Genomic DNA, 171,067 nt, shown 5'->3' with positions numbered 1-171,067 from the left:
ACCAGCTCACCAGTCCACTCACCCTGCATAACAGCAGTCTGACCCCGCCGACCAAACGACGAGGTCAGAACGCATGATTTTCATCGGCCTTCTAGTGCCTGTTTCGGCCTGACTTCGGCGGACCTCTGCCGTACTCGGTTTTGCTGGGCCCTACTAGGTCCTGCTGGGTTCTGCTGGGTCCTGCTCGGTCCTACTTGGTGGTCAGCGTGACCGTCAGGATGCTGCGGTAGCTGGCCAGGTCGTTCGCGCCGACCGTGTACAGCGCGTTCGGGTCGGTGCCCAGCGCCGTGCCCGGCTTCGGCAGCGGCTTGGGGGTGCGGTAGCCGGCGAACACCATGGTCGCGGTCTTGCCGTCGTGGCCGAGCACGACCTGCGGGCCGTAGATGCGGCCGCTGTAGTACAGCGCCGGAGCGGTCTGCGGGAACGTGGTGTCGACCGACAGCAGCGGGTTGGTGAAGCCGTCGACGATCTTCCAGTTCACGCCGTCCTTGCTGGTGGCGTAGCCGATGTAGTGGAAGCCGTCGCTGTCGCCGTCGTAGCAGTTGCCGGCGGCGTAGAACAGGCCCAGGGTGCCGTCGGGGTTCTTCACCACGGTGCCCGAGGGGCTGACGAACCGGGTCGCGGTCGCGCCGGTGCTCTCGTTGTCACCCAGGCCGGAGACCGGGCCGTTGTCGGTGAAGTGGATGCCGTCGCGCGTGGTGGCGCTGCGCACCGTGGAGCGGTCCTCGTTGTTGCCGTAGTACGGCGCCTTGTTCTTGCCCTCGCCGATCTTGTTCAGCGTGGCGAACGGGACGGCGCAGGCGTTTGCCTGGTCGGCGGTCTTGAAGTAGTCCAGCTGCTTCTCGACGTACAGCACGGTCACCGAGCGGCCGTCCTTGGCCGGGAGCACGCCCAGGATGCCGTCCGGGGAGACCAGGCCGGTGGTGGCCTGGGTGTCGGCCGGGACCACCGGGTAGGTGCCGGCCGCGGCGCCGCCGGCCGCGGTGCCCGTGCCGCCCGAGCAGCCGATGAACGAGGTCGCGGTCGAGTCCGTGCAGCGCACGTCCTGCAGGCCGGCCGAGGTCTGGATCCGGACCGTGCCCGGGATCTCGAACGCCGAGGTGTCGGCGGCCGGGATCGTGGCGGCCGGCAGCGTCACCGCGGCGGTCAGCGTGGTCGTCGCGCCGGTCCCGACGGCCTGCGCCGAGGGCAGTTTGGCCAGCGGGTTGCGGGCGTCGGCGTCGACCTTGTGGACCAGCAGCTGCGAGCCGGGGGTGTCGGCGGTCGGCCGGGTCAGCGTGTACAGGAAGTCCTTCCCGTTCACGTGCAGCACGGTCGGGTGGCCCTGGCCGTCGTCGTTCAGCGCCGGCGAGGGGCACTGGCCCTTCTGCGACTCCAGCGCCTGGCCCTGGTAGGTCCAGGTCTTGCCGCCGTCGTCGGACTTGGCCGCCAGGACCGCCTCGTCGGTGTCCTTCGGACGGTAGTCGAAGAAGCCGCGCAGGTGCTGGCCGCTGCCGGTGACGTTCGGGAAGTAGGCCGGCTGGAACAGCTCGCTGCCCGGGCTGCGGGTGACGTTCCCGTTGGCGTCGCAGTAGCCGGCGGTCGGCGAGCCGTACGTCGCCGGGGTCTGGCCCAGCGTCCACGGGCCGCCCTTCAGCGTGGCCGGCGTGACCTGGCCGGACAGCGTCCAGGTGGTCGGCTGCCCGTGGTGCCGGCCGGCGGCCATGGCCGTGGCCGGGACCAGCAGGGCCGAGCCCACGGCCAGGGCGACCGCCGAGACCGCGAGGCGTCGCTTGGACGCGAGGTAGATTCTCATGAGGCGGATTTCTACAACGCCTGTTCGAGGGATCGGTGAACTGCGGTTATATCTGACGCGCGTTCACATGAACAGTTTGTGAGGAGAGGATCGTGCGGATCCGCGTAGGTGGCCGTGAGGACGTCCCGTTGCTCCTGCGGTTCGGGGACGAGGCGGTCGCGTGGATGAACGCCCGGGGGAACACCGGGCAGTGGGGGACCGAGCCCTGGACCGGCAACGACAAGCGGCGCGAGGGGTTCGAGCGGCGGGCCGGCACCGGCGGGTTGCGGGTGCTGGAGGACGAGGACGGGACACCGCTCGGGGCCATGGTGATCACCGAGGAGCGGCAGCCTTACGTGCCGGAGGCGGAGGAGCGGGAGCTGTATGTCAACTTCCTGATCACGTCGCGACGGCACGCGGGGCGCGGGGCCGGGCGGATGCTGGTGGAGCGGGCCAAGCTTGAGGCGGCGGAGCGGGGAATCGATCTGCTGCGGGTGGACTGCTGGGCGGGGGAGGGCGGGAACCTGGTGAAGGTTTACGAGGGGTACGGGTTCCGGCGGGTGCAGGAGTTCACGATCGCGGAGGCCGGGGATTGGCCGGGGATGTTGCTGGCTATGCGGTTGTCGGAGTTGCCGCCGGTCGCAGCCAGCTGATGCAGTCGGCGATGGTGCCGGCGCAGTCGGTGGGGTCGGTGTCGGTGGTGTCGACGATCAGGTCGTAGCGCACGCCTTTGTGCACGACGTCCGCCTGCTGCGCGGCCATTCCCACGGTGCGGTCGCCGCGCTGCTGTTCGCGGCGTGCGGCGACGGCGGCGTCGCAGCGGACGCCGACCCACAGCACGTTCAGATCGCCGAGGGCCTGCTCCCAGCGGTGTTGGCTGGCCGCGCCGCCGAGGAAGACGTCGTCGACGACGACGTTCGCGCCGGCGCGAACGGTCGCGGCGATGCCGGCCATCCAGGCGGCTTCCAGGGCGCGGAAGTCCGCGCCGACGGCGACCCCGCCGTCCGCTTCGAACTGGATTCCGCTGTCTGCGGAGAGCATTTTCTCCGGCAGCGCGTCGACGAAGTCGTCGATGCTGAAGGCGAGCCAGGGCTGTGGCAGAACGGCCTGAAGCCTGCGCGCGATGGTGGTCTTGCCGGAGCTGGAGCCGCCATTGAGGATGACGACGCGGGTTGTCGCGCGCGGTGTCGCGCGGGGTGTCACGCCGAGGTCCCGTGGCGTCCGGCCCCGTCGGCGAACCGCTGCGCACCCGAGACCGCCTCGGCCAAAGACACCTGCCCGTGCCGCAGCTCGTTGCGCAGGGCGGCTTCCTCGTCCAGCCCGTCTTGTTCGAGCACTGACATACGGTCCTCGCGCAGGCAGAGCTGCGGCAACGCGGCGATCTCGGCGGCCAGCGCCTCGGCGGCCTCGCGAACCGTCCCGTCCGCCACGACCCGATTGGCGAGGCCCCAGCCCAGAGCCTCATCGGCGGCGACGGCGCGCCCGGTGAGGATCATGTCCATCGCGCGGCTGTGCCCGATCAGACGCGGGAGTCGCACCGTGCCACCGTCGACCAGCGGCACGCCCCACCGCCGACAGAAGACACCGAAGACCGCACTCTCCTCCACGACCCGCAGGTCGCACCACAACGCCAGCTCCAGCCCGCCGGCCACAGCATGCCCCGCAACCGCCGCGATCACCGGCTTCGAAAGCCGCAGCCGCGAGGGCCCCATCGGCCCATCGCCGTAGGCGAGCATCCCGGCCGGCACCGCACCGACGGTCAAAGCCTTGAGATCGAAGCCGGCACAGAACGTCCCGCCCTCGCCATAGAACACCGCGACATGCGCGTCGGCATCCTCCTCGAACTCCCGGAACGCCGCCAGCAACGCCAAAGCCGTCGCCGGATCCACGGCATTGCGCACCTCGGGACGATGCAGGATGACGGTGGTGACGGGACCGCTCTTCTCGGTGCGGACGGCAGGGTGCTCGGTGTTCATGGGGGAAGTTTGGCCTCCCCGCCGTCCGTCCGCCACATCTGTCAGATGTGGCGCCGCGACGCGGGCCGCATCTTGCCCTTGGCGTAAACGCCGCTACTCGGACCCCGGACTGGTGCTGATGTCATCCACCGACACCCAGGTCTCCACACCGCCGTCCGGCGGTCGCAGCGCCACCGTGTTCACACCGACGTAAGCCATGAGCTTGTACGTCTTTCCGGCGTAGCTGACCAGGGACCCCGGCCGCGGGTTGGTCGGACACGAGGACGTCATCTGAGGCTCGTTTTCCACGACACCCAGTGTCCTGAGCGAACCCGGCGTCGGCGCGCCGTCCCAAAGGCGTCAAACCGGTGTCATTTCGGTGGTCAGGACCCTAGATTTGGACCATGACGAACGACACGCTGAAGACTGCTCGGCTCAGCCTGCGTCTGAGTCAAGAAGAGTTCGCTCGCCGCATTCGAGAGGCCGGAAAGGCGGTCGGGGAGCCCAACGACGCCAGCAAGCGGCTCGTTCAGCGCTGGGAGTCGGGCGCCACGGTCCAGCCCCGGCCGGTCTACGCACGCGCTCTGGAGGCTGTTCTCGGGGTGCCGATCGAAGCGATGGGCTTTCCCGCGAGAGTCAGCCCTGACCGAGAAGGAGGTCATGACATGTCCGCTGCGGAGGTTTCCGCCCAGGGCATCGCCAACCCCGAGTCTGCGGGTGGTGACCAGACAGTGCAGCCCGGCTTCTCGGGCATCTGGCTGTCCCGTTACGAGTTCTACTCGTCCAGCCGGGAGCAGACGTTCACCGGCGCCCACCATCTCCTCCTGCTCCAGACAGGGGACCGGATCACGGGCCGGTCCGTCTCCCCGAACTCTCTCGACCCGCAGTCCTCGATGAGCCTTGATCTGACCGTCGACCGGAACATCATCACCGGGACGTGGCGCGAGCGGACGGGAGAAGAGGGCTTCTACCGCGGCGCCACGTACTACGGCGCGCTTCAGATGCTCGCCGAGCCGACCGGACGCCGCATCGTCGGGAAGTGGGTCGGGTTCGGAAAGGATTTCGACGTCAACACCGGCCCGTGGGAACTCAGGTTCCTCGACGCCAGCACTGCTCCTGGCACGATCGAGCGCTACGCGTCAGCTCCGGAGTAGCCGCCGCCATGGTCTAGGGGTTCGCTGGAGTCGCCGGGCGTGCCGTTGAGTGCTGGACTGAGAACCTCCACCGGCTCCGCGAGACCTCAGCGTACGGCGTGTGCTGGGACCTCATTCGAGACCCTCGGCGTTGTTCTCTGAGACTGTGCTGACCTCGGGCGTTTAGCTGATGTGAATAATTGTGTGAACGCCGGGCGAGAGCGTCGTAGTGGTCTGTAGGATCGGGGCATGGCGATTCCCCGGCGTAAGTCTGGCCAGTTGAGTAAGTCTGGCCAGTCGGTAAGGGTTGGGAAGGTGTTCGTCGCGGGTGGGCTGCCCACAGTGACCTATGTTCCCCGTGAGGCTCTTAACCTCGAGCAGAATTTTGAGGACTACCTCGATGAGGGGCATCGAGTGCTGTCAGTGTCCGGACCTACCAAGACCGGCAAGACAGTGCTTATCAGGAGTGTGCTCCGCGATGACAGTGCAATTTGGCTGTCGGGAGGGGCGATCTCATCGGCTGAAGAGTTCTGGGCCACGCTTGCAGATCATCTGGGTGTGCACACTACGATTGAGACATCCTCAACATCCAGCGAGCGGGCGACTTCATCAAGCAAGGGTCAGATCAACATCCTTGCGGTCCAGGGTGGAGTCGATTCAGGGTCGGATTCATCCAACTCGATTAGCGACAAGTTCACTCGCAATCGTCCCGTTGCTATGGCTGTACGTTCGGAACTTCTGCGCGAGCAGTACCCCATCGTGGTTGACGACTTTCATTACATTCCTGCGGAAGCGCAACTTGAGATCGTTCGAGGTTTGAAAGACCTCATTTTTGAGGGACTGCCCGTAATTGTCATTGCTGTCCCCCATCGGGCCTATGATGTTGTCCGCGTAGAGCGTGAGATGACTGGTCGGGTACAGCAGCTGAAAGTCAGCTTTTGGTCTGATGATGATCTAAAAGGGATTGCCACTGCGGGTTTTGCGGCACTCAACGTTGTTGACGATGGTGGCGATCTGGCCGCCCGGCTGGTGAAAGAGAGCTTCGGCAGCCCGCACCTGATGCGGGATTTCTGTTTGAACCTCTGTAAGGCGAATAACATCCGCGAGGCTGTTGCGAAGCCGGTGAAGCTGAAAGCCCCGAACTGGGATAATTTCTTTGCGGAGCGATCGTCGTTGGCGTCCAAAACGGCCTTTGAGTTGTTGGCGCGAGGCCCGCGTCAACGCACCGATCGGAAGCCACGGGTACTCAAGAATGGTTCGACAACGGATATCTACGGCGCAACGCTCGAGGCAATCGCCTGGACGGGGCCGTTGACGGAGGTCACCTACGAGCAGGTGAGAGGTGGGCTCCGCGAGGTTATGGCGGATGAGATCCCGCAGAGGCATGAGGTGACACGGGTCCTTGAAGAGATGGCGCGTATCGCTCGCGAACAGACTCAAGGTGAACCAGTAGTTGATTATGATGTGCCACTGGCAACCCTCTATATCGCAGACCCCTACTTCGCGTTCTTTCTCCGATGGGGTCAGCGTACGACGACGTAGCCCGTGCTATTGTCGTATGTTAGTGACAATGGCATTGGTGTCACTGGGATGAGAAATTTCTTTCCCTCTGGTCGGCGCTGCGGATGCTTGCTGTGTTAATATATTCAATCAGATCTGAGGGGGATGCAGATTCCTGACGGGGATCTGCACCCCGACCCGGACGCTCGCCTCACCGCCACCTATCCTCAAACGGGCAGTCCGGTACGCCGTCTGGCACCTTCGCGGCGGTGAGGTGGCCGCAAGCACACCGCACCCGGTGCCTGTGGGTTTCGGTCACCTGCACGCACATCGGCGGAATGTCGTGGCACTGCCGCCGGGTGAACCTAGCCGAGATCCGCGGAAGCATCGATTCGCGGACGGTGCAGTCCGCCGGGAACTCGTCCAGTTGACGGTCCGGGCGCTCCACCAGCTCCAGCGACACGTCCGGGTGCACCGGGCTGCTTGCCGCGCGGCTGCCCCGACGAACGCTTCTTGCGCCGCTCGGGCTTCACGAACATGTCCGAGGATTGCGGCATCGAGGAGTACCCCGAGTTCCGGCCCAGCCTCGCCCGCAGTTCGACGACCTCGTCGGTCAGGCGGACCACCGTGGACTTCGGGTCCTCGATCTGCCGCTGCTGCAACGCGAGCAGCGCAAGGAGATCTTCCCGCGACGGCGACTCCAGCCCCCCGACGACGCAAGACAGAACCCTGTCACACACTACGCAGGTCCCGCCGCCATCAGATCCCGATCTTCAGATCTGAATGGATACGTGCTAATGCCGAGGTCGATCGGTGTCGGTCGGGGCCGTCCTCGAACGGCCCCGACCTGCTGCTTCGGCCGACTAGATGTGCCGCCGCGACTGCACCACCCGGAACCGGCTCGCCACGTAAGCCAGGTCCGAAAGCGCCGCGTTCGCCGCCGGGTTGGCGCCGGTGGCGTGGAAGTCGGAGAACGCTGCGCTCTGGTTCACGTACACGCCGCCGGTCAGGTTGACCGAGAGGTTCACGCCGGCGTCCAGCGCCGCGTCCTCGGTCTGTGCGATCACGTCGTCGTGGGTGGAGTACACCGCGGCGGTGATGGCGCCGTGGTCGCGGACGGTTTTGCGGAAGGTCTCGATGGCCTGGTCGGTGCTGTCGGCGGCGATCAGGAAGCTGATCGGGCCGAACCACTCGCCGGTGTAGACGTCGGTGTCCGCGATGTCGATCGCGGCGATCAGCGGGGTGCGGACCTCGGCGTCCGGGTACTCGGCGTTCGACACGGTGCGGGAGGCCAGGACGGTCTTGCCGACCGATTCGGCCTGCTTCAGGCGGTCGGTGACGCCGGGGTTGCACACCGCGCCGAGCAGGGCGTTGGCGCGTGCGTCGTCGCCGAGCAGCTTCTCCACGGCGCCGGCCAGGTCGGCGGCGAAGTCGTCGAAGGACTTGTGCTCGCCGGCGACCGTGATGCCCTCGCGGGGGACGAAGATGTTCTGCGGCGTGGTGCACATCTGGCCGCTGTAGAGCGAGAACGAGAACGCCAGGTTGCCCAGCATCCCCTTGTAGTCCTCGACCGAGTCGACGATCACCGTGTTGATGCCGGCCTTCTCCGTGTACACCGCGGCCTGCGGCGCGTTGCGCTCCAGCCACACGCCGAACTCGGTCGAGCCCGTGTAGTCGATGATGCGGATCTCCGGGCGCAGCGCCAGCGTCTTGGCCAGCCCCTCGCCCGGCTTCTCCACCGCCAGCGCGACCAGGTCCGGGTCGAAGCCGGCCTCGGCGAGGGTGTCGCGCAGCACCGCGACCGTGATCGCCAGCGGCAGGACCGCGTTCGGGTGCGGCTTCACGACCACCGCGTTGCCGGTGGCCAGCGAGGCGAACAGGCCCGGGTAGCTGTTCCAGGTCGGGAACGTGTTGCAGCCGATCACCAGGCCGATGCCGCGCGGCACGGCGGTGAACTTCTTCGCCATGTGCAGCGCCGGCTTCGGCCCCTGCGGCTTCTCCCACTCCGCCGCCGAGACCTGCGCGGTCTGCGCCGCGTAGGCGTACGCGACCGCCTCCAGCCCGCGGTCCTGCGCGTGCGGGCCGCCGGCCTGGAACGCCATGCCGAACGCCTGGCCGGAGGTGTGGTGCACGGCGTGCGCGATCTCGTGCGTGCGCTCGTTCAGCCGCGCCAGCGCCTCGATCAGTACCGCGGCCCGCGCCTCGGGGCCGGCGTCGCGCCACTTCGGCATCGCCTTTTCCATCGCCGGCAGCAGGACGTCCAGGTCCGGGTGCGGGTACGTGACGCCCAGCGCCACCCCGTACGGCGACTTCTCGGCGCCGACCAGCTCGTCGGTCCCGGGCTGGGCCAGCGGGAACGGCCGGTTCAGGTAGCCCTCGTACGCCGCCTTCCCGGTGCCGGCGGACTCCTCGCCGTACGCCTTCGGGATCTCCGGGTACGGCGTCCAGAACGCGCGTTCGCGGATCGCCTGCACCGCCCGATCGAGGGTCTCACGGTGGCGGACGGTGAACTGCTCGGCCGTGGCGGTCATCTGTGACTCCCGGAATGCTGGTGTGTCGGCCCTGACGGGATCTAGAGTAAACCGAACGGTCGGTCGGTTCCAGGGTGGGACACCCCCCGAGGCCGCCGCCTGGGAAGGAGTGGACGCGGATGGTGGCGAACGACGCCAGGGAATCACTCGTCGGAGTGATCGGCGCCGGGACGATGGGCGCCGGGATCGCCCAGCTGGCGGTGCAGGCCGGGCATCCGGTCGCGGTCTTCGACGCGGTCCAGGGCGCGGCGGCGCGCGCGGTCGCGGGCGTCGGGAAGCGCCTGGACTCGCTCGCGGCCAAGGGCCGGATCGCCGCTGAGGAAGCTCAAGCGGCCAAGGACCGGCTCAGCGCGGTCGAGGCGCTGGACGCCCTGAAGGACGCCGGCCTCGTGGTCGAGGCGGTGATCGAGGACCTCGGCGTCAAGCAGAAGCTGTTCGCCGACCTGGAGGACATCGTCGGCCCGGACTGCCTGCTGGCGACCAACACCTCCTCGCTGTCGATCAGCGCCATCGCCGGCGGCCTGCGCGAGCCCGAACGCCTGGTCGGCATGCACTTCTTCAACCCGGCCCCGCTGATGCCGCTGGTCGAGATCATCGACGGCCTGGCCACCGACCCCGGCCTCAGCGCGGCCGTCGCGGACCTGGCGCAGGCATGGGGCAAGACCACGGTCCACTGCCGCTCCACGCCCGGCTTCATCGTCAACCGCGTCGCGCGGCCGTTCTACGCCGAGGCCCTGCGCGCCTACGAGGAGCAGGCCGCGGACTTCGCGACCATTGACACGGTCGTCCGCGAGAGCGGCGGCTTCAAGATGGGGCCGTTCGAGCTGATGGACATGATCGGGCTCGACGTGAACCTCGCGGTGTCGACCTCGGTGTGGGAGGCGACCGGGTACGACCCGCGCTACACGCCGGCCTGGACGCAGAAGGAGCACGTCGCGGCCAAGCGGCTGGGACGCAAGAGCGGCCGCGGTTTCTACGAGTACGGCGAGGACGGGGAGAAGGCCGAGCCGAAGTACGAGGCCACGCGCGACGTGCGGGGATCAGGCAGGACCTTGTTCCGCTGCCTCGGCAAGACGGCGACTTCCTACGGCGACGGCCGGATCCTGCTGGACCTCGCGATCGACCCCGACGGCACGCCGACCGCCGCTCTCGCCCCGGCCGCCGACACCCCGAACGTGGACCTGGAGGCGGCGATCGCCTACCTGCAGGGCCAGGGCAAGAAGGTCGTGGTCCTGGAGGACGTTCCCGGCCTGGTCGTGACGCGTACGGTCGCGCGCCTGGTGAACGAGGCCGTGGACGCGCTGTACCGGGGCGATGCCGACGAAGAGGACATCGACACCGCCATGAAGCTCGGGGTCAACTACCCCAAGGGCCCGCTGGAGTGGGGCGCGGATCTAGGCTTTGCCTACATCTGCGAAGTCCTCGACAACCTTGAGGACACGTACCGCGACGGTCGCTACCGCGCCTCGCCGCTGCTGCGCCAGCTCGCGCACGCCGACCGGCTCATGGATTCCCCGCTCCACGACGCCGTGGGCCGCGCTTACGTCGACGGAATCCTCCGCAGCGCTTTCGAGGACCACGACCACATCCACGACCACATCCAGGACCTGATCCAGGACCACGACGACCAGGACCACGACGACCACGACCAGCACGACGACCCGGACAAGGACCCAGCATGACCGACGCCTACCTCGTCACCGGAACCCGCACCCCCTTCGGCCGCTACGGCGGCGCCCTGGCGTCCGTCCGCCCCGACGACCTGGCCGCGCACGTCATCCGCGACCTGCTCGCGGGCGTCCCGCAGGTCCCCGGCGCGGCCGTCGAAGAGGTCTTCTTCGGCGACGCCAACCAGGCCGGCGAGGACAACCGCGATGTGGCCCGCATGGCCCTGCTGCTGGCCGGGCTGCCGGTGACGGTTCCCGGCGCCACCGTGAACCGGCTGTGCGGCTCGGGCCTGGAGGCGCTGGTGCAGGCCGCGCGCCAGATCCGGCTCGGCGAGGCGGACGTCGTCGTCGCCGGCGGCGTGGAGTCCATGTCGCGGGCGCCGTTCGTGATGGGCAAGGCCGACACCGCGTTCGCGCGCACCGCCGACGTCTTCGACACCACCATCGGCTGGCGCTTCGTCAATTCCCTGATGAAGAAGCAGTACGGCATCGACTCCATGCCGGAGACCGCCGAGAACGTCGCCGAGGACTTCCACATCGGCCGCGAGGACCAGGACGCGTTCGCGGTCCGTTCCCAGGAACGCGCGCTGGCGGCCCAGGCGAACGGCCGGCTGGCCAAGGAGATCACGCCGGTCACGATTCCGCGCCGCAAGGCCGACCCGGTCGTCGTGGACAAGGACGAGCACCCCCGCAGCACCTCCCTGGAGGCGCTGGCCAAGCTCGGCACGCCGTTCCGCGAGGGCGGCACCGTCACGGCCGGCAACGCCTCCGGCGTCAACGACGGCGCCGTGGCGCTGCTCGTCGCCTCCGGCGAGGCCGTGGAGCGCTACGGCCTCACGCCGCTGGCGAAGGTCGTCACCTCCCACACCGCCGGCGTCGAGCCGCGCATCATGGGCATCGGCCCGGTGCCGGCCACGCGCGGCGTGCTGGAGCGCGCCAAGCTCGGCATCGGGGACATCGACGTCGTCGAGCTCAACGAGGCGTTCGCCGCGCAGTCGCTGGCGGTCTTGCGGGAACTGGGACTCCCCGACGACGCCGAGCACGTGAACCCCAACGGCGGCGCCATCGCCCTGGGCCATCCGCTCGGCGCCTCCGGTGCGCGGCTGGCGCTGACGGCGGCGCTGGAGCTGAACGAGCGTCAGGCGCGGTACGCGGTCGCGACGATGTGCATCGGCGTCGGGCAGGGGATCGCGGTGCTGCTGGAGCGTGCCGCATGAGTTCGCTTCCTGACATCCCGGCCCGGACGCTCGATGACGCGGAGCGCGCTCCCGTCGAGGAACTCAGGGCTCTGCAGACCGAGCGCATGGCGTGGAGCCTGGGGCACGCGTACGCCAACGTGCCGCACTACAAGTCAGCCTTCGACGAAGCCGGCGTACACCCGCGCGACTTCAAGGAACTGGCCGACCTGAAGCACTTCCCCTTCACCGCGAAGAAGGATCTGCGCGACAACTACCCCTTCGGGATGTTCGCCGTGCCGAGGGAGCAGGTCGCGCGGATCCACGCCTCGTCCGGCACCACCGGTAAGGCGACCGTCGTCGGGTACACCAAATCAGATCTCGACAACTGGGCCGCCGTCGGCGCGCGGTCTTTGCGGGCCGCCGGTGTCCGTCCGAGTGATCGGGTCCACGTCGCCTACGGCTACGGCCTTTTCACCGGCGGTCTCGGCGTGCACTACGGCGCCGAGGCGCTGGGCTGTACCGTCATCCCGATCTCCGGCGGCCAGACGTCGCGGCAGGTGCAGCTGATCCAGGACTTCGAACCGGACGTCATCTGCGTGACGCCGTCGTACCTGCTGGCGATCGTCGACGAGATGCAGAAGCAGGGCATCGACCCGGCCGCGACCTCGCTGCGGATCGCGGTGCTCGGCGCCGAGCCGTGGACCGACGCCATGCGCGCCGAGATCGAGCAGCGGCTCGGGGTGCACGCCGTGGACATCTACGGGCTGTCCGAGGTGATGGGTCCCGGCGTCGGGAACGAGGACGTCGCGGAGAAGGACGGCACGTATCTCTGGGAGGACCACTTCTACCCGGAGATCGTCGATCCGGCCACCGGCGAGGTGCTGCCGGACGGTGCGAAGGGCGAGCTCGTCTTCACCTCGCTGACCAAGCAGGCGATGCCGGTCGTCCGCTACCGCACCCGCGATCTGACGCGGCTGCTGCCGGGCCTGAGCCGACCGATGCGGCGGATGGAGCGGATCACCGGACGCAGCGACGACATGATGATCGTGCGCGGCGTCAACCTCTTCCCGAGTCAGATCGAGGAGGAACTGCTGACCATCGCCGGGCTCGCGCCGCACTTCGTCTGTGTGCTGACTCGCCCGGGGCGGCTCGACGAGCTGTGTGTGCGGGTCGAGGCGCGGGAGGCGGACGTCGACCGGGGCGCGGCGGCGCAGCGGCTGGCGTTCGGCGTGAAGGAGAGGTTCGGGGTGACCGTTACCGTTGACGTCCTGGACCCCGGCGGCCTGGAGCGGTCGCAGGGCAAGGCACAGCGCATTCTCGACATGCGGGGCGACCGCAATTGAGTACACGGGTTTCCATGAGTGCCCAGGAGAGCGCTTCCTCCAAGCGCACCACCTACACCCCCGACTCCCTGCTGGAAGTCGCCGTGGCCGTGTTCAACGAGCGCGGGTACGACGGCACCAGCATGGAGGATCTGGCGCGAGCCGCGGGGATCACGAAGTCGTCGATCTACCACCACGTCAAGGGCAAGGAGGAGCTGCTGACGCGCGGCGTCAACCGGGCCCTGGACGCGCTGAACGGGTCGCTGGACGCGTTGGACACGCTGGAGCCGCTGCCGGACGCCGGGGAGCTGGACCGGGTGGAGCAGGCGGTGTTCCGCGCGGTGCAGATCCTGGTCGAGGAGCTGCCGTACGTGACGCTGCTGCTGCGCGTGCGCGGCAACACCGAGGCCGAGCGGGCGGCGCAGGCCCGGCGGCGGGAGATCGACCGCCGGCTGGCCGGGTTCGTGGAGCGGGCGGCGGCGGCCGGGGTGCTGCGGACGGACCTGGATCCGCATCTGGCCTCGCGGCTGGTGTTCGGGATGGTGAACTCGGTGGTGGAGTGGTACCGGCCGGGGCCGGGGCGGTGGTCCGCCGACGATGTCGCCTCGGCGGTGACGCATCTGGTGTTCGACGGGTTGCGGCGGCGCTGATCAGGGTGCTGATTCCCGGCACCGGCTGCTTCGCATTTCTTCAGCAAGTTCTCAGCACGCGGCGTCTTGTAAGGACCGGGCAGATTCGGGAAGATCTGCGCTAGACGTGGTGACTGAAGGAAGTTCGCGACATGATCGATGCGCCCGCCCCGGTCGGCATGGTCGCCGACCTCTTCGAACCGGAACCGGCTACGTGGGGTCTGCGCGGGGATCCGTATCTGTGGCGATCCATGCGCACCATGCTGGCGAAACAGGTCCTGCCCACCGCTGAGCGCGACCTGGTCGAGATCCTGCGCTCCTCGTTCCGATGGCTGACCGGGAACGACCTTCAGGACACGTCCACCGACCGGATCTACCGCGAGGAGTTGGCGCGCGGGGGGATGACCAGCGGGCAGGTCGATCTGGAGGTCTGGCGGAACGTGCTGGTGCCGATGTTGGTCGAGCGGTGGCGGATCGTCGGCGGGATGAGTGGCGGTCCGCGGGGCGATGCCGCCGGTCCGGTCCCGTCGGCCGGGTCGGCCGGGTCGGCGGGGTCGGCGGGGTCGGCGGGGTCAGCCGGGTCGGCCGGATCAGCGGGGTCAGCCGTGGCTCAGGGGCCTACTTCCCAGAGCAGCCGGTAGTACTCGGTGCGTTCGGGATCGGGCGCGATCCCGTACGCGTCGAGCAGCGGCTCCTGCCAGCCGTCGCCGTAGTTCCAGGTGGTCGACCAGGTGGCGATCGCCAGGTCCGACCAGCGGTCCGCGACGCCGAGGGCGCCGAGGTCCACGTGCCCGGCGAAGCGGCCGTCGGGGGTCAGCAGGGTGTTCGGGGCGCAGGTGTCGCCGTGGCAGACCACGAGCTTGTCGACCGGCGGGATGTCGGCCAGGCGCTTCAGGACCTCGGCCCGCGTGCGGCCGGCGAAGTCGGGATGCAGTGTGCGGTGCGCGCGACTGTCGGCGTTGCGCTCGGCCTCGGCGACCCGCTCCTCGGCGGAGGCGCTGAAGGGGCACACGGCGACCGGCAGCGCGTCGTGGAACGTGCGCAGACTCTCGCCGATCACGCGGACGGCGGTCGCAGGATCCTGCTTCCACCGGTCGACGACGGCCATCTCCCCATCCAGCGCGGCGGTGATGAGCCACGCGCCCTCGGCGTTCGACGCCTGCTCCAAGACCTGCGGTACAGCCACGTACGTCCCGGCCCACCGCATTCGCGCCGCCTCGCCGGCCAGGTCCAGGTCACTGCCGGCCGGTGCCCACTTCGCATAGCGGGCGTCCGGGCCCGCGCCGAGCCGGAACGTCGAGGCGGCCTCGTTGTACCAGACCGGCACGATCGGCCGGCCGCCCGCCGCCGCGCGGACCGGATCGGGGACGGGGTGGTCGGGCGGCGGGACGTTGGTGAAGCTGAGCGAGGTCACTCCGGCAGGATGCCAGGCGGCGGGCGCCCGGGCCGCACGCTTTTCGGCGCCCGGTTCGCTCGTTTGACGCCATTTCGTGCCGATTTCGGGGATCGAGTGTTGACCAGCGCCGGCGCGCGGCTCGATTCTGGATAGCTTGGCGTGGTCTGTAAGGGTTGGCACTGGAGGTGTTCGTGGTCGATGGGGGCGTGACGATCAAGCTGACGGGTGACGAGGCGTTGGTGTTGTCGCACTGGTTGGAGCGCCTTCAGATGACGGGCCTTGGCCAGATGATTGATGATCCGGCAGTGTGGGCGCCGATCCACAAGATCTCCGGGACGTTGGACAAATCGCTGCCCGAGCTGTTCGCTGCTGACTATGATCAGCGGCTCGCGGCAGCCCGCGAACGTCTGCAGCCTGAGAGCTGATCGCTTGTTGCGCGACCGTTTGACGTTGGTAGAACGCCCCGTCGCGGAGCATCGCGAACAGCACGGTGATGCGGCGGCGGGCCAGGCGCAGCAGTGCCTGGGTGTGGGTCTTGCCGCCAGCACGGTGTCGGTCGTAGTAGGCACGGGAGACGGGATCGTGCAGGGCGGCGAACGCGGACAGGAACATGGCCCGTTTGAGCTGCCGGTTCCCGCGTTTGGGCGCGTGCTCGCCCTTGATGGAGGATCCAGAGGACCTGGTGGCCGGGGACAGCCCGGCGTAGGAGGCGAGGTGGTCGGCATCGGGGAAGGTGCTGCCGTCGCCGACGGTGACCAGCAAGGTGGCGGCGATCCTGACCCCGACGCCAGGCATCGAGGTCAGGAGTCGGGAAAGAGGGTGGGCCTCCAGCAGGGCATCGAGCTGGCTCTTCAGCATGCGGCGTTGTTTCAGGATGCCGGACAGCTGGCGGGCCAGCGAAGGCACGATGACCGCGGAGGCGTTCGTTCCGGGCACGACGACGGTCTGCTCAGCCAGCGCCTTGGTGATCTCGGCCGCGAGCCGCTCGGCCATCCGCGGCGCTTTGGGCTTGTGCACCTTGGCGATCCGGGTGGTCCGTACCTTCCGCAGCTGCTCGGGGGAGCCGCAGCGGCCCAGCAGCTCGAGCACGGCCCCATGCTGGATGCGAGGGCCGAGCAAGCGTTCCAGGCTCGGGTGGATCTGCGCGAGCAGGCCACGCAGCCGGTTGGAGGTGCGGGTGGACTCCCCGGCCAGGTCGTCATCAAACCCGACCAGCATGGTCAGCTCGGCCTGGGTCTCGTCAGCCACCGTGATCTGCCGCAGGGCTCGCGGGTTGGTCCGGGCCACGTCGGCGATGACGAACGCGTCCCGGGCGTCGGTCTTGGCCTCGCCTTCGTACGTCTCCGCCGCGCGGCGCATGGCCAGACCGGGCAGGTAGGCGACCTGGCAGCCGCAATCACGGGCCACCGTCAGCGGCAGTGCCCCGATGTTCGCCGGCTGGTCCACGACCACCAGCACCGTGCCGAACTTCTCTGTGAGCTTGTCGAACACAGCCCGCAGCCTGGGCTCGGTGTTCGGTAGCCGCTTGTCGAAGACCTTCTTCCCGGCCGGGGCCGGGGTCAGTCCATGGGTGTGGTGTTCGCCCATGCCGACATCCAGCCGGAGGAAGACACCGATACCGCTGGTGTCGTACACGCCGCCCCTCCCCAGCACGTCACGTCCTGGCCTCGGCCATCGCACCGCACGCCGGCAACCACGTTACGCAGGCCGCTCCCCACTGGCCCGGCGTTGCGGGCACGGGAGTGGACCAGGCCCCTTATCAGCGGTCAAGCAGTGCCCCGGGCCCGGCGGCAACTCCTCCCAGGCCATAGGTACTGCAGGGGGCAAACAGCCATCCCGGGCCCAGAGGCCAGGCGTCCCCCTTGCGGGGACACGAGAAAGGAAACGGGGTGGGCCCTACCCACGCCACGCCGAAAGCATCTCGCTCAGCTCGGCTCCACCGCGAGCCGGTACCCCCGCTTCGTCACCGTCGCCACCACGTCCGCGTGTTCCCCGAGCGAGGTCCGCAGCCGGGCGACCGTCGCCTCCACCGCGTGCTCGTCGCGGCGCATGCCGGTCCAGACGCGGCGTAGCAGCTCGGCGCGGCTCAGGACGCGGCCGGGCTGGCGGGCCAGCTCGCGCAGGACGCCGGCCGGGAGGGGGGACAGGGGGACCGGGCGGCCGTCGATCAGGACCGCGTTGCCCTGCACCACGATGTCGCGGCCCGGGGTGTTGAGCCGCCGCCGGACGCGCGGGGGCAGCTCCGCCGTTATCACCCGGGCCAGCGAGCCCAGGCGGCCGCGGTCCGGCCACACCGGGGTGATGCCGTGCGGCTCCAGCGGTGCCGCGCAGACCGGGCCGATGCACGCCGCCAGGACGTCCGCCTGCATCGCGTCCACGACGCGGTTCAGGTTGCCGTCGTTCTCCGCCGCCGCCAGGAACGCCGCCGCGCCGGGGGCCGAGGTGAAGGCCACCGCGTGCACCTGGCGCCGGACCACCGCCTCGACCAGGCGGCCGACCGCGGCCGTGTCCTGTGGCGCGCCCCACTGGTACACCGGCACCGGTACGACCTCCGCGCCGGCGCCGCGCAGCGCGTCGAGGAACGCGGTGTCCGCGCTGCCGTGCAGCTGGACCGCGATGCGGGTGCCGGCCAGGTCGCGGGCCAGCAGCCAGGCCAGCAATTCGGAGGAGGACTCCGATGGCGGCGAATACGTTTCGCGCATCCCACACTGCCGGATCGCGCCCGTCGCCTTCGGGCCCCGGGCGGCCAGGGTGGCGGACGCCAGCACCGCCGACAGCGGCTCGGCCAGGCCCCAGCCCTCGGCCGTGGAGATCCACGCCCGCCAGCCGATCCCGGTCGTCGCCACCGCGTAGTCCAGCGGCCCGCGCAGGCACTCCTCGGTCGCGGCCCGCAGCACCCGGTCGTCGCTCAGGGGGATGATGCGCATGGTCGGGGCCATCATGATCTCCGCGCCGCGCCGCCGCAGCATCGCCCCGAGTTCTTCCCGCCGCCGGTCGGAAGTGATCGCCACGACGCAGCCGACCAGGGGTTCGGGGTGCGCTCCGGCCTGCGTGACCGTCGGTGAACCCGGGGTATCCGAATCGGTTGTCATCGTGTCCATGTGCCGCACTATCTCCACGTCCGATTACGGTGGTGTTGCCGACCGGCTACGGGGCGGTAAGACGGTTCGCGTTCGACTCGCGGCCCTGCGTAACCATTTGTCGCGCAGTGCTTACTCACTCGGCGAGGCACGGATCTTCGCCGTCGGTGACCGCGCCGAAACCATCGGCGCAGCGGTCGCGCTTCTCACATCGCTGCTTCTCACATCAGCGCCGGGGCGCGGTGCGGGCGGTTTCGGCGAGGCGTAACAAACCCGACGCGGACGGGAAACGGCGCGGCGGCAGCTTGGAGGACATGAGCCCCTCGCAGCGCACCGTCCTCGTCGTCGGTCACGGCATGGTTGCCCACCGCTTCGTCTCCAGCCTGCTGGAGCACGGGCAGCCGGCGCCGGCCGTCACCGTCTTCGGGGCCGAGGACCGGCCCGCCTACGACCGCGTCCGCCTCTCGTCGTGGTTCGACGACCGCGACCAGGCCTCCCTGCACCTCGACCCGTACCCGGACGGGGCCGTCGAGGTGGTCAGCGGGGTCGCGGTCGCGAGCGTCGACCGGGAGGCGCGGACCGTCACCGCCGCGGACGGCAGCGTGCGCAGCTACGACGCGCTGGTGCTGGCCACCGGTTCGCGGCCGTTCGTGCCGCCGGTGGAGAACCACCAGGCGCCCGGCTGTTTCGTCTACCGCACCCTGGACGACGTCGAGGCCATCGCCGCCTACGCCGCCGAGAACGGCCGCGGCTGCGGGGTCGTGGTCGGCGGCGGGCTGCTCGGGCTGGAGGCCGCCAGGGCGTTGACCAGCCTGGGGCTGAAGACCACGGTCGTGGAGTTCGCGCCGCGCCTGATGCCGCTGCAGGTGGACGACGGCGGCGCGGCCGCGTTGCAGGGACGTATCGCAGAGCTCGGAGTCACCCTGCACACCGGCACGCGGCTGGACAAGGTCCTGGTCGATGCCGACGGGGTCGCCACCGCCGTGCGGGCGATCCGCGGCGAGGACGTCGAGACCATCGAGGCCGACCTGGTCGTCTTCGCTGCCGGTGTGCGGCCCGAGGACGGTCTGGCCCGCTCCTCGGGGCTGGACGTCGGCGCGCGCGGCGGCATCGTCGTCGACGAGCTGTGCCGCACCTCCGACCCGCGCGTCTACGCGATCGGCGAGTGCGCGCTGGCCGCCGACGGCCGGGTCTACGGCCTGGTCGCGCCCGGGTATCAGATGGCTGAGACGGTCGCCGCGCACCTCGCCGAACTGGTCGAGGGTCGCACTTTCACCGGCGCCGACACCTCCACCAAGCTCAAGCTCCTCGGCGTGGAGGTGGCCAGCTTCGGCGACGCCTTCGGGGCCGAGGACGGCGCGATGTCCGCCACCTACAGCGACTCCCGCCGCCGTGTCTACCGCAAGCTCACCATCGCCCCGGACGGCCGGCTGCTCGGCGGCATCCTGGTCGGCGACGCCGGTGACTACGGCACGCTGCGCGCCCTGGTCGGCGAGCAGCCGCCGGCCGCGCCCGAGGCGCTGTTGCTGCCGGCCGGAACCGCCGGCTCCGCCGGGATCGGGCCCTCCGCCCTGCCGGACGCGGCCGTCCTGTGCTCGTGCCACAACGTCACCAAGGGCGCGATCTGCGGCGCCATCCACGACCTCGTCGAGAAGGGCGACGGCGAGGTGACGCCGAAGCAGATCGGCGGCTGCACCAAGGCCGGGACCGGATGCGGATCCTGCGCCACCTCGATCAAGGCCCTGATCAAATCGGAAGGCGGAGGCGGTAGCTCAGCCCTCTGCGAACACTTCACGCAGACCCGCTCCGAGCTCTACACCATCGTCCGCCGCGACCGCGTCACCACGTACGCGGAACTGCTGGCCAAGCACGGCACCGCCGCCAAGAACGTCACCGACGGCTGCGACGTCTGCAAGCCGGCGGTGGGCTCGATCCTCGCCTCCCTCGGCGGCCTGCTCGCCGAGGGCGACAGCAAGCCGCACGTCCTGGACGGCGGCCAGGCGGCCCTGCAGGACACCAACGACCACGTCCTGGCCAACCTGCAGCGCAACGGCTCCTACTCGGTCGTCCCGCGCATCCCCGGCGGCGAGATCACCCCGGAGAAGCTCATCGTCATCGGCGAGGTGGCGCGCGACTTCGGCCTCTACACGAAGATCACCGGCGGCCAGCGCATCGACCTGTTCGGGGCGACGATGGCCGACCTGCCGAAGATCTGGCAGCGGCTGGTCGACGCGGGCTTCGAATCAGGGCACGCCTACGGCAAGGCGCTGCGGACCGTGAAGTCGTGCGTCGGCTCCACCTGGTGCCGCTACGGCGTCCAGGACTCCGTGAAGACGGCCATCGACCTGGAGCTGCGCTACCGGGGCCTGCGGGCGCCGCACAAGATCAAGATGGCGGTGTCCGGCTGCGCCCGGGAGTGCGCCGAGGCGCAGTCCAAGGATGTCGGCGTCATCGCCACCGAGCGCGGCTGGAACCTGTACGTCGGCGGCAACGGCGGCGCCCGGCCCCGGCACGCCGACCTGCTGGCCACCGACCTCGACGACGAGACGCTGATCCGCACCATCGACCGCTTCCTGGCCCTGTACATCGCCGAGGCCGATCGGCTGGAGCGCACCGCGACCTGGGTCGAGCGCTACGAGGGCGGCCTGGACCGGCTTCGCAGCGTCCTGATCGACGACGTCGAGGAGCGCGGCGTGGAGCTGGAGGCGCTGATCGCCGCGCACGTCGAGGCCTACACCGACGAATGGCGCGCGGTGCTGGACGACCCGGCGAAGCTGGCCCGCTTCGCCACGTTCGTCAACGCGCCGGACGCGCCCGACCCGACCGTCGCGTTCGTGCCCGAACGCGGACAGATCAAGCCGCTGCTGACGCTGGGGAGGCGCTGATGTCGACCGAAATCGCCCGTGACGGCCGCGATGCCCGTGACGGCCGCGACGTGCGCGATGCCCGCGACGTGCGCGATGCCCGCGAGGCCCGCGACGGCCGCGACGCCCGCGACGAGGTGCAGGCGGTCGCCTGGACCGCCGTGTGTAAGTACACGGAGTTGGAGCCCGGCCGCGGAGTGGCCGCTCTGGTCGACGGCGAGGCGGTGGCCGTGTTCCGGCTGGGTGACGGATCGCTCTACGCGGTCGGCAACACCGATCCGTTCTGCGGCGCGTCGGTCATCTCGCGCGGCATCACCGGCATGCGTGCCGACGGCACTGCGACCGTCGCCTCGCCGATGTACAAAGATGTGTTCGACCTGGCCACGGGAGTCGCGCTGGACGCCCCGGACGTGTGCTTGCCAGTGTTCGCCGTACGCCGGCACCGCGGCATGGTGTGGGTCGCGCCGGATGTCACATCGGATTACGCGCAGGATGCGGAACACCTCATGGGGCTGACCCCTGTGGCTTGAACAGCCGAAACAGGGCGTTCGTAGCTTGCCGGTATGTCAGCTATCACCTCAGACCAAACTCTGCTGAGCACCTGGAATCCCGAGGACGAGGACCTGTGGGCCGCCGGCGGCCGCCGCATCGCCCGCCGCAACCTCGTCCTGTCGATCCTCTCGGAGCACATCGGTTTCTCGGTGTGGTCGCTGTGGTCGGTGCTGGTGCTGTTCCTCGGCCCGGCCTACCACGTCGACGCCGCCGGGAAGTTCATGCTCACCTCCGTGCCCACGCTCGTGGGTTCGGTGCTGAGGCTGCCGTACAGCTTCGCCGTCACCCGCTTCGGGGGCCGGAACTGGACCGTCTTCAGTGCCCTGATTCTGCTGGTGCCGTGCGGGTTGGCGGCCTTCCTGGTCAAGCCCGGGGTGTCGTACTCGACGCTGCTGGTGCTGGCCGCGATCACCGGTGTCGGCGGCGGCAACTTCGCCTCGTCGATGACGAACATCAACGCCTTCTACCCCGACCGGCTCAAGGGCTGGGCGCTGGGGCTGAACGCCGGCGGCGGGAACATCGGCGTGGCGGCCGTGCAGCTGGTCGGGCTGGCGGTGCTGGCCTGGAGCGGCAAGGGGCATCCGGGGCCGGTGGCCGGGATCTACCTGCCGCTGATCGTGGTGGCCGCGGTCGGCTCGGCGCTGTACATGGACAACCTGCCGGACCGGCGTGCCGAGAAGGGGGCGATCCGGGAAGTGGCCAAGCGGGGCGACACCTGGATCATCTCAGTGCTCTACATCGGTACCTTCGGATCGTTCATCGGCTTCGGGTTCGCCTTCGGCCAAGTGCTCCAGGTGCAGTTCAAGCACGACTTCGCGACTCCGATCGACGCCGCGTACCTGACGTTCCTGGGCCCGCTGCTCGGGTCGCTGTCCCGCCCGATCGGCGGCCGGCTCGCCGACCGCTTCGGCGGTGCGCGGGTGAGTCTGGTGACGTTCGCCGCCATGGCCGTCGGAGCCGCCGTCGTGCTCGCCGCCTCGCGGGCGGCCTCGCTGGGGGTGTTCGTGACCGGCTTCGTCGTGCTGTTCGTGTTCAGCGGGGTCGGCAACGGCTCGGTCTACAAGATGATCCCGGGGTTGTTCGCCGACCAGGCCGAGGCCACGGCCCGGCGGCTCAGCGGGGCGCTGATCGGACTGGCCGGGGCGGTGGGGGCATTCGGGGGAGTGCTGGTGAACATGGCGTTCCGGCAGTCGTTCCTGAGCACCAAGAACGGCGACGCCGCCTACCTGACGTTCCTCGTCTTCTACGCGCTGTGCGTCACGTTGACGTGGGCCGCGTTCCTGCGACGCCGGGCTGTGTTCCTGCGACACCAGGCCGTGTGAGGCAGGCCGGGTCGCATGCGGGTGGCTGAGCCCCCGGACGACTGCTTTATGGAGCTACGAAAAAGTCTCGGCGTGTTGTTCCCCGGGGTCACTCGATCGGCCCAGAGTCCGGGACCAGCTCCGGATCGCCTGGCAGCGCCGGCAGGTGGTCCGTCTCGTCGAAGACCAGCAGCGTCCGGGTGGAGCGCACCCCCGGCATGTTCTGGATGTGCGCGAAGACCAGGTCCCGCAGCGTCTTGTTGGAGGCGCTGCGGACCAGCAGCAGCACGTCGAAGTCGCCGCTGACCAGCGCCACGTGCTCGACCCACGGCAGCGCCGCCAGGGTGTCCCGGATCTGGCGCCAGCTGTTCTGCTCGACCTTCATGGTCAGGTAGGCCGAGGTGCTGAAGCCCACCCGCTCGGGATCGACCTGGATCGTGAAGCGGCGGATCACACCGTCGTCGAGCAGGCGTTTCACGCGCGTGTAGACGTGCGCGCGGGAGACGTGGACGGCGGCGGCCAGGTCGCGCATCGACATCCGGCCGTCCTGCTGGAGCAGATGGACGATTCGGCGGTCCGTGTCGTCCAGTGTGGATGATTGGCCGGGGTTAGCGGTGCTCATGGTTCCAATTGTCTCCGATCTTGCAAGCGTACTGGTCAGCTGGGTTCGCCCGAACAAAGAATCGGCATCACACAGCCGACGTACCACCGACACGTGTCAATGGAGACGACGTGACCGTTCTCGCCACGCCCGACAAGACCGGGTCGGGCTTCCCCCTGGGGTTCGACGCGATATTGGACCCCTCGCCCCTGCAGTACCTCGACGAGCACGGCGCGCTCTCCGGCGCCCTGCGCGACGACGCCCCCGAGCTGGACCCGAAGGAGCTGCTGGCCACCTGGCGCGCCATGGTCATCGGCCGGCGCTTCGACGTGCAGGCCACCACGATGGTCCGGCAGGGCCGGCTGGCCGTCTACCCCTCGTCGTACGGCCAGGAGGCGTGCGAGATCGGCGCGATCCTCGCGCTGCGTCCCACCGACTGGTTCTTCCCGACCTACCGCGACTGCGTGTCGATGGTGACCCGCGGCATCGACACCGTGGAGACGCTGACCCTGCTGCGCGGCGACTGGCACTGCGGCTACGACCCGCAGCGCTGGCGCACCGCCCCGCAGTGCACGCCGCTGGCCACCCAGGCCCCGCACGCTGCCGGGCTCGCGCTGGCCGCCAAGCTGGCCGGCGACGACACCGTCGCGCTGGCGTTCTGCGGCGACGGCGGGACCTCCGAGGGCGACTTCCACGAGGCGCTGAACTTCGCCGCGGTGTATCAGGCCCCGGTCATCTTCTTCGTGCAGAACAACCAGTACGCCATCTCGGTGCCGCTGGCCAAGCAGACGCGGGCCGCGGCGCTCGCGCACAAGGCCGTCGGGTACGGCATGGCCGGCGTGCGGGTGGACGGCAACGACGTGATTGCCGTGCGGCGCGCGGTCGCCGAGGCGGCCGAGCGGGCCCGGCGCGGCGAGGGGCCGACGCTGATCGAGGCCGTCACCTACCGGATGCAGGCGCACACCAACGCCGACGACGCCAGCCGGTACCGGGAGGAATCAGAGGTCGACTACTGGAAGGTGCGCGACCCGCTGGCACGGTTGGAGACGTACCTGAAGGCCGCCGGGCTGCTGACCGACGACGTCGTGGCCGAGGCGAATCAGGTCGCTGAGGAACTGGCGAACGACATGCGGGCCCGGCTCGGCGAGGAACCGGAGGTGGACCACCGCGACATGTTCGCGCACGTCTACGCCGAGCCGACGCCGCAGCTGCTGGAGCAGGCCGCCGCCTTGCAGGCAGAGATCGACGCGGCACAGCTCGACGCGGCACAGCTCGATGCCGCTGAGCTCGACGCCGAAGGCGAGGCCGCGCGATGACCGCGACTCTGGACGGTGCCGCTCAGAGCACTGAGATCTCCCTGGCGCAGGCCGTGAACCGGGCGCTGCGCGACGCCATGACGGCCGACGAGAAGGTGGTCGTCTTCGGCGAGGACGTCGGCGTGCTCGGCGGCGTCTTCCGCGTCACCGACGGCCTGACCCGCGACTTCGGCGAGCAGCGCTGCTTCGACACGCCGCTGGCCGAGGCGGGCATCATGGGCACCGCGATCGGCATGGCGATGTACGGGTTCCGGCCGGTCGTGGAGATGCAGTTCGACGCGTTCTCCTACCCGGCGTTCGAGCAGATCGCCTCGCACCTGGCGAAGATGCGCAACCGGACCCGCGGCGCGCTGCCGCTGCCGGTGGTCGTGCGGGTGCCCTACGGCGGCGGGATCGGCGGCGTGGAGCACCACTCGGACTCCTCCGAGGGGTACTTCGTCGCCACGCCGGGCCTGCACGTGGTGACGCCGGCGACGGTGTCGGACGCGTACACGCTGCTGCGCGCGGCGATCGAGTCCGACGACCCGGTGATCTTCATGGAGCCCAAGCGGCTCTACTGGTCGAAGGACCGGCTCGACACGGTCGGTCCGGCCATCGGCCAGGCCGCGGTCCGGCGTCAGGGTACTGACGCGACGCTGATCGCGTACGGCCCGACGGTGCAGACCGCGCTGGAGGCCGCCGAGGCCGGCGCCGCGGAGGGCTACGACCTGGAGGTCGTGGACCTGCGCTCGATCGTGCCCTTCGACGACGCGACGGTGACCGCCTCGGTCCGCAAGACCGGACGCGCGGTGGTGATCCACGAGGCCGCCGGCTTCGGCGGCACCGGCGCGGAGATCGCGGCGCGGGTCTCCGAGCGCTGCTTCCACTGGCTGGAGGCGCCGGTGCGCCGGGTGACCGGCTTCGACATCCCGTACCCGCCGCCGAAGCTGGAGCGGCACCACCTCCCGTCGGTGGACCGGATCCTGGACGCGGTGGCGTCGTTGCAGTGGGAGGACCGGTGAGCAGTCGCGATTTCCTGCTCCCGGACCTCGGCGAGGGCCTGACCGAGGCCGAGATCATCGCCTGGCACGTGGCCGTCGGCGAGCACGTCGCGGTCGACCAGGTGGTGTGCGAGGTCGAGACGGCGAAGGCCTCGGTGGAGGTGCCGTGCCCGTACGCCGGCGAGGTCGTCGAGCTGCACGGGGCGGTCGGGGATGTGGTGGATGTCGGGAAGCCGCTGATCAGTATCGCGGCAGTGGTGGCAGCGCCGGAGGAGCCGGCGGATCGGGCTCGGCTCGATGCCGAGGCTCGGGACCGGGCTGCGAGCGGCAACGGGAAGGCCGGAGCGGCGGGCGCGAACGGCAAGTCTGCGGCTGCGGGCGGCGCGAACTCTGGCGCGGCGAATGGCAGCGCGAAGCAGAGCTCTGGGAACGTGCTTGTCGGCTACGGCACTGTCGAGACCGGTGGTGTTCGGCGGCGGCGAGTCGTGAGCGGGTTCGGTGGGCACGGTTCTGTGCCGCGCGTGCATGTGGCGCCGGTTGTGGTTCCCGATGCTCCGACTGAGCGGAAGGGCGCCCGGATCCCGGTCGTCTCGCCGCTGGTGCGCCGACTCGCCAAGGAGGGCGGTCTCGACCTGGCGTCCGTGCAGGGGTCCGGTCCTGAAGGCTTGATCATGCGGCGCGATGTCGAGGCGGCGCTGGCTGCGCCGGCTGTTCCTACTTCGTCGAGCACTGCTACCGGCATCGCCGAGCGCGAGCGCGTCCCGCTGCGCGGTCTCCGCAAGACCGTTGCCGACAAGCTGTCGCGCTCCCGCCGCGAGATCCCCGACGCGACGACGTGGGTCGATGTGGACGCGACCGGCCTCATGGAGCTGCGGGCGACGCTGAACCGGGACGCGTCGGCTCCGAAGGTCAGCCTGCTGGCCGTGCTGGCGCGCATCTGCGTCGCGGGCCTGGCCCGCTATCCGGAGCTGAACGCGACGGTGGACGTCGAGCGGCAGGAGATCGTCCGGTACGCCGACGTGAACCTCGGCTTCGCCGCGCAGACCGATCGCGGTCTGGTCGTCCCCGTCGTGCGCGGGGCGCACCGGATGTCGACCGAGGAGCTGTCGGCCGAGTTCGAGCGCCTGACCGCGGCGGCGCGCGCCGGTTCGCTGCCGGTGTCGGAGCTGACCGGGTCGACGTTCACGCTGAACAACTACGGCGTCTACGGCGTCGACGGCTCCACGCCGATCCTGAACCATCCCGAGGCCGCGATGCTCGGGGTGGGGCGGATCGTGAAGAAGCCGTGGGTGGTCGGTGACGAGCTGGCCGTGCGGCGGGTGACGCAGCTGTCGTTCACCTTCGACCACCGGGTGTGCGACGGCGGCGTGGCCGGCGGCTTCCTGCGGTACGTCGCCGACCTCGTGGAGGAACCCGCGCGGTTGCTGCGGGGGCTGTAGCGCCACGCGCCACGAATGCCACAGGGGCCTGACAGAGAGCGCTGTCAGGCCCCTGGTTTCGTCCTACGGCATGAAGGCTGCGGCGGCCAGCCGGTTCGCCTTCTCCAGCCCGGCCTCGGCGGCCACGTCGGTGACGCCGGTCGAGACGATGCCGACGTGCCGCAGGTCGCGGGTGGCGAACATGGCGGTGAAGTAGCCCATGTCCTCGCCGGTCTTGCCCCACAGGACGGTGCCGTCGGGCAGCGTGTCGGTGCCGATGCCCAGGCCGAAGCAGGCCTTGCCCTTGTCCGGGCCGCTCTGGCAGTTCCCTGAGTCGCCGGTGTAGGGCAGCAGATTCCCCTGAGCGTCGTGCGGGAGCGCGAACATCTGCGTGAGCTGCGCGCGCGGCAGGAGCCGGCCCTGGAACAGCGCGGTGATGAACGTGTTCAGGTCGCCGGTCGTGGAGATCATGCTTGACGGGTCACCGCCCGCCGCGCTGACGTCCGTGACAGTGCCCTGACTGCCGGTCAGGTAGCCGTGCAGGTACGGCGATGGCATCCGCGGCCTGCCCTGCGGTACGAACGTGCCGGTCAGGTGCAGCGGCTGCACGATGCGCGCGTCGACCTCGTCGCCGAACGAGTGCCCGGTGACGTGCTCGATGAGCAGCCCGACGATGCGGAAGTTCAGCGAGTTGTAGCTCTGCGCGGTGCCGGGGGCGAAAACCGGGCCCGGCCACGGACGCCCGGAGGGACGCAGCGTGGAGTCGATGATCTGCCGGAAGCTCTGGTACTCGAACCGTCCGGCGATCAGCTGATCGGTGGTCAACGACGGCCCGCCGTCGCCGATCTGCGGCAGCCCGCTGGTCATGGTCAGCAGCTGGCGCAGCGTGATCGGCTGGAACGTCGCGGGCAACAGGCCGGGCAGGTAGTGCTGCACGCTCTGGTCGAGGTCCACGCGGTGCTCAGCGGCCAGCTGCAACAGCACGACGGCCGAGAACGTCTTGCTGATGCTGCCGATGCGGAAGTGCGCGTCGTCGGCGACCGGCCGGCCGGTCCGCGTATCGCCGGCTGAGCCGCGCCAGGTCTGGCCGTCGCTCCGCACGAGCGCGACCGCCCCGGCCGCCGCCTCGCCGGGACGTATGGCGATCGCCTGCTGCAACATGGCCGGGTTGAGCGCCGGGGTGGTGGTGCGCGAGGCGGCCACGGCGCTGGCGCTGGCGCTGGCGCTGAGCGACGGTGTCGCGGCGGAAGCATCGGCGACGACAGCGACTCCGGTCACGGCGGTCGCGAGTGCGGTGAACGCGGCGGCCGCAGCCCTGCGCTTGGCGTTGATTCCCATGCGGACCACGGTAGGGGATTGCAGAGACTCTTTGCAAACAGTTCTGCAAATAACTTCTGCAAGTGGTGACTACTCCTGCGCGGCGGTCGCCCGCGCATTCCGCAGCGTCACGACCAGCGTCAGCACGCCGAGCGCGGCGACCGCGAGCAGCAGTGTGGCCGGGGAGGCGACGCTCTTCAGCGCGGACAACAGATACGGCGCCGCGAAGCCGACGTAGGTGAAGGCCTGGAACACCGCGGTCATCCCGGCCAGGTCCTCGGGCGGCGCCAGCCGCTGGACCTCGGCGAGGCCGAAGACGAGCAGGACGCCGTAGCCGAAGCCCATGATCACTGCCGCCGCCAGCGTCAGGACCGCCTGCCAGGCGCCGATGCCGTTCAGGGCGGCCACCCCGGCGTCGGCGAGCGTGCCGCCGGTGACCAGGGCCAGGCCCACGGTCAGCAGGCGGGGCCGGGCCCGGTTCTGTCCGGCCGGGGACGCCGCGATCCGGCGGGCGACCGGCTGGATCACGACGCCCGACATCGCGGTCACCATCGCGACCGCGCCGGCGTAGATCAGCGAGACGCTCTTGACGTGCCCCGCCGCCAGGCCCGGGAGGTAGACCATGGCGATCGTCGCGGCGCCGAACACCCACGGCGCCATCGGCAGCAGCACGCCGACGAAGCGCCGGTCGGAGAAGCCGCGCAGGCGGAGCAGGCCGCCGCCGAGGACGCCGGATCGCTTGCGCTGCACCGTTTCCGGGGTACGGGACAGCAGCGCCAGAGCCACGGCGGCCAGAATCAGCTGTGGAATATAAGGGGTCTCGTACGCTGCCGGGCCCCACTGCACCAGCACGCCGGCGATCAGCGGTCCCAGGCCGAATCCGACCGTCATCGCGATCGACGTGCGCCGGGCCCCGGCCCCGGCGCCGGCCACCGGGTTGGCCGCCGACAGCTCCTTCACCCACGCGCTGCCCGCGCTGAACGCCGCGCCGCTCGCGATGCCCATCAGCACGCGGCCGACGGACAGCCAGGCCAGGCCGTGGGAGCCGAGCATCAGCACCGTGCCGGAAAGCATCGACAGCAGCACCGCGAACGCCACGACCGGACGCCGGCCGACCCGGTCCGACAGCGGGCCGGCGACCAGCAGGCCCGGCACGAGACCGGCCGCGTACAGCCCGAAGATCGCCTCCCCGGCCGACGCCGAGACGCCCAGCTTCTCCCGGTACAGTAGAACCATCGGCGCGAACTGGTTCGCGCCCCAGCCGACCGCGGTCAGCGCGAGCGCGGCGCGGGCCCAGGTCTCCTTGCGCGACCGCGACGGCGTCTCCAGCGCGGCATTCTTCACGTCAGTAAGGCTCATAGGTCCGATGATCTCTTGCCCTCGGCGGGTCGCCCAGTGGCAGGAATGACATGTAGCGCTAAGATGCTGCCATGGGTAGGAACAGCGTCGCCTCGCAGGTCACCAAGGGCCGCGGCAAGGGCCTCACCAAGGGTCGCGCCAGGCACATGGTCGCCGTGGCCGTCGCCGAAGGCGCGCCGATCTTCGAGATCGCGATCCCGGTCGAGATCTTCGGGCGGGTCCGGCCGGGCATGCCGGAGCTGGGCTACGACGTCCGGGTCTGCAACCCCGAATCAGGGCCCGTGCCTGCTGGCGGCGGCTTCACCGCACACAGCGGCGATACCTATGCCCTGCTCGCCGAGGCCGACACGGTGATCGTGCCGGCGGTGCGGGACGTCGCCGAGGAGCTGCCGGCGGACCTCGTCGCGGCCGTGCGGGAGGCGCACGCCAACGGTGCGCGCGTGGCGTCCCTGTGCACCGGGGCGTTCGTGCTGGCCGCCGCCGGGCTGCTGGACGGCCGCCGCGCCACCACACACTGGTTGTACGGCCAACAGTTCCGGTCCCGCTTCCCGGCGGTGGACTTCGATCCGTCCGTGCTCTACATCGACCACGGAGACGTGCTCACCAGCGCGGGCACTACCGCCGGCATCGACCTGTGCCTGGCGATGGTCGCCGCCGACCACGGCGCGGACATCGCCAACACGCTGGCCCGGCGCATGGTGGCGCCGACGCACCGCAGCGGCGGGCAGGCGCAGTACGTCGAGACGCCCGCGCCGCCGGACCGGCGCGACAGCCTGAGTCCGTTGCTGGACTGGATGCGGACGCACCTGTCGGAGACGCTGACCGTCGCGGATCTGGCGCGGCAAGCGAACGTCGCGGAGCGGACTCTGGTTCGCCGCTTCCACAGCGCCGTCGGCACCACGCCGGGTAAATGGCTGACCGAGCAACGGGTTCTGCACGCGCGCCGGCTGCTGGAGACCACCGATCTGCCGGTGGAGCGCGTGGCCTCGGCGGCCGGGCTCGGCGGCGCGGCCAACCTGCGGCACCACTTCACGGAGGTCGTGGGGGTCGCGCCGAGCGACTACCGGCGGGCGTTCCGCAAGCCCGGGGCCTGATTCACGGACGGTCTGACCGCCTATGGTGGACGCGCAGCCCTTTGCGGGAGAGGAGGCCAGGTGAGCGGTGACCTGTGGTGCGGCGGCGTCATCGACGACTTCGAGCCCGACTACGACGAGTCCGGCGCCTGGCGCGAATGCCTTGTCGAGCTGGGCCATCCGGCGCCCCCTCCGCCTGCTCCGCCGCCGATCATGGACCGGCCGACGATGGGGGACTACTGGCGCGGTGTGCGGCACTTCAACGACCATCCGGCCCGCGCCGGCGCGCTGTCGTATCTTCGAGAACTGACGATCGACGGCCTGCTGGCCGGCTCCATCAGCAACCACGACCTGCTCTACGAGGTCCGGCCGGCGGCGGTCGCGGTGTCGGTGCTCTCCGAGCGGGAGGTGGCCGGGAACGGGGCGGTGGCGGCGGCGGTGATCCGCTCGGTGGCGGATCGGCATCCCGCGCGGTGGGCGTTCCTGATCGACGTGGTCGGCTTCTGGGGCGGTTCGCTGGCCTCGCTGCTGGCCGGACGCGACGACAGCGGGGCCGAGGACTGCCGGACCGTGTTGCCGTTCGGCAGCGGGCTGTGGACCGGTCATCTGTGGCGACCGGCGAACATCCTGCTGGCGTTGGCCCCGGCGGAGGGCGCACGCCGGTTCCTCGTCGCCGGCACCGATGTGACCGCGCTCCGGCGCGGCTCCACCGCGGAACTGATGCCCGGCTTCATGCCGCTGTCGCGGGTGTTGGTCGAGCACACCTTGAGCGAAGACGGCAGCGCTCGGGCGCGGGCGAATCTGGCGGGCAACGCGTTCGCGCCGGACAGCGTCCTGGCCGTGTTGCTCGGCCGGGAGCCGGACGTCGTCGAGCCGGGAATCGTCGACGCGATCCGTCGGCACGACTTCGCTGGGGGCGCGGTGCGATGGCAGGCCTACCGCGTGCCGCACAAGCGCACCGAGTCTGTTCGTACAGCGCTCGGATCCCTTCTGGAACATGGCCAGAAGCAGTTCCTGGACATGCTGGCCTTCGCCTGTGACGGCGCCACCGACGACGACGCGGCGTTGATCCATACCCTGATAAGGCTCGCGGGGGACGATCTGCGGCCGGAAACCCGCCGGGTGGCGCTGGAACTGCTGGCGCGGGTGTCAGGGCCCGAAGTCGTCTGGAGTCTGGAACTGGCGCGGGTCGGATCGCTGGACCGGTTGCCGAAGGCGATCCGGGCGTCGATGGCGGAGGGGTCGGCCGCGCCGTTGGCGGTGGCGGTGCGGGAGAAGCCTTTCCGGGACCGGAAGGCGGCGGTCAACGCCGCAGCGGCCGAGCTGCGGCAGGACCATGTGCTTGATGCGCCGTTGCCGTGGCTAGGATCGGGCCAGGCAAAACGGGAGGTTTGATGCTGGAGCTCGAGGGGCTGCGCAAACGCTACGGCGACCGCGTCGCGTTGGACGGCGTGACGTTCTCCGTGCGTCCGGGGGAGCTGTACGGCTTCGTCGGCACGAACGGCGCGGGCAAGACCACGACGATGCGGATCACGCTCGGCGTGCTCGAACCGGACGCCGGAAGCGTGCGGTTCCAGGGCAGATCGGTCGACACCGCGACCCGGCGCACGTTCGGCTACATGCCCGAGGAGCGCGGCCTCTACCCGAAGATGCGCGTCGGCGACCAGCTGCGCTACCTCGCCGAGCTGCACGGCATGAGCCGCGGCGACGCCGCCAAGGCCACCGCCTACTGGATGGAGCGGCTGTCGGTCGCCGAGCGGGCCGAGGACCGGGTCGAGGCGCTGTCGCTGGGCAACCAGCAGCGGGTGCAGCTGGCCGCGGCGCTGGTGCACCACCCGGCGGTGCTGGTGCTGGACGAGCCGTTCTCCGGACTGGACCCGGTCGGCGTCGACAACCTCGCCGAGGTGCTGCGCGAGCGCGCCGCCGAAGGCGTGCCGGTGGTGTTCTCCAGCCACCAGCTGGAGCTGGTCGAGCGCCTGTGCGACTCGATCGGGATCATCTACCGGGGCCGGATGGTCGCCACCGGGACCGTGGACGAGCTGCGGGCCTCCCGCGCCGAGCGGGCGCTGCGGGTCGGGGTCGACGCCGCCGCCGGCTGGGCCGAAGGCCTGGTCGGCGTGGAGTCGGCCGAGTACGGGGCGACGACGATACTGATCCTCACCGGCGAGGCCGACGACCAGGCGATCCTGGACGCCGCCCGGGCCGCGGGCCCGGTGCGGGAGTTCACGCCGCTGCGGCCGAGCCTGGCGGACCTGTTCCGGGAGGCTGTCGCGGAGCACAACGGCGATGGTGAGGACGACGGCGAGGGCGCCGGCGCGGGTGGCGGGGCCGGTGGCGGGGCCGACAGTGGCGGTTCCGGTGGTCCCGGCGGCGGCACCGGGGGCGGTCGCGTGCCTGCCGGACTTGCGGGGCGGGTCTGGCGCGCCGCGCGTGCGGCACGTGCCGGTCAGGGCGGCTCCGGCGACGGTGGCAGCCGAAGCGACCGTGGCAGCGACAGCGGCGGCGGCAGCCACGGCGACCGTGGCAGCGGCAGCACCGGCAGCGTCAGCACTGGCAGCACCGGCACCAGCGGCAGCGGCAGCAGCGCTAGCAACGGCAACGGCAACGGCGGCAGCGGTAGCGGTAGCACCGGCAGGACCGGCGGCGGCAGCTCCGGCGACGGTGGCAGCGGCAGCGGCAGCGGCAGCAGCGACCGCGGCGAACACACCGATTCCGGCGACAGCGCCGACCAGCAAGGAGCGCGCGCGTGAACCGGAACCGTCAGGCCGTCCGGCTCGTCATGCGCCGCGAGTTCGTCGAGCGCGGGCGGGACCGCGGGTTCGCGATCGCGGTGGCGATCTCGCTGCTGATCGTGCTGGTCGCGGTGGTGATCTCGGCGCTGGTCTCGGGGCGGGACAAGACGCCGTCGTTCACCGTCGGCTTCGCCGGGCCGCGGGCCGCCGTCGAGCAGCAGTACGCCGAGCGGCAGGCGCCGGCCTACAAGATCAACCTGACCTCCAGCGTGGTCACCGATTCCGCGGTGGCGCAGGAGATGGTCAAGAGCGGCAAGATGAACGCGCTCGTGGACGGCGGGCAGATCTACGTGCAGGACTCGGTCGACCCCAAGTTGGCGCCGGTGCTGGCCGGGGCGAACCTGGCCGCGCAGATTCCGGACGTGGACCAGCTACAGGGGCAGACCACGGTCAAGTTGGCGCCCAAGGATCCCGACGCCGGGCAGCGCAAGACGGTCGCGCTGGTCGCCGAGATCATGCTGTTCAGCCAGATGATCGCGTACTGCATGTGGGTCGCCACCGGTGTGGTGGAGGAGAAGGCGAGCCGGGTCATCGAGGTGCTGCTGTCCAGCACGTCGGCGCGGGTGCTGCTGACCGGGAAGATCATCGGGATCGGGGCGCTGGGGCTGCTGCAGCTGGCGGCCACCGCCGCGGTCGGGATCGGCGCCGGGGCGGCGACCGGGGCGCTGCACATGACCGGGCAGATCTGGCAGACCGTGGGCATCGTGGCGGTCTGGTTCGTGCTCGGCTACATCTTCTATGCCTCGGCCTACGCCGCGGTGGCCGCGCGGGTGTCGCGCCAGGAGGAGATGCAGACCGCGGTGCAGCCGCTGAACCTGGTGCTGATGGTGCCGTACTTCGCGGCGTTCGCGGCGCTGAGCAATCCGGACGCGGTCTGGGTGCGGGTGCTGTCGCTGATCCCGCCGTTCTCGGTGCTGATCCAGCCGGTGCGGATCGCCGGCGGGGACGCGTCGTGGTGGGAGCCGGTGGTGGCGATCGGGTTGATGGCCGTGGTGACGGTCGGCATCGTCGCGGCCGGCGCCCGGGTGTATGAGAACTCTGTGTTGCGGTTCGGGTCCAAGGTCCCGATGCGGGTCGCCTGGACCGCGGGGAGGAGGGCGTAGCGTGCCGAAGGTCCGGGTGCTGTCGTTCAACACGCTCTACAAGGACGAGCCCAGGGTGCGCCTGCGCGCGCTGGCCGAGGTGTTGGCGGACTCCGACTACGACGTGGTCTGCCTGCAGGAGCTGCTCATCCCGCCGAACTTCGCCCTGCTCCGCTCGCTGACCAGGGCGGCGTTCCCCTACGCGGCGCACGGCCCCCGCCTGCCTATCGTGGCCGGCGGCCTGCTGACGCTGTCCCGCATCCCGCTGGTCGGCCACCGCTACCAGGTCCTGGCCGCCCGCGCGAAGTGGCGCCGCGAGCTGGTGATGCGCAAGGGCGTCCTGCTGACCCGCTTCAACGTCGACGGCGAGTTCTTCACCGTCGCCAACACCCACCTGTCGGCGAACCGCGCGGCGGACTGGTCGAAGGCGGCGCCGTTCACCCGCGTGCAGCAGACGGAACTGGCGCGCCTGGCGAAGGTGGTCCGCCGCATCGACTCCGGCGAACCGGTGATCGCGGTCGGCGACTTCAACGTCCCCCGCGACTCCTGGCTCTTCGAGGGCTTCGAGGCGGCCTCGGGCCTGCGCGACGCCTTCGACGGCGACGCCGCCACCACCTACCGCCCGGTGCCGGGGTGGGACGGCGCGGCGCTGGACCAGGTGCTGGTGACGCCGGGGCTGGCGGCCGGGGCCGAGGTGGTGCTGCGGGAGAAGGTGCTGATGGCCGACGGCCGGGAGCGGTTCCTGTCGGACCACTATGGGGTGGCCGCGACGGTGGGGTGACCCGCTATTCCGGTGCCTGCCGCCCCGGCTCGGCCGGCACATAGGCCTCCAGGCGCTCCCCGGCGATGATGCGGTCCACGGTCTGGTCGGGAGTGCCCGCGGACTGCACCATCAGCACGTTCTCGTCCGCCGTCGGCGGCTCCAGCGCGCTCAGCTGGCTCCCCAGCATGTCGGCGTGGAACATGTGGCCGCGGCGGTCGGTCAGCCGTTGGTGCAGGGTCTTGAGGTCGACGACCAGGTACACCATCCGGACCTGCGGCCTCCCGGCGCGCAGGCGGTCGCGGTAGGAGCGCTTGAGGGCCGAGCAGGCGATGACGGCGGGGCGGTCGGCGGCCGCCGCCTTGTCGATCCAGCGGCCGATCTCGTCGAGCCAGGGGATGCGGTCGGCGTCGGTGAGCGGTTCGTGGGCCGCCATCTTGGCGATGTTGCTGCCCGGGTGGAAGGCGTCGCCGTCGGCCCAGTCCCAGCCCAGGCGGCCGGCCAGGGCGGCCCCGACGGTCGACTTGCCGCTGCCGGAGACGCCGGTGACCACCACCACCGGCGGCGTGGCCCCGGCGGCCCCGGCGGTTCCGGCAGTTCCGGCGGCTCCCGGGGGCGGGGGAGGGGTCGGTCGCACCATGCCTTCAGCCTGACATCGGGGAGGTCGCGGTGCTCGCCGGCGGGTCCGGACGGGCCATCTGGGTGAGCCTGCTGAGCAGCCGGGAATAAAACCCCTTCGACGGGAAGCTGGGCGCGGATATGAGCAACGAAGAGGCTCGTTCCTGGAACGAGCAAATCATCGAAGAGTTCCGCGCCAACGCCGGCAGCGTCGCCCAGTTCGGCGGCAAGGGCCTGGTCATCCTGCACCACACCGGCGCCAAGTCCGGCGCCTCCTACGTCTCCCCGCTCGCCGGGATCGCCGCGGACGGCGGCGCCTGGGTGATCGTGGCCTCCAATGCCGGCAAGGACAACCACCCGGCGTGGTTCCACAACGTCCAGGCCCACCCCGAGGTGCGCCTGGAGGTGCCCGGCGACGACGCGGTGGCCACCCTCGAGCTGTCCGCGCGGGTCGCCGACGACGCCGAGCGCGACCGCTACTTCGCCCAGATGGTCGCCCGCGCCCCGCAGTTCGCGGAGTACGAGAAGGGCACCACGCGCAAGATCCCGGTCGTGGTGCTGGAGCCGGCCGCCTGACGGTAGGCCGACCACCGGTGTCCGGGCGTCGCGGCCAGTCCGTTAGTTCTCGGCGCCCGGACGGTACAGCCGCCGCGCGATGTGCGGCGGCAGCTCGTAGGGCCGCTCCCTCGGCAGATGCTGCGCGGCGCGGTCCTTACGGCCCTCTTTGAGCAGGTCGGCCATCTTGCGCACGGTCGGCGTGACGTCCCGGATCTCGGTGGTCCAGGCGTTCACGTAGTCCGCGATGACGTGCCGGCTCAGCCCGACCTGGATCGCCCGCGCGTCCAGCACGGCACCGGCCAGCGTCCGCTCCGGGTCCCACTGGACGTGCACCGTCGCGCTCTTCATCTGGCGCTCCCAGTCCGCGCGGTCGGCGTACACGCCGCGCTCGTAACCGGTCAGCACCGCCTGCGACAGCGCGGTCTCCCAGCCCTCCCGCGTGATCCGGACCGCCAGCACGTGTTCCTGCCCCGGCTTGCGGGCCCAGTTGCTGCGGCCCATCATCCACAGGAACGAGGGCTTGATCCACGTCATCCGGTTCAGCGAGAACGGCTCGACGAAGCGCTGCGCACGCACCGCCGGCTCGGCGATCTCCGCACGGTACGCCTGGTACACGACGATCGTGTCGCGGTCGTAGTCCGCGCGTACCTGGTGCAGCGGAAGGTTGTTCGTGTTGGCCATGGAGGCTCCCCCGTTCTCATTGCTCAGGGGAGTGTCGCGCACAAGCCTGGCCGGCGCCCGCGAATATCAGGACTCAGCGTTGGTGCCGGTTCTCCCACCACCACACGGCGGGATTGAACGCGCCGTCGCCGTTGCCGGTGCTCCGGTGCACCACGATCTTGCCGAAAGTGGACTTGCCGGTGATCCGGATCAGCGGCCCGTCCTCCTGCCCCTCCGGCGTCGAACCGGTGACCGAGCGCTTGCCGAACAGCGCGCCGCCCTCGTCGATGACCCGCGCGTTCTCCGGGACCGTGATGATGGCCTTGCCGCAGAACGTGTTGATGTCCAGCGTGATCTCCCGCCCCGGCAGCACCGCGTCGGCCAGGTTCACGATCAGTGCCCCGAACCGCGCGTTCGCCGAGGTGTGCCGGCCGGCGACCCAGCGGCCGGAGCGGATCACCTTGCTGAACGTCGCGCTCAGCTCCTGGTGCTCGACCGCGGACAGCGGGCTGACCTGGGTCTTGCGCAGGTCGTCGGGCAGGTCGGCGGTGAGCGGGACCAGCTCGGCGCGGGTCTTGGCGGCGTACGTCGCGTCGATCCGTTCGGCCAGTTCGGTGCTGGTCAGCCGGCCCTGTGCCAGCGCCTCGGAGAGCACGGCCGCCACTTCGTCGCGCTCGGCGTCGGAGGCCCGGACCTGCCCGGCCGGAAGCTGCCCGGCCGGAAGCTGTCCAGCAGCCTGCTCGGCGGGCACGACGACCGGGACGAACTGGCTCTCTTCGGGCGCGGAAGTCATGCGAGCAGTGTAGCCGGAAACCGCCCCGAACGCGATATGTCGCGTTGTCCCGCTGACGCGGCGTCAGACCAACTGTGCACGAACGACGAATGAAAGCCTCTGCTATCAGCGGGTCTTGTGCCTCGATACCACTTGTCCGGGCCCTTATTCGCCTAGACAATACCGTCGCCACTTTCGCGCCTTCCCCACATCCCCCAATCAGGGAGCTTAAATGATCAGACGGAAACGTTGGATCGCAGGCGCTGCGTTCCTAGCCCTCATCGTGGGCGGGATAACGGGTGCCGCGCAGGGTCTGGCGAGCAAGAGGCCGACATCCGGCCCCGGCTCGTGCACCCTCATCGGCTGGAACCCGAGCACCGACCCGACGAACGCGAAGAACCTGCCGGTCGGCCAGCGGCCCCAGACGTACAAGCCGGACAACTTCGACTGCTCCAGCGCGAAGTTCGCGGCGCTGGGCGCGGAGTTCAACAAGTTCCCGCAGCCCCACAACTTCGCCGTCAACAACCGCATCACCTACGAACCGGCCGGCTCCGGCAAGGCGGCCACGGCGGTGCAGCAGCCGGTGGCGGCGGTGAACCCGCTGGCACCGTACTTCCCGCCGTTCCAGCACTTCGTCATCATCTACCGCGAGAACCACACGTTCGACGACTACCTCGGCGACTGTGCGACCACCGTCCACACCGGCTGCAACGGCCAGGTGGAGAGCACCAACCACATCAGCTCGGTGCCGGACCTGCACAACCTGGCCAAGACCTACGCGCTGTCGGACTCCTACAGCACCGGCACGCAGCCGCCCTCGGGCCCCAACCACTGGTGGCTGTTCTCGGCCCAGTCGCAGTCCAGCTCGCAGCAGCAGTCGTACCCGTCCACCGGGACGCAGTTCGACCGCTTCCTGAGCAACACGAACGGTCCGACCGACGAGGGCACCAACGCGTGCACCGCGCCGACGGGCTCGGGCAGCGGCAGCAGCCCGTACACGTTCGTGATGAACGGTGACTTCTACTGGATGCTCAGCAGCGGCTCGGGCTACTGGAAGAACCCGGCCGACGGCAAGCTCGAAGTCCTGCCGCCGAACCGCCCGGGCACCAGCATCCCGGAGGAGCTGCACTACAACGAGTACACCTGCTCCAACCAGAGCCTGCCGGACAGCACCATCGCGAACGACTACATCAGCTTCGTGAACACCAACGGCCTGCCGGTCTACAGCTACGTCGAGCTGTTCAACGACCACCCGGGCACCTACCAGGACATCCCGGGCAACGACACGGCGACCAACAACGTGGTCAACGCGATCGAGAACAATGCCACCTACAAGAACAACACCCTGATCGTCATCACCGAGGACGACACCCAGAACGGCAACAACGGCGCCGACCACGTCAGCAACACCTACCGGGTGCCGCTGGTGGTCATCGGTCCGTCGCAGTACGTCAAGCAGGGGTACCTCAGCCACGTCGCGTACACGACCAACAACGTGATCGCGGCGATGGAGCGCACGATGCAGAACGTCAAAGCGGGCATCATCGACCCGAACGACAACATCGGCCTGAACACCTTCCCGATGACCACCAACGACCAGGCCGCCCTCGGCGACCCGCTGGAGGACTTCTGGGTGCAGGGCTCGACTCCGCTGTCCGCTTCGGCCTCGGCCTCCCCGACCACCGGCAACGCCCCGCTCGCGGTGAACTTCACCGGCTCGGCCCAGGGCGGCACGTCGCCGTACAGCTACAGCTGGAACTTCGGCGACGGCTCGACGAGCACCTCGCAGAACCCCAGCCACACCTACAGCTCCTCGGGCAACTACACCGCGACGCTGACGGTGACCGACAGCTCCTCGCCGGCGAAGACGGCGACCTCCCAGGTCGCGGTCAACGTCAGCGCGGTCGGCAATCCGCTGGCGGCCTCGGCCTCCGGCAGCCCGACATCCGGACAGATCCCCTTGGCTGTGAACTTCACGGGGACCGCGACGGGTGGCACGCCGGGCTACAACTACAGCTGGAACTTCGGTGACGGCTCCGCGACCAGCACGGCGCAGAACCCGAGCCACACCTACTCGACCGTCGGGACCTACACGGCGACGTTGACGGTGACCGACAGCGCCTCGCCGGCGAACACGGCGACGTCGACGGTCAGCGTCACGGCGGATCCGATCGCCAGCGTGCCGCCCAGCGCGCCGCAGAACCTGACCGCGTCCGGCGGCACCAACCAGGTGACGCTGAACTGGCAGGCGCCGAGCAGCACAGGCGGCGAGAACCTCACGAAGTACAGCGTCTACCGCGGCACCTCCAGCGGTACCGAGTCGCTGGTCACCTCGGGCGGTTGCAGCGGCCTGAGCGGCACGACTTTGACGTGCACGGATACTGGGCTAACCAGTGGGACGACGTACTACTACCGGGTGACCGCGTCCAACCCTGTCGGCGAGAGCGGGCAGAGCAACGAGGTCAGCGCGACCCCGACCGGCGGCTCCGGCGGCTGCACGGCCGGGCAGCTGCTGGGCAACGCGGGCTTCGAGAACGGCGCCTCCAACGCGGCACCGTGGGCCGTCACCTCGACCCACACCCCGCTCTCGGTGATCAACAGCAGCAGCTCCGAGCCGCCGCACAGCGGGACGTACGACGCGTGGCTCGACGGCTGGGGCAAGACCACCACGGACACCCTGGCGCAGACGGTGACGTTGCCCGCCGGGTGCACGAACTACAAGTTCAACTTCTACATGCACATCGACACCGCGGAGACCACGACCTCGACCAAGTACGACACGTTGCAGCTGCAGCTTCTCAGCAGCTCGGGTTCGGTGCTGAAGAACATGTACACGTACTCGAACCTGAACGCGAACAGCGGATACTCGCTGCACACGTTCGACCTGTCGGGCTACGGCGGGCAGACGGTGACGCTCAAGTTCACCGGCAAGGAGGACTCCGAGTACCAGACGTCCTTCGTCATCGACGACACGTCGGTCAACGTGAGCTGATGTCCTAGCACACGTTCGGACGGACAGAAACACAGAACGGGCCCGGCGCGACGCGCCGGGCCCGTTCTGTGTGTTCCGACTATGTGTTCCGACCGGTTCTAGGAGAGCAGGTCGACGTTGCCGTCGAACTGCCACAGCGGGTTCGAGATCGTCTTGCCGTTGAGGACGATCAGGAAGTAGCCGTTGACCTCCTGCGGGCCGTCGCCGTCGGCGATGTAGCGGCCGTTCGCGGTGACGTCGAGCTGGTAGATGGCCTGCGCCGTGACGTTGTCGCCGGGGACGCTCCAGGAGACCGTGCAGCGCCAGTCGGTGCCCGGTCCTTCCTGCGTGCCGAGCCCTTCGCTCTTCAGGCACGAGGCGGAGGTGTGCAGCTGCGCCTCGGTGAGCGGGGGCCTGCGCATCTCGTCTTCCTGGAGCTTGTAGAGGTGGGCGAAGGCGGTGGCCACCGACTTCTGCACCTTGTTCTGGTCGATGCCCGAGCTGCCGGCTCCGGAGGTGGTGGCGGCGACCAGGCCGACGGTCACGGCCAGCACGCCGGCCAGCGGCAGCACGCCCACCGTCAGGACCCTGCGACCGGCGCCGTCGTTGGTGAGGTTGGTGAAGTCGCGGCGGACGAAGACCATGTAGGCCAGCGCGGTCGCCACGATCGCCCACACCAGGCTGACGGTGATGCCGATCAGCAGCGGCTTGAGCTGCGCCGGGTCGGTGAACAGGCCGTTCCAGGAGATGAAGGCGTAGCCGGGCAGCGCCAGGCGGACGGCGACCGGCAGCGGCAGCATCTGCGCGGCCTGCATGCCCAGGGCGACGATGGTCGGCAGCAGCAGGCCCATCGGGGAGCGGCCCAGGGCGATGGACCCGAGCAGGCCGATGGCGGCCAGCGCGAGCGTCGGCGCCAGGACGCAGAGCCAGGCGAGCAGCACCCTGGTGCCGGCCTCGCCCCCGGCCAGGCTGTGGCCGTCCAGGCCGACCAGCGGGTTGTTGCCCTCGGCGAGCAGGCCGCCGAGGATGCTGGAGAAGGTCAGGCCGGCGATCAGCAGCAGGATCACGGTGAGGCTGGCGATCGCCTTGGCGACGAAGATGCGCCGGTGCGAGCGGACCGCGATCAGCAGGTGGCGCCAGGTGCCGAGGCGGTCCTCGGAGGCGAAGACGTCGCCGGCCACCACCGAGGTGATCAGGGGGAGCCCCCAGGTGCCGCAGAAGCCGAGCGCGACCAGGGAACCGGCCCAGCCGGTGGCGTGCATCCAGCGGCCGAACAGGGTGTCCGAGGGCAGGGTGCTCTGCTGGTCGATTGCGAAGACCAGAAGCGCCGGACCGATCCAGCACAGCAGGATCAGCAGGCGGACGCGCCAGGCGGAGAACTGCTTGATCAGCTCGAAGCGGAGGACCCGGGACACCGGGACCGCGGCGGCGGCCGGCGGCGCGGCTTCCGGCGCGGGGGTTTCGGTGACGGTCGTGGTCATCGGCCGGCCTCCTGCTGCTGCTCTTCGGTCGTGGGGGCGGTGGGGGTGGTGGCTTCGGGGGCTTCGGCGTTGGGTTCGGCGGTGGGTTCGGCGGTCTTCTCGCCGGTGGACTGCTGCGGGACGTCGACCGGCTGGTCGGTGAGCGCGAGGAACGCGGCTTCCAGCGGCGAGACCACCGGGGCCAGCTCGCGCAGCGCGACGTCCGCGCGCACGATCCGCGCCACGAGCTCGTCCATCGCCGCCACCTGCGCGCGCACGATGAGCACTTCGGGATCGCCCAGCGCCGCGGCGTCGGAGCCCTCGACGACGGTGATGCCCGGGGTGTCGCCGGCGATGGTGCGGGCCTGGGCGGCGTCCGAGACGCGCAGCCGGTAGTCCAGGTCGCGGTTCTCGTCGGAGAGCTTGTTCAGCGGGCCGGAGAACACCACGCGACCGGTGTTCAGGATGGTGACCTCGGAGCACAGGGCTTCCAGGTCGTCCATGCGGTGGCTGGACAGGATGACCGTGGCGCCGTCGGCGACCAGGCGGTTCAGCACGCCGTGCACGTGCTTCTTGCCCGCCGGGTCCAGGCCGTTGGCGGGCTCGTCGAGCACCAGCAGCCGGGGCTTGGTCAGCAGCGCGGCGGCCAGGCCGAGGCGCTGGCGCATGCCCAGCGAGAAGCCGCGGACCTTGTCGTCCGCGACCTCGCTCAGCCCGACCTGCGCCAGCGCCTCCTGGACGTCGTCCGGACGCGGCCGGCGGTGCCGCAGCGCGATGAGCGCGGCGAGGTTCTGCTGCGCGGTCAGCGTGGGGTACAGACCGGGACCGTCGACGAACCCTGAGACGCCCTCGGGCGCGGCCAGCGTCCGCCCGACCGGCGTGCCGAAGATCTCCAGACCCCCCTCGTCGGCGACGGCCAGGCCCAGCAACAGGCCCAGGAGCGTGGTCTTGCCGGCCCCGTTCGGACCGACCAAGCCGTGGATCTGACCTTTCGCCATGCTCACGTCCACGTGATCGAGCGCGACGACATCACCGAAGACCTTGGTGATGCCGCGGCCCCTGACTGCGACGGTCGTATCCATCCGCTCCTCCCTCTGCCGGTGGTGACCGATTCCGGAGGAACCTACCCCTGGTACTTGGCGCTCACCCGCGAAACTGCTGAATGTTCAAGGAACGCGGGAGGGCGCCCGGACGACGGGGAGAGGTGCCGGGGGACGGTGCGGGAGTCTGATCCTGTCAGGGCCAGGATTCTCAGCGACCTGACAAGAGGGCGGCTTGTGCGGGATGCCCGAGGTTCGGATGAAAACGCACCGCGACCGCAGCCGCCGCGACATCGCCGGCGCCGCAGCCCGCGGGGAGCACGGCGATCGGGGTGGTGGAGCAGATGGTGGCCCGCTGTCGAAAACACGCCGCGACCGCAGCCGGGCCGGGGCGGTGGTGCGTGCTCCGGCGCGGTGCGGTCGCGGCGTTGGGTTGTGCGGCTGTGCGGATGTGCGGTTGTGCGGATGTGCGGATGTGTCTCGTGTTGCGTATTGCGGTCGTGCGGTGGTGCGGTCGGGTCGTGCCTCGTGTCGCGTCGTGCCTCGTCTGGTCGTGCGGTGTGCGTCGCCTGCCGTCGCTCCTACGGCTGCGCCGGCGCCGGCACGATCGCGTCGATCTCCGCCAGCTCCTCGGCGGTCGGCTCCCAGTCGCCGGCGGCGGCGTTGGCCTGCACCTGCTCCGGCGACATCGCGCCGGAGATCACCGAGGTGCAGCCAGGCTGCGCGGCCAGGCCCGCGATGCCGACCTCCAGGATGCTGCGGCCGTGCTTCTCGGCCCAGGCGATCAGCGCCTCGACCTTGTCCAGGCGGTCCTCGGTGACCCAGTGCGTGCGGCCGGCCAGGCGGGCGTCGGCCGGGATACCGGTGGCGCGCCGGACCTTGCCGGTGAGCAGGCCGTTGGCCAGCGGGAAGTAGGGCAGCACGCCCAGGCCGAAGTACCGCGCGGCCGGCACCACCTCGGTCTCGGCCTCGCGGACCAGCAGCGACCAGTGGTTCTGGGCCGAGACGAAGGGGGTGGCGTTCAGCTGCTGCGCGACGTAGTGCGCCTCGGCGATCTGCCAGCCCGCGAAGTTGGAGTTGCCCAGGTAGCGGACCTTGCCCTCGCGGACCAGGTCGTCCAGGGCGGCGACGGTCTCGGCGATCGGCGTGGCCGGGTCCGGGGTGTGCAGCTGGTACAGGTCGATGTAGTCGGTCTGCAGCCGCTTGAGCGAGTGCTCGACCGCGTACCGGATGTAGGACCGGCCGCCCTTGGCGCCGGTCGCGCGCGGGTAGTGCATGTCAAAGCTCTGATGTCCAAACTTGGTGGCCAGCACCACCTGGTCCCGGCGGCCTTTCAGGACCTCGCCGAGGAACGACTCGGACTGGGACTGGCCGTACATGTCGGCGGTGTCCAGCAGGGTGATGCCGGCGTCGATCGCGGCGTCCACGACGCGCCGGGTGCCGGCCACGTCCAGCCGGCTGCCGAAGTTGTTGCAGCCCAGGCCCACGACGGAGACGAGCAGGCCGGAATTACCGAGGTGACGATAGCGCATGGCACGATTTTAGTCCCGCTAAGTAAGGCTAGCCGTTCAGGAACTCCACGGGGACCATGACCAGCCGCGACCGGACGAACTCGCCGAGGCCCTTGGCCTGCGGATCGGCGCGCGTCGAGGCCGCCACCCCTTCGCCGAGCATGCCGTAGACGACGAAGTTCAGCGCCCGCAGGTTCGGCAGCTCGAAGCGCTCCACCCGCAGGTCGCAGCACTCCGGGACGAGCTTCTGGAACGTGTCCACGTCCAGCGTCTCGCGCAGCCAGGCGTAGGCGCGGTCGGTGCGCGTCCACAGCCCGACGTTGGCGTTCCCGCCCTTGTCCCCGGAACGGGCTCCGCAGACCAGGCCGAGCGGAGCCAGCCGCTTCATCCCGTCGGAGAAGAACGGCTCCGGCGGACGCGGCGCGCCCAGGTGCAGCGGCATGCCCATCGGCCGGCGGCAGGGCCGGATCTCCAGGCGCTCGCCGGTGGGCAGCACGGCGATGTGCGCGACGTGCCGGTCCTGGATCAACGTCGGCCAGTACACGCCGTACTCGACCTCGCGCGTGGGCGGCGCGGTCGGGTGGTAGCCGGAGTAGCCGGCCAGCGCCAGGCTGGTCACCGCGCCGGTGAAGGCCTGGCCGACCTTGTCCGGATCCGGGTCCTTGACCGTGATGTGCAGGTAGGCGGTGGCTTCCTCGTCGGTGCGCGCCTGCTCGGCGGGCTTGTCGCTGCGTTGCAGCCGCACGTCCACGGAGGCGAAGCGGCCGCGGCCGCCGAGCGTGTCGAAGATCTGCGCCTCGGCCAGCCCGGCCTTGGCCTCTATGTCCAGGCCGGTGACGCCGAGCGTGATCGAGTTGCGGTAGCCGCCGCGGTAGTTGAAGGCGACCTTGAGCTTGTGCGGGCCGGTCATGCCCTTGGCGCCGCGGATCTCGACGCGGTCCGGGGCCTGCTGCGTCACGCGCAGGGTGTCGAAGTGCGCGGTGACGTCAGGGTTCGTATAGGCCGGGCCCTCGATGTCGTAGAGCAGCTGCGCGGTGACCGTGCCGACCGAGACCACGCCGCCGGTGCCCGGGTGCTTGGTGATCACCGCGGAGCCGTCGTGGGCGACCTCGGCGATGGGGAAGCCGGGGACGCGGGTGTCGGGGAGCTCGTCCAGGAAGGAGTAGTTGCCGCCGGTGCACTGCGGGCCGCACTCGATGACGTGTCCGGCGACGACCGCGCCGGCCAGGGCGTCCCAGTCGTCGCCGTTCCAGCCGTGCCACCAAGCGGCCGGGCCCACGACCAGTGATGCGTCGGTGACCCGGCCGCAGACGACGATGTCCGCGCCGCCGGCTAAAGCCGCGGCGATGCCCCAGGCGCCCAGGTAGGCGTGCGCCGAGACCGGTTCGGCGGCGTCGGAGAACGGCTCGCCGGTGTCCAGGTTCTCGAACGGGACCCCTCTGTCGCGCAGCTCGGCCAGGCGCGGGAGCAGGTCGTCGCCTTCGATGTGCGCGACCTTCAGACGCAGGTTCAGGTGCGTGATGAGGGCCCTGAGGTCGTCGGCCAGCCGCGCGGGCTCCAGCCCGCCGGCGTTGGTGACGATCTTGACGCCCTTCTCCTGGCAGGCGCCGAGCACCTGGTTCATCTGCGCCAGGAAGGAGCGCGCGTAGCCGGGACCGCCGCGCTCACGCGCTTTATGGAGCAGCAGCGGAGTCAGCTCGGCGAGGTAGTCGCCGGTCAGGACGTCGATCGGACCCCCGTCCACCATCTCCCTGGCCGCGGACAGGCGGTCGCCGTAGAACCCGGATGAGTTGGCGATCAGTACCGGGCGCCGGGGCGGGACTTGGGTGTTCACTTCACGAACTCCCTCTCAGTGTGAACCGAGTTCTCCCCGTGACTTTACTCGCGGGGTACCCCCTGGCGGGCCAGTAGCGCGCAGGATTTCCTATAACGAGGTAGAGGGAATTCTGTTTGTACCGGATCGTCACCGCGCGAGGATGAGATCGAATCAGCCTCCATCTGCTGTGTTTATGCCGGAAGCCGCCGCCTGCGGGTACGTGTCGGTACGGCCCTGGCAGGATGGCGCCATGGAACGAGTACTCGGCCTCGGCGGCCACTTCCTCCGCGCCACCGACCCGGCGGCCCTGACCGCCTGGTACCGCGACAGCCTCGGCCTGGACATCGACGAACACGGCATGTGGCAGCAGGAGGCCGGCCCGACGGTGTTCGCCGCCTTCGAGGCCGACACGGACTACTTCGGCTCGCGCGAGCAGCAGGTGATGCTCAACTTCCGGGTCCGCGACCTCGACGCGATGCTCCGGCAGCTGCGGGAGAAGGGCGCCGACGTCGACGCGGAGACGCAGGAGATGGACGGCATCGGGAAATTCGGCTGGGTGACGGATCCGGAGGGGAACCGGATCGAGCTGTGGGAAGCGGGCTGAGACGCGATCAGGGCCCGGATCCCCTCGGAATCCGAACCCTGACGATTACTCCAGGTGGCCCAACCGCCCCGGATCCCGGAGCTTCGGAGCCTCAATGCTTCACAGCTTCAGAACCTCAGCCCTCCGGCAGCGGCTGCGGCGCCGGCACGCCGGCGTAGTGCGCCGCGGGCCGGATGATCTTCGAGTCCTTGGCCTGTTCGAGGATGTTCGCGCACCAGCCGATCACGCGGGAGGTGGCGAACGTCGGGGTGAACATGTCGCGGGGGACGCCGGAGAGTTCCATCACCACGCCGGCGTAGAACTCGACGTTGGTGTAGAGCTGGCGGCCCGGCTTGAGTTCGGCGAGGGCCTTGATCACGTGCTGCTCGACCGCCACGGCGAAGTCCACCAGGGGGCCGCCGAGGCGCTGGGCGACGCCGCGGAGCATGATCGAGCGCGGGTCGTCCGTGCGGTAGACCGGATGGCCGAAGCCCATGATGCGGGCGCCGGCCTCCACCTGCTGGCGGACCCAGTCCTCGGCCTTGTCGGGGGTGCCGATCTCGTCGAGGGTGTCCAGGGCGCGCGAGGGGGCTCCGCCGTGCAGCGGGCCGGACAGCGAGCCCAGCGCCCCGGTCACGGCCGCGGCCAGGTCGGCGCCGGTGGAGGCGATGACGCGGGCGGTGAAGGTGGAGTTGTTGAAGCCGTGGTCCACGGTCGAGATCAGGTACTGCTCGATCGCGCGGGCCTGCTCCGGGGTGGGCTCGGTGCCGTTGAGCATGTAGAGGTAGTTCGCCGCGTACGACAGGTCGTCGCGCGGCTCCACCATCTCCAGGCCCTTGCCGAGCCGGTGGATCGCGGTCAGGACCGTCGGGGCCAGGGCGCTGATGTACAGCGCGTCCGCCCGGCGGGTCTGCTCGTCGATGTCGTAGATCGGCCGCATGCCGCGCTGTCCGGCCAGCAGCGGCAGGGCCGCCCGCAGACCGTTCATCGGCTCGCCGTGCACCGCCTCGGCGATGGCCGGCAGCAGCGCCTTGACCTTGTCCGGGACGTGCCGCAGCGGCGTGGTCTCGGCGATGAACGCCGCCCGCTGCTCCGCGTCCGGCAGGTGGCCGTCGATCATCAGGACCCAGACGTCCTCCAGGGTCCGCTTCTCGGCCAGCTCCACCGCGTTGTACTGGCGGTAGTGGTAGAAGCCTTCCTCGCCGCGCACGTCGCCGACTTCAGTGTCGGTGACGATGACGCCGGCCAGACCGCGCGGAACCTCGACTGTGGTGACGCTCCGCGTGGGGCGAGGCTGCTCGGATTCGAGCATCGTCGTGCCTCCTTGTGTGATTGTGTCGTCACCCCGATCTTGTGTGATCCGCGCGATGCCCGTCAATCGGCGCCATTGGTGATATGTGATGATCATGGGGTGTACGCTGGCACTGTGACGGATGTGATCTCCCTCACCGGACTGGTGAAGACCTTCGGCCGGGGATCCGCTGCCACCCGCGCGCTCGATGGTCTGGACCTGTCCGTGGCCCCCGGCGAGGTGCACGCCCTGCTCGGCCCGAACGGCGCCGGCAAGTCCACCACCCTCAGAATCCTGTTGAGCCTGCTCCGTCCGGACGCCGGCGAGGTCCGCCTGTTCGGCCGCGACGCCCGCCGCGACGCCGTGGCCCTGCACCGCCGTCTGGCCTACGTCCCCGGCGACGTCGCTCTGTGGCCGGACCTTTCCGGCGGCCAGGTGCTGGCGATGCTGTCCAAGCTGCGCGGCCGCACGACCGGCGCCAAGCGCATGGCCGAGCTGCTGGAACGCTTCGACCTGGACCCGAGCAAGAAGGGGCGCGCCTACAGCAAGGGCAACCGGCAGAAGGTGATGCTGGTCGCCGCGTTCGCCTCCGAGGCTGAGCTGCTGGTCCTGGACGAGCCGACCAGCGGCCTGGACCCGCTGATGGAGGCCGAGTTCCGGTCCTGCCTGAGCCAGGAGAAGGCGGCCGGCCGCACGGTGCTGCTGTCCAGCCACATCCTGTCGGAGGTCGAAGAGGTCTGCGACCGGGTCAGCATCGTGCGTCGCGGGCGGGTGGCGGAGTCCGGGACGCTGGCCGAGCTGCGGCACCTGACGCGCACGCTGGTCAGCGCGGAGCTCCAGCGGCTGCCGGACGGATTCGAGGACTTCGCGGGCTTCGACGGGCCGCACCAGGTGCGGGTCACGGAGCTGGGAACCGCGGCCGGCGGGGGAGTGCGGGTGGAGTGCTCGGTCGACACCGAGCACCTGTCGGCGCTGATGGTGCTGCTCGGGACGCAGGGGGTCCGGTCGATGACGAGCCGGCCGCCGACGTTGGAGGAGTTGTTCCTGCGGCACTACGCCGATCCGGGGCGGGAGAGTGCTGGAAATGACCCTGCGCGGGAGAGCGAGATATCTGCGGCCTGATGTACGCGGAGATCTGATTCACTCGGATGAGTGTTGCCGCTCCAACGGCAGTACGAGCTCGAACACTGTCCGACCGGGCTCGGACACCACTCCGACCCGGCCGCCGTGCGCCTCGGCGACCGCGCGAGTGATCGCCAGTCCCAGCCCGGTGCTCCCCGAGGTCCGCGAGCGCGCTGGGTCGCCGCGGGTGAACCGGTCGAAGGCCCGGTCCGCGAGGTCCGGCGCCAGTCCCGGGCCGGTGTCCTCGACGGCGAGGCGGACCCGGTCGGCATGCACCGTGATCCCGACCGTGACCCGGGTCCCGGCCGGGGTGTGCACGCGCGCGTTGGTCACGAAGTTCGCCACCGCCTGCGCCAGCCGGTGCGGGTCGCCGATCACCGTCACCGGGTCGGTCGGCAGGTCCAGGCGCCATTCGTGACGCGTCGGGGTCACGCCGCCGGCCGCCGTGGTGTCGCCGTCCCCCTCGGCCGCATGGTCGGCGGCCTGAGCGTTGTCCACCGCGTCCAGCACCAGCAGCGTCAGGTCCACCTCCTTCGACTCCAGCGGCCGCCCGGCGTCCAGCCGCGCCAATAGCAGCAGGTCGTCGACGATCGTCCCCATCCGTCGCGACTCGGCCTCGATGCGGATCAGCCCGTGGCGCGCGTCGTCGGGCAGCTCCCCACCGCGCCGCAGCACCAGTTCGGCGTGGCCGCGGACGGCGGCCAGGGGAGTGCGCAGCTCGTGGCCGGCGTCGGCGGCGAAGTCGCGCAGCCGGCGCTCGACGGACTGCCGGCGTGCCAGGGCGTCCTCGACGTGGCCGAGCATCCGGTTCAGGGAGGCGCCGACCCGGCCCACTTCGTCGTTCCGGTCCGCGTCCGGGACCCGGACGTCCAGCGCCACCTCGCCGCTGGCCAGCGACAGGGTGCTGACCCGCTCGGCGGTCCGGGTCACGCGCTCCAGCGGCCGCAGCGCCAGCCGGACCCACGCCGCGCCGCCGAGCGCGGCCACCACCACCGCGCCGCCGAACAGCGCGATCTCGGCCGTCGCCAGCTCCCGGACCGTGCTGGAGACCTGGGACAGCGGCAGGCCGGTGACCAGGACGTCGCCGTCGGCGCCGGCGACCGCGCGCATGCGGTAGGCCTTGAGCCCCGACAGGCGGACGGTGTGCGCGGAGCCGTCGGTCGGCAGCGACAGCAGGTCCCGGGAATCGGCCGCCGTCAGGCGGATCTGCCGGGTGTTGTCGCCGGTCGCGCTGGTTCCGTCGACCACGCCGGCCTGCGTCACCACGCTGTTCAGTGCGCGGGCCCCAAACGTGCCCTGCGCCTGGCCGCGGGTGTCGGCCGCGGCGAGTTCGTGCTCCAGGCTCTGCGCGTAGCGCGGCCCGGCCGCCGACAACTGCTGGTCCAGCCGCGACACGAGGAACCCGCGCAGCAGGGCCGTGGTGCCGAACCCGACGCCGGCGAAGATCGCCGCCAGCAGCACCACCAGCCCGAGCGTCAGCTGCCCTCGCAGCGTCCGCGGCCGGAGCCGGATCACGGAGCGGCGGCCTTGATGACGTATCCCGCGCCGCGCACCGTGTGGATCATCGCCGGGCGGCCGGCGTCGATCTTCTTGCGCAGGTAGCTGATGTAGAGCTCCACGACGTGGGCCTGCCCGCCGTAGTCGTAGGACCACACCTCGGACAGGATCTGGGACTTGCTCAGCACCTGGCGGGGGTGCCGCATCAGGAACCACAGCAGCGCGAACTCCTTCGGGCTCAGCTCGATCGGTTCGCCGCCCCGGGTCACCTCCCGCGCGGCCTCGTCCAACACTAGATCGCCGACCACCAGGCAGTCCGGGCTCGCCACCCGGCCGGCCCGGCCGCGCGCGGTGCGCCGCACCAGGCTGCGCAGCCGCACCACGACCTCGTCCAGGCTGAACGGCTTGGCCACGTAGTCGTCGCCGCCGGCCGCGATCCCGGCGATCCGGTCCTCCACCGCGTCGCGCGCCGTGAGGAACAGTACCCGGACCTCCGGACGGGAGGTGTGGATCCGGCGCATGACCTCCATGCCGTCCATGTCCGGGAGCATCATGTCCAGCACCACGGCGTCCGGCTGGTAGGTCGCCGCGGCCGAGACCGCCTCGCGGCCGTCGTGCGCGCCGACGGCGTCCCAGCCCTCGTGGCGCAGCGCGCCGCAGACCACCTCCACCAGGTCCGGCTCGTCGTCGACGACCAAAAAGCGCCAGGGTTCGGTCGGGTTCGCGATGTTCGCAAGCATGGCGGTCATCGTCCACATCCAGCGTGAAGATTGGCTAAGGATTGCCTCGATCAGCGGCTTTGCGGACACGATTCTGAGGAAACTCAAAGGTAGTGCTGTTTACCTCGGTCCCATGAGCACGACCGCACTACCCCGCGACACCGCGCCGCCCGGCGCGAAAGCGTCCCCGGAGACCGTCCCGCGGCTGGCCCTGACCCTGATGGCGGCCGGCGCCGCGGCGGTGCTGGCCGCCTGGTGGCACGCCACCCCCGCGGTCGTGGGCGCCGCCGGCTGGCTGGACGGCGCCGGCCGCATCACCGGCCTGCTGGCCGGCTACACGGCCCCGGTCCTGCTGCTGCTCATGGCCCGGATCCCGGTCCTGGAGCACCGCGTGGGCAGCGACCGGCTGGCGCGCTGGCACGCGCTGTGCGGGCGGTACATGGTCTTCCTGGTCAGCGCGCACATCGTCACGATCATCTGGGGCTACGCCCTGACCGACGGCAAGGGCGTGGTCGCCGAGGGTGTGGACATCGTGTTCCACTACCCGGAGATGATCAAGGGGTCGCTGGGCACGCTGCTGCTGTTCGGGACCGGCATCGTCTCGGCGCGGGTGGCGCGGCGCAAGCTTCGCTACGAGACCTGGTACTACCTGCACCTGGCGACCTACCTGGCGATCGCGCTGGCGTTCAGTCATCAGATAGTCAACGGTGCCGACCTGTCGATCCAGCCCGAGCAGACGCTGTGGAGCGCGTACTACGTGCTGGCGGCGCTGACGCTCGGCTGGTACCGGCTGTGGATGCCGTACGTGCGGGACCGGCGGCACAAGCTGCGGGTGCACTCGGTCGTGCAGGAGGGGCCGGGGGTCTACTCGGTCATCCTCAAGGGTGAGCGGCTGGACGATCTGAACGCCCGGCCCGGGCAGTTCTTCCGGCTTCAGTTCCAGACCCGGAGCCTGCGCTGGGTGGCGAACCCGTACTCGCTGTCGGCCGCGCCGCACCCGAGCTACCTGCGGTTCACGATCAAGAACCTCGGCGACCACAGCGCGGCGGTGTCGCGGCTGCGGCCCGGGACGCGGGTCCGCGCCGAGGGGCCCTACGGCGCCTTCACGGAGGACAAGGCGCGCTCGCCGCAGGTGCTGCTGATCGCGGCCGGGGTCGGGATCACGCCGATCCGGGCGCTGTTCGAGACGCTGCCGGGCCGGCTGACCTTGTTGTATCGGGCGGGCAGCGATCGGGAGATCATCTTCCGTAACGAACTGGAGGATATCGCCCGCACCCGGGGCGCCCGGCTGGTGTACTTGGTCGGCAGCCGACGGCGGCACGGCAAGACGCTCACCCCGCGCGGGCTGATGAATCTGGTGCCGGATCTGAAGGCGCACGACGTGTACCTGTGCGGGCCGGAGCCGATGCAGCAGGCGGTGATCGCCGCGCTGCGAGGGGCCGGGGTGCCCAACTCCCATATCCACCACGAGTCGTTCGAGTTCTAGAGAGGCTGTTCCATGCGACGCGCGATCGTCACCGGCACCGCGACCGTTTCGGGGGTCGTACTGCTGCTCGGTCTGAAGCCGCACAGCAACACGCCGCTTGCTGCCAAGGGTGTCAACAACAACTTCACGATCACCCAGTCGAGCGGTTCGGGTGGTTCCCAGCCGAGTTCGGGGTCGAGTTCTTCGGGGTCGTCCGGGTCTACGGGCTCCTCTGGCTCGTCGGGTTCTACATCGCAGCCCGGGTCGGCGCCGAGTTCGTCCGCGCCGAAGTCGGGAGCGTCGTCGAGTCCCGCGGCCCCGGCGAGCACGACCAAGACGATCACCGGCGACGCCGCGGACACCCGCTACGGGCCGGTGCAGCTGGCTGTCACCTTCAGCGGGAAGAAGATCACCCAGATCCAGGTGCTCCAGTATCCCACCGAGACCGGCCGCGACCAGGAGATCAACAGCTACGCGATACCGCAGCTGAACCAGCAGGCGATGAGCGCGCAGAGTGCGAACATCGACGGCGTCTCGGGCGCGACCTACACCAGTGAGGGGTACCAGCAGTCGCTGCAGAGCGCGATAGACAAGGCGGCCGCGTGACCGACGGGAAGGTCCGATACGTCGAGCCGGTCATGGGGACGGTGTTCTCCATCGTGGCCGACGTCGGCGACGGCATCCCGGCCGCGGTGGACCGCCTGCACGCGATCGACGCGAAGTTCTCGACGTACCGCGAGGACAGCGCGATCAGCCGGATGGCCCGCGGCGAGGCGATCGAGCGAGACCCGGAGATCGCCGAGGTCCTGCGCCGCTGCGCCGAGGTCGAGGCCGACACCGCCGGCGCGTTCAGCGCGTATCCGGCGGGCCGCCTGGACCCCAGCGGCTGGGTGAAGGGCTGGGCCATCGAGGAGGTGGACCGGCTGCTGACCGCCGCCGGCTCCCGCAACCACCTGATCGTCGGCGGCGGCGACGTCCAGGCCCGCGGCGAGGCGGACCTGGGCCGCCCCTGGACCGTCGGCATCGCCGACCCCCGCCACCCCGAGCGCTACGCGGCGCTGGTCTCCGGCCGCGACTTCGCGGTCGCGACCTCCGGCACCACCGAGCGCGGCGCGCACATCATCGACCCGGCGACCGCGCGCCCCGCGACCGGCTTCCTGGCGGTGACGCTGATCGGGGCGCGGATCGCGCGCGCGGACGCGTACGCGACGGCGGTGTTCGCGATGGGACCGGAGCGCGGGCTTGAGTGGGTCGAGGAACGGCAGGGGTTCGAGGCCTACGCGGTGCTGCCGGATGGGACGACGGTGGAGACGGCGGGGTTCGCGCGGTATTTGGCGGGGTGAGCGGTGCCTCAGCCGACACGCAGATCTGCGGCGGTAAGGAGAGACAGAAGCTGGATCCCTTGCGTGGCAAGCGCTTCGCTGCCGCCCTGCTCCCGGTCGATGACACACAGCGCCTCGCGCACGTCGGCGCCGAGCGTGCGCAGCTCCTCGGTGGACAGGGCGATCTGGCCGCCGGTGGTGACCACGTCCTCGACGATCAGGACGCGGCGGCCCGCGATCTCCGCGCCCTCGGCGAGGCGGCGGGTGCCGTAGGCCTTGGCCGTCTTGCGGACGAAGGCGCAGGGCAGCCCGGTGTGCCGACCGAGGGCCGTGACCACCGGGATGCCGCCCATTTCGAGGCCGGCGAGGACCTGCGTGCCCGCCGGGACGAGCGGGGCCATGCGCTCGGCGATCTCGTCGAGCAGCACGGGGTCGGCCTCGAAGCGGTACTTGTCGAAGTACTCGGTGGCGGTGCGTCCGGAGCGGAGGGTGAACTCGCCGGTCAGGTGCGCGGCGGCGTGGATGCGGGCGGCCAGGTCTGAGTGCGTCACGGACAGCCACTATCGCAGCCTGGTCTGACGAGCGGCGTGCTGAGGCGTTGGGCGACTTTGTTTGACGAGCGGCCGGCCGCGCCGAAGTGCTCGCGGCCGTCTCACCCCACCAGCGCGGCGCCGAAATGCTCGGCGACCTCGTCGGCGATCGCGAAAGCGTCCCGCGTTCCGTCCACCTCGATCACCGGCACGCCGCACTCCTTCGCCCGCCGCACCGCGTCCGCCGCCACCAGCCGGTCGCGCGCGACGCGGTTGGCCTGCGCACGCGCCGGATCGCTCGTCCGGTTGCCCGTCGCGGCGGCGCGCGGCAGGGTCCTGAGTTGGTGCTGCCGGAAGTCTTCTGTCGGCACCATCACCACCATCCGCGTCGGCGCTTCCAGCAGCGGCAGCACCAGTTCCGGCCGCAGGCCCCAGCCCTCGGCGATGATCGGCCGCGGCGAATACAGGGCGCGCAGGTCGTCTAGTGCCCACTCGAAGCGTGCCGGGAAGCCGGCCAGCGTCTGCTCGGCCATGCGCTCCGGCGTCGTCTCGACCCAGACTGTGTCAGGGGATGGATCTTCCGGCGGCTGCCCGAGTGCGACGCGCTGCACGATCCGCCGGTCGTGGTGGCCGCGGGCGTCGTGGTAGTCGTAGTGGTACGCGGTCAGGCCGTGCCGGTGCGCGAGGATGCGCGCGACCGTCGACTTGCCGGCCCACTGTGCGCCGCCGATCCAGAGCGTGCGACGCAGCGTTTCGAAGGGATCCCAGGTCTGCTCGGTCTGCTCGGTCTGCTCGGCCATCGCGGTCCTCCCCGTCGTGCCGTGGCGATGTCGTGGGAAGCGACTGTAGCCGAGGCCCGCGTGCTGCGGACCTCGGCCGGCGGCCTTGTTCTGTAAGGGTTTTCAGATCAGACGCGCTTCGCTGGCGAGCATCTCCAGCAGCGCCTCGGGATCGGCGAAGCGCTCGGGCAGGCCGCGCGCCAGGAACCACTTGGCGACGTTGTGCACGTCCCGGGTCATGTACTCGCGCCCCTTCGGGTTCACCACCACGTCCACCACCTGCGGCAGGTCGATGAGGACCAGCCGGCCGTGGTGCACCAGGAGGTTGTACGGCGACAGGTCGCCGTGCGTCTGCCCGCGCTCGGCCAGCGCCAGCAGTGCGGAGACCAGCTGCTCCCACAGGTCCAGCAGCTCGTCGGGATCCGGGCGCATCTGCGCCAGCCGGGGCGCGGCCGTGCCGTCGGCCTCGCCGATGAACTCCATCAGCAGCTCGGTGCCGTACAGCTGCACCGGATACGGCACCGGCACGCCGGCCTGCCAGAGCTCGGACAGCGCGCCGAACTCCGCGATCGCCCACTGCTGAGCGATCAGGTTCATGCCGAAGGAGGTACGGCCCTCGATGGCGCGCATGTCGCGGGTCCGGCGCAGGCGGCGGCCTTCGAGGTAGCCGGCGTCGCGCTGGAAGTTGCGGTGTTCGTTGGAGCGGTAGCGCTTGGCGGCCATGGTGACCTCGGCGCCGGTGTCGGGAAAGACGCGACGCAGCAGGAAGACGTCCGCTTCCTTGCCGGTCTTCAGAACGCCGAGCTCGTGGTCGCAGGCACCCTGCTCGGTGATGACCCATTCGGGCCGGGGCTCGGGGCCGTGGCCGGCATCGACCCAGTTGGACCAGCGGTCGCCCTCGGGCGGCGCCATGTCCTGGTTCTCGCGCTCGATGGCGAGGCGTGCCCGCTCCTCGAGGGTGAGGCGGCCTTTGCGGTTCGGGTTGGCGACGGAGTCGTCGACACGGCGGCGCATGCGCTGCGGACGCGCGGAGGTGTCACCGAACTCGGCGTAGTCGTCCTGGTCGTCGGAGCTGTCGAAGCCGTCGTTCAGGTACTGCGAGTGCTTGGGCACTGTGGTGTTCTCCATGTGAAAAGGAGGGAAATGATTCGGGATTCCGCGCGTGCGGCAATGACGGCAAACGTCACTGTCCCCACCTCCTTCCAGGAGAACGTGCTCGACGACCGCTGCGATCGGCGATGCGCACGACCCTCGCACGCCCGCCGACAGGGCGCAACCGATTATTCGTGCGCCGGTACGATCGAAGCGTGAGCGCAGGTGAGCCGGCCGGTGGCGCGCAGGACGCGGTCCGCTGGGTCCACGCCGCCCAACGCGGCGACGCACTGGCGATGAGCCACCTCCTGGACGACCTGACCCCCTACGTCGGCCGCCTCTGCGCCCCGATCGCCCTCGCCGACGGACCGGACGCCGCACAGGAGGCGCTGATCGCGGTCTTCCAGAACCTGCGGTCACTCCGCGAGCCGGCGGCACTCTACGGCTGGGTACGGCGCATCGCGGTCCGCGAGGCGATTCGCGTCGCGCAACGCGCCGCCCGCCAGCAGCCGGCGGAGCTCACCGAGCTCCCCGCACCAGGCAGCCCCGAACTGGCGGTGGACATCCGCGACGTACTGGACCGGCTCTCGCCGGAGCACCGTGCGATCCTGATGTTGCGCGAGGTGGAAGGTTTGGACGAGCAAGCGGCGGCGGAGGTGCTCGACGTGTCGGCGGGGACGGCGAAGTCGCGGTTGAGCCGGGCCAAGGCGGCGTTTCGGAAGCAGTGGACGGCATGAGGGGCGAGATTCGCGACTCTGAGGCCGGCGGCGGCGCGGGTGCTGGCGGCATGGGCGGCGGCGCGGATGGCGGCGGCCCGGGCGGCATGGGTGGCGCAGGCGGCAGTGGTCCGGCTCGCATCGGTGGTCCGGGCGACGGCACTCCGGCTGGCGTCGGCGGCGCGAGCGGCGGTGGTGGGCCGGCTGGCGCTGGCGGCCCGGGCGTCGGTGGTGGGCCGGGTGGGTCGGGCGGCGGCGGCGTGCGTGGCGGCGGTCAGGTCGGTAGCAGTGGCATGAGCGGCGGCGGCGCGGGTGGTGGCGGTCAGGTCGGCGGCGGTGGCGTGAGCGGCATCGGTGGCGCGGGTGGCTGGCCGGTCGCGGACCTCGACCCCGTCCGTCGCATGCGGGTCCTGGCCTCGGCGCTCCCCTCCGGCGCTTATGCCGAGCTGCGCGTTGACGCCCCCTTCGAGTGCGTCTGGGGCTACCTCGCTGACATGGAGCGCAGCATTCCTGAGCTGATCGGGTTCATCCGGCGCTTCGAACTGCGTGCCGATGGCTCGGCGGTTGCCACCGGGCTGGTCGGCAACCGGGGGCGCTTTGTTGTGGAGTTGCGGGAGGGGTGGTGCGTGATGCAAGACCGGTTCGTGGTCGGTGGGTTCGCGGCGGTCGCGGATGGCGAGGGCACTCTTGTGGCCGGCTGCGGTGCTGTTCGGACCGTCGGGATCCGCAAGGTCGCGCCGCTCCTGGTCGGCGAACGCGCCGTGCTGCGCACCCTCGGCAAGGTGCGCAGGCGCGTCGAGGGTCCTGGCCGTCAGTAGACCCTGTTGTCCAGTGGCAGCGGCATAGCTTCACAGACTGCTGATGTCGGAGTGCCGCCGTTGACCAGGTAGTCGTTCACATGCGCGTCCACGCAGGCGTTGCCCGTGTCATACGCGATGTGGTTGCCGCCGTCCTGCACGAACACCATGGCCTGATTTGACTCCTGCGCGTCCTCGAGCGCGCCCTCGACCGGCGTCGCCGGGTCGAGCTCGTCCTGCACCATCAGCATTCGCGGCAGGTTGTCCGCGCCCGGGAGTACCGGATGCTGCGAGGTGTACGGGTAGTAGGCGCACGGCTCCTCCGTCGACTCCGCGCCGGCCAGTGGATACGCGGCGCCGAGCCGGTTCCCCTCGGCGACCCAGTAGCCGGGATCGTGCGACCACGGTGTGTCCGCGCACGTCACGGCCCAGTACGCGCCGCTGTTCGCCTTGCCGGTCGGCACCCGTACTGCCGGCAGCAGCTTTGTGGCCTGCGTCGGGTCGGCTCGCAGGGTCTTGAGAAGCCCGGCCCACTGCGGCCAGCCGTCCGAGTTGTACAGTGCCTGCGCCTGCAGCACGTCCAGTGAGCTGCCACGGCCCTGGGCCGCCACCGCCGCGCGCAGTGCGTCGAACGACGCCTGCGCCTGGTCGGCGGTCGTGCCGAAGCCGTAGATGTCGTCGTGGCGTGCGAGCCACGGCAGGAACTGCGCCTCGAAGCGGCGGTCGAAGCCGCGGGCCCAGGAGTCGACGTAGTCGTCCTTGATCGTCGTGCGCCAGTCCATGTTCGAGTCCAGGACGAAGCGGTCGGCGCGGGCGCGGAACGTCGCGGCGTACCAGGCCCCGAGCCATGTGCCGTAGGAGAACCCCAGGTAGTTGACCTTCGGCTCGCCCAACAGTGCGCGGATCAGGTCCATGTCTCGGATCGTCTGGTCGGTGGTGATGTACGGGGCCAGCGGCGCCGCGCCGCAGCTCTGCCCGACCAGGCGCGCGTTCGCCAGCTGCTGCGCGGTGTTCGCGGCGGAGCGGTCGCGCTCGTCGGCGATCGGCGTGTAGCGGGACCAGTCGATGTCGCAGTTCAGCGCGGTGGACGGCGCCACGCCGCGCGGCGCGAAGCCGATGATGTCGTACGCGCTCAGCAGGGACGGCTCGGACTCGGCGGTCTTGGTCGCCAGGGTCGAGCCGTCGCTGCCGGGACCTCCCGGGTCGACCATCAGGATGCCGCGCCGCGCCGCGCCGCCGGTGCTCGCGACCTTCGTGACGCGGACGCTGATCGTGCCCTTCGACGGGTCGTACCAGTCCATCGGGACGGTGACGTCGGCGCAGTAGGTGACCGGGTACTGATGCCAGTCGGTGCCGCCGGGCGGCGGGTTCTGGTACCAGTCGCACACCCGCCAGTCCAGATGCTGCGCACCGAGCGCACCATATGGGTTGACCGGATCGGCCCGGGTCCTGGGTGCGGCCGAGGCGGTGGACCCGATCACAGCGATCAGGGCCAGACACGCCACGCCCACGAAGGCCGGTCGCAAAGCTTTACCATGGATCATGGTCTTACGATAGAAGCCGCTGATCAGTCGGCGTATCACCCGAGCGACGGAAATCGGCGCCGACCCCTCATCCGCTCGAGGGAGGCCTTACGACCGAGACGTGAGGATCACCCCAGGAACCTAAGCACCTCCGCCGCCACCGCCGAAGGCTGCTCCTCCGGCAGCAAGTGCCCGCCGGGCAGCACCACGACCCGCAGCTCGTCCGCATGCCGCTCCCCGCCTGCCAGCACCGCCGGCGGGATCACCACGTCGCGCTCCCCGCCGATGATCAGCGTCGGCACCGTCAGCCGCGCCTTCCGGTACCGCCCGAGCGGGTGCCCGAAGATCTCCTGCCACACATAAGCCGCGTTCACCTGCTCCACGGCCCGCGCCCGCGCCGGATCGCGCAGCAGATCCGTGTACACCCGGATGTCCTCGCGCTCCCACAGCGTCTCGTCCCCGCTCCAGTGCCGCAGCAGGAACCCCGCGAAGCCGGTCCGGCGCAGCATCAGCCGCCCGATCGGCGGGTGCTCGATGAACGCCGTGTGCCACATCCGCCACAGGTTCGGCAGCACGGGCCGGGCCGGCGGCCACAGGTGCGTCATGTTCACCGATACCAGGGCGCTGACTCGCTCCGGATGCCGCAGCGCCGCCACGAATCCGACCCAGCCGCCCCAGTCGTGCCCGACGATCGCCGCCTGGCCGATCCCGAGCTCGTCGAGCACCGCGATCACGTCCTCGGCCAGGTTCGGCGTGCCGTAGCCGTGCTTCGGCGCCTCCGTCCAGCCCGATCCGCGCAGGTCCAGGGCCAGGACCCGGTGCGTGGCGGCGAGCTGCGGCAGCACCTGCCGCCACACGTACCAGTGCTGCGGGAAGCCGTGCAGCAGCACCAAAGGTGCGCCGTCTGCGGGCCCTGATTCGGCGACGTGGAATCGGACGCCGCGCGCGGTCACATATCGGTGGCCGACTCGGTGAGTGGCTTCGTCGATCGTGGGCAACGGGAAAACGGACACGGGTGGCTCCTGCCGGTTCGACTGCGGTGGATGCTGTCGAGCTGAAGAGGAGCCACCCGGTCTATTCGTTCCCTCGGAGTGCGCCGAACGACTCTGTGACGTGTGTCACTCGGCGCACCGTGAGTGCGTTACCCGGCGTGCCGCGAGCGCGCTACTTCGCGAGCCCGAACGCGTTCACCAGCTGTCCGTCGGCCGTGTCGCCGTCCAGCGACCACGTCATGTCGCCGCGCAGTCCCAGGGCCTTGATGAACCAGACCTTCTCCTGGATGCTCTGCGGGTCGTCGAACGTCCAGAAGGTCTTGCTCGCCGGGTCGTACTTGTACGCGGCGCCGGAGAACGGGTCGTGGTACACGGTTCCGGGCTGCGCCGCGACCTGGTTGTACTGGATGTCCGCCGCCACCCCGGTGGCCGGCTGGAACTCGCCGTCGCCGTGCGGCCCCGGCGCGACGCCGGTCCAGCCGTGCGCGTAGAAGGGGATCGAGATGGCGATCTTGTTCGGGCTCGCGCCCTGCTTGAGGTAGTTGGCCACGACCTCCACCGTCGAGATCTCGCCGTTGTTCGGGTACGGGTCGCCCGGGGTCGGCCGCGGGGCCGGGTCGAACGGGGACGGGAACAGGTTCGACTGGGACTCCGTCGGGCCGGTGGTCTCCCAGGGCCCGTTGAAGTCGAACGTCATCACGTTCATCCAGTCCACGATCCGCGACACCGGGCCGACCTCGATGTGCGAGACCTTCTCCGGGCCGGACGGGGTGTCGGCGGTGAGCAGGTAGTGCTTGCCGTCAGCTGATCCCTGAGCGTTCAGCTGGTTGCGGAACTCCTGCAGCAGCAACGTGAAGTTGTGTGTGTCCTGCGGACCGTGCGGGTTGTTGTTGCCGACCTCGTCCGGGTACTCCCAGTCGATGGCGATGCCGTCGAAGATCCCCGCCGCCGCGCCCTGAGCGGCGCCCGGCAGGTTCCCCTTGATGTACATGTCGATGCAGGACTGCGCGAACTTCGCCCGCGAGGCCGGGGTCGCCGCGGCGGCGGAGAAGTTGGTGGACTCCGACCAGCCGCCGATCGACATCACGATCTTCAGCTTCGGGTAGGCCTTCTTCAGCTCGCGCAGCTGGTTGAAGTTCCCTGCGATGCTCTGCGCGCCGGTGTCGGCGGTGCCGTCCACGGAGTTCGTCGCGTCGACCGGCTTCTGCCAGTCCGCCCAGGAGTCGGCGCTGGCGCAGGTGCCGTCCGGGGCGATGTTGGAGAACGCGTAGTCGATCTCAGTGAGCTTGTTCACCGCGCCGGAGGTGATCAGGTTCTTCTCGTAGAACCCTGAGTAGATCCCCCACTGGGTGAAGTATCCGACTGAGACTTTCCCGTTGTTGTCAAAGGACTGTGCGGATTTCGCGGCGCTGCCGGGGGTGGCCAGTGCCGGGGAGGCGGCGGCGATCGGCATGATCGCCAGACTCAGGACGGCGGCCGCGGCAAGAGCGGTGCGGCGCGTCCGGTGGGGCTGGGAGGGGCGGCTCATGAGGCTCCTCGAAGTGAGACGAAGATGTCTAGACCAGCGGTGGCGAGCGCCATGCTCCTCGCCGCCGACCCTGTGGTCAAGCCCTCGTAAGGCCTTCTTTGCCTTTCGCTGACCTGCACCGGGATGACCATGGTCGATGCCAGTAGGTCTAGACCTTGGTCTAGACCTCACCCTTGACAGTGCCCGAGGTCGGCGGTACTTCTTCCCTACGACCCGATCCGTTTTTGCGGCGCCGCTCTGTCGGATCAGCTCCATGCGCAGTTTCTTCCCGAACGGTTTCCCTCCCGCCACAGGAGCGTGCGTAACGAATGAGAGCGTCACGAAGCTCAATAAGCAACAAACGAAGCTCTATAACCAACAAACACAGATCGGCTCTGACCGCGGTGCTCGCCTCCGCGGTCATCGTCGCGGGTGCGTCCGCCGCCATCGGCGCCGGTCCCTCCACTCATGCCGCGATGCGGAGCAACAACACCACGGGTGCCGCGTCGACGTCCGGCGGCCTGAAGGTGGCCTACTACGACCAGTGGTCCATCTACCAGAACGCCTACTACCTGAAGAACGTGGAGCAGTCCGGGGCCGCGAGCAGCCTCAACTACCTGATCTACGACTTCGAGAACATCGACCCGACCAACCTGACCTGTTTCGAGGCCACCAAGGCCACGGACCCGGACCCGGCCGGCGAGAGCGACCCGAACGCCGGTGACGGCGCCGAGGACCAGTTCGCCGACTACCAGAAGTCCTTCGACTCCTCGATCAGCGTCGACGGGACCTCGGACGTCTACAACCAGCCCATCGCCGGGAACTTCCACCAGCTGCAGGAGCTGAAGAAGAAGAACCCGAACCTCAAGGTCATGCTGTCGATCGGCGGCTGGACCTACTCCAAGTACTTCTCCGACGTGGCCGCCACTCAGGCCTCGCGGCAGAAGTTCGTGTCGAGCTGCATCGACATGTTCATCAAGGGCAACATCCCGGCGTCCGGCGGCTACGGCGGCCCGGGCACCGCGGCCGGCATCTTCGACGGGTTCGACATCGACTGGGAGTACCCGGCGTCCTCCGCCGGCCACCTGGGCAACCACGAGTCCGCCGCCGACAAGGCCAACTACACGGCGCTGCTGCAGGAGTTCCGGACCGAGCTGAACGCTCAGGGGTCAGCTGACGGAAAGACCTACGCACTGTCCGCGGCCCTGCCCTCCGGCCAGGAGAAGATCGCGGCCGGCATCGAGACGCAGAACATCGGGCAGTACCTGACGTTCGGCGACGCGATGACGTACGACATGCACGGCGGCTGGGACGCCACGGGACCGACGAACCACCAGGCCCCGATCTACAGCGACCCGAACGACCCGATGAGCAACGTTCCGCCGGGCAACGCCAAGTACAACCTCGACGAGGCGATCAAGGCGTACACCGTCGGCGACTCCTCGTACGGGATCCCGGGCGGGTTCCCGGCCGGCAAGCTGAACGTCGGCATCCCGTTCTACTACCGGGGCTGGACGGGGGTGAGTGCCGGATCGGCCCACGGTTTGTTCCAGCCGGCGACCGGGCCCGCGGCGGGAGCGGCGGACTCCGGGAACGTGCCGGGCATCCAGATGTACAAGGAACTCAACGGGATCGTGAACAACGCCGCTGACACCTACTGGGACCCGGTGGCCGAGGCCGCGTACTTCTACGACGGGACCAACTTCTGGTCCGGCGAGGACGCGCAGTCCATCCAGGCCAAGGCCGACTACCTGCACTGCAACGGCCTCGGCGGGGCGATGATGTTCTCGCTGTACGACCTGGACTCGGCGAACACGCTGTTCAACGACGCGGTGAACGACGTCAACGGCTCGGCGGCCTCGTGCCCGACCGGACCGCCGACCTCGGGCTCGTCCTCGTCGTCGTCGCCGACCACGCCGCCGACGACCCCGAGCACCACGCCCAGCACCACGCCGAGCACCACCCCCAGCACGACGCCCAGCACGACCCCGAGCACCTCGCCCTCGTCGTCCTCCGGCGGCGGCAGCGGGATCCAGAACGCGGGCTTCGAGAGCGGTTCGCTGTCCCCGTGGACGTGCACGAGCAACCTGGGAGTGGTCCAGAGCGCGACCGTACACAGCGGATCGCACGCACTGCAGGCATCGCCGAGCAGCAGCGACGACGCGCAGTGTTCGCAGACGGTCACGGTCAAACCGAACACCACGTACACGCTGTCCGCGTGGGTGAACGGGCCCTACACGTACATCGGGGTGACCGGATCCGGCGCTGACAGCTCGACGTGGACCACGGGGAGCTCGTGGTCCCAGCTGTCGACGAAGTTCACCACGGGAGCGTCGGTGACTTCGGTGACGGTGTGGATTCACGGCTGGTACGGGCAGAGCGCGTACTACGCCGACGACTTCGCGCTGAGCTGATCGGTGGTGAGCAGTATCGAGCAGTGGTGACCGCGTCGGCTAGGCGGTCCTAGCCGATGGCGCAGAGCCCGGAACCGTGTGCCACTGCGGTTCCGGGCTTTGTCGTGCCGTGGGTCGCGGGCCGTCAGGTCGCGGGATCAGCCGCGCAGCGCCTTGAAAGCCTCGGGGTCGCTGTCGCCGAGGAACGTCGCGCAGCGCTTGGCCTCCTCGGTCTCGCCGATGCGCTCGGCGGCCAGGCCCAGGGCGTTCAGGGCGCGCAGGAAGCCGCGGTTGGACTCGTGCGACCACGGGACCGGGCCGTGTCCCTTCCAGCCGGCGCGGCGGAGCAGGTCCAGGCCGCGGTGGTAGCCGGTGCGCGCGTAGGCGTAGGCGGTGACCGAGCCGGCGGTGGAGTCGTCGGTGGCCAGCGCGGCCTCCGCGAGCGCGGCCCAGGCGGCCGGCACCGCCGGGTTCACGGCGGCCACCTCGGCCGGGGCGGTGCCGGCGGCCAGGGCGTCGCGCACCGGGGCGTCGTCGGGGAGCAGGGTCGGCGGCGGCGAGTTGAGGAGGTCCTTGTGCATGGCTAGAGGCTACCCGCGGCTGTGGTGATCCGGCGGGTCGCGGCGGGGGTGGGGCGCGGCGAGTCAGGGTCCTTGGCGGTCGAAGGCCAGCAACCGGTCGACCAGCCCGTCGACGTACTCCGGTGTGAGCGGGCCCAGGCCGAACAAGACCCGGATGTACATCGGCGCCATCAGGTGGTCCAGCACGCCGAAGGCGTCGGGTGCCGGCTCGCCGCGTTCCCGGGCGCGATCGAGCATGGAGTCCAGCTGCCGGGCGCGTTCGGCGAGGAGATCGTCGCGTGCTTGCAGGCCTTGTTCGCCGCTGCTCTCCAGCGCGATGGCCAGACGCAGCAACGCCAGGCCCTCGGGGCCGGTGATCTCGCGGGCCACGGCGGCCGTGTAGGCGCGCAGGTCCCCGGCCAGGCTGCCGGTGTCCGGCATCGGTGAGCGCGCGTTGAGGCGATTCAGTGCCACGTCGGCGAGCAGCTTCTCCAGGCTGCCCCATCGGCGGTAGATGCTGCTGTCGGCCACTCCGGCGCGGGCCGCGACGTCGGCGACGGAGAACGTGCCGTAGCCGCGTTCGCTGATCAGGTCGGTGACGGCCTGGTGTACCGCCGCGCCGACGCGGGCTGCCCGGCCGCCGGGCCTGCGGGCCGGTTGTGACAGCGGTGCTGGAGGTGCTTGAGGTGCTGGAGATGCCGGCTGGTGCTCGTCCATGCGCTCACCTTAACGCAGTAATGACTTGCGTTTGCTGCGCGCACCTCCGTACAGTTCCCTCACTAACGCAGTCGATGACTGCTTTAAGGAGGGGATCCCATGACTGCTTCGCCCGTCACCGCTTCACTGGCGGCCGCAGCCGCAGCCGTGGACAGCCGGCCGAACCGGGCCGTCCTGCTCACGGTGACCTGCCTCGGCCAGTTCATGGTGCTGCTCGACAACACGATCGTCGGCGCGGCGCTGCCCGACATGCAGCGCCGCCTGCACACGCAGCTGACCGGGTTGCAGTGGATCGTCGACGCCTACGTACTGCTGGTCGCCATGCTCCTGCTGTCCGGCGGCGTGTTCGCCGACCGGTTCGGCCGCAAGCGCGTGTACCTGACCGGCGTGGCGGTGTTCACTGTCGCCTCGGCGTTGTGCAGCCTCGCGCCTTCGGTCGGCTGGTTGGTCTCCGGCCGGGTGCTGCAAGGTGTCGGGGCCGCGGCGTTGAGCCCGGCCTCGCTGGCGCTGCTCGCCGCCGCCTATCCCGTGCCCCAGGAACGGGTCAAGGCGATCGGGCTGTGGGCCGGGTTCAGCGGGATCGGCCTGGCGGCCGGGCCGGTGGTCGGCGGTGTGCTGATATCAGCCTTCGGATGGCCGGCCATCTTCCTGGTCAATCTGCCGATCGGCGTGGTGCTTCTGCTGGTCGGGCTGCGCAGTCTTGAAGAGTCGCGCAACCCGAGCGCTCCGGCGATCGACGTGCCGGGGACGGCGTTGTCCGTCGCGGGGGTCGGGACGATGACGTACGGGCTGATCGAGGGCGGCGCCCGCGGCTGGACGTCGCCGGTGATCCTGGGCAGCTTCGCCGCCGCGGTGGTCCTGCTCGCCGCGTTCATCGCGGTCGAGGCGCGTCGTTCGGCGCCGATGCTGCCGCTGCGGCTGTTCCGGCAGCGGTTGTTCACCGTGTCCAACACCGCCATGGTCGTCGTGGGGTTCGCGCTGATGGGGTCGTCGTTCTTCTTCTCCCAGTTCTTCGTGGACGTCCAGGGCGTCTCGATCCTGCGCGCCGGGTTGCAGACGCTGCCGCTGACGGCGGCCATGGTGGTCGTCAGCCCGGTCGCGGGCCGGCTCGCGGTCCGGTACGGCTTCCGGATGGTGGTCACCACCGGCCTGGCCCTGGCTGGCCTGGGCCTGCTGGCGCTCGGGACGGTGCACGCCGGCACCGGCTACGCGAACGTGTGGTGGCGGCTCATGGTGGTCGGCATCGGCTTCGCGCTGACCATGTCGCCGCTGACGGGAGCGGCCATCCAGGCCGTCAGTCCGCGCGAAGGCGGCCTCGCCTCCGGCATCAGCAGCACCACGCGGCAGATCGGCGCGGTGCTCGGCGTGGCGGTGCTGGGAGCCGTTGTCCGGGCTCGGCAATCCGGCGGCGCGTCCTTCGAGGCCGGTCTCGACAGCGCTTTCGTCGTGGCCGGCGGCGTCACGCTGGCCACCGCTGTACTCACCGGGCTGTGGCTGGCGCGGTCCGAGCCGGCGGAAGACTCGGCCGCGCCGAGCCGTTCACGCTAATCGACTTCGACTCACCTGGAGCGACACATGTCTCGCACGTTTCTCATCACCGGCGTGAGCGGCGGCCTCGGCCGCGCCTTCGCCGCCGCCGCCCTCGAGGCCGGCCACACCGTCGTCGGCACCGTTCGGGACCCGGACCAGATCGCCGCCTTCGAGCGGCTCGCGCCGGGCCGCGCGCACGCCCGCGTGCTGGACGTCACCGACACCGACGCGGTCGCGCCGGCCGTCGCGGCGGTCGAGGAGCAGGTCGGCCCGATCGACGTCCTGGTCAACAACGCCGGCTACGGGGTCGAGGGCACCTTCGAGGAAACCCCGCTCGACACCTTCCGGCAGCAGTTCGACGTCAACGTCTTCGGCGTCATCGCGGTCACCCAGGCCGTTCTGCCCAGGATGCGGGAGCGCCGGGCCGGGCACATCGTGTTCGTGACCTCCATGGGGGGTCTGCGCGCGTTCCCCGGCCTGGCCGCGTATCACGGTTCGAAGTTCGCCGTGGAGGGCATCGCGGCCACGCTCGCCCTGGAGGTCGAACCGCTGGGCATCCATGTCACGGCGATCGAGCCCGGTTCCTTCCGCACCGACTGGGCCGGCCGTTCCATGAACCGGGTGGAGCACGCCATCGCCGACTACGACCCGGTCTTCCGCCCGGGTCGCGAACGTCGGATCGAAATGAGCGGCCACCAGCCCGGCGATCCGGCCCTGGCCGGCGCCGCCCTGCTCGCCGTCGTGGCCGCCGAGAAGCCGCCGACGCACCTCATCCTCGGCAGCGACGCCCTCCGGCTGGTTGCCGACGCCCGCTCCGCCTTCGACGCCGAGACGGCCTCCTGGAGCGAGGTGTCGAAGTCCACTGACTTCCCCGACGGCGAACAGGCCGCGTGAGAACGATAGGGCGGGACCGAATCGGGTAACGGGGGCGCTGGGTCGCGGTCGGCTGATGTTCGACAGGCATCAGCCGACCGCGCCGGTTCGGCTGTCGGCTACGAGTCCGCGGTGTGCAGGCTGTGGTGCGAGCTGTGCAGCGGCCACGGGGGCAGCGACGGCAACGGTGGCAATGACGGCAGCGACAGCGACGGCAGCGGGGGCAGCGTCGGCGGCCACTGCGGCAGCGGCGGCCAGGGCACCCACGGCAGGTCGACACAGAACGGATCCCACCGGGCCGCGAGGATCAAGCCGATGTTCTCCGGCGTCGGATCCTTCAGAGCCTGCAACGCCAACTCGCAGATCGTCGGCTCCTCGGGCGACGAGGTCGGCGTCGGCATCGGGGTGCTCGTCGGAGGCGGCGGCGGGGGAGTCGTGGGCGTCGGCACGGACTGCGTCGGGGTCGGGGTGGGCGTCGGCTTGGGCGGCGTCGGCGTCGGCGTGGGGGTCGGCCGGGGCGCCGGCGGCTTGGCGATCGTCGTGTGCCGCACCGGTGGCGGTACCACCGGCGGAGCACTCGTCGGCTTCGGAGCCGGGGGCTTCGGCGTCGGCGCGGCGCTGGCCACCCGCGTCGGTGCGGGCAGGGCGACGGCCGGTGCGCTGGACGACGGCTCGCCCAGCGGCGGGGCCCCCTTCCCGCCTCCCGACATGCCCCACGCCAGGATCGCGCACGCCACCACCGCGACCGCCGTCATCGTCATGACCTGCGTCCGGCTCTTGCGCAGCTGCATCAGCCAGCGCGCCAGCAGCGCGCCGGACTTCGCCGTGCCGTCGGCGGCGGCGCCCGCGGCGGTTCCGGCCGCGGCACCTCCGCCGGCCACTGTCGCGGTCGTGCCGACCGACGTCGCCACCAGGCCGGTGGCCGCCGCCGCGCCGAGCGCCAGCCCGCCGATGATCTTCGCAGCCGCCGCGGACCCGAACACCAGGGGCGAGAGCACCTCCGGCAGCGCCTCGTTGAATTTCAGCAGCTCCAGATACAGCCCGGTGCAATCAGCACACGTATCCAGGTGCCGCTCGACCTTCGTGTGCTCCCGCGTCCCCAACTTGCCGCGGACGAACGGCGCCAGCCGTTGCGCGAAGGGACGGCACGCGTCGTTGACCGTCTCGGCTAAGTGCTCCTGTAAGAACGCCTGCCGCAAGCCCTCCCGCGCCCGGTACGCCAGCGCCGACACCGCCGACGGCGACAGGTCCAGCAGCGGCGCCACCTCGGCCGGCGTCTCGCCCTCGACCTCCAGGTGCCACAACACGATCTGCCAGCGCTCCGGCAGCGAGTGGAAGGCGCGGGAGGTGATCTGCCGGTCGAAGGCCTCGTCCAGCGGGTCCCGGTCCGCGCCGGTCACCGGCGCCGCCGTCACCTCCAGCTCGGCGATGTTCTCCACCAGCCGCACGCGCTTGTCCGACTCGGCCCAGTCGAAGGCGGTGCGGCGCAACGTCGTGTACAGATACGCGCGGAACGCCTCGTCCGGGCCGTTCCCGCGGTCGATCGCGGCCAGCACCCGGGTGAAGGCCTCGGCCGCGAGGTCGTCCGCGGCCGCCTCGTCCCGCGCCAGATGGCGTGCCACGCGCAGCGCCGCGCGCCGGTGCCGCTCGTAGAGCGGTCCGTACGCGCGCCGGTCGCCGGCCCGCACCATGGCGATCAGCTCGGCGTCGGTGGGTGGGTGCTGCTGCTCCCCGGGGACGGGCACGGGCGGCCTCCTAGCGTCGGCGTCGTCTCACGTACTTCCACGTGAGCGGGCGCGCGACACCGAGGCGGTGACGCCCGGTGCGCGACCGGGGACAGCTTGGACCTTCCCGCGGTCGCTCGTGTGCTTATCCGAGTGCGATGTACCCGACCGGATGAACGCAGGATGTTGACTCTCTCAGTAGCCCGCCGTCACAGCAGGCGCGCGCCGGCCGGCTCCGAGAGCACGGCCAGCAGCGCGTCGGCCGGCGTCCACAGGACCGCGCCGGCGCCCGGCGGCACCAGCCAGTGCAGCCAGCCGCGCCACGGCAGCAGCGGCGGCAGGGTGGCCGTCGAGCCCCGGCCCCCGACGCGGACGCCGAGGGCCCCGCCTAATCGGCCGGCCCAGTCGCGCAGCGCGGCGCTCTCGGCGTGGCCGGCGCCGTCCTCGAAACGCAGGTCGGGTGTCGGCGCCACCAGGAACCCCACCCGCATCACGGATCGCCGCGAGTCGGCGACGACGGGACCGAGCCGCACTCTGCGGGCCCGCAGCGCTGTCAACGCCGCGTGCCCGACGGCCGCCGGCATGCTCACCAGGTCGAAGGCCTGTCCCACCGCGATCGTCAGCGGTTGGGCGGGGTCGATGTAGAGACCCCGCAACTCGGCCCGGCCGTTCTCGGTCACCATCGTCGCCTCCCTCACGCGGGGCCCCAGTGCTAAGACCCCTCGCCAGAAGAGACGGGGTTTGGGAGATTTCATAACGCGGGTTCGGCGAAGAATCTTGGGCGGGTTTCGCCCGGGCGGCGATCCACCCGGATGCGCGGGTAGGAGGGGTAAGGGTTGCGTTCGCACGCCTGCGCCGGATGATCGGCGGTGATGCCCGTGTGGTGCGGCGGCGCGGCCGGCGCCCCACGCGGTGTCGCTGAAACGTTCGAAGGGAATCGGCGATGGATGAGAAGGCCCTGGTCGAGCTGGTCGGACGCCTCACCCTCGACCAGAAGGCCGCGCTGCTGACCGGCGAGGATTTCTGGTCGCTGCCGGCCGTCCCGGAGATCGGGCTGCGCCGGATCGTGCTGTCGGACGGCCCCGCCGGCGTGCGCGGGACCACCTGGGACGAGCGCGACCCGTCATTGCTGTTCCCGAACCCGACGGCGCTCGCCGCGACGTGGGACGTAGGGCCCGTGCGCCGGGCCGGGGCCCTGATGGGAGCGCAGGCGCGGGACAAGGGCGTCGCGTGGCACCTGGCGCCGAACGTCAATCTGCATCGCAGTCCCTTGGGCGGCAGGCATTTCGAGTGCTATTCCGAGGACCCGGTGCTGACCGCGACGATCGCCGCCGCCTTCGTCGACGGCGTGCAGAGCGCGGGCGTGGCCTCGACGGTCAAGCACTACATCGGCAACGAGTCCGAGACCGAGCGCATGACGTACGACGCCGAGATCGACGAGACGACGCTGCGGGAGGTGTACCTGCCGCCGTTCGAGGCCGCGGTGCGGGCCGGCGCGTGGTCGGTGATGGCCGCGTACAACGCGGTCGACGGCGTCAGCATGACCGACAACGGCGCGCTGATCGACGGCGTGCTCAAGGACGGCTACGGCTTCGACGGCGTCGTGGTGTCCGACTGGTTCGCCACGCGGTCGACGGCCGCCTCGGCGAACGCCGGGCTGGACGTGGTGATGCCGGGGCCGCAGGGGCCGTGGGGCGAGGCGCTGGCGGCGGCGGTGCGCAAGGGCGAGGTCGACGAATCAGTGATCGATGACAAGGTGCTGCGAGTCCTGAGGCTGGCCGATCGCACCGGATCGCTCGACGGTTCCGAGCCGCTGCCGCCGGTGACGACCCCGGACGACGCCGCCGCGCAGCTCCGCGAGATCGCGGCGCGCGCCATGGTGGTGCTGCGCAACGAGGAGGTCGACGGCGGGCCGTTGCTGCCGCTGGACCCCTGGTCGGTGCAGCGGGTGGCGGTCATCGGGCCGAACGCCGAGCACCTGACCGCTCAGGGTGGCGGCTCCGCTCACGTGAACCCGGCCCACGTTGTCAGCCCTCTGACAGGATTGACCAAGGCCCTGGGTTCGATGGTGACGGTCGAGTACGCGCAAGGTGTTGTCACGCAACGACTTCTGCCGCCGCTGTCGCCGGGGACCGCGAGCGACCCGGACACCGGGCACGCCGGGCTGCGGGTGGACTTCATCGACCCGGCGGGCGACGTGCTCGGCAGCGAGGTGCGGCAGGCGTCGCGGTTCGTGTTCATGGGCGGGCTGCCGGCCGGGACCGCCGGGATCCGGGTGCGCGCCGACGTCGCCATCGCAGCTGCGGGCAATCATCAGTTCTCTGTTTCCGGGGTCGGCGCGTTCCGGCTGGTGATCGGCGACAACGCGCCGATGAAGATCACGCTGTCCCCGAGCGTCGGCGGCGATCTGGCCGAGGGGCTGGTCCGGCCGCCGGAGCACCGCGTCGACGTGGAGATCGAGCCCGGGACCGTGCGGATCGAGGTGGTCGCGCAGATCGATCCGGACCTGCCGGTCGCGATGTTCGGGCTCAACCACGCCGCGCCGGGACCGAGCGAGGACGAGCTGTTCGCCGCGGCGGTGGCGTCGGCGCGGGCCGCGGACGTGGCGATCGTGGTGGTCGGGACGACGGACGAGGTGGAGAGTGAGGGCTTCGACCGGACGGATCTGTTGCTGCCCGGGCGGCAGGACGAGCTGGTCGCGGCGGTGGTCGCCGTCAATCCGCGGACGATCGTGGTGGTGAACGCCGGGGCGCCGGTGGAGATGCCGTGGCGGGCGTCGGTTCCGGCGGTGTTGTGGGCGTGGTTCCCCGGGCAGGAGGGCGGCTTCGCGATCGCCGACGCGGTGACCGGCGCGGTCGAGCCCGGCGGGCGGCTGCCCACGACGTTCCCGACGAGCGCGGAGGAGGTGCCGGTGCTGTCGACGCGGCCGGTGGACGGGAAGATCGTGTACGCCGAGGGCACGATGTTCGGGTACCGCGGGTACGAGAAGGCCGGCATCCTTCCGGCGTACCCGTTCGGGCACGGCCTCGGGTACACGACGTGGGAGTACGAGGACATCACGGCCGCGGTGACGGCGGCCGGCGACGTCGAGCTCGCGGTGCGGGTGCGCAACACCGGGGCGCGGATCGGGCGCGAGGTGGTGCAGATCTACCTGGCCGACTGCGGGGACCGGCCGGAGCCGCGGCGGCTGGTCGGGTTCGGCTCGACGCTGGCCGCGCCGAACGAGATCGCGACCGTGCCGATCACGATCCCGGCGCGGGTGCTGGCGTGCTGGGACGCCTCGCGCGGCGCGTGGTGCTCGCGCGGCGGCGTGCGAGAGCTGATCGCGGCGCGGTCGGCGTGGGACGCGCGGCTGCGGACGCGGGTGGAGATGGCGGCGTCGTAGAGCCCGTCGCAGGAGCCTTACTTCTTGCGCACGGCGCGAGCGAGCGTGGCCGCCAGCGCGAGGGTGACGATCACCGGGAGGAGCCACCAGGACGCGGTGGTCTGCGTGCTGAGCGCGGCGGTGCCGGCGAGGGCGGCGATGACGAGGACGGCGACGAGCGGGTCGTCGCCGACGACGAAGTCGTACCAGAACAGCCCGAAGGACTTCAGTTTGCCCACGCGGCGCGCCTTCTCTTCAGGGCCCAGACGGCGCCGAGCGCGACGAGCAGGATGTAGGCGAGGACGAGGGGGAGCGCGGCGTCGTTGCCGGGCCAGTGGGCGCTGGCACCTTCGGCACCCCAGAAGAGGCCGAAGCCGGTGAGCATCACGCCGACGGCGAACTTCATGGTGTTCTCCGGCACCCGGGCCAACGGCGCCTTGATCGCGATCCCCGCCGCGCACACCGCGAGCACCGCGGCCACGGCCGCGACCGCGGCGAGCGGGATGTCGTGCTGGTTGGCGCCGAAGGTGAGGGCGATGAAGGCCACCTCCAGGCCCTCCAGGACGACGCCCTTGAAGCTGAGGGTGAAGGCGTACCAGTCCTCGACGAGCGACTTCTTCGAGGCGACGGCCTCCTGCGCCGCCTTGATCTCGCGCTGGTAGGCGGCGGCCTCGTCGCGCAGGTCCTTGTACCCGGACGCGCGCAGGATCGCCTTGCGCAGCCACTGGAGCCCGAAGGTGAGCAACAGCCCGCCGACGACGAGCCGCAGCGTCTTGAGCGGCAACACGGTGAGCGCCGGCCCGAGCGCGGCGACGACCACCGCGAGCAGGAGAAGGCCGGCCGCGACGCCCTGGAGCGCGGAGCGCCAGCCCCGCGTCAGGCCGACGGCGAGCACGATGGTGAGCGCTTCCACGGCTTCGACGGCGCAGGCCAGGAAGACGGACAGGAGGAGGAAGGCGGTGCCCACGTGCTTAATGTAACGCGGGTTGGTGGGGGATTCGGGGTGGTGGGGGTTGCGGGTTCGCGCGGCGGGCGGTTGCGTGGCGGCGGGCAGGGCTGCGGTGTCGCAGCTGGCCAGCAGATATCAGGCCCACAGTCGAGAGCGGCGGCCGGTGCGAAGAACGACGGCGGTGGGCTGCGAGTCAGTGGCAGAGCGCGAAGGCTCGGCAGCGCGGGCAGGCGGCGGTGGCCTTTTGCGCGGCGGTGCATAGGTTGAGCGCGGTGGGCTGCTGGCGGGCGGCGTTGCGGTGAGTTGCGGATCGCGAAGGCAAATGTGGTGGCATTTCGCGGGGTGGCTGTGCGCGGCGGTGCATAGGCTGGGCGCGGAGGGCTGCTGGCGGGCGGCGCCGTGGTGCGATGCGGATCGCGAAGGCAAATGCGGTGGCATTTCGTGCGGCGGCTGTGCGCGGCGGTGCACAGGTTGAGTGCGGAGGGCTGCTGGCGGGCGCAGGCGGCGGGATGCCGAGTGCGGCGGGGTGGGCATATTGCGAGAGCGGCGGCGCAGGGGTGCAGCGGATGGGCGCGAAGTCTCGGTAGTCCGGCGGGTTGCGGCGGGGCAGCTGGCGAGCGGCGCCGTGGTGCGATGCGGATCGCGAAGGTAAATGCGGTGGCGCGTGCGGGCAGGCGGGCACCAAATGCGGTGATGCGGTGATGCGGTGATGCGGTGGCGCAGGGGTGCATTGGTGGCTGGCGGTCGGCGGGCACCAGTTGCGGCGGTGCGGCGCTGGCGGGCTGGCTGTGCCGTGCGAGCGGTGTGGATCCGGCGGTCCGCGCGCACCGGTCGGTCCATCGCCCAGCGCCCTCGCTAGATTGGCGCCATGCGATCTTCCTCCCGCGCGGTCGGGCTGGCACTCGGTTTCGCCGCCGATTGGTACTTCGGCGATCCGCGGCGGGGGCATCCTGTGGCGGGGTTCGGGCGGGTGGCTTCGGGGGTGCGGCGGGTGCTGTATGCCGATTCGCGCGTTGCCGGCGTCGCCTACGCGGGCGTGCTTGTGGCCGGGGCGGGTGCCTTGGGGGTTGCGGCGGAGCGTGTTGGGCGGGGGCCGGTGGCGGGGACCGTGTTGACCGCCGCTGCTACCTGGACCGTGCTTGGTGGCACGTCGTTGCGGCGGGAGGCGGCGGCGATCGGGGAGTCGTTGGAGGCCGGCGACCTTGCGGCGGCTCGGGAGCGGTTGCCGCATCTGTGTGGGCGCGATCCGCGGGGGCTCGATGCCGATCAGATTGCGCGGGCTGTTGTGGAGTCGGTGGCTGAGAACACGTCTGATGCCGTGGTGGCGCCGCTGTTCTGGGGTGCGGTGGCGGGGATTCCGGGGTTGCTGGCGTATCGGGCGTCGAACACGCTCGATGCGATGGTCGGCTACCGCAACACCAAGTACCGCAACTTCGGGTGGGCCTCCGCGCGCCTCGACGACGTCCTCAACTGGGTTCCCGCACGCTTCACCGGTGCCGTGACGGTCGCGGTGGCGCCGGTCGTCGGCGGCAGCCCGTCGCGCACGCTCAGTGTTCTGCGACGCGATGGGGCGCGGCATCCCAGTCCGAATGCCGGGCGGTGCGAGGCTTCTGCGGCCGGGGCGCTGGGAGTGCGGCTCGGGGGGATGAATACGTACGGCGATGTCGTCGAGGATCGGCCGGTCATGGGGAGCGGTCGTGCGCCGCGCGTCGCAGACATTCGGCGGGCCGCAGTGTTGTCCGCCACAGTCGGGCTCGCCTCGGTCGCCGCCGCGGCACGTCTGGCGAACGTCGTCACGGCGCGTCGACGGCCCGGCCGCTGAGCCGCTGAGCCGCTGAGCTGCCACCCACCACCCGGACTTCGCAGCACCGCGGATCTGGCACACTGTCCACCAAGACGACAGTCCAGGAAGCCCGTGCGAATCGGGCGCTGTCCCGCAACTGTGAGCGGCCCACCCCCGCGAGCCAGGAACTGCCTGCCGTCCGCACCCCACATCAGCCCGAGGCGGAGCGCGGACTCCGCGAGAGGAAGTGCCGTCGCATGCCCGCGCGCGTTCTGTTGTTGTCGACAGCCGACACCGAACTCCTGGCCGCCCATGCCTGCGGCGCCCCCTACCGCACCGCCAACCCGGCGCGCCTCGACCCCGACGCCCTCGCGCGCCTGCTGGGCGAGGCCGGGGCTGACGTCGCCGTCCTCCGGCTCCTCGGCGGCCACCGGCCGTGGCGCTGGCTGGTCGAGGCGATCACCGCCAGCGGCCTGCCGGCGGTCGTCCTCGGCGGCGAGGCCGAGCCGGACGCCGAGCTCATGGCGCTCTCGACGGTGCCCGGCGGCGTGGTGACCGACGCGCTCAAGTACCTCACCGCCGGCGGCCCGGGCAATCTCGAACAGCTCGCGAACTTCCTCACCGACACGGTCCTGGGCGGCGGCGAGGGCTTCGAGGCGCCGCAGGCCATGCCGGAATTCGGCGTCCACGGCGACCGCGAGCAGCGCGAGGGACGGCCCACGGTCGGCATCGTCTTCTACCGGGCCCACGAGCTCTCCGGCAACACGGCTTTCGTCGACACCCTCGCCGAGGCACTCGAAATCCGCGGCGCCAACGCCCTCCCCGTCTACTGCGGCTCCCTGCGCGGCCTGTCCGACGACGCCGGCAAGGGCCTCGTTGAACTCCTCGGCCGCTGCGACACGCTCGTGGTCACCGTCCTGGCCGGAGGCGGCGCCACCGCCGCGGACGCCAGCGCCGGCGGCGACGAGGACGCCTGGGACGTCGGCGCGCTGGCCGCCCTGGACGTCCCGGTCATCCAAGGGCTCTGTCTCACCTCCTCCCGCCAGGCATGGCAGGACTCTGACGCGGCCCTCACGCCGATGGACGCCGCGATGCAGGTCGCCATCCCGGAATTCGACGGCCGCCTGATCGCCGTCCCCTTCTCCTTCAAGGAGACCGGCCGGGGCCAGGACTCAGAGGCGGACATCCCGGTCTACGTCGCCGACGAAGAACGCGCCGCACGCCTGGCCGGCATCGCCTACCGGCACGCCGCCCTGCGCGGCATCCCCAACCGCGACAAGAAGCTCGCGCTCGTCCTGTCCTCCTACCCGACCAAGCACGCGCGCGTCGGCAACGCCGTCGGCCTCGACACCCCGGCCAGCGCCGTCCGCCTGCTGCACGCGCTGCGCGCGGCCGGCTACACCGTGGGCGACTTCCCCGACGACGGCGACCAGCTCATCCACCGCCTGATCGCGGCCGGCGGCCACGACGTCGAATGGCTCACCGAGGAGCAGCTGGCCGCGGCGCCCGCGCGCGTCCCGCTGCGTGACTACGAGTCCTGGTTCGCCTCGCTCCCCGAGGACCTGCGCGAGGGCATCCGCCGGCACTGGGGCGAGCCGCCCGGCGCGCTCTACGTGGACGGCGACGACATCGTCCTGGCCTCGCTCCAGTTCGACAACATCCTGCTGATGATCCAGCCCCCGCGCGGCTTCGGCGAGAACCCGATCGCCATCTACCACGACCCCGACCTGCCGCCGAGCCACCACTACCTGGCCGCCTACCGCTGGCTGGAGCACAGCTTCGGCGCGGACGCCGTGGTGCACCTGGGCAAGCACGGCACGCTGGAATGGCTCCCCGGCAAGGGACTGGGCTTGTCAGAGTCCTGCGCCCCGGACGCCGTCCTCGGCGAGCTGCCGCTGGTGTACCCGTTCATCGTCAACGATCCCGGCGAGGGCACGCAGGCCAAGCGGCGCGGGCACGCCACCGTCGTGGACCACCTGATGCCGCCGATGGCCCGCGCCGACACCTACGGCGACCTGGCCAAGCTGGAGCAGCTGCTCGACGAGTACGCGACCGTGCAGGCGCTGGACCCGGACAAGACGCCGGCGGTGCGCGCGCAGATCTGGACCCTGATCCGCGCCGCGCAGCTGCACCACGACCTGGCCGCGATCCTGCACGGGGACGTCGACCGGCAGCCCGACGACGGCGACTTCGACGACTTCGTGCTGCACCTGGACGGGTACCTGTGCGAGATCAAGGACGTGCAGATCCGCGACGGGCTGCACATCCTCGGGCGCGCACCGGAGGGCGAGGAGCTGGTCGCCGACGTGCTGGCGATCCTGCGCGCCAAGCAGGTCTTCGGCGGGGTGAACGGCGCGGTCACCGGGTTGCGGCAGGCGTTGGCGGCGTACGTCGGGCTCGACGAGCAGGTGCTGCTCGCCGAGCCGGGGGCGGCGGTGAAGGTGCCGGAGCTGCTGGCGGAACTGGCCGGCGACGACGGGGCGCCGGCCCGGTCCGCGTCCGATGCCGTGGACCTGCTGGAGAAACTGGCCCGGCGGCTGGTGGACGCGCTGGCCGCACAGGGCTGGGATCCGGCGGCGGTGCCAGGGGTCTGCGATGCGGTGCTCGGCGCTGCGGCGCAGGCCCGCGCGGCGGGGTCGGCAGTAGCGCCGGCAGCGGAAGAAGAGCCGGCATCGGAGGCATCGGAGATCGCGGCCGTCCTGCGCTTCGCCGCCACCGAACTCGTCCCGCGCCTGGCCCGCACCACCGACGAGATCGCCAACGTAATGCGCGCCCTCGACGGCCGCTACATCGCGGCCGGCCCCTCCGGCGCCCCGACTCGGGGGCTTGTCAGTGTTCTGCCGACCGGCCGCAACTTCTACTCCGTCGACCCGAAGGCCATCCCCTCGCGCAACGCCTGGGACGTCGGCGTGGCCCTCGCTGAGTCGCTGATCGCGCGCCACCTCGCCGACACCGGCGAGTACCCGCGCTCGGTCGGCCTGACCGTCTGGGGCACCTCGGCGATGCGGACCCAGGGCGACGACATCGCCGAGATCCTGCACCTGCTCGGCTGCCGTCCGGTGTGGGACGAGGCCTCGCGCCGGGTCACCGGCTTCGAAGTGGTGCCGGTCGCCGAGCTGGGCCGGCCGCGCATCGATGTCACGGTTCGTATCTCAGGATTCTTCCGTGACGCCTTCCCGCACGTCATCGCGCTCATTGATGACGCCGTCCAGGCTGTCGCAGAGCTCGACGAAACCGCCGCGGACAACTACGTCCGGGCGCACGCCGACGCCGACACCGCCGCGCACGGCGACCGCCGCCGCGCCACCACGCGCGTGTTCGGCTCCAAGCCCGGGGCGTACGGGGCCGGCCTGCTGCCGCTGATCGACGCCCGCGACTGGCGCACCGACGCCGACCTCGCCGAGGTCTACGCGGTCTGGGGCGGCTACGCCTACGGCCGGGGCCTGGACGGCCGCGAGGCGCGCGGCGACATGGAGAACTCCTTCCGGCGCATCCAGGTCGCGGCGAAGAACCAGGACAACCGCGAGCACGACATCGTCGACTCCGACGACTACTTCCAGTACCACGGCGGCATGGTGGCGATGGTGCGTTCGCTGACCGGCACCTCGCCGGCGGCGTACGTCGGCGACTCGGCGGTGCCGGAGGCCGTCCGGACCCGGACGCTGGCCGAGGAGACGCACCGGGTGTTCCGGGCCCGCGTGGTGAACCCGCGGTGGGTGGCGGCGATGCAGCGGCACGGCTACAAGGGCGCCTTCGAACTGGCCGCGACGGTCGACTACCTGTTCGGCTACGACGCCACCGCCGGGGTCGTGGACGACTGGATGTACGAGCAGTTGGCGCAGACCTACGTCTTCGACGAGACGAACCGCGCGTTCATGGAGCGCTCGAACCCGTGGGCGCTGCGCGGGATCTCCGAACGGCTGTTGGAGGCCGCCGAGCGCGGGCTGTGGGCCGAGCCGGAGGAGCAGACGCTGGACGGGCTGCGCCAGGTGTTCCTGGAGCTGGAAGGCGAGCTCGAAGGGGAGTGACGCCACCTTCCCCGCCGGATAAATGACAGGAAGATCCGGCGGGGTGCTTGCTAGGCTCCGTGACCATGTGTTGCAACGCGCTGTTCATTCGCATCCGCCTCTGACGGCGGGTAGCGATCCCCTGATCTGCGATTCCCGCCGCATCCGAGTCCCTGCCGGTGCGGCCGCTCAGTGCTGCCCGGCTTCGATCGCGAGCGAGCCGCGGAGCAGCACATGCAGTACCAGAAGACTTCTGAATTCCTTGGTGGACGCCACGAACTCGGCCAGAACTTCCTGGCCGATCCCGCGCTGATCGCCGCCATCCAACGGCTGGTCCGGGACGAGACGCGGGGCCCGATCATCGAGCTCGGGGCCGGCGACGGCGCCCTCACCGGACCGTTGTCGCGGCTGAACCGGCCGGTCACGGCGCTGGAGATCGATCCGCGGCGGGTGCGGCGGCTCCAGCGGCACTTCGGCGACGACGGCGTGGACAGCGTGGACGTCAGGCAGGCCGACGTCCTGCGCCACCGCTTCCCGGCCGCGCCGCACATGATCGTCGGCAACGTGCCGTTCCACCTCACGACGGCGATCATCAGGAAGCTGCTGTCCGAGCGCGGATGGAGCAGCGCGGTGCTGATCGTGCAGTGGGAGGTGGCACGGCGCCGGGCCGGGGTCGGCGGGGCGAGCATGCTCACCGCCGCGTGGTGGCCGTGGTACGACTTCCGCCTGGTGCGGCGGATCCCGGCTTCCGCGTTCCGGCCGGTGCCGTCGGTGGACGCCGGGCTGCTGCTGATGCACCGGCGGGCCGTGCCGCTGGTCGACGGCCGCCAGGGGTATCAGGCCTTTGTGAAGCAGGTCTTCCAGGCGCCGGGGCGCGGGCTGGAGGACATGATCGGCCGCACCGGGCGGGTGCGGCGCGCGGAGCTGCGGGAGTGGGTCCGGTGGAGCCGGATCCCGGCCCGGGCCCTGCCCAAGGACCTGGCGGCCGAGGACTGGGCCCGGTTGTGGGAGCTGGTGCGGGACTGAACCGCCGTCAGCTCACCGCGTCAGCTCACCGCACCAGCGGCCTTGAGCGACTCCAGCAGCTTGGCCGTGCGCAGGCCGTCGCTGTGGTCGCGGGACTCGGCGATCAGGCCGTCGACGACCTGGATCACGTTGATCGAGGGCAGCTCGAAGCCCTCCCCGGTGGGGGCCAGTGTGCCGACGACGGTGAACTCCACGACCGCGACCTGCGGGTCGGCAGTTTCGTGGATGGTGACGTTCTTGACCTCGCTGTAGTGCAGGTACTGCGCGAAGCCGGTCATCCGGGCGCGCAGCGCGGCGTTGCCGCGCGACTCCTGGAACTCCCGCGGGGCGAACGGGTTCGTGACCACGACGTCCTCGGCGTAGAGGTCGGCGAGGTCGTCGCGGCTGCCCTCGATGACGGTGCGCAGCATCAGTTCGACGGTTTCGCGGGTGGTGCGGACGTGCTCGGACATGCGGATCTCCTCGACGGATGCCAAGTGGGGCGAGCGCCCCGTTTCGCTGTCCGGAACGATACGGGGCGTCCGCCCCGGTTGTCGAGGGGGGTTACGCTGGCGCTGTGAACGGGTCCGTTGATGCCGATGTGACCGGCGGCGCCGCGCAGTCGACCGCCGAACGCCCGCTGCGCGCCGACGCGCGCCGCAACCGCGCGCGCGTTCTGGCGGCGGCGGCCGAGGCGTTCGCCGCCGAAGGGCCGGCGGTGCCGCTGGACGAGATCGCGCGCCGCGCCGGCGTCGGCGCGGGCACGGTCTACCGGCACTTCCCGACGAAGGAGGAGCTGCTGGCGGCCGTGCTCATCGCACGGATGGAGACGATGCTGGCCGAGGTGCGCAGCGCGCTGGCGGCGCCGGATCCGGGGCTGGCGTTCTACGGCTTCTTCGTCACCATGACCGTCGACGCCCAGGACAAGATGGACCTCGCCGAGGCGTTGATGAGCCACGGCGTGGACATCCGTGCCGCGGTCGGCGACATCGCCGGTGCGCTGAAAGGGGCGCTGGCCGATCTGCTGCGGCGGGCTCAGGAAGCCGGCGCGGTCCGTTCCGATGTGAGCGTCGAGGACCTGCACGCGCTGGTGATCGGCGCGATCGCCGCCGCGCGAGCCGCGTCGTCGGACGATGTGCCGCGCGTGGCGGGGTTGGTGGCCGACGGGTTGCGGCCGCGTCCCGACAGCTGAGCCGATGGCCCGGTGAGCCTTGGCCGCCGCCGGTCCGGCGCCTAGGGTAATGGCTGGCAGGAGGGTGCGATGATGACTACTGACCAGGCATTCACCACACGTCCGGAGCTGAGCGGCACGTTCGGCATGGTGTCGAGCACGCACTGGCTCGCCTCGTCGGCGGGCATGGCGTTGCTGGAGCGCGGCGGGAACGCGTTCGACGCCGCGGTGGCCGCGGGGTTCGTGCTGCACGTCGTGGAACCGCATCAGAACGGCGCCGGCGGCGACCTTCCGGTGGTGTTCGCGCGCGGGGACGACAAGCGGCCGACCGTGTTGTGCGGGCAGGGCGTGGCGCCGGCCGGGGCGACTGTGGAGCACTTTCGCGACCTTGGTCTGGCGCTCGTGCCAGGCTCGGGGTTGCTGGCGGCGGCGGTTCCGGGGGCGGTGCCGGCGTGGCTGACGCTGCTGCGCGACCACGGGACGATGGAGCTCGCCGACGTGCTCGGGTACGCGATCGGCTATGCGCGCGACGGGTATCCGGTCACGCCGGCGATATCGCAGTGCATTGCGGATATCGAGCCGATGTTCCGGGAACACTGGACGCCGTCCGCCGACGTTTACCTTTCTGGCGGCGGGGTTCCGGCTGCGGGTTCGGTGTTCCGGAACCCGGCGCTGGCTGCCACGTACCAGCGTTTGGCCGACGCGTCCGGGGCGTCGGGAGCGACCCGCGAGGCGCGGATCGACGCCGCGTTGGACGCGTGGAACCAGGGGTTCGTCGCTGAGGCGATCGATGCTTTCGCGCGCACCGCTTGGCGGGATTCCTCGGGGTCCGATCATGCCGGTGTTATTACGGGTGCTGATATGGCGGCATGGCAGCCTTCTTATGAAGAGCCGGTCCGTTACGACTTCGGCGGCTATACGTTCTGCAAGACCGGCTCCTGGGGTCAGGGGCCGGTTCTGTTGCAGCAGTTGGCGTTGCTTCAGGGGCAGGAGCTCGGCGAGCCGGGGTCGGTGGACTTCATCCATCGGGTGGTGGAGGGTGCCAAGCTCGCCTTCGCCGATCGTGAGGCCTGGTACGGCGACGGCTTCGACACGCCGCTGGAGGCGTTGCTCTCGCCGGCGTACAACGCCGAACGTCGCGCGCTGATCGGTGAGGTGGCGTCGCTGGAGCTGCGTCCGGGGTCGCCGCAGGGGCGCGTGCCGGTGCTGCCGATCCGTCCTGAGCTGCCGATACCCGTCGACGCGTCGACCGGGGAGCCGGTCGCGTCGGGTGCGGGGCGTGGCGAGGCGCGCGGGGACACGGTTCACGTGGACGTCGTCGACCGGTGGGGGAACATGGTCGCGGCGATGCCGAGCGGCGGGTGGCTGCACTCGTCCCCGGTGATTCCCGCGCTCGGGTTCTGCTTGGGGACGCGGATGCAGATGACGTGGCTGCAGGACGGGCTTGCCAGCACCCTGACACCCGGGCTGCGGCCCCGGACCACGCTGTCGCCGACGCTGGCGCTGCGCGGGGAGGAGTCGGTGCTGGCGTTCGGCTCGCCCGGCGGGGACCAGCAGGACCAGTGGCAGCTGCTGTTCGTGCTGAACCATGTGCTCGGCGGGATGGACCTGCAGGCGGCGATCGACACGCCGACGTTCCACACCTCGCACTTCCCGGAGTCGTTCTACCCGCGGCCGGCGTACCCGGGGCGGATGGTGGCCGAGGCGCGGCTCGGCGCCGCGGTCCTGGACGGGCTGCGGCGCCGGGGGCACGACGTCGTGGTGGCGGGGGAGTGGGCGCTCGGGCGGATGTGCGTGGTCGGGCGGGATCCGGAGCGCGGGTTGGTGCGGGGGGCGGCCAATCCTCGGGGGATGCAGGGGTACGCGGTGGGACGGTAGCGGCGAGGCGGTGATGGCGGCTATGGCGGCATGGCGGCGGTTTGGCCGGGATGACGGCCTAGGGCGCCATGCCGGACTCGATCTGGATCGTGTCTCCGACGGCCAGGTGGTCGTAGAGCCAGACCGCGTCGCCGATGAAGAGCTCGATGTCACCGTGCGTGGCATTCGTCTTGCCGACATTGGGTTGCTGCCAGGGCGCGGCGAAGATGGCTGGTGCTTGCGGACCGAAGTCGATGTAGTAGGAGACGGAGATGTTGTAGTCCCCGTCTACCGAGGTAAGTGGCTTTGACTGCTTCTTGCCGACGACGGTGAAGGTCCCGGTCTTGGTCGGGTACGCCGGAATGCCGGCCGTGATCGGCAGGGTCTTGATGACCTTGCCCTGCGCGTCGCGGATGGTCATTGAGTGCTGACCCAGATCGACGGTGGCAGTTGGCGGCGCCTCGGCCGACGTGCTTGGCGTCGCGCCGCTTGTCGATGTCCGGACGCTGCTGGACGCGGGCGGTGAACCCGACACGTCGTGCCGCGACCCGCCGGACGGACGCAACGTCAGTCCGGCGGCGCCGGCGATCGCCAGGACCAGCACCGGTGCCACGGCCAGTGTCGTGGTGTGGCGTCGGCGCCGCTGGTCGCCCCGGGCCCGCACGCCGGCCGGGGACCGGACCGCGGCTTCCTGTTCCAGGCGTGCGGCGCCGGCGGTCAGGCGCTCGTCGAAGGTGCCGGGCACGTCGAAGTTCTCAGGCATGGCTGGACCTCTCGCTTTCCTTGTCGAGTGCCTTGGCGAGCCGCTGGTCGAGGTGCGGGTCGAGGTGCTGGTCGAGCCGCTGGTCGATGTGTCGTTGGTCGAGCACCGCGGTCAGCGGCCGGGCCGCCCGGCCGTCGGCAGCCGGGTCGGCCAGCAGCGTCGCCAGCGCGGCGCGTCCCCGCGAAAGCCGTGCCTTGACCGTCCCGGTCGGGGCACCGACCTCGGCGGCGACCTGCTCGACGGTCAGCCCGGCGATGTGGAACAGCACGATCGCCCGCCGCTGCTTCTCCGGGATCCGCCGGAGCGCGGCGACCAGCACCACGGAGTCGGGGCTGTGCTCGGGGACGTCGCCGGGCGGTCCGTGCCGCCGGTGCGCGGCGACCCGCCGGACCGCCGAGCGCCACGCCGACACCTTGATGCGATAGGCGACGACCCGGACCCAGGCGGCCGGGTCGTCCGTCTTCGACACGGTGTCCCAGCGCTGCCAGGCCCGGGCGTAGGCCTCCTGGACGGCGTCCTCGGCCTCCGAGGAGGCGTCCCCGAGCAGCGCGACGATCTGCGCCGTGACCCTGCGTACCGTGCCGAGATAGAACTCGTCGAAATCCTGCTCCGCTCCCACCGGTTCCCCTCACCGTGGCCGTGACTGGCTCGTCACCCCACCACGACGCCGGCGGCGGAACCGGGGTTGCATCGCCTTTTTCAGGACGCGGCGCGCCAGCCGGGCGTGCGGCCGAGATGCAGCAGCACCTGGTCGAGCGCGGAGGCGCCCTCAGGAATCTCCAGCGCCGGGACGAACGCCGCGCCGTCGGCGGTCCGGTTGTCGCCGTTCGGCACCGCCAGCGTGATCCGCACCGCCGCCTCGTCCATCTCCGGCCGCAGCTCGAACGGCAGCCCAAGGGTGACTGCGACGTCCCAGGCGTGCACGACGTAGTCGATGAAGTGGAAGCCGATCGCCACCCGCGCCGGGAAGCGCGGCGGCCTGATCGAGAACTCGGGCAGGTCGACCACGGTGTCCAACTCCTCGCCGAGCTCGGCGAACGCCGCCAGCACCTCCTCCGACGCGGCGAGGTACTGCTGCACGGCGTCGGCCCCGGCCGGCGCGAACTCCCAGTGCTTCATGTCGGCGCCGTCACCCCGCGCCGCCGCCGCGAAGCCGTGGTGCTGCACGGTCATGTGGCCCAGCAGATCCGCGAGCGTCCAGCCCGCACACGGAGTCTCCCGCCCCAGGTCCGTGACCTGCACCTGCCTGACGATGTCCATGCTGTCGCGCACCGCTCGCGCGTTCAGGTCTCTGATATCGGTCATGTGTCGATGATCCGCCGGTGTTGGTCCGCTGGTCCACCGGGGTTGGCGAAGGGGGTGTGAACAGGCGTTTAGGATGCGGAGGGTGACGGATGAGGTGCGGCAGGCGGCACAGGCGGCACAAGCGATACGGACGGCGCGGGTGGCGCGCGCGATCGGAGCCGTCGTCGGTTCGGCGGTCGGCGACGCGCTGGGGGCGCCGTTCGAGTTCGGTCCGGCTGGGGCGTTCTCGGCGAAGTACCCGGCGCCGGGATCGACGACCTCTGAGATGGGCGGCGGTGGCGGCTGGGATCCCGGCGAGGCGACCGACGACACCCAGATGGCGGTGCTGGTCGCGGACTCGCTGCTGGAGCGCGGGGGCCTGGACCCGGCCGACATCTTCGAGCGGTTCCGGCGCTGGGCCGCCTCCGATCCCAAGGACATCGGGACGCAGACCGAGTCCGTCCTGACCAGCGGCGATCCCTGGGACAGCGCGGCCGGCCTGCACTTCTGGATCACCGGACACGCGGCGGGCAACGGCTCGCTGATGCGGGCCTCCACGTCGGCGGTGTACTTCGCGGCGGCCGGTCGCGAGGCGACGATGGACGCGGCGCGGCGCATCGCGGCCCTGACCCACGGCGACCGCGCGGCGTGGGAGGGTACTGCGGTCTTCCACGAGCTGGTGCGCCTCGCGCTCGCGGGAGAGGACCCGATCGCCGCGCTGCCCGAGGTCGTCGAGCTGATCCACCCGGATCATCGCGAGCGGTACGCCGCGATCCTGGCGCCGGACTGGCATCCGAGCATGGCCACGGAGTTCAACGGCGCGGTCTGGCCGTGCCTGGCCTCGGCGGTCTGGGCCGTGCGGACTACGCCAGACTACGAGGCCGCCGTTCGTGCGGCCGTGGACCTCGGCGGCGATACGGACACTGTGGCGGCCGTGACCGGCGGTCTGGCCGGCGCCGTCCACGGCTTCGACGCCATCCCGGCGCGCTGGACCGAAGCGCTCCACGTCCCCGTCCCCGGCTGGGGAGACCGGGTCCTGCGGTATCCGGACCTGGTCGTCATGGCCGAGCGGCTGGTGGGGGCCGCCACCCAATAGGCTTGGCCGCATGAACCAGTTCGCCGCCTCCGGTCCTGTGCAGTTCGACGGCGCCGCCGTCACGGTCGTGGGGGCGAGGGTCGTCGGGTTGTCGGCCTCGGCGGCTTTGCTGGCGCGCGGGGCGCGGGTGACGTTGGTCGATCGGTATGACGACGAGGCCACCACCGCTCGGGCCGCGCAGGCCGCGGAGCAGGGGGCGACGCTGCGCCTCGGCGATGACGAGACGTTGCCAGCCGGGACCGAGCTGCTGGTGGTGAGTCCCGGGATGCCGCCGTCGGCGCCGATCGTGGCGGCCGCGCGCGAGGCCGGGGTGCCGATCTGGGGCGACGCCGAGCTGGCGTGGCGGCTGCGGGCGCCGTTGCCGGACGGGAGCTACGCGCCGTGGCTGGTCGTGACCGGGACCAACGGCAAGAGCACCACGGTGCGGATGGCCGAGTCGATGCTCAAGCAGGCCGGTAAGGGTGTCGTGGCGTGCGGGAACATCGGGTACCCGGTGCTCGACGCGGTGCTGCGGGGGCAGGCCGGCGGGGAGGCCGGGGAGCCGTTCGAGGTGCTGGTCATCGAGCTGTCGAGCTACCAGCTCTACTGGAGCTCGACGCTCAGCCCGCTGGCCTCGGTCGTCCTCAACATCGCGCCGGACCACATCGACTGGCACGGCTCCTACGCCGACTACGTCGCCGCCAAGGGCCGCGCCTACGAGAACTGCCAGGTCGCGGCCGTCTACAACGCCGCCGACCTGGAGACCGTGCGGTTGGTGGAGGAGGCCGAGGTCGTCGAGGGCTGCCGCGCGATCGGGTTCACGCTCGGCGCGCCGGGCCTGTCTATGCTCGGCGTGGTCGACGGGATCCTGGCCGACCGGGCCTTCGTCGACGACCGCCGGAACAGCGCCGCGGAGCTCGGCACCATCTACGACGTCGAGCCGCAGGCCCCGCACAACATCGCGAACGCCCTGGCCGCCGCTGCGCTGGTGCGCGCCTACGGCGTGGAGCCGACGGCGGTCCGCGACGGCCTGCGCGAGTTCCGCCCCGAGCCGCACCGCATCGCCTGGGTGGCGCGCATCGACGGCGTGGACTTCGTCGACGACTCCAAGGCCACCAACCCGCACGCCGCCTCCGCTTCGATCGGCGCCTACGACCACGTGGTCTGGCTGGCCGGCGGCCTGGCCAAGGGCGCGGACTTCGACGACCTCGTCGAGCGGCACGCCAAGCGCCTGCGCGGCGCGATCCTGTTCGGCGCCGAACGCCACCTGGTCGCCGAGGCGCTGCGCCGCCGGGCCCCTGACGTGCCGGTGGTGGACCTCGGCGGGCCGGGGCCGGACGGCGCGGCCGAGGTGATGGCGCAGGCGGTGACGGCCGCGCGCGCGATGGCGGTGTCGGGGGACACGGTGCTGCTGGCTCCGGCCTGCGCTTCGATGGACATGTTCACGTCGTACGGGCAGCGCGGCGACGTGTTCGCGGAGGCGGTGCGCGCGGAGAAGGCGCAGGCTGCGGGAGAAGACGGCGCCTGAGGCAGGCGACGTGAAGCTGTTCGGTCTTGGCCGCTACAGCCCCGGCATCCTCCGGTCCCGGAAGGCCCTGGCGAAAGCCGCCCCGGTCGGCGTCACGTCCGGATCGTCGGCGATCACCGCGTACAGCGCCTCGGCGGCGATGACGTCCCCGAGCGAGGCGAACAGGCCCGCCTTGTTCAGCAGCAGCGTGGTCCTGGTCTCCGGGTCCGGATCCCCGGCCATCCCGTTGTCCATCGCGATCAGCCGGTCCTGCGGATCCTCCAGCAGCAGCGACAGCTCCTTCCACGCCGGCGGGAAGCCGGGGAAGCGCTGCGTGATCCCGCGCAGGATCCGCTTCTTCTCCTCGCGGTTCTCCAGCCACTCCAGCTGCACGAACGCCCTGGAGAACCCCGGGTTCAGCTGCCCGGCGTGCTCCCGCCGCAGCATGTCCAGGGTGGTGCGGCAGGTGAAGAAGCCGCTCGGGGACAGCGACGCCACCCGCTCGTAGAGGTTCTGCGCCGCGCGCGTGTCGCCGCGCATCAGGTGCGTGAACGCCGCGTCGTACGGCGGGTACGGCCAGTCCGGCGCGAGCGCCGCCGCCCGGCCGAGCAGCGTCAGGGCCAGGTCGTAGTCGCCGCGGGAACCCGCGGAGCGGCCTTCGGCGTGCAGGCGGTGTGCTTCGGGCGGGATCTCGTAGCTCATGGGGAGCAAAGTATTCCGCTCGTAAGTTCGACGGTAGCCCTCTGATTCGGTATCCGCTTAGGTGACAGCCCTCTGACGGCACCTCACGCGTGTCCGCCGCGCACGAACACTCCCGGCGTGATCCCGTACGCCCGTTTGAACCAGCGCGCCAGGTGCGCCTGGTCGGCGAAGCCGGTGGCCGCCGCGACGTCGGCCGGGGCGCTGCCGGCGGCCAGCAGCGCGCGGGCGTGGCGCAGGCGCAGCTGCCGCTCGTAGTCGCTCGGCGACATCCCGAACTCGGCGGCGAAGGCTCGGTAGAGCGCGAACCTGCTGCACCCCGCCGCCTCGGCGAGCAGCTCCACCGACAGCGTCTCGGGGTACGCCTCGCGCATCAGATCCCGCGCCCGACGCGCCGCCATACGCTGCGCACCGTCGGCCAGGGTCCTGATGCGCGGCGGCCGGGTCGCGCCGCGCAGGTGCGCGCCGAGGATCACGGCCCGCAGGCGCTCGTCGCGGGCCAGCGGGCTGGCGTCGGCGGCCAGGGCGGCGTGGAGTCCGGCGATGGCGTCGGCCAGGCGGCGGTCGCCGAGGACCGGGGTGGTGAACAGGGGTAGGGGAGCGGCGGCGGCGAAGGGATCGGCGAGCGCGGACTGGCCGGATCGAGCGGTCTGAGCGGCGCCGGGTGCTAGGCGGAGATCGGCTTGACCGGCGAAGTCCATGGCGTCGGCGGCGAAAGGATCGGCGAGCCCGGACCGATCGGATCGACCAGTCCGAGCGGCACCGCCGACCGCCAGACCGAGCTCGGCCCGCCGGGCGAAGTCCGTGGCGTCCGCGGCACCCGCCGCATCGGCCAGCACCGCGCGCACGATCTGCGGCGACACGTGCACGATCCGGTAGTGGTAGCCCAGGTCGGCGGCGGCGCGGCCGTCGTGCGGATCGTCCGGGTTCAGCGCCATGACCATGCCGGCGGCGCTGGTGTGCAGGGCTCCGCGGCAGTGGAACTGCTGGGCGCCGGCGTCGGTCACGCCGAAGGAGTAGGCGTCGTGCGAGTGCGGCGCGTAGACGTGGTCGCGGAACCGGGCACGCATGGCTTCCAGGCCGCGCGTGTCGTCGCGCCAGTACTCGGCCCAGCCTCGGGTGTCTGCCGTGCCTCCCATGCTCTCCATTGTGGCCCGGGGCTGGGCCGAAGCGGGCCGCACGAGCGTTCAAGACCGAATAGTGGGACACGCGCCAGGCTCGGCACATGTCAGCTCAGCAGCGGAACCCGTACCTGCTCCTCACGATGACCATGATGTTGTGGGGCGGGGCTTTCTCCAGTTCGGAAACGGTCGTCAACCACGTGCCGCACACGGTCGCGGCCACGCTGCGCTTCGGCGGCGGGGCGATCGCGCTGCTCATCGCGATGGCCCTGACCGGCCGGAGCCTGCGCGTCGGGATGCGTGCCGCCGGCCGCGCCTGCCTGGCCGGTGTCCTGGGCGTCTTCGCCTACAACGGCTTTTTCTTCTGGGGCCTCTCGCTCGCGCCGTCGTTGGACGGCGGGATCCTGATCCCGGTCATGAGCCCGGTGCTGACCAGCGCGTTCCTGCTGGTCACCGGACGCGAGAAGGCTTCGCCCCGGCGCCTGGCCGGCCTCGCGCTGGGGCTCGCCGGGGCGGCGGTGTACCTGGTCGGCGCGAACAGCGCGGGCGGGTCGGGCGGCGGGTCGCACCGCCTGGAGGGCGACCTGCTGTACGTCCTCAGCGCCGTGTCCTGGGCGGCGTTCACGCTCGCCGCGCCGAAGGTGCTCGCCGGGATCGAGCCGCTGACCGCGATGGCGTACGCGACCTGCACCGGCGCCGTCCTGCTCGCCCTGGTCGCCGCCCCGGACCTGGGCCGGGTGCAGTGGGGCGCGCTGCCGTCAGAGGTCTGGCTCAACGTCGCCTACCTGGCGATCGGCGCGACGGCGGTCGCCAACGTCCTGTACTACCGGGGCGTCGCCGTGGTCGGCCCGGCCAACGCCTCGCTGATGATGTTCCTCGTCCCGGCGGTGAACACGACCTGCGCCACGCTCCTCCTCGACGAGTCGTTCACGGCGCTGCAAGCCGCCGGCGCCGTGGTCCTGCTGGTCGGCGCGGCGCTCGCCGGACGTGCACGGATCAGCCTTCGGCGACGGCGGCCGACCCGGGGCCCGGACCCCCGGCCTCAGGCTGACACCCCGTCCCGCCTCAAGCTGACACCCCGTCCGGCGCCCGCTGGCTACCCTAAGGACCATGAGTGAACAGGCCGCGGGCGCGCCGGCGTCGCCGTTGAAGAACGCCGTGCGCGCGCTGCGGGCCCGTCGCGCGGTCCTGAAATCCCTGTTCGACCTCGAACTCACGTCGTACTACCTGCTGCTCGGGGCCGTTCTGCTGCTGCTCGGTATCGGGCTGCTGGAGGTGTTCTCCGCCTCCAGTGTCAACAACCTGGTCAACGGTCGGCCGATGCTCTCCTCCATCAGCAACCAGGCGGTGTCGGCTTCGCTCGGCCTGGCGCTGATGTGGGGGGCGTCCCGGCTGCCGCCGCGCGCCTACCGGGCGCTCGCGTATCCGGCGCTCGTCGGGACCGTGCTGTTGCTGCTGCTGGTGCTGGCCGTCGGCTCCTCGCACAACGGCAACAAGAACTGGCTGATCATCGGTCCGCTGACGGTCCAGCCCAGTGAGTTCGCCAAGCTCGCGCTCGTGCTGTGGGGCGCCGACCTGCTGGTGCGCAAGGAGAAGCTGCTCACCACCTGGGACCACCTGCTGGTGCCGCTGGTCCCGGGCGCCGTGCTGATCATCGCCCTGGTGATGATGGGCGGGGACATGGGGACCTCGATAATCATCGTCGCGATCGTGTTCTGCCTGCTGTTCACGGCCGGGGCGCCGGGGCGGCTGTTCTCGATCCTGCTGTGCTCGGCCGTCGGCCTGACAGCGCTGGCCATCCTGATGCGGCCCTCGCGCGTGCGGCGCTTCACCAACTTCCTCAGCCCCGAGAACGACCCCGGCGGCACCGGCTACCAGGCCATCCACGCGTTCCAGGCGCTGGCCAGCGGCGGCTGGTTCGGGGAGGGGCTGGGCGCCAGCAAGCAGCGCTGGGGGCAGCTGCCGGAGGTGCAGACCGACATGATCTTCGCGATCATCGGCGAGGAGCTGGGGCTGATCGGTGCGCTGACCGTGCTCGCGCTGTTCCTGACGCTCGCCTACGCCGGGATCCGGCTGGCGCTGCGCACCACGGATCCGTTCGTGCGGCTGGTGTCGGCCTCCGTCACGGTGTGGCTGGCCGCGCAGATGATGATCAATCTGGGGGCGGTGACCGGCGTGCTGCCGATCGCGGGCGTGCCGTTGCCCTTCGTCTCCTATGGCGGGTCGTCGCTGTTGCCTTCGCTGACGGCGGTGGGGATGCTCATGTCCTTCGCCCGAAGGCGTCCGGAGCCGTTGGACCCGGCGACGGTCGAGGGGGCGCCGAGCACCGTGCGCGATCAGGCCGTCACCGCACCGCGTCCGGATTCGGCCCCCGCCGACCGATAGGGTGGCCGGGTGCATGTGGTCATCGCCGGCGGCGGCAGCGCCGGGCATATCGAACCCGCCCTGAACACCGCGGACGCCCTGCGGCGCGCCGACCCCTCGATCGGCATCACGATGCTCGGCACCGAGAAGGGCCTGGACACCAAGCTCATCCCGGCCCGCGGGTACGAGCTGCGGCTGATCCCGGCGGTCCCGCTGCCGCGCAAGCCGTCGGCGGCGCTGCTGACCCTGCCCTCGCGGCTGCTCGGCACGGTCAAGGCCGCGCAGGACGTGATCATGGACGTCGACGCGGACGTGGTCATCGGCTTCGGCGGCTACGTCGCGCTCCCGGCGTACCTGGCCGCGCGCCGCGCCAAGCGGCCGATCGTGGTGCACGAGGCCAACATCCGCCCCGGCCTGGCCAACCGCGTCGGCGCGAAGTTCACCGACCACGTGCTCACCGGCAACCCGGCGGTCCCGATGCCCGGCGCCACCTGCGTCGGCATGCCGCTGCGCCCGGCCATCACCGGCCTGGACCGCGCAGCCGTGCGCGCCGAGGCCCGCCGGTCCTTCGGCTTGGACCCCGACCGCCCGACGCTGCTGGTCACCGGCGGCTCGCAGGGCGCGCGGCGGCTGAACGACACGATGGTCGCCTCGGTGAAGATACTGCACGACGCCGGGATCCAGGTCCTGCACTCCTACGGCGACAAGAACTCGGTGTCGATACAGCAGGACCCTGCGGGACCGCCCTACATCGCGCGGCCGTACGTGGACCGGATGGACCTCGCCTACGCGGCCGCCGACCTGGCGATGACCCGCAGCGGGATGATGACGTGCAGCGAGCTGGCGGCGGTCGGACTGCCGTCGGTGTACGTGCCGCTGCCGGTGGGCAACGGCGAGCAGCGGCTGAACGCGGCGCCGGTGGTCGAGGCCGGCGGCGGCCTGCTGATCGACGACTCCGCGCTGACGCCGGAGTGGTTCGCGGCGAACGTGGTGCCGCTGCTGCTGGACGCCGAGCGGCTGACCACGATGAGCGCGGCGGCGCGGCGGTTCGGGATCCGGGACGCGGACGAGAAGATCGTTGATCTGGTGTTCGCGGCGGCGGGGGTGAAGCGGCCGGGGGCGACTGGTGTCGGGGCTGTGGCGGGCGTTGAGACTGCGCCTGCGCCGGTTGCTGCTGCCGAGCCGGCCGCCGAGACCGTGTCTGCGCCGGTTGCCGCTGCCGAGCCGAGCACTGAGCCCGAGCCCACCGCCGAGCCCGAGGCCGAAACCGCCTCCCAGACAGGTGAGCGCTGATGACCGCCCCCCGCTTCCCCGCCCCCGCCGACGTCATCCCCGCCGCCGACCTCGGCCGCATCCACCTCGTCGGCATCGGCGGCGTCGGCATGGCCCCGCTGGCGCGCGCGATGCTCGGTCGCGGCCTCCCGCTCAGCGGCAGTGACATCAAGGACTCGGCGACCGTCAATGAGCTGCGGGCGCTCGGCGCGACCATCGCGATCGGGCAGGCGTCGGAGAACCTGGACGGCGTCGACACCGTCGTGGTCTCCGGCGACATCCCGGCGGACAACGTCGAGATCGTCGAGGCGAAGGCGCGCGGTCTGCGCGTCCTGCACCGCGCCTCCGCGCTGGCCGCGCTGATGCCCGGCTACCGCTCCGTGGCCATCGCCGGCACCCATGGCAAGACCACCACCAGCTCCATGGTGACCGTCGCGCTGCGGCACGCGGGCCTGGACCCGAGCTTCGTCATCGGCGGCGAGATCGGCACCACCGGGGAGTCCGGGCACGCCGGTTCCGGCGACGTGCTCATCGCCGAGGCCGACGAGTCCGACGGCACCTTCACGCACTACCGGCCGGACGTCTCGGTCATCACCAACATCGAGCTCGACCACCCCGACCACTTCGCCGACGTGGTGCAGGTGCGGGCCGAGTTCCAGGACTTCGCCGACCGGCTGGAGCCCGGCGGCACGCTGGTCTGCTACGCCGACGACCCGGCCGCCCGCGCCATCGCCGAGCGGACCGCCGCGCGCGGTGTCCGGGTGCTGACCTACGGGGCCGGCGAGGACGTCGACATCCGCGTCACCGACGTCGGCACCGTCGGCGGCTTCCCCACCTTCAAGCTGGCGACCGCCGCCGAGACCCTGGGACCGATCACCCTGTCCGTCCCGGCACGGCACAACGCCCTCAACGCCGCCGCCGCGTTCGGCGTGGCGCTGGCGCTCGGCGTGGACGTCAAGCCGTACCTGGAGGGCGTCGCCGGGTTCACCGGTGCGCGCCGCCGGATGCAGCTGCTCGGCGAGGCCTCGGGCGTGAAGGTCTACGACGACTACGGCCACCACCCGACCGAGATCGCCTCGGTCCTGTCGGCGGCGCGCGAGCTGGCGGGGGAGGGGCGCGTCATCGCCGCCTTCCAGCCGCACCGGTACTACCGCACCAACACGTTCCTGCACGAGTTCGGCCCGGCCCTCGGCGCCGCCGACGTGGTCGTGGTACTGGACGTGTACGCGCACGGCGAGAAGCCGATCCCCGGCGTCGGCGGCGACGTCATCGCGGCCGAGACCGGCCTCCCGGCCGAGGCCAGCGTGTTCGAGCCGGACTTCGACCGGGTGCCGCAGCGGCTGGCCGAGCTGGCGGGCCCCGGGGACCTGGTGGTGACGGTCGGGGCCGGCGACGTGACCGAGATCGGTCCGCGGCTGCTGAAGCTGCTGGCGTAGTGGTACGAGCGAACGGTAGAAGGGCGCCCCGTTTCGGGGCGCCCTTTTGGGCGCTTCTGCTTGGTGTGTGTTGGGTGCGGTTTGTTGGTGGGTTTTAGGAGCTTTTTACGGCTTCGCCTAAGGTTTGGTGACCTCGCAGGGGGACGCAGTTCCGTGATGCCCCACTGGCTACGCTGGCGGCCGGCGGAGTAGGTGTCCACGACCGCGCACCGGTCCGAGTCACTGCGCATGCGTTACGTAGGCGGCAATCGTCGGGCGTGGTGGGTGCCTAAGGTCAAGAGCAGGCGCCTCCGGCGGGGGCACTCGAGACTCTGAGGGATCCCCAACGATCCGGGACAACCCCCACTGTGGTGTGGACGGGGTCCACTCGGGTGCCCACACGTGCGGGTGGTGACGTGGCGTGCTCAAGACGCGGGAATCCTTCCCACAGGCGGGGTTGTCCCGGGTTCCCCGTCGCGTCGGCGGGCGTAGCCAAGCTGGCCGGGCCGGTGGTGTCAAGTCGCACGAAACCGCACCACAGTAGCAGGGGTCCGACTTGATACCACCGGACCGGTCTGCTTCCGTGAGGCGACGATGCGACGGGGAACCCGGGACACAGGCGACCACAAGCAGTGTCCGCCGGCAGACAGCGCGGCCCCCCTCCCCGGAGCGAGTGCCGCTCGCCGCGCAGGCGCCGCCGGAGGCCCTGTCTTTGACTTTCAGGCACCCACCACGCTCGACGATTGCCGCCCACGCAACGCGTGCGCAGTGACTCGGACCCGCGCGCGGTCGTGCACACGAACAACCGCCAGCCGCCAGCGCAACCTGCGGGGCACCACCGAACTGCGCCACCCAGCGGATCCTTCTTAAAGCCCTGCGAAGCCGTAAAAAGCTCTTAAAAGCTACAAGCAAACCGCACCCACTACACCCACCGCACCCACCACACCCACCACGCCCCCGCCCCCCCCACACCCAGCACCAGCACCAGCACCAGCACCCACACACAGGTCAGCAGCGCCCCTCTACTGCGCAAGCAGCGCACAATCGCAGTGCATCGCCACGGTCGCAGGGGTCAGGGACACGCGGCCGGCGGGCTGGCGGTCCGGTGGCCCGCCGCAACGGGACTAGTTGCACAGCAACTAGTCCCCATGCGACTATATTCCGCATGACAGCCATCCAGAACGCCATCGTCATCGGCGGCGGCATCGCCGGCCCCGTCACCGCGCTCGCGCTGGCCAAGGCCGGGATCCAGGCCACCGTCCACGAGGCCTACGCCCGCACCGACCGCTCCGGCGCCATGCTCACCGTTGCCCCGAACGGCCTGGCCGCCCTGGAGACCGTGGGCCTGCGCGCCGCGGTCGAAGCCGTCGGCAATCCGCTGCACGCCATGGTCATGGAGAAGGGCAGCGGCAGAACCCTGATGCGCGTGCCCGCGCTGCCGAACCTGCCGCTGAGTCGCGTCGTGTACCGCGCCGACCTCTTCGACGCCATTCGCGCCGGGGCCAAGGAGCAGGGCGTCACTGTCCACGACGGCAAGCGCCTGGTCGGCGTCGAGGAGCACTCCGACGGCATCACGGCCCGCTTCGACGACGGCACCACCGCCACCGCCGACGTGCTGATCGGCGCCGACGGCATCCGCTCCACCGTCCGCACCCTCATCGACCCGGACGCGCCGGTCCCGGAGTACACCGGCCTGATGAGCTTCGGCTTCGGCGACCTCACCGGCGCCTTCGTCCCCGGCGACATCGACGAGATGCGCTTCGCCTTCGGCAAGCACTCCTTCTACGGCTACTGGACCCAGCCGGACGGATCAGAGGTCTTCTTCAGCAATCACCCGCAGGAGGTGCCGATGACGCTGGCCGAGGCGCGCGCCGTGCCGAAGTCCGAGTGGCTGGCCGAGCTCCGCGCGGCGCATGCCGCTGACCGGCCCGGTAACCGCCTGTTCCAGGGCGCCACCGAGGATGAGATGGTGCTCACCGGCCCGATGGAGCGCATGCCGAGGCTGCCGCACTGGTCGCGCGGCCGGATGGTGCTGGTCGGCGACGCGGCGCATGCGCCGTCGTCGAGCTCCGGCCAGGGTGCGTCGCTGGCGCTGGAGAGCGCGATCGAATTGGCGCGGTGCCTGCGGGACATCGACGATCTGCCGGCGGCGCTCGGCAAGTACGAAAGCCTGCGGCGGCCGCGGGTGGAGGCGATTTCGGAGCAGGCGGTGAAGACGAACAACGGCAAGACCGCCGGGCCGGTCGCGAAGGTCGTGTTCGGCTTGATGATGCCGATCGCGACCCGCACTTTCCTGAAGCCCGAGAAGATGTTCGGGCCGGTGCACCGGTTCCGGGTCGAGTGGGACGAGACTGTGACCGTGTGACGGCGCCCGGATGCTTCCGTGGAGGCGAAAGCAAACCGGGCCGAGTGCCATGAAAGGCACCGGCCCGGTTCTTGTGCGCTTAGTTCACAATCGCAGTTCTTTGAGAAGCGCTAGCCCCTCAGAACGCCGAGAGCCCGTTCGGCGTCCCCAACCCCGTCGGCCCGTCGTACCCGACCACCGCGTTGCACTGGTAGTCGCCACCACAGTCCTGGAAGATCCCGTTCGAGCCGCCGACCACGTCGTTCAGCCCCGCCTGCGCGGACGGTGCGTAGAAAGCCGAGGCGTCGGAGTACTTCGCCGGGTTGCCGGCCAGGGCGATGACGCCGGCGATGAACGGCGAGGACGCGCTGGTGCCGCCGACGACGCTCCACCCCGAGGGCAGGCCCTGCAGGTCGGCGGTGTCGGTGACGTAGATCGCCGGGCCGGTCTGGGGGTCGGCGTCGGCGGAGACGTCGGCGACCATGCGGCCGGGGCAGTTCGGGTCGGTCTGCCAGGTCGGCTTGTCGACCCAGGCCGAGCAGCCGCTGCTGGCGCCGTACCACGCCGTCTCGCTCCAGCCGCGGGCGTTCGTCGCCTTGGTCAGCGAGGTGCCGCCGACCGAGACGACCGAGGAGAACACAGCCGGCTCGGCCGGGATGCCGTAGCCGCTGTCGCCGGAGGACGCCACGATCGCGGTGCCCGGGTGCGTGTAGTAGGCGGCGTCGCCCGGGGTGAGGCTGGACTCGGTCGCGCCGTAGCTGTTCGACACCTCAGTGGCGCCGAGCTTGACCGCGGTGTCCACCGACAGGCCGAGGTCGGTGCCGCTGGGCTGGTCGGCCTCCACCAGCAGGATCTTGCACTGCGGGCACGCCGCCGAGACCATGTCCAGGTCCAGCGCCTCCTCCACGCCCCAGCCGACGTCGGCCGGGAGCGGGGTGGCCGCGCCGCGCTCGTTCACCTTGGTGAAGCAGCCGTTCGCGGTGGTGCACGCGGGCAGGCCGTAGGTGGTGCGGTAGACCGCGAGGTCGGCCTCGGCCGTGGGGTCGTCCCCGGCGTCGACGATCGCAACGGTCTGATTCGCCCCGCCAGTGGTCGGCAGGTTGTACGCGGAGTGCAGGTCCGCCGGGCCGAAGCCGGCCGGAGCCGGAGTGGCCGCGGCCACCCGGCCGGCGGTGCCGGCGGTGCGGCCGATGTGCGCGGGCTCGTGCACGTCGGTGCGGATCTGCGCGAAGCAGCGGTCGAAGCCGGGCTTCGCCGCGCCGCAGACGTTCTTCACGTTGCTCGCGGCCGCGGAGTGTGCGGCGCCGGCGGCGTTCGCCGGGGCGACCGCCGTCGCGATCGTGCCGATCGCCAGCGCGGCGGCCCCGAGGACGCCCAGCACCCGGTGGTTAGCTATTCGACTCATAACCCTGATTCCCCTCAGCCGGTGGTGTAGGCGTTGGCGACGGTCTGCGTGATGGACCCGCCGAGCGCGTCGGTGGCGGTCACCTTCAGCCAGGGCGTGCTGCCCTTGGCGCCGTTCTTCCACAGCGCGACGAAGTGGTTCTGGCCGGCCGGGATCACCGAGGCCGGGGTCCAGGTCGCACCCTTGTCGTAGGACACTGAGACGGTGGCGCCGGTGGCCGCGGCGTTCGAGCCGGCCCCGTTGTAGGACTGGTGGCCCACGGTCAGCAGCAGCGCCGCCACCGGGCCGTGGGTGGAGTTGGTGGCGTCGGTGGCCAGCTGGTAGTTCAGGTTGATCACCGGCAGGATCGAGCACGCCGCGGTGCCGGTGCCCTGCGCCTGGCAGAAGTCACCGCTGGGCAGCGTCCACTTCGGGTCCGGCGTCGGGGTGTAGGGCACGGTGACGTCGGTGTGCGTGGCCGTGGACTGCGTGATCGGGAACTGGCTTAGGTCCAGGTCGAACACCATGCGGTACTTGCCCGCGGTCTGCGCCTGGCCGGTGAGCTCGGCGCCGGAGGTGTTGTCCTGGGAGAAGACCTGGTTGCCGTCGCGGTAGATGCTCAGGTGGCCGGTCGCCGGGCCGAACAGCTGCGCGTCGGTGTCCGGGTTGCCGTCCACGACCGGGTTCAGGCTCAGGTCGACGGTGCCGCCGTCAGCGCAGGAGCGGCAGCCGGTCGGGTCGTTGTACTGCCCGACCTGCGCGGTCAGCGGCCCGTGGCCCCAGGTCCGCCACACCTCGGTCTTGCCCTGGTAGAGCGGGCCGTCCTGGCCCAGCAGCAGCGAGCCGGGGAAGCCGTTCGTGGGTCCGGGCAGCGAGGTGATGAAGTCGCCCAGCCACGACTGGTCGCCGACCGGCTGGCCGATGTACGTGGTCAGATGCTCCGGCACCGGGATGACGTGCCCGATCTGGAACCCGCCGACCTCCGGCGAGAACGCGCCCATCATGAACTCGCCCTGGCGGGCCGACTCGCCGGCGTCGGTGTCGACCGCGTTGTGCAGCGTGGTCAGCTTCGAGGCGTCGACCGCGTAGGACTGGTTCGCGTCGATGTGGTCGGCGGCCGGGAACATCGCGTCGTAGCGGTACGGGTCGCCGCTCGTCCCGGCCGGGCTCTCGCCGCCCCAGGCCTGCAGCTGGAACGAGAACTTCCCGGCCGGCGCCGTGCCGGTCGGGCTGAGGAAGGTCGGCCCGCCGTTGTTGGCGACGCCCAGGGACGCGGTCACGCCCTTGGCGTCGGTCGAGACGAAGTTCTGGTCGCTGAAGTCGGCGACGGCCGGCTTCGGCGTCGTCACCGTGGTCTGCACGGTCGCCGTGCGCTCGTCGGTGTTCAGCGTGCTGACGCCGCCGGCGGCGACGGTCACGTCGAGCTGCGTGACGATGTGCAGGGTCGAGATCTGGGTGGTGGTGTCGAAGGTGCTGAAGATGGTGATCGCCGAGTAGTGCCCGGCCGGCACCGCGACCCGGGCGACGCCGCCGGCCACCGGGATCGGCTGGTCGAACTTGGTGATGTCGTCGGTGTTGGTCAGGAACGTCGAGGCGTCCGCGGCCTTCCCGTCCAGCCCGAGCGCGTTGACCTGCAGGATGCTCAGCGGGTAGTACGGCGTCGCGGCCGGCGCGGCGGCGCTGCTCAGCGCCGGCACCTGATACTGCGTCAGCTGTGCCGGATGGGCCAGGACCGAGTCGGGGATGACGTAGGTGTGGTGCGCGTCCGGCGCGTAGCGCACGGCCGGGACGGTGCGGCCGTCGGGGGACTCCACGACGATGGTCGCGGCCGGGCCGCTGCCGGAGACCAGGACGCGGTCGCCGTTGGGCAGCAGGGTGCTCTGCACCGCGGCCAGGTTCGGGTTCGGGGACGTCGGGCCGGCGGCGGCGGTCGGCGGCGCGGTCGCCGCGGCGGCTCCGGCGGCGGTGGCCAGCCCCAGGGCCAGGGCCGCCGCCAGGGTCGGGACACGGCGGGTACGTGCTAGCACAAGCGGTTCCTCCAGATCGTCGGACGGCTCCGGCGCGCGGATTCGGGCACCACGCGCGGCGCCTTGTGCTCTCGCGAACTATCGACGACACGGAGGTGTGATCGGGTTGTAAGTGTCCTGAAATTCGTTCACTGATTTAAAGGATTCGAGACGGTCTCTGCGGAAATCCCGGGCGCGGCATACGGCGGAGTCGCTACCGTGCAGCGGTGACTTCCGACGCGTCGGCCGCTGCCGACCCCCTGACAACCGCTGAAGATCTCCTGGCCGGCGGGGACATAGCCGCGGTGATCCGGCACCTGCGCGTCGAGGGCGACGCGCTGCTCCTGCCGGACTTCGTGCGGGTCCTGCGCGACGCCGCGCGCGGCATGGGGTTCGAGGAGATGGTGGCCGCCGCCGAGCGGGTGCTCGCGGCCCTGGCCCCGGCCGACGTGGCCGCTGCCGAAGCGGCCGAGGCCGACGCGCCCGGAACCGAGGAGCAGGCCCTCGCGCTCTACGAGTTCGGCTACGAGTGCGTCGAGCACGGCATCGCGTACCTGGCGGTCCGGCCGCTGCGCGAGGCCGCCGAGCGCGAGCCCGGCGTCATCCAGATCCGCACCGAGCTGGCCGCGGCCTGCGAGCGGTCCTGGCAGCACCGCGAGGCGATCGCCGCGCTGCGCGGCTTCGACGGCGAACTGCCCTGGCTGGCGCGCTACCAGGTGGCGTTCAATGCGCTGCTGGCCGGCGATCTGCCCACCGCCGAGCAGGAGTTCGCCGCGCTGCCCGAACCCGAGGGCGAGGACCGCAAGGAGCTCGGGCTGCTGCGCGAGAAGGTGCGCGCGATGCTGGTCCGGGCGGCTGCGGCCGCGACCGTGTCGGCCGGTGCCGGCGGCAGCGACGGCGCTGGCGGCAGCGACGGCGGCGGGCTCGGGCCGAAGGACCTGCGCGGCTGGCAGTTCGCGCTCACCGGCGGCGTCCTGCTGACCGTCTCGCCCTACGGCTACGACGCCGGCATGACCGGCCGCTGGGCCATGGTCGGCGACTCCTACCAGGCCTGCGCCGAGGCGCTGCGCCGGCTCGGCGTGGTGCTGGCGGCGCGGGGCCTGAAGCCGCAGACCGTCTCGCTGCTGCCGGACCGGGACAGCGAGATCATCGGCCTGGCCGCGGCCCGGTACTTCGACCTGCCGGCCGTGCCGTTCGAGCCGGACCGCACCGACACCCTGGTCGTCGCCTACGACCTCAACGCCGCTGAGCCGCAGATCCTGGCCGCGCTGCGGGAGCGCGAGCCGGGCCAGATCCTGTTCGAGCGCGCCACCGACTGGACCGATCCGCCGCTGGCCGCCGCCGACGTGATCGGCTTCCTGCGCCAGGCGGTGCGCGAGCCGTGGGGGTCCGCCTTCCGCATGGTCGACGGCGAGGTGGTCGAGACCGAGCCCGACGCGCGGCCGGCCGAGGAGATCGCCGCCGAACTGGCCGGCACGGAGCCGGTCGACGACGCCGGCGACGGGCAGACGCCGCCGGATCCGGACGCGGTGCTGGAGGCGTTCGTCTCAGCGGTCGGCGACAGCTGGCTGAGCGCGCGCCGGGAGTACGTCGGCTCGCCGGGGCCGGTGCCGAGCTCGCGGTTCCTCTGATCCGGCCGCACTGATCCCGGACAGCGAGAAGCCCGGCCACTCCTCGCCTCAGGTGGCCGGGCGGTCCGAGGGTTCCGGTCAGCTCTTCTTGGAGCTGCTGGAACTGGACGGGTGCTTCGTCGACGAGCTGCTGGCGGCGGGCGTCGACGTCGCGCTGACGGTCTCGGCGAACGCGCTCGAGTACGCGCTCTCCGGCCCCTCCCGGTCCTGCGGATGCAGGATGCGCAGGTTGTAGGACCCGGCCGTCTCCATCTTCACCGGGAAGGAGAACTTGTTGCTCTTGTCGGTGAAAGCCGTGTAGGCCAGCGTGCTCCAGGCCGGGGAGGCGTTCGCCGAGGTCGGTGTCTGCTGCCGCTGCAGCCGGATCTTCGTGCCCGGCTTCGCGCCCTTGACCTCGCCGGAGACCGTGAACACGGTGTCGTCGGCGGGCTTGCCGTTGTCGGACTTCGCGGTGATCGTGATGGTCGCCGCCGAAGAAGAACCCGAAGGGCTGGGTGTGGCGGCCGGCGCGGCCGCCGGAACCGGCGCCGGCATGGCAGCGGCGGCGACCGGCCCGGAGTTCGCCGAGCCCGCCGAGTCCGCCGACGAGCCGAGGGTCGAGACCGCGACGCCGCCGAGCGCCAGGGCGCCGACGGCCGCGGTCACCACGGCCCCCTGCTTCTTCTGCTTGGAGGTGAGTGCCATGGCTCGATCTCACGCCCGCCGATCCCGGGCCGCACGCGGCGCGGTCCGAATGGGGGATCGCGCCGCGGGCTCGGATGTCAGGCGGTTGTGATCGACCGTCAGTTCTCTTTCCGGAATGTTTCCGGCAGGGCCTCGATCTCCACGACCGCCTGGTCCGGGTCGGCCCCGAACGCGGTCCGGTCGCCGTCGTACCCGAAGGCGTCCAGACGTTCGACTGGCGGTGCACCGTGTCGCCGATCCGCACTCCCGGCACCCGAATATCCGTTCTTCCGGCGGGTGGTACAAAACTGATGAACCACCGCAACTACGGACGAATACTAATGAACAAGAAATCCGCCGAGAATCCCAAAACCCTTCGTTTCCATCCGGACGGGATCCAGAACCAGCGGACCCAGTTCTACTAAAAGGTGGCCACGCTGACCGAAGCCATGGTCCCCATCTGCGAAACTGGAGCCCATGAACGCCACCGAAGCCGGCCACCCGCGGGTCAGCAGGGTATTGGTCGAGCGCTACCTCGACCGGCTGCGGCGCCGGCGCCGGTGGCGGCGGCTCTCGGTGACGATCACCGTCTTCCTCGCGCTGCTGACCCTGACCGGGTACTCGATCCTGTGGCACACCAAGGTCTTCGACGTCCGGTCCACGTCCGTCTCCGGCGTCAAAGTGCTGACCAGACAACAGATCCTGGCCGCCGCCGCGATCCCCGCGCACACCCCGGTCGCCTCGGTGGACACCTCGGCGGTCAAGGCGCGGCTGATGGCGCTCCCGCGGGTGAAGGACGCGTGGGTGGAGCGCTCGCTGCCGCACACGATCGACATCAACGTCGTGGAGCGGACCCCGGCCGCGGCGTTGCCGCAGGCCGACGGATCCTTCCAGATCGTGGACGCGGACGGCGTGGCCTTCGACACAGCCGCCACCGCCTCGGCGATCCCGGCGCACATCCCGGTCATCCACCTGGAGCAGTTCGCCGATCCGGCGGTGAAGGACCGCGCGAGCACCGTGGCCGGGGCGCTCGCGGCTCTGCGGGCCCTGCCGGCCCCGGTGCGCTCCCGGGTGCTCACCGTCTCGGCGACCGGGCCTTACGCCATCACCGTGACGTTGAGTCCGTCCAAGGCCAAACAGAAATCGGTGACGGTTCTGTGGGGCGGACCGGACCAGCCGGATCTCAAGGCACGGATACTGGCCGCGCTGATCGGGAATGGCGCGGCGCACTATGACGTGAGTGCTCCGGCGGCTCCGGCGTATTCGTGAGCGTTCGAATCCCGGCCCGCCGATCGGCTAAGATCTGGCGGGCTATCGAACAACATACGTATTCCCCTCATCGGATCCACACGGATCAGGCGGGGTCGTCGGACAACGCTGAGAAGTAAAACCTGCCGACAGTTTCGGCGTGTTCGTTGAACCTCACAGGTCGCGGGACCTAATGTCCTGTAAAGACTTCACAGTCGCACGACCCCGCCGTGTCCCCGGCCGGTGTGGGCGGGACTAAGGTGATCAACAAGATTACCGGATACCACGGAGAGGCCGTCGGACGTGGCAGCACCGCAGAATTACCTGGCCGTCATCAAGGTCGCCGGCATCGGCGGCGGCGGCGTGAACGCCATCAACCGGATGATCGAGGTCGGTCTGAAGGGCGTCGAGTTCATCGCCGTCAACACCGACGCCCAGGCTCTGCTGATGAGTGACGCCGACGTCAAGCTGGACGTCGGCCGCGAGCTCACCCGCGGACTCGGTGCCGGCGCCAACCCCGATGTGGGCCGCAAGGCGGCCGAGGACCACGCCGAGGAGATCGAGGAGGTCCTCAAGGGCGCGGACATGGTGTTCGTCACCGCCGGCGAGGGCGGCGGCACGGGCACCGGCGGGGCCCCGGTGGTGGCCCGGATCGCCCGCGAGCTCGGCGCGCTGACCATCGGTGTGGTGACCCGGCCGTTCACCTTCGAGGGCCGGCGCCGGGCGAACCAGGCCGAGGACGGCATCGCGGCGCTGCGCGAGGAAGTCGACACCCTGATCGTCATCCCCAATGACCGGCTGCTGTCCATCTCGGACAAGAACGTCTCGGTGCTGGACGCGTTCAAGGCCGCCGACCAGGTGCTGCTCTCCGGTGTCCAGGGCATCACCGACCTGATCACCACCCCGGGCCTGATCAACCTGGACTTCGCCGACGTGAAGTCGGTGATGAGCGAGGCCGGCTCGGCGCTGATGGGCATCGGCTCGGCCCGCGGCGACGACCGCGCGGTGGCCGCGGCCGAGATGGCGATCTCCTCGCCGCTGCTGGAGGCCTCCATCGACGGCGCCCGCGGCGTGCTGCTGAGCATCTCCGGCGGCTCCGACCTCGGCCTGTTCGAGATCAACGAGGCGGCGCAGCTGGTCAGCGAGGCCGCGCACCCCGAGGCGAACATCATCTTCGGCGCGGTCATCGACGACGGCCTGGGCGACGAGGTCCGGGTCACGGTCATCGCGGCCGGCTTCGACGGCGGCGAGCCGGCCAAGCGCCGCAGCACCGGGCACGCCGCGGCGAACTCCCCGTTCCGGGACGAGACCAGCGTCCGCGACGGCATGCGCGAGCAGGTGCTGGGCACGCTGCCCAAGCCGACGGACAACATCCCGCTCCCGGCGCACGACCCGATGGCCGACACGCAGAACGTCCCGGTCATCCCGGTGCAGCCGGCGCCGTCGGCGGCCGACGAGCTCGACATCCCCGACTTCCTGAAGTAGGAGCGGGTTCTTCCGTGGCGATATGGCAGCACACCGGTCCGGAGGGTGAGGGCGGCACGGCCCGCTTCGCCTTCTCCGACCGCTGGGGCGGGGTCTCCAAGGCCCCTTACACCGCGACCAACCTCGGCGGGCACGTCGGCGACGACCCCGAGGCGGTCGCCGCCAACCGTTCCCTGGTGGCCTTCGAGCTGGGGTTCACCGACCCCGGGAACGTCGTGTACATGAACCAGATCCACGGCGCGGACGTGGCCTACGCCGCCGCGCAGTGGCAGGGCCGGGCCCCGGACGTGGACGCGCTGGTCACCGACCGCCGGCACCTGGCGCTGGCGGTGCTGGTCGCGGACTGCGTGCCGGTGCTGCTGGCCGACGCCCAGGCCGGGGTGGTCGCCGGGGCGCACGCCGGGCGTCCGGGGATGAAGGCCGGGGTGGTCCCGGCCGCGATCGAGCGCATGGTCTCCCTCGGCGCCGTGCCGGAGCGGATCATCGCGGTCACCGGGCCCTCGGTGTGCGGGCTCTGCTACGAGGTGCCCGAACGGATGCGCGCGGACGTGGCCGAGAAGGTGCCGGCCAGCTACACGGTGACCCGGCAGGGGACGCCGGGCCTGGACGTCGCCGAGGGCGTGTGGGCGCAGCTGGAGGCGGCCGGGATCGACCTGAAGACGTCGGTGCGGCTGCGGGTGTGCACGCAGGAGTCCGAGGACTATTACTCCTTCCGCGGCGAGGGCACGACCGGCCGGTTCGCCGGGTTCGTCTGGCTGGACTGAACGATGCCCGACCGTGAAACGGAGATTTCCGAACGACGAGTACAGATCGCCGAGAATCTGGCCGCGGTGCGCGAGGACATCGCCGCCGCGGCCCGCAAGGCGAACCGCGACCCTTCCGAGGTTTCCCTGATCGCGGTGACCAAGACCTACCCGGCCTCCGACGTCCGGATCCTGGCCGGACTCGGGGTCCTGGACGTCGGCGAGAACCGGGACCAGGAAGCCGCGCCGAAGGCCCGGGAGACCGCGGGCCTGGGTCTGCGGTGGCACTTCATCGGCCAGCTGCAGACCAACAAGGCCGCCTCAGTGGCCGAGTACGCCTCCTTCGTGCACTCGGTGGACCGCCTCCGGCTGGTCGGCGCGCTGTCCAAGGGAGCTGTCCGGTATGACAAAGGATTGACATGTTTGGTGCAGGTCGACCTGGGTAACGCAGAGCCCATGGATGACAACGCGGCTCGGGGCGGAGTGGTTCCCGCACAGGTGCCGGAACTGGCTGACGCGATCGCCGCGGCGCCCGGTTTGAGGCTCGGGGGACTGATGGCTGTGGCACCTCTGGGAGCCGAGCCGGGACCGGCCTTCGAGCGGTTGTCCTTGCTGGCTATGCGGTTGCGGTCGACACACCCTTCGGCCACCATGATCTCGGCGGGGATGAGTGGGGATCTGGGCGAAGCGGTGGCGGCGGGCGCGACACACGTCCGCATCGGCAGCGCGATACTCGGTATCAGACGGTGATTCCGGTAACGTCGCATCTATCGAACATCGGATACGACGACCGCACGTCTGCGCCACACATCATCGACCGCGATCGGGAAACCTGCGCGGCACCTTTTTTCGTTGACAGTTGCAAGACAGCCGTAACAGGCCCAGTCCGGAGGCGAACACCATGGCCGGCATGATGCGCAGAGCAGCGGTCTACCTCGGGCTCACTGACGAACAGCGGTTCGAGGACGAGCGGTACTACGACGACTACGAGGACGAGTACGAGACGGAGCCCGCCGAGCCCGCGGCGGCCCCGGACACCGCGCACCGCGAGCCGGAAGCGGCTAGCGGCGGCGCGCTCGTCGTCGCGCAGAACGACCGCCGCGCTTTCGCGGCGCCTTCCAATGTCACGGTGATGCCGGACCGCTCCGAGCGGTCCTCGCGAGCCGACCGAGCCGAGAGAGGTGGACCGGTGATGTACAGCGTCCCGACGGACCGGTCGGCGGACCGCGAATCGTCCTACCGCATCACGACGCTGCATCCGCGCACCTACAACGAGGCGCGCACGATCGGCGAGCACTTCCGGGAGGGCGTCCCGGTGATCATGAACCTGACCGAGATGGAGGACGCCGACGCCAAGCGCCTGGTGGACTTCGCGGCCGGGCTGATCTTCGGCCTGCGCGGGAACATGGAGCGGGTGACGCAGAAGGTGTTCCTGCTGTCGCCTGCTAATGTCGATGTGACGGCCGAGGACAAGGCCCGGATCGCCGAGGGCGGCTTCTTCAACCAGAGCTGACGCCGCCGGCCTTTGGCGGTCAGACTTCGGGTCCGGCGGCGTCCCGTGGCGGTGAGATGAACCGCACGCGGCGGGGCGCCGGCGTAGGTGGGAAGGGGAGTGCGCTATGAGCGTTGTGGGGGCGTTGCTCCTGTGGGTGCTCTACCTCTTCGCGCTGTGCTTGATCATCCGCCTGATCATCGGCTGGGTTTTGGTATTCGCCCGGTCATGGGAGCCGCGTGGTGTCATGCTGGTCGTCGTGGAGACGGCGTACACGGTCACAGATCCCCCTCTGAAGCTGTTGCGGCGGTACATCCCGCCGTTGCGGCTCGGCGGGATGGGGTTTGACGTGGCGTTCATGATCCTCGTGATCATCGTCTTACTGCTGATCCGGGTCGCGGCTACGCTGTGACCGGGTAATGTCTGTGCGAATGCCGACGACCACGCCACGCCTGAGGTGAATGAAAGATGCCGTTGACTCCCGAGGACGTCCACAACAAGCAGTTCACGACCGTACGCCTGCGTGAGGGCTACGACGAGGAAGAGGTGGACGCCTTCCTCGACGAGGTCGAGGCCGAGCTGACCCGCTTGATCCGCGAGAACGAGGAGCTGCGGGCCAAGCTGGCCGCCGCCACCCGTGCCGCGGCCAGCGCCGCCGCCGCGCCCGTGCCGATGCGGCGGGAGCCGACCCCGATACCCGCGCCCGCGCCTCCGCAGCCGGCGCTTCCGGCTCCGCTGCCCGCGCCCCTGCCGGTGCCGCAGGCCCCGCAGTTCCAGGCCCCCGGCGGCGACTCCGCGGCCCGCGTCCTGGCCCTGGCCCAGCAGACCGCCGACCAGGCGATCGCCGAGGCCCGCAACGAGGCCAACAAGATCGTCGGCGAGGCCCGCGGCCGGGCCGACGGCCTGGAGCGCGAGGCGCGCGGCAAGGCCGACGCCCTGGAGCGGGACGCGCAGGAGAAGCACCGCGTCGCGATGGGCTCGCTGGAGACCGCCCGCGCGGCCCTGGAGCGCAAGGTCGACGACCTGCGCGCCTTCGAGCGCGAGTACCGGCAGCGGCTCAAGTCGTACCTGGACGGCCAGATGCGCCAGCTGGAGGCCTCCGGCGGCGACGACAACATCGCCTCCAACATGGGCTCCTCGATGGGCGGCCGTCCGCAGCTGAGCTCCACCGGCCTGTCGGCCCCGCCGCCGGCCCCCTCGGCGCCGCCGATGCCGATGCAGGCCTCGCTGCCCCCGGGCATGCCGCCGGCGCCGTCGCCGGTCGGCGCGGGTCTGAACGGTGGCACGGGCTCGTTCCAGAGCGGCTCGACCGGCTCCTTCCAGGGCGGCTCGACCGGCTCCTTCCAGAGCCAGGGCAACAACGGCACCAACGCCGCGGCGCTGACGCAGACCATGGCGCCGATCCGCCCGCAGATGCCGGCCCCGATGCCGCCGCAGTCGATGGGCGGCGGGCAGCAGCCGCCGTTCATGGGCCAGGGCAACGGTCTGGGCCAGCCCTCGGTGCCCTCGCAGCCCTCCCCGATGCGCGGCTTCCTCATCGACGAGGACCCCGACGCCTGACGGCCTGATCGCAGGCCGCCCGGGCCCACCGGGTGTACCACCCGCACTCACACAATGACGTGGCGTCACAAGCCCCGCCTCCCGATGGGGAGGCGGGGCTCGGCGTTTGCCGGGAGTTGGCTCAGCGTTGGTAGGGAGTTTCCCTTAGGGGTCGCCTCCGGCGTGGCTCGGGCCAGGCTGGCTCAGTCCAGGCCGAGCGAGAACGCCGCCTCCAGGTCCATGGCGCTGTAGGTCCGGAACGACACGTGCGTGACCGTGTGGCTGACCCCGGCCACCTTGTTCACGCCGCCCGGGATCACGTCGGCGAGCTGTTCGTGCTCGCGCACCCGGACCATGGCGATCAGGTCGTACTCGCCGGTGACCGAGTACACCTCGCTGACGCCCGGCAGCTGGGAGATCTTCTCGGCGACCTCGGGGATGGCGTCCACGTCGGACTTGATGAGGACGATGGCAGTGATCACAGCGGCTCCTTCTGGCGGGACTCTCCCGGGACTCCTTTAGCGATGGTATTGGCCGTAGGGATCCTCCGGGTCGGCAGAGCGGTAGTCCGGCGCCAGAGGGGGCGGCGCGGGAGGGGTGTCGGCGGCGGGGAGATGCGCTGGGTCGCTGGGTCCTCGGCCGATGACCAGTGCCACATACAGCAGACCCAGGACGAAGCCCGAGACGTGGGCGAAGTAGGCGACGTCCGTGGAGCCGGCCACTCCGATCGTCTGCTGGAACTCCGGCAGTTGCATCACGAACCAGAACCCCAGGACGAGCCATGCCGGTACCCGTATAGGCAGGAACCACAGGAACGGCACCAGGAGTGTCACCTTTGCCTGGGGGAACAGGTATACGTACGCCCCCAATACCGCCGCGATCGCTCCCGAGGCTCCGACCAGCGGCCCGGTGGCCGTCGGGTTCGCCCAGGCGAAGGCGTACGTGCTCGCCGCGCCGCCGATGACATAGAACGCCAGGAAGTGGAAGCGCCCCAGAACGTCTTCGACGTTGTTCCCGAAGATGTACAGGAAGAGCATGTTCCCCAGAAGGTGGATCCAGCCGGCGTGCACGAACATGGCGGTGAACACCGGCCAGACCGGATTCCCGTGGCCGTTCAGCAGCTGCGCCGGGATCGCGCCGTAGTGGTACAGGTATGCGTTCTCCCTGGCCTTTCGTGCCGCGTCCGGGTTCATGCCGGCGAACGCGATCGGCCCGGAAAGGAACACCACGACGTTCGCGATGATCAGACCGTAGGTGACGAAGGGCGCCCGGGACACCGGGTTCTTGTCGTGAATGGGGATCACCACTGTTGCATCATGGCCCATCACCGTGCGCGCGGGAGATCCGAAACGCGGCGCGCAGGGCCTACCTTTAAGGGAGAGCTTGGTGTGGACGCATAAGCGCGGCCGATAAGGTCGGCGGATCAGGAACGATGTCCGGAGGACTCTCCGGCTAGGCGAGGGAGTGGGGCGACGTGAGCTCACCGGAGGGCGAACGTCTCACGATCACACTGCCGGACTCGGTCCGGCAGCGGGTCGTGGAGATCGCCTCCGAGGCGCTGGGCAAGCTCCCGGCCGCCGACGTGCCGGCCCCGCTGCGTCCGTTCGCCAAGTTCGCCCCCGCCAAACGCGCCAAAGCCGCGGCGATCCCCATGGCCGCGGCTCTGGAGGGCGACGGAGTGTTCCGCGCCCGGGTCGCCGAACGGGTGCGCGAAAGCTCTCCTGACCTGTCCGACTCCCTGTACGCCGGGGTGGTACCGGCCGCCGCGGACCCGCACGAGGTCGCGGCGGTTGCTTATGTGCTGCGTCCGCACGGCTGGACCGGGATCGTTAAGGACGCTCTGGAGGCGGTTACCCAGGGGGCGCGGTTAGCCGCTGGAGAGGCTGCCGAGAACGAAGTCGCGCGGCTCTCTGCAGAACTCGCAGAGGTGCAGGAGACGGCGCGCTTGGCGGCGGACGGACTGAGAGCCGCTCAGGAGGAGGCCCGCCGCGAGGGCGACCAGTTGCGCCGCAAGGTGCGGCAGCTGGAAGCCGACATGCGGCGCGCTCAGGCGGCCGCGCGGGCTGCGGAGACAGTGCTGGAAGCCGAACGCGCCTCCGCGGCTTCTGCCGCGTCGGCCTCAGAGGCCGAACTAAGGCGCCTGCGGACGCGTCTGACGGCCGCGGAGTCCGCGTTGGACACAGCGCGGCGTTCGGCCCGTTCAGGGCGCTCTGAAGGGGACATGCGCCTGCGGCTGCTTCTGGACACGGTGACCGGGGCGGTGAAGGGCATAGAGCGCGAGTTGGCGCTGCCGCCGACCGAGGCGCGTCCGGCGGACACGGTCGGGGCGGCGTCTCCAGACTCTGTAGCGCCCTCTGACATGTCCATGCAGGGGCGCGCTAAGGACGATCCCGCACTGTTGGACCAGTACTTGGCTCTGCCGATGGTGCACCTGGTGGTCGACGGATACAACGTCACCAAGACCGGCTACCCGACGCTGTCGCTGGCCGAGCAGCGGGTGCGGCTGGTCGGCGGGCTGGCGGCGCTGGCCGCGCGGACCGGGGCCGAGGTGACGTGCGTCTTCGACGGCGCGGCGCTGGACGGGCCGGTGCGGCTCACGCAGCCGCGCGGCGTGCGCGTGCTGTTCTCCGCGCCGGGGGAGATCGCCGACGAGCTGATCCGGAGGCTGGTGGCCGCCGAGCCGGCCGGGCGGCCGGTGGTGGTGGTGTCCTCGGACCGCGAGGTGGCCGAGGGGGTGCGGCGCTCGGGGGCGCGGCCGGTGCCGGCGTCGATGCTGCTCAACAGGCTCGCGCGGTCCTGACGTCGATTTTGTCGGAGATGTCCCTTCTCTGATCCGCTCACCTATTTGAGTGGTAGATCCTTGCTCATCAGTGTCTGGTGGGTTTAGGTTCGTGCGCTGTTCTGCCGGTAATGTCCGGCGTTCCCTGATGCGGAGGTCATCACAGAATGGCGCATCACAGTACGAAGCGATTAAAGAGGCACCGCGCCACGGCCCTGCCCACCCGGGGCCGCACCGTCGCCGCCGCGGCGCTGACCGCCGTGGCCGCCGCCGCGGGCGTGGTCGGCACGGCCGCCGCCGCCCCGGTACCGGGGCCGCCGTCCGGCGGCCCGGACGGCGACCGCTCGACGGTGCAGCAGCAGACGGTGAAGGGCCAGATCGCCGCGCTGTACCGCCAGGCCGACCAGCTGACGCAGACCTACGACGCCGCGCAGGAGCAGGCCGGCAAGCTCACCCTGGCGGTCCAGCGCTCCCAGTCCGCACTCCAGGCGATGCAGGCCGACTACCAGCGCCAGCGCGCCACCCTCGGCAGCATCGCCGCCGAGCAGTACCGAGCCGGCGGCGTCGACGAAGAGCTGACCCTGATGCTCGCCGACCACCCGGACTCCTTCCTGAGCAACGAGGCCATGGCCACCCGCCTCTCCGACGAACAACGCCGCAAGATCGCCGAGGTGGTCGAGGAGCGCCGGCAGATCGTCCAACTCCAACACGCCGCCGCCGACCAACTCTCCGCCCTGGACGAGACCCGCACCGCCGCAGCCCAGTCCCGCACCCAGGTAACCCAGCAACTGCACAAGGCCCAAGCGCTCCTGAACACCCTCTCCGCCTCCCAGCGCGCAGCCGCGGCCCAAGCCGAACTCGGCGCCGACCCCACCTCCGCCTTCGCCGGCCAGCAAGTGGACCCCGCCACCATCGACCACACGCAGCCGGCCCCCTCCGACCGAGCCCGCGCGGCAATCGAAGCCGCCCTCGCCGACCTAGGCAAGCCCTACGTCTTCGGCGCCGAAGGCCCCGACGCCTTCGACTGCAGCGGCCTGATCCAGCAGGTCTGGCGCCAGGCGGGAGTGGAGCTGCCGCGCACCTCCTCGGAGCAGGCGCAGGCCGGCGAGCAGGTCCCGCTGTCCCAGATCCAGCCGGGCGACCTGGTGATCTACTACGCGGGGCGCAGCCACATCGGGATGTACGTGGGGGACGGCAAGATCATTCATGCTCCGCATCCGGGGGCCCAGGTGCGGATGGCTCCGCTGATGTCGATGCCGGTGAATACGGTGGTGCGGGTTTGAGGTCTCGCTGATCGGGACTGTCGCCGCTGAACTCTAAGCTTCGCGGATGGTCATGACGGCGCCTGGAGAGTCCCGCCGGGTGATCCGCTGGCGATCGCGGACTGGCATGCGGCGATGATGCTGGACGAGGGCCGGCTCGGGCGGCCGAGACTGGCGTTGTTCGAGGGTGCGAGCAGCTACGAGGCGTTGGCGGCGGCGCGGTGGGCGCCGTCCGAGGAGGACAACTTCCTGGCACACGTCCAGGTGCTGCGGACCTGGGAAGAGCGTTTCGGTGCGCGGGTCGTGGCGTTGAAGCGGGACACGCTCTACCTGAGCGTGGCTGCTCCTCCTGTCACCGACTCGCATTCGGTGTGATCCTCGCGTACTTTTCTGGCGGGAATGCGACACGTGAGGCTTGCTAGGAAAGCCCCTGCTATGCGCCGTGTGGCGGCTGATGAACCGCTCGGCTTCGTGGAGCGGCGGGAGGCGCCGCAGGTGCGCGGGTTTGGTGAGCGGGGGGTGGTGGCCGCTTTTGGCGGCGGCTTCATCTTCATGGGTGACGCCATGTTGGGCCGCGACCAGATCGGCCAGACGCATCACGACGTCTTCACCGAGTGGCAGAAGGGTACGAAGATGGCCGTCCGGCCGCTCGAGGTGCGCATGCCGCGTTGGCGAGGGCTGGGAGCGCGTGAGCCGCCGCGCCAAGCGTGCCTATGCGAAGTGAAGCGCGGCGGCTACCGGTTACTACGGGCGCTGATACAAACCGTCGATTCGGCCACGGGCCAGCACCGGTCCGGCGGACGCCAACACCTTGCGGGGCTGTGCTTCTTCTGCGCCGCCCTTGGAGCCGATGGCCAGCGGTTTGGCCAAAGCGAAGAGCTGGAAGACGTACCGATGCGGTCCGTGGCCCTTCGGCGGCGCCATCCCGATCCAGCCGCGTCCCGAGCTCGACCGCAGCAATCGTACGCCGCGACCAGGGCGTTCCGGCGAAAGCGCGCCGTGCGCCAAAGCGGTTACGGAAGGCTCGATCAGCGCGAGGCCGTGGATGTACGGCGTCGCCATCGGCGCATCAGGGTCCTCGATCACGAGCAACAACTCCGCCGTGCCCGACGGCACCGCCGACCACGCCAACGCCGGCGACAGCTCCTGGCCGCCGAGCCGCTTTCCGGCGTGGATCTGCGGGATCGGCTCTCCATCGGCGAAATCAGGGCTCGTCAATATAAGTGTGTCAGAGGACTGAAGACCCTCCGCGTCCCATGCCAGTTCCACTGTCCTACCTCCTCCGCAACCGAGCCAGTTCCTCCGTGGCGCCGACCTGCGATCGCTCGATGAACTGCAGTAGCACCCGCATCTCGTCGACAGTGAACTCGGCGAGATCGTCGTGCGACCGTGCCGTGAGCCCGTCGTAGTACGCCGCGATCCGCGCCAGCCCCTCGCTGGAGGCCTCGATCAGCACGCGCCGCCGGTCCTCGGGGTCGTCCGTGCGCGTGATGCAGCCGGCCGCGTCGAGTCGGTCGATCATCCGCGACACCGACCCCGGGGTCAGTCCGACCTCGCGCGCCAGCTCGGCGGCTGTCGCAGGGCCCTGCATGTGCAGTACGTGCAGGCAGTCCAGGTCGCTGGCGGTCACGCCCATCCGCTCCGCGATCACGCGGTTCAGCTGCGAGATGGTGTTCACCCAGCTCGGCAGCGCGGTCAGCACGCGCTGCTCGAGTTCGCGTCGTGTGGTACGCGCCATCAGCCGGCCCCCTCTTCGAGGTGGCTCAGCTTACGGAAAGATGTTGTGTGGCGCAATTATTGCGCCGAGAACTCAGTGTGCCGCGCACCAGTATTAAGCGGCAGAGCCGGCAGTAGCCGCAGGGCCGGCAGCAGCCGCAGGAGCGGCCGCAGCCCCCGGACCCGGCAAAGCATCGATGTCATCCGCGTGCATCGCCTCACCGCAGTGCGCGCACCGCAGCTCCACATGGCTGATCTCCCCGCACGCGTGATGCCGGTACAGCACCGGCGGCCCGGCCTCGCCGGCCAGCCACTTGTCGCCCCACGCCGTCATCAGCATCAGCAGGTCGACCAGCTCGGTCCCCTTCTGCGTCAGGTGGTACTCGTACCGCGGCCGCTGGTCGTACGGCCGTCGCTCCAGCACCCCCTGCTCGACGAGGTAGCCCAGCCGCTCGGTCAGCACCTTGCGGGAGATGCCCAGATCGGCCTGGATCTGGTCGAAGCGCCGCATTCCGACCCACACGTCCCGCAGGACCAGCGGTGACCAGGGCTCGCCGATCACGTCGAGCGTGCGGGCGACCGAGCACGCGGCCAGTTCCTCGCTGAAGTTCGTGCGCTGCATATGAACAGTTTAGCGCTCGGGGTTCCCTCAGGGAACCCAAAGTGCTACGGTTCACTCAACGACAGGGTCTCTTAAAGGAACTCCAGAGGGGAACACCGCCATGGGCAAGGTCTTCACCGCCCTCGCCGTCTCGGTCGACGGCTACATCACCGGCCGCGATCCCGGGCCCGGCCACGGTCTCGGCGATGGCGGGACGCTCTTCGACTGGTACTTCGACGGCGGCACGCAGAGCCGCGTGCTGCCCGCCTTCCACCTCAGCGAACCCAGCGCCCGGGTCTTCGACGAGGTCGCGGGGCGGCTCGGCGCGGTGGTCGTCGGCCGCACCACGTTCGAGGACTCCGACCGCTTCGGCGGCGGCAGCCCGCACGAGAACGTGCCGCTGGTCCTGCTCAGCCACCGGACCGACGGCGTCTCCGACCGCCAGACGGTGGTCACCACCGGTGTCGCGGACGCCGTCGCCGCCGCGAAGAAGCTCGCCGGCGGCAAGGACGTCGGCCTCATGGGCGGCGGCGTGACCACCGAGGCGCTGAAGGCCGGTGTGGTCGACGAGCTGATCCTGCACCAGGTGCCGATCCTGCTCGGCGCGGGCCGTCCCTTCTTCCGGGAACTGCCGAAGCACATCCGGCTGAACCTCGTCGAGGCCGTCCCGGCTCCCGGCGTCACCCACTTGCGATACGAGGTCCAGAAATGAAGCTCGACCCGGAAATCCGCAGCATCCTCGACGACGCCCCGCTGGTGCACCTCGCCACGGTCCTGCCCGACGGCGCCCCGCACTCGGTCACCATCTGGGCCGCCCCGCACGGCGACCGCATCGCGATCCTCACCGGCCCGGACAGCCTCAAGGCCCGCAACATCCGCCGCGACCCGCGGGTGGCGCTGTCGCTGACCCCGGCCGACGCCCCCAACACGCCGGTCGCCATCCGCGGCCGGGTGGTGGAGTGGGTCGAGGGTGACGCGGCCTGGGCGATCATCGACCCGATCGCGATGAAGTACATCGGCCAGCCCTACGACCACAGCATGGACCGCGTCGTCCTGCTCATCGAGCCCGAGCGGCAGACCGTGGGAGTGGGCTGACCCGGGTCACCAACCGAGGTCGCCCTCGCGATCGACGAACCGCCCCGACCCGGCCCCCGGCCCCTCGGTGGCGAGCGCGACGATCGCGTCGGTGCCCTCGGTCACCGTCTGGAAACCGCGGTTGTCGTTCAGATCCGTCGCCGTGTACCCGGGGTCGGCCGCGTTGATCCGGATGTCCGGCAGCGCCTTGGCGTACTGCGTGGTGAGCATCGTCAGCGCCGCCTTCGAAGCGCAGTACAGCGGTGCGATCACCTTCGACTCGACGCGCTCCGGATCATGCGTGAACGACAACGAACCCATCCCGCTGCTGACGTTGACGACCGCCGGGTCCGCCGACTCGCGCAGCAACGGCAGGAACGCCGAGATCGTCCGCACCGCCCCGGCCACGTTGGTGTCGAGCACGCCGAGCGCGTCGGCCCCGGTCAGCGAACCGGGATCGCCGAAGGGCCCGTGGATCCCGGCGTTGTTGATCAGCACGTCGATCCGGCCTTCGCGGCCTGCGACGTCCGCCGCCGCGGCCGTGACCGACGCGTCGTCGGTCACGTCGATGCGCACGAACCGCGCACCGAGCGCATCGGCCGCGACCTGGCCCGACTGAGGGTCCCGGGCACCGAGCAGCACCGTGTGGCCGAGCCCGATGAGGCGCCGGGCCGCCTCGTGGCCGAGTCCCTTGTTCGCCCCGGTGATGAAGATGATTGCCATGGCTTCATGATTCGCCCGCGGCGATGCGGCGGCCAGGATCAGCTCAACGGTAGGAACGGCAGTACCACCCTTGGGCAGGTCGCGCGGCTCGGCGGTGAGCGACTATGGAGTACGTGAGCACCTCACCGGCAGCCGACCTCGGCGCGACGATCCGCACCTGGCGCGACCGCCTGCCGCCCTCCGCGCTGGCGCTCCCGTCGGGCCGCGCACGCCGCGCCGCCGGCCTGCGCCGCGAAGAGCTCGCCGATCTGGCCGGGGTGTCCGTGGACTACCTGGTCCGGCTGGAGCAGGGCCGGGCCACGACGCCGTCGGCCCCGGTCGTGGCGTCCCTGGCACGCGCCCTGCAACTGACGGTCGCCGAACGCGACCACCTGTACCGTCTGGCGCACCTCGTCCCGCCGACCGACGACATGATCAGCGACCACATCCCGCCCGGCGTGCACCGCGTGCTCAGCCGCCTCGGGGACACCGCGGTCGCGGTGTTCGCCGCGGACTGGGAGCTGGTGTGGTGGAACCGGGGCTGGGCCGCGCTGCTCGGCGACCCGGCCGCGACCGCGCCCCGGCTGCGCAACTTCGCGCGCAGCAAGTTCCCGGTCGGCGCCGGGTCGGCACGCCTGGCGCACTGGCCGGTGCTCGAGTCCGATCCCGGCATGGTCGAGCGCGCGGTGGTCGCCGATCTGCGGCGCGCCACCGGGAGGTTCCCGAAGGACCGGCGGCTGGCCGGGCTGATCGCGGATCTGAACGCGGGCAACGCGCGGTTCGCGGAGCTGTGGGCGTCCGGCACGGTCGGCGCGCACCGCGAGGACCACAAGGCGATCGAGCATCCGTCGGTGGGCACGGTGACAGTGAACTGCGATGTGTTGGGCGACGGCGACACCGAGCTGAAGATCGTGGTCATGACGGCGGCGCCGGGCAGCGAGGACGAGACCAAGCTGCGGCTCGCGGTGATCGCCGGCGCCGCGACCGCCTCTCCCGCCGACGTGCCGATCGGCTGAGAGGGCCGGCCGCCGGTCAGCCGGCTGATCCGTCGCCTGCTGCCGCCGGGTCGTTCGCCGCCGGGTCGCGCGCCACTGGGTCGGCCGCTGTGTCGCCTGCCGCCAGTTCCGCTGCCGCCGCGTCGCCCTCCGCCTTCTCGATCGGGAAGAAGACCGGGCTGAGCAGGTACAGCCCGCGATCCGGCGCCGGCTGGTTCTCGGCCCGCGCCAGGATGCCGGCCTGCAACTCCTCGATCATCTCCGCCAGCTCCGCGGGGTTGAGCCACAACGGGATCTGGCGGTAGCCGACCGAGTCGGCGGCGGGGTCCGCGCCGTCGCCGTCGAGGTAGCCGTTGAACGACGCGAGCAGCGCCGCGACCGCGGCGGCGAAGGCCCGGCGGTGGTCGTCCACGGTCATGCCGGCGGCGTCTTCGGGCCCGATGCGGGTGCGGGCGCCGCGCAGGCGGTAGCGGCGTTCGACCGCGCCGTGGACGCGCTGTTCGTCGACCACGTCCAGGACGCCGTGGTCGGCGAGCAGGCCGACGTGGCGGTAGATCGTCGTCTTCGGTACGTCCGGCAGCTGCTCGCACAGGTCGGCCGTGGTGCGGACCCGGCCGCCGGCCATGGCGTGCACGATGCGGAGCCGGACGGGGTGCAGCAGGAGCGTGAGCGTGTCCACATGCTGTATGTTTCCATATCTGGTACCGTTCCCATAGTTGGGAATGCAGACGAGGGGAGCCCACGATGACCGATCAGACCGCTGATCCGGACACGACGATGCAGATGCCCGCGCCGTTCGGCGAGCGTTACCAGGTGAACGGCCACGGCTTGCAGACGTACCGCACCGGCGAGGGGGACGCCACCGTCGTACTCCTGCCCGGAGGCGGCTCCGTCGGTCTGGACATGTGGCGCGTGCAGGAGGGGATCGCGCAGTTCGCGACCGTCCTGAACTACGACCGGGGCGGCACCGGCTGGAGCAGCCGCGAAGTGAAGCTCCCGCGCGGTCTACGAGAAGTCACCGACGAAATGCACGAACTCCTCCGCGTCGCCGACATCACAGGACCCTGCATCCTCGTCGGCCACTCACTCGGCGGCCTGTACGCGCGGTACTTCGCCGCGCGCCACCCCGAGCAGGTCGCGGGCCTGGTCCTGGTCGAGCCGGGGCACGAGGACTTCCGCAAGTACATGCCCAAGGAGCTGACCGACCTCTGGGACTCCTTCGATCCCGACAGCGTCGTGCCCGGCGAGATCCCGCAGGAAATCCGGGACTTCTACCGTGGCCTGTTTCAAGACGCGATGGCGGACTTCCCGGACGAGATCCGCGAACCGCTGGTCGCGAACCACGTCCATCCCGGCTGGCTGCGGATCGGCATCCAGGAGGCCTCGAACGTCAAGGCGTTGGGGGAGGAGATGCGTTCCGTGGCGGATCGCGTCCCGGATGTCCCCACGGTGATCCTGACCGCGACGGGAATCGACGCGTTCAAGCGCGCGGTCTCGACCGGCATGCTGGAGGAACTGCTGGCGGCCGAGACCGCCGGCAAACTGCGCCTCTACGACGAGGTGGCCGCGTCGTTCTCGCAGGGGGAGAACCGCCAGGTCGAGGGCGTCGGGCACGTGACGCTGGTGATGCAACGCCCGGACGCCGTGGTCGAGGCGGTCAGAGATCTGCACCCCGCCAGCCACCGCTGACGCCGCTGACGTCGCTGAACCTCAATCCGGACCTGCCCGACGACCACCGGATTCGCGCGCGGCATCCGCCCGGATCCGCCCCCTGGCGTTTCCCCAGAGAAAGTATCCCCTTTAGGGTGGGCCTCTATGAAGCCACTGGGGTTACCCGATCCGCGGCGGATCGGACCCTACCGGATCTTCGCTCAGCTCGGGCGCGGCGGTATGGGGAGGGTCTTCCTGGCCGGGGCGCCGGACGGGCGGCTCGTGGCGCTCAAGCTCGTGCACGTGCAGCACGTCGAGGAGCCCGGGTTCCGGGAGCGCTTCCGGCGTGAGGTGGCCGCCTCGCGCCGGGTCTCCGGCGCCTACACCGCGCCGGTGGTCGACGCCGACGTCGAGACCGAGATCCCGTGGCTGGTCACGGTGTTCGTGCCGGGCCCGTCGCTGCGCGAGGCGATCGACGCCGCCGGAGCCCTGCCCCCGGACACCGCCGTCCGGCTGGCCGCCGGGCTGGCCACCGCGCTCGGCGAGATCCACGCCGCCGGGCTCGTGCACCGCGACCTGAAGCCCTCCAACGTGCTGCTGGCCGCCGACGGCCCGCGGGTCATCGACTTCGGCGTGGCCCGGGTCACCGACGGCAACACCAGCGAGCTCACGCACACCGGCTGGCTGGTCGGCTCGCCCGGCTACATGTCGCCGGAGCAGGCCGAGAGCAAGCCGCTGACCCCGGCCAGCGACGTCTTCTCCCTCGGCGCGGTGGTGTACATGGCGTGCACCGGCACCGAGCCGTTCATGGGCGCCTCGACCCCGGCCACGCTGTACAACGTCGTGCACGCCGAGCCCGACCTGGAGGCCGTGCCCGAGCAGTTGCGCGAGGTCATCGCCGGCTGCCTGGCCAAGGACCCGGCCGCGCGCCCGACGCCGGAGCAGGTGCTGGAGCGGCTCGGCGACGTGCCGGCGGTGACCCGGACCTGGCCGGACGCCGTGCACGCGCTGATCACCGAGCAGCACGAGGCGGTGGTGGCCGCGCTGCGCGACGGCGGCGCGCCCGAGGACGTCGCCGTGGTGCCGCTGCTGGACGCGGACGCGGCGTCCGGAACGACGACGGGCCCGGCCGCGGACCTGGCGACCGGCTGGGCCGCGGGCGCGATAGCCGACACCGGAGCCGGGCCCGCCGAACCCCCGACCTCGATCCGGTCCGGCGCACCGGAGGGCTCGACGGTCGTCGGCAGGCACGGTGGACGCGGTGATCGCCGCGCCCGCCGTCCGAGGCGGGCCCTGACCGCGGTTCTGGCCGTGGCGGCGCTCGCCGTCGGCGGCACGGCGGCAGCCCTGGTGACGACCACGACCTCCGCCTCCTCGCAGACCGGCGCGGACGCGCCGACGTCCGACTCGGCGGGCCCTGAGCCCGGTGGCGGGACGTCGGACTCGGCGGGCACCCCGTCGGTGTCCCGGTCGGATTCGCAGGCCCCGACCCCGGCGCCGGCGACCTCCGGCTCGAAGAGCGCGAGCGCGCCGCCGACGGACCTTCCGGTGACGGCTCCGACGTCGACGGCTCCGTCGTCGAAGGACACGGGGCCGAACCCGCCGTGTCTGGACAACAAGGAGGCTTTCACCCTCGCCGGGCAGAAGAACGGCGCCGCGCTGCCCTCCGACGCGAAGGTCACCGTCGAGAAGTGCGACCAGGGCTGGGCAGGGGGCCGACTCACGTCGGTGAGCTTCGGCAACGCCGTGGTAGTCTACGAATACGACGGCGCCCAATGGACCGCGGTCGATCTCGGATCAGCGATCTGCGAAGGCGTGGTGCGCGGGGCGCCCTCCGACGTCCGCAAGTCCATCGGCTGCTGAGCGGCGCCCGCCGCGCTCACATCTGCTTCAGCACGGCCTGCTTGGCCGTCGCGAACTCCTCGTCGGTGAGGATGCCGTCGCGGTGCAGATCGCCCAGCTCCCGCAGCCGCCGCAGCAGTGCGTCGTGATCCGAAGCGGCGGCGGGCGCGGCCGGCGCGGCGAGCGCCGGCGTCTCAGGGCTCGCATTCGGATGCGGCATCCGCCCCACGATCGCGGCGGCCAGCACCGCGCTGTTCCCGCTCTCCTTCTTCGTCCCCCACAGCGCCAGGCAGTTCGGGTCCAGCCGCGGGTTCGGCGAGACGATCCCGGCGTCCCCGCGCACCCGGAACCGGATCCAGCCCCAGTCCATCCCGACCGCCGGCCGCCACTCCACACTCTCCAGCGCCGCCAGCGACCACGTGCGGTTCCCGGCCGTGCGCTTCTTCCCGTCGGCCAGCCAGCCCCACTCCAGGCGGACGGTGTCGCCGTCGAAGGAGGCGGTGCCGTCGTTCCCGGTGGCCGAGATCGGCACCGGCGGCGGCGCGATCAGGTAGCGGTCGGTGGGCTCGGCGGGGATCCGCGCCACGCTCAGCGCGTCGCGCACCTCGTCGGCGAAGTACTCCGCGACCCCGCCGCGCTCGACCGGTACGTCCAGCTGGTAGGGGTCGGCCTCGTCGGAGAGCCGGCCGTCGCAGGCCTGGAGCAGCGGATCGGCGCCGACGCGTAAGCGGAGGCGGATGCGCCCCGCTCCGTTCTTCGCCTTCTTCCCGGCCTCGAAAGCGACTCCGGTCAACGCCTCCAGCGGTACCGCGACCTCACCCAGCGCCGAGCGCAGCCGCGCCACGTCCTTCTCATGACCGGGCACGATGCGGACCACGTCGCCGTCGAAGGTCCACGTCCCGTTCTTCCCGATGAGCTCGGCCATGGCCCCGATTACATCAGAGGGTGTTCTCCCGCGCCCGGCTGCGCTCGTTCGCGTCGCCGAGCATGAAGCGCAGCACTTGCGCGTACTCGTCCTTCACCCGGGCCTTGTCCGGCTCCGGCGTCAGCGCCAGCTCGATCCCGGCCGCGCCGAGCAGCTGGAACACCGCGCGCGCCATCGTGCCGGCCGGAAGCGGAGGCAGCGCGCCGGCGTCGATCAGGGCTTTGATGGTCCGCTCGATCAGCCCGAAGGCGTACTGCTCCTCGCTGGCCTTCCAGTCCGACCAGCCCAGCGCCACCGGCGCCTCCTGCCACACCAGCCGGCCGTACTCCGGCTCGCAGCAGCACTCCAGGAACTCCTCCAGCGCCGCCTCGGCGGCGGCGCGGACGTCGTCGGCGTGCACCGCGGCCGCGGCCTCGACGCGCTTGAGCATCTCGCCCTCGGCCTGCTCGTGCACCGCGCGGAACAGCGCCGTCTTGTTGGCGAAGTGGTGGTACACCGCGCCGCGCGTGGCCTGGATGTCGGCGGCGACGTCCTCCAGCGCCGTCCCGGCGAAGCCGTGCTCTGCGAAGCGGCGCGCGGCGGCCTCCAGCAGAGCCGCGCGGGTCGCTTCCGAGTACTGCTCGCGCCTGCTCTTGACACCGGACATGCCCAGAGCATACGACATACACAGTGTATGTTTCCGACTCTGAGTATCCGAGAGGTCGTCCGGGCTCCGACGGACCCGGAGACCGAGGGGAGTCCGCATGACCGATCTCGACACGCTCGAACCGCCCGAACCGCTGTTCAACCCGTTCGCCCCGGGATACACCGACAACCCCTATCCGGCGTACGGCCGGCTCCGGGCCGAGGAACCGGTCCACGAGCACCCGTTCGGCTTCTGGGTCCTGTCCCGGCACGACGACGTCTCCGCGCTGCTGCGCTCGGCCAACTCCGTCGACTACCGCAACTCCGCCGAGGACAGCGCGGCGCGGCTCCAGGCCGACGCCATGATCGAGGCCGCGGGTCCGGCGACCGGGGACACCCTCGACGCCTACGGCATGTCCATGCTCGACCGCGACCCGCCGGACCACACCCGGCTGCGCGGCCTGGTCTCGAAGGTCTTCACCCCGCGCTCGGTGGCCGCGCTGGAGCCGTTCGTCACCGAGCTCGTGGACGCCGCTCTGGACCGGCTCGCCGAGGCCGGCGGCGGCGACCTGATCGAGGCCGTGGCCTTCCCGATCCCGTTCGCCGTCATCTCCCGGATGCTCGGCATCCCGGACACCGACCACGTGCGGATCAGGGAGCTGAGCGGCCTGCTGGTCCGCACGCTGGAGCCGATAGGCGACCCGGATCTGCTCGGGGAGATCAACCGGGCGCGCCTGGAGATGCAGGACATCGTCCGGGGCCTGATCGCCTACAAGCGCGAGCACCCCGGCGAGGACCTGCTGACCGCGCTGATCGCCGCCGAGCAGGACGGCGACCGGCTCTCCGACGAGGAGCTGGTGGCGCAGGTGGTGCTGCTGTACGTCGCCGGCCACGAGACCACGGTCAATCTGATCGGCAACGGCACGCTGGCCCTGCTGAACGCCCCCGAGGAGCTGAAGAATCTGCGCGCGGCGCCGCAGCTGGCCGTCAACGCCGTTGAGGAAATGCTGCGCTACGACAGCCCGGTGCAGCAGTCGCGGCGGATCATCCTGGAGCCGTACGAAGTGCGCGGCAAGCTGATCCCGAAGGGCGCGTTCGTCATCGCCGGCCTGGCCGCGGCCAACCGCGACGAGGCGTACTGGGGCCCGGACGCCGGCGAGCTGCGCCTGGACCGCGCCAACGCCCGCAACCACGTGGCCTTCGGCGGCGGCCCGCACCACTGCCTCGGCGCGGCGCTGGCCCGCTTGGAGGCCCGGGTCGCGGTCGAGCGGATGGTCGCGCGTTTCCCGGGCCTGGGGCTGGCCGGGGAACCGGTGTGGAACGGCCGGATCAACCTGCGAGGGCTGGCGGTCCTGCCGGTGACGGTGCGTGAGACCGGCAGGTGAGCAGGCTGCCTGCGGTGTCGCCTGGGTGGCCCGGATGTTCGACCGCAAGGCTTAGCATGGTCCGCTATGGCGGGCATAGCAGGGCTGCGGCGACCGGACGGGGCCACCTCCCGCCCGGGCCGGGGAGCGGTGCGCGCCGGTGCGGCGCTGCTGGCGGTCGTGATCGTCGCGGTCGCCGCCCGCTGCGCCATCGACTCCTCGGCGGCGCAGCCCGAGGCGAAGGTGCAGGCGGCCGTGGCCGCCACCCTGGCCGCCCGGACCGCCGCCGTCGCCGCCCATGACAAGGCCGCCTACCTCGCCACCGACGTCGGCCGGACGTTCGGCGCCGCCGACGCGCAGGTCTTCGACAACCTGACGGCGCTGCCGCTGGCCTCGTGGACCGTGACGCTGACCGCCGGCCAGAGCACGGCGGCGAGGAAGCTCGGCTCGGCGCGCCTGTACCAGGTGACCGAGTCCTATGAGCTCTCCGGCGTCGACTACAAGCCGGTGACCGACACCCGGTATCTGACGTTCGTCGAGCGCGGAGACAAGTGGCTGCTGTCCTCCGACAGCGACGGCGCGGCCGCGGGTCTCCACTCGGACACCCAGATTTGGGATCAGGGCGCGGTCTCGGTGGTGCACGGCTCGCGGTCGCTGGTCCTCGGGCTCGGCGGCGAGCAGCGGCTCAAGCCGTTCGCGGACCTGGCCGACCACGCCGCGACGAAGGCGGCGTCGGTGTGGGGCGCGGCGGGCTGGAAGGGGACCGTCGTGGTCGTCGTCCCCAATACCCAGGCGCAGGTCGAGACGCTGTTGAACAGCGCTGCCGGGAGCCTGACCGGGGTGGTCGCGATCACCGCCGGCGAGGGCGGGCAGGCGCTGACCGCGGCCCCGGCCAGCCGGGTGCTGGTCAACCCGGACGCGTTCAACGGCGAGGCGCCGGACGCCTGGCAGTTCTTCTTCGACCACGAGCTCACGCACGTCGCCACGCGGGCCTGGACCACGCCGGCGGTGCCGCTGTGGATCTCCGAGGGGGCGGCCGACTACACCGGCTACCTCGGCTCGTCCATCTCCGTCGACCGGCGGTTCGAGGAACTGGCGAGCGCGGTGTCGAAGGACGGCTGGCGGCCGCAGGAGCTGCCGACCACCGACGACTTCGCCGGATCGGGCGACTCGGTGTCGCGGACCTACCAGATCAGCAATCTGGCATGCGCGTTGATCGCGCAGAAGTACGGACAGGCGAAGCTAGTCGCGTTCTACAAGGCTGTCGGCACCGACTCGTCCGGGGCCGCCGACCCCGTCGACCACGCGTTCCGGACCGTCCTCGACACCACCACCGCCGAGTTCACCGTCAAGTGGCGCGCCTTCGTCCTGAACGAGGCGCACACCGTCACGGCGATCCTCGCCAAGAAGCACCCCTGACAGCAGCCCGGACGCCGGTCCGGTCGCGCGCCAGAGCGCGCGCAGCGCCAGCACCGCCGCGACCACCAGCGCCGCGTTGCGTCCCATCAGGATCAGGCCGGAGTAGATCTGGCCGCCGCGCAGCGAGTGGTAGAAGAGCGGGAAGATCAGCTGGGTCACCGAGACCGCGCCGAGGACCAGCCAGGCCGGCGTGCGCATCAGGGTCTCGCGGCGGGCCAGGCACACGGCGGCCACGCCGAGCAGCCACACCAAGTACTGCGGGGACAGGACGCGGCTGGTGACGACGAAGACCAGCACGGCCGCGAAGCCCACGTCGGCCAGCATCGCCGGGAACGGGAAACCGCCGCGCACGGCCGCGCGCCGGCGGATCAGCAGCAGCACGACCATCCCGACCGCGGTCGAGGCCAGCGCTGCTTTGCCGGCCAACGAGACGCCGGGTCCGATGTACTCGTACGCGCCGTACTGGGTGTTCTCGATGTGTCCGGACCAGCCGAACCACTTCCCGCCCAGGAACGGCGTGGCGAACACCGACTCGATCTGGATCCCGCGGCTCTTCTGGTTGGTGAGGAAGGACAGCACTCCGGGGAAGAACAGCTCCAGCGCCAGCGTGGGTACCGCGGCCGTGACCGCCGCCACGCCGACCAGCAGCCGGCCGTTGCGCCGCTTCGGCGCCCCGGCGACGAACGCCGCGGGCCACAGCTTGAGGAACGCGCCGACGCCGATCAGGACGCCGCGCGCCACGGCCGTGGAGCGCTTGGACCGCAGCGTCACGGTCAGCGCGGCGACGGCGGTCGCGGTGACGACCAGGTCGTAGCGGCCGTAGGCCATCGGCCCGATGGCGGCGACGCCGAGCGTCCACAGCCAGGGGCCGGCCTGCGACGGGTCGTCGGGGTCGGCGCGCTCGGCGGCCCGCAGCAGCATCGCGAACACCGCGACGTCGGCCGCCAGGCACATCAGGAAGAACAGCACGTAGTAGCTGCCGGGCAGCCAGTGCGGGAGCAGCAGGGGGGCGGCGGCGCCGGGCGGGTACTGCCACTTCTGGTCGTCGAGCGGGAACCGTCCGTGGTCGAACGACCCGGTGATCCACTGGTGGTACAGCTTGACGTCGCCGGTGACCGCGCCGCGGTTGAAGTACGGGAGGACGTTCAGGGCCAGCAGGAGCAGCAGGGCGCGGGTGGCCGCGTACCAGGGCACGACGGGCTGGCGGCGGGCGATCCTCATGGTGGGTGCCATCCTAATCGGCTTCGCGGCGGGCTCGGGGGCGGCGGCTCGGCGGGCTCGCCGGCGGCCGCCGTGCCGCCCGGCCCGGCGCGTCAGGAGCGGCACCGCGCACCGGCTAAACTCCGTTGAGTCATCGGGCTGTCGCAGTGACCAGGGACGAAGGACTGTATTTTGACGATTCTCGTGGTCACGAACGACTATCCGCCCCGGCCCGGCGGGATCCAGCAGTTCGTGCAGAACATGGTCGAGCGGCTGCCCGCCGAGCAGACCGTGGTCTACGCCTCGTCCTGGCACGGCGACCCGGCGCGCTGCCGGGAGTTCGACTCCCAGCAGAAGCACCGGGTGATCCGCGAGAAGACCGGCATGCTCCTCCCGACCCCGGACCGCACCAAGCGCGCCGTGGCGATCGCCAAGGAGATCGGCGCGGAATCGGTGTGGTTCGGCGCAGCAGCCCCTCTGGGCCTGATGGCACCCGCACTCCGCAAGGCTGGCGTCCAGCGCTTGGTCGCCACCACCCACGGCCACGAGTCCGGCTGGGCCAAGCTCCCCGGCGCGCGCGACCTCCTGCGCAAGATCGCCAACGAGGTGGACTGCGTCACGTACCTCAACGAGTACCACCGCGCGCGGATCGCCTCGGCGCTGAGCCCTGCGGCGGCGTCCCGCATGGTGCAGCTCACGCCGGGTGTGGACGTCGACATGTTCCACCCGCACCCGGCCGGCGCAGCCGAGCTGCGCGCCTCCCTCGGCCTGGCCGACCGCCCGGTCGTGGCTTGCGTGTCGCGGCTGGTGCCGCGCAAGGGCCAGGACACCCTGATCAGGGCCCTGCCACTGATCCGCCGCGCTGTCCCCGACGCCGCACTGCTGATCGGCAGCGGCGGCCCGTACAAGCAGACCCTCCAGAAACTGGCTGCCGCCGAAGGCGTAGCCGACCACGTGGTGTTCACCGACTCAGTCCCCTGGGAGCAACTGCCGACCCTGTTCGCGGTCGGCGACGTCTTCGCGATGCCCTGCCGCACCCGCCGCTTCGGCCTGGACGTCGAAGGCCTCGGCATCGTGTACCTGGAGGCCTCGGCGGTCGGCCTGCCGGTGATCGCCGGCGACAGCGGCGGCGCCCCGGAGGCCGTCCTGGAGGGCGAGACCGGCTACGTGGTCCCCGGCGACTCGGTCGAGCGCACCGCGACCCGCTGCGTGGAGCTGCTGCAGGACCCGGTGAAGGCCAAGGCGATGGGCGAACGCGGCCGAGCATGGGTCGAGGAGAAGTGGCAGTGGGACTCCATCGCCGCCATCCTCCGCCGCCTGTTGGACCCGACCGCTACCGTCGCGGCATGAAGTTCATGGTCCTGATGTACGCCGACCCCGCGACCACCGCGGCGCTGACCCCCGCCGAACGCACCGACGTCTTCACCCGCCACGAGGCCCTCCACAAGGACCTGGAGGGCACCGGCGAGATGCTGAACGGCGCCGGCCTGGCCCTCCCCGCCGACACCACGACACTGCGCTGGCAGCGCGACGCCGCACCGGCGGCGTCGGACGGCCCGCACGCAGCCGCGGCGGAGCACGTGACGGCCTACTACGTGGTCGAATGCGAGAGCGCGGACCGGGCGAAGGAGATCGCGGCCCGGGTGCTGGACTTTCACGTGGTGGCCGTCGAGGTCCGGCCGATCCACGACTGGTTCGGGATGGGCGCGGCGCCGGAGGCGTGAGCGGGGCGCTTCGCGCTGTGCGGTGCGATCAAGGTGGTCGGTGCGGCAGCGGCATACCGTCCGTCGGCGTACGGCGGTTCTCGTGAGTGCGGGCACGCTGCTGCTGGGACTGCTCATCGGTGCCGGTGCGGGGAATAGTTCGAAGGCGAACGACGCCAGCTCGGCGGGCGGTCCTGCCGTCGGCACAACGAAAACGGCCACGTTCGCCGTCACGGTCACCACTACGGCTCCGGCCCGGGCGGCTGTCGTCGACGGCGCCACCGGCTGACCGTCGGCGAGCCGAGCGCGGCTGAGTCACCCAGCCACGCCCGGCAGCACCCTGATACAGCGGCGGTTCTACCCCTCGCTCCTCGCTGGCGGCCGTGGCCGATAAGGCCCCTCCACCGCCGCGACCTCCTCCGGCGTCAGCTCGATCTCCAGTGCGGCCACCGCGTCGTCGATGTGGTGCGGCTTCGTCGCGCCGAAGATCGGCGCTGTCACGCCGGGCCGGGTCAGCAGCCACGCCAGCGAGATCTGCGCCGGTGGTACGCCCCGCGCCTTCGCGATCGCCTCGACCGCGTCCACGACCGGGTAGTCCTCCGTGTTGTAAAGCTCTGACGCGAACGGGTCGCTGGTCGACCGAGTCGTCGTCGCCGCGCCCTCGCGATCCCTGGCCCCGGCGAGCAGGCCGCGGGCCAGGGGGCTCCAGGGCAGGATGCCGACGCCCTGGTCGATGCAGAAGGGGATCATCTCCCGTTCCTCCTCGCGGAACACGAGGTTGTAGTGGTTCTGCATCGAGACGAAGCGGGTCCAGCCGTTCAGATCCGCGGTGTACTGCGCCGTCGCGAACTGCCATGCCGCCATGGTCGACGCGCCGAGGTACCGCGCCTTGCCGGCGCGCACCACGTCGTGCAGTGCCTCCATCGTTTCCTCGATCGGGGTCTCGGGGTCCCAGCGGTGGATCTGGTACAGGTCCACGTAGTCGGTGCCGAGGCGGCGCAGGGAGCCGTCGATGGAGGCCATGATGTGCTTGCGGGACAAGCCGGCGTCGTTCGGACCGGGGCCGGTCGGGAAGAAGACCTTCGTGGCCAGGACGTAGTCCTCGCGGTGCGCGAACAGCTTCGGCAGAATCCGGCCGGTCACCACCTCGCTGGCGCCGCCGGAGTACATGTCCGCGGTGTCGAAGTACGTGATCCCCGCCTCTGCCGCGCGGGTCACCAGGGGCAGGGCCGCATCCTCGGGCAGGATCCAGGCCCGGGACTCCGGGCTGCCGTAGCTCATCATGCCCAGGCACAGGCGCGAGACTTTCAGGCCGCTGCGGCCCAGTCGTGTGTGTCGCAAAATACTCATTCCTCTCTAGGAGGTGTACGCAGCCAAGAATCGCGCGGTGAGCCCGGACCCGCCACCGGATACTTGGGCCGGCGTCCCCTGGGCCACGATCCGACCGCCGTCGCTGCCGGCTCCGGGCCCGAGGTCCAGGAGCCAGTCGGCGGCCGCCGCGACCCGTAGGTCGTGCTCGACGACCACGACCGTGTTGCCCTGGTCGACGAGCTCCTGCAACCGCGCCAGCAGCAGGTCGGAGTCGGCGGGGTGCAAGCCGCTGGTCGGCTCGTCCAGCAGGTACAACGTGTGCCCCCGCCGCGCCCGGTGCAGCTCGCTGACCAGCTTGATCCGCTGCGCCTCGCCGCCGGACAGGGTCGTCGCGCTCTGGCCGAGCGTCAGGTAGCCCAGGCCGATGTCGTCCAGCAGGCGCAGGATGCGGTGCACGGCCGGGAGTTCGCCGAGCGCTTCGAAGAAGCCCAGCGCGTCCTCGACGCTCAGCGCGAGGACGTCCGCGACCGACTTGCCGTCGACCAGAACCTGCAGTGTCTCAGGGTTGTACCTCGCGCCGTGGCACACCGGGCACGGCGCGGATTCCGTAGGCAGGAAAAGGAGTTCCACGCTCACCACGCCCTCGCCCTGGCAGTTCGGGCAGCGGCCGTCGGGGAGGTTGAAGCTGAAGCGGCTGGCCGTATAGCCGCGCGACTTGGCCAGCGGCTGGGCCGCGAAGAGTTTGCGGACGGCGTCGAAGAGCCCTGTGTACGTCGCCAGGTTCGAACGCGGCGTGCGCCCGATCGGCTTCTGGTCCACCTGGACCAGCCGCTGAACGGCCTCCAACCCCTCGGCCTTCGGGATGGCGACGATGCGGTCGTCGTCCAGTGCGGCGGAGTCCTCATCCGAGGATTCCGCATCGTTTTCGGCCGCCTCCGAAGTACCGAGGTGGTCCCGCACCGTCGCTGCCAGCACCTGCCCGACGAGCGTCGACTTGCCCGAGCCGGAAACCCCGGTCACCGCGGTCAACGTGCCGAGCGGGAAGCGCACGGTAAGACCGTCGAGGTTGTGCCGGGTGACGTCATGCAGCGTCAGCCACGACGACGGCGAGCGGACATCGGCCGGCGCGATGTTCGGCGCGTTCCCGAACAGGTAGCGCGCGGTCGCCGACTCCGCGATGTCCTTCAACCCCGCCTCCGGCCCGCTGTACAACACGCGGCCGCCGTGCGTCCCGGCCCCGGGCCCGAGGTCGACGAGCCAGTCGGCGTCGGCGATCACCCGCGGGTTGTGTTCGACCACGAAGACGGAGTTCCCGGCGGCACGCAGCCGGCGCAGCGCGGTCAGCAACAGCTCGGTGTCGGCGGGATGCAGGCCGGCCGAGGGCTCGTCGAGCACGTACAAGACCCCGAACAGGCCGCTGCCGAGCTGCGTGGCCAGATGCAGGCGCTGGGACTCGCCGCCGGACAGCGTGGACGTCGCCCGGTCGGTGCCGAGATAGCCCAGACCCAGCTCGATCAGGGTTTTGAGATGATCCTCGAGGTTCCCGATCAGTGCCACGGCAGCCTGCCGCCGCTCCGGCGAAAGCGCCTCGGTGTCGGGATGGACACGAGCCCGGCGCAGCAGATCGGCCAGGTCGGCCAGGGGGAGCGCGGTGGCGCGCGCGATATCGACCCCTGCGATGGTGACGCTCAGCGCGAAGGGGTTCAGGCGCCGCCCCTCGCAGGTCGGGCACGGTTCCTCGGTCAGGAAGGACGCGGCCTTGGCCCGCAGCGAAGCGCTCTTCGTGGTGGCGTACGTGTGCAGCACCCAACTGCGCGGCGACATGTACGTCCCCTGATACGGCCGGGTGATCCGGTGCGCCTCGCGGACCGGGTGCACCGTCACCACCGGCTGCTCCTCGGTGGTCAGCAGCCAGTGCCGGCGCTCGGCCGGCAGCGTCCGGAACGGCGCGTCGATGTCGATGCCCAGCTCGCCGAGGATGTCGCGGTAGTTCTTGCCCTGCCACGCCCCGGGCCACGCCGCGACCGCCCCCTGCCGGATGCTCAGCTCCGGATCGCCGACCAGCCGGTCCTCCTCGACGGTGTAGCGGCGCCCGAGCCCGTGGCAGGTCGGGCAGGCGCCGACCGCGGTGTTCGGCGAGAACCAGTCGGAGTCGACCGGCTCGGCCCCGGCCGGATAGGTGCCGGCGCGCGAGTAGAGCATGCGCAGCACGTTCGAGACCCGGCTGACGGTCCCGACGCTGGAGCGCGCGCTGCCCGCGCCGTACTGCTGCCGCAGCGCCACCGCCGGCGGCAACCCGCTGATGCCCCCGACCCGCGGCGCCCCGGCCTGCTCGATCAGGCGGCGCGCGTAGGGGGCGACGGATTCGAGGTAGCGGCGCTGTGCCTCGGCGTAGATCGTCGCGAACGCCAGCGACGACTTGCCCGACCCCGACACCCCGGTGAACGCCACCACCCGGTCGCGCGGCACCGCGAGGTCGACGTGGCGGAGGTTGTGCTCGGTGGCGTCGTGGACGCGGATCATCGGGTCGGAGCCCGCGCTCGGCTGCTCAGCGGGCGTGTCGACCATGCGATCACGGTATCGGCGGGCGGCCGGGGACGCATGTCTGGCGGGACGAAGAGCCTGACCGGCCCCGACTTCGCTCCGCGGATGTCACCCGCCCCGGTTACGCTCGCCCCGTGGCCCCCGTTCCTCCCGCCCGCCACCTGCAGCGCGCCAAAGACCTCGCCGACTCGCGCTACGCCGAGCCGCTGACCGTCGCCGACCTCGCCGAGGCGGCGCGGCTGTCGCGGGCGCACTTCTCGCGGGAGTTCCGGCGGGCGTTCGGGGAGTCGCCGCACGCCTACCTGCTCACGCGGCGGTTGGAGCGGGCCGCCGCGTTGCTGCGCTTCACCGACTACGCCGTCGCCGACATCTGCTGCGCGGTCGGGCTGACCAGCGTCGGGTCCTTCACGACCAGCTTCACCCGGGTCTACGGCCTGCCGCCGGCCGCGTACCGCGCCGCGTATCCGCCGGCGGCGGACTTCGCGCTGGTGCCGGGGTGTGTGCTGCGGGCCTACGGGCGGCCGAAGAACCGGACGTTTCGAGAAGACGGCGCCGATCCGGGCGGCCTAGCGTGAAGCCATGATTACCTTCGCCAGTGCGCAGCTCTGGGTCCACGATCAGGACGCGGCCCTCGACTTCTACACGACCAAGATCGGCTTCGTGGTCCGGACGGACATCACGGTGCCGGAGATGGGGAACTTCCGCTGGCTGGCCGTGGGGCCGGCGCACCAGCCCGACATCGCCGTCGTGCTGATGGCGATCCCGGGCGAGCCGATCATGGACGCGGCCACCAAGGCCAAGGTCGAGGAGCTCACCGGGAAGGGCTTCGCCGGGACGATCTTCCTCACCAGCGAGGACGTGGACGCCGACTACGCCGACCTGTCCGGGCGCGGCGTGGAGTTCATCGAGAAGCCGACGGACCAGCCCTACGGCCGGGACTGCTCGTTCCGCGACCCGTCCGGCAACCACATCCGGATCACCACGCTGCGCGAGATGGCGTAGCCGCCGGGCGGGTGCCCGGCCCGGTGCCGTCCGGCCCGGGGCGCCCGGCTCGGCAGTTCAGCCACTCAGCCGCTCAGCCGCTCAGGCGTTCAGCCGCGCGCGCTGCCCAGACCGCGGTCCGCCTCGCTCCCGGCCACCATCAGCGTGACCTCCTCCAGGCGGACGAAGCGGCCGTCGGGCGCGCGCTCGGCGAAGACGTACACCTCGTGCGACGCCGTCGAGCCGTCGGCCTTCACCACGTCGATCGTGTGCCGCTCGGCGTACGACGGGCCTGCGGAGAGCTCGTCGTGCACCCGGATCGTGCCGTCGGCGACGACGCCCCGCAGGTGCGCGATGTGCTCGGCGAACCCGGTGCGGTCGATCCACGCGCCGTCGGTGCGCTGGCGGTACTCCGGCGCGAAGTGCCGGTCGAGGGCTTCGTCCAGCGGCAGGCCGGGGGTGAGCAGCAGGTCGGTCAGGGCGGTGGCGATGGTCGTGGGCACGGTCGCAGTCATGGCAAGGGGTCCTTCCGAGGAGACGATGCGTGCGCCGTGCACGCATCTCGTGTCTCGAACTGTAGCAGATGCGTGCGCGATGCACGCTATTCTGAAACCGTGCACGATGACCCAGGACCTGACCCCAGCCCCGACCTCGGCCGCGAGATCGCCGAATCCCTCGGCCTCCTCATCCAGCGCGGCACCCGCGCCGGGCTCTACGCGGCGCTCGTCGAGGACGTCGCCGACGGCCTCGACGAGAACGCCTACCCGGTCCTGAGCGGCCTGGCCCGCACCGGCCCCCGCAACGCCGCCGACCTGGCCGCGGTGATCGGCCTGGACCGCTCCGGCGTCAGCCGGCACGCCTCGCGCCTGGAGGCGGCCGGCCTGATCCGCCGCGAGGCCGATCCCGCCGACCGCCGCTCGGTGCTGCTCGTCCTCACGGATGACGGCGCGGCGGCGGTCGACACGATGCGCGGCCGCTTCGCCGAGCGCGTGGCGTCGGCTCTTTCGGCGTGGCCTCCCGGCGAGGCTGAGGCTTTCGCGCGCGGGCTGCGCCGGTTCGCCGAGGAAGGACCTTTCTGAACGCCGAAAGGGCGCCCCACAGGGGGCGCCCTTCCAGCTTGTGAGAACCGTTACTGCCGGTCGTCTACTGCCCGGTCGTCGAGCCGACCCCGGCGTAAAGCTCCTCCACGTCCGCGGCGTTCTCCAGCATCACCACGTTCCGCTTGAGCTTCATCGACGGCGTCACCTGCCCGCCCTCGACGCTCCACTCCGTGCCGAGCACCGTGAACTTCTTGATCGCCTCGGCGTGGCTCACCGCGCGGTTGGCGTCGTCGACCGCCTTCTGCACCTCGTCGCGCACCTCAGGGTCGGCGGCGGCGTCGGCGATGCTCCAGTCCGCCGGCTTGCCGTGGGCCGCGGCCCAGGTCGGCAGGGACTCCGGGTCCAGGGTCACCAGGGCGCCGATGAACGGCTGCTTGTCGCCGACCACCATCGACAGGTTCACCAGCGGGTGCGCGTTGATCCGGTCCTCCAGCACGGCCGGGGCGACGTTCTTGCCGCCGGCGGTGACCAGGATCTCCTTCTTGCGGCCGGTGATGGACAGGTAGCCCTCGGTGTCCAGGGAGCCGATGTCGCCGGTGGCGAACCAGCCGTCTTCCATGGCCTCGGCCGTGGCGGCGTCGTTGTGGTAGTACCCGGAGAACAGCATCGGGCCCTTGACCAGGATCTCGCCGTCCTCGGCGATGCGGATCGAGGCGCCGGGGACCGGGACGCCGACGGTGCCGGGGCGGGCCTTGCCGATCGGGTTCAGCGTGATCGCCGCGCACGTCTCGGTCAGGCCGTAGCCCTCCTGCACCTGCAGGCCGATGCCGTGGAAGAAGTGCACCAGCCGGGTGCCCAGCGGCGCGCCGCCGGAGACCGCCAGCGTCGCGTTGCCGCCCAGGGCCGCGCGCAGTTTGCCGTAGACCAGCTTGTCGAACACCGCGTGCCGGACCTTCAGGCCCAGCGGCACCTTGCCCGCGTACTCGGCGCGGGACCAGGCGATCGCGGTGGCCGCGGCCTTGTCGAAGATGGCGCCCTTGCCCTCGGCGTGCGCCTTCTGCGACGCGCCGTTGTAGACCTTCTCGAACACCCGCGGCACCGACAGGATGAAGGTCGGCTTGAAGCCGCCCAGCTCCTCGACGATCTTCTTGGTGTCCGAACAGTGCCCCAGCTTCACCCGCGCGGTCAGCGCGGCGGTCTGGATGACCCGGGCCAGCACGTGCGCCAGCGGCAGGAACAGCAGCGTGGAGCCGGAGTCGTTGAACGCCGCGGCCGCCATCCGCGTCACGTTCTCGCACTCGGCGAGGAACGTGCCGTGGGTCAGCACGCAGCCCTTGGGCCGGCCGGTGGTGCCCGAGGTGTAGATGATCGAGGCCAGCGACTCCGGGGTGGCGGCGCGGCGGCGTTCGGCCAGGTCCTCGTCGCTGATCGCACTGCCGGCCGCGGTGAGCTCCTCGACCGCGGTCTTGCCGCTGTCCGGCTCGATCACCCAGACCTGCCGGACCAGCGGCGCGCCGCCCAGGCCCGAGCTGGTCTCGCCGGTGCGCGCGGTCTCTACGCAGGCGGCGTTGGCGCTGGTCTCGGCGAACACCGCGACCGCGCCGGAGTCCGACAGGATCCACTCGACCTGCTCGGCCGAGGAGGTCTCGTAGACCGGCACCACGACCGCGCCGGCTTCGAACAGCGCGAAGTCCAGCAGCGTCCATTCGTAGCGGGTGCGGGACATCAGGGCCACGCGGTCGCCGACCGCGATGCCGGCGGCGGCGATGCCCTTGGCCAGGGCGGTGACCTCGCCGAGGAAGTCCTTGGCGGTGACATCGCGCCACACGCCGTCGACCTTGCGGCCCAGCAGTGCCGCGGCGGGGGCCTGCTCGGCCGCGTTGTGCACCACGTCGGTCAGGTTGCCGGTGGCTCCGACCTCGTAAAGCGGCGGGACGCTGAACTCACGCACGGTTGTCTTGACTCCTCGTCTTCGAGGCCGGACGACGGGGCGGCCGGGCGCCGCGTGGGGTCGAGGCGCGCCCTGACGCTACTGCTTATTACCAACCGGTAGGTAGTACTTGATGCTGTTTCGTAACCTGTATGACTCCTGGCCATGCAGGTGTTGCTGGACACCATCATGCCCTGCCTCGACCCTCGGCCGGTCGTCAGGTGTGGTGTACGCGATAGCCTTGGCCGCAACCACCGACGGCGAGGAGGCGGGCCATGTCCGAGCGCACGAAGTCCAGCATCGACATCGCGGCTCAGCCTGAGGCCGTGATGCGGGTGATCACCGACTTCGAGGCCTACCCACAGTGGACCTCGGAAGTGAAGGAAGTGCGCATCGAAGAGCGGGACGACGCAGGTCGGGCCACCAAGGCCTGGTACCGCATGGACGCCGGCGCGCTGCGCGACGAGCACACGCTGGCCTACGAGTACCCCTCCGACGTTGAGGTTCGCTGGTCCCTGGTGTCCTCGAACATGATGCGCGCGCTGGACGGCTCGTACGTCCTGGAGGCCACCGACGCCGGCAGCCACGTCACCTACCAGCTCGCGGTGGACGTGAAGCTGCCGATGGTGGGGCTGCTCAAGCGCAAGGTGGAGAAGCTGATCATCGACCGGGCGCTGTCCGGACTGAAGAAGCGTGTCGAGGCGATCTCCGCGTGACGCGTCTGCTCTTCCTGACCGGCCCCGGCGGCGCGGGCACCACGACGCTGGCCGCGGCCACCGCGTTGCGGGCTGCCGCCGAGGGGCACAGAGTGCTGCTGCTCGGGGTTTCCGACGCCGGGGAACTAGCCGCGGTGCTCGGTGCTTCGGGCGTGTCGGGGGACGGAAACGTCCTCGATATCGACGAAGGATTCGACCTCGAAGAAGGGCTCGAAACCCATTCCGAACAGGGCACCGGCGCCGAGCGCGCCGCCCGCCGGGAGACGCTGGCCCGGCTGACCGTCCGCCGCTTCGACCCTGCCGCGGCCACCGAGACCGCCCTGGCCGACCTCGCGAAGCTGCTGTCCGGTCCGCTGGCCGCGGCGGGGCTGTCCGCGCCGGACGCCGCCGAGCTGGGCCCGGTGCCCGGCCTGCCGGACATCCTCGCGCTGCGGGAGATCTCGACCGCCGTGGCCTCCGCCGAGTGGGACACCGTCGTGGTCGACGGCCCGCCGCTGAAGGCCGCGCTGGCGATGCTGGCCTGGCCGGAGACCGCCGCGGCGGCGCTGCGCCGGGTGCGGCCGATCGAGGGCCAGGCGGCCCGCGCGCTGCGTCCGCTGCTGGCCGGGCTGGTCGGGTTGCCGACGCCGTTCGCGATGGTCACGCAGTGGACCGACAACGCCGCCGCCGAGATCGCCGCCGTGCGCGCGGCGCTGGTGCACCCCGGCAGCGTGGTGCGGGTCGTGGGCTCGTCCTCGGCCGCCGCCCAGCCGCTGCTGCAGGCGACTCCGACGCTGCTCGCGCTGCAGGGCCTGCGCGCCGATCTCGGCACACTCGCCGACGTCGGCCGGGTCCCGGACGAGCCGCTGGGCGTCGCGGCGCTCGAAGCCCTCGGCGCGCTCGTCTACAAGGACGCCGACCCCGGCCCGGGGCTGGTCGACCCGCCCGAGCCGACCATGATCACCGAGGCCGAGGGCTACCGCTACGACGTGCCGCTGCCCGGGGTCGAGCGGGACCAGCTCGGCCTGGTGCGCTCCGGCGACGAGCTGGTGGTCAGCATCGAGGTGCCGGGGGTCGCCGCGCACCGCCGGGCGTTCCCGCTGCCGGCCGCGCTGCGGCGCTGCCGGATCGCCACCGCGCGCATCGCCGACGGCGTGCTGCGCGTCGGTTTCAAGCCGGACGAGAGCCTGTGGCCCGAGCGCTTTCTCACGGACCATAGTGAAGAAGACACACAAAACGGCGACCGGTGACGGGAGGGACACAGCCGTGAGCGACGACCAGAAAGACATCCCCTTCGAGGACAGTCCGCCACGACCCGCCGGCACTGATCATGCTGGTACAGATCATGCTGGTACAGATCACGCCGGCGCTGATCACGCCGGCGGCGCGGACACCGCAGATCAGGGGCACAAGGATCCCGAATCCGGCAACCCGGATGCCGGGTCCGCGGAGCCGAACGCGAAGGCTTCCGAGGAGCGGACACCCCCCGGCCCCGGCTCGACAGGGCCCACCGGCGTGCGCGAGGATCTCGGGACGCTCGCCGAGGAGGCGCGCAAGCTCTGGGCGACGCTGGAGGCGCGCGTCGTGGCCCCCGCGGTCCAGTCGTACCCTGAGGTGGCGCGCCATCTGGGCGCCGCCGGCCGGGAGGTCGCCGCGGCGCTCCGGTCGGCGGTACGCGGCTCCGAGCAGTCCTGGCGGACCGGCGGGCCCGACGGCGACAAGGCGCGGCAGCAGGAGAACATCACCGTCGAGCGGGTGGACCGGATCGATCCGCCCGAACAGAAGAACAGGGACTAATGACTCTCACCATCGGCGTAGACATCGGCGGCACGAAGATCTTGGCCGGCGTGGTCGACGAGACGGGGAAGATCCTCGACTCGGTCAAAGTCTCCACTCCGGAGAACTCCGACCTGACCGCCGACGCCATCGCCGAGGCGGTACGCAAGGTCCGCGCGGACTACGAGATCGGCGCCGTGGGCCTGGGCGCCGCCGGCTTCATCGACGCCGACCGCGCCACCGTGCTGTTCGCCCCGAACGTCTCGTGGGTCAACGAGCCGCTGAAGACCCGCATCGAGGAGCGCATCGGCCTGCCGGTGGTGGTGGAGAACGACGCCAACGCCGCGGCCTGGGGCGAGGCCAAGTTCGGCGCTGCCGCCGGGCACGACGACGTGGTGGTGATAACCGTCGGCACCGGCATCGGCGGCGGCCTGATCCTCGGCGGCTCGCTGTACCGCGGCCGCTTCGGCATCGGCGGCGAGCCCGGGCACTACCGCGTGGTGCCCGACGGCCGGCCCTGCGGCTGCGGCAACCGCGGCTGCTTCGAGCAGTACGCCTCCGGCAACGCCCTGGTCCGCGCGGCCCGCGAGCGCGCCGCCGCGGCCCCGGGCCGGGCCAAGGAGCTGCTCGCCCTCGGCGACGGCACCGTCGAGGGCATCCAGGGCGCGCACGTCACCGAGGCCGCCCGCAACGACGACGTCATCGCCCTGGCCGCCTTCAACGAGATCGCCGACTGGCTCGGCCAGGGCATGTCGGACATCGCCGCCCTGCTCGACCCCAGCGCCTTCGTCCTGGCCGGCGGCGTCTCCGAGGCCGGCGACCTGCTCCGCGCCCCGGCCGCCGAGGCCTACCGCCGCAAGCTGGCCGGCCAGGGGCACCGCCCCTACGCGCAGGTCCTCACCGCGACCCTGGGACCGGACGCCGGTCTCATCGGCGCAGCCGACCTCGCACGGGTGTGAGCGCTTTCCTCTATAGCGATCACCGCCTAGCGTGGTGATCGCTATGGAGGAGACAGTACGCATACTCACTTATAACGTGCGGTCCTTAAGAGACGACCGCGCAGCGCTCGCACGTGTCGTGCGTTCCTGTGCCCCTGACGTGGTCTGCGTCCAGGAGGCACCCCGCTTCTTCGGCTGGCGCCGTGCCGCCCTGGTGATGGCGGCGTCCTTCGGACTGCGGGTCGTGACCGGCGGCGCCGACGCCTCCGGCAACCTGCTGCTTGCCGGCCCCGACGTCAAGGTGGAAGCCACCCGGGTGCTCTACCTGAAGCACCGCCGCGGCTACCACCTGCGAGGAATGGCGCTGGCCGCACTCCGGATCGGCGACAGCCGCTTCACCCTCGCCTCGACGCACCTGAGCATGAACCTGGAACAACGCGTCTACCAGGCCGGCGAGGTCCTGGGACACCTCGACGGCTTCGCCGAACGCAACCGCACGAAGGCCCGCATCCTCGCCGGGGACTTCAACAGCTACCCCGGCAGCATCGAGTGGAACATCATCACCGAGCGGCTGAACGACGCCTGGATGCTGGCCCCGGTGGGCGACGAGTTCACCTCGACCGGGGTGAACCCCTACCAGCGCCTGGACGCGGTGTTCGTGTCCAGGGACATCCACGTGGTGCGCGCCGGCGTGCCGACGGACCTGATCTCGAAGGCCGACGAGGCGCAGGCGACCGACCACCGGCCGGTGCTGGCGGTGGTGCGGATCTGAGGGGACGGCGGTGTCGGCGGCCTGCTGTACACATGTGCTAGGGGGCGAAAGCACCTAACAAAATGGGCGCCCTTGCTTGATGTGTGGGTGTGGGTGTGGGTGGCTGGGGTGTGGCGGGTGCAACGGGTGCAGTTTGTTGGTGGTTTTAAGGGCTTTTTACGGCTTCGCAGGGTTTTAAGAAGGATCCGCTGGGTGGCGCAGTTCGGTGGTGCCCCGCAGGTTGCGTTGGCGGCCGGCGGGTGTCCGTGTGCACGACCGCGCGCGGGTCCGAGTCACTGCGCACACGTTTGGTCTGGCGGCTGGCGGCCGCGTGTGGTGGGTGCCTGAAAGTCAAGGGCAGGGCCTCCGGCGGCGCCTGCGCGGCGAGCGGCCTCGCTCCGGGGATGGGGGGCCGCGCTGTGTGCTGCCGGTCGTTGCTTGTGGTCGCCTGTGTCCCGGGTTCCCCGTCGCGTCGTCGCCTGGAAGGAAGCAGACCGGTCCGGTGGTATCAAGTCGGACCCCTGCTGCTGTGGTGTGGTTTCGTGCGACTTGACACCACCGGCCCGGTCAGCTTGGCTGCGCCCGCCGACGCGACGGGGAACCCGGGACAACCCCGGCCTGTGGTGTGGACACGGTCCACTCGGGTGCGTACACCTGCGGGTGGTGACGTGGCGTGCCCAAGGGGTGGGAATCCTTCCCACAGGTGGGGTTGTCCCGGATCCCTCGTCGCTGTCGGCGGTGCTTGCACAACCATCCCGGACTGGCGGGGTCAAGCCGGATGAGGCTGGACCACAGCAGCGTGTGATGCGGCTTTACCCCGCCAGGCCGGGATGGTTCCCTTTAGGGCGACGACAGCGACGAGGGATCCGGGACTCGGCGACCACAAGCAGCGTCCGGCGGCAGACTACGCGACCCCCCATCCCTCCGAGCAGAGGCTCCGGCTGAAAGCCCCTGCCTTTGATCTTCGGTGCCCCCCATACGCGGCCGCCAGCCGCCCGCCCGACGTGTGCGCAGTGACTCGGACCCGCGCGCGGTCGTGTCCAGCATCACCGCCGGTCGCCAGCGCCACCTGCGGGGCACCACCAAACTGCGTCCCCAGCGAGGTCACCAAACCTTAGGCGAAGCCGTCAAAAAACGCCTTTGACTGTCAACCCACAAACAAACCGCAGCCGCCACCAGCACCCACACATAGGTCAGCAGCGCCACAAAATGCCGAGCCCGCCGGCTACTCGGGCCCGCAATTCGCTCAGCCCCGCAGCCCCTCAGACCACCGCACCATTGTCCGGATCGTCATACTCATCCCGGTCCGGCTTCATCCGCGCCACCAGGCTGATGATCCCGCCGAACACCCCGATGATGGCCAGCCACCCGAAGTAGTCCGGCGTGTCCCACTTCAGCAGCGTGTGCAGCACCAGGAACCCCACGCCGCCCAGCAGCAGCGTCCACGACGCCAGCGTGGCCGCGGCGACCTGCGGCAGCGGCGGGTCCGGCGGCTCGTAGTGCTCGACGTGGTCCAGGGGGTCGACCGTGGTCTCGTCGGTCGGTTCGACGATCTCCGGGTGCCAGGCCGGCTGCGGGTCGAGGACCGGGTAGCGCACGATCTTGCGCGGTGCCGGGGCCTGCGGTCCCTGCGGCTGCGGGTCGGGGGCGGACTCGCCGTGGAAGGCGACGACCAGCTTGTCGAACTCCACGCGCTCGCGCGCGATGCGTTCGTCCTCGGTCTCGGGCTCGTCGGAGGCGGGCTCGTCGGGCGTGTCGGACCCGCCGGACAGGCCGGACAGATCCACCAGGTCCGGTAGATCGGTCAGATCGTTCAGCTCGGGCCGGTCCGACTCCGCGCCGTCGGCGGCGGCCTCGGCGGTCGCCACCTCCTCGGCGGGCGCGTCGGCCGGCTCCCTCGACTCGGCGGGCTCCTCGGGCAGGCCGGGCCCCGGTTGTTCGCTGGCGGTGCTCACATCAATTCCCCAACCCGGCGACCCGCCGGACGAATTCCACGCTTCCGGCATAGATCTGTTCCGCGTCGTGGTCCAGGGTGGCCACGTGCGAGCTCTTCTCCAGCACCTTCTCGGTCACGTCGGTGGAGGAGACGCGGGACAGGATCACGGCGCTGTTCGACGGATGGACGACCGGGTCCTGCGCCGACCGGTACAGCAGGGTCGGCTGCGTGACCTTGGGCAGGTCGGCCTGGACGGTGCGCCAGCCCCCGGCGAAGGAGTCCAGGGCCTTCAGGGGCACCCGGTCGTAGGCCAGTTCGCTGACACCCTGCTTGTTGATCGCGTTCCCGATCCCGGGGACGCTGGGCACCAGGTGCTTGAGCACCGGCACCAGTCTGATCACCGCCTTGTCGGGCTTGACCGAGGCGTTGACCAGCACGATCCCCGCGACGTCGGCCCCGTGCCGCTCGGCCAGCCGCAGGGTGAGCGTGCCGCCCATCGACAGGCCCATGACGAACACCCGGTCGTACCCGGCCTGCAGCTCGTGGAACGCCCGGTCCACCTCGGCGTACCAGTCGTCCCAGGTGGTGACCTGCATGTCGTGCCAGTCGGTGCCGTGTCCGGGCAGCCGCGGCAGCCGCACCCCGAACCCGGCCTCCGCCAGGTACTCCGCCCAGGGGCGCAGCGACTGCGGCGAGCCGGTGAAGCCGTGGCACAAAAGCACGCCGATCCGCGGTGCGGCCTGGCCGGCCGGCTCGCTCTGGTCGTGCGAAAACGGTTCGGCACCGGGGAGCACGGGCGCGGTCATGGTCACCATCGTTCCACGGCGGACGGGGGGAGTACAGCGACGCCGCACGCAGTAGTGTTCGCTTCGGAAACCCGAAGATAACCCCGCGCGTTGCAGGTATGAAGTCACTGTACGCGTATACCGCCCTACGGAGAGGCAGACGGTTGTTCTACGGCTTGCTCAAGGTCATCTTCCTGGGGCCGCTTCTCCGGGTGCTCTTCCGGCCGTGGGCCAAGGGGCTTGAGCACATCCCGGCCGACGGTCCGGTGATCCTGGCCAGCAACCACCTGTCCTTCTCCGACTCCTTCTTCATGCCGTTGATGGTCCCGCGGCCGGTGTACTTCCTGGCCAAGAGCGACTACTTCACCGGCAAGGGCGTCAAGGGACGGCTGACCGCGGCGTTCTTCCGCGGCGTGCGCTCGGTCCCGATCGACCGCGCCAGCGCCAAGACCGCCGACCCGGCGCTGAAGACCGCGCTGAAGATCCTGTCCGAGGGCAAGGCCCTGGGCCTGTACCCGGAGGGCACGCGCTCGCCCGACGGCCGCCTGTACAAGGGCCGCACCGGCATCGCGCGCATCGCCCTGGAGTCCGGCATCCCGGTGGTGCCCTGCGCGATGGTCGGGACCTACGAGATCCAGCCCACCGGCCAGGTGATGCCGAAGATCAAGCGGGTCGGCGTGCGCTTCGGCGAGCCGCTGGACTTCTCCCGCTACCGCGAGGTGCCCGGCGCCGTCGACGACCGCTACATCCTGCGCTCCATCACCGACGAGATCATGTACGCGCTGATGGACCTGTCGGGCCAGGAGTACGTCGACATGTACGCCACCGACGCCAAGAAGATCCTGGCCGCCGAGAAGGCGGCCGAACGCGCCGAGCAGCGCGCCGAGGCGAAGAAGGCCGCCGCCGAGGAGCGCCGGGCCGCGATCGAGGAGCAGCGGCAGCTCGAGGCTGACGAGGACGCCCAGCGGCAATGAGCGCGCCGGGGGATCCGTCGTCGGCTGCTGCGCTGTCGCAGGATCCGCAGCCGCAGAGCTTGCAGAGCACGCAGAGCTTGCAGAGTGCGCAAAGCTTGCAGAGCGCCCAGAACGTGCAGAGCCCCCAGAGCCCCCAGAACTCGCAGCCGCAGCCGCAGCCGCAGGAACGCGGAGCCGTCGACACCGCGATGTGGCGCGCGCTCGGCTTCTTCCGCTCTCTCGCGCTCCTCTACGCGATCGCCCGCTTCGCCGCGTCCTACGACCACTACGCGCACACCGGCGGCGCGATCGCGATCCTGTTCACCATGGCTGTCTGGACAGCCTGGACCGGCATCGTCTACCACCGCCCCACCACGACCCGGCGCGCGCTGCTGGCCTTCCTCGCCACCGACTTCGCGGTCGGCGCGGCGTCCGTCCTGAGCACCGACCTGGTCGACACCGCCGCGCGCATCGACGCCGGCGCCCTGACGCTGCCCACGGTCTGGTCCGCGGCCCCGGTGATCGCCGTCGCCATCGCGCTGGGCTGGCGCGGCGGCGTGGCGGCGGCCGCGCTGATGGGCTGCGTGGACCTGCTGGAGCGCGGCGCGCTGAGCCAGGACCTGATCCACAACATCGTGCTGATGGGCCTGACCGGCGCGGCCGTCGGCTACGTCACCGAGCTCGGCCGTACCGCCGAGCTCACCCTGGTGCGGGCCCAGCGCCTGGAGGCCGCCACCCGCGAGCGCCAGCGCCTGGCCCGCGACATCCACGACGGCGTGCTCCAGGTCCTCGCGCTGGTCCAGCGGCGCGGCGCGGAGATCGGCGGCGCCGGCCGGGACCTGGGCCGCATGGCCGGCGAGCAGGAGCTGGCACTGCGGTCGCTGGTGAACAGCTGGCACCAGGTCGACCAGGTTGACCAGGACGCCGGCGACCCGGTGGACCTGGACCTGAGCGCGCTGCTCGGCCGGCTGGCCGGGCCCCGGGTGACGCTGGCCGGGCCGGGGACCGCGGTGCCGCTGCCCAGTCCGGTGGCGCGGGAGGTGGCCGCGGCGGTCGCGGCGGCGCTGGACAACGTCCGCCGGCACGGCGGGCCCGGCGCCGACGGCCTCGGGGCCCGCGCCTGGATCCTCGTCGAGGATGAGCCCGAAGGAGTGACGGTGACGGTCCGCGACGACGGCCCCGGCATCCCCGAGGGCCGGCTGGAGGAGGCGCGCGGCACCGGGCGGCTCGGGGTCGCGCACTCGATCCAGGGCCGCGTGCAGGACGTCGGGGGCCGGGTCGACGTGGTCTCCATCCCGGGCCAGGGCACCGAGGTCGAGATGTGGGTGCCGCGGCTGCCGGTGCCGCGCGCGGCTGCGAGTTCGGTGTCGGCGTTGCGCAAGGCCCTGCGGTGAGCGGGCGTCGCGGCGCCGACGTCATCTGCTCTTCCGACCACAGGCCGATATGGCGAGTGCGATGAGTGGCCCGGCCTCGGTAGGGTCGGGGACCGTGAACACTCAGGTCAGGGTCATGGTCGCCGACGACCACCCGATGTGGCGGGACGCGGTGGCCCGCGACCTCGCCGAGGCCGGGTACGACGTGGTGGCCACGGCGGGGGACGGCGAGGAGGCGGTGCGGCGCGGGACGGTCGCGCATCCGCAGGTCGTCGTGCTGGACATGCAGATGCCCCGGCTGTCCGGGGCGGAGGTGACGGCCCGCCTGGTGGCCGCCGACCCGGATGTCAAGGTATTGGTGTTGTCGGCCTCCGGCGAGCAGCAGGACGTGCTGCAGGCGGTGAAGGCCGGCGCGATCGGCTACCTGGTGAAGTCCGCCAGCCGCGAGGAGCTGCTGGCGGCCGTGGAGCGCATCGCGGTCGGCGACCCGGTGTTCACCCCCGGCCTGGCCGGGCTGGTGCTCGGGGAGTTCCGCAAGCTGGCGATGGTGCCGTCGAGCCCCGGCGCGGGGGCCGCCGACGACGCGCCGCGGCTCACCGAGCGCGAGACCGAGGTCCTGCGGCTGGTCGCCAAGGGCTTGTCGTACAAGCAGATCGCCGACCGCCTGGTGCTCTCGCACCGGACCGTGCAGAACCACGTACAGAACACGCTCAACAAGCTCCAGCTGCACAACCGTGTGGAGCTGGTGCGCTACGCGATAGCCCAAGGGCTCGACGAGGACGAAGAATGAACCACCCGAACGACCTGAACCACCCGGCTGGCCTGACCACCGGCGGCCGCGATCCGGAGCTCAGCGCGGCGCTGGACGCCGGACTGGACGAGTACAACTTCGCCGCCACCGGCACCTCGAAGAAGGACCAGGACGCCTTCTCGGTGAGGGTGACCGACGAGGCCGGCGTGATCGTCGGCGGCCTGACCGCCTGGACCTGGGCCGGCCTGTGCGGCATCAGCATGCTGTGGGTCCGTGCGGATGCGCGCAAGGACGGCTGGGGCTCGAAGATCCTGCTGGCCGCCGAAACCGAGGCCCGGCGGCGTGGCTGCGACCGGGTCGCGGTGTCCTCGTTCACCTTCCAGGCGCCGGACTTCTACAAGCGCCACGGCTACGTCGAGACCGGCCGCACGCTGGGCATCCCCGGCGACGCCGAAGACGTGCACATGTTCAAGCGCCTCGACTGACCCGCCGCCGGTTCATCTCGACCGGCGGTAATCGGACGTGAGGCGGGAGCCGCTGGGTAGCTTCCGCCCCATGGGTGATTTCGACTTCTTCAGCGTCCTGCGCTCCGAGCTGGACACCTACGGCGCGCTGCTCGTCGGTCTGACCAAGGCGGACCTGGAGCGGCAGGTGTCGGCGTGCGCCCCGTGGACCCTCTACGAGCTGACCGACCACCTCGGCAACGGCAACCTGTGGGTCACCACGGCGGTCCAGGAGGGCCACGGCCGCAACGACAAGGAGCGCACCGCGCCGCACGACCCGGCGTCCCTGCACACCTGGTATCTCAGCACCGTCGACCAGATCACCACCGCCCTGTCCGCCGACGCCGCGACCGAGGCCTGGACCTTCAGCAGTCTGATGCCCCGCACCGTCGGCTTCTGGCAGCGCCGGCGCGCGCACGAGACGCGGATGCACCGCTGGGACGCGCAGCACGCGCTCGGCACGGCCGACCCGCTCGACCCGGCGTTCGCCGCCGACGCGGTCACCGAGGTGTTCGAGCTGTTCGCGCCGCGCATGATCCAGCGGGGGCTCGCGGCCGAGCCGGCCAGCGCGCTGCGGCTGACCGCGACCGACGTCGGCCGGTCCTGGGAGTACGGGCCTGGCGAGCCGGTGTCCGAGGTCGCCGGTGCGGCCTCGGACCTGGCGCTGATGCTGTGGAACCGGGTCGGGGTGGACGCCGCCGGGTTGGAGTGGAGCGGCGACCGGGCGGCGGGGGAGCGGGTCGTCAAGGCGCCGCTGGTGCCCTGACCAGCCCTCATGCTCCGAGCGTCACGGGATGAACTGCACGTCCGGGAAGTCCGGCGACGGTCCGTCGAGCAGCGTGCTGTGCCGGTGGCGCAGGTGCAGGTCGAAGAAGGCGAGCGGGTAGGCCTGCTGGATCCGCACGCCTTCGTTCGGGTCCATGGTGCCGACGAAGCCCTGGACGGTCGCCTGGCTCATCCCGAGGATCTTCGCCGCCTGGAGGATTATGCCCTCGGCATCGGTGAACGAGATGTGCTCGGCGCCGTTGAGCTGGAAGTAGCGTCGCCAGCCCCGCAGGTGAGCCCAGAACTCCGCGGCGAAGGGGTCGTTCGCCCTGGTGTAGGCGGCCGCCAGCATCAAGAACGGCTTGTCCACATCGGTGTCGACGGAGGTGCCGGTCAGGCCGTCGAAGGTCATGGCGGCGCGGATGCGGTCGTCGGCGATGGTCGCCAGGGCGGTCGCGGTGCCGCCTTTGGACCAGCCGAACATGCCGATCCGGTCCAGGTCCAGGGCGGCGTGCAGGCCCTCGGGCAGCGGCTTGCGGTCGACGTCGGGGTTGCGGCCGGCGGCGATGTCCTCGACGCGGTCCAGGATGAAGTGGGCGTCGGCCGCGAAGTCGCTCGGGGACATCGGGACGCGGTCGGCGAAGTCGGGGGACAGGACCGGGCCGCCGGGGAACTGGGTGTAGGCGTCGTAGGTGTGGTCCACGGTGACCACGACGTAACCGTGGCTGGCGAGCTGCTGCACGACGGTGGTCGTGTCGGAGCGGTGGTCGTGCGCGCCGTGCGAGAACACGATGACCGGTCGCGGGCGTCCGCCGCGGTGCACCGGGGCGCCGAGGTGCCCGGCGGTGACCGGGACCGGCAGGCTGGTCGGGTCGAAGCCGACGTTCGCGAGCCAGGCCTGGAAGGTGCCGGTGGTCATCCAGGGCGCGACCGGGTAGCGGTCGGCGTCGCGGGCCGGGTACCAGATGCTGGCCATCAGCGGGTAGGGCTGGCCGGGGTTCAGGGGGTCCGGGCGGGCGGTGTCGACGAGGTGCAGGTCCACGGTGCCGACCTGGTGCGGGCCGGTCGGCGGCGGGATGACGAGCTGCGCCGGGGCGGTCGTGCCGGTCGTGCCGGTCGTGACGGTCGTGCCGGTCGGGTCCGTCGCGGTCGTCGTACCGCTCGGGGTTGTCGCCGCCGAGGCGCGGCCGGTCAGGGCCAGGGGCGCCGCCACCCCGGCCGCCAGTGTGGCTCCCAGCAGTGTTCGGCGGGTCGGTGCGTTGCGGCCGGTGAACTGTGTGGTCGTCATGTTCGAACCCTGTCAGCCGACGGCATCGGCGCACATCGGCTCCCAGGCGTAAGCCCCAGGGTGGCACCGCCGCGACGGCACGGCCTGCGACACCGCCGGGACGAAGATCACCTCATGTGACTGGCGTGTCTCGTCAGGTGATCGTCGGCTTCTCGTTACCGTCTCGTAGCGGTTACGGTGGCGGTGATCGTACGGTGACCCAGATCACATCGTGAACATCAGGGAGTGTGGCCATGCGCATCGGAGTGCTGACCGGCGGCGGGGACTGCCCGGGCCTGAACGCGGTGATCCGCGCCGCGGTCCGCAAGGGCGTGCAGTTCTACGGCTTTGAGTTCGTGGGTTTCCGGGACGGCTGGAAGGGGCCGTTGGAACGCATGACGAAGCCGCTGGACGTCGAGGCGGTGCGCGGCATCCTGCCCCGCGGCGGCACCATCCTCGGATCCTCGCGGACCAACCCGTTGAAGGTGGACGGCGGCGTCGAGCGGATCAAGGAGAACTTGCAGGCCGAGGGCGTGGACGCGCTGATCGCGATCGGCGGCGAGGACACCCTCGGCGTCGCGACCATCCTCGGCGACGAGCACGGGGTCCACGTCGTGGGCGTCCCGAAGACCATCGACAACGACCTGAACGCCACCGACTACACCTTCGGCTTCGACACCGCGGTCCACGTCGCGACCGAGGCCATCGACCGCCTGCACACCACCGCCGAGTCGCACTCCCGCGCCCTGATCGTGGAAGTGATGGGCCGGCACGCGGGCTGGATCGCCCTGCACTCGGGCATGGCCGGCGGCGCCAACGTGATCCTGATCCCCGAGGTCACCTTCGACATCGAGGAGGTCTGCGGCTGGATCGAGTCGCGCTTCGCGCGCGGCTACGCCCCGATCGTGGTCGTCGCCGAGGGCGCGCACCCGAAGGACGGCCAGATGCAGATCCAGTCCGGCGAACTGGACGCCTTCGGCCACGTCCGCCTCGGCGGCATCGGCGAACGCCTCGCCGCCGAGATCGAGCGCCGCACGAAGAAGGAGGCCCGCACCACGGTCCTGGGCCACACGCAGCGCGGCGGGACGCCCTCGCCGTTCGACCGGTGGCTGGCGACGCGCTTCGGCCTGCACGCCATCGACGCGGTGCACGACGGGGACTTCGGGAAGATGGTCGCGCTGCGCGGGACGGACATCATCCGGGTGCCGCTGAAGGACGCGACGACGACGCTGAAGACGGTGCCGATGTCTTTGTATGACGAAGCGAAGGTGTTCTTCGGCTAAGCCTGCGGTTCGGCTGAACCGGCCGACATCTGGTGCTTGCGCCCCCTGCCCACTAACGTCCTCATTTCGGACCGGTGGCAGGGGGCGTTTTATGGCTCAGCGCACGAAGATGGCCGCGGTGCGGTGGACGCCGCCGGCGAATCCGCGTCCGGTGCGGCGCCGCGGTGATGCGCGGACGCTGCCGGAACCGCGGCGCATCGAACTGCCGGGAGCCGGCCCGGAGCACATCGCGGTCGATGCGGCGGGGACGCTGTTCACCGGCCTCGCCGACGGCCGCATCCTGCGGGTGACGCCGGAGGGCGAGGCGCGCACCGTCGCCGATACCGGCGGCCGTCCGCTCGGGCTGGAGATGCTCGGCGAGGACGCGCTCGTGGTCTGCGACGCTTATCGCGGGTTGCTGGAGGTTCAGCTCTCCGACGCGACGGTCCGGGTGCTCGTGTCCGAGGTCGAGGGCGAGCCGCTGACCTTCTGCAGCAACGCCGCCGTCGCCGCCGACGGGAGCACCTACTTCACGCAGTCCTCGCGCCGCTACAACATCGACTCCTACCGTGGCGACCTGTTCGAGCACTCCACGACCGGCCGTCTGTTCCGCTACCGCGACGGCGCTGTCGAGGTCATCGCGGACGGCTTCGCGTTCGCCAACGGCATCGTGCTCGTCGACGACGACGACGACGGCGACGGCGCCGCCGCTGTCGTGGCCGAGACCGGCGGCTACTGCCTGACCCGCGTCGAACTCGAAGGCCCCGACACCGGCCGCAAGTCGCCCTTCGGCCCGCCGCTGCCCGGCTTCCCCGACAACCTCACCCGCGACGCCGAAGGCCTGATCTGGATCGCCATGGTCACACCCCGCGACCCGGCGCTCGACTGGCTCCTGCCCCGGCACCCGCGGCTGCGTTCGCTCGTCTGGGCTACGCCGCAGCGTCTCCAGCCGGGGGAGAAGGACATGGCGTGGGCCATCGCGGTCAACGCTGAGGGGGAGCAAGTACGTGAGCTGCGTGCGTGGGGCGTCGGTTATAAGGCGGTCACCGCAGCGCGCCGTAGCGGGGAGACGCTATATCTCGGGAGCCTCACGGAACACGCTATAGGCGTCGTCGAACTCGGCTCTCTATAGCGCTGCCCCGGGACCAGCGCCTACTCCCCCCGGAGTACCCGTTCGGTCCGCACAGCCTCCGCTGGACGGATACCCGCGCACGGCGATCTGATCTAGCGTTCAAGCATGACCGAGCAGCCGCATCCGCCTTCGCGCCCCTGGCTGGCGTGGCTGTGGATGGAGCGCTCCACGGTCGCGCTGCCGTTGATCCTGCTCGTCGTCGACGTGCTCGGGACCTGGGGCGCCTACGGTCACTGGCACGACACCGCGAGCAAGACCGTCGAGTACGGGGTCCGGTCGCTGGACTGGTTCGGCTGGGTGCTGGTGGTCGCCGGCCCCGTCGCGCTGCACCATCGGCGGCGGGCGCCGCGGGTCGCGTTGGCGGTGTGCCTCGGTGCCACCCTGCTGTACCTCCTTATGGGCTACGCCTACGGGCCGATCTTCCTGAACGCCCTGCTCGCGGTGATCGTCATCGGCGGCACCGGCTACCGGCGGGAGATGTGGGTCGGGTCCCTGCTGTTCGCGATCGGGATGATCTTCGTGCCGACGCACAGTGCCAAGGGCCAGCTGCGCAGCAGTCCCACCGAGATCCTGTTCACCGCCGGCTGGCTGCTCGCGCTGCTGATGCTGGCCGAGTTGTTCCGGCTGCTGCGGCAGCGTGCGCTGGAGGCGCAGAAGGCCCGCTACCAGGAGGAGAAGGCCCGGGAGCAGGAGTCGCGGCGGCAGGCCAGCGAGGAGCGGCTGGAGATCGCCCGGGAGCTGCACGACGTGCTGGCGCACTCGATCTCGCTGATCGCGGTGCAGGCCAACGTGGCGCTGGAGGTCATGGACCGCCGCCCCGAGCAGGCCCGGATCGCGCTGTCCGCGATCAAGGACGCCAGCCGCTCGGCGCTCGGCGAGGTGCGCTCGGTGCTGACCGTGCTGCGCGGCGATCGGGCCGCGCCCCGTGACCCGGCCCCGGACCTGGGGCGGCTGGGGCACCTGGTGGACCTGGCCGAGGCCGCCGGGTTGAAGGTGGCGCTCAGCATGGTCGGGGACGTCGCGCACGTGCCGCTGGCGGTGAGCCAGGCCGGGTACCGGATCGTGCAGGAGTCGCTGACCAACGTGGTGCGGCACGCCGGGGCCGAGCGCGCCGCGATCCTCGTGGAGTCCTCCGACGGCCTGCACCTGCGGGTCACCGACGACGGCCGCGGCTGTCCGCTGGGGGAGACCGGGACCGGCAACGGCCTGCCCGGCATGCGGGAGCGGGCCACGGCCTTCGGCGGCACGCTCACCGCCGGTCCGAACCCCGGCGGCGGCTTCCGGGTCGACGCCCGCATCCCCTTCCGGGCGTCGGCCGCCGATTGGTCCGGCGACACCGCCGAACCCGCCGAACCCATTGAAACCACCGAACCCACCGAAACCGCAGAATCCCCCCTTGCCGAGGAGCAGTCATGATCAGAGTCCTGCTCGCCGACGACCAGGCGCTGGTGCGCGCGGGTTTTCGCGCACTTTTGGAGGTGCAGGACGGCATCGAGGTGGCCGGCGAGGCCGCCGACGGCGCCGAGGCCTACCGCCTGGCCGCCGACCTGGCCCCGGACGTCATCCTGATGGACATCCGCATGCCCGGCACCGACGGCCTGGAGGCCACCCGCCTGATCACTGCCGACGAGAAGCTCTCCGGCGTCCGCATCCTCATCCTGACCACCTTCGAGCTCGACGAGTACGTCTTCGAGGCGATCCGGGCCGGCGCCAGCGGCTTCCTGCTGAAGGACACCGAGCCCGCCGACCTGCTGCGCGGCCTGCGCGCGGTGGCCGCCGGCGAGGCCCTGCTCGCACCCAGCGTCACCCGTCGGCTGATCGAGGAGTTCGCGGTCCGCAGCAAGCGCACCGGCCCCAACCCGGCCGCCGAGCAGATCAAGGCCCTGACCGACCGCGAACGCGAGGTCCTGGCGCTGGTCGCGGCCGGGCTGAGCAACGAGGAGATCGCCGACCGCCTGGTGCTCAGCCCGCTCACCGCAAAGACGCACGTCAGCCGCAGCATGGTCAAGCTCGGCGCGCGCGACCGGGCGCAGCTGGTAGTGCTGGCGTACGAGTCGGGACTGGCCCGGCCGGGCTGGCTGGACTAGCTGTACTGGCCGGGGCGGCTGAACCGGCCGAAACACGGTCGCAACCCCGCCCACGGCACTCGCCAGCACTGCACCAATACACCCCGCTACAACGCCAGGACCTGCTATTACATCGGTTCTGCGGCTCGGACCGGGCGGTCCCACGCACTGGACGCGCGCACAGGACGCACCCCGGTTTCGCGTACTCTGGCTCAATGAGCGAAGTTGTCGGGAATCCGGCCGGTACCGGACCCATCGAAGACACATGGTCCGCGCTTCCCGCGGGCCAGCAGCCGGACTGGCCGGACGCCGCCGAGCTGTCCACCGTCGTCTCCGAGCTCCGCTCGTATCCGCCGCTGGTCTTCGCCGGTGAGGCCGACCAGCTCAAGGACCGGATCGCCGCGGTGTCCCGGGGCGAGGCCTTCATGCTCACCGGCGGCGACTGCGCCGAGACGTTCGCCGGCAACACCGCCGACGCGATCCGGGCGAAGCTGAAGACGCTGCTGCAGATGGCCGTCGTTCTCACCTACGCGGCCTCGCTGCCGGTGGTGAAGGTCGGCCGCATCGCCGGGCAGTACTCCAAGCCCCGCTCCAGCTCCACGGAGACCCGCGACGGGATCACGCTTCCGGCGTACCGCGGGGACTCGGTCAACGGCTTCGACTTCACCCCCGAGGCCCGCACCCCGGACCCCAAGCGGCTGCTGCGCATGTACCAGTCCAGCGCCTCCACACTGAACCTGGTCCGCGCGTTCACCACCGGCGGCTACGCCGACATGCGGCAGGTGCACGCCTGGAACCAGGACTTCGTGGCCGGGTCGCCGTCCGGCGAGCGCTACGAGGTGCTGGCCGGCGAGATCGACCGCGCCCTGCAGTTCATGCGCGCGTGCGGCACCGACCCGGAGGAGCTGCGCACCGTCGAGTTCTACGCCGCGCACGAGGGCCTGGTGCTCCCGTACGAGTCGGCGCTGACCCGCATCGACTCGCGCACCGGCAAGCCCTACGCGACCAGCGGCCACTACGTCTGGATCGGCGAGCGCACCCGGGACCTGAACGGCGCGCACGTCGAGTACTTCAGCCGGATCAGCAACCCGATCGGGATCAAGCTGGGCCCGGGCACCCGGCCCGAGGACGCCCTGGCGTACCTGGACCGGCTGGACCCCGAGCGCGAGCCCGGCCGGCTGTCGTTCATCGTCCGCATGGGCGCCGGGCAGGTGCGCGAGAAGCTGCCGGCGCTGGTGGAGAAGGTCCGCAGCGAGGGCCACAAGGTGGCCTGGATCTGCGACCCGATGCACGGCAACACCTTCGAGGCGCCCTCGGGCCACAAGACCCGGCGCTTCGACGACGTGCTCGACGAGGTCAAGGGCTTCTTCGAAGTGCACCACGGCCTGGGCTCGCACCCCGGCGGCATCCACGTCGAGCTCACCGGCGAGGACGTCACCGAGTGCGTCGGCGGCGGCGCGGAGATCGCGTTCGACGCGCTGCACCAGCGCTACGAGACGCTGTGCGACCCCCGGCTGAACCGCAGCCAGTCGCTGGACCTGGCGTTCCTCGTCGCGGAGATGCTGCGCGCCAAGCGCTGAGCCGTTTCCGCACACCGAACACTTCCGAATCGACCACACGGCTCCCGTCCCGGCCTCCCCGGGGCGGGAGCGATACGTTTCAGAGCATGGCGACTCTGAGCATCCAGCACCCCATCGACCTCCGCAGCGACACCGTCACCAAGCCCTCCGTGCCGATGCGCGAGGCGATGGCCGCCGCCGAGGTCGGCGACGACCAGTACGGCGAGGACCCCACCGTCCGGCGGCTGGAGGAGACCGTCGCGGCCCTGTTCGGGTACCCGGACGCGATGTTCGTCCCGACCGGCGTGATGGCCAACCACATCGGGATCCGCCTGCAGGTCGCCCCCGGCGAGGAGGTGATCTGCGACGCCGACGCGCACATCGTGGCGCACGAGAACGGCGGCCTGGCGGCGCACGCCGGGATCCAGACCCGCACCCTGCCCTCGACGCGCGGGCTCCTGGACCCCGCCGCCCTCGCCGCGATGATCCGCGTCGGCGACCGCTACACGGTTGGTACCCGCGCACTGGAGGTCGAGAACACGCATAACCGGGGCGGCGGCGCCGTGTATCCCATCGACACCCTGCGGGAAATCAGGGCTCTGGCGGACTCCTTCAACCTCGGGGTACATCTGGACGGCGCGCGGATCTGGAACGCCCACAAGGCCAGCGGCGTCCCGTTGAAGGACTACGGCGCCATCGGGCACACCATGTCCGTCTGTATGTCCAAGGGCCTCGGCGCCCCGGCCGGCTCGCTGGTGCTGCTGCCGCCGGACCGCTCCGAGGAGGCGCGGGCGCTGCGCCGCCGGCTCGGCGGTTCGATGCGCCAGGTCGGGATCCTGGCCGCCGGCGCGCAGTACGCCCTGGAGAACAACCTCGACCGGCTGTCGCAGGACCATGAGAACGCCACGCGCATCGCGGCGGCGCTGCGCGCGGCCGGGGCCTCGGTTCGTGAACCGGAGACGAACATCGTCCTCGTCGACGTCGACGACGCCCCGAACGTCGCAAAGGAATGTTTCGCCCTGGGTGTGCGCATCTCGCCCTTCGGGCCGAAACTGCTGCGGATCGTGACGCATTTGGACGTGTCGGCGCAGGACTGTGACACCGCCGCCGACGTGGTTTCCTCCGTCTTGATGCAATCCCCTGAGAGGGGCTAGGGTCGGCCCCGGCTAAGCCGGTCGTCGCAAGCAGCGAGCAAGGTGGGGAGAAGCCCGATGGGCTGGATGAACAAGCTGTTCGGTTCCGAGGAGGAAGTCGGTCCGGAGGAGGCGCACCGCCGCACTCTGGAGGCTGAGAAGGCCGAGGCGGAGTCGAAGGCTCCGGCCAAGAAGGCTCCTGCGAAGAAGGCCGCCTCCAGCGAGCACGAGCACGCCGAGCACGAGCCGGCCGCGAAGAAGGCCGCCGCCGTGCCCGCTCCCCGTGCCGCCGCGGCCCCGGCCGCCGCGCACACGCACGCGCCGGTCCAGAGCGGCTCCCCGACGCACCCGACGGTGTCCAAGGGCACGGGCAAGACGCTCGAGCACGACCAGATGCTCACCGTCCACATCCTCACCCACGTCCCCGAGCACTCCCCGCGCGAGGACGACCCGCACTACCACCTCTTCGAGCAGGCCAAGGCCCGCCTGAAGCGGCAGGGCATGTGGAAGTGCATCATCGACGACGACCTCTGCGACGGCCAGCCGGAGCTGCACCACACCCACGTGGAGTTCTCGCAGATCAACCAGGTCGACGAGAAGAAGATCATGCAGGCCCTGGGTCTGCACTTCGAGACCGACGAGGACTTCCAGAAGTGGGCCGAGTCCCCCGGCAACCTGGAAGTGCTGTGCGCCAACCACCACCGTGCGCACTACGGCATCCACGTCATACCCGGCCCGCTGTGGGAGGCGCTGCGCTTCCACAAGACCGGCACCGGACCCGCGGCCGAGTTCGTGCCCGCCGACGACGTCGAAGCCAACACGGCCGCGGGCAGCGGGGACGACGAGAAGCCGGCGGCGAAGGCGGCCGCGAAGAAGACGGCGAAGTAGGGTTCTTATAAAGCGTCGCCCGACCGGGTTCCGGTCGGGCGACGCTTGGTTTTTCGGTGGCCGGTGCGAAAAACGAATCATCGACGTCCACGGGCCCGACCTCGTCCGGGGACGCGTGCCGGCCGCCGAGCGCGGGCTGGCGGACCGGGCCGCGTTCGTCGAAGGCCCTGCCGCGGACCACACCGAGCCCGCAGACCTCGTCCTGAGCCATCGGTGCGTATCAGGCGTTCGGCTCGATCCCCGAGGCTCTGGAGGCCCTGCGCGGCCGCGTGCGGCCGCCGAGCTCCGCGCGAAGCTCGACGAGCACCTGTCGATCTGGCTGCGCGGCACGCACGGTGTGTTCGGCTTCGCCTACCTGATTCTCGGCGTGTCCGCCTGATCGGCGTGAGTTTCGACAGCGCCGCCCCCGCGCCGACCCTGGCCCGCCCCCTGTCAGGGTTCGATCAGGGCAATCCCAGGGTCCGCCCCGGACCCCCGCTTCCTGCGGCGCGGCCACAGTTGAAGCCATGACGAACAAGACCTTCACCGCCACCACCGCCGCGGCCGCCCTGGGCGTCCTGACCATCCTCGGCTGCTCGGCGGCGACCGCCGACGCCTCCGCCGCGAAGCCCGCCATCACCGCGGCCCACCTGACCGGCTTCACCACAAACGACGGCCCCACCGAGCAGGTGACCCTCTCCGGCGCGGTCGGCGACTGGGGCCAGGGCGTCAGCGTCAACCCGGACGGCTCGGTCAACCCCGAGCACAACAGCCAGCTGGAACTCCAGCTCCAGCGCGGCAGCTTCCGCCTCGACATCGCCTCGATCGACAAGGCCTTCGTCTCGGCGATGGCCCACCAGTTCCCGTCGGACCCGGCCACCTGCTCGGGCCACATCGCCGTGACGCAGCACGTGCCGGTCGTGACGGGCTCCGGCACCGGCGCCTACAAGGGCGTCTCCGGCGACTTCACCCTGACCATCAGCCTCGACGAGGTCGACAAGCCCACCGCCGGCCAGCCCTGCGACGGCACCCAGCCCTTCCTGAACCAGACGATCATCACGGCCGGCCCCGGGAACCTCCGGTTCTAGAACGCGCTCCAGAACCTCTCACGCCAACCGCCGGTCGCTCGCCCAACGGGTGAGCTCCCGGCGGTTCGACAGTTGCAGCTTGCGCAGCACCGAAGACACATGCGTCTCAACGGTCTTGATCGAGATGACCAACTCGCGCGCGACCTCCTTGTAGGCGTAGCCCCGCGCGATGAACCGCAGGACCTCCCGCTCGCGCGGCGTCAGCCGGTCCAGCTCCTCGTCCCGCGCCGCCGCGCCGCCGCTGGAGAAGGCGTCGAGCACGAATCCGGCGAGCCGCGGCGAAAAGAACGCGTCGCCCTCGGCCACCCGCCGCACCGCGTCGGCGAGCTCGGCGCCGCTGATGGATTTGGTGACGTAGCCGCGCGCCCCGGCCCGGATGACCGCGATGACGTCCTCCGCCGCGTCGGAGACCGACAACGCGAGGAAGCGCACGTCCGGCAGCCCTGCCGCGGTCCGCGCCAGCACCTCGACGCCGCCGCCACCCGGCAGGTGCACGTCGAGGAGCACGACCTGCGGCCGGGTCGCCGTGATGACAGCGACGGCCCGGTCGGTGTCGTCCGCCTCGCCGACGATCTCGATCGCCGTCCCCGCGGCCTCGGCGGCTCGGCGCAGCTCGGTGCGGACTCCGGCGCGGAACATCTGGTGGTCGTCGACGAGGACGACCGTGATCGGATCCGCTGCCCGGGAATCGCTGACGATGCCTCCGTCAACGCCTGCTTCTTCGCGTGCTTCGTCACTCACAGCGCATCTCCAATCGAACCTCGGTCCCGGCCCCTGGCGCCGTCCGCACCTCGGCCACCCCGCCGTGCCGCGCCATCCGCCCGACGATCGACTCCCGGATCCCCATCCGGTCCGCCCCCACCGCGTCCAGCTCGAAGCCGGGCCCGCGATCCCGCACGTAGACCGCGACCCGCCGCTGCCCCGCCGAGCCCTCGTCCTCCACCTCCGCGAACACCGAGATCGGCGCGCCCCCGGCGTACTTCGCCGCGTTCACCAGCGCCTCGCGCGCGGCCGCGACGCACGCGCCGAGCCCGTCCCCGAGCTCCGCGTCCCCGACCGCGACCACCTCGACCCGCACCCCGTGCCGGTCCTCCACCTCGGCCGCCGCGGCCCGCACCGCCGCCGCGAACGTCTCCGGCTCCGTCCCGTCCTCCGCCCGCCCTCGCCGGTCGTAGAGCCAGGCCCGCAGCTCTCGCTCCTGAGCCCGCGCCAGCCCCGCGACGTCAGCCGGATCGGCGCGCTGGATGAGCGTCAGCGTGTGCAGCACCGAGTCGTGCATGTGCGCCGCGACCTCGCCGAACTGCTGCGCGCGGATGCGCTCGGCCCGCTCGGCGTCGAGATCGCGCAGCACCCGCAGCAGATACGGCAGCGCGATCAACACCCCGCCGGAGAACAGGATGAGCGCCGCGACGACCGCACTGGTCTCCGCGGCGAACGAAGCACCATTCGTCAGCAGCCGCACCAGCGCACCACCGATGACCAGCGCCCCGATCGCGGTCCGGGCATCGACCGCCCGCCGCCCCCGATCCCGCACGCCGAGCCACGTCCCGCGCCGCTCCGCAGCCAGATCCCGCAGCACCAGCACCATGCCGACCACCACCGCGGCCAGCGGTATCAGAGCCCGCATCTGATCGGCGGAACTGGGCCCGTCGAGCGCCGTCACGACCACGACGCCCACAGCCACCAGCAGCGGACCGGAGGCACCACGCACCCCGGCGGAGGACGGTCGCAGCATGCCAGCCATGGTCACACGCCAGTCGCCGCCGGCGCATCAGGGGCGACCCCGAGGGTTTCTCAGGGTCCGGACCCCGGCTAAGCCATCCGGCGCTCGGTGAAGCAGGGCGCGAGCGCGTCGTGCGCCCAGTAGCTCGGCCTGCCGAGGTACGCGCCGAGGGCGGTGAGGATTCCGCTGACGGAATCGGACTCGCCGAACCGTGCCATCTGATCAGCGCCGACGGCACCATGGAATTCGGCGACGGCCTGGACCGGGGTTTGTCCGGCACGCCGCGACCACCTTCGAAAAGAAGTTGTCCCACCCGAACCGGGGATCGTCGAGCGGACGGCCGCGCCGTCAGCGACGGCCTCGTAGGCGCTCGCAGGTATGACGACGGGGGAGTTTCCACCCCATGGCGAATACCGCGTTCCGCTTCCCCCGGGAGAAACCGTCCCGCCGGCTTCTCCCGACCCCGCCGTCCGTCTCAGGACGCGTCCGGCTGCTCCACCAGCTGCGCGATGTACAGCGGCTCCCCGAGCTGGCCGATCAGGTCCAGCTGGGTCTCCAGGTAGTCGATGTGGTGTTCCTCGTCGGCGAGGATCTCCTCGAACAGGTTCGCTGACGTGACGTCCCCACGCTCGCGCATCAGCTTGATGCCGTTGCGCAGCCGCTCCACGGCCGCGACCTCGACCTTCATGTCGGCGTTGAACATCTCGGTGACGGTCTGGCCGATTTCCAGCGGGAACAGCTTCTGGAAGTTGGGCAGTCCCTCCAGGAAGATGATGCGCTCCGCGAGCTTGTCCGCGTGCTTCATCTCGTCGATGGACTCGCTGCGGGTGTACTCGGCGAGCTTCTTCCAGCCGCGGTTGTCCTGCAGCTTGTAGTGCAGCCAGTACTGGTTGATGGCCGTCAGTTCGGCTGTGAGCTGCTCGTTGAGGAACGCGATGATGTCCTTGTCACCCTGCATGGCGTCCGATACTGCCAGAGCCGCCGATCCGGGAGGTAACGGCGTGTGCGCGGATTGCGCCGAATGGGGACGTCCTCGGGCTCGCCGAAGTGCCCCGCCGTGAGGATGACCAGCGGGTTCAGCCCAGGGCCGGCAGCGCGGCCGGGCAGTCCGGCGCGTGCTCGAACACCGGGAGGGCCGGGAGCGCGGGGCGTGCCGGGCGCGTCGGCGCGGGCACCGGCAGCCGCTCGGCCTCGGGCATCGAGTCCACCGGCGCCGAGTCGGCGACCCGGGCCGCGGCGAGCAGGCAGCTCAGCCGCTTCACGCAGGTCCCGCACGCGGAGCCCGCGCCGGTCGCCTTGCGCACCTGCTTGACCGACTTGGCACCTAGCGCGACGACGGCGTCCACCTCGGCGGTGGTCACTGCGTGGCATATGCAGGCGTACAAGCGGGGCTCCGGCGCTCGGCGGGTTCGGGATCGGCAGACTTAGGGGAGCCTAAGCTACCTAACGGCCACCTGCCAAGTCCCCGCGGTACGTGCGGTGCACCACATCTGGGACGATGGTCCCCATGGGGCAGCCGGGATCAGGGGTGGACACAGAAGGCGAGACGGTGCAGTCCGACGATCGGCTCCCGCCCGGCCAGCGCATGCAGCGCGGGGAGTGGCCGGTGCTGCACTACGGCCCGGTGCCCCGCTTCAAGCCCGCGACCTGGGACTTCCGCGTGACGGGCGCCACCGCCGACGGCGCGCAGGCGATCTGGTTCCACGAGGAGTTCGGGGCGCTGCCGTCCGTCGAGGTGACCGCCGACTTCCACTGCGTCACCAAGTTCACGATGCTGGACGCCCCCTGGCGCGGCGTCAGCGGCCGCACCGTCCTCGAGCTCGCGCCGCCGGCCCCGGACGCGACGCACGTCACGGTCTGGGCGGAGTACGGCTACAGCTCGAACCTGCGCATCGAGGATCTGCTGCGCGAGAACGTCCTGTTCGCGACGCACTACGCCGGCGTCCCGCTCACCCCCGAGCACGGCTTCCCGCTGCGGCTGATCGTGCCGCACCTGTACGCGTGGAAGGGCCCCAAGTGGGTTCGCGGGATCGAGTACCTCACGACGGACCGGCGCGGGTTCTGGGAGGAGCGCGGGTACCACAACATCGGGGACCCGTGGAAGGAACAGCGGTACTCCTACCAGGAGGACCCGGGGGACGGGCCTCCGCTGTAGTCCTGTTCCGCTGTAGTCCTTGTGTAGTTCTCCCCGGAGTCAGGTCGTCCGGATCCGGCGCAGCACGGCCCGCCACAGCGTCCCGGGCCGCCCGAGCGCGCGCAGCCGCTGCTGCGGTGCGGACGTGGGGGTGTCGCGTTGCTCACCCCGCGCCAGCGCGAACGCGCCACCGTCCAGCTCGTATTCACCCAGGACACGGGGTCTGCGCCGTCGCTCGCTCACCCTCCCATTGAGGGATAGAACCGGCCATTCCGCCAGCCGGCGCCGCCCGGGCGCGGTTTGACGCCCGATGATCGCTGCGGGATGCTGCACGCGGGATGGTCGGCAGGAATCCGGTGCGAATCCGGAACGGTCCCGCCACTGTGATCAGGGAGCGCCTCCCGCTTGCGAAGCCACTGGGACGTCAGCGTTCTGGGAAGGCCGGGCAGGCGCGCGGATCTGAGAGTCAGGAGACTACGACCGTCCCCCGGCACGCCGCTCCCGCGGCGTGTTCTTGTGAAGAGACCTGTCGGGCGTGGATACCCGTGAGGAGCTGATCCGGCGTGCCGCCGTACCCGTTCACCGCCGTCGTGGGTCTTGACGACCTCCGGCTGGCCCTGCTGCTGAACGCCGTGTCCCCGGCCGTCGGCGGCGTCCTCGTGCGCGGCGAGAAGGGCACCGCGAAGTCGACGATCGTGCGCGCCCTGGCCGCGGTGCTGCCGCAGATCGCCGTGGTCCCCGGCTGCCGCTTCTCCTGCGACCCCGCCGCGCCCGACCCCGCCTGCCCCGACGGCCCGCACACCGCGTCCTCCGCTTCCTCCGCACCCTCCGCACCCTCAGCGTCCTCCGCATCCGCGGCCGGCGCCGTGGCCTCGCAGTCCCACCCGGCGCGCCTCGTCGAGCTGCCCGTCGGCGCGACAGAGGATCGGCTCGTGGGCTCCCTGGACCTGGAGAAGGTACTGGCCTCCGGCGTCGCGGCCTACGAACCGGGCCTGCTGGCGGCGGCGCACCGCGGCCTGCTCTACGTGGACGAGGTCAACCTCCTGCACGACCACCTCGTCGACCTCCTCCTCGACGCGGCCGCCATGGGCGTCGCGCACGTCGAGCGCGAAGGCGTCTCGATCTCCCACGCCGCACGCTTCCTGCTGGTCGGCACGATGAACCCGGAAGAAGGCGAGCTGCGGCCCCAACTGCTCGACCGCTTCGGCCTGACCGTCGAGGTCCGCGCGAGCCGCGACCCCGCCGAGCGCGCCGAGGTCGTGCGTCGGCGACTGGCGTACGAGGCCGACCCGGAGGGCTTCGCCGCGGCCTGGGAGCAGGCGGACAAGGAGACGGCCGCACGCATCGAGGCCGCGCGTGCGCTGCTGCCGTCGGTGACGCTGCCGGACGCGGAACTGCTGCGGATCACCCGCATCTGCGCGGCCTTCGAGGTCGACGGGATGCGCGCGGACCTGGTCACGGCACGCGCCGCGACGGCGCTCGCCGCCTGGGCCGGCCGGACTGAGGTCATCGCCGAGGACGTGCGCCAGGCGGCGATGCTGGCGCTGCCGCACCGGCGACGGCGGCATCCGTTCGACGCGCCGGGGCTGGACGAGGAGCGCTTGGACGAGGCCATGGATGATGCTGCGGACGGGGATGAGGACCCTGATCCCGGCCCTGGCCCCGGCGGCCCTGATGGCGACGGTTCCGACACTCCCGACGCCCCGAACCAGCCGAACGACCCGCGCGCCGCCGCCGCACCGGACACCGATCCCGAGCGGTCCCGCACGCCGCAGTCCGGTCCCGAGGCCACCGCCGGACCCGACGCGGTCGGCGCGGACTCTCCTGTCGAGTCGACCGAAGCCGCTCCGGATGCCGCGCGCCGGCCGCGCTCTGCCGCCGCGGGTGAGCAGGGAGTGGCGACTCCGAGCGAGCCCTTCAAAGCCCGCCTGTTACAGGTCTCCGGCGTCGGCACCGGCGCCGAAGGCCGCCGCTCCCGCGCCCGCGCCACCGGCGGCCGCACGGTCGGCGCACGTCCCGGAGCCCACGGCCTCCACCTCGTCGCGACCGTCCGCGCCGCCGCGCCCGAGCAGGTCGCCCGAGGCCGACGCGAGGGCGCGATCCGCCTGCGCTCCGAAGACCTGCGCGAGCCGATCCGCGAGGGCCGCGAAGGCAATCTCGTCCTGTTCGTAGTAGACGCCTCCGGCTCGATGGCCGCCCGGCAACGCATGGCCGCCGTCAAGGGCGCGATCCTCTCCCTCCTCCTCGACGCCTACCAGCGCCGCGACAAGGTCGGCCTGGTCACCTTCCGAGGCCGCGACGCCGAAGTCGCCCTCCCGCCGACCTGGTCCGTCGACGCCGGCGCCGCCCGCCTCACCTCGCTCCCGACCGGCGGCCGCACTCCGCTCGCCGCCGGCCTGCTGCAAGCCGCTGACGTTTTGCGCGTCGAGCGCATGCGCGACCCGAACCGCCGGCCGCTGGTCCTCGTCGTCACCGACGGCCGCGCCACGCAGGCGATCTCCTCGTCATCGTCCGCCGCCGCGCCGCGCGCGACCGCCTCGCCGCGCGCAACAGCCTCGCGTGCCGCCGGAGCCGACCCTCTCGCCGACACCCGCCGCGCCGCGGCCCACCTCCGCCAGGCCGTGGCCACCCTCGGCGGCAGCGCCGTCGTCGTCGACTGCGAGTCCGGCCCGGTCCGCCTGGGCCTGGCCGCGCGCCTGGCCGCCGACCTCGCCGCCGACCATCTGCCGCTCACCGACCTCGCCGCCGACGCGCTCACCGCGGCGGTGCACGGCAACCGACCCCGCTCCGACCGGAGGGCCGCCTGATGCCGCAGGGCCAACCCGAACACGTCCCCGACGACGGCCTCACCACGCGCCAGCGCCGCAACCGGCCGCTGACGATCGTGCACACCGGCCCCGGCAAGGGGAAGTCCACCGCCGCCTTCGGCCTGGCCCTGCGCGGCTGGAACCAGGGCTGGCCGATCGGCGTCTTCCAGTTCGTCAAGTCGGCCAAGTGGCGCATCGGCGAGGAGACCGCGCTCAAGGCGCTCGGCGAGCTGCACGCGCGCACCGGCCAGGGCGGCGTCGTCGACTGGCACAAGATGGGCGAGGGCTGGTCGTGGATCCAGCGCGACCTGCACTCCGATCCCGAGCTGCAGGCCGACAACGCCCGCGCTGGCTGGGAGCGCATCAAAGCCGACCTGGCCGCCGAGACCTACCGCCTGTACGTCCTGGACGAGTTCACCTACCCGATGAAGTGGGGCTGGGTGGACGTCGAGGACGTGGTGAAGACCCTCGCCGACCGTCCGGGCACCCAGCACGTCGTCATCACCGGCCGCGACGCCGCGCCGGAGCTGCTCGACGCCGCCGACCTGGTCACCGAGATGACCAAGGTCAAGCACCCCATGGACGCCGGTCAGAAGGGCCAGAAAGGCATCGAGTGGTGACCTCGTCACCGCTGGCCGTCCCGCGCGTCGTCATCGCCGCCCCGGCCTCCGGCCACGGCAAGACCACGATCGCCACCGGCATCATCAAAGCCCTGACAGGCCGCGGCTTCACCGTGGCCCCGTTCAAGGTCGGCCCGGACTACATCGACCCCGGCTACCACGGTCTGGCCGCCGGCCGCACCGGCCGCAACCTCGACCCCTACATGGTCGGCACCGAGCGCGTCGCGCCGCTGTTCGCGCACGGCGCGGCCGGGGCCGACCTGGCGGTGATCGAGGGCGTCATGGGCCTGTACGACGGCGCGACCGGCGAGGGCGATCTCGCCTCCACGGCGCAGGTCGCCAAGCTGCTCGACGCGCCGGTGCTGTTCGTCGTGGACGCCGCCGCCCAGGGCCGCTCGGTCGCCGCGCTGGTGCACGGATTCCGCGCGTTCGACCCCGAGGTGCGCATCGCCGGCGTGATCCTGAACCGGGTCGGCTCCGAGAATCATCGCAATATCCTGACAGAGGCGCTGGACGAGCTCGGCGTGCCGGTCCTCGGGGCGCTGCGCCGCGCCGCCGCCGTCGCGAACCCCTCGCGCCACCTCGGCCTGGTCCCCGTCGCCGAACGCCGCGCCGAGTCCGTGGCCGCGGTCGACGCCCTCGGCGCCCTGGTCGACGCCGGCGTCCAGCTCGACGAGGTCTACCGGCTGGCCCGCAGCGCGCCCGCGCTGGACGTCACCGCCTGGGACCCCGCCGAGGAGATCGGCCGGGGCCGCGGCGCCCGACCGCGCCCGCGCATCGCGATAGCGTCAGGGCCCGCATTCACCTTCTCCTACGCCGAGAACGCCGAACTGCTCGCGGCCGCCGGCGCCGAGGTCTGCCCCTTCGACCCGCTGCACGACGAGGCCCTGCCCGAGCGGATCGGCGGCCTGGTGATCGGCGGCGGCTTCCCCGAGGTCTACGCCCCCGAACTGGCCGCGAACGACGCGCTGCGCGAGAACGTCTCCGAGTTCGCGCGCCTCGGCGGCGCGATCGCCGCCGAGTGCGCCGGCCTGCTGTATCTCGGCAAGAGCCTGGACGGTCTGCCGATGTGCGGGGTCGTGGACGCCGAAGCCGTCATGACCGACCGCCTCACCCTCGGCTACCGGCACGCCGTGGCCGCCTCGGAGTCGGTGCTCGCCGCGGCCGGCACCCGCGTGTCAGGGCACGAATTCCACCGCACCGCCGTCAGCCCCTCCGCCGGCTCGCCCCCGGCCTGGCACTGGCGCCGCAACGGGGGAGCTGTCACCGAAGGCTTCGCCGGCAGCCGGATCCACGCCTCCTACCTCCATCTGCACTGGGCCGGCGCGCCGTCGATCGCCCGGCGGCTGGTCGAGAGCTGCGGGGTGGTGTGATGCGGGGTGGTGTGATGCGACTGCTCACCGGTGTCGGGGTCGGCCCCGGCGACCCGGATCTGGTGACGGTGAAGGCCGTCCGGGTGTTGCAGGCTGCTGATGTCGTGTTCGTGCCCATACTCGCCGACGGTCCGGAGGGGCCGGGACGCGCCGAGGCCACCGTTCGCGCACACATCGACGGCGACACGATCCGCGCCGTCCCGTTCGCGCTGTCCGACCGCGGCGGACGCACCGCCGAACGCCTGAACGCCTGGGACGAGGCGGCGCGCGCGGTCGTCGCGGCCTTCGACGACGGTGCCGAGCGCATCGCCTTCGCCACCATCGGCGACCCGAACATCTACTCGACGTTCAGCTATCTCGCGCAGACTGTTCGAACCCTGATTCCGTCGGTCTCGGTGGAGACCGTGCCCGGGATCACCGCGATGCAGGACCTCGCCTCGCGTTCCGGAACGGTGCTGGCCGAGGGGCGCGAGGTGCTGGCGCTGTTCCCGATGACCGCGGGCCTGGAGGCGTACGAGCGCGCGCTGGAGGCGTTCGACACGGTCGTCGCCTACAAGGGCGGCCGGTTCCTGCCCGAGATGCTGGACGCGGTGCGGAAAGCGGGCCGCGGCGGCGAGACCGTATTCGGGGCCGCACTGGGCCTGCCGGAGGAAGTCGTGGGGCCGGTCGAGGATCTGGCCCCGGACACGATCGGCACCGCGCCGTATCTGTCCACTGTCATCACCACCGCGCGGCGGCGCGGGCGAGGGGGAGCACTGTGAGCGCCGGCACGGCGAAGGTCACGTTCATCGGAGCCGGTCCGGGCGCGGCCGACCTGATCACGCTGCGCGGGGCCCGCGCGATCGCCGAGGCGGACGTCCTGATCTGGGCCTCCAGCCTGGTGCAGGAGGCGGTGCTGGAGCACGCGCGGCCGGACGCCGAGATCGTCGACTCCGCGGCGCTGCCGATGGAGGGCGTGATCGCGATCTACGAGCGCGCGGTCGCGCAGGGCCTGCGCGTGGCCCGCATCCACTCCGGCGACCCGTCGCTGTGGGGCGCGGTCCAGGAGCAGCTGGAGCGCTGCCGCGAGCTGGGGCTGGAGACGGAGATCGTGCCGGGCGTCTCGGCGTTCTCGGCGGTGGCGGCGATCGCGCAGCGGGAGCTGACGATTCCGGAGGTCGCGCAGTCGGTGATCCTCACGCGGCTCGGCGGCGGCAAGACGCCGATGCCGGAGAAGGAGTCGATCCGGGCCTTCGCGGCGCACGGGACGACGATGGCCGTGTTCCTGTCGGCAGCGCGTTCGGGCCAGCTCGCCGCCGAACTGCTTGAGGGCGGCTACCCGCCCGAGACGCCGGTGATCGTCGCCTACCGCGCCACGTGGGAGGACGAGGAGCTGGCACAGTGCACCATCGCAGACCTCGAAGAGACGGTGAAGGCCCGCAAGCTCTGGAAGCACACGCTGTTCCTGGTCGGGCCGGCGCTGGGGGCGCACGGGACGCGGTCGCACCTGTACCACCCGGGGCACTTCCACGGGTTCCGGCGGGCTGAGCGGGGCGCGCGGAAGGAGTTGCTGGCGGCGGACGCGGCTTTGGTGCATCGGGAATCAGATGTCTGAGGTTCCTGAGCCCAGCAGTGGCGACTCGCCCGAGGCGGAGGTTCCGGGCGAGCCGATTCTTCGTGAACCGGATCTGCCTCGGACGATGAAGGTGCGTCCGAAGGCTTTGCGCCCTGGCTGGACCACCGGCGCCTGCGCCGCTGCCGCCGCCAAGGCCGCGACCACCGCCCTGGTCACCGGTCAGCCGCAGACCTGGACCGAGATCGCCCTGCCCTCCGGCCGGCGCGTCACGTTCGCCACCGACCGCTGCGACCTGTCGCGCCCCGGCCGTGCCGAGGCGGTCGTCGTCAAGGACGCCGGCGACGACCCCGACGTCACGCACGGCGCGCACCTCACCGCGACCGTCTCCTGGCTGCCCGACGGCGCCGGCCTTCAGCTCGACGGCGGCCTCGGCGTCGGCGTCGTCACCAAGCCCGGCCTCGGCCTGGAGGTCGGCGGTCCGGCGATCAACCCGGTGCCGCGTTCGATGATCGAGGCCTCCGTCGCCGAAGCGCTCGGCGCCGGACCCGCCGAGTCCGCCGATCGCGGCCTGCGCGTCGTCATCTCTGTGCCCGAGGGCGAGGTGATGGCGCGCAAGACCACCAACGCCCGCCTCGGCATCCTTGGCGGCATCTCCATCCTGGGCACCACCGGCATCGTGCGGCCGTTCTCCACTGCCGCCTGGC

General features: G+C 71.0%; 156 protein-coding genes, 3 pseudogenes and 2 riboswitches (1 of these 161 cut by a window edge). Of the genes and pseudogenes, 93 read left to right on the top strand and 66 right to left on the bottom strand.

All coding sequences use genetic code 11. The features are described 5' to 3' along the window. Nucleotides 1-190: 190 nt before the first annotated feature. Entirely contained in the window at nucleotides 191-1,795 is a 1,605-nt protein-coding gene (locus tag ABH920_RS29720; RefSeq protein WP_370352475.1) for a hypothetical protein, read from the bottom strand. A 92-nt stretch (nucleotides 1,796-1,887) separates the two neighbouring features. On the opposite strand from ABH920_RS29720, the gene ABH920_RS29715 reads away from it, so the two are divergent. After that, complete coding sequence (locus ABH920_RS29715) at nucleotides 1,888-2,427, top strand: N-acetyltransferase family protein (protein ID WP_370352474.1); 540 nt, start codon at nucleotides 1,888-1,890, stop codon at nucleotides 2,425-2,427. Here the strand turns inward: ABH920_RS29715 and cpt are convergent. The 3 genes from cpt to ABH920_RS29700 form a co-directional block, all read right to left on the bottom strand. Next, nucleotides 2,387-2,977, bottom strand: coding sequence for a chloramphenicol phosphotransferase CPT (gene cpt, locus ABH920_RS29710; protein WP_370352473.1), 591 nt, complete (start codon nucleotides 2,975-2,977; stop codon nucleotides 2,387-2,389). The two genes, ABH920_RS29715 and cpt, sit on opposite strands and share 41 nt — an antisense overlap. Continuing rightward, complete coding sequence (locus ABH920_RS29705) at nucleotides 2,974-3,750, bottom strand: crotonase/enoyl-CoA hydratase family protein (protein ID WP_370352472.1); 777 nt, start codon at nucleotides 3,748-3,750, stop codon at nucleotides 2,974-2,976. The genes cpt and ABH920_RS29705 overlap by 4 nt, the downstream gene beginning before the upstream one ends. Nucleotides 3,751-3,843: 93 nt before the next feature. After that, entirely contained in the window at nucleotides 3,844-4,038 is a 195-nt protein-coding gene (locus ABH920_RS29700; RefSeq protein WP_370352471.1) for a hypothetical protein, read from the bottom strand. 95 nt (nucleotides 4,039-4,133) lie between these two features. Between ABH920_RS29700 and ABH920_RS29695 the strand changes: the two genes are divergently transcribed. After that, entirely contained in the window at nucleotides 4,134-4,883 is a 750-nt protein-coding gene (locus tag ABH920_RS29695) for a multiprotein-bridging factor 1 family protein (RefSeq protein ID WP_370352470.1), read from the top strand. A 228-nt stretch (nucleotides 4,884-5,111) separates the two neighbouring features. Then, nucleotides 5,112-6,404 (top strand): hypothetical protein, encoded by a 1,293-nt coding sequence (locus tag ABH920_RS29690; RefSeq protein ID WP_370352469.1) that lies wholly within the window; start codon nucleotides 5,112-5,114, stop codon nucleotides 6,402-6,404. Nucleotides 6,405-6,727: 323 nt separating this feature from the next. Here ABH920_RS29690 and ABH920_RS29685 read toward each other — a convergent pair whose 3' ends face one another. Both ABH920_RS29685 and paaN read right to left on the bottom strand, forming a co-directional pair. Beyond that, nucleotides 6,728-7,102: a DUF6444 domain-containing protein gene (locus ABH920_RS29685; RefSeq protein ID WP_370352468.1), complete on the bottom strand. Its 375-nt coding sequence runs from the start codon at nucleotides 7,100-7,102 to the stop codon at nucleotides 6,728-6,730. A 123-nt stretch (nucleotides 7,103-7,225) separates the two neighbouring features. After that, nucleotides 7,226-8,893, bottom strand: coding sequence for a phenylacetic acid degradation protein PaaN (paaN, locus tag ABH920_RS29680; protein ID WP_370352467.1), 1,668 nt, complete (start codon nucleotides 8,891-8,893; stop codon nucleotides 7,226-7,228). A 119-nt stretch (nucleotides 8,894-9,012) separates the two neighbouring features. Here paaN and ABH920_RS29675 point away from each other — a divergent pair, with 119 nt between their 5' ends. The 5 genes from ABH920_RS29675 (at nucleotide 9,013) to ABH920_RS29655 (ending at nucleotide 14,330) form a co-directional block, all read left to right on the top strand. Beyond that, nucleotides 9,013-10,575, top strand: coding sequence for a 3-hydroxyacyl-CoA dehydrogenase NAD-binding domain-containing protein (locus tag ABH920_RS29675; RefSeq protein WP_370352466.1), 1,563 nt, complete (start codon nucleotides 9,013-9,015; stop codon nucleotides 10,573-10,575). Next, on the top strand, nucleotides 10,572-11,777 hold the full coding sequence (gene pcaF / locus ABH920_RS29670; protein ID WP_370352465.1) for a 3-oxoadipyl-CoA thiolase: 1,206 nt from the start codon (nucleotides 10,572-10,574) through the stop codon (nucleotides 11,775-11,777). The genes ABH920_RS29675 and pcaF overlap by 4 nt, the downstream gene beginning before the upstream one ends. Further along, nucleotides 11,774-13,081, top strand: a complete 1,308-nt coding sequence (paaK, locus tag ABH920_RS29665) for a phenylacetate--CoA ligase PaaK (RefSeq protein ID WP_370352464.1) — start codon at nucleotides 11,774-11,776, stop codon at nucleotides 13,079-13,081. The genes pcaF and paaK overlap by 4 nt, the downstream gene beginning before the upstream one ends. A 14-nt stretch (nucleotides 13,082-13,095) precedes the next feature. Then, nucleotides 13,096-13,710, top strand: a complete 615-nt coding sequence (locus tag ABH920_RS29660) for a TetR/AcrR family transcriptional regulator (RefSeq protein ID WP_370352463.1) — start codon at nucleotides 13,096-13,098, stop codon at nucleotides 13,708-13,710. A gap of 131 nt (nucleotides 13,711-13,841) precedes the next feature. Then, a complete protein-coding gene (locus tag ABH920_RS29655) occupies nucleotides 13,842-14,330 on the top strand; it encodes a hypothetical protein (protein WP_370352462.1) in 489 nt (162 codons plus the stop codon). Here the strand turns inward: ABH920_RS29655 and ABH920_RS29650 are convergent. From ABH920_RS29650 to ABH920_RS29640, 3 genes and pseudogenes are all read right to left on the bottom strand, one after another. After that, nucleotides 14,300-15,103, bottom strand: coding sequence for an aminoglycoside 3'-phosphotransferase (locus tag ABH920_RS29650; protein WP_370352461.1), 804 nt, complete (start codon nucleotides 15,101-15,103; stop codon nucleotides 14,300-14,302). The two genes, ABH920_RS29655 and ABH920_RS29650, sit on opposite strands and share 31 nt — an antisense overlap. A gap of 426 nt (nucleotides 15,104-15,529) precedes the next feature. Continuing rightward, a pseudogene (locus ABH920_RS29645) lies at nucleotides 15,530-16,720 on the bottom strand (IS110 family transposase); the annotation flags it as partial. A 290-nt stretch (nucleotides 16,721-17,010) separates the two neighbouring features. Continuing rightward, nucleotides 17,011-18,186: a uroporphyrinogen-III synthase gene (locus tag ABH920_RS29640; protein WP_370352460.1), complete on the bottom strand. Its 1,176-nt coding sequence runs from the start codon at nucleotides 18,184-18,186 to the stop codon at nucleotides 17,011-17,013. Nucleotides 18,187-18,479: 293 nt separating this feature from the next. Here ABH920_RS29640 and nirB point away from each other — a divergent pair, with 293 nt between their 5' ends. Genes nirB through ABH920_RS29625 form a run of 3 tightly spaced genes read left to right on the top strand, consistent with a single transcriptional unit; the run spans nucleotide 18,480 to nucleotide 22,903 of the window. After that, nucleotides 18,480-21,050 (top strand): nitrite reductase large subunit NirB, encoded by a 2,571-nt coding sequence (gene nirB, locus ABH920_RS29635; RefSeq protein WP_370352459.1) that lies wholly within the window; start codon nucleotides 18,480-18,482, stop codon nucleotides 21,048-21,050. Continuing rightward, nucleotides 21,050-21,559, top strand: coding sequence for a nitrite reductase small subunit NirD (gene nirD, locus ABH920_RS29630; protein WP_370352458.1), 510 nt, complete (start codon nucleotides 21,050-21,052; stop codon nucleotides 21,557-21,559). The genes nirB and nirD overlap by 1 nt, the downstream gene beginning before the upstream one ends. 33 nt (nucleotides 21,560-21,592) lie before the next feature. Then, nucleotides 21,593-22,903 (top strand): nitrate/nitrite transporter, encoded by a 1,311-nt coding sequence (locus tag ABH920_RS29625; protein ID WP_370352457.1) that lies wholly within the window; start codon nucleotides 21,593-21,595, stop codon nucleotides 22,901-22,903. Between the two features lie 88 nt (nucleotides 22,904-22,991). Here ABH920_RS29625 and ABH920_RS29620 read toward each other — a convergent pair whose 3' ends face one another. Next, nucleotides 22,992-23,504 carry an Lrp/AsnC family transcriptional regulator gene (locus tag ABH920_RS29620; RefSeq protein WP_370352456.1) on the bottom strand — a complete coding sequence of 171 codons (513 nt, stop codon included), beginning with the start codon at nucleotides 23,502-23,504 and terminating at the stop codon, nucleotides 22,992-22,994. A gap of 110 nt (nucleotides 23,505-23,614) precedes the next feature. On the opposite strand from ABH920_RS29620, the gene pdhA reads away from it, so the two are divergent. The 3 genes from pdhA to ABH920_RS29605 are packed head-to-tail and all read left to right on the top strand — an operon-like array spanning nucleotide 23,615 to nucleotide 27,218. Continuing rightward, nucleotides 23,615-24,799, top strand: coding sequence for a pyruvate dehydrogenase (acetyl-transferring) E1 component subunit alpha (gene pdhA, locus ABH920_RS29615; protein WP_370352455.1), 1,185 nt, complete (start codon nucleotides 23,615-23,617; stop codon nucleotides 24,797-24,799). After that, complete coding sequence (locus ABH920_RS29610) at nucleotides 24,796-25,800, top strand: alpha-ketoacid dehydrogenase subunit beta (RefSeq protein WP_370352454.1); 1,005 nt, start codon at nucleotides 24,796-24,798, stop codon at nucleotides 25,798-25,800. Before pdhA ends, ABH920_RS29610 begins: the two co-directional genes overlap by 4 nt. After that, complete coding sequence (locus ABH920_RS29605) at nucleotides 25,785-27,218, top strand: dihydrolipoamide acetyltransferase family protein (RefSeq protein ID WP_370352453.1); 1,434 nt, start codon at nucleotides 25,785-25,787, stop codon at nucleotides 27,216-27,218. The genes ABH920_RS29610 and ABH920_RS29605 overlap by 16 nt, the downstream gene beginning before the upstream one ends. A 63-nt stretch (nucleotides 27,219-27,281) precedes the next feature. On the opposite strand, the gene ABH920_RS29600 is transcribed toward ABH920_RS29605, so the two are convergent. Together ABH920_RS29600 and ABH920_RS29595 are read right to left on the bottom strand one after the other, a co-directional pair. Further along, nucleotides 27,282-28,535: a serine hydrolase domain-containing protein gene (locus tag ABH920_RS29600; protein ID WP_370352452.1), complete on the bottom strand. Its 1,254-nt coding sequence runs from the start codon at nucleotides 28,533-28,535 to the stop codon at nucleotides 27,282-27,284. Between the two features lie 69 nt (nucleotides 28,536-28,604). Beyond that, nucleotides 28,605-29,873, bottom strand: a complete 1,269-nt coding sequence (locus ABH920_RS29595; protein ID WP_370352451.1) for an MFS transporter — start codon at nucleotides 29,871-29,873, stop codon at nucleotides 28,605-28,607. Between the two features lie 71 nt (nucleotides 29,874-29,944). Between ABH920_RS29595 and ABH920_RS29590 the strand changes: the two genes are divergently transcribed. Genes ABH920_RS29590 through ABH920_RS29570 form a run of 5 tightly spaced genes read left to right on the top strand, consistent with a single transcriptional unit; the run spans nucleotide 29,945 to nucleotide 35,601 of the window. After that, on the top strand, nucleotides 29,945-30,967 hold the full coding sequence (locus ABH920_RS29590) for a GlxA family transcriptional regulator (protein WP_370352450.1): 1,023 nt from the start codon (nucleotides 29,945-29,947) through the stop codon (nucleotides 30,965-30,967). 60 nt (nucleotides 30,968-31,027) lie between these two features. Continuing rightward, nucleotides 31,028-32,341, top strand: coding sequence for a hypothetical protein (locus tag ABH920_RS29585; RefSeq protein ID WP_370352449.1), 1,314 nt, complete (start codon nucleotides 31,028-31,030; stop codon nucleotides 32,339-32,341). Further along, complete coding sequence (locus ABH920_RS29580; RefSeq protein ID WP_370352448.1) at nucleotides 32,341-33,696, top strand: ABC transporter ATP-binding protein; 1,356 nt, start codon at nucleotides 32,341-32,343, stop codon at nucleotides 33,694-33,696. The genes ABH920_RS29585 and ABH920_RS29580 overlap by 1 nt, the downstream gene beginning before the upstream one ends. Next, the gene (locus ABH920_RS29575) at nucleotides 33,693-34,841 is read left to right on the top strand and encodes an ABC transporter permease (RefSeq protein WP_370352447.1); all 1,149 of its coding nucleotides are present in this window, start codon (nucleotides 33,693-33,695) and stop codon (nucleotides 34,839-34,841) included. The genes ABH920_RS29580 and ABH920_RS29575 overlap by 4 nt, the downstream gene beginning before the upstream one ends. 1 nt (nucleotide 34,842) lies before the next feature. Next, a complete protein-coding gene (locus ABH920_RS29570; RefSeq protein WP_370352446.1) occupies nucleotides 34,843-35,601 on the top strand; it encodes an endonuclease/exonuclease/phosphatase family protein in 759 nt (252 codons plus the stop codon). Between the two features lie 4 nt (nucleotides 35,602-35,605). On the opposite strand, the gene ABH920_RS29565 is transcribed toward ABH920_RS29570, so the two are convergent. Beyond that, nucleotides 35,606-36,220, bottom strand: a complete 615-nt coding sequence (locus tag ABH920_RS29565; protein ID WP_370352444.1) for a gluconokinase — start codon at nucleotides 36,218-36,220, stop codon at nucleotides 35,606-35,608. Between the two features lie 119 nt (nucleotides 36,221-36,339). On the opposite strand from ABH920_RS29565, the gene ABH920_RS29560 reads away from it, so the two are divergent. After that, entirely contained in the window at nucleotides 36,340-36,774 is a 435-nt protein-coding gene (locus ABH920_RS29560) for a nitroreductase/quinone reductase family protein (RefSeq protein WP_370352443.1), read from the top strand. A gap of 42 nt (nucleotides 36,775-36,816) precedes the next feature. Here ABH920_RS29560 and ABH920_RS29555 read toward each other — a convergent pair whose 3' ends face one another. Beyond that, nucleotides 36,817-37,437: a DUF4291 domain-containing protein gene (locus tag ABH920_RS29555; RefSeq protein ID WP_370352442.1), complete on the bottom strand. Its 621-nt coding sequence runs from the start codon at nucleotides 37,435-37,437 to the stop codon at nucleotides 36,817-36,819. A gap of 73 nt (nucleotides 37,438-37,510) precedes the next feature. After that, entirely contained in the window at nucleotides 37,511-38,209 is a 699-nt protein-coding gene (locus ABH920_RS29550; protein WP_370352440.1) for a DUF1707 domain-containing protein, read from the bottom strand. A gap of 211 nt (nucleotides 38,210-38,420) precedes the next feature. On the opposite strand from ABH920_RS29550, the gene ABH920_RS29545 reads away from it, so the two are divergent. Then, complete coding sequence (locus tag ABH920_RS29545) at nucleotides 38,421-41,180, top strand: PKD domain-containing protein (RefSeq protein ID WP_370352439.1); 2,760 nt, start codon at nucleotides 38,421-38,423, stop codon at nucleotides 41,178-41,180. A 98-nt stretch (nucleotides 41,181-41,278) separates the two neighbouring features. Here the strand turns inward: ABH920_RS29545 and ABH920_RS29540 are convergent, their stop codons facing one another. The 4 genes from ABH920_RS29540 to ABH920_RS29525 all read right to left on the bottom strand — a co-directional run bounded on the left by ABH920_RS29540 (nucleotide 41,279) and on the right by ABH920_RS29525 (nucleotide 47,004). Continuing rightward, entirely contained in the window at nucleotides 41,279-42,640 is a 1,362-nt protein-coding gene (locus tag ABH920_RS29540) for an ABC transporter permease (protein WP_370352438.1), read from the bottom strand. Continuing rightward, nucleotides 42,637-43,701 carry an ABC transporter ATP-binding protein gene (locus tag ABH920_RS29535; protein ID WP_370352437.1) on the bottom strand — a complete coding sequence of 355 codons (1,065 nt, stop codon included), beginning with the start codon at nucleotides 43,699-43,701 and terminating at the stop codon, nucleotides 42,637-42,639. Before ABH920_RS29535 ends, ABH920_RS29540 begins: the two co-directional genes overlap by 4 nt. A gap of 539 nt (nucleotides 43,702-44,240) precedes the next feature. Continuing rightward, the gene (locus ABH920_RS29530; protein ID WP_370352436.1) at nucleotides 44,241-45,191 is read right to left on the bottom strand and encodes an aldo/keto reductase; all 951 of its coding nucleotides are present in this window, start codon (nucleotides 45,189-45,191) and stop codon (nucleotides 44,241-44,243) included. A gap of 28 nt (nucleotides 45,192-45,219) precedes the next feature. Further along, entirely contained in the window at nucleotides 45,220-47,004 is a 1,785-nt protein-coding gene (locus tag ABH920_RS29525; protein WP_370352435.1) for an acyclic terpene utilization AtuA family protein, read from the bottom strand. A 232-nt stretch (nucleotides 47,005-47,236) separates the two neighbouring features. Between ABH920_RS29525 and ABH920_RS29520 the strand changes: the two genes are divergently transcribed. Continuing rightward, a complete protein-coding gene (locus tag ABH920_RS29520; RefSeq protein ID WP_370352434.1) occupies nucleotides 47,237-47,590 on the top strand; it encodes a VOC family protein in 354 nt (117 codons plus the stop codon). A 115-nt stretch (nucleotides 47,591-47,705) separates the two neighbouring features. Here ABH920_RS29520 and ABH920_RS29515 read toward each other — a convergent pair whose 3' ends face one another. Beyond that, nucleotides 47,706-48,881: a citrate synthase gene (locus tag ABH920_RS29515; protein WP_370352433.1), complete on the bottom strand. Its 1,176-nt coding sequence runs from the start codon at nucleotides 48,879-48,881 to the stop codon at nucleotides 47,706-47,708. Between the two features lie 114 nt (nucleotides 48,882-48,995). Here ABH920_RS29515 and ABH920_RS29510 point away from each other — a divergent pair, with 114 nt between their 5' ends. Continuing rightward, the gene (locus ABH920_RS29510; RefSeq protein ID WP_370352431.1) at nucleotides 48,996-49,982 is read left to right on the top strand and encodes an ATP-binding cassette domain-containing protein; all 987 of its coding nucleotides are present in this window, start codon (nucleotides 48,996-48,998) and stop codon (nucleotides 49,980-49,982) included. An 18-nt stretch (nucleotides 49,983-50,000) separates the two neighbouring features. Here ABH920_RS29510 and ABH920_RS29505 read toward each other — a convergent pair whose 3' ends face one another. Continuing rightward, on the bottom strand, nucleotides 50,001-51,497 hold the full coding sequence (locus tag ABH920_RS29505; protein WP_370352430.1) for a sensor histidine kinase: 1,497 nt from the start codon (nucleotides 51,495-51,497) through the stop codon (nucleotides 50,001-50,003). Continuing rightward, the gene (locus ABH920_RS29500) at nucleotides 51,494-52,228 is read right to left on the bottom strand and encodes a response regulator transcription factor (RefSeq protein WP_370352429.1); all 735 of its coding nucleotides are present in this window, start codon (nucleotides 52,226-52,228) and stop codon (nucleotides 51,494-51,496) included. Before ABH920_RS29500 ends, ABH920_RS29505 begins: the two co-directional genes overlap by 4 nt. 103 nt (nucleotides 52,229-52,331) lie before the next feature. Here ABH920_RS29500 and ABH920_RS29495 point away from each other — a divergent pair, with 103 nt between their 5' ends. The 3 genes from ABH920_RS29495 to ABH920_RS29485 are packed head-to-tail and all read left to right on the top strand — an operon-like array spanning nucleotide 52,332 to nucleotide 55,006. Further along, entirely contained in the window at nucleotides 52,332-53,684 is a 1,353-nt protein-coding gene (locus tag ABH920_RS29495) for a ferric reductase-like transmembrane domain-containing protein (protein WP_370352428.1), read from the top strand. Between the two features lie 12 nt (nucleotides 53,685-53,696). After that, nucleotides 53,697-54,269, top strand: coding sequence for an FMN-binding protein (locus tag ABH920_RS29490; protein WP_370352427.1), 573 nt, complete (start codon nucleotides 53,697-53,699; stop codon nucleotides 54,267-54,269). Beyond that, nucleotides 54,266-55,006 carry an FAD:protein FMN transferase gene (locus ABH920_RS29485; protein ID WP_370352426.1) on the top strand — a complete coding sequence of 247 codons (741 nt, stop codon included), beginning with the start codon at nucleotides 54,266-54,268 and terminating at the stop codon, nucleotides 55,004-55,006. The genes ABH920_RS29490 and ABH920_RS29485 overlap by 4 nt, the downstream gene beginning before the upstream one ends. Before the next feature lie 8 nt (nucleotides 55,007-55,014). On the opposite strand, the gene pyrE is transcribed toward ABH920_RS29485, so the two are convergent. From pyrE to ABH920_RS29470, 3 genes are all read right to left on the bottom strand, one after another. Beyond that, nucleotides 55,015-55,536, bottom strand: a complete 522-nt coding sequence (gene pyrE / locus ABH920_RS29480) for an orotate phosphoribosyltransferase (RefSeq protein WP_370352425.1) — start codon at nucleotides 55,534-55,536, stop codon at nucleotides 55,015-55,017. Between the two features lie 101 nt (nucleotides 55,537-55,637). Next, nucleotides 55,638-56,315 carry a hypothetical protein gene (locus tag ABH920_RS29475; RefSeq protein ID WP_370352424.1) on the bottom strand — a complete coding sequence of 226 codons (678 nt, stop codon included), beginning with the start codon at nucleotides 56,313-56,315 and terminating at the stop codon, nucleotides 55,638-55,640. Between the two features lie 102 nt (nucleotides 56,316-56,417). Beyond that, nucleotides 56,418-57,308: a serine protein kinase RIO gene (locus tag ABH920_RS29470; RefSeq protein WP_370352486.1), complete on the bottom strand. Its 891-nt coding sequence runs from the start codon at nucleotides 57,306-57,308 to the stop codon at nucleotides 56,418-56,420. 224 nt (nucleotides 57,309-57,532) lie between these two features. Here ABH920_RS29470 and ABH920_RS29465 point away from each other — a divergent pair, with 224 nt between their 5' ends. Both ABH920_RS29465 and ABH920_RS29460 read left to right on the top strand, forming a co-directional pair. Beyond that, nucleotides 57,533-58,123, top strand: coding sequence for an RNA polymerase sigma factor (locus ABH920_RS29465; protein ID WP_370352423.1), 591 nt, complete (start codon nucleotides 57,533-57,535; stop codon nucleotides 58,121-58,123). After that, nucleotides 58,120-58,920, top strand: coding sequence for a hypothetical protein (locus ABH920_RS29460; protein WP_370352422.1), 801 nt, complete (start codon nucleotides 58,120-58,122; stop codon nucleotides 58,918-58,920). The genes ABH920_RS29465 and ABH920_RS29460 overlap by 4 nt, the downstream gene beginning before the upstream one ends. Here ABH920_RS29460 and ABH920_RS29455 read toward each other — a convergent pair. From ABH920_RS29455 to ABH920_RS29445, 3 genes are all read right to left on the bottom strand, one after another. After that, entirely contained in the window at nucleotides 58,914-60,443 is a 1,530-nt protein-coding gene (locus ABH920_RS29455; protein WP_370352420.1) for an alpha/beta hydrolase, read from the bottom strand. The two genes, ABH920_RS29460 and ABH920_RS29455, sit on opposite strands and share 7 nt — an antisense overlap. Before the next feature lie 107 nt (nucleotides 60,444-60,550). Beyond that, nucleotides 60,551-61,435: an alpha/beta fold hydrolase gene (locus ABH920_RS29450; RefSeq protein WP_370352419.1), complete on the bottom strand. Its 885-nt coding sequence runs from the start codon at nucleotides 61,433-61,435 to the stop codon at nucleotides 60,551-60,553. Between the two features lie 151 nt (nucleotides 61,436-61,586). Continuing rightward, complete coding sequence (locus tag ABH920_RS29445) at nucleotides 61,587-62,942, bottom strand: glycoside hydrolase family 18 protein (protein WP_370352417.1); 1,356 nt, start codon at nucleotides 62,940-62,942, stop codon at nucleotides 61,587-61,589. Nucleotides 62,943-63,250: 308 nt separating this feature from the next. On the opposite strand from ABH920_RS29445, the gene ABH920_RS29440 reads away from it, so the two are divergent. Beyond that, the gene (locus tag ABH920_RS29440; RefSeq protein ID WP_370352415.1) at nucleotides 63,251-65,335 is read left to right on the top strand and encodes a glycosyl hydrolase family 18 protein; all 2,085 of its coding nucleotides are present in this window, start codon (nucleotides 63,251-63,253) and stop codon (nucleotides 65,333-65,335) included. A gap of 137 nt (nucleotides 65,336-65,472) precedes the next feature. Here ABH920_RS29440 and ABH920_RS29435 read toward each other — a convergent pair whose 3' ends face one another. Both ABH920_RS29435 and ABH920_RS29430 read right to left on the bottom strand, forming a co-directional pair. Continuing rightward, on the bottom strand, nucleotides 65,473-65,895 hold the full coding sequence (locus ABH920_RS29435) for a DUF3151 domain-containing protein (RefSeq protein WP_370352414.1): 423 nt from the start codon (nucleotides 65,893-65,895) through the stop codon (nucleotides 65,473-65,475). Between the two features lie 63 nt (nucleotides 65,896-65,958). Next, nucleotides 65,959-66,591 (bottom strand): TetR/AcrR family transcriptional regulator, encoded by a 633-nt coding sequence (locus tag ABH920_RS29430; RefSeq protein WP_370352413.1) that lies wholly within the window; start codon nucleotides 66,589-66,591, stop codon nucleotides 65,959-65,961. Nucleotides 66,592-66,717: 126 nt separating this feature from the next. Between ABH920_RS29430 and ABH920_RS29425 the strand changes: the two genes are divergently transcribed. Both ABH920_RS29425 and ABH920_RS29420 read left to right on the top strand, forming a co-directional pair. Further along, nucleotides 66,718-68,139, top strand: coding sequence for an MFS transporter (locus ABH920_RS29425; protein WP_370352485.1), 1,422 nt, complete (start codon nucleotides 66,718-66,720; stop codon nucleotides 68,137-68,139). A 27-nt stretch (nucleotides 68,140-68,166) separates the two neighbouring features. Then, on the top strand, nucleotides 68,167-69,015 hold the full coding sequence (locus ABH920_RS29420) for an oxidoreductase (RefSeq protein WP_370352412.1): 849 nt from the start codon (nucleotides 68,167-68,169) through the stop codon (nucleotides 69,013-69,015). A 98-nt stretch (nucleotides 69,016-69,113) separates the two neighbouring features. Here the strand turns inward: ABH920_RS29420 and ABH920_RS29415 are convergent, their stop codons facing one another. Both ABH920_RS29415 and ABH920_RS29410 read right to left on the bottom strand, forming a co-directional pair. Continuing rightward, nucleotides 69,114-70,739 (bottom strand): sigma-70 family RNA polymerase sigma factor, encoded by a 1,626-nt coding sequence (locus ABH920_RS29415; RefSeq protein WP_370352411.1) that lies wholly within the window; start codon nucleotides 70,737-70,739, stop codon nucleotides 69,114-69,116. 188 nt (nucleotides 70,740-70,927) lie between these two features. Then, the gene (locus ABH920_RS29410; RefSeq protein ID WP_370352410.1) at nucleotides 70,928-71,401 is read right to left on the bottom strand and encodes a hypothetical protein; all 474 of its coding nucleotides are present in this window, start codon (nucleotides 71,399-71,401) and stop codon (nucleotides 70,928-70,930) included. 260 nt (nucleotides 71,402-71,661) lie between these two features. Between ABH920_RS29410 and ABH920_RS29405 the strand changes: the two genes are divergently transcribed. Further along, nucleotides 71,662-74,103 carry a beta-glucosidase gene (locus ABH920_RS29405; RefSeq protein ID WP_370352409.1) on the top strand — a complete coding sequence of 814 codons (2,442 nt, stop codon included), beginning with the start codon at nucleotides 71,662-71,664 and terminating at the stop codon, nucleotides 74,101-74,103. A gap of 17 nt (nucleotides 74,104-74,120) precedes the next feature. Here ABH920_RS29405 and ABH920_RS29400 read toward each other — a convergent pair whose 3' ends face one another. Both ABH920_RS29400 and ABH920_RS29395 read right to left on the bottom strand, forming a co-directional pair. After that, nucleotides 74,121-74,321 carry a hypothetical protein gene (locus ABH920_RS29400; RefSeq protein ID WP_370352408.1) on the bottom strand — a complete coding sequence of 67 codons (201 nt, stop codon included), beginning with the start codon at nucleotides 74,319-74,321 and terminating at the stop codon, nucleotides 74,121-74,123. After that, nucleotides 74,309-75,049 carry a COG4280 domain-containing protein gene (locus ABH920_RS29395; protein ID WP_370352407.1) on the bottom strand — a complete coding sequence of 247 codons (741 nt, stop codon included), beginning with the start codon at nucleotides 75,047-75,049 and terminating at the stop codon, nucleotides 74,309-74,311. Before ABH920_RS29395 ends, ABH920_RS29400 begins: the two co-directional genes overlap by 13 nt. An 850-nt stretch (nucleotides 75,050-75,899) precedes the next feature. Here ABH920_RS29395 and ABH920_RS29390 point away from each other — a divergent pair. The 3 genes from ABH920_RS29390 (at nucleotide 75,900) to erm (ending at nucleotide 81,847) form a co-directional block, all read left to right on the top strand. After that, nucleotides 75,900-76,853, top strand: coding sequence for a cobalamin biosynthesis protein (locus ABH920_RS29390; RefSeq protein ID WP_370352406.1), 954 nt, complete (start codon nucleotides 75,900-75,902; stop codon nucleotides 76,851-76,853). Between the two features lie 83 nt (nucleotides 76,854-76,936). Further along, a riboswitch (cobalamin riboswitch) is annotated at nucleotides 76,937-77,005 on the top strand. Nucleotides 77,006-77,071: 66 nt separating this feature from the next. Next, nucleotides 77,072-80,842, top strand: coding sequence for a cobaltochelatase subunit CobN (gene cobN, locus ABH920_RS29385; RefSeq protein ID WP_370352405.1), 3,771 nt, complete (start codon nucleotides 77,072-77,074; stop codon nucleotides 80,840-80,842). 213 nt (nucleotides 80,843-81,055) lie between these two features. Next, complete coding sequence (gene erm / locus ABH920_RS29380; protein WP_370352404.1) at nucleotides 81,056-81,847, top strand: 23S ribosomal RNA methyltransferase Erm; 792 nt, start codon at nucleotides 81,056-81,058, stop codon at nucleotides 81,845-81,847. 20 nt (nucleotides 81,848-81,867) lie between these two features. Here the strand turns inward: erm and ABH920_RS29375 are convergent, their stop codons facing one another. Then, nucleotides 81,868-82,299 (bottom strand): nuclear transport factor 2 family protein, encoded by a 432-nt coding sequence (locus ABH920_RS29375; RefSeq protein WP_370352403.1) that lies wholly within the window; start codon nucleotides 82,297-82,299, stop codon nucleotides 81,868-81,870. A gap of 104 nt (nucleotides 82,300-82,403) precedes the next feature. Between ABH920_RS29375 and ABH920_RS29370 the strand changes: the two genes are divergently transcribed. Together ABH920_RS29370 and ABH920_RS29365 are read left to right on the top strand one after the other, a co-directional pair. Next, nucleotides 82,404-83,018: a TetR/AcrR family transcriptional regulator gene (locus ABH920_RS29370; RefSeq protein WP_370352402.1), complete on the top strand. Its 615-nt coding sequence runs from the start codon at nucleotides 82,404-82,406 to the stop codon at nucleotides 83,016-83,018. A gap of 69 nt (nucleotides 83,019-83,087) precedes the next feature. Then, a complete protein-coding gene (locus ABH920_RS29365) occupies nucleotides 83,088-84,875 on the top strand; it encodes a gamma-glutamyltransferase family protein (protein WP_370352401.1) in 1,788 nt (595 codons plus the stop codon). Nucleotides 84,876-84,933: 58 nt separating this feature from the next. Here ABH920_RS29365 and ABH920_RS29360 read toward each other — a convergent pair whose 3' ends face one another. From ABH920_RS29360 to ABH920_RS29350, 3 genes and pseudogenes are all read right to left on the bottom strand, one after another. Then, nucleotides 84,934-85,617: a L,D-transpeptidase gene (locus ABH920_RS29360; RefSeq protein ID WP_370352400.1), complete on the bottom strand. Its 684-nt coding sequence runs from the start codon at nucleotides 85,615-85,617 to the stop codon at nucleotides 84,934-84,936. A gap of 148 nt (nucleotides 85,618-85,765) precedes the next feature. Continuing rightward, nucleotides 85,766-86,236: pseudogene (locus ABH920_RS29355) on the bottom strand (SigE family RNA polymerase sigma factor); the annotation flags it as partial. Between the two features lie 80 nt (nucleotides 86,237-86,316). After that, nucleotides 86,317-86,922 carry a TIGR03086 family metal-binding protein gene (locus ABH920_RS29350; RefSeq protein WP_370352399.1) on the bottom strand — a complete coding sequence of 202 codons (606 nt, stop codon included), beginning with the start codon at nucleotides 86,920-86,922 and terminating at the stop codon, nucleotides 86,317-86,319. Nucleotides 86,923-87,061: 139 nt separating this feature from the next. Between ABH920_RS29350 and ABH920_RS29345 the strand changes: the two genes are divergently transcribed. Continuing rightward, nucleotides 87,062-87,997 carry an ADP-ribosylglycohydrolase family protein gene (locus ABH920_RS29345; RefSeq protein ID WP_370352484.1) on the top strand — a complete coding sequence of 312 codons (936 nt, stop codon included), beginning with the start codon at nucleotides 87,062-87,064 and terminating at the stop codon, nucleotides 87,995-87,997. 10 nt (nucleotides 87,998-88,007) lie between these two features. Next, entirely contained in the window at nucleotides 88,008-89,504 is a 1,497-nt protein-coding gene (gene murD / locus ABH920_RS29340) for a UDP-N-acetylmuramoyl-L-alanine--D-glutamate ligase (protein WP_370352398.1), read from the top strand. 33 nt (nucleotides 89,505-89,537) lie between these two features. Here murD and ABH920_RS29335 read toward each other — a convergent pair whose 3' ends face one another. After that, nucleotides 89,538-90,185, bottom strand: a complete 648-nt coding sequence (locus ABH920_RS29335) for a hypothetical protein (RefSeq protein WP_370352397.1) — start codon at nucleotides 90,183-90,185, stop codon at nucleotides 89,538-89,540. An 83-nt stretch (nucleotides 90,186-90,268) separates the two neighbouring features. Then, nucleotides 90,269-91,330 (bottom strand): AraC family transcriptional regulator, encoded by a 1,062-nt coding sequence (locus ABH920_RS29330; protein WP_370352396.1) that lies wholly within the window; start codon nucleotides 91,328-91,330, stop codon nucleotides 90,269-90,271. 77 nt (nucleotides 91,331-91,407) lie between these two features. Here ABH920_RS29330 and ABH920_RS29325 point away from each other — a divergent pair, with 77 nt between their 5' ends. From ABH920_RS29325 to ABH920_RS29305, 5 genes and pseudogenes are all read left to right on the top strand, one after another. Then, nucleotides 91,408-92,421 carry a DMT family transporter gene (locus ABH920_RS29325; RefSeq protein ID WP_370352395.1) on the top strand — a complete coding sequence of 338 codons (1,014 nt, stop codon included), beginning with the start codon at nucleotides 91,408-91,410 and terminating at the stop codon, nucleotides 92,419-92,421. Next, the gene (ftsW, locus tag ABH920_RS29320) at nucleotides 92,414-93,688 is read left to right on the top strand and encodes a putative lipid II flippase FtsW (RefSeq protein ID WP_370352394.1); all 1,275 of its coding nucleotides are present in this window, start codon (nucleotides 92,414-92,416) and stop codon (nucleotides 93,686-93,688) included. Before ABH920_RS29325 ends, ftsW begins: the two co-directional genes overlap by 8 nt. Nucleotides 93,689-93,697: 9 nt before the next feature. Then, nucleotides 93,698-94,780 (top strand): annotated as a pseudogene (murG, locus tag ABH920_RS29315) (undecaprenyldiphospho-muramoylpentapeptide beta-N-acetylglucosaminyltransferase); the annotation flags it as partial. Nucleotides 94,781-94,959: 179 nt separating this feature from the next. Further along, nucleotides 94,960-96,375: a UDP-N-acetylmuramate--L-alanine ligase gene (murC, locus tag ABH920_RS29310; RefSeq protein WP_370352393.1), complete on the top strand. Its 1,416-nt coding sequence runs from the start codon at nucleotides 94,960-94,962 to the stop codon at nucleotides 96,373-96,375. Between the two features lie 1,144 nt (nucleotides 96,376-97,519). Next, entirely contained in the window at nucleotides 97,520-98,719 is a 1,200-nt protein-coding gene (locus ABH920_RS29305) for an FAD-dependent oxidoreductase (protein WP_370352392.1), read from the top strand. Nucleotides 98,720-98,837: 118 nt separating this feature from the next. On the opposite strand, the gene ABH920_RS29300 is transcribed toward ABH920_RS29305, so the two are convergent. Continuing rightward, nucleotides 98,838-100,103 (bottom strand): S8 family serine peptidase, encoded by a 1,266-nt coding sequence (locus tag ABH920_RS29300; protein WP_370352391.1) that lies wholly within the window; start codon nucleotides 100,101-100,103, stop codon nucleotides 98,838-98,840. Between the two features lie 14 nt (nucleotides 100,104-100,117). Beyond that, nucleotides 100,118-102,109 (bottom strand): hypothetical protein, encoded by a 1,992-nt coding sequence (locus ABH920_RS29295; RefSeq protein WP_370352390.1) that lies wholly within the window; start codon nucleotides 102,107-102,109, stop codon nucleotides 100,118-100,120. A gap of 206 nt (nucleotides 102,110-102,315) precedes the next feature. On the opposite strand from ABH920_RS29295, the gene ABH920_RS29290 reads away from it, so the two are divergent. Then, nucleotides 102,316-103,719 (top strand): hypothetical protein, encoded by a 1,404-nt coding sequence (locus ABH920_RS29290; protein WP_370352389.1) that lies wholly within the window; start codon nucleotides 102,316-102,318, stop codon nucleotides 103,717-103,719. A gap of 78 nt (nucleotides 103,720-103,797) precedes the next feature. Here the strand turns inward: ABH920_RS29290 and ABH920_RS29285 are convergent, their stop codons facing one another. After that, complete coding sequence (locus ABH920_RS29285) at nucleotides 103,798-104,403, bottom strand: hypothetical protein (protein WP_370352388.1); 606 nt, start codon at nucleotides 104,401-104,403, stop codon at nucleotides 103,798-103,800. 456 nt (nucleotides 104,404-104,859) lie between these two features. Here ABH920_RS29285 and ABH920_RS29280 point away from each other — a divergent pair, with 456 nt between their 5' ends. The 7 genes from ABH920_RS29280 (at nucleotide 104,860) to ABH920_RS29250 (ending at nucleotide 110,910) form a co-directional block, all read left to right on the top strand. Then, nucleotides 104,860-105,651: a cell division protein FtsQ/DivIB gene (locus ABH920_RS29280; RefSeq protein WP_370352387.1), complete on the top strand. Its 792-nt coding sequence runs from the start codon at nucleotides 104,860-104,862 to the stop codon at nucleotides 105,649-105,651. 282 nt (nucleotides 105,652-105,933) lie between these two features. Continuing rightward, nucleotides 105,934-107,115 (top strand): cell division protein FtsZ, encoded by a 1,182-nt coding sequence (gene ftsZ / locus ABH920_RS29275; RefSeq protein ID WP_370352386.1) that lies wholly within the window; start codon nucleotides 105,934-105,936, stop codon nucleotides 107,113-107,115. A 14-nt stretch (nucleotides 107,116-107,129) separates the two neighbouring features. Further along, nucleotides 107,130-107,879 carry a peptidoglycan editing factor PgeF gene (pgeF, locus tag ABH920_RS29270; protein WP_370352385.1) on the top strand — a complete coding sequence of 250 codons (750 nt, stop codon included), beginning with the start codon at nucleotides 107,130-107,132 and terminating at the stop codon, nucleotides 107,877-107,879. 3 nt (nucleotides 107,880-107,882) lie between these two features. Beyond that, the gene (locus tag ABH920_RS29265; protein ID WP_370352384.1) at nucleotides 107,883-108,608 is read left to right on the top strand and encodes a YggS family pyridoxal phosphate-dependent enzyme; all 726 of its coding nucleotides are present in this window, start codon (nucleotides 107,883-107,885) and stop codon (nucleotides 108,606-108,608) included. A 151-nt stretch (nucleotides 108,609-108,759) separates the two neighbouring features. Beyond that, nucleotides 108,760-109,371, top strand: coding sequence for a cell division protein SepF (locus ABH920_RS29260; protein ID WP_370352383.1), 612 nt, complete (start codon nucleotides 108,760-108,762; stop codon nucleotides 109,369-109,371). A 106-nt stretch (nucleotides 109,372-109,477) separates the two neighbouring features. After that, the gene (locus tag ABH920_RS29255) at nucleotides 109,478-109,762 is read left to right on the top strand and encodes a YggT family protein (protein ID WP_015794684.1); all 285 of its coding nucleotides are present in this window, start codon (nucleotides 109,478-109,480) and stop codon (nucleotides 109,760-109,762) included. A 56-nt stretch (nucleotides 109,763-109,818) separates the two neighbouring features. Further along, nucleotides 109,819-110,910 carry a DivIVA domain-containing protein gene (locus tag ABH920_RS29250; RefSeq protein ID WP_370352382.1) on the top strand — a complete coding sequence of 364 codons (1,092 nt, stop codon included), beginning with the start codon at nucleotides 109,819-109,821 and terminating at the stop codon, nucleotides 110,908-110,910. 182 nt (nucleotides 110,911-111,092) lie between these two features. Here ABH920_RS29250 and ABH920_RS29245 read toward each other — a convergent pair whose 3' ends face one another. Both ABH920_RS29245 and ABH920_RS29240 read right to left on the bottom strand, forming a co-directional pair. Next, on the bottom strand, nucleotides 111,093-111,371 hold the full coding sequence (locus ABH920_RS29245) for an Lrp/AsnC family transcriptional regulator (protein WP_194915766.1): 279 nt from the start codon (nucleotides 111,369-111,371) through the stop codon (nucleotides 111,093-111,095). 36 nt (nucleotides 111,372-111,407) lie between these two features. Continuing rightward, a complete protein-coding gene (locus tag ABH920_RS29240; RefSeq protein WP_370352381.1) occupies nucleotides 111,408-112,196 on the bottom strand; it encodes a rhomboid family intramembrane serine protease in 789 nt (262 codons plus the stop codon). Between the two features lie 167 nt (nucleotides 112,197-112,363). Here ABH920_RS29240 and ABH920_RS29235 point away from each other — a divergent pair, with 167 nt between their 5' ends. The 3 genes from ABH920_RS29235 to ABH920_RS29225 all read left to right on the top strand — a co-directional run bounded on the left by ABH920_RS29235 (nucleotide 112,364) and on the right by ABH920_RS29225 (nucleotide 115,305). Next, nucleotides 112,364-113,689 carry an NYN domain-containing protein gene (locus ABH920_RS29235; RefSeq protein ID WP_370352380.1) on the top strand — a complete coding sequence of 442 codons (1,326 nt, stop codon included), beginning with the start codon at nucleotides 112,364-112,366 and terminating at the stop codon, nucleotides 113,687-113,689. Between the two features lie 146 nt (nucleotides 113,690-113,835). Continuing rightward, complete coding sequence (locus ABH920_RS29230; protein ID WP_370352379.1) at nucleotides 113,836-114,951, top strand: NlpC/P60 family protein; 1,116 nt, start codon at nucleotides 113,836-113,838, stop codon at nucleotides 114,949-114,951. 114 nt (nucleotides 114,952-115,065) lie between these two features. Continuing rightward, nucleotides 115,066-115,305, top strand: coding sequence for a DUF4253 domain-containing protein (locus tag ABH920_RS29225; RefSeq protein WP_370352378.1), 240 nt, complete (start codon nucleotides 115,066-115,068; stop codon nucleotides 115,303-115,305). A gap of 369 nt (nucleotides 115,306-115,674) precedes the next feature. Here ABH920_RS29225 and ABH920_RS29220 read toward each other — a convergent pair whose 3' ends face one another. From ABH920_RS29220 to ABH920_RS29210, 3 genes are all read right to left on the bottom strand, one after another. Continuing rightward, nucleotides 115,675-116,199, bottom strand: coding sequence for a YbhB/YbcL family Raf kinase inhibitor-like protein (locus ABH920_RS29220; RefSeq protein ID WP_370352377.1), 525 nt, complete (start codon nucleotides 116,197-116,199; stop codon nucleotides 115,675-115,677). A gap of 4 nt (nucleotides 116,200-116,203) precedes the next feature. After that, nucleotides 116,204-116,668, bottom strand: coding sequence for a MarR family winged helix-turn-helix transcriptional regulator (locus tag ABH920_RS29215; RefSeq protein ID WP_370352376.1), 465 nt, complete (start codon nucleotides 116,666-116,668; stop codon nucleotides 116,204-116,206). Nucleotides 116,669-116,761: 93 nt separating this feature from the next. After that, on the bottom strand, nucleotides 116,762-117,268 hold the full coding sequence (locus ABH920_RS29210; RefSeq protein WP_370352375.1) for a winged helix-turn-helix transcriptional regulator: 507 nt from the start codon (nucleotides 117,266-117,268) through the stop codon (nucleotides 116,762-116,764). A 100-nt stretch (nucleotides 117,269-117,368) separates the two neighbouring features. Here ABH920_RS29210 and ABH920_RS29205 point away from each other — a divergent pair, with 100 nt between their 5' ends. Both ABH920_RS29205 and ABH920_RS29200 read left to right on the top strand, forming a co-directional pair. Further along, on the top strand, nucleotides 117,369-117,959 hold the full coding sequence (locus ABH920_RS29205) for a dihydrofolate reductase family protein (RefSeq protein WP_370352374.1): 591 nt from the start codon (nucleotides 117,369-117,371) through the stop codon (nucleotides 117,957-117,959). Continuing rightward, on the top strand, nucleotides 117,956-118,342 hold the full coding sequence (locus ABH920_RS29200) for a pyridoxamine 5'-phosphate oxidase family protein (RefSeq protein WP_370352373.1): 387 nt from the start codon (nucleotides 117,956-117,958) through the stop codon (nucleotides 118,340-118,342). The genes ABH920_RS29205 and ABH920_RS29200 overlap by 4 nt, the downstream gene beginning before the upstream one ends. A 6-nt stretch (nucleotides 118,343-118,348) precedes the next feature. Here ABH920_RS29200 and ABH920_RS29195 read toward each other — a convergent pair whose 3' ends face one another. Next, nucleotides 118,349-119,044 carry an SDR family NAD(P)-dependent oxidoreductase gene (locus tag ABH920_RS29195; protein ID WP_370352371.1) on the bottom strand — a complete coding sequence of 232 codons (696 nt, stop codon included), beginning with the start codon at nucleotides 119,042-119,044 and terminating at the stop codon, nucleotides 118,349-118,351. 104 nt (nucleotides 119,045-119,148) lie between these two features. Here ABH920_RS29195 and ABH920_RS29190 point away from each other — a divergent pair, with 104 nt between their 5' ends. After that, on the top strand, nucleotides 119,149-120,039 hold the full coding sequence (locus tag ABH920_RS29190; protein ID WP_370352370.1) for a helix-turn-helix domain-containing protein: 891 nt from the start codon (nucleotides 119,149-119,151) through the stop codon (nucleotides 120,037-120,039). A 16-nt stretch (nucleotides 120,040-120,055) separates the two neighbouring features. On the opposite strand, the gene ABH920_RS29185 is transcribed toward ABH920_RS29190, so the two are convergent. Continuing rightward, entirely contained in the window at nucleotides 120,056-120,697 is a 642-nt protein-coding gene (locus ABH920_RS29185) for a helix-turn-helix domain-containing protein (RefSeq protein ID WP_370352369.1), read from the bottom strand. 65 nt (nucleotides 120,698-120,762) lie between these two features. Here ABH920_RS29185 and ABH920_RS29180 point away from each other — a divergent pair, with 65 nt between their 5' ends. Then, nucleotides 120,763-121,707, top strand: a complete 945-nt coding sequence (locus ABH920_RS29180) for an alpha/beta fold hydrolase (protein ID WP_370352368.1) — start codon at nucleotides 120,763-120,765, stop codon at nucleotides 121,705-121,707. Nucleotides 121,708-121,833: 126 nt separating this feature from the next. Then, nucleotides 121,834-123,531, top strand: a complete 1,698-nt coding sequence (locus tag ABH920_RS29175) for a protein kinase (RefSeq protein ID WP_370352367.1) — start codon at nucleotides 121,834-121,836, stop codon at nucleotides 123,529-123,531. A 16-nt stretch (nucleotides 123,532-123,547) separates the two neighbouring features. Here the strand turns inward: ABH920_RS29175 and ABH920_RS29170 are convergent, their stop codons facing one another. Then, nucleotides 123,548-124,435, bottom strand: coding sequence for a DUF4429 domain-containing protein (locus tag ABH920_RS29170; RefSeq protein WP_370352366.1), 888 nt, complete (start codon nucleotides 124,433-124,435; stop codon nucleotides 123,548-123,550). 13 nt (nucleotides 124,436-124,448) lie between these two features. Beyond that, nucleotides 124,449-125,081, bottom strand: a complete 633-nt coding sequence (locus ABH920_RS29165) for a TetR family transcriptional regulator (protein WP_370352365.1) — start codon at nucleotides 125,079-125,081, stop codon at nucleotides 124,449-124,451. Nucleotides 125,082-125,178: 97 nt separating this feature from the next. Here ABH920_RS29165 and ABH920_RS29160 point away from each other — a divergent pair, with 97 nt between their 5' ends. Beyond that, nucleotides 125,179-126,444 carry a cytochrome P450 gene (locus ABH920_RS29160; RefSeq protein ID WP_370352364.1) on the top strand — a complete coding sequence of 422 codons (1,266 nt, stop codon included), beginning with the start codon at nucleotides 125,179-125,181 and terminating at the stop codon, nucleotides 126,442-126,444. Between the two features lie 1,221 nt (nucleotides 126,445-127,665). On the opposite strand, the gene ABH920_RS29155 is transcribed toward ABH920_RS29160, so the two are convergent. Next, complete coding sequence (locus tag ABH920_RS29155) at nucleotides 127,666-129,063, bottom strand: glycosyltransferase 87 family protein (RefSeq protein WP_370352363.1); 1,398 nt, start codon at nucleotides 129,061-129,063, stop codon at nucleotides 127,666-127,668. A gap of 171 nt (nucleotides 129,064-129,234) precedes the next feature. On the opposite strand from ABH920_RS29155, the gene ABH920_RS29150 reads away from it, so the two are divergent. The 3 genes from ABH920_RS29150 (at nucleotide 129,235) to ABH920_RS29140 (ending at nucleotide 131,034) form a co-directional block, all read left to right on the top strand. After that, on the top strand, nucleotides 129,235-130,392 hold the full coding sequence (locus ABH920_RS29150; RefSeq protein ID WP_370352362.1) for a glycosyltransferase family 4 protein: 1,158 nt from the start codon (nucleotides 129,235-129,237) through the stop codon (nucleotides 130,390-130,392). Continuing rightward, nucleotides 130,389-130,766 carry a YciI family protein gene (locus ABH920_RS29145; protein ID WP_370352361.1) on the top strand — a complete coding sequence of 126 codons (378 nt, stop codon included), beginning with the start codon at nucleotides 130,389-130,391 and terminating at the stop codon, nucleotides 130,764-130,766. The genes ABH920_RS29150 and ABH920_RS29145 overlap by 4 nt, the downstream gene beginning before the upstream one ends. 82 nt (nucleotides 130,767-130,848) lie before the next feature. Continuing rightward, nucleotides 130,849-131,034, top strand: a complete 186-nt coding sequence (locus tag ABH920_RS29140; RefSeq protein WP_370352360.1) for a hypothetical protein — start codon at nucleotides 130,849-130,851, stop codon at nucleotides 131,032-131,034. A 68-nt stretch (nucleotides 131,035-131,102) separates the two neighbouring features. On the opposite strand, the gene ABH920_RS29135 is transcribed toward ABH920_RS29140, so the two are convergent. Beyond that, nucleotides 131,103-132,086 (bottom strand): aldo/keto reductase, encoded by a 984-nt coding sequence (locus tag ABH920_RS29135; RefSeq protein WP_370352359.1) that lies wholly within the window; start codon nucleotides 132,084-132,086, stop codon nucleotides 131,103-131,105. A gap of 15 nt (nucleotides 132,087-132,101) precedes the next feature. Further along, on the bottom strand, nucleotides 132,102-134,624 hold the full coding sequence (locus tag ABH920_RS29130) for an ABC transporter (protein WP_370352358.1): 2,523 nt from the start codon (nucleotides 134,622-134,624) through the stop codon (nucleotides 132,102-132,104). A gap of 110 nt (nucleotides 134,625-134,734) precedes the next feature. Between ABH920_RS29130 and ABH920_RS29125 the strand changes: the two genes are divergently transcribed. Continuing rightward, nucleotides 134,735-135,175 carry a helix-turn-helix transcriptional regulator gene (locus ABH920_RS29125; RefSeq protein WP_370352357.1) on the top strand — a complete coding sequence of 147 codons (441 nt, stop codon included), beginning with the start codon at nucleotides 134,735-134,737 and terminating at the stop codon, nucleotides 135,173-135,175. A 4-nt stretch (nucleotides 135,176-135,179) separates the two neighbouring features. Then, a complete protein-coding gene (locus ABH920_RS29120) occupies nucleotides 135,180-135,602 on the top strand; it encodes a VOC family protein (protein WP_370352356.1) in 423 nt (140 codons plus the stop codon). Between the two features lie 89 nt (nucleotides 135,603-135,691). On the opposite strand, the gene ABH920_RS29115 is transcribed toward ABH920_RS29120, so the two are convergent. After that, a complete protein-coding gene (locus ABH920_RS29115; protein ID WP_370352355.1) occupies nucleotides 135,692-136,096 on the bottom strand; it encodes a nuclear transport factor 2 family protein in 405 nt (134 codons plus the stop codon). 99 nt (nucleotides 136,097-136,195) lie between these two features. Between ABH920_RS29115 and ABH920_RS29110 the strand changes: the two genes are divergently transcribed. Next, nucleotides 136,196-136,660 carry a MarR family winged helix-turn-helix transcriptional regulator gene (locus ABH920_RS29110; RefSeq protein ID WP_370352354.1) on the top strand — a complete coding sequence of 155 codons (465 nt, stop codon included), beginning with the start codon at nucleotides 136,196-136,198 and terminating at the stop codon, nucleotides 136,658-136,660. Nucleotides 136,661-136,724: 64 nt separating this feature from the next. Here ABH920_RS29110 and ABH920_RS29105 read toward each other — a convergent pair whose 3' ends face one another. After that, nucleotides 136,725-138,572 carry a long-chain fatty acid--CoA ligase gene (locus ABH920_RS29105; RefSeq protein ID WP_370352353.1) on the bottom strand — a complete coding sequence of 616 codons (1,848 nt, stop codon included), beginning with the start codon at nucleotides 138,570-138,572 and terminating at the stop codon, nucleotides 136,725-136,727. A gap of 254 nt (nucleotides 138,573-138,826) precedes the next feature. Here ABH920_RS29105 and ABH920_RS29100 point away from each other — a divergent pair, with 254 nt between their 5' ends. Genes ABH920_RS29100 through ABH920_RS29080 form a run of 5 tightly spaced genes read left to right on the top strand, consistent with a single transcriptional unit; the run spans nucleotide 138,827 to nucleotide 142,732 of the window. After that, on the top strand, nucleotides 138,827-139,267 hold the full coding sequence (locus ABH920_RS29100; protein WP_370352352.1) for an SRPBCC family protein: 441 nt from the start codon (nucleotides 138,827-138,829) through the stop codon (nucleotides 139,265-139,267). Next, nucleotides 139,264-140,496, top strand: coding sequence for an ArsA-related P-loop ATPase (locus tag ABH920_RS29095; protein WP_370352351.1), 1,233 nt, complete (start codon nucleotides 139,264-139,266; stop codon nucleotides 140,494-140,496). The genes ABH920_RS29100 and ABH920_RS29095 overlap by 4 nt, the downstream gene beginning before the upstream one ends. Before the next feature lie 16 nt (nucleotides 140,497-140,512). Then, nucleotides 140,513-141,043 (top strand): DUF5304 family protein, encoded by a 531-nt coding sequence (locus ABH920_RS29090; RefSeq protein ID WP_370352350.1) that lies wholly within the window; start codon nucleotides 140,513-140,515, stop codon nucleotides 141,041-141,043. Then, nucleotides 141,043-141,981 (top strand): ROK family glucokinase, encoded by a 939-nt coding sequence (locus ABH920_RS29085; RefSeq protein WP_370352349.1) that lies wholly within the window; start codon nucleotides 141,043-141,045, stop codon nucleotides 141,979-141,981. The genes ABH920_RS29090 and ABH920_RS29085 overlap by 1 nt, the downstream gene beginning before the upstream one ends. 43 nt (nucleotides 141,982-142,024) lie before the next feature. Next, nucleotides 142,025-142,732: an endonuclease/exonuclease/phosphatase family protein gene (locus tag ABH920_RS29080; protein WP_370352348.1), complete on the top strand. Its 708-nt coding sequence runs from the start codon at nucleotides 142,025-142,027 to the stop codon at nucleotides 142,730-142,732. A 1,241-nt stretch (nucleotides 142,733-143,973) separates the two neighbouring features. Here the strand turns inward: ABH920_RS29080 and ABH920_RS29075 are convergent. Beyond that, nucleotides 143,974-144,666: a hypothetical protein gene (locus tag ABH920_RS29075; protein WP_370352347.1), complete on the bottom strand. Its 693-nt coding sequence runs from the start codon at nucleotides 144,664-144,666 to the stop codon at nucleotides 143,974-143,976. A 1-nt stretch (nucleotide 144,667) separates the two neighbouring features. Further along, the gene (locus ABH920_RS29070) at nucleotides 144,668-145,453 is read right to left on the bottom strand and encodes an alpha/beta hydrolase (protein ID WP_370352346.1); all 786 of its coding nucleotides are present in this window, start codon (nucleotides 145,451-145,453) and stop codon (nucleotides 144,668-144,670) included. A 143-nt stretch (nucleotides 145,454-145,596) separates the two neighbouring features. On the opposite strand from ABH920_RS29070, the gene ABH920_RS29065 reads away from it, so the two are divergent. The 5 genes from ABH920_RS29065 to ABH920_RS29045 all read left to right on the top strand — a co-directional run bounded on the left by ABH920_RS29065 (nucleotide 145,597) and on the right by ABH920_RS29045 (nucleotide 149,778). After that, entirely contained in the window at nucleotides 145,597-146,406 is an 810-nt protein-coding gene (locus ABH920_RS29065) for a lysophospholipid acyltransferase family protein (RefSeq protein ID WP_370352345.1), read from the top strand. Beyond that, entirely contained in the window at nucleotides 146,403-147,779 is a 1,377-nt protein-coding gene (gene macS / locus ABH920_RS29060; protein WP_370352344.1) for a MacS family sensor histidine kinase, read from the top strand. The genes ABH920_RS29065 and macS overlap by 4 nt, the downstream gene beginning before the upstream one ends. Nucleotides 147,780-147,894: 115 nt before the next feature. Next, nucleotides 147,895-148,548, top strand: coding sequence for a response regulator (locus ABH920_RS29055; protein WP_370352483.1), 654 nt, complete (start codon nucleotides 147,895-147,897; stop codon nucleotides 148,546-148,548). Next, entirely contained in the window at nucleotides 148,545-148,994 is a 450-nt protein-coding gene (locus tag ABH920_RS29050) for a GNAT family N-acetyltransferase (protein ID WP_370352343.1), read from the top strand. Before ABH920_RS29055 ends, ABH920_RS29050 begins: the two co-directional genes overlap by 4 nt. Before the next feature lie 70 nt (nucleotides 148,995-149,064). Continuing rightward, the gene (locus ABH920_RS29045; RefSeq protein WP_370352342.1) at nucleotides 149,065-149,778 is read left to right on the top strand and encodes a maleylpyruvate isomerase family mycothiol-dependent enzyme; all 714 of its coding nucleotides are present in this window, start codon (nucleotides 149,065-149,067) and stop codon (nucleotides 149,776-149,778) included. Nucleotides 149,779-149,799: 21 nt separating this feature from the next. Here the strand turns inward: ABH920_RS29045 and ABH920_RS29040 are convergent, their stop codons facing one another. Next, the gene (locus ABH920_RS29040) at nucleotides 149,800-151,065 is read right to left on the bottom strand and encodes an alpha/beta hydrolase family protein (protein WP_370352341.1); all 1,266 of its coding nucleotides are present in this window, start codon (nucleotides 151,063-151,065) and stop codon (nucleotides 149,800-149,802) included. Nucleotides 151,066-151,298: 233 nt separating this feature from the next. Between ABH920_RS29040 and ABH920_RS29035 the strand changes: the two genes are divergently transcribed. From ABH920_RS29035 to ABH920_RS28995, 9 genes are all read left to right on the top strand, one after another. Beyond that, a complete protein-coding gene (locus ABH920_RS29035; protein WP_370352340.1) occupies nucleotides 151,299-152,327 on the top strand; it encodes a 6-phosphofructokinase in 1,029 nt (342 codons plus the stop codon). Nucleotides 152,328-152,418: 91 nt separating this feature from the next. Next, the gene (locus tag ABH920_RS29030; protein ID WP_370352339.1) at nucleotides 152,419-153,438 is read left to right on the top strand and encodes an SMP-30/gluconolactonase/LRE family protein; all 1,020 of its coding nucleotides are present in this window, start codon (nucleotides 152,419-152,421) and stop codon (nucleotides 153,436-153,438) included. 105 nt (nucleotides 153,439-153,543) lie between these two features. After that, the gene (locus ABH920_RS29025) at nucleotides 153,544-154,854 is read left to right on the top strand and encodes a sensor histidine kinase (RefSeq protein WP_370352338.1); all 1,311 of its coding nucleotides are present in this window, start codon (nucleotides 153,544-153,546) and stop codon (nucleotides 154,852-154,854) included. Then, complete coding sequence (locus ABH920_RS29020) at nucleotides 154,851-155,525, top strand: response regulator (RefSeq protein WP_370352337.1); 675 nt, start codon at nucleotides 154,851-154,853, stop codon at nucleotides 155,523-155,525. Before ABH920_RS29025 ends, ABH920_RS29020 begins: the two co-directional genes overlap by 4 nt. Before the next feature lie 194 nt (nucleotides 155,526-155,719). Then, nucleotides 155,720-157,084 (top strand): class II 3-deoxy-7-phosphoheptulonate synthase, encoded by a 1,365-nt coding sequence (locus ABH920_RS29015; protein ID WP_370352336.1) that lies wholly within the window; start codon nucleotides 155,720-155,722, stop codon nucleotides 157,082-157,084. An 86-nt stretch (nucleotides 157,085-157,170) separates the two neighbouring features. Then, nucleotides 157,171-158,217: a low specificity L-threonine aldolase gene (locus ABH920_RS29010; RefSeq protein ID WP_370352335.1), complete on the top strand. Its 1,047-nt coding sequence runs from the start codon at nucleotides 157,171-157,173 to the stop codon at nucleotides 158,215-158,217. A 57-nt stretch (nucleotides 158,218-158,274) separates the two neighbouring features. Next, complete coding sequence (locus ABH920_RS29005) at nucleotides 158,275-159,084, top strand: hypothetical protein (RefSeq protein WP_370352334.1); 810 nt, start codon at nucleotides 158,275-158,277, stop codon at nucleotides 159,082-159,084. A 115-nt stretch (nucleotides 159,085-159,199) separates the two neighbouring features. Then, nucleotides 159,200-159,463: a hypothetical protein gene (locus ABH920_RS29000; RefSeq protein WP_370352333.1), complete on the top strand. Its 264-nt coding sequence runs from the start codon at nucleotides 159,200-159,202 to the stop codon at nucleotides 159,461-159,463. Between the two features lie 127 nt (nucleotides 159,464-159,590). Next, nucleotides 159,591-160,151: a hypothetical protein gene (locus ABH920_RS28995; protein WP_370352332.1), complete on the top strand. Its 561-nt coding sequence runs from the start codon at nucleotides 159,591-159,593 to the stop codon at nucleotides 160,149-160,151. A gap of 18 nt (nucleotides 160,152-160,169) precedes the next feature. Here the strand turns inward: ABH920_RS28995 and ABH920_RS28990 are convergent, their stop codons facing one another. The 5 genes from ABH920_RS28990 to ABH920_RS28970 form a co-directional block, all read right to left on the bottom strand. Continuing rightward, nucleotides 160,170-160,790: a LuxR C-terminal-related transcriptional regulator gene (locus ABH920_RS28990; RefSeq protein WP_370352482.1), complete on the bottom strand. Its 621-nt coding sequence runs from the start codon at nucleotides 160,788-160,790 to the stop codon at nucleotides 160,170-160,172. A gap of 94 nt (nucleotides 160,791-160,884) precedes the next feature. Next, nucleotides 160,885-161,886 carry a sensor histidine kinase gene (locus ABH920_RS28985; protein ID WP_370352331.1) on the bottom strand — a complete coding sequence of 334 codons (1,002 nt, stop codon included), beginning with the start codon at nucleotides 161,884-161,886 and terminating at the stop codon, nucleotides 160,885-160,887. A 77-nt stretch (nucleotides 161,887-161,963) separates the two neighbouring features. After that, entirely contained in the window at nucleotides 161,964-162,092 is a 129-nt protein-coding gene (locus ABH920_RS28980; protein ID WP_370352330.1) for a hypothetical protein, read from the bottom strand. 257 nt (nucleotides 162,093-162,349) lie between these two features. Then, nucleotides 162,350-162,832, bottom strand: a complete 483-nt coding sequence (gene bfr / locus ABH920_RS28975) for a bacterioferritin (RefSeq protein ID WP_370352329.1) — start codon at nucleotides 162,830-162,832, stop codon at nucleotides 162,350-162,352. Between the two features lie 118 nt (nucleotides 162,833-162,950). Beyond that, entirely contained in the window at nucleotides 162,951-163,259 is a 309-nt protein-coding gene (locus ABH920_RS28970; RefSeq protein WP_370352328.1) for a bacterioferritin-associated ferredoxin, read from the bottom strand. Nucleotides 163,260-163,381: 122 nt separating this feature from the next. Here ABH920_RS28970 and ABH920_RS28965 point away from each other — a divergent pair, with 122 nt between their 5' ends. Then, entirely contained in the window at nucleotides 163,382-164,029 is a 648-nt protein-coding gene (locus ABH920_RS28965) for a sulfite oxidase-like oxidoreductase (RefSeq protein ID WP_370352327.1), read from the top strand. Between the two features lie 39 nt (nucleotides 164,030-164,068). Here the strand turns inward: ABH920_RS28965 and ABH920_RS28960 are convergent, their stop codons facing one another. After that, the gene (locus tag ABH920_RS28960) at nucleotides 164,069-164,251 is read right to left on the bottom strand and encodes a hypothetical protein (protein ID WP_370352326.1); all 183 of its coding nucleotides are present in this window, start codon (nucleotides 164,249-164,251) and stop codon (nucleotides 164,069-164,071) included. Nucleotides 164,252-164,356: 105 nt separating this feature from the next. After that, a riboswitch (cobalamin riboswitch) is annotated at nucleotides 164,357-164,483 on the top strand. Nucleotides 164,484-164,571: 88 nt separating this feature from the next. Between ABH920_RS28960 and ABH920_RS28955 the strand changes: the two genes are divergently transcribed. The 6 genes in view from ABH920_RS28955 to ABH920_RS28930 are tightly spaced (at most 11 nt apart) and all read left to right on the top strand, a layout consistent with a single transcriptional unit that may run on beyond the window. Beyond that, nucleotides 164,572-166,815 (top strand): VWA domain-containing protein, encoded by a 2,244-nt coding sequence (locus tag ABH920_RS28955; protein ID WP_370352325.1) that lies wholly within the window; start codon nucleotides 164,572-164,574, stop codon nucleotides 166,813-166,815. Next, nucleotides 166,815-167,435: a cob(I)yrinic acid a,c-diamide adenosyltransferase gene (cobO, locus tag ABH920_RS28950; protein ID WP_370352324.1), complete on the top strand. Its 621-nt coding sequence runs from the start codon at nucleotides 166,815-166,817 to the stop codon at nucleotides 167,433-167,435. Before ABH920_RS28955 ends, cobO begins: the two co-directional genes overlap by 1 nt. Then, the gene (locus ABH920_RS28945; RefSeq protein WP_370352323.1) at nucleotides 167,429-168,808 is read left to right on the top strand and encodes a cobyrinate a,c-diamide synthase; all 1,380 of its coding nucleotides are present in this window, start codon (nucleotides 167,429-167,431) and stop codon (nucleotides 168,806-168,808) included. The genes cobO and ABH920_RS28945 overlap by 7 nt, the downstream gene beginning before the upstream one ends. An 11-nt stretch (nucleotides 168,809-168,819) precedes the next feature. Next, nucleotides 168,820-169,569 carry a precorrin-2 C(20)-methyltransferase gene (gene cobI / locus ABH920_RS28940; RefSeq protein WP_370352481.1) on the top strand — a complete coding sequence of 250 codons (750 nt, stop codon included), beginning with the start codon at nucleotides 168,820-168,822 and terminating at the stop codon, nucleotides 169,567-169,569. Further along, nucleotides 169,566-170,402, top strand: coding sequence for a precorrin-4 C(11)-methyltransferase (gene cobM, locus ABH920_RS28935; RefSeq protein WP_194914637.1), 837 nt, complete (start codon nucleotides 169,566-169,568; stop codon nucleotides 170,400-170,402). The genes cobI and cobM overlap by 4 nt, the downstream gene beginning before the upstream one ends. Beyond that, a protein-coding gene (locus ABH920_RS28930) for a cobalt-precorrin-5B (C(1))-methyltransferase (protein WP_370352322.1) crosses the window boundary here: on the top strand, nucleotides 170,395-171,067 show its 5' portion. 548 nt of this gene lie beyond the right edge of the window; only the first 673 of its 1,221 coding nucleotides appear in the window; its start codon is at nucleotides 170,395-170,397; the stop codon falls past the right edge of the window. Before cobM ends, ABH920_RS28930 begins: the two co-directional genes overlap by 8 nt.

It is taken from the genome of Catenulispora sp. EB89 (assembly GCF_041261445.1).
Classification (GTDB): Bacteria; Actinomycetota; Actinomycetes; order Streptomycetales; family Catenulisporaceae; genus Catenulispora.
The sequence above is the reverse complement of the archived record's forward strand: the minus strand, read 5'-3'. Positions and strand labels throughout refer to the sequence as shown.

Bases quoted from the DNA above. Each gene is read 5' to 3' on its own strand.
- ABH920_RS29595 (WP_370352451.1), bottom strand. From the start codon at position 29,873: ATGAGCCTTACTGACGTGAAGAATGCCGCGCTGGAGACGCCGTCGCGG.
- ABH920_RS28980 (WP_370352330.1), bottom strand. From the start codon at position 162,092: ATGGCACGGTTCGGCGAGTCCGATTCCGTCAGCGGAATCCTCACCGCC.
- ABH920_RS29205 (WP_370352374.1), top strand. From the start codon at position 117,369: ATGGGCAAGGTCTTCACCGCCCTCGCCGTCTCGGTCGACGGCTACATC.
- ABH920_RS29580 (WP_370352448.1), top strand. From the start codon at position 32,341: ATGCTGGAGCTCGAGGGGCTGCGCAAACGCTACGGCGACCGCGTCGCG.
- ABH920_RS29625 (WP_370352457.1), top strand. From the start codon at position 21,593: ATGTCAGCTATCACCTCAGACCAAACTCTGCTGAGCACCTGGAATCCC.
- ABH920_RS29390 (WP_370352406.1), top strand. From the start codon at position 75,900: ATGCGATCTTCCTCCCGCGCGGTCGGGCTGGCACTCGGTTTCGCCGCC.
- ABH920_RS29170 (WP_370352366.1), bottom strand. From the start codon at position 124,435: ATGGCCGAGCTCATCGGGAAGAACGGGACGTGGACCTTCGACGGCGAC.
- ABH920_RS29675 (WP_370352466.1), top strand. From the start codon at position 9,013: ATGGTGGCGAACGACGCCAGGGAATCACTCGTCGGAGTGATCGGCGCC.
- ABH920_RS29085 (WP_370352349.1), top strand. From the start codon at position 141,043: ATGACTCTCACCATCGGCGTAGACATCGGCGGCACGAAGATCTTGGCC.
- ABH920_RS29430 (WP_370352413.1), bottom strand. From the start codon at position 66,591: ATGGACGAGCACCAGCCGGCATCTCCAGCACCTCAAGCACCTCCAGCA.
- ABH920_RS29705 (WP_370352472.1), bottom strand. From the start codon at position 3,750: ATGAACACCGAGCACCCTGCCGTCCGCACCGAGAAGAGCGGTCCCGTC.
- ABH920_RS29030 (WP_370352339.1), top strand. From the start codon at position 152,419: ATGGCTCAGCGCACGAAGATGGCCGCGGTGCGGTGGACGCCGCCGGCG.
- ABH920_RS29445 (WP_370352417.1), bottom strand. From the start codon at position 62,942: ATGAGCCGCCCCTCCCAGCCCCACCGGACGCGCCGCACCGCTCTTGCC.
- ABH920_RS29490 (WP_370352427.1), top strand. From the start codon at position 53,697: ATGCGACGCGCGATCGTCACCGGCACCGCGACCGTTTCGGGGGTCGTA.
- ABH920_RS29495 (WP_370352428.1), top strand. From the start codon at position 52,332: ATGAGCACGACCGCACTACCCCGCGACACCGCGCCGCCCGGCGCGAAA.
- ABH920_RS29155 (WP_370352363.1), bottom strand. From the start codon at position 129,063: ATGAGGATCGCCCGCCGCCAGCCCGTCGTGCCCTGGTACGCGGCCACC.
- ABH920_RS29025 (WP_370352338.1), top strand. From the start codon at position 153,544: ATGACCGAGCAGCCGCATCCGCCTTCGCGCCCCTGGCTGGCGTGGCTG.
- ABH920_RS29330 (WP_370352396.1), bottom strand. From the start codon at position 91,330: ATGGAGAGCATGGGAGGCACGGCAGACACCCGAGGCTGGGCCGAGTAC.
- ABH920_RS29285 (WP_370352388.1), bottom strand. From the start codon at position 104,403: ATGGCACTCACCTCCAAGCAGAAGAAGCAGGGGGCCGTGGTGACCGCG.
- ABH920_RS29515 (WP_370352433.1), bottom strand. From the start codon at position 48,881: ATGCTCGAATCCGAGCAGCCTCGCCCCACGCGGAGCGTCACCACAGTC.
- pcaF (WP_370352465.1), top strand. From the start codon at position 10,572: ATGACCGACGCCTACCTCGTCACCGGAACCCGCACCCCCTTCGGCCGC.
- ABH920_RS29190 (WP_370352370.1), top strand. From the start codon at position 119,149: ATGGAGTACGTGAGCACCTCACCGGCAGCCGACCTCGGCGCGACGATC.
- ABH920_RS29195 (WP_370352371.1), bottom strand. From the start codon at position 119,044: ATGGCAATCATCTTCATCACCGGGGCGAACAAGGGACTCGGCCACGAG.
- ABH920_RS29410 (WP_370352410.1), bottom strand. From the start codon at position 71,401: ATGGTGACCGAGAACGGCCGGGCCGAGTTGCGGGGTCTCTACATCGAC.
- ABH920_RS29550 (WP_370352440.1), bottom strand. From the start codon at position 38,209: ATGACTTCCGCGCCCGAAGAGAGCCAGTTCGTCCCGGTCGTCGTGCCC.
- ABH920_RS29695 (WP_370352470.1), top strand. From the start codon at position 4,134: ATGACGAACGACACGCTGAAGACTGCTCGGCTCAGCCTGCGTCTGAGT.
- ABH920_RS29440 (WP_370352415.1), top strand. From the start codon at position 63,251: ATGAGAGCGTCACGAAGCTCAATAAGCAACAAACGAAGCTCTATAACC.
- ABH920_RS29520 (WP_370352434.1), top strand. From the start codon at position 47,237: ATGGAACGAGTACTCGGCCTCGGCGGCCACTTCCTCCGCGCCACCGAC.
- ABH920_RS29080 (WP_370352348.1), top strand. From the start codon at position 142,025: ATGGAGGAGACAGTACGCATACTCACTTATAACGTGCGGTCCTTAAGA.
- ABH920_RS29365 (WP_370352401.1), top strand. From the start codon at position 83,088: ATGATGACTACTGACCAGGCATTCACCACACGTCCGGAGCTGAGCGGC.
- murD (WP_370352398.1), top strand. From the start codon at position 88,008: ATGAACCAGTTCGCCGCCTCCGGTCCTGTGCAGTTCGACGGCGCCGCC.
- ABH920_RS29455 (WP_370352420.1), bottom strand. From the start codon at position 60,443: ATGATCCATGGTAAAGCTTTGCGACCGGCCTTCGTGGGCGTGGCGTGT.
- cobN (WP_370352405.1), top strand. From the start codon at position 77,072: ATGCCCGCGCGCGTTCTGTTGTTGTCGACAGCCGACACCGAACTCCTG.
- ABH920_RS29405 (WP_370352409.1), top strand. From the start codon at position 71,662: ATGGATGAGAAGGCCCTGGTCGAGCTGGTCGGACGCCTCACCCTCGAC.
- ABH920_RS29180 (WP_370352368.1), top strand. From the start codon at position 120,763: ATGACCGATCAGACCGCTGATCCGGACACGACGATGCAGATGCCCGCG.
- ABH920_RS29655 (WP_370352462.1), top strand. From the start codon at position 13,842: ATGATCGATGCGCCCGCCCCGGTCGGCATGGTCGCCGACCTCTTCGAA.
- ABH920_RS29055 (WP_370352483.1), top strand. From the start codon at position 147,895: ATGGTCGCCGACGACCACCCGATGTGGCGGGACGCGGTGGCCCGCGAC.
- nirB (WP_370352459.1), top strand. From the start codon at position 18,480: ATGAGCCCCTCGCAGCGCACCGTCCTCGTCGTCGGTCACGGCATGGTT.
- ABH920_RS28995 (WP_370352332.1), top strand. From the start codon at position 159,591: ATGACGAACAAGACCTTCACCGCCACCACCGCCGCGGCCGCCCTGGGC.
- ABH920_RS29610 (WP_370352454.1), top strand. From the start codon at position 24,796: ATGACCGCGACTCTGGACGGTGCCGCTCAGAGCACTGAGATCTCCCTG.
- ABH920_RS29535 (WP_370352437.1), bottom strand. From the start codon at position 43,701: ATGGATACGACCGTCGCAGTCAGGGGCCGCGGCATCACCAAGGTCTTC.
- ABH920_RS29225 (WP_370352378.1), top strand. From the start codon at position 115,066: ATGATGCTGGACGAGGGCCGGCTCGGGCGGCCGAGACTGGCGTTGTTC.
- ABH920_RS29600 (WP_370352452.1), bottom strand. From the start codon at position 28,535: ATGGGAATCAACGCCAAGCGCAGGGCTGCGGCCGCCGCGTTCACCGCA.
- ABH920_RS29010 (WP_370352335.1), top strand. From the start codon at position 157,171: ATGGCGACTCTGAGCATCCAGCACCCCATCGACCTCCGCAGCGACACC.
- ABH920_RS29210 (WP_370352375.1), bottom strand. From the start codon at position 117,268: ATGCAGCGCACGAACTTCAGCGAGGAACTGGCCGCGTGCTCGGTCGCC.
- ABH920_RS29005 (WP_370352334.1), top strand. From the start codon at position 158,275: ATGGGCTGGATGAACAAGCTGTTCGGTTCCGAGGAGGAAGTCGGTCCG.
- paaN (WP_370352467.1), bottom strand. From the start codon at position 8,893: ATGACCGCCACGGCCGAGCAGTTCACCGTCCGCCACCGTGAGACCCTC.
- ABH920_RS29360 (WP_370352400.1), bottom strand. From the start codon at position 85,617: ATGCCTGAGAACTTCGACGTGCCCGGCACCTTCGACGAGCGCCTGACC.
- ABH920_RS29280 (WP_370352387.1), top strand. From the start codon at position 104,860: ATGAACGCCACCGAAGCCGGCCACCCGCGGGTCAGCAGGGTATTGGTC.
- ABH920_RS29265 (WP_370352384.1), top strand. From the start codon at position 107,883: ATGCCCGACCGTGAAACGGAGATTTCCGAACGACGAGTACAGATCGCC.
- macS (WP_370352344.1), top strand. From the start codon at position 146,403: ATGAGCGCGCCGGGGGATCCGTCGTCGGCTGCTGCGCTGTCGCAGGAT.
- ABH920_RS29040 (WP_370352341.1), bottom strand. From the start codon at position 151,065: ATGACGACCACACAGTTCACCGGCCGCAACGCACCGACCCGCCGAACA.
- ABH920_RS29145 (WP_370352361.1), top strand. From the start codon at position 130,389: ATGAAGTTCATGGTCCTGATGTACGCCGACCCCGCGACCACCGCGGCG.
- ABH920_RS29115 (WP_370352355.1), bottom strand. From the start codon at position 136,096: ATGACTGCGACCGTGCCCACGACCATCGCCACCGCCCTGACCGACCTG.
- ABH920_RS29305 (WP_370352392.1), top strand. From the start codon at position 97,520: ATGACAGCCATCCAGAACGCCATCGTCATCGGCGGCGGCATCGCCGGC.
- ABH920_RS29015 (WP_370352336.1), top strand. From the start codon at position 155,720: ATGAGCGAAGTTGTCGGGAATCCGGCCGGTACCGGACCCATCGAAGAC.
- ABH920_RS29435 (WP_370352414.1), bottom strand. From the start codon at position 65,895: ATGCACAAGGACCTCCTCAACTCGCCGCCGCCGACCCTGCTCCCCGAC.
- ABH920_RS29350 (WP_370352399.1), bottom strand. From the start codon at position 86,922: ATGACCGATATCAGAGACCTGAACGCGCGAGCGGTGCGCGACAGCATG.
- ABH920_RS29255 (WP_015794684.1), top strand. From the start codon at position 109,478: ATGAGCGTTGTGGGGGCGTTGCTCCTGTGGGTGCTCTACCTCTTCGCG.
- ABH920_RS29200 (WP_370352373.1), top strand. From the start codon at position 117,956: ATGAAGCTCGACCCGGAAATCCGCAGCATCCTCGACGACGCCCCGCTG.
- cobO (WP_370352324.1), top strand. From the start codon at position 166,815: ATGCCGCAGGGCCAACCCGAACACGTCCCCGACGACGGCCTCACCACG.
- ABH920_RS29690 (WP_370352469.1), top strand. From the start codon at position 5,112: ATGGCGATTCCCCGGCGTAAGTCTGGCCAGTTGAGTAAGTCTGGCCAG.
- ABH920_RS29020 (WP_370352337.1), top strand. From the start codon at position 154,851: ATGATCAGAGTCCTGCTCGCCGACGACCAGGCGCTGGTGCGCGCGGGT.
- ABH920_RS28965 (WP_370352327.1), top strand. From the start codon at position 163,382: ATGGGGCAGCCGGGATCAGGGGTGGACACAGAAGGCGAGACGGTGCAG.
- ABH920_RS29420 (WP_370352412.1), top strand. From the start codon at position 68,167: ATGTCTCGCACGTTTCTCATCACCGGCGTGAGCGGCGGCCTCGGCCGC.
- ABH920_RS29300 (WP_370352391.1), bottom strand. From the start codon at position 100,103: ATGAGTCGAATAGCTAACCACCGGGTGCTGGGCGTCCTCGGGGCCGCC.
- ABH920_RS29045 (WP_370352342.1), top strand. From the start codon at position 149,065: ATGGGTGATTTCGACTTCTTCAGCGTCCTGCGCTCCGAGCTGGACACC.
- ABH920_RS29590 (WP_370352450.1), top strand. From the start codon at position 29,945: ATGGGTAGGAACAGCGTCGCCTCGCAGGTCACCAAGGGCCGCGGCAAG.
- ABH920_RS29375 (WP_370352403.1), bottom strand. From the start codon at position 82,299: ATGTCCGAGCACGTCCGCACCACCCGCGAAACCGTCGAACTGATGCTG.
- ABH920_RS29470 (WP_370352486.1), bottom strand. From the start codon at position 57,308: ATGCGCCGCCGTGTCGACGACTCCGTCGCCAACCCGAACCGCAAAGGC.
- ABH920_RS29160 (WP_370352364.1), top strand. From the start codon at position 125,179: ATGACCGATCTCGACACGCTCGAACCGCCCGAACCGCTGTTCAACCCG.
- ABH920_RS28985 (WP_370352331.1), bottom strand. From the start codon at position 161,886: ATGCTGCGACCGTCCTCCGCCGGGGTGCGTGGTGCCTCCGGTCCGCTG.
- ABH920_RS29565 (WP_370352444.1), bottom strand. From the start codon at position 36,220: ATGGTGCGACCGACCCCTCCCCCGCCCCCGGGAGCCGCCGGAACTGCC.
- ABH920_RS29120 (WP_370352356.1), top strand. From the start codon at position 135,180: ATGATTACCTTCGCCAGTGCGCAGCTCTGGGTCCACGATCAGGACGCG.
- ABH920_RS29560 (WP_370352443.1), top strand. From the start codon at position 36,340: ATGAGCAACGAAGAGGCTCGTTCCTGGAACGAGCAAATCATCGAAGAG.
- ABH920_RS29335 (WP_370352397.1), bottom strand. From the start codon at position 90,185: ATGAGCTACGAGATCCCGCCCGAAGCACACCGCCTGCACGCCGAAGGC.
- ABH920_RS29545 (WP_370352439.1), top strand. From the start codon at position 38,421: ATGATCAGACGGAAACGTTGGATCGCAGGCGCTGCGTTCCTAGCCCTC.
- ABH920_RS29460 (WP_370352422.1), top strand. From the start codon at position 58,120: ATGAGGGGCGAGATTCGCGACTCTGAGGCCGGCGGCGGCGCGGGTGCT.
- bfr (WP_370352329.1), bottom strand. From the start codon at position 162,832: ATGCAGGGTGACAAGGACATCATCGCGTTCCTCAACGAGCAGCTCACA.
- murC (WP_370352393.1), top strand. From the start codon at position 94,960: ATGACCGCCCCCCGCTTCCCCGCCCCCGCCGACGTCATCCCCGCCGCC.
- ABH920_RS29465 (WP_370352423.1), top strand. From the start codon at position 57,533: ATGCGCACGACCCTCGCACGCCCGCCGACAGGGCGCAACCGATTATTC.
- ABH920_RS29165 (WP_370352365.1), bottom strand. From the start codon at position 125,081: ATGTCCGGTGTCAAGAGCAGGCGCGAGCAGTACTCGGAAGCGACCCGC.
- ABH920_RS29720 (WP_370352475.1), bottom strand. From the start codon at position 1,795: ATGAGAATCTACCTCGCGTCCAAGCGACGCCTCGCGGTCTCGGCGGTC.
- ABH920_RS28990 (WP_370352482.1), bottom strand. From the start codon at position 160,790: ATGTTCCGCGCCGGAGTCCGCACCGAGCTGCGCCGAGCCGCCGAGGCC.
- ABH920_RS29620 (WP_370352456.1), bottom strand. From the start codon at position 23,504: ATGAGCACCGCTAACCCCGGCCAATCATCCACACTGGACGACACGGAC.
- ftsW (WP_370352394.1), top strand. From the start codon at position 92,414: ATGAGTGAACAGGCCGCGGGCGCGCCGGCGTCGCCGTTGAAGAACGCC.
- ABH920_RS29250 (WP_370352382.1), top strand. From the start codon at position 109,819: ATGCCGTTGACTCCCGAGGACGTCCACAACAAGCAGTTCACGACCGTA.
- ABH920_RS29070 (WP_370352346.1), bottom strand. From the start codon at position 145,453: ATGACCGCGCCCGTGCTCCCCGGTGCCGAACCGTTTTCGCACGACCAG.
- erm (WP_370352404.1), top strand. From the start codon at position 81,056: ATGCAGTACCAGAAGACTTCTGAATTCCTTGGTGGACGCCACGAACTC.
- ABH920_RS29100 (WP_370352352.1), top strand. From the start codon at position 138,827: ATGTCCGAGCGCACGAAGTCCAGCATCGACATCGCGGCTCAGCCTGAG.
- ABH920_RS29640 (WP_370352460.1), bottom strand. From the start codon at position 18,186: ATGGACACGATGACAACCGATTCGGATACCCCGGGTTCACCGACGGTC.
- ABH920_RS29660 (WP_370352463.1), top strand. From the start codon at position 13,096: ATGAGTGCCCAGGAGAGCGCTTCCTCCAAGCGCACCACCTACACCCCC.
- nirD (WP_370352458.1), top strand. From the start codon at position 21,050: ATGTCGACCGAAATCGCCCGTGACGGCCGCGATGCCCGTGACGGCCGC.
- ABH920_RS29175 (WP_370352367.1), top strand. From the start codon at position 121,834: ATGAAGCCACTGGGGTTACCCGATCCGCGGCGGATCGGACCCTACCGG.
- ABH920_RS29260 (WP_370352383.1), top strand. From the start codon at position 108,760: ATGGCCGGCATGATGCGCAGAGCAGCGGTCTACCTCGGGCTCACTGAC.
- ABH920_RS29050 (WP_370352343.1), top strand. From the start codon at position 148,545: ATGAACCACCCGAACGACCTGAACCACCCGGCTGGCCTGACCACCGGC.
- ABH920_RS29500 (WP_370352429.1), bottom strand. From the start codon at position 52,228: ATGACCGCCATGCTTGCGAACATCGCGAACCCGACCGAACCCTGGCGC.
- ABH920_RS29130 (WP_370352358.1), bottom strand. From the start codon at position 134,624: ATGGTCGACACGCCCGCTGAGCAGCCGAGCGCGGGCTCCGACCCGATG.
- ABH920_RS29530 (WP_370352436.1), bottom strand. From the start codon at position 45,191: ATGCGCTATCGTCACCTCGGTAATTCCGGCCTGCTCGTCTCCGTCGTG.
- ABH920_RS29475 (WP_370352424.1), bottom strand. From the start codon at position 56,315: ATGGCCGAGCAGACCGAGCAGACCGAGCAGACCTGGGATCCCTTCGAA.
- ABH920_RS29215 (WP_370352376.1), bottom strand. From the start codon at position 116,668: ATGGCGCGTACCACACGACGCGAACTCGAGCAGCGCGTGCTGACCGCG.
- ABH920_RS29230 (WP_370352379.1), top strand. From the start codon at position 113,836: ATGGCGCATCACAGTACGAAGCGATTAAAGAGGCACCGCGCCACGGCC.
- ABH920_RS29555 (WP_370352442.1), bottom strand. From the start codon at position 37,437: ATGGCCAACACGAACAACCTTCCGCTGCACCAGGTACGCGCGGACTAC.
- ABH920_RS29540 (WP_370352438.1), bottom strand. From the start codon at position 42,640: ATGACCACGACCGTCACCGAAACCCCCGCGCCGGAAGCCGCGCCGCCG.
- ABH920_RS29325 (WP_370352395.1), top strand. From the start codon at position 91,408: ATGTCAGCTCAGCAGCGGAACCCGTACCTGCTCCTCACGATGACCATG.
- paaK (WP_370352464.1), top strand. From the start codon at position 11,774: ATGAGTTCGCTTCCTGACATCCCGGCCCGGACGCTCGATGACGCGGAG.
- ABH920_RS29035 (WP_370352340.1), top strand. From the start codon at position 151,299: ATGCGCATCGGAGTGCTGACCGGCGGCGGGGACTGCCCGGGCCTGAAC.